Annotated in this window: 189 protein-coding genes, 3 tRNA genes, 1 pseudogene and 1 CRISPR repeat array (2 of these 194 cut by a window edge); of the genes and pseudogenes, 90 read left to right on the forward strand and 103 right to left on the reverse strand. The window is 32.7% G+C overall.

Going from position 1 to position 230,686, the window contains the following annotated elements:
* Window positions 1-840 carry the 5' portion of a dipeptide epimerase gene (locus tag AB3G36_RS08640; protein WP_367751792.1) on the reverse strand. Its footprint begins 171 nt before the window's first position, so 840 of the gene's 1,011 nt are visible here — the first part of the coding sequence; the start codon lies at window positions 838-840; the stop codon falls past the left edge of the window.
* Window positions 841-900: 60 nt separating this feature from the next.
* Complete coding sequence (locus AB3G36_RS08645) at window positions 901-1,725, reverse strand: alpha/beta hydrolase (protein ID WP_367751794.1); 825 nt, start codon at window positions 1,723-1,725, stop codon at window positions 901-903.
* Between the two features lie 37 nt (window positions 1,726-1,762).
* On the opposite strand from AB3G36_RS08645, the gene AB3G36_RS08650 reads away from it, so the two are divergent.
* Window positions 1,763-2,167 (forward strand): excinuclease ABC subunit B, encoded by a 405-nt coding sequence (locus AB3G36_RS08650; protein ID WP_367751796.1) that lies wholly within the window; start codon window positions 1,763-1,765, stop codon window positions 2,165-2,167.
* Here AB3G36_RS08650 and uvrB read toward each other — a convergent pair.
* The 11 genes from uvrB to trmD form a co-directional block, all read right to left on the reverse strand.
* Window positions 2,161-4,152, reverse strand: a complete 1,992-nt coding sequence (gene uvrB, locus AB3G36_RS08655) for an excinuclease ABC subunit UvrB (RefSeq protein WP_367751798.1) — start codon at window positions 4,150-4,152, stop codon at window positions 2,161-2,163. The genes AB3G36_RS08650 and uvrB overlap by 7 nt on opposite strands.
* A 130-nt stretch (window positions 4,153-4,282) precedes the next feature.
* Complete coding sequence (locus tag AB3G36_RS08660; RefSeq protein ID WP_367751800.1) at window positions 4,283-7,624, reverse strand: TonB-dependent receptor; 3,342 nt, start codon at window positions 7,622-7,624, stop codon at window positions 4,283-4,285.
* A 159-nt stretch (window positions 7,625-7,783) separates the two neighbouring features.
* Window positions 7,784-8,899, reverse strand: a complete 1,116-nt coding sequence (locus AB3G36_RS08665; RefSeq protein ID WP_367751802.1) for a FecR family protein — start codon at window positions 8,897-8,899, stop codon at window positions 7,784-7,786.
* A gap of 84 nt (window positions 8,900-8,983) precedes the next feature.
* Window positions 8,984-9,595 (reverse strand): RNA polymerase sigma factor, encoded by a 612-nt coding sequence (locus tag AB3G36_RS08670; RefSeq protein ID WP_367751804.1) that lies wholly within the window; start codon window positions 9,593-9,595, stop codon window positions 8,984-8,986.
* Between the two features lie 450 nt (window positions 9,596-10,045).
* The gene (gene rlmF / locus AB3G36_RS08675) at window positions 10,046-10,990 is read right to left on the reverse strand and encodes a 23S rRNA (adenine(1618)-N(6))-methyltransferase RlmF (RefSeq protein WP_367751806.1); all 945 of its coding nucleotides are present in this window, start codon (window positions 10,988-10,990) and stop codon (window positions 10,046-10,048) included.
* A gap of 115 nt (window positions 10,991-11,105) precedes the next feature.
* Window positions 11,106-11,768: a thiamine diphosphokinase gene (locus AB3G36_RS08680; RefSeq protein WP_367751808.1), complete on the reverse strand. Its 663-nt coding sequence runs from the start codon at window positions 11,766-11,768 to the stop codon at window positions 11,106-11,108.
* Window positions 11,769-11,895: 127 nt separating this feature from the next.
* Window positions 11,896-12,717: a DUF4249 domain-containing protein gene (locus AB3G36_RS08685; RefSeq protein ID WP_367751810.1), complete on the reverse strand. Its 822-nt coding sequence runs from the start codon at window positions 12,715-12,717 to the stop codon at window positions 11,896-11,898.
* Window positions 12,718-12,721: 4 nt separating this feature from the next.
* On the reverse strand, window positions 12,722-15,103 hold the full coding sequence (locus AB3G36_RS08690; RefSeq protein WP_367751812.1) for a carboxypeptidase-like regulatory domain-containing protein: 2,382 nt from the start codon (window positions 15,101-15,103) through the stop codon (window positions 12,722-12,724).
* Between the two features lie 135 nt (window positions 15,104-15,238).
* A complete protein-coding gene (locus AB3G36_RS08695) occupies window positions 15,239-17,461 on the reverse strand; it encodes an NADP-dependent isocitrate dehydrogenase (RefSeq protein ID WP_367751814.1) in 2,223 nt (740 codons plus the stop codon).
* Window positions 17,462-17,710: 249 nt separating this feature from the next.
* Window positions 17,711-18,061: a 50S ribosomal protein L19 gene (gene rplS / locus AB3G36_RS08700; RefSeq protein WP_367751816.1), complete on the reverse strand. Its 351-nt coding sequence runs from the start codon at window positions 18,059-18,061 to the stop codon at window positions 17,711-17,713.
* Window positions 18,062-18,215: 154 nt separating this feature from the next.
* Window positions 18,216-18,896, reverse strand: coding sequence for a tRNA (guanosine(37)-N1)-methyltransferase TrmD (gene trmD, locus AB3G36_RS08705; protein WP_367751818.1), 681 nt, complete (start codon window positions 18,894-18,896; stop codon window positions 18,216-18,218).
* Window positions 18,897-19,231: 335 nt separating this feature from the next.
* Between trmD and AB3G36_RS08710 the strand changes: the two genes are divergently transcribed.
* The 4 genes from AB3G36_RS08710 (at window position 19,232) to AB3G36_RS08725 (ending at window position 22,254) form a co-directional block, all read left to right on the forward strand.
* On the forward strand, window positions 19,232-19,636 hold the full coding sequence (locus tag AB3G36_RS08710) for a cytochrome c (RefSeq protein WP_367751820.1): 405 nt from the start codon (window positions 19,232-19,234) through the stop codon (window positions 19,634-19,636).
* Window positions 19,637-19,652: 16 nt separating this feature from the next.
* Window positions 19,653-20,789, forward strand: a complete 1,137-nt coding sequence (locus AB3G36_RS08715) for a hypothetical protein (protein WP_367751822.1) — start codon at window positions 19,653-19,655, stop codon at window positions 20,787-20,789.
* A 24-nt stretch (window positions 20,790-20,813) separates the two neighbouring features.
* Complete coding sequence (locus tag AB3G36_RS08720) at window positions 20,814-21,143, forward strand: hypothetical protein (protein WP_367751824.1); 330 nt, start codon at window positions 20,814-20,816, stop codon at window positions 21,141-21,143.
* Window positions 21,144-21,321: 178 nt separating this feature from the next.
* Entirely contained in the window at window positions 21,322-22,254 is a 933-nt protein-coding gene (locus tag AB3G36_RS08725) for a peptidylprolyl isomerase (protein ID WP_367751826.1), read from the forward strand.
* An 89-nt stretch (window positions 22,255-22,343) separates the two neighbouring features.
* Here AB3G36_RS08725 and AB3G36_RS08730 read toward each other — a convergent pair whose 3' ends face one another.
* Window positions 22,344-22,910 (reverse strand): thioredoxin family protein, encoded by a 567-nt coding sequence (locus AB3G36_RS08730; protein ID WP_367751828.1) that lies wholly within the window; start codon window positions 22,908-22,910, stop codon window positions 22,344-22,346.
* A 111-nt stretch (window positions 22,911-23,021) separates the two neighbouring features.
* On the opposite strand from AB3G36_RS08730, the gene AB3G36_RS08735 reads away from it, so the two are divergent.
* The 3 genes from AB3G36_RS08735 to AB3G36_RS08745 all read left to right on the forward strand — a co-directional run bounded on the left by AB3G36_RS08735 (window position 23,022) and on the right by AB3G36_RS08745 (window position 24,684).
* Complete coding sequence (locus AB3G36_RS08735) at window positions 23,022-23,363, forward strand: tRNA-binding protein (RefSeq protein ID WP_367751830.1); 342 nt, start codon at window positions 23,022-23,024, stop codon at window positions 23,361-23,363.
* A gap of 323 nt (window positions 23,364-23,686) precedes the next feature.
* Window positions 23,687-24,136, forward strand: coding sequence for a four-helix bundle copper-binding protein (locus AB3G36_RS08740; RefSeq protein WP_367751832.1), 450 nt, complete (start codon window positions 23,687-23,689; stop codon window positions 24,134-24,136).
* Between the two features lie 80 nt (window positions 24,137-24,216).
* Window positions 24,217-24,684, forward strand: coding sequence for a YbhB/YbcL family Raf kinase inhibitor-like protein (locus AB3G36_RS08745; RefSeq protein ID WP_367751834.1), 468 nt, complete (start codon window positions 24,217-24,219; stop codon window positions 24,682-24,684).
* A 50-nt stretch (window positions 24,685-24,734) separates the two neighbouring features.
* On the opposite strand, the gene AB3G36_RS08750 is transcribed toward AB3G36_RS08745, so the two are convergent.
* The 8 genes from AB3G36_RS08750 to AB3G36_RS08785 form a co-directional block, all read right to left on the reverse strand.
* The gene (locus tag AB3G36_RS08750) at window positions 24,735-25,412 is read right to left on the reverse strand and encodes a GNAT family N-acetyltransferase (protein WP_367751836.1); all 678 of its coding nucleotides are present in this window, start codon (window positions 25,410-25,412) and stop codon (window positions 24,735-24,737) included.
* Window positions 25,413-25,528: 116 nt separating this feature from the next.
* Window positions 25,529-26,350, reverse strand: a complete 822-nt coding sequence (locus tag AB3G36_RS08755; protein WP_367751838.1) for a sulfurtransferase — start codon at window positions 26,348-26,350, stop codon at window positions 25,529-25,531.
* The gene (locus tag AB3G36_RS08760) at window positions 26,351-26,716 is read right to left on the reverse strand and encodes a DoxX family protein (RefSeq protein WP_367751840.1); all 366 of its coding nucleotides are present in this window, start codon (window positions 26,714-26,716) and stop codon (window positions 26,351-26,353) included.
* A 55-nt stretch (window positions 26,717-26,771) separates the two neighbouring features.
* A complete protein-coding gene (locus tag AB3G36_RS08765; RefSeq protein ID WP_367751842.1) occupies window positions 26,772-29,282 on the reverse strand; it encodes a cation-translocating P-type ATPase in 2,511 nt (836 codons plus the stop codon).
* A gap of 64 nt (window positions 29,283-29,346) precedes the next feature.
* Complete coding sequence (locus AB3G36_RS08770; protein ID WP_367751844.1) at window positions 29,347-30,516, reverse strand: MFS transporter; 1,170 nt, start codon at window positions 30,514-30,516, stop codon at window positions 29,347-29,349.
* A 98-nt stretch (window positions 30,517-30,614) separates the two neighbouring features.
* Entirely contained in the window at window positions 30,615-31,529 is a 915-nt protein-coding gene (locus AB3G36_RS08775; protein WP_367751846.1) for a mechanosensitive ion channel family protein, read from the reverse strand.
* Between the two features lie 117 nt (window positions 31,530-31,646).
* Window positions 31,647-32,030, reverse strand: a complete 384-nt coding sequence (locus AB3G36_RS08780; protein ID WP_367751848.1) for a PUR family DNA/RNA-binding protein — start codon at window positions 32,028-32,030, stop codon at window positions 31,647-31,649.
* Window positions 32,031-32,101: 71 nt separating this feature from the next.
* A complete protein-coding gene (locus AB3G36_RS08785; RefSeq protein WP_367751850.1) occupies window positions 32,102-33,862 on the reverse strand; it encodes an ABC transporter ATP-binding protein in 1,761 nt (586 codons plus the stop codon).
* Between the two features lie 203 nt (window positions 33,863-34,065).
* On the opposite strand from AB3G36_RS08785, the gene AB3G36_RS08790 reads away from it, so the two are divergent.
* From AB3G36_RS08790 to yajC, 3 genes are all read left to right on the forward strand, one after another.
* Complete coding sequence (locus AB3G36_RS08790) at window positions 34,066-35,172, forward strand: Glu/Leu/Phe/Val dehydrogenase (RefSeq protein WP_367751851.1); 1,107 nt, start codon at window positions 34,066-34,068, stop codon at window positions 35,170-35,172.
* Between the two features lie 198 nt (window positions 35,173-35,370).
* The gene (gene nusB, locus AB3G36_RS08795) at window positions 35,371-36,282 is read left to right on the forward strand and encodes a transcription antitermination factor NusB (RefSeq protein WP_367757917.1); all 912 of its coding nucleotides are present in this window, start codon (window positions 35,371-35,373) and stop codon (window positions 36,280-36,282) included.
* Between the two features lie 30 nt (window positions 36,283-36,312).
* The gene (yajC, locus tag AB3G36_RS08800; protein ID WP_367751853.1) at window positions 36,313-36,585 is read left to right on the forward strand and encodes a preprotein translocase subunit YajC; all 273 of its coding nucleotides are present in this window, start codon (window positions 36,313-36,315) and stop codon (window positions 36,583-36,585) included.
* 74 nt (window positions 36,586-36,659) lie between these two features.
* On the opposite strand, the gene AB3G36_RS08805 is transcribed toward yajC, so the two are convergent.
* From AB3G36_RS08805 to pepT, 3 genes are all read right to left on the reverse strand, one after another.
* Window positions 36,660-37,073 carry a hypothetical protein gene (locus AB3G36_RS08805; protein ID WP_367751855.1) on the reverse strand — a complete coding sequence of 138 codons (414 nt, stop codon included), beginning with the start codon at window positions 37,071-37,073 and terminating at the stop codon, window positions 36,660-36,662.
* A gap of 191 nt (window positions 37,074-37,264) precedes the next feature.
* Complete coding sequence (locus AB3G36_RS08810) at window positions 37,265-37,852, reverse strand: YdeI family protein (protein ID WP_367751857.1); 588 nt, start codon at window positions 37,850-37,852, stop codon at window positions 37,265-37,267.
* Window positions 37,853-39,124 carry a peptidase T gene (gene pepT, locus AB3G36_RS08815; protein WP_367751859.1) on the reverse strand — a complete coding sequence of 424 codons (1,272 nt, stop codon included), beginning with the start codon at window positions 39,122-39,124 and terminating at the stop codon, window positions 37,853-37,855.
* 282 nt (window positions 39,125-39,406) lie between these two features.
* On the opposite strand from pepT, the gene AB3G36_RS08820 reads away from it, so the two are divergent.
* The gene (locus AB3G36_RS08820; protein WP_367751861.1) at window positions 39,407-39,928 is read left to right on the forward strand and encodes a DUF6799 domain-containing protein; all 522 of its coding nucleotides are present in this window, start codon (window positions 39,407-39,409) and stop codon (window positions 39,926-39,928) included.
* A gap of 212 nt (window positions 39,929-40,140) precedes the next feature.
* Window positions 40,141-41,163, forward strand: coding sequence for a quinone-dependent dihydroorotate dehydrogenase (locus tag AB3G36_RS08825; RefSeq protein WP_367751863.1), 1,023 nt, complete (start codon window positions 40,141-40,143; stop codon window positions 41,161-41,163).
* A 56-nt stretch (window positions 41,164-41,219) separates the two neighbouring features.
* Here AB3G36_RS08825 and AB3G36_RS08830 read toward each other — a convergent pair.
* Window positions 41,220-41,360: pseudogene (locus AB3G36_RS08830) on the reverse strand (DUF3307 domain-containing protein); the annotation flags it as partial.
* A gap of 181 nt (window positions 41,361-41,541) precedes the next feature.
* Here AB3G36_RS08830 and AB3G36_RS08835 point away from each other — a divergent pair.
* The 4 genes from AB3G36_RS08835 (at window position 41,542) to guaB (ending at window position 46,080) form a co-directional block, all read left to right on the forward strand.
* Window positions 41,542-42,405, forward strand: coding sequence for a hydroxymethylglutaryl-CoA lyase (locus tag AB3G36_RS08835; RefSeq protein ID WP_367751865.1), 864 nt, complete (start codon window positions 41,542-41,544; stop codon window positions 42,403-42,405).
* A gap of 83 nt (window positions 42,406-42,488) precedes the next feature.
* Window positions 42,489-43,052, forward strand: coding sequence for a hypothetical protein (locus AB3G36_RS08840; protein WP_367751867.1), 564 nt, complete (start codon window positions 42,489-42,491; stop codon window positions 43,050-43,052).
* A complete protein-coding gene (locus tag AB3G36_RS08845; RefSeq protein ID WP_367751869.1) occupies window positions 43,049-44,437 on the forward strand; it encodes a DUF5723 family protein in 1,389 nt (462 codons plus the stop codon). The genes AB3G36_RS08840 and AB3G36_RS08845 overlap by 4 nt, the downstream gene beginning before the upstream one ends.
* Before the next feature lie 170 nt (window positions 44,438-44,607).
* The gene (guaB, locus tag AB3G36_RS08850; protein ID WP_367751871.1) at window positions 44,608-46,080 is read left to right on the forward strand and encodes an IMP dehydrogenase; all 1,473 of its coding nucleotides are present in this window, start codon (window positions 44,608-44,610) and stop codon (window positions 46,078-46,080) included.
* Between the two features lie 60 nt (window positions 46,081-46,140).
* On the opposite strand, the gene AB3G36_RS08855 is transcribed toward guaB, so the two are convergent.
* The 3 genes from AB3G36_RS08855 to AB3G36_RS08865 all read right to left on the reverse strand — a co-directional run bounded on the left by AB3G36_RS08855 (window position 46,141) and on the right by AB3G36_RS08865 (window position 50,822).
* Window positions 46,141-48,378: a cation:proton antiporter gene (locus AB3G36_RS08855; protein WP_367751873.1), complete on the reverse strand. Its 2,238-nt coding sequence runs from the start codon at window positions 48,376-48,378 to the stop codon at window positions 46,141-46,143.
* 337 nt (window positions 48,379-48,715) lie between these two features.
* Complete coding sequence (purB, locus tag AB3G36_RS08860) at window positions 48,716-50,062, reverse strand: adenylosuccinate lyase (protein WP_367751875.1); 1,347 nt, start codon at window positions 50,060-50,062, stop codon at window positions 48,716-48,718.
* Window positions 50,063-50,129: 67 nt separating this feature from the next.
* Window positions 50,130-50,822 (reverse strand): NAD-dependent deacetylase, encoded by a 693-nt coding sequence (locus AB3G36_RS08865; RefSeq protein WP_367751876.1) that lies wholly within the window; start codon window positions 50,820-50,822, stop codon window positions 50,130-50,132.
* Window positions 50,823-51,122: 300 nt separating this feature from the next.
* Here AB3G36_RS08865 and AB3G36_RS08870 point away from each other — a divergent pair, with 300 nt between their 5' ends.
* Complete coding sequence (locus tag AB3G36_RS08870) at window positions 51,123-51,785, forward strand: TrmH family RNA methyltransferase (protein WP_367751878.1); 663 nt, start codon at window positions 51,123-51,125, stop codon at window positions 51,783-51,785.
* A 612-nt stretch (window positions 51,786-52,397) separates the two neighbouring features.
* Here the strand turns inward: AB3G36_RS08870 and AB3G36_RS08875 are convergent.
* The 6 genes from AB3G36_RS08875 to AB3G36_RS08900 all read right to left on the reverse strand — a co-directional run bounded on the left by AB3G36_RS08875 (window position 52,398) and on the right by AB3G36_RS08900 (window position 59,376).
* Window positions 52,398-53,114, reverse strand: a complete 717-nt coding sequence (locus AB3G36_RS08875; RefSeq protein ID WP_367751880.1) for an endonuclease/exonuclease/phosphatase family protein — start codon at window positions 53,112-53,114, stop codon at window positions 52,398-52,400.
* Window positions 53,115-53,353: 239 nt separating this feature from the next.
* On the reverse strand, window positions 53,354-56,698 hold the full coding sequence (gene secA / locus AB3G36_RS08880; protein ID WP_367751882.1) for a preprotein translocase subunit SecA: 3,345 nt from the start codon (window positions 56,696-56,698) through the stop codon (window positions 53,354-53,356).
* 87 nt (window positions 56,699-56,785) lie between these two features.
* A complete protein-coding gene (locus tag AB3G36_RS08885) occupies window positions 56,786-57,007 on the reverse strand; it encodes a DUF2795 domain-containing protein (protein ID WP_007138072.1) in 222 nt (73 codons plus the stop codon).
* A 142-nt stretch (window positions 57,008-57,149) separates the two neighbouring features.
* Window positions 57,150-57,719 (reverse strand): cob(I)yrinic acid a,c-diamide adenosyltransferase, encoded by a 570-nt coding sequence (locus AB3G36_RS08890; RefSeq protein WP_367751889.1) that lies wholly within the window; start codon window positions 57,717-57,719, stop codon window positions 57,150-57,152.
* Between the two features lie 54 nt (window positions 57,720-57,773).
* A complete protein-coding gene (locus AB3G36_RS08895) occupies window positions 57,774-58,631 on the reverse strand; it encodes a RimK family alpha-L-glutamate ligase (protein ID WP_367751891.1) in 858 nt (285 codons plus the stop codon).
* Between the two features lie 58 nt (window positions 58,632-58,689).
* Window positions 58,690-59,376 carry an ABC transporter ATP-binding protein gene (locus AB3G36_RS08900; protein ID WP_367751893.1) on the reverse strand — a complete coding sequence of 229 codons (687 nt, stop codon included), beginning with the start codon at window positions 59,374-59,376 and terminating at the stop codon, window positions 58,690-58,692.
* Window positions 59,377-59,712: 336 nt separating this feature from the next.
* On the opposite strand from AB3G36_RS08900, the gene AB3G36_RS08905 reads away from it, so the two are divergent.
* A complete protein-coding gene (locus AB3G36_RS08905) occupies window positions 59,713-60,372 on the forward strand; it encodes a DUF6565 domain-containing protein (RefSeq protein ID WP_367751895.1) in 660 nt (219 codons plus the stop codon).
* Window positions 60,373-60,472: 100 nt separating this feature from the next.
* On the opposite strand, the gene AB3G36_RS08910 is transcribed toward AB3G36_RS08905, so the two are convergent.
* Together AB3G36_RS08910 and AB3G36_RS08915 are read right to left on the reverse strand one after the other, a co-directional pair.
* Window positions 60,473-61,102: a carbonic anhydrase gene (locus tag AB3G36_RS08910; RefSeq protein WP_367751897.1), complete on the reverse strand. Its 630-nt coding sequence runs from the start codon at window positions 61,100-61,102 to the stop codon at window positions 60,473-60,475.
* Between the two features lie 31 nt (window positions 61,103-61,133).
* Window positions 61,134-61,913: an O-methyltransferase gene (locus tag AB3G36_RS08915; protein ID WP_367751899.1), complete on the reverse strand. Its 780-nt coding sequence runs from the start codon at window positions 61,911-61,913 to the stop codon at window positions 61,134-61,136.
* A 159-nt stretch (window positions 61,914-62,072) separates the two neighbouring features.
* Here AB3G36_RS08915 and AB3G36_RS08920 point away from each other — a divergent pair, with 159 nt between their 5' ends.
* The 3 genes from AB3G36_RS08920 (at window position 62,073) to AB3G36_RS08930 (ending at window position 66,645) form a co-directional block, all read left to right on the forward strand.
* Complete coding sequence (locus AB3G36_RS08920) at window positions 62,073-63,620, forward strand: SDR family oxidoreductase (protein WP_367757919.1); 1,548 nt, start codon at window positions 62,073-62,075, stop codon at window positions 63,618-63,620.
* 204 nt (window positions 63,621-63,824) lie between these two features.
* Window positions 63,825-66,041: a catalase/peroxidase HPI gene (gene katG, locus AB3G36_RS08925; RefSeq protein ID WP_367751901.1), complete on the forward strand. Its 2,217-nt coding sequence runs from the start codon at window positions 63,825-63,827 to the stop codon at window positions 66,039-66,041.
* 298 nt (window positions 66,042-66,339) lie between these two features.
* On the forward strand, window positions 66,340-66,645 hold the full coding sequence (locus AB3G36_RS08930) for a hypothetical protein (protein ID WP_367751903.1): 306 nt from the start codon (window positions 66,340-66,342) through the stop codon (window positions 66,643-66,645).
* A gap of 134 nt (window positions 66,646-66,779) precedes the next feature.
* On the opposite strand, the gene AB3G36_RS08935 is transcribed toward AB3G36_RS08930, so the two are convergent.
* Window positions 66,780-68,642 carry an ABC-F family ATP-binding cassette domain-containing protein gene (locus AB3G36_RS08935; protein ID WP_367751905.1) on the reverse strand — a complete coding sequence of 621 codons (1,863 nt, stop codon included), beginning with the start codon at window positions 68,640-68,642 and terminating at the stop codon, window positions 66,780-66,782.
* An 81-nt stretch (window positions 68,643-68,723) separates the two neighbouring features.
* Window positions 68,724-69,689 carry a T9SS C-terminal target domain-containing protein gene (locus AB3G36_RS08940; RefSeq protein ID WP_367751906.1) on the reverse strand — a complete coding sequence of 322 codons (966 nt, stop codon included), beginning with the start codon at window positions 69,687-69,689 and terminating at the stop codon, window positions 68,724-68,726.
* Window positions 69,690-69,893: 204 nt separating this feature from the next.
* Here AB3G36_RS08940 and AB3G36_RS08945 point away from each other — a divergent pair, with 204 nt between their 5' ends.
* The 10 genes from AB3G36_RS08945 (at window position 69,894) to ftsY (ending at window position 77,545) form a co-directional block, all read left to right on the forward strand.
* Window positions 69,894-71,057 (forward strand): glycosyltransferase family 2 protein, encoded by a 1,164-nt coding sequence (locus AB3G36_RS08945; protein ID WP_367751908.1) that lies wholly within the window; start codon window positions 69,894-69,896, stop codon window positions 71,055-71,057.
* Window positions 71,058-71,141: 84 nt separating this feature from the next.
* Window positions 71,142-72,449, forward strand: a complete 1,308-nt coding sequence (locus AB3G36_RS08950) for a dihydrolipoamide acetyltransferase family protein (protein ID WP_367751910.1) — start codon at window positions 71,142-71,144, stop codon at window positions 72,447-72,449.
* 118 nt (window positions 72,450-72,567) lie between these two features.
* A complete protein-coding gene (locus tag AB3G36_RS08955; RefSeq protein WP_367751912.1) occupies window positions 72,568-73,338 on the forward strand; it encodes an exonuclease domain-containing protein in 771 nt (256 codons plus the stop codon).
* Window positions 73,339-73,414: 76 nt separating this feature from the next.
* On the forward strand, window positions 73,415-74,026 hold the full coding sequence (locus AB3G36_RS08960) for a fumarylacetoacetate hydrolase family protein (RefSeq protein ID WP_367751914.1): 612 nt from the start codon (window positions 73,415-73,417) through the stop codon (window positions 74,024-74,026).
* Window positions 74,026-74,370: an Hpt domain-containing protein gene (locus tag AB3G36_RS08965; RefSeq protein WP_367751916.1), complete on the forward strand. Its 345-nt coding sequence runs from the start codon at window positions 74,026-74,028 to the stop codon at window positions 74,368-74,370. The genes AB3G36_RS08960 and AB3G36_RS08965 overlap by 1 nt, the downstream gene beginning before the upstream one ends.
* Before the next feature lie 92 nt (window positions 74,371-74,462).
* A complete protein-coding gene (locus tag AB3G36_RS08970) occupies window positions 74,463-75,716 on the forward strand; it encodes a CinA family nicotinamide mononucleotide deamidase-related protein (RefSeq protein WP_367751918.1) in 1,254 nt (417 codons plus the stop codon).
* Window positions 75,717-75,787: 71 nt separating this feature from the next.
* Window positions 75,788-76,024, forward strand: a complete 237-nt coding sequence (gene rpmB, locus AB3G36_RS08975; RefSeq protein WP_072941276.1) for a 50S ribosomal protein L28 — start codon at window positions 75,788-75,790, stop codon at window positions 76,022-76,024.
* A 31-nt stretch (window positions 76,025-76,055) separates the two neighbouring features.
* Window positions 76,056-76,238, forward strand: a complete 183-nt coding sequence (gene rpmG / locus AB3G36_RS08980; protein WP_108740707.1) for a 50S ribosomal protein L33 — start codon at window positions 76,056-76,058, stop codon at window positions 76,236-76,238.
* A 71-nt stretch (window positions 76,239-76,309) separates the two neighbouring features.
* Window positions 76,310-76,462 carry a DUF4295 domain-containing protein gene (locus AB3G36_RS08985; protein ID WP_220764364.1) on the forward strand — a complete coding sequence of 51 codons (153 nt, stop codon included), beginning with the start codon at window positions 76,310-76,312 and terminating at the stop codon, window positions 76,460-76,462.
* A gap of 129 nt (window positions 76,463-76,591) precedes the next feature.
* Window positions 76,592-77,545 (forward strand): signal recognition particle-docking protein FtsY, encoded by a 954-nt coding sequence (gene ftsY, locus AB3G36_RS08990; protein WP_367751921.1) that lies wholly within the window; start codon window positions 76,592-76,594, stop codon window positions 77,543-77,545.
* Between the two features lie 188 nt (window positions 77,546-77,733).
* Here the strand turns inward: ftsY and AB3G36_RS08995 are convergent, their stop codons facing one another.
* On the reverse strand, window positions 77,734-78,768 hold the full coding sequence (locus tag AB3G36_RS08995) for a serine hydrolase domain-containing protein (RefSeq protein ID WP_367751923.1): 1,035 nt from the start codon (window positions 78,766-78,768) through the stop codon (window positions 77,734-77,736).
* A 259-nt stretch (window positions 78,769-79,027) separates the two neighbouring features.
* On the opposite strand from AB3G36_RS08995, the gene AB3G36_RS09000 reads away from it, so the two are divergent.
* Complete coding sequence (locus AB3G36_RS09000) at window positions 79,028-79,468, forward strand: lipocalin family protein (RefSeq protein ID WP_367751925.1); 441 nt, start codon at window positions 79,028-79,030, stop codon at window positions 79,466-79,468.
* Window positions 79,449-79,745, forward strand: coding sequence for a DUF721 domain-containing protein (locus AB3G36_RS09005; RefSeq protein ID WP_367751927.1), 297 nt, complete (start codon window positions 79,449-79,451; stop codon window positions 79,743-79,745). The genes AB3G36_RS09000 and AB3G36_RS09005 overlap by 20 nt, the downstream gene beginning before the upstream one ends.
* A 140-nt stretch (window positions 79,746-79,885) precedes the next feature.
* On the opposite strand, the gene AB3G36_RS09010 is transcribed toward AB3G36_RS09005, so the two are convergent.
* Both AB3G36_RS09010 and bshC read right to left on the reverse strand, forming a co-directional pair.
* Window positions 79,886-80,305 carry a nucleoside-diphosphate kinase gene (locus tag AB3G36_RS09010; RefSeq protein ID WP_367751928.1) on the reverse strand — a complete coding sequence of 140 codons (420 nt, stop codon included), beginning with the start codon at window positions 80,303-80,305 and terminating at the stop codon, window positions 79,886-79,888.
* Between the two features lie 84 nt (window positions 80,306-80,389).
* The gene (gene bshC / locus AB3G36_RS09015) at window positions 80,390-81,979 is read right to left on the reverse strand and encodes a bacillithiol biosynthesis cysteine-adding enzyme BshC (RefSeq protein WP_367751930.1); all 1,590 of its coding nucleotides are present in this window, start codon (window positions 81,977-81,979) and stop codon (window positions 80,390-80,392) included.
* A 104-nt stretch (window positions 81,980-82,083) separates the two neighbouring features.
* Here bshC and AB3G36_RS09020 point away from each other — a divergent pair, with 104 nt between their 5' ends.
* On the forward strand, window positions 82,084-83,367 hold the full coding sequence (locus AB3G36_RS09020; RefSeq protein ID WP_367751932.1) for an MFS transporter: 1,284 nt from the start codon (window positions 82,084-82,086) through the stop codon (window positions 83,365-83,367).
* A gap of 5 nt (window positions 83,368-83,372) precedes the next feature.
* Here AB3G36_RS09020 and AB3G36_RS09025 read toward each other — a convergent pair whose 3' ends face one another.
* Together AB3G36_RS09025 and AB3G36_RS09030 are read right to left on the reverse strand one after the other, a co-directional pair.
* Complete coding sequence (locus tag AB3G36_RS09025) at window positions 83,373-85,466, reverse strand: T9SS type B sorting domain-containing protein (RefSeq protein ID WP_367751934.1); 2,094 nt, start codon at window positions 85,464-85,466, stop codon at window positions 83,373-83,375.
* Between the two features lie 63 nt (window positions 85,467-85,529).
* Window positions 85,530-88,874: a T9SS type B sorting domain-containing protein gene (locus AB3G36_RS09030; RefSeq protein ID WP_367751935.1), complete on the reverse strand. Its 3,345-nt coding sequence runs from the start codon at window positions 88,872-88,874 to the stop codon at window positions 85,530-85,532.
* Window positions 88,875-89,042: 168 nt separating this feature from the next.
* Between AB3G36_RS09030 and AB3G36_RS09035 the strand changes: the two genes are divergently transcribed.
* From AB3G36_RS09035 to AB3G36_RS09050, 4 genes are all read left to right on the forward strand, one after another.
* Complete coding sequence (locus tag AB3G36_RS09035) at window positions 89,043-91,271, forward strand: radical SAM protein (protein WP_367751937.1); 2,229 nt, start codon at window positions 89,043-89,045, stop codon at window positions 91,269-91,271.
* A gap of 101 nt (window positions 91,272-91,372) precedes the next feature.
* Window positions 91,373-91,858 carry an acetyl-CoA carboxylase biotin carboxyl carrier protein subunit gene (locus AB3G36_RS09040; protein WP_367751939.1) on the forward strand — a complete coding sequence of 162 codons (486 nt, stop codon included), beginning with the start codon at window positions 91,373-91,375 and terminating at the stop codon, window positions 91,856-91,858.
* Window positions 91,859-91,958: 100 nt separating this feature from the next.
* Window positions 91,959-93,398, forward strand: coding sequence for an acetyl-CoA carboxylase biotin carboxylase subunit (accC, locus tag AB3G36_RS09045; protein ID WP_367751941.1), 1,440 nt, complete (start codon window positions 91,959-91,961; stop codon window positions 93,396-93,398).
* 51 nt (window positions 93,399-93,449) lie between these two features.
* A complete protein-coding gene (locus AB3G36_RS09050) occupies window positions 93,450-94,991 on the forward strand; it encodes an acyl-CoA carboxylase subunit beta (RefSeq protein ID WP_367751943.1) in 1,542 nt (513 codons plus the stop codon).
* 51 nt (window positions 94,992-95,042) lie between these two features.
* On the opposite strand, the gene AB3G36_RS09055 is transcribed toward AB3G36_RS09050, so the two are convergent.
* From AB3G36_RS09055 to hemG, 3 genes are all read right to left on the reverse strand, one after another.
* Window positions 95,043-95,537: a nuclear transport factor 2 family protein gene (locus AB3G36_RS09055; protein WP_367751945.1), complete on the reverse strand. Its 495-nt coding sequence runs from the start codon at window positions 95,535-95,537 to the stop codon at window positions 95,043-95,045.
* A 51-nt stretch (window positions 95,538-95,588) separates the two neighbouring features.
* A complete protein-coding gene (locus AB3G36_RS09060; protein ID WP_367751947.1) occupies window positions 95,589-96,041 on the reverse strand; it encodes a DUF3291 domain-containing protein in 453 nt (150 codons plus the stop codon).
* A gap of 139 nt (window positions 96,042-96,180) precedes the next feature.
* Window positions 96,181-96,720 (reverse strand): menaquinone-dependent protoporphyrinogen IX dehydrogenase, encoded by a 540-nt coding sequence (gene hemG, locus AB3G36_RS09065; protein ID WP_367751949.1) that lies wholly within the window; start codon window positions 96,718-96,720, stop codon window positions 96,181-96,183.
* A 234-nt stretch (window positions 96,721-96,954) separates the two neighbouring features.
* On the opposite strand from hemG, the gene AB3G36_RS09070 reads away from it, so the two are divergent.
* From AB3G36_RS09070 to AB3G36_RS09085, 4 genes are all read left to right on the forward strand, one after another.
* Window positions 96,955-98,049 carry a GDSL-type esterase/lipase family protein gene (locus AB3G36_RS09070; protein ID WP_367751950.1) on the forward strand — a complete coding sequence of 365 codons (1,095 nt, stop codon included), beginning with the start codon at window positions 96,955-96,957 and terminating at the stop codon, window positions 98,047-98,049.
* Window positions 98,039-99,418: a sialate O-acetylesterase gene (locus AB3G36_RS09075; protein WP_367751952.1), complete on the forward strand. Its 1,380-nt coding sequence runs from the start codon at window positions 98,039-98,041 to the stop codon at window positions 99,416-99,418. Before AB3G36_RS09070 ends, AB3G36_RS09075 begins: the two co-directional genes overlap by 11 nt.
* 161 nt (window positions 99,419-99,579) lie before the next feature.
* Window positions 99,580-101,874, forward strand: a complete 2,295-nt coding sequence (bglX, locus tag AB3G36_RS09080; protein WP_367751954.1) for a beta-glucosidase BglX — start codon at window positions 99,580-99,582, stop codon at window positions 101,872-101,874.
* A gap of 125 nt (window positions 101,875-101,999) precedes the next feature.
* Window positions 102,000-102,956 carry an aldo/keto reductase gene (locus tag AB3G36_RS09085; protein WP_367751956.1) on the forward strand — a complete coding sequence of 319 codons (957 nt, stop codon included), beginning with the start codon at window positions 102,000-102,002 and terminating at the stop codon, window positions 102,954-102,956.
* A 54-nt stretch (window positions 102,957-103,010) separates the two neighbouring features.
* On the opposite strand, the gene AB3G36_RS09090 is transcribed toward AB3G36_RS09085, so the two are convergent.
* The 6 genes from AB3G36_RS09090 to AB3G36_RS09115 all read right to left on the reverse strand — a co-directional run bounded on the left by AB3G36_RS09090 (window position 103,011) and on the right by AB3G36_RS09115 (window position 111,416).
* Window positions 103,011-104,999: a glycoside hydrolase family 97 protein gene (locus AB3G36_RS09090; protein WP_367751958.1), complete on the reverse strand. Its 1,989-nt coding sequence runs from the start codon at window positions 104,997-104,999 to the stop codon at window positions 103,011-103,013.
* A 23-nt stretch (window positions 105,000-105,022) separates the two neighbouring features.
* Window positions 105,023-106,312, reverse strand: coding sequence for a cellulase family glycosylhydrolase (locus AB3G36_RS09095; RefSeq protein ID WP_367751960.1), 1,290 nt, complete (start codon window positions 106,310-106,312; stop codon window positions 105,023-105,025).
* Window positions 106,313-106,421: 109 nt separating this feature from the next.
* Window positions 106,422-107,624, reverse strand: coding sequence for an AGE family epimerase/isomerase (locus AB3G36_RS09100; RefSeq protein WP_367751962.1), 1,203 nt, complete (start codon window positions 107,622-107,624; stop codon window positions 106,422-106,424).
* Between the two features lie 2 nt (window positions 107,625-107,626).
* Window positions 107,627-108,823: a glycosidase gene (locus AB3G36_RS09105; protein ID WP_367751963.1), complete on the reverse strand. Its 1,197-nt coding sequence runs from the start codon at window positions 108,821-108,823 to the stop codon at window positions 107,627-107,629.
* 23 nt (window positions 108,824-108,846) lie between these two features.
* Window positions 108,847-110,238, reverse strand: coding sequence for an MFS transporter (locus tag AB3G36_RS09110; protein ID WP_367751965.1), 1,392 nt, complete (start codon window positions 110,236-110,238; stop codon window positions 108,847-108,849).
* A 29-nt stretch (window positions 110,239-110,267) separates the two neighbouring features.
* Window positions 110,268-111,416 (reverse strand): glycoside hydrolase family 26 protein, encoded by a 1,149-nt coding sequence (locus tag AB3G36_RS09115; protein WP_367751967.1) that lies wholly within the window; start codon window positions 111,414-111,416, stop codon window positions 110,268-110,270.
* Between the two features lie 276 nt (window positions 111,417-111,692).
* Here AB3G36_RS09115 and AB3G36_RS09120 point away from each other — a divergent pair, with 276 nt between their 5' ends.
* The 9 genes from AB3G36_RS09120 (at window position 111,693) to AB3G36_RS09160 (ending at window position 127,729) form a co-directional block, all read left to right on the forward strand.
* Window positions 111,693-112,571, forward strand: a complete 879-nt coding sequence (locus AB3G36_RS09120) for a helix-turn-helix domain-containing protein (protein WP_367751969.1) — start codon at window positions 111,693-111,695, stop codon at window positions 112,569-112,571.
* 380 nt (window positions 112,572-112,951) lie between these two features.
* A complete protein-coding gene (locus AB3G36_RS09125; RefSeq protein WP_367751971.1) occupies window positions 112,952-116,101 on the forward strand; it encodes a SusC/RagA family TonB-linked outer membrane protein in 3,150 nt (1,049 codons plus the stop codon).
* Between the two features lie 12 nt (window positions 116,102-116,113).
* A complete protein-coding gene (locus AB3G36_RS09130; RefSeq protein WP_367751973.1) occupies window positions 116,114-117,667 on the forward strand; it encodes a RagB/SusD family nutrient uptake outer membrane protein in 1,554 nt (517 codons plus the stop codon).
* 76 nt (window positions 117,668-117,743) lie between these two features.
* Complete coding sequence (locus AB3G36_RS09135) at window positions 117,744-121,052, forward strand: VCBS repeat-containing protein (RefSeq protein ID WP_367751975.1); 3,309 nt, start codon at window positions 117,744-117,746, stop codon at window positions 121,050-121,052.
* 179 nt (window positions 121,053-121,231) lie between these two features.
* Window positions 121,232-124,096, forward strand: coding sequence for a beta-galactosidase GalA (gene galA, locus AB3G36_RS09140; RefSeq protein ID WP_367751977.1), 2,865 nt, complete (start codon window positions 121,232-121,234; stop codon window positions 124,094-124,096).
* 11 nt (window positions 124,097-124,107) lie between these two features.
* On the forward strand, window positions 124,108-125,346 hold the full coding sequence (locus AB3G36_RS09145; RefSeq protein ID WP_367751979.1) for a glycoside hydrolase family 27 protein: 1,239 nt from the start codon (window positions 124,108-124,110) through the stop codon (window positions 125,344-125,346).
* Between the two features lie 48 nt (window positions 125,347-125,394).
* Entirely contained in the window at window positions 125,395-125,847 is a 453-nt protein-coding gene (locus AB3G36_RS09150; RefSeq protein WP_367751981.1) for a cellulase family glycosylhydrolase, read from the forward strand.
* Window positions 125,799-126,317, forward strand: coding sequence for a glycoside hydrolase family 5 protein (locus AB3G36_RS09155; RefSeq protein WP_367757921.1), 519 nt, complete (start codon window positions 125,799-125,801; stop codon window positions 126,315-126,317). The genes AB3G36_RS09150 and AB3G36_RS09155 overlap by 49 nt, the downstream gene beginning before the upstream one ends.
* Before the next feature lie 386 nt (window positions 126,318-126,703).
* Window positions 126,704-127,729 carry an outer membrane beta-barrel protein gene (locus tag AB3G36_RS09160; RefSeq protein ID WP_367751983.1) on the forward strand — a complete coding sequence of 342 codons (1,026 nt, stop codon included), beginning with the start codon at window positions 126,704-126,706 and terminating at the stop codon, window positions 127,727-127,729.
* A 199-nt stretch (window positions 127,730-127,928) separates the two neighbouring features.
* Here AB3G36_RS09160 and AB3G36_RS09165 read toward each other — a convergent pair whose 3' ends face one another.
* The 5 genes from AB3G36_RS09165 to AB3G36_RS09185 all read right to left on the reverse strand — a co-directional run bounded on the left by AB3G36_RS09165 (window position 127,929) and on the right by AB3G36_RS09185 (window position 133,507).
* Window positions 127,929-128,831: an N-acetylmuramoyl-L-alanine amidase gene (locus tag AB3G36_RS09165; RefSeq protein ID WP_367751985.1), complete on the reverse strand. Its 903-nt coding sequence runs from the start codon at window positions 128,829-128,831 to the stop codon at window positions 127,929-127,931.
* 36 nt (window positions 128,832-128,867) lie between these two features.
* A complete protein-coding gene (locus tag AB3G36_RS09170; RefSeq protein ID WP_367751987.1) occupies window positions 128,868-129,347 on the reverse strand; it encodes a hypothetical protein in 480 nt (159 codons plus the stop codon).
* 46 nt (window positions 129,348-129,393) lie between these two features.
* A complete protein-coding gene (gene rimO, locus AB3G36_RS09175) occupies window positions 129,394-130,707 on the reverse strand; it encodes a 30S ribosomal protein S12 methylthiotransferase RimO (protein WP_367751989.1) in 1,314 nt (437 codons plus the stop codon).
* A 255-nt stretch (window positions 130,708-130,962) separates the two neighbouring features.
* A complete protein-coding gene (locus tag AB3G36_RS09180; protein ID WP_367751991.1) occupies window positions 130,963-132,465 on the reverse strand; it encodes an OmpP1/FadL family transporter in 1,503 nt (500 codons plus the stop codon).
* 31 nt (window positions 132,466-132,496) lie between these two features.
* Window positions 132,497-133,507 (reverse strand): hypothetical protein, encoded by a 1,011-nt coding sequence (locus tag AB3G36_RS09185; RefSeq protein ID WP_367751993.1) that lies wholly within the window; start codon window positions 133,505-133,507, stop codon window positions 132,497-132,499.
* Between the two features lie 101 nt (window positions 133,508-133,608).
* Between AB3G36_RS09185 and proS the strand changes: the two genes are divergently transcribed.
* The 5 genes from proS (at window position 133,609) to rpsT (ending at window position 135,753) form a co-directional block, all read left to right on the forward strand.
* Window positions 133,609-135,087, forward strand: a complete 1,479-nt coding sequence (gene proS, locus AB3G36_RS09190; RefSeq protein WP_367751995.1) for a proline--tRNA ligase — start codon at window positions 133,609-133,611, stop codon at window positions 135,085-135,087.
* Between the two features lie 77 nt (window positions 135,088-135,164).
* Window positions 135,165-135,236 (forward strand) — tRNA-Glu (locus AB3G36_RS09195).
* A 47-nt stretch (window positions 135,237-135,283) separates the two neighbouring features.
* A tRNA-Glu gene (locus tag AB3G36_RS09200) sits at window positions 135,284-135,355 on the forward strand.
* A gap of 39 nt (window positions 135,356-135,394) precedes the next feature.
* Window positions 135,395-135,466, forward strand: a tRNA-Glu gene (locus tag AB3G36_RS09205).
* 35 nt (window positions 135,467-135,501) lie between these two features.
* Window positions 135,502-135,753 carry a 30S ribosomal protein S20 gene (rpsT, locus tag AB3G36_RS09210; protein ID WP_072941373.1) on the forward strand — a complete coding sequence of 84 codons (252 nt, stop codon included), beginning with the start codon at window positions 135,502-135,504 and terminating at the stop codon, window positions 135,751-135,753.
* Window positions 135,754-135,852: 99 nt separating this feature from the next.
* Here the strand turns inward: rpsT and AB3G36_RS09215 are convergent, their stop codons facing one another.
* Together AB3G36_RS09215 and AB3G36_RS09220 are read right to left on the reverse strand one after the other, a co-directional pair.
* Window positions 135,853-136,263: a response regulator gene (locus AB3G36_RS09215; protein ID WP_367751997.1), complete on the reverse strand. Its 411-nt coding sequence runs from the start codon at window positions 136,261-136,263 to the stop codon at window positions 135,853-135,855.
* 3 nt (window positions 136,264-136,266) lie between these two features.
* Window positions 136,267-137,979, reverse strand: a complete 1,713-nt coding sequence (locus AB3G36_RS09220; RefSeq protein WP_367751999.1) for a PAS domain-containing protein — start codon at window positions 137,977-137,979, stop codon at window positions 136,267-136,269.
* A gap of 171 nt (window positions 137,980-138,150) precedes the next feature.
* On the opposite strand from AB3G36_RS09220, the gene typA reads away from it, so the two are divergent.
* A complete protein-coding gene (gene typA / locus AB3G36_RS09225; RefSeq protein WP_367752001.1) occupies window positions 138,151-139,947 on the forward strand; it encodes a translational GTPase TypA in 1,797 nt (598 codons plus the stop codon).
* Between the two features lie 93 nt (window positions 139,948-140,040).
* On the opposite strand, the gene AB3G36_RS09230 is transcribed toward typA, so the two are convergent.
* The 7 genes from AB3G36_RS09230 to AB3G36_RS09260 all read right to left on the reverse strand — a co-directional run bounded on the left by AB3G36_RS09230 (window position 140,041) and on the right by AB3G36_RS09260 (window position 153,823).
* Window positions 140,041-142,827: a T9SS type B sorting domain-containing protein gene (locus tag AB3G36_RS09230; RefSeq protein ID WP_367752003.1), complete on the reverse strand. Its 2,787-nt coding sequence runs from the start codon at window positions 142,825-142,827 to the stop codon at window positions 140,041-140,043.
* Between the two features lie 95 nt (window positions 142,828-142,922).
* Window positions 142,923-147,407 carry a T9SS type B sorting domain-containing protein gene (locus AB3G36_RS09235; RefSeq protein WP_367752005.1) on the reverse strand — a complete coding sequence of 1,495 codons (4,485 nt, stop codon included), beginning with the start codon at window positions 147,405-147,407 and terminating at the stop codon, window positions 142,923-142,925.
* Between the two features lie 23 nt (window positions 147,408-147,430).
* Entirely contained in the window at window positions 147,431-149,764 is a 2,334-nt protein-coding gene (locus AB3G36_RS09240) for a choice-of-anchor L domain-containing protein (protein WP_367752007.1), read from the reverse strand.
* A gap of 15 nt (window positions 149,765-149,779) precedes the next feature.
* A complete protein-coding gene (locus AB3G36_RS09245; protein WP_367752008.1) occupies window positions 149,780-150,616 on the reverse strand; it encodes an ABC transporter permease in 837 nt (278 codons plus the stop codon).
* A 5-nt stretch (window positions 150,617-150,621) separates the two neighbouring features.
* Entirely contained in the window at window positions 150,622-151,536 is a 915-nt protein-coding gene (locus AB3G36_RS09250; protein ID WP_367752010.1) for an ABC transporter ATP-binding protein, read from the reverse strand.
* Window positions 151,537-151,602: 66 nt separating this feature from the next.
* A complete protein-coding gene (locus AB3G36_RS09255) occupies window positions 151,603-152,004 on the reverse strand; it encodes a response regulator (RefSeq protein WP_367752012.1) in 402 nt (133 codons plus the stop codon).
* Window positions 151,994-153,823: a PAS domain S-box protein gene (locus AB3G36_RS09260; protein ID WP_367752014.1), complete on the reverse strand. Its 1,830-nt coding sequence runs from the start codon at window positions 153,821-153,823 to the stop codon at window positions 151,994-151,996. The genes AB3G36_RS09255 and AB3G36_RS09260 overlap by 11 nt, the downstream gene beginning before the upstream one ends.
* Window positions 153,824-154,122: 299 nt before the next feature.
* Here AB3G36_RS09260 and AB3G36_RS09265 point away from each other — a divergent pair, with 299 nt between their 5' ends.
* On the forward strand, window positions 154,123-155,187 hold the full coding sequence (locus AB3G36_RS09265) for a hypothetical protein (protein ID WP_367752016.1): 1,065 nt from the start codon (window positions 154,123-154,125) through the stop codon (window positions 155,185-155,187).
* Window positions 155,188-155,237: 50 nt separating this feature from the next.
* On the forward strand, window positions 155,238-156,122 hold the full coding sequence (locus tag AB3G36_RS09270; protein WP_367752018.1) for an SdiA-regulated domain-containing protein: 885 nt from the start codon (window positions 155,238-155,240) through the stop codon (window positions 156,120-156,122).
* Here the strand turns inward: AB3G36_RS09270 and AB3G36_RS09275 are convergent.
* Complete coding sequence (locus tag AB3G36_RS09275; protein WP_367752020.1) at window positions 156,105-159,836, reverse strand: metallophosphoesterase; 3,732 nt, start codon at window positions 159,834-159,836, stop codon at window positions 156,105-156,107. The two genes, AB3G36_RS09270 and AB3G36_RS09275, sit on opposite strands and share 18 nt — an antisense overlap.
* 23 nt (window positions 159,837-159,859) lie before the next feature.
* Between AB3G36_RS09275 and AB3G36_RS09280 the strand changes: the two genes are divergently transcribed.
* Window positions 159,860-161,050: a Pycsar system effector family protein gene (locus tag AB3G36_RS09280; protein WP_367752022.1), complete on the forward strand. Its 1,191-nt coding sequence runs from the start codon at window positions 159,860-159,862 to the stop codon at window positions 161,048-161,050.
* Here the strand turns inward: AB3G36_RS09280 and AB3G36_RS09285 are convergent.
* From AB3G36_RS09285 to AB3G36_RS09325, 9 genes are all read right to left on the reverse strand, one after another.
* The gene (locus AB3G36_RS09285) at window positions 161,047-163,410 is read right to left on the reverse strand and encodes a GAF domain-containing protein (protein WP_367752024.1); all 2,364 of its coding nucleotides are present in this window, start codon (window positions 163,408-163,410) and stop codon (window positions 161,047-161,049) included. The two genes, AB3G36_RS09280 and AB3G36_RS09285, sit on opposite strands and share 4 nt — an antisense overlap.
* A gap of 160 nt (window positions 163,411-163,570) precedes the next feature.
* A complete protein-coding gene (locus AB3G36_RS09290) occupies window positions 163,571-163,810 on the reverse strand; it encodes a hypothetical protein (RefSeq protein ID WP_367752026.1) in 240 nt (79 codons plus the stop codon).
* 788 nt (window positions 163,811-164,598) lie between these two features.
* Window positions 164,599-165,657 carry a nucleoid-associated protein gene (locus AB3G36_RS09295; protein WP_367752027.1) on the reverse strand — a complete coding sequence of 353 codons (1,059 nt, stop codon included), beginning with the start codon at window positions 165,655-165,657 and terminating at the stop codon, window positions 164,599-164,601.
* A gap of 94 nt (window positions 165,658-165,751) precedes the next feature.
* Window positions 165,752-166,291, reverse strand: a complete 540-nt coding sequence (locus tag AB3G36_RS09300; RefSeq protein WP_367752029.1) for a hypothetical protein — start codon at window positions 166,289-166,291, stop codon at window positions 165,752-165,754.
* A 106-nt stretch (window positions 166,292-166,397) separates the two neighbouring features.
* The gene (locus tag AB3G36_RS09305) at window positions 166,398-167,000 is read right to left on the reverse strand and encodes an HPP family protein (RefSeq protein ID WP_367752031.1); all 603 of its coding nucleotides are present in this window, start codon (window positions 166,998-167,000) and stop codon (window positions 166,398-166,400) included.
* Between the two features lie 6 nt (window positions 167,001-167,006).
* A complete protein-coding gene (locus tag AB3G36_RS09310; protein ID WP_367752033.1) occupies window positions 167,007-168,287 on the reverse strand; it encodes a chloride channel protein in 1,281 nt (426 codons plus the stop codon).
* A gap of 143 nt (window positions 168,288-168,430) precedes the next feature.
* On the reverse strand, window positions 168,431-168,820 hold the full coding sequence (locus AB3G36_RS09315; RefSeq protein ID WP_367752035.1) for a VOC family protein: 390 nt from the start codon (window positions 168,818-168,820) through the stop codon (window positions 168,431-168,433).
* Window position 168,821: 1 nt separating this feature from the next.
* Window positions 168,822-169,082 (reverse strand): hypothetical protein, encoded by a 261-nt coding sequence (locus AB3G36_RS09320; RefSeq protein ID WP_367752037.1) that lies wholly within the window; start codon window positions 169,080-169,082, stop codon window positions 168,822-168,824.
* A gap of 3 nt (window positions 169,083-169,085) precedes the next feature.
* Window positions 169,086-169,643, reverse strand: a complete 558-nt coding sequence (locus tag AB3G36_RS09325) for a sugar O-acetyltransferase (RefSeq protein WP_367752039.1) — start codon at window positions 169,641-169,643, stop codon at window positions 169,086-169,088.
* Window positions 169,644-169,913: 270 nt separating this feature from the next.
* On the opposite strand from AB3G36_RS09325, the gene AB3G36_RS09330 reads away from it, so the two are divergent.
* From AB3G36_RS09330 to AB3G36_RS09370, 9 genes are all read left to right on the forward strand, one after another.
* Window positions 169,914-172,073, forward strand: a complete 2,160-nt coding sequence (locus tag AB3G36_RS09330; protein WP_367752040.1) for a TonB-dependent receptor — start codon at window positions 169,914-169,916, stop codon at window positions 172,071-172,073.
* A 260-nt stretch (window positions 172,074-172,333) separates the two neighbouring features.
* The gene (locus AB3G36_RS09335; protein WP_367752042.1) at window positions 172,334-172,984 is read left to right on the forward strand and encodes a hypothetical protein; all 651 of its coding nucleotides are present in this window, start codon (window positions 172,334-172,336) and stop codon (window positions 172,982-172,984) included.
* Window positions 172,985-173,030: 46 nt separating this feature from the next.
* Window positions 173,031-174,368 carry a histidine kinase gene (locus AB3G36_RS09340; protein ID WP_367752044.1) on the forward strand — a complete coding sequence of 446 codons (1,338 nt, stop codon included), beginning with the start codon at window positions 173,031-173,033 and terminating at the stop codon, window positions 174,366-174,368.
* A gap of 221 nt (window positions 174,369-174,589) precedes the next feature.
* Entirely contained in the window at window positions 174,590-175,489 is a 900-nt protein-coding gene (locus tag AB3G36_RS09345; protein ID WP_367752046.1) for an alpha/beta hydrolase family protein, read from the forward strand.
* A gap of 247 nt (window positions 175,490-175,736) precedes the next feature.
* The gene (locus AB3G36_RS09350; protein WP_367752048.1) at window positions 175,737-176,048 is read left to right on the forward strand and encodes a 2TM domain-containing protein; all 312 of its coding nucleotides are present in this window, start codon (window positions 175,737-175,739) and stop codon (window positions 176,046-176,048) included.
* A gap of 17 nt (window positions 176,049-176,065) precedes the next feature.
* Window positions 176,066-176,371, forward strand: a complete 306-nt coding sequence (locus tag AB3G36_RS09355) for a 2TM domain-containing protein (protein ID WP_367752050.1) — start codon at window positions 176,066-176,068, stop codon at window positions 176,369-176,371.
* 17 nt (window positions 176,372-176,388) lie between these two features.
* A complete protein-coding gene (locus AB3G36_RS09360; protein WP_367752051.1) occupies window positions 176,389-176,742 on the forward strand; it encodes a 2TM domain-containing protein in 354 nt (117 codons plus the stop codon).
* Window positions 176,743-176,796: 54 nt separating this feature from the next.
* Window positions 176,797-178,287, forward strand: coding sequence for an ArnT family glycosyltransferase (locus tag AB3G36_RS09365; RefSeq protein ID WP_367752053.1), 1,491 nt, complete (start codon window positions 176,797-176,799; stop codon window positions 178,285-178,287).
* Window positions 178,288-178,331: 44 nt separating this feature from the next.
* Window positions 178,332-179,087: a LytR/AlgR family response regulator transcription factor gene (locus AB3G36_RS09370; protein WP_367752055.1), complete on the forward strand. Its 756-nt coding sequence runs from the start codon at window positions 178,332-178,334 to the stop codon at window positions 179,085-179,087.
* A gap of 91 nt (window positions 179,088-179,178) precedes the next feature.
* Here AB3G36_RS09370 and AB3G36_RS09375 read toward each other — a convergent pair whose 3' ends face one another.
* The 9 genes from AB3G36_RS09375 to AB3G36_RS09415 all read right to left on the reverse strand — a co-directional run bounded on the left by AB3G36_RS09375 (window position 179,179) and on the right by AB3G36_RS09415 (window position 187,427).
* On the reverse strand, window positions 179,179-179,952 hold the full coding sequence (locus AB3G36_RS09375; RefSeq protein WP_367752057.1) for a CDP-alcohol phosphatidyltransferase family protein: 774 nt from the start codon (window positions 179,950-179,952) through the stop codon (window positions 179,179-179,181).
* 63 nt (window positions 179,953-180,015) lie between these two features.
* Window positions 180,016-181,038, reverse strand: a complete 1,023-nt coding sequence (locus tag AB3G36_RS09380; protein ID WP_367752059.1) for a COX15/CtaA family protein — start codon at window positions 181,036-181,038, stop codon at window positions 180,016-180,018.
* A 49-nt stretch (window positions 181,039-181,087) separates the two neighbouring features.
* On the reverse strand, window positions 181,088-182,509 hold the full coding sequence (locus AB3G36_RS09385) for a CCA tRNA nucleotidyltransferase (protein WP_367752060.1): 1,422 nt from the start codon (window positions 182,507-182,509) through the stop codon (window positions 181,088-181,090).
* 29 nt (window positions 182,510-182,538) lie between these two features.
* Window positions 182,539-182,922: a GxxExxY protein gene (locus AB3G36_RS09390; RefSeq protein WP_367752062.1), complete on the reverse strand. Its 384-nt coding sequence runs from the start codon at window positions 182,920-182,922 to the stop codon at window positions 182,539-182,541.
* Window positions 182,923-182,980: 58 nt separating this feature from the next.
* The gene (locus AB3G36_RS09395; protein WP_367752064.1) at window positions 182,981-183,547 is read right to left on the reverse strand and encodes an L-threonylcarbamoyladenylate synthase; all 567 of its coding nucleotides are present in this window, start codon (window positions 183,545-183,547) and stop codon (window positions 182,981-182,983) included.
* 152 nt (window positions 183,548-183,699) lie between these two features.
* Window positions 183,700-184,473, reverse strand: a complete 774-nt coding sequence (locus AB3G36_RS09400; protein ID WP_367752066.1) for a glycosyltransferase family 2 protein — start codon at window positions 184,471-184,473, stop codon at window positions 183,700-183,702.
* 40 nt (window positions 184,474-184,513) lie between these two features.
* Entirely contained in the window at window positions 184,514-185,578 is a 1,065-nt protein-coding gene (locus AB3G36_RS09405; RefSeq protein WP_367752068.1) for a glycosyltransferase family 9 protein, read from the reverse strand.
* 19 nt (window positions 185,579-185,597) lie between these two features.
* The gene (locus AB3G36_RS09410) at window positions 185,598-186,578 is read right to left on the reverse strand and encodes a glycosyltransferase family 2 protein (protein WP_367752069.1); all 981 of its coding nucleotides are present in this window, start codon (window positions 186,576-186,578) and stop codon (window positions 185,598-185,600) included.
* A gap of 33 nt (window positions 186,579-186,611) precedes the next feature.
* Window positions 186,612-187,427 (reverse strand): 2,3,4,5-tetrahydropyridine-2,6-dicarboxylate N-succinyltransferase, encoded by an 816-nt coding sequence (locus tag AB3G36_RS09415; protein ID WP_367752071.1) that lies wholly within the window; start codon window positions 187,425-187,427, stop codon window positions 186,612-186,614.
* Between the two features lie 343 nt (window positions 187,428-187,770).
* Here AB3G36_RS09415 and AB3G36_RS09420 point away from each other — a divergent pair, with 343 nt between their 5' ends.
* The 4 genes from AB3G36_RS09420 (at window position 187,771) to AB3G36_RS09435 (ending at window position 190,312) form a co-directional block, all read left to right on the forward strand.
* A complete protein-coding gene (locus AB3G36_RS09420; RefSeq protein ID WP_367752073.1) occupies window positions 187,771-188,004 on the forward strand; it encodes a hypothetical protein in 234 nt (77 codons plus the stop codon).
* Complete coding sequence (locus tag AB3G36_RS09425) at window positions 187,994-188,275, forward strand: type II toxin-antitoxin system RelE/ParE family toxin (protein WP_367752075.1); 282 nt, start codon at window positions 187,994-187,996, stop codon at window positions 188,273-188,275. The genes AB3G36_RS09420 and AB3G36_RS09425 overlap by 11 nt, the downstream gene beginning before the upstream one ends.
* Window position 188,276: 1 nt before the next feature.
* A complete protein-coding gene (gene ruvX, locus AB3G36_RS09430; protein WP_367752077.1) occupies window positions 188,277-188,693 on the forward strand; it encodes a Holliday junction resolvase RuvX in 417 nt (138 codons plus the stop codon).
* 119 nt (window positions 188,694-188,812) lie between these two features.
* Window positions 188,813-190,312 (forward strand): malate:quinone oxidoreductase, encoded by a 1,500-nt coding sequence (locus AB3G36_RS09435; RefSeq protein WP_367752079.1) that lies wholly within the window; start codon window positions 188,813-188,815, stop codon window positions 190,310-190,312.
* 40 nt (window positions 190,313-190,352) lie between these two features.
* On the opposite strand, the gene AB3G36_RS09440 is transcribed toward AB3G36_RS09435, so the two are convergent.
* Window positions 190,353-192,584, reverse strand: coding sequence for an FUSC family membrane protein (locus AB3G36_RS09440; protein WP_367752081.1), 2,232 nt, complete (start codon window positions 192,582-192,584; stop codon window positions 190,353-190,355).
* Between the two features lie 201 nt (window positions 192,585-192,785).
* Here AB3G36_RS09440 and def point away from each other — a divergent pair, with 201 nt between their 5' ends.
* The 3 genes from def (at window position 192,786) to mazG (ending at window position 194,803) form a co-directional block, all read left to right on the forward strand.
* Complete coding sequence (def, locus tag AB3G36_RS09445) at window positions 192,786-193,373, forward strand: peptide deformylase (RefSeq protein WP_367752083.1); 588 nt, start codon at window positions 192,786-192,788, stop codon at window positions 193,371-193,373.
* 89 nt (window positions 193,374-193,462) lie between these two features.
* Entirely contained in the window at window positions 193,463-193,936 is a 474-nt protein-coding gene (locus AB3G36_RS09450; RefSeq protein ID WP_367752085.1) for a DUF5606 domain-containing protein, read from the forward strand.
* Window positions 193,937-194,020: 84 nt separating this feature from the next.
* Window positions 194,021-194,803: a nucleoside triphosphate pyrophosphohydrolase gene (mazG, locus tag AB3G36_RS09455; protein WP_367752087.1), complete on the forward strand. Its 783-nt coding sequence runs from the start codon at window positions 194,021-194,023 to the stop codon at window positions 194,801-194,803.
* 209 nt (window positions 194,804-195,012) lie between these two features.
* Here the strand turns inward: mazG and AB3G36_RS09460 are convergent, their stop codons facing one another.
* On the reverse strand, window positions 195,013-195,693 hold the full coding sequence (locus tag AB3G36_RS09460; RefSeq protein ID WP_367752089.1) for a Crp/Fnr family transcriptional regulator: 681 nt from the start codon (window positions 195,691-195,693) through the stop codon (window positions 195,013-195,015).
* Between the two features lie 106 nt (window positions 195,694-195,799).
* Here AB3G36_RS09460 and AB3G36_RS09465 point away from each other — a divergent pair, with 106 nt between their 5' ends.
* The 9 genes from AB3G36_RS09465 (at window position 195,800) to AB3G36_RS09505 (ending at window position 204,877) form a co-directional block, all read left to right on the forward strand.
* Window positions 195,800-198,202 (forward strand): heavy metal translocating P-type ATPase metal-binding domain-containing protein, encoded by a 2,403-nt coding sequence (locus tag AB3G36_RS09465; RefSeq protein WP_367752091.1) that lies wholly within the window; start codon window positions 195,800-195,802, stop codon window positions 198,200-198,202.
* A gap of 69 nt (window positions 198,203-198,271) precedes the next feature.
* Complete coding sequence (ccoS, locus tag AB3G36_RS09470; RefSeq protein WP_367752093.1) at window positions 198,272-198,463, forward strand: cbb3-type cytochrome oxidase assembly protein CcoS; 192 nt, start codon at window positions 198,272-198,274, stop codon at window positions 198,461-198,463.
* Between the two features lie 2 nt (window positions 198,464-198,465).
* A complete protein-coding gene (ccoN, locus tag AB3G36_RS09475; protein WP_367752095.1) occupies window positions 198,466-200,649 on the forward strand; it encodes a cytochrome-c oxidase, cbb3-type subunit I in 2,184 nt (727 codons plus the stop codon).
* Between the two features lie 83 nt (window positions 200,650-200,732).
* Entirely contained in the window at window positions 200,733-200,903 is a 171-nt protein-coding gene (locus AB3G36_RS09480) for a CcoQ/FixQ family Cbb3-type cytochrome c oxidase assembly chaperone (protein WP_367752096.1), read from the forward strand.
* 25 nt (window positions 200,904-200,928) lie between these two features.
* Window positions 200,929-201,828, forward strand: coding sequence for a cbb3-type cytochrome c oxidase N-terminal domain-containing protein (locus AB3G36_RS09485; protein ID WP_367752098.1), 900 nt, complete (start codon window positions 200,929-200,931; stop codon window positions 201,826-201,828).
* Window positions 201,829-201,897: 69 nt separating this feature from the next.
* Window positions 201,898-203,316, forward strand: a complete 1,419-nt coding sequence (gene ccoG / locus AB3G36_RS09490; protein WP_367752100.1) for a cytochrome c oxidase accessory protein CcoG — start codon at window positions 201,898-201,900, stop codon at window positions 203,314-203,316.
* Window positions 203,317-203,363: 47 nt separating this feature from the next.
* Window positions 203,364-203,813 carry a FixH family protein gene (locus tag AB3G36_RS09495; protein WP_367752102.1) on the forward strand — a complete coding sequence of 150 codons (450 nt, stop codon included), beginning with the start codon at window positions 203,364-203,366 and terminating at the stop codon, window positions 203,811-203,813.
* An 84-nt stretch (window positions 203,814-203,897) separates the two neighbouring features.
* A complete protein-coding gene (locus AB3G36_RS09500; RefSeq protein WP_367752104.1) occupies window positions 203,898-204,599 on the forward strand; it encodes a sulfite exporter TauE/SafE family protein in 702 nt (233 codons plus the stop codon).
* Window positions 204,600-204,640: 41 nt separating this feature from the next.
* Window positions 204,641-204,877, forward strand: coding sequence for a YdcH family protein (locus AB3G36_RS09505; RefSeq protein WP_367752106.1), 237 nt, complete (start codon window positions 204,641-204,643; stop codon window positions 204,875-204,877).
* 130 nt (window positions 204,878-205,007) lie between these two features.
* On the opposite strand, the gene hemN is transcribed toward AB3G36_RS09505, so the two are convergent.
* Both hemN and AB3G36_RS09515 read right to left on the reverse strand, forming a co-directional pair.
* On the reverse strand, window positions 205,008-206,372 hold the full coding sequence (gene hemN / locus AB3G36_RS09510; RefSeq protein WP_367752108.1) for an oxygen-independent coproporphyrinogen III oxidase: 1,365 nt from the start codon (window positions 206,370-206,372) through the stop codon (window positions 205,008-205,010).
* Between the two features lie 139 nt (window positions 206,373-206,511).
* Window positions 206,512-208,518, reverse strand: a complete 2,007-nt coding sequence (locus tag AB3G36_RS09515; RefSeq protein WP_367752110.1) for a DUF349 domain-containing protein — start codon at window positions 208,516-208,518, stop codon at window positions 206,512-206,514.
* A gap of 509 nt (window positions 208,519-209,027) precedes the next feature.
* Here AB3G36_RS09515 and cas9 point away from each other — a divergent pair.
* On the forward strand, window positions 209,028-213,341 hold the full coding sequence (gene cas9, locus AB3G36_RS09520; protein WP_367752112.1) for a type II CRISPR RNA-guided endonuclease Cas9: 4,314 nt from the start codon (window positions 209,028-209,030) through the stop codon (window positions 213,339-213,341).
* 97 nt (window positions 213,342-213,438) lie between these two features.
* A CRISPR array of direct repeats spans window positions 213,439-214,991; the repeat unit is 36 nt; unit sequence GTTGTGGTTTGATTAAAGATTAGAAAACACGATATT.
* A 421-nt stretch (window positions 214,992-215,412) separates the two neighbouring features.
* Complete coding sequence (locus tag AB3G36_RS09525; protein WP_367752114.1) at window positions 215,413-215,928, forward strand: transposase; 516 nt, start codon at window positions 215,413-215,415, stop codon at window positions 215,926-215,928.
* Here AB3G36_RS09525 and cas2 read toward each other — a convergent pair.
* The 6 genes from cas2 to AB3G36_RS09555 form a co-directional block, all read right to left on the reverse strand.
* Window positions 215,925-216,254, reverse strand: a complete 330-nt coding sequence (gene cas2, locus AB3G36_RS09530; protein WP_367752116.1) for a CRISPR-associated endonuclease Cas2 — start codon at window positions 216,252-216,254, stop codon at window positions 215,925-215,927. The genes AB3G36_RS09525 and cas2 overlap by 4 nt on opposite strands.
* A complete protein-coding gene (cas1, locus tag AB3G36_RS09535) occupies window positions 216,230-217,144 on the reverse strand; it encodes a type II CRISPR-associated endonuclease Cas1 (RefSeq protein WP_367752118.1) in 915 nt (304 codons plus the stop codon). The genes cas2 and cas1 overlap by 25 nt, the downstream gene beginning before the upstream one ends.
* A 203-nt stretch (window positions 217,145-217,347) precedes the next feature.
* Entirely contained in the window at window positions 217,348-218,100 is a 753-nt protein-coding gene (locus AB3G36_RS09540) for a shikimate dehydrogenase (protein WP_367752120.1), read from the reverse strand.
* Complete coding sequence (locus AB3G36_RS09545) at window positions 218,093-219,496, reverse strand: tetratricopeptide repeat protein (protein WP_367752122.1); 1,404 nt, start codon at window positions 219,494-219,496, stop codon at window positions 218,093-218,095. The genes AB3G36_RS09540 and AB3G36_RS09545 overlap by 8 nt, the downstream gene beginning before the upstream one ends.
* A gap of 129 nt (window positions 219,497-219,625) precedes the next feature.
* A complete protein-coding gene (locus AB3G36_RS09550) occupies window positions 219,626-220,822 on the reverse strand; it encodes an aspartate aminotransferase family protein (protein ID WP_367752124.1) in 1,197 nt (398 codons plus the stop codon).
* Window positions 220,823-220,897: 75 nt separating this feature from the next.
* Window positions 220,898-222,529 (reverse strand): OstA-like protein, encoded by a 1,632-nt coding sequence (locus AB3G36_RS09555; RefSeq protein ID WP_367752126.1) that lies wholly within the window; start codon window positions 222,527-222,529, stop codon window positions 220,898-220,900.
* Between the two features lie 260 nt (window positions 222,530-222,789).
* On the opposite strand from AB3G36_RS09555, the gene AB3G36_RS09560 reads away from it, so the two are divergent.
* Window positions 222,790-224,658 (forward strand): alpha-amylase family protein, encoded by a 1,869-nt coding sequence (locus AB3G36_RS09560; protein WP_367752128.1) that lies wholly within the window; start codon window positions 222,790-222,792, stop codon window positions 224,656-224,658.
* Window positions 224,659-224,743: 85 nt separating this feature from the next.
* On the opposite strand, the gene AB3G36_RS09565 is transcribed toward AB3G36_RS09560, so the two are convergent.
* From AB3G36_RS09565 to rsfS, 7 genes are all read right to left on the reverse strand, one after another.
* Window positions 224,744-225,520 (reverse strand): superoxide dismutase, encoded by a 777-nt coding sequence (locus AB3G36_RS09565; protein ID WP_367752130.1) that lies wholly within the window; start codon window positions 225,518-225,520, stop codon window positions 224,744-224,746.
* Window positions 225,521-225,527: 7 nt separating this feature from the next.
* Window positions 225,528-225,797, reverse strand: coding sequence for an acyl-CoA-binding protein (locus AB3G36_RS09570; protein ID WP_367752132.1), 270 nt, complete (start codon window positions 225,795-225,797; stop codon window positions 225,528-225,530).
* Window positions 225,797-226,450 carry a phosphatidylserine decarboxylase family protein gene (locus tag AB3G36_RS09575; RefSeq protein WP_367752134.1) on the reverse strand — a complete coding sequence of 218 codons (654 nt, stop codon included), beginning with the start codon at window positions 226,448-226,450 and terminating at the stop codon, window positions 225,797-225,799. Before AB3G36_RS09575 ends, AB3G36_RS09570 begins: the two co-directional genes overlap by 1 nt.
* The gene (locus AB3G36_RS09580; protein ID WP_367752136.1) at window positions 226,440-227,285 is read right to left on the reverse strand and encodes a phosphatidate cytidylyltransferase; all 846 of its coding nucleotides are present in this window, start codon (window positions 227,283-227,285) and stop codon (window positions 226,440-226,442) included. Before AB3G36_RS09580 ends, AB3G36_RS09575 begins: the two co-directional genes overlap by 11 nt.
* A gap of 1 nt (window position 227,286) precedes the next feature.
* A complete protein-coding gene (locus AB3G36_RS09585; RefSeq protein WP_367752138.1) occupies window positions 227,287-227,889 on the reverse strand; it encodes a lactate utilization protein B/C in 603 nt (200 codons plus the stop codon).
* Window positions 227,890-228,006: 117 nt separating this feature from the next.
* A complete protein-coding gene (gene ftsH / locus AB3G36_RS09590; RefSeq protein ID WP_367752140.1) occupies window positions 228,007-229,932 on the reverse strand; it encodes an ATP-dependent zinc metalloprotease FtsH in 1,926 nt (641 codons plus the stop codon).
* 15 nt (window positions 229,933-229,947) lie between these two features.
* Complete coding sequence (rsfS, locus tag AB3G36_RS09595) at window positions 229,948-230,319, reverse strand: ribosome silencing factor (RefSeq protein ID WP_187016767.1); 372 nt, start codon at window positions 230,317-230,319, stop codon at window positions 229,948-229,950.
* Between the two features lie 95 nt (window positions 230,320-230,414).
* Between rsfS and AB3G36_RS09600 the strand changes: the two genes are divergently transcribed.
* Window positions 230,415-230,686, forward strand: partial view of a biotin--[acetyl-CoA-carboxylase] ligase gene (locus tag AB3G36_RS09600; RefSeq protein ID WP_367752143.1) — the 5' end (the start) only. Its footprint extends 457 nt past the window's final position; 272 of the gene's 729 nt are visible here — the first part of the coding sequence; it begins with the start codon at window positions 230,415-230,417; its stop codon lies off the right edge, out of view.

The following is a 230,686-nucleotide window of genomic DNA, read 5'->3' on the forward strand; positions in this document are numbered from 1 at the left end:
CATGCAACCCACCATTGTTTTTAACCCTAATTTTTTTGCTTGCTCGATCATCCTTTTTCCAGGAGTTAACCCACCGCATTTTACAAGTTTAATATTCACCCCGTGAAAATGATTGTAACATTTAGCAACATCTTCTTCTATAATGCAGCTTTCATCGGCAATTATTGGTAAAACGGAATATTTGAAAACTTCTTTATGAGCGTCCCAATTGTTGGCTTTCATAGGTTGTTCTAGAAATTCTACACCTAATTTTTTTAATTCAACTGCGTTGTTGATGGTTTCTTCAATTCCCCAACCACAATTTGCATCTATTCTAAAAATGGCATCTGTATGTTTTCTAAGTTCTTTTACTATGGCAATATCTTCGTGTGTTCCTAATTTTATTTTATAAATAGGCCATGGAAGTTCTTTCATTTTTGAGACCATTTTGTCTATTGATGCGATTCCAATTGTATAGTCGGTTAATGGATTGTTTTCAATTGTGTAGTTCCAATATTCATATAGTTTTTTTCCTTTTTTACGAGCGTATAAATCAGTATATGCCATATCTAAAGCGCATAAAGCGAACATATTTCCTTTTAAATAGGGGTGCATCATTTGCCAAAATTCTTCTGGTGTTTGATCTTCAGATTCTTCGATAATGGGACGAATTTTATTTAAATCGGCAATCATCATTGGAACTGTAATGTTATAATATGGATTTGATGTTGCTTCTCCGTAGCCAGAAAATCCTTCGCTTTCTAATTCAACAATTAAAGAGGGTTGTACATCAATGGATTCTCTTGATATTGTAAATGTATGTTTTAGTTTTAGGATGTATTCTTTTACTATTAATTTCATTTATTTTGGATTTAATAGTTTAAAAGTAATGTAATTATATTAAAATTTCACACAAAAGCTTTAGTAACCAAGCCATAGTAATGCTTTTATAAAACCATCACGCCATAATTTTTCATTGTGTTGTCCCCTTTTAACTATTTTTTTTTCATTTAAATGGAGGCAATAACATCTATTTGTATTTAGTAAATATTCCATTCTGTTGAGATCAGAAACCATCTCTTCACTTTCATTATCACCACAAAGAAAGTAGATTTTGGAGTTTATTTTTTTTGAATTTTCGGTAAGACTATATATGTCTTTACTAAACCAAAATGAAGGAGAAAAAACACCCGCTTTTCCAAATACTTTTGGGTATTTTAAAACTGCATAATAGGAGGTAAGACCACCTAAAGAGCTTCCCATAATAATTGTATTTCTAGATTTCGTTTTGGTCCTATAAGTGCTGTCTACTTTTGGTTTCAAAGTTTCAACAATAAACTTTAGATAGGCATCCGCATTTCCTCCTCCATATTTTTCATTTTTATAGGGAGTCAATTCATCGATTCGTTTTTCATTACCATGTTCAATTCCAATAACAATTATTTGGGCATTAATACTATCTAATTTTTCGTCCACATTCCATTCTCCTGCATAAGATGTTTTGGAGTCAAATAGATTTTGAGCATCATGCATATATAAAACAGAAAATTTTTTATTAGTGCCGTAATAATCCTTTGGAAGATAGACCCATATTTTTTTTGTTGTATTTAATTGCGGTGCATTAATGGTAAAAGTAGACACTTGTTTTGTCGCTGTACTTTGTTGCGCTAATAGACCTATAGATGTTAAAAAAAATAGGAATAATAGATTAAATTGTTGAATCACTGTTTGGTCTTTGTTTTTCATTTTAAAAACGATATTTTAGCTAAAAAAAATTATATTAATGGATACTTACGAAGAAAAAAAGAGCTTACTTTTAGATATGATTACTTTTTCTACTGAGAATGGTGTTTTACCTAAAAAAGACTATGACTTTTTATTTGTTATTGCGAATGCTTTAGATTTAGAAAAAGGTGATTTTAATAATTTATTCCTTTTAGAATTACCCAAAATGGCTGCTAAAACAGGATTTAGACGTATGCAGCAGTTTTATCGTTTAGCATTTTTAATGCATAAAGGACGTATTTTAAATGCAAATGAGTCTAATACGATTCATCAAATTTCTATTAGCATGGGAATAAATCCGGATGCTACAAAACGAGTACTTAAAAAGATGGAAAAATCACCTAATACTGTTATCTCACCAGAAGCATTATTGAAAATTTATAAGGAATTTCATGATCAATGAAGTTGCTCTTGAAGCATTTTAATTTCATCACGTAATTTTGCTGCTTGCATAAAATCCAGTTCTTTAGCTGCTTTCTCCATAGATTTGCGTTTTTCTCGAATGCGTTTTTCTATTTGATCTTTTGATAAATATTCAGTTACTGTTTCTGCTGCGGTATTTAATGTATGTCCTAATTCATATTCTACCAGGGGATTTTTAGTAAAAGCACTATCGATTTTCTTGTTTAATGCTTGAGGTATTTGATTGTTTTCGGTATTAAAGTTTATTTGTTTCGTTCTACGATAGTTTGTTTCGTCAATCGTTTTTTGCATGCTGGCGGTAATCTTATCAGCGTACATTATTGCTTTTCCATTTAGGTTTCTTGCGGCTCTACCAATGGTTTGAGTCAATGATCGATGGCTTCTTAAGAAACCTTCTTTATCAGCATCTAAAATTGCAACGAGTGATACTTCGGGTAAATCTAGACCTTCACGTAGTAGGTTTACGCCAATTAATACATCGAAAATTCCTTTTCGTAAATCTTGCATGATTTCAATTCGTTCTAAGGTATCAACATCCGAATGTATATAGCGACAACGAATATTAACCTTTGTTAAGTATTTGGCTAATTCTTCTGCCATTCTTTTGGTTAATGTTGTTACAAGAACGCGTTCGTCTAATTCGCATCTCACTTGAATTTCTTCAATTAAATCGTCAATTTGGTTTAAACTAGGTCGGATTTCTATAATAGGATCTAATAATCCAGTAGGTCGAATTACTTGTTCAACAACTACGCCATCCGTTTTTTGTAATTCATAGTCGGCAGGAGTTGCTGAAACATAGATTACTTGGTTTTGCATGGCTTCAAATTCCTCAAATTTCAAAGGTCGATTATCCATTGCGGCAGGCAGTCTAAATCCATACTCGACTAAATTTTCTTTTCGAGAACGGTCACCTCCATACATGGCATGTACTTGTGATAAGGTCACGTGACTTTCGTCTACCACCATTAAAAAATCTTTTGGAAAATAATCTAATAAACAGAATGGTCTAGTTCCAGCTAGTCTACCATCGAGGTAGCGGGAGTAATTTTCTATTCCAGAGCAATATCCCAATTCTCTAATCATTTCTAAATCAAAATTGGTACGTTCTTCCAATCGTTTTGCTTCAAGGTGTTTTCCTATTTCTTTAAAATAATCGACTTGTTTGACTAAGTCTTGTTGGATTTCCCAAATTGCACCTTGTAGTACATCTGGTGAAGTCACAAACATATTTGCTGGGTAAATTGTTAGTTTTTCGAATTTTTCAATTACTGCAGCTGTTTTTATATCAAAAGATTCAATTTCTTCAATTTCATCACCAAAGAAATGTACGCGAAAAGCATCATCTGCATAACTTGGATATACTTCTACAGTATCTCCTTTTATCCTAAAATTTCCGGGAGTAAAATCAGCTTCAGTTCTGGAATATAAACTCTGAACTAAGCTGTGTAATAATTTGGTTCGTGAAATGGTTTGATCTCTTTCAATTTCAATTACATTTTTTTGAAATTCCACTGGATTTCCAATACCATATAAGCAAGAAACAGATGCAACTACCAATATATCTCTTCTGCCAGAAAGGAGTGAAGAGGTGGTGCTTAAACGCATTTTTTCTAGTTCTTCATTGATTGATAAATCTTTTTCAATAAAGACCCCAGAAACGGGCATAAATGCTTCTGGCTGATAGTAATCATAGTAAGAAACAAAATATTCTACAGCATTATTTGGGAAAAACTGCTTGAACTCTGAATACAATTGTGCGGCCAAAGTTTTATTGTGTGCTAAAACTAATGTGGGTCTTTGTACTTCCTGAATGACGTTAGCAACCGTAAAAGTTTTACCCGAACCAGTTACTCCTAATAATGTTTGGAATTTTTCACCATCAACAATTCCTTGAGTTAATTTTTCAATAGCTTGTGGCTGGTCGCCTTTGGGTTGGTAATCTGATACTACTTGGAAATTCATTGGTATTTTGGGGCAAAGTTTTTAGAATTACAAAGTTACGAAGTTTATAACTATTTTGGACGGAAGTTAATTCTAAAAAAAAAAAACCATCATGCGAACATGATGGTTTCTATGTAAAAAAAAAGTTTATTTAGAAGCTTAAACTTAACCTAGCAAAAACGAATCTTCCGTTTTGTCCAAATTGAGATACATTTCTTGAATAAGTAAATTGATTAGAACTTTTTAATGATTCTAAATTTTCGTCTGGATACACATCAAAAATATTGTTTGCACCTACTACAACTTTAACATTATCAGTAAATTTATATCCTACAGATAGATCAGTTATTACTCTTGCTCCCCAAACCGGATGTTCAACAGCAACGGTTTGCCCATTTACTACAGCAGTGTCAATAGTTCCATCTCCATTTGCATCAGCAGTATTTGGATCTGTAACTTGACCGAAGTACACATTTCTCAAGAAGAAATCGAATTTTTTCACTGACAATGAGTTTGTTAAATTAGCTTTAACTCTTGGCACAGCTTCTTGAAGATATACTCTACTTGATTCAGAATAGTAACGGTTAATTTGCCCGTTATCTGTTAAAATTTGTGAAGCGTGAATATTACCAACTCTTTTTGTACTTGATAATGTTCCTGATAAATCAGTTTTTAATGTTAAACCATTTCCAACATTTGCTTTATGGCTTATAACAACATCGATTCCTCTTGACTCAGTATCAATTGCATTTGCAAAGAAAGTTGCTGCAGTAGCATTTGCATTATCAAACAAAGTGTTTAATTGTGCTGCAGGAGTTCCAGCTGCAGGAGTTCCTCCAGGTCTAGAAAATTGATCTGTAAGTACTACTCTGTCATTAATTTTAACAATATAGGCATCAGCAGTCAAAGTAAGTTTAGCTTCAGGTATTTTTGCAGTAAAACCAACACTTGCACTTTGAGATTCTTCTTGTTTTAATTGTGGAATTCCTAATAATTTAGCAGCTTGCGAATCATTACTGAATGTTCCTACTTCAAATGGTACACCACCTACGAATTGTGTAGCTGTTGAATTAAAATAAATTTGGTGTAATGAAGGAGCTCTAAATCCAGTAGAAACAGCACCACGTAAGTTAATGTTATCTGTTAATTTATAACGAGTCGCTAATTTATAATTTGTAGTGTTACCAAAATCAGAATAATTTTCGAAACGAAGTGCTCCGTTTACTAACCATTTTTCTGTAACATCATATTCTAAATCAGTATATAAAGCTACACTGTTACGACCTTTATCAACTGTATTTGATGGTTTGAAACCAGGAAAAACTTGTGATCCTCCAGGTCTTGCAGAACCATAAAAGTCAGTTACTTTTAATTCAGAAGCTGTAGTTCCTGTTACAATACCACCGTTGATGTCATATTGATTATAAGAATCCGGTACTCCAGCATTAATTTGAAAATTCTCATGTCTGTATTCAGCACCAAAAGCAACGTTTAATTTGTCAAATTTTCTAGACGTATCAAAGTTAGTTGTATTTTGAGAAAAAGCCAATCCACCAGCATCAAATTCAGTAGGAGAATTTTCTCTTAAAGTTGCATTTAATGTGTTTTCAATATTATAATCAAAAGAGTTTCTACCAAAAGTATTACTTAAATCAAAATTCCAAGTTTTGAAGATCATACCTCTAATTCCTGCTGCGGCAGAGATATCATTAATTGTAGAATGAATTTCAGGTAAAAAACCATTAGGAAACAAAGCAGTATAAGCTCTAGATTGATTTGGTCTTCTGTAAAAACCTTCTGCTTGACCTGTTCTATGACTAGTACCACCAAAAGCGTATACTTCAAGATTTTCATTGATTGGGTAAGCAGCATTCAAGAAAAACTGTGCACTTTCCAATGAAGATTGTCCTACTTTCATGTTGAAATCTTTTCTTTCCAGTTTTCTGTAAGCCAATTCACCATCTGTTGCATCAAAATTTAATACCGATTGTAATCCTGTTGCACCATATAATGAAGTTGCATTAGCAATAGAAGATTGTTGAGCTGTTGTAAAATATCCTACTTGAGGAGCATATGTTTTAATAGCAGAAACAATTCCAGCTTCATTAGCTGTTGGGGCAGCTTGAGTTCCAATATTTCCCCATAAAGTATTAATATTTGTTCCAGCTTCTGCAGCTCTTTGTTCAATCGCATTAAAAGCACTGAATAAGGTTCCAGTTGCATCTTTAGCTCTACTCGTTTGTCCTCTTAATTGAAAACTTCCTGTAGCATTGATGAAACTTTTTTCTTTACCTAGACTAGTACCGTAGTTTAAGTCAATTTGTAGATTGTTTCCATCACTACCACCTCTATGATCATTAGCTCCTCTAGATACATTGCTTCCACCTAAAATATTGATGTCTAATTTGTTTGTAGCTTTCTTAACATTGATGTTAATTACACCAGCGATAGCATCAGAACCATATTGAGCAGATGCACCATCTCTTAAAACTTCAATACGATCAATTGCAAAAGCAGGAATAGCATTTAAATCGGTTCCTACTGATCCTCTACCTGGAGATCCATTGATGTTTACTAATGATGAAGTATGTCTTCTTTTTCCATTAACCAAAACTAAAACTTGGTCCGGTCCTAGACCTCTTAATTGAGCTGGGTCAATGTGATCCGTTCCATCCGCTACTGTAGTAGTATTAGAAGTAAACGATGGAGCTACCATGTTTAAAATCTGATTTAAGTTGGCTTGTGGTCCTTGAGAAGATATATCTTTCATACTAATAACATCAATTGGAACAGCAGATTCAGTCACTGTTCTTGCACTGCTACGAGAACCTAATACAACAACATCTTGCAATGTTTCACCATTTCCTACTAATGTAACATTAACGGTTGTACCTGTTACTGTAATTTCTACAGTTTTTAAACCTACATAAGAGAATTGTAAAACAGCACCAATTTCAGCTGTTATACTGTAATTTCCATCTATATCAGTTGTAGTTCCTTTTTTTGTTCCTTTTACAAGGACTGTAACACCAGGTAATGCTTCTCCACTTTCGTCTATTACATGTCCCTTGATGATTTCAGCTACAGCATCAAATGTAGAAAATATCCCTGCATTAAAACCCACTTTAGCACCTTCTTTTTGTAAAACAATTTGGTTGCTTACTTCAGAATAATTAATTTTTAATGGTTTTAAAATGCGATTAAGTACACTTGATAATGCTTCGTTTTCAGCATATACATTTACTTTTTGGTTTAATTGTGACATTCTCGAATTGTACGAAAATTTCACATTTGACAATTTTTCAATTTTTGTTAAAACAACATCTAAGTTCAAATCAGTTACAGAGATTGAAATCTTTGTATCTAGTTTTTTTTGACCTCTGATTGTATTTGCAAATGTCACACTGGAGAAGACAAATGCTAAGACTAATTGTAATAAGGTTATTTTCATAATTCGAATAAATAGTCGTTGGTTGAGGACGTTTTTTTTCATAGTTTTGGTCTGTTTTTATTAATACTCGTTAGTTGGGTTATTTTTAGAACATAACAATTACTCTTTACAGAGAGCTAATTGTTTTAATTCAAGGCGTCGAGAATGTTACAGCATTTTCGGCGTTTTTTTTTAGTCTATTTATTCATAGGCAATATTATGTTAGTTGCATCCATTTGATATAATAATAATTTGGTTTCCATTCATTTCGTAGCTAGTATTGTTTCCAAGACTTTTGCAAATAATTTTAAGTTTTTCAGGTAAAGGCTGGTCACTTAATGATGTAGTAAGATAACAGTCTTTTAACTTGGCTTTTGGAAAATCAATATTCACTAAATAAGCTTGTTCTATTGTTTTGAAAATTTGAGTAACAGGAATATCTGAGAATTCAAATCCTAATTGCTCAATATTACTTGTTGAATTAATTAATACTTTATCCTGTGTAATGTCAGTTATTTTATTAAAAGTGGCGCTTTTTCGAATAAATCGTAGGGCTTGATTGGGTAATAAAACAATCAAATTGTCTTTTTTATTTGTGATTTGTTGATTTGACAAAACTTTTACTTTTCCTGTTCTAACAACAACTTCAACATTAGGTTGGTCTGCGTATGCTTTTATTTTAAAACTAGTTCCTACAACTTTAGTAACAATTTCATTAGCATATACAAAAAAAGGTTTTTTCGGATTTTTGCTAATTTCAAAAAAACCTTCACCAGAAAGATACACTTTTCTCTCATTTCCCACAAATATTTTGGGATAACTTAGTTTACTTTTAGGTTGTAATAATACAGAACTGCCATCTGATAATGTAATGGTTTGCGGTTTGTTTGAGTTATTAGTTTGCTCCACTAAACCTTCATTATTATCATCTATAAGCTTATTGTAGACTAATGAGTTGTTGTTGTCTGAATTTGTATAGTTGTATAAAAAACCAGTTAATAAACTTATTAGTACTACTGCTGCAACGCGATTTACCCATTTTTGCCCCCAAAGTTTAATTATAGGCTTGTTAATTTTATTTTGATTTTTTTCTTTTATTTCAATTTTATTCCAAGTTGCTTCTAGTGCATTTTGAATTTTATCTGATGATAAGTTAGAGCTAGGAACTTTCATAGCTAAAAGCCATAACCGTGCTTCTTCAACTAGTTTAGCCCGACTTGAGTTTTCTAATGTCCATTCTTCCCAATAGTATTGGTCGTCATTGGAGCACACCCATAATTGGAATGAATTGTCAGCTAAAAAGTGCTTTATATCTGTATATTTGTTGCGATCTTGCATTAAAAAAATAGTATTACAATTATATAGAGGACCCTTTTCTAAAAGGATACTCACTAAAAGCGATTTTTTTTTAATTTTATTTTTTTACTTGAAAAAAAATGAAAATAGAAGTGTAATTAGGGGAGCGTTTGTTCTCCATTCTCTTCGAATGCTTAATAAAGCGCGATGTAAAAGGTTGTTGGCTGACTGATAATTGATGTCAAGTGTATCTGCAATTTGGTCTACAGATAATTCTTGAGTGTAACGCAGATATAAAGCCTCTTTTTGTCGAGAAGGTAAATCGTTAATTAATTGATTAAGATGTGAAACTTTTATATTAGTAGTTTCATCAGCTATTAAATTATGTTCTATTGAAAAATCAAATAAAAACGGAAGTGTTTCTATAGGGCTACTAAGTGAAAAAATGCGATCTCGAACTTGTAATCTCCTAATTCGCTTACGAACGCAAGATAATAAGTACGCTTTTACGACAACATTATCAGCTAATTTTTCTCTATAAATCCAAATATCAGTAAATACATCTTGAATACAGTCTTGTACTTTTTCAGGAAAGGGAATAAACGAATTTCCGTAACGTACTAAATGCGGGTAATGCTTTTTAAAGAGTATTGAAAAAGCATTTTCGTCGCCTTCTTTTAGACTTTTCCAAATTTTGGAGTCATCTAGAGTTTCGGTATGTAGTTTTAACTTTTCCACAATTTGATCAAGATTAATTCATTCTAAATAATAAATTAAAACAAACATTTTGGTGTTTGATACCAATAGATTCAAATAAAAAAGCAACAATAAATGGGGCGGATATTGTTCAATTTATAGTTAGTTTGTTTTTTTATTACAGCTCTCTAGGGAACGTAATTAGTAATTTTGGTAATTATTTTTATGATTACTTTTTCAAACTTACATAAAATTAAGTTAAAACATGTTTTTATTATTAAAAAATAGGGAGAAATACAACAATCGATAATTAGTTGCGTGTTTTTTTTGGTAAAATAATTTTTTTACACTTTCATTATTAAATTAATAATGAAGGCTTTTTTTTAACTTCATTTTAAATTTATTATTGAAGTATTATTAATGCTATAAGTTATAATTCAGTTCTTTTGATCTTCAAAAAGTGAGTTTGTAATAACTTACATTCTTATGATTTTAGAACTTCCATTCTTTTTGCTGTTTTTCACTTAAAAATGTCCAAGCAACAATACGGCTAATTTTTTGGCCTTGAGCCATGTCAATTGTCTTTATTTCAACAACGTTTGCTTTATTCAGTGTTTTGTAAATACTAGTAAGATGAGATTGTTTTGATACTAATGTAGTAAACCAAAGGCATTGCATAGGGTATTTAGCACTTTCATAAATCATTTGAGTGATAAAACCAAGTTCTCCACCTTCACACCACAATTCGGCATTTTGTCCACCAAAATTCAAAACCGCTTTTGTAGTTTTTCTGGTATTTTCTAGATTATTTACTTTTCTTAAAGCACTTTTTGAAGCTTCTTCTGGAGAAGAATGAAATGGAGGGTTGCAAATAGTAAATGCAAACTTGTCTTCGGGTGTAATGATGTTTTTAAATATAAAACGAGATTCATTCTGTTGCTGTAGACTTATAGAATCTATCAACTTTGGGTTTCCTTCAATTATTTTCCTACAATTTTCAATTGCTTTCTCGTCAATGTCGGTACCTACAAAACTCCAACCGTAAACTGAATTTCCTATTATTGGATAGATACAATTAGCTCCAATACCAACATCTAAACCTTCAACTGTATTGCCTTGGGGGATAACACCGTTATTGCTTGAAGCTAATAAATCAGCGATATAGTGTATGTAATCCGCTCTACCGGGAATGGGTGGGCAAAGATAATTTTTCGGAATATCCCAGTATTTTATATTGTAGTATGTAATTAATAAGGCTTTGTTTAAAGTCTTAACAGGTTCAGGTTCGCTAAAATCTATTGTTTCAATACCGTGTTCATTAATTGAAACATGTTTTTGTAATTCAGGAAGTCTTTCTGTTAAAAGGCTAAAATCGTATCGGAATCGGTGTGGATTTCTTGGATGTAAATTTGTTTTCTCAGTAATCGTCTTAGACATGATTTTATTATTTCAGGACAAAGATAAAATTTATTATTTCATCAAAGTCGACAGCAAGTTATATAAAAAAGAATAGGTACAATGATTTATTATAGATTAGTTTTTTATTTAAAAATCAATCGGAACATTCCATCATCAATAAATCACCTTCAGCATGCTCAATTATTACAATTCCATCTTTAGTAACATGATTACTGCTTCCAGTTCTATAGCCAATAGTTAAACTGTCATTTTGCAATGGATAAAATAAATTTTCTGAATGAATTCCTGTCACATGTCCTATCGGGATTAATGAAATCACAGTATTTGCTGTGTACCATTTTTCAAATTTTTTTGGTAAAAGAAATACTTTTGAGTGGTCATCTAAAATTACAATTTTCAATTTTTCTCTATAACGAACTATGTTTGTCAAATTGGTTATAGTATGATCAGTTCGTCTTCCTGTTGCCCAGACTACATTTACAGCGGGTATTTTTCTTTCATAGAGGTAGTCAAAAGCTTTTTCTAAATCGGTTTTGTTTTGATCAGGAGTATGTACTATCTCAATTGGATATTGTTTTTCTTTATAGTAATTAGCATCAAAATCGCGATCAAAATCACCGAGTAATACATCCACTTTTATATCTAATTCCATTACTCTTTCCATGGCAGAGTCTAATACAATTACTAATGGAGACCATTCTAATAATTGACCTAATAATTCAGGATTGCATGACGCACCGTTTGCTATTATTAATGCTGGTTCTTGGTCATCGCGGACGATATGATGTGAGGACATTTTCTTGAGTAAAGATTAGGAAGTGGTCATTGTTAATTTAAAAAACAGGGTAAAGATAGAAAATAGTTTTTAATTCTATAATGTGCCTTTTTAAGACAATTATATTGGTTTTAAGTATATAATTTTTTTATTGTATTGTATACGTTTTGGTATCCACTTCACTTAATGAAAAATAACCAAGAGGGTAGTCGTCTTTATTAGTTGTATTGATTATGTTTCCTCTTACAGTTGCGGGGGGAGATTGGAAAGGCCCGCCACCATTGCCTCCTGCGATGCTAACTAGTACATTCATGTAGTTGTAATATTGTTTAGAGATGCCATAATGAGTGACTATGACTTCATCGCCTACTTTTAAATTATCAGATTGAGAAATACTAAAAAAAGGATTTCCTTGAAAAAAAGTATCTTCATCAGTATAAAAATTTTGAGTTACTTGATTGGAATAACTGTATTTGTATAAATAATAATTTGTCTCATTGGCAGGGTCTGTATAATATGTCTTTATTTCTATATTGTTTCCTGTAAAGCCACCTTCATTATTTTGAATAATTTCGCTTATGGGTGCAATAGACTTCATGGTTTCGGTTGCATGGTAGGTTTGACCCCCGTTTAGGATTGTTAGCGTGTATGTTTCGTCTATTTTTGGTATAAAATTAGTGCAAATATATTCTCCTGTTTGTTGTGCTTCTGTAAAAATAAAAGTAGCATTTGTCGCATTTGTTATATAAACTGTTGCTCCAGAAACTACAGGTATCAAATTGTCATAATAATTTGTAGTTGTTGTTAACTTTATGCTTTGTCTATTTCCTATGGTGTTTTTGTACCAATTGATAGATGCTTCTATAACAAGTTTTGGTGAATCCGTTTTTAAATTAACTTGAACCACATCCTCGCAACTACATAATAAAAGAGTAGTTAGCACTGCTATTAAGGAATTTATATGTTTCATTAGATTAAAATTTAAAGTTATAACTTACTGCAGGAACAATTCCGAAAATAGATGTTTTTACAGCTTCATTGTTACCTGTTTCATTGTTTTGTCGAAAGTTGATTGAAGCAGCATTTTTGCGATTATAAATATTGTAAATACTAAAAACCCATTCTCCTTTCCAGTTGCGATTGTTGTTTTTGACAGGAGTTAATGTAGCTGAAACATCTAAATGATGATACGTAGGTAATCGATTTTCATTTCGTAATCCATAACTAGGAACGGTAATTCCTAAGTATTGGTATTGCCCTTTTGGGTAGCTTGCTGGTTGACCAGATTGTAAGGCAAAATTGGCCCCAAAAGACCATTTTGGATTTAACGTATAGGTACTCGTAATAGCAAGATTGTGTGTTTTGTCATAAACGGAATTGTACCATTTTCCATTATTTATTCCTAATTCTTCTTCTGATCTTCCTGGAGTTTGTTGTTCTGATTTGGAGAGTGTGTAGGAAATCCACCCATTCAATTTGCCTTCGTTTTTTCGAATCATTATCTCTAATCCATAGGATCTCAATTGGCCATTTAGAATAATTTGTTCGATGGCCTTATTGGCGATTAAATCAGCTCCGTCAATATAGTCTAATCTGTTTTGTACTTCCTTATAATACGTTTCCAATTCTAGAGAATACTGCCCATCCTTGAAATTTTTAAAATATCCTAAAGCAACTTGATCAGCAATTTGTGGTTTGATAAAGTTGTCACTTGGCGTCCAGACGTCCAGTGGAGTAGGTGAGGATGTATTAGAAATCAATTGTAAATACTGCACCATTCTATTATAACTAGCTTTGATGGACTGTTCATCATTAATTTTATACGCTAACGAAAAACGAGGTTCTAAATTATTAAAGCTTTTAATTGTTTTGTTTTTATTGTAGAATTGGTTGCTTATAGGAGTCGCTTTTTCATAGATCTGTAAATCTGTATTGAAGACAACAGGATTATTATTGGCATAAATATTTACGGTTGATTTCCCTAATCTATAAAACTGACTGTATCGTAAACCATAAGATAAAGATATTTTTTCAGAAATATTCTGGTCGGCGCTAATGTATAGAGAAGGTTCGAAGGCGTATTTTTTGTCTAGTTGATCAAAATTTATTCCTGAATTAGAATCAGATGGAGTTATAGTACCTGGATTGAACTCGTAATAGATCGCATTTATTCCGTAATTCAATTTGAAATTATCAGAAATGTAATTTTTGAAATCGTATTTAATATTATAATTTTTAATGCCAGAATCCCATTTGAAACCCACAAAATCAAGATCTAAGCCGTAGTAATAATCACTATATATTAGAGATAAATTCGAAAATAATTTGTCTGTAAATAAATGATTCCATCTTAGATTTACAATGGAGTTTCCATACGTATTGCTGAAACTTTTACTTAATGAGAATACGTCTCTTCCAAAATATCCAGATAAATATAAATTGTTATTAGGGTTTAATTTATAACTTAATTTGGTGTTCAGGTCATAGAAGTAGGCGGTGTTTTTCTTTTGCTTTTCGGATAATTTCAAAAATAGATGGGCATAGGAACTTCGGCCTCCAATAAGGAATGAACCTTTGTTTTTCACCAATGGTCCTTCGGCCAAAATGCGACTTGAGATTAATCCTATTCCGCCATTCATATGAAACCCTTTGCTGCTACCGTCTTTTTGATAAATATCTAAAACCGATGAGGCTCTTCCTCCAAAACGGGCTGGAATTCCTCCTTTGTATAATTTTAAATCTTTAATGGCATCTGGATTAAATACAGAAAAGAAGCCAAAGACATGTGAGGAATTAAAGATGGTTGCTTCATCTAGTAAAATTAAATTTTGGTCGGCACCACCTCCTCGTACATTGAAGCCAGATGCTCCTTCACCAGCATTTGTAACTCCAGGAAGTAATAATAGTGATTTAAGGACATCAACTTCACCCAGCACAACAGGCATTTTTTTAATCGTGGAAATGGAGAGTCTGTTTACACTCATTTCCGGGGATTTTATATTGGCTTCTCCCTTATTATTAGTGATAATAACTTCTTTAAGCTCTTCACCGCTTTCAGTCAAGCTACTATTAATTTTTTTGTTTTCAGAAAGAGTTATGTTTTGTGAAAATGTATTGTAACCGATATGACTTATCAAAATGGTATAATTGCCTTTTGGTAGCGTAATGGAATAGAAACCATATTCATTGGTTAAGGCAGTTGATTTTGTTTCAGGAATATACACATTAACACCAATAAGAGTTTCGTTGTTTTTTATATCTGTAATTATTCCACTAAGTGTAAATTTATCTTGAGAAAAGGAAGAAATAGTAATTAATAGAAAAATAAAAAGGAAGCTATATTTTTTCGAAATCATTTCTTAGTTTTTGAATTACAAATTTGGTTAAAAGATAAGTAAATTGTAGCTAAACAAAGATTAAAATTTTATTAATAAAAAAAAGGCAACTATTTCCAGTTGCCTTTTTTAGGTATAATTTACGGTAAAATAGATTTACGCGATTTTTGCTAATATTGCATTAAATGTTACGCTAGGACGCATTGCTTTGCTTGTTAATTCTGGATTTGGTTGGTAATAGCCACCAATTTCTTGTGGTTTTCCTTGTGCTCCAATTAATTCAGTATTTATCTTAGCTTCGTTTTCTTCAAATTCTTTTGCGATTGGCGCAAAAATAGCACGTAATTCAGCATCTTTACCTTGGTTAGCAAGTGCTTCAGCCCAATACATTGCTAAATAAAAATGAGAACCACGATTATCAATTTGGCCTATTTTTCTTGAAGGAGATTTATCATTTTTCAGGAAAGCATCATTGGCTTCATCTAAAGTTTCTGATAAAATAATTGCTTTTGAGTTGTTTAGGGATTGTCCTAAATGTTCTAAAGAAGCTCCTAATGCTAAAAACTCACCTAATGAGTCCCAACGTAAGTATCCTTCTTTAGTGAATTGTTCTACGTGTTTTGGAGCTGATCCACCTGCACCAGTTTCAAACAATCCACCACCATTCATTAATGGAACGATAGATAACATTTTTGCTGAGGTTCCTACTTCTAAAATAGGGAATAAATCAGTTAAGTAATCACGTAATACATTTCCTGTTACAGAGATTGTGTCTAATCCGTCTTTGATTCTTACTAATGTGAAATTAGTTGCTTCAATTGGGTTTAAAATACGAATATCAAGTCCAGTTGTGTCGTAATCTTTTAAGTATGTTTTTACTTTTTCGATTAATTGTCTGTCATGCGCTCTGTTTTCATCTAACCAGAAAACAGCAGGAGTGTTTGATAAACGTGCTCTATTTACAGCTAGTTTTACCCAGTCTTGTATTGGAGCATCTTTAGCTTGACACATTCTAAAAATGTCTTTAGCTTCAACTGCCTGTTCCATTAATACAGTTCCTTTTGTGTCAACAACACGTACAACACCATTTCCAGTCATTTGGAACGTTTTGTCATGAGAACCATATTCTTCTGCTTTTTGTGCCATCAAACCTACGTTTGGTACACTTCCCATTGTAGTAGGGTCAAAAGCACCATTCTTTTTACAGAAATCAATTGTTGCAGTATAGATACCTGAGTAACATCTATCAGGAATGATAGCTAAAGTATCTTGTTGTTTTCCATCTTTATTGAACATTTGTCCTGAAGTACGAATCATTGCTGGCATAGATGCATCAACAATAACATCAGAAGGCACGTGAAGATTTGTAATTCCTTTGTCCGAATTAACCATCGCTAATGCAGGACCGTTTTCGATTGCTTTATTTATGGCAGCTTCCACTTCAGCTTGCTCTGGGCGTCCAGCGATTTTTGCATAAACATCACCTAAACCATTTCTAGTGTCAACGTTTAATTCATCAAATAATTTAGCATATTTTTCGAAAACAGCTGCGAAGTATACTTCTACAATTGCACCAAAAATAATAGGATCAGAAACTTTCATCATAGTTGCTTTCAAGTGAACTGAAAGTAATATGTTATTTTTCTTAGCTTCGGCAATTGCTTTGGTAACAAATGCTTTTAAAGCTTTTAAATGCATTACAGAGCTGTCTATGATTTCACCCACTTTTAGAGGAGTACTTTCTTTAAGAACAGTTGTTTTTCCATCTTCGGAAACAAATTCAATTTTAACATCCGTGGCTTCTTTTAGTGTAATTGATTTTTCACTTCCGTAAAAATCACCAGTTTCCATTGAGGCTACTTCTGTTTTAGAATCTGCTGACCATGCTCCCATTGAATGTGGGTTTACTTTTGCGTAATTCTTAACTGCTTTGGGTGCTCTACGGTCTGAATTTCCTTCACGTAAAACAGGATTTACTGCAGAACCTAATATTTTAGAATACTTTTTCTTGATTTCATTTTCCTCTTTATTTTGAGGTTCTTCAGGAAAATTTGGAATTTTATACCCATGAGCTTGAAGTTCAGCAATTGCTTCTTTTAATTGAGGAACAGATGCAGAAATATTTGGTAATTTGATAATGTTTGCTTCTGGATCATTAGCTAGTTTTCCAAGTTCAGCTAAAGCATCTTTTACTTTTTGATCTTCATTTAAAAATTCTGGAAAGTTTGCTAGTATTCTTGCTGCTAACGAAATGTCTTCCGTTTCAATTTCAATTCCTGCAGTTGCAGTAAATGCTTTAACAATTGGTAAAAAAGAATAAGTTGCCAATAAAGGCGCCTCATCTGTCAAAGTGTAAACAATTTTTGATTTTTCAGTCATTATTTTTATTTTTATAATCGTATCCTTAAATATGCTAGGATGTGGAATGTATGTTTTGCTTAAAATTAAGCGAAGCAAATATATGAAAATCAGAGTATAATTGGATAGGATTTTGTATAGAAAAATACGAATTATAGTATAACTAACGAGTTAACCTCAAATTGTGATTTTTATTTTTAGTTTATACTCGGAATAATGCAAAAAAAAGCCCCGACAATGTCGAGGCTTTTATGATAAAGAGACAGTTGACTATCTTCTTTTGTCTTTAATTTTTGCTTTTTTACCAGTAAGTTCTCTGAAGTAGAAAATTCTAGCTCTACGAACTGCACCTTTTTTGTTGATTTCAACTTTTTGTAAAGCTGGCAAGTTTACAGGGAAGATACGCTCAACTCCTACTGCACCTGACATTTTACGAATAGTAAAAGTTTCTGTGTTACCAGAACCTCTTCTTTGGATAACAACTCCTTTAAAAAACTGTGTTCTAGTTTTTTCACCCTCTTTAATTTCGTAGTAAACTGTGATTGTGTCTCCAGCTCCGAATACAGGGAAATCTTTTCTTGCAACTAATTCGTCTTGAACGAATTTCATTAAATCTGCCATGATAATTTTAATTATGGTTTTTATCAAATCAACATTCACGGATCTCGCCAGAGGTTAATCTAAAGTGGGTGCAAAAGTAAATAATTATTTTGAATTATAAATTATAAATTTTGAATTATTTAAACACTTATTTAGAGCCATTTATAATTTAAAATTATTCTTCCTCAAGTAAATCTGGGCGTCTTGTTTTAGTATGTTCATATGCCTTATCTTCTCGCCATTTATCTATTTTGGCAAAATTACCGCTTGTCAAAACATCAGGAACTTTCCAGCCTTTGTAATCAGCAGGTCTTGTATATATAGGTCCTGACAATAAACCATCCTGAAAACTATCGGTCAACGCTGAGGTTTCATCACTCAAAACACCTGGAATCAATCGAATCAACGCATCCGATAAAACCAATGCGCCCAATTCTCCACCACTCAATACATAATCGCCAATAGATATTTCTTTGGTAATAAAATGATCTCGAACTCTTTGATCTACTCCTTTATAATGTCCACATAGAATAATAATATTCTCATACATTGACATGGTATTGGCCATTTTTTGGTTCAATGTTTCTCCGTCAGGTGACATATAGATGATTTCATCGTAGGCTCTTTCACTTTTTAAATGAGTAATGCAGGCATCAATCGGCTGTACGGTCATTACCATCCCAGCACCACCACCATATGGGTAATCATCTACACTTTTCTGTCTGTTGGTAGTGTAGTCGCGCAAATTATGAAAATGTACTTCTACTAATCCTTTGTCAATAGCGCGTTTCATAATAGAAGCTTCAAACGGACTCCTTAATAGTTCTGGTAAAACGGTAACAATATCAATGCGCATAATTTCTTTTCTAAGTTATGAAGCCGCAAAGGTACAAAGTTTTTAAGATTCAAAAATTCACTTCTGCTATAAGTTATTTAGGAAGCAATTTCCAGCTGTCCACTTTATCTATTGTGCCAAACTCTGGCACAATAGGATGCCGTTTCCATCTGGGCTAGGGGTAAGTGGAATTTGGGGTCTTATAAAACATTAACTTTAAATAACTACTTCCTTTAAAAACGATATGAAAGCAGTGAAGCTGAATTTTATTGAATTATTATAAAAGTATGATATATGTCATGTATTTTAACTGTAAAAAGCTTTAAATTAGATGTTTATAATTAGTATTCAATATCATGAAAAATAAATATTTGTTTTTAATTGTACTGGTATTGATTTTATTTCAATTCGATAAAATTAATGCCCAAAGTCAAACTTGGGTTGCTCCTAAATCTGCATATGATCTCATAAATCCTTTTAAAGGCAACGAAAAAGCAACTGCAGAAGGAAAGAAATTATACAATCAAATGTGTGTGATTTGTCATGGAATACATGGTAAAGGAAATGGAAGTGCTGGTGTAGCTCTAAGTCCTAAGCCATCAAATTTTTTGACAATAAACGTTGTCAATGAAACAGATGGTGCGATTTTTTGGAAATTAACTGAAGGGAAATCACCAATGGCTTCATATAAGGACGCATTAAGTGAAAATCAACGATGGCAGTTGGTAAACTACATTAGATATTTAGAGAAAAATAAATAATATTAAATTAAAAAAGATGAATAAGACAAAATGGTTATTTGTGTTTTTGTGCTTAAATGTTTTTCTTTTTAAAAGTGTTGCACAAGATACTAAATCTTTAAATAAATCGATTTTTGGCCAGACTAAACTCGTAATTGTAGGAAATGCACAAGCAGATTATATGTACAATAAGGAAGAGAATGGTTTTGGGAATGTGGATTTTAAACCCATTTTTCTGTGGAGCCTGTCAGATAAGTTATTTATTGAATCAGAGATAGAGATTGCTACTGGTGATGGTGCAGTTGAAGTTGTTTTAGAATATGTAAATATGGTTTATTTTTTAAACAATAATTTAGCAATACACTTTGGTCGTTTTTTACCGAAATTTGGTAGTTATAGAGGGAAGTACATGGAAGGTTATTTGAATCGGTTTCCTAATAATCCAGTGGGTTTTGGGGATGGTGGTATAGGTCCAATGGTTGAAACAGGGATTGGACTTCAAGGTGGTGCCGAAATTGGTAAAGCCACTATAAATTATGATTTTTATATTTCCAATGGGCCTCAATTGCTCCCTGGTAATGCAGATGCTCTGGATGAAGCAGGACAGTTTGAATACGAAGCCTATAAAGAAAATAATAAGAATAAAGCGATCGGTGGAAGAGTAGGTGTCCTGCCTTTATATGATTCTAGCTTAGAATTAGGGTTTTCATTTCAACATGTGGCTAAAACGGGTGATTCTGGAAGTAGTTTAGAAAATGTAAAAGTAGATATGTATGCAGTAGATGCCAGTTATGTGAAAAATATCGAAGCCATTAGTTCTAATTTGAAAATCCTTGGAGAATGGAAAAGTTTAAATGCTGGGGAGGCTTTTTATCAGGATTTTGAATCAGAAACTGGAAATTATACATTTAAAAATAAAAGTACAGCTTATTATGTGCAAGCTTCAATAAGACCTTCAGGAACAACTTCTGATTTTGTCAACAATTTAGAATTTGCAGGAAGATATTCGGAATTTGACACCCCTAAAGAAGCACTTTGGGGTGGTGGTTTAAAAAAACAGACTGCTTTTTCGCTTAATTATTGGCTGGGTTGGAATCGAGTTTTTAAAGTGTCTTATCAAGTGCAGGACAATCAGCCCAATTCACTTATTGCTCAATTGGTTTATGGCTTTTAAAATTAATTCTTAAAATAGTTAAAAATGAAAAATATAAAAATAATCTATTTTATGCTGCTCTTTTTTTCTTTTATAGTCTTCGAAGGCTGTAAAACATCAGAGTCAAATTTGTATGCAAATATACCTTCAAGCGAAGAAGTAAATAGGAGCCCTACTAAAAAAGCTGCAGTGTTAATAGAAAAAAGTGGGGCACAGCTTTGGGGTGAAAATTGCGTTAGATGTCATAATACACCTCCACCACAAGCTTATTCAAATGAACAATGGGACGTGATTGGTCAGCATATGAGAGTACGTGCTAATATATCTAAAGTTAAAACGGAAAAGATAATCGCTTTTATAAAATCCGCTAATTAGAAATCTTGTTTAAAGTTGTAACACATTTTATAAAAGTAGTATTAGATTCTTTAGAAGAAATATATAACAAGCATAGCGCTTTAAAGTTTCAAAAGAACTGTTTGCTTTTTCTAAATATTGAAATTTTCAAATTGGCTATTAAATTCGTAAATTTGCACTTCTATAAAAAACAAATACAATGGAAAACGGAATATACGCTAAATTCAACACCGCAAAAGGAGCTATTTTAGTAAAACTAACACACGATTTAACACCAGGAACAGTAGGGAACTTTGTAGCTCTTGCTGAAGGAAATATGGAAAACAAAATAAAACCTCAAGGACAAAAATTCTATGATGGTTTAAATTTTCATAGAGTTATACCTGATTTTATGGTTCAAGGAGGATGTCCTCTAGGAACTGGAACTGGAGATCCAGGTTACAAATTTGATGATGAATTCCACAAAGATTTACGTCACAATGCACCTGGTGTATTGTCAATGGCAAATTCTGGTCCTGGTTCTAATGGATCTCAGTTTTTCATCACACACGTGGCAACACCTTGGTTAGATGATAAACATACCGTTTTTGGAAATGTTGTCGAAGGACAAGATGTTGTTGATGCAATTGCTCAAGGAGATGCTTTAGAGTCAGTTGAAATTATAAGAGTAGGTGATGAGGCTAAAAACTGGAATGCAATTGAAGCATTTGTTGGTTTAAAAGGAGCTCGTTTGAAAAAACAAGCTGCTTTGAAAGCAGAATCTGAAGCAAAAATGGAACAATTGGCCGCAGGTTTTGAAAAAACAGAAAGCGGATTGCGTTACCAATTCATTCAAAGAGGTTCTGGTAAAAAAGCAGAAGCTGGTAAAACTGTTGCTGTGCACTACGAAGGATCATTAGAGAGCGGAAAAGTTTTTGATTCTTCTTACCCAAGAAAAAAACCAATCGAATTTCGATTAGGTCAAGGTCAAGTTATCGAAGGTTGGGACGAAGGTATTGCTTTGTTGCAAGTTGGAGATAAAGCACGTTTCGTGATTCCTTCTGATTTAGGATACGGACCAAATGGTGCTGGAGGAGTAATTCCACCAAACGCTACTTTGATTTTTGACGTAGAATTAATGGACGTTAAATAATAATAATAATAATCAGTGATTATTGAAATAAATAGAAAACGCCTCAAAATATATTTTTGAGGCGTTTTTTTATCTAGGAAGTTTAAATCTTACGCTTCTTTTTTCCACTTAATATTACAACCAATGCTTGGTTTTTGTTCGGCATTTATGGTTCTGTTATAAATCACGCCATCAATTGCACCACGTAAATCGCTTCCACTAAGGGGAATCCCGTTGCCAGGGCGGCTGTCATCTAGTTGTCCTCGGTAAACGAGTTTGTCTTGATTGTCAAACAAAAAGAAATCTGGCGTACACGCTGCATCATACGCTTTTGCAACTTCTTGGTTTTCGTCATATAAATAAGGAAATTCAAAATTATTTTCGAATGCAAATTCGGTCATTAACTCTGGAGCATCCTGTGGGTAATTTGTAACATCATTACTCGAAATAGCTACAATGCCAAGTCCTTGTACTCTATAATCATTTGCAATCATTATAATTTCCTCAATTACATGAAGTACAAACGGACAATGATTGCATATAAATACGACCAAAGTACCTTTCTCCCCTTTTACATCAGCGAAAGAAAACCATTCTGTTCCAGATTTCATGTCTTTCAAGTAAAATTCGGGAGCTTTTGTCCCTAGAGCGAGCATGTTTGATGGAGTTCTTGACATTGTTGTTTTAATTTTGAATTCAGGTTTAAAGTTATGAAAAAAGGATTGCTTTTTGCCTAAAATGATTATTTTTAGATTTTATAAGTCATTTGAACAAAATCAAAATTAAAGATGGAAAATAATTTAAGTTGGCAAGAATTCGAAAAAACAGAGATGCGAGTAGGAACAATACTTGCGGTCAATGATTTTCCTGAAGCTAGAAAACCAGCCTACCAACTAACTATTGATTTTGGTGAAATTATTGGAATCCGAAAAACTTCGGCACAAATTACTAAACGGTATTCCAAAGACGATTTATTGAATCGTCAAATTGTAGCTGTAGTTAATTTTCCTAAAAAACAAATTGGAAAATTCATGAGCGAATGTTTGGTTTTAGGAGCAGTTGGAGCCGAAGGGGATGTTATTTTATTGGCCCCTGATTTCAAAATTGATAATGGACTGCGAATTGGGTAGTTTTCGTAGTTTAAAAAATAATATAATTTTCTTATAAACCAGCTAATTTTAATGTAACTATCTGTTTTTTAGTTGTTTATTTAAGAAAATAAGATTAAATTTACTTCCCGATTTAAGTAAGTGTCACTAATGCACTTACTTTTATTGCTTCAAATAATTTTTGTTAATGAATGTATACAAACCCTTGCTTTCTAGGTGTTTTTTATACCATGATTGTATTATGCAAAATGCAATTGGCTAAACCCCAAAGTCAATTTTAATATCCAAATAAAAATAGTGCTATATATAATAGCTAAAATCAGGCAGGAAGTTTTACGCAACCTATGCAAATTTTAGAATACCACAGAATTAGAGTAATTCAATTCAACTATTTGTGGTTCCTAGTGAATCGCTATTGTGAGTTTTGGATGAAAATAAGTATCAATTTAAAAGTTAATAAAATGGAAAATCAAAAAATGATTGAAGTATTACAGTACTGTGCGGCGCAATGTACCCATTGTTATGATGCCTGTCAATTAGAAAAAGAAATGGATATGAGTATTTGTAAGATGAATGACTTAGACTGTGCCGATATTTGTAGGTTGACAGCACAAATACTAGAAAGGAAATCGGATAATTCAGCAGTATTTTTAAAAGCCAGTGAAGAGATGTGTGATCTATGTGCAACGGAATGTGAAAAGCATGCCCAAATGGAACACTGTAAAAAATGTGCGGAAGCTTGCCGTAAATGCGCTAATCAAATTCAAGAGTTTAAAGTGGAGCATCATGTATAATTTTTTTTAGTTGAAGTATAGGAAGAAGCATATTTTATTGAGATCAAATAATTAATTAGAAACCTTAAATATTATTTATTATGTCAACAACTATAAACACAAGCCTAAGAATAAAAAGCAGTTCATTTAAAAACAACAGTGCTATTCCATCAAAATATTGTTGTGATGGATTAAATATTAACCCAGAACTTTCTATTGATGATCTTCCAGAAAATGCAAAAAGTCTGGCTATTATCGTTAAAGATCCTGATGCAAAAAATGGGGATTACTGCCACTGGATTGTTTGGGATGTTGATCCAAAAACTATTATCAAAGAAAATAGCTCACCTGGAATTGAAGGTAGAAATAGTAAGGGAATGAATAAATATGCAGGGCCTTGTCCTCCAATGGGTATTCATCACTATCACTTTCAAGTATATGCATTAGATACAAAACTAAGTTACTTGCCTCCAAGTAGTAATGAAAAGGAACTAAAAGTAGCAATGAAGAACCATATAATTGCCAAGGGCGAATTAATTGGGCTTTATAAAAAAATGGATGCTCATTAACCTATTTTTGTTTTGAATACCTAATGCACCATAATCATTTTGAATTGGGATTAGTTTTTGGCAATTTGCCAGATGCTTATTTTAGTTCGGGTTATAAATCCCAATTTTTCATATAATTTGATGGCTCCTACATTAGCCTCTGCTACATGCAGGAAGGGTATTTTGTTTTGATCAAAAATAGCATTTGCGGTATGTGCGACTAATTGTTTTGCATAACCTTTTCCTGTGTGTTCTGGATGCGTAATAACGGCGCTTACTTCTAGAAAATCATCCATTTGCATGCGCTCGCCTGTTATGGCTACGAGTTGGTTGTCTTTAAGAATACCGTAATAATTGCCTAAGTCAGCTGTTTTTGATTTGAAATATTCAGGATAAACAATTTTTACTAATGCCAAAAGGGATGCTCTATGACTTTCGTCTAGTTTTATAATTTCGTCAGTGTAAGTTAAATTGATTTTTTCGCGAACAATCATTTGTAAACACAGTAATTCGTCTTTTAAATGCAAAGATTGCGGAAGGTTTGGTTTTGCATTAAAGATGAAAAACGAAGGGACTAATTTGGCGTAAGCCATTAAATCTTCGCTATTATTTGGGATTTCATTAAATGCACCAAAAGAACAATAATCTGGATTGTAGAAGCGTGTTTTATTGTAAGTAAGCGCAAGTTTTTTATGGCTTTCTGCCAAGGAATACCAAACAGGATTGTCTAGTTTATATTCTTTGTTCATGATTGAAATTTATTATTAATCTAATCAGCAATTTCAAGATCTGATTTTTTTGAGATTATTACTAATTTATAAATATGCTTGACTTAAATTTATTCTCAAAAATGCAACTAAAAAAATCACTCAATAGGTAAGTTCTCTATTTGACCCCATTCCGTCCAAGAACCATCGTAAACTGCTTTTATGTTTTTATTTCCAATGAGTTCGTAGGCAATCAAATCAATGCAAGCCGTCACACCAGAACCACAAGTAAAGACAAAAGGTTGATCCAGTTTTGGAAGTATTTTTACTAATTCATCTTTAGATAGAAATTTCCCGTCACGTAAAAGATTAGTATATGGAATATTAATCGAGCCAGGTATATGTCCGCTTCTAAGCCCAGCTCTTGGTTCTTTGGTTTCACCCAAGAATCGATCACTAGAACGCGCATCAATCAAAACCGCTTCTTTAGAGTCAATGTTTTCTAGAATTTGTTCTTTGGTTTTAACCAAATCAGGATTGAAATTAGATTCGAAATTACCCAAAGGATATTCTCTTTTGACAGACTTCTCAACGGGAAGATTTTCTTTTGCGTAAGCGGGAAGACCTCCATCCAAAACCCAAACTGCTTCATGTCCCATAATCGTAAACAACCACCACGCTCTTGGACTGGTATAAATTCCTATACTGTCATAAACCACAATTTTACTGTCTTTGTTTATACCCAGTTTTATAGCTGCTTTAGTAAAAGCAGTTGGATCTGGGAGCGTATTGGGTAATGGATTGGTTGTGTCGCTAAAATCATTTTTAATATCAAAAATGCGAGCTCCTTTGATTTGGAGTTCCTCAAATTGTAATTCTTCTTTAGTTTGATTTACTTTTTGGCTGGCATCGAGTACAATTAAGTCAGCATCTTCAAAATGTTCTTTGAGCCAACTTACAGAAACTATTGGGTTTTTCATTTAGGTTGTTTTAAAAACTTTTTTATCGTAAAAGTAGGAAATAATAAGTAAAATTAGGGCAATTATAGAAGGCACATATCCACCATCTCCAGCATTAATATGCGCGCTGAAGGCCAGCAGGAAATCATAGAAAAAACCAGCATAAGCCAATTCTTTTAGGAAAGTGGATTTTTTAGTTAGGATTACCACTATTCCTAAAAACTTGGCTGTAGCCAAAGGATAAATAATATAGATAGGATAGCCTAAACTTTGAAATAATTCCTTAACCATGGAATTGTTGAAAACAAACATTCCCGCTGACATAAACATCATAACCGATAATAATCCAGTAGCGACCCAATACACAACTTTGTTTTTCTTTTCCATTATATTTATTTATATAATTGATAATAAGAAAGTTAAATTTAATATATAAAGATAGTTATAAATTTTTAATGCGTTTGTTCCATTTCCAGATTTCTATCCAAAGTACTGAAATACTACTTACTGCAATACAAATTCCAATTTGGTGCAATTGTAATGGGAGCACGTCAAAAAAGTCGGCAATGGGATTGATGTATAAAATTAGTCCAAGTAGCAATAAGGTGATTGAATTTACAAATACCATCATGTTATTTTTATTTTTCAAAGAAGAAAAAACCGAATAATAGAAGGAACGATTAACGAGCGACAAAATGATATTGGAGAAAACTAAAGTGGTAAAAACCATTGTTCTAGTTAAATTTTCGTTTCCTCCATTTTGTACTGTTAATTGGTACACGAATAATATCCCAACAGTGATAACAATTCCTTGTATAATACTGATTCCCATTTCTTTTAAGGATAAGAAGGTAGTGCCCAATTGTCGGGGCATTTTTTTCATGCTATTTTTTTCAGCAGGTTCGTTTTCATACACAATAGAACACATAGGACCCATGACTAATTCTAAGAAAATAACGTGAACTGGGGTGAAAATATTTGGGTAAATCCAACCTAAAAACAGCGGTAATGAAACCGTAAGAATAATGGGGATATGAATGGAAACAATATACTGTACTGCTTTTTTGAGATTAGTATAAATGCGACGACCAGCAGCTACTGCCACAATCATTTTAGATAAATCATCATCGACTAGAATTAAATCGGCAGCAGTTTTGGCAATTTCAGTTCCTTTTTTACCCATAGCAATTCCTATGTGTGCCGCTTTCAATGCTGGACCATCATTGACACCATCTCCAATCATAGCTACAATCTGATTGTCTTTTTTGAGTGCATTGACTACAGCCAATTTTGCTTCGGGAAACATGCGGGTCATCAGTGTACTGTTGTGAATGCATGCCAATCTTTTTTCTTCGTCCAGCTTCATTATTTCTTCCCCTTCCATTACAATGTCAGGATTTTTTATCCCAGCCATTTCAGCAATGGCTTTTGTGGTAATGCTATTGTCTCCAGTAATTACTTTTACTTGAATACCGGCTTCGTAGAATTGTTTTATTATGTGCTGAATATTAGCTTTTGGAGGGTCGTAAAAAATGACCAATCCAACAAAATGAAAGGGAAGCTCTTCTTGGTTTGTTGGAAAGTTTTTTTCGGTATAATCAGAGTAGGCAACACCAAGAATACGATAGCCTTTGGAAGCCAAGAGTTCTATCGTTTTATAAATTGTATTTTTTTCGTCAGTGTTGAGGTTGGATACTTTTAGTATAGTTTCGGGAGCTCCTTTGGCAGCAATAATTCGTTTACCCTCTTGATTTTGAAAAACATGTGTCATCATAGGTGGTTTTCCATCAAGTGGATATTCATGAACCATTAAGAAATCTCGGCGAGTATCATTAGTGGTAGTAGCCTCATATTCTTGATGCACTGTTTTTTCCATTGGGTCAAAAGGAACGGGCTCACTGGCCCACATTGCTGTTTCAATAACTTTTTTGGCTTCAGGATTATTCCAATTTTCCTTTTCAAATAATTGATTGGTTTGGAACGCATAAACCGATTGTAAACTCATTTTATTCTTAGTAATCGTACCTGTTTTATCCGTGCAAATTACCGTAGCACTTCCTAAGGTTTCTACCGTTCTTATTTTTTTTACAATTACCCCTTCTTTCATTAATCGCCAAGAGCCTAACGCCATAAAAGTCGTGAAAGCCACAGGAATTTCTTCTGGTAAAATCGACATAGCTAAGGTTAGTCCTTTTAATAAACTGTTCAATATGTCATGCGTTTTCCAGAAGTATACACCCCAAACCAATAAGAAAATAACAATGCCAATAATAGCCATTCCTTTTACAAATTTTTCTATTTGTACTTGTAGTGGCGTAGGTTGTTCTTTAATGTTTAAAATAGAATTTCCTAGTTTTCCAATTTCGGTTTCAGGGCCAATTTTAGTGGTTTTATATACCGCCAATCCCGAGGCAACTAATGTGCCACTAAAAACAGTTTTTTTATCAGTTTTCTCCGATTTAAAGACGGCAAAAGCTTCTCCCGTAAGAGTAGCTTCATTAACAGAAAAATCATTGCTATGAACAATTTCTCCATCGGCATTGATCGTATTACCTTCTTCCGCGATAACCAAATCATTTATGACAATTTCTCGGGTGGGAATTTTTATTGCAACACCATTTCGTAAAACGGTACTTAATGGTTCGTTTAATTTTTCTAAAGCTTCCAATGCTTTTCTACTGCGATTGTCTTGAAAGAATGATATTCCAGAAACAGCTACTATTGCAGCTAGCATAAAACAAGCTTCACTGTTTTCGCCTAGTATGAAATAGATAATCGATACCGCAATTAAAAGTAAAAGCATGGGCTCTTTTAAGATATCAAAAAGAGTCAACCACCATTTGTATTGTTGTTTTTGAATTTGTTCATTGTTGCCAAATTGATTTCTTGAAGCGAGAACTTCGGCATCAGTCAGACCAATGATATTTTTAGGAATGTTGATTTCTTTTGACATTGTAAAAAAGGAGTAGATGTAACTCAAATATAAGTTTTTTACTTTAATCTTAAAAGATTAGCTTTCATCCTTTTTCTTTGGTCACCAGAATGAAATAGAATAAAATAAAAATACTAGAAATTCCAGTTACTATAAATGTGGTTGCTGGGCCAAATTGATACCAAATTAATCCTGCCAGGGAACTGGCTAGCATAGTGAAAATACTTTGAAAGGCAGAATAAGTACCAATTGCTGTTGCAGTATCTTTCTTGTCAGTAATGTTACTAATCCATGCCTTTGAAACGCCTTCAGATGCAGCTGCATAGATTCCATAAAGGGAAAATAAACCAATAAAAATAGTACTACTGTGATTAAATCCCATTCCGAAATAAACAACAGAAAAAAGGACTATACCAAAAAGTAACATTTTTTTTAGTCCAATTTTATCAGCTAGAATTCCTAAAGGAAAAGCACATAGGGCATAAACCAAATTGTAAAAAATATAAATACCAATTACCGTAGTGTCACTTAATCCAGATTGTTTTGCTTTAAGCAAAAGAAAAACATCGGAACTATTGAACAAAGTGAAAGCAAGTAGCCCAATAACTACTTTTCGATACATAACTGGACTGGTTTTCCAATAATTTAAAAAGGAAAAAAAAGGAGTTGGTTTGGGTTGTGCTGCATTCGTTTTTGTTTTCTCTTTTAGAAAAAAGGAGGCGCTTACAGCCAATAAACCTGGAATAAAAGCGATATAGAATAATGTTTTGTAATCTTGTGGGTAATAATAGAGGTAGATTAATGCTAATGACGGTCCTAAAACAGCACCTAATGTGTCCATGGAACGATGAAAACCAAATACCTTTCCTTTGGTTTCTGGAGTAGCTTCATCAGAAAGAATGGCATCTCTTGCGCCCGTTCGAATTCCTTTTCCAATGCGATCGATGGTTCGGGTAAAGAAAATCCAAAGAGGATATATAAAAACGGCCATCATGGGTTTTGAAAGGGCACTAAAAGCATAGCCTAATTGTACAAATGGCACTCTTTTACCTACAGCATCAGAGCGTTTTCCAAAATACCCTTTGCTAAATCCCGCCGTCGCTTCGGCAACACCTTCGAGAATACCTATGAGTACAATTGAAAATCCAATGGACTTTAAATAAATAGGCATAATGGGATACAACATTTCGCTGGCTGTATCTGTAAATAAACTAATCAAGGATAGAATCCAGACCGTGCGACTGATGTTTTTCAAGAGGATTTGAATTTAGTTTGATGTTATAAATATAAATAAAAAAAGCCCGAAAATCAGATGGATTTTCAGGCTTTTAAAAAAATATATTTTGGAAAGAATTACTTATTATTTTGCTCTTCTTTTTCTTCTTCAATTTCTACTGCTGTATCTTTTATATGGTGTAAAACCATTTGTGGAAACGGAATTTCAATTCCTTCGTTGTCAAAGGCTACTTTTAGTCTTTTACGAAGCTCGCCCGTTATTTCCCATTGCTTGCTTGGTTGAGTTTCTCCTAAAATTTTCAGCATAATTGCCGAGTCGGCAAAATCATTTACTCTCAAGAATTGTGGTGCAAGTATGATATTTTCTTTCCATAATGGATCATTGGCTAATTCCGTTCCTACTCTGTTTATCACACTAATTACATGTTCTAAATTGGAGTTGTAGCCTACACCCATGTCTAAATTGATACGAGAGAAATCTTTGGAAAGATTAGACACTTTTTTAATTTCTCCATGTGGAATATGATGTACGGTTCCGTCTAAATCTCTTAAAGTTGTTTTTCTTAAGCTGATTTCTTGTACTGTACCACTGGCATTATCAAAACTCACTACATCACCTATGCGGTACTGATTTTCAAGAATGATAAATAGTCCCGAAATAATATCTCTAATCAGGTATTGTCCACCAAAACCAAAAGCCAAGCCTACAATTCCTGCAGCAGCTAATATTGGTGCGATTTCAACTCCAAATTCTTGAAGAACCATTAAGGATGTAATGACTAATAATCCAATATTGGCTGTAGTTGTAAATATTTGAATCAGTGTGTTTTCTCTTTTTTCTTCGGCTTCTTTAGATGAAATTCCGTCAGGTCGTACCGCAATTCGGACCATTTTTTCTATAAAGCGAACAATGATTTTATTTAATATAAAAGCACCAACAATTATAAAGATGATTTTTAAACCGCTTGTTAGGAGCCAGGGAATAACTAATTCGGCGTATTTTTCTAGGTATTTTTGAAAAATTTCTTGCATTTAATGTTTATTTTAAGTTTAAAATATTATTTTTTATTAAAATAAAAAGTCCAAAAAATCATATGATTTTCGGACTTTTAGCTTTAATAAGTAGTATGAAAAGAATTTAATTTTTAATTAAATATCATCAAAATCAATGTCGGTGAAACTAGAAATATTTGGTATTGATTCTTCTGCTGTTACTTTTTCGGTTGCATATTCTTTTTTGAAATCTTTTTGATGTCTTTCTGAGATCACCTCTTCACCTTTGTGGTTCAAAACATAAGAAGTCATATCGTTTAGGATTTCAGAGAAAGCGGTAAAGTCTTCTTTGTATAAGTATATTTTGTGTTTTTTGAAGTGAAATGATCCATCTTCTTCAGTAAACTTTTTGCTTTCGGTAATTGTAATATAATAATCATCCGCTTTTGTCGCTCTAACATCAAAGAAGTACGTTCTTCTTCCAGCGCGTAAAACTTTAGAAAAGATCTCTTCTTTTTCTAACATGTCATTTTCTCTCATAATCCGTTCTATCAATTAATGGTTGTTAACTAGTACTCAAAAATCTTAAAAAATTATGTATTACACAACAATTAAAGCAATTCTTTTTCTGAAAGTTGTTTTAAATACAAAGATGCATAATAGCCTTCTTGATTTACCAATTGATTATGAGTTCCTTGTTGAATAATTCGACCATCTTCAATAATAATAATTCGGCTTGCGTTTTTTGCTGAGGAAACACGATGGCTAACTATAATGGTTGTTTTGTCTTTACATATTTCAAAAAGGTTGTTTAAAATCGTTTCTTCTGTTTCAGTGTCTACTGCTGATAAACAATCATCAAACAATAAAATCGGAGGGTTTTTTATGATGGCTCTTGCAATAGAAACACGTTGTTTTTGACCTCCTGACAAAGTGATTCCTCGTTCTCCCAGAATGGTTTCGTATTGCTTATTGAATCCAATGATATTGTCATGAACCACAGCGCTTTTTGCTGCTGACTCCACTTCCTTATCAGTGGCATCTTCTTTACCAAATTTAATGTTGTTTTTAATAGAGTCGGAGAACAAAAAAGCATCTTGTGGCACGATACCAATACTGTTTCTTAAATCAAATAAATTTAAAGAACTGATTTCTTTAGCGTCTATTTTTATAGCACCATCTGTTGCGTCATATAGACGAGAAATCAAAGATAAAATAGTTGATTTACCAGATCCTGTTTTTCCAAGTATGGCCAGTGTTTCTCCTTTATTTACTTTGAATGAGATTCCTTTTAAGGCTTTGATCTTAGTGTCTTCGTAAGTAAAGCTCACATTATCAAAGACTATTTCCCCTTCTACGTTTGATTTTTCAGTGTTTGTATTTTGAATTTCAGGTTCTGTTTTTAGAAATTCATTCAATCGTTTTTGAGAGGCTTCGGCTTCTTGAACCATGGATGAAACCCAACCTAGTGATGCCACAGGCCAAGTAAGCATGTTGACATACAAGATGAATTCGGCTATAGTACCAATGCTTTTTATTGTTCCATCAATATACATAATCCCACCAAAATAGATTACAACTAAGTTGCTGATTCCTATTAAAGCCATCATTAAAGGTCCAAATAGTGATTGTACTTTGGCCAAATTCAAACTTTTGCTTTTGCTTTCATTTGCTAAAGCAACCATATTTTTTTGGTGTTGTTCTTCTAATGAATAGGCTTTTATTACTCGTACTCCAGAAAATATCTCTTGAGAAAAACTGGATACTTTTGATAAGTACTGTTGGAAAATGGTACTTCTCTTATTGATTTCTGAACTTAATTTGAAAATACCATAAGACAGTAAAGGCAGTGGTAGTAAGGTGTATAAGGTTAATCTTGGAGATACATTGTACATGTATACAATTACTATTGTAAAACGAATAATAGTATTGATGGAGTACATCACGGCTGGACCAACATACATTCTAACTTTTGAGACGTCTTCACTAATGCGATTCATTAAATCACCTGTACGATTTTGCTTATAGAAATTTTGAGATAAATTTTCATATTGTCTAAAAACTTCATTTTTTAAATCAAATTCAATGTGTCTTGACATTACAATTAAGGTTTGCCTCATTAAAAAGGTTAAAAAACCAGCAATTATGGTGGTGGCAATTATCAATAAAACATTAGAAATTAACTCTTGACGTATTACTTCGGAAGCAACGGTTTTATCTTTTGAAAATTCTTCAATCGCCTTAAATGATTTGCTTATCAGTTTAGGTGTGAATAACATGAAGATTTGTGCGATTATTGTGAACAAAATTCCCAGTGAAAAACTGTATTTGTATTTTATAAAATATTTGTTTAAATAACTTAATTCTTTCATTTTTTTATGATATTCGGTATTATGATTCTCTTATTTTTTGATTAATTGTTGTTGTATTGTTAATTTTAGGAAAGTGATTAAAAGCAGTAAACATGTGAATTGTTTATTTTTTTTATAAAAAAATGAAATTTATTCATTTTTTATGTAAATTTGACTTGTCTTTTTGACAAATTCATAATTTTATCACTATAAAAATTAACGCTATGGATGCAACTTTCACAACAGGAAAGGAACTTCAAAAAATGGATCCCGTTTTTGGACAATTATCATTTGATGATCACGAACAAATTGTATTTTGCAATGACAAAGATACAGGTTTAAAAGCAATTATTGGTATTCATAATTCGGTAATGGGACCTGCTTTAGGTGGGACTCGTATGTTTGATTATGCAAACGAGTGGGAAGCCTTAAATGATGTATTGCGTTTGTCACGTGGTATGACGTATAAAGCGGCTATTACAGGATTGAATATTGGTGGAGGAAAAGCCGTTATTATGGGCGATGCTAAAACCAAGAAAACGCCTGAATTGATGCGTAAATTTGGAGAATTTGTACATTCATTAAGCGGAAGATATATTACTGCTGAGGATGTGGGAATGGAAACTAGAGATATGGACATTGTAAGAGACGTTACTCCTTATGTTACCGGAATATCTGAAGAAAGAGGAGGAGCAGGGAATCCTTCGCCAGTTACTGCTTTTGGAGTATATATGGGAATGAAAGCAGCTGCAAAACATAAATTTGGCTCTGATTCACTTGCAGGAAAAAAAGTATTGGTTCAAGGGATCGGTCATGTTGGTGAAACATTAGTTGACTATTTAACTAAAGAAGGCGCTATTGTTACTATTACTGACATCAATGAAGAAAAACTATACGAAGTAGGGACAAAATATAATGCAACTATTTATACAGGAGCTGATTTATATACTGCTGATGTTGATATCTACGCACCTTGTGCTATGGGAGCAACTATTAATGATACTACAGTTAATAAAATCAAAGCAAAAGTAATTGCTGGTGCTGCTAATAATCAATTGGCTAATGAAGATATTCATGGTGCTATTTTACAAAAAAGAGGCATTTTATATGCACCAGATTTCTTGATTAATGCAGGTGGAATTATCAATGTTTATGCTGAACTTGCTCATTATGGTAAAGCTGAAATTATGAGTAAAACAGAAAATATCTACAATACTACTTTGGAGATTTTTGATTATGCTGTTGCAAATAATATCACCACACACCATGCTGCACTTAGAATTGCTCAAAACCGCATTGATCAAAGAAAAATAGAAAACAGTAAAAAATAGGTTTTTAGTACTGTGAATTATTCCGTGTTGCGTTTTTTTTTGATAGTTAATTATCAATTATATAAAAACGGAACACGGAATACTTTTAAAATAAGCAATTATATATTTTATTATAAACAATGAAATACTTATTTTTGCACCTTAATTAATAAAAGTTCTTACAAGGTGGTAAACAGAAGACACATTCGCGTTAAAGTAATGCAATCCATTTATGCGATGCATCAAAACGGTTCTGATAATCTAGAGAAGGAAGAAAAATTTCTTTTTTATAGTATCGATAATATTCAAGATTTATACCTTACCATGATTTCTTCCTTAATGGAAATTGGTAAAAAAGAAGCTGAATTCTTGCATAAATCAAGTCTTAAACATCTTGCAACTCCCCAAGAGCGTAAACCAAACGAAAAATTTATTAAGAATAGTATTTTCCAAATTCTTGCCGAAAACAATTCTTTAAGCATTGCTTTAGAAAATCGCAAAATTGATGCTTGGACTCTTAATGATGATTATATTGTGTTATTACTAAATGCTATAAAAGCGAGTAATCATTATATAACTTATATGGATAATCCTGAAAGTTCTTTTGAAGAGGATCGAAAGCTTATTGTTGATTTGTTTATGGATGTAATTGTACCTAATGAAAAATTGTACGAATATTTAGAAGACGATAAATTGACTTGGATTGATGATATTCCATTAGTAAATACACATATTATTAAGCAATTGAAATCCATGAAGCCTATTATGGACGATAACTTTACTGTTCCTAAGGTATATAAGGATGCTGAAGATAAAGCTTTTGTTAAAGATTTATTTAGAAAAACAGTTTTAAACGAGGTTGAATTAGCTAAAGAATTTGTTGATAAAACGCCCAACTGGGATAGTGATCGAATTGCTGAGGTAGATACAATTATTTTAAAAATGGCGATTTGCGAGTTTTTAAAATTCCCTTCTATTCCTGTTAAAGTAACTTTAAATGAATATTTAGAACTGGCAAAAGAGTATTCTACTCCAAAAAGTAGTATTTTTATCAACGGAATTTTGGACAATTTAGTTAAAGAACTAGAAGCCAATAAAAAAATGATTAAAGCCGGTCGCGGTTTAATGTAATAGTAATAAATAAAAAAAGAATTCAAAATTATGGAACAATTAACTCAATTTGCACCGTTTTTATTAATGTTTGTCGTAATCTATTTCTTCATGATTAGACCACAACAAAAAAGAGCTAAAAACGAAAAAGAATTTGAAAGCAGTCTTAAAGTAGGTGATAAAATCATTACAAAAAGTGGTCTTCACGGTAAAGTTTCTGAGCTTGCTGCAACTACAGTTGTTGTAGAGACAATGTCTGGAAAATTAAAAATGGAGCGTTCTGCAATTTCTATGGAAATGAGTGCAGCTTTAGCAAAAAAATAATCCTTATTTTTAAGGTTATAAAAAAGTCCCAATCGAAATTTTCGTTTGGGACTTTTTTAGTTTTATGAAAAGTTTTATTTCTTTTTCTTTTTGTTTTTCTTTGCTTTTTTAGCTTTCGCCTTTGCTTTTTTATCCTTAATTTTCGCTTTGGCCCTAGCTTTTTTCGCTTTGTCTTTTTTCGCTTTCTTGGCCTTTGCTTTTTTCGCTTTCGCTTTTAATTTGGCGACTTCTTTGACAACTAGTTTTTTTATTAGTCCCTTTTCTTTCTGTTTTTCCTTCTTCAGTTTGTTTTTTTCTTTTTTCTTCTTATCCTTAGTTTCGTCAAGAGTAGTTCCTTTTGGCGTTTCACTTGTTTTTTCTGTAATTGCTTTGGGAATTACTTCGGCAACAGGTTTGGCAACTTTGGGTTTTCTGGATTTAGCGGGTGCTTCTTTTTTATTTATAACTGCTGTTTCTGGAGTGGTTACCTCTTCTTTCTTCTCATCCATAATACTATATTTATGTTATTAATATTTTGCTTTTATTGGGTTGTAATGAATTTATTAACAAGGTATTAGTAAATATACTAAATAAAAGAACAAGATAATGTTAAGCTTTTGCCTACAAGTTTAATTTATTCTGGGTAAGAAAAATAAAAGTGGGTATTAAAATAAGAAAAGCCCCATAATTGGGGCTTTTCTTATTTGTATTTATCATTCAAACTAATATTGGCTAGAATCATTGGTGTTATTTTTTCAATTCTCGAAAGTTTTGTAGGCTCTCGTTTTGCTTCTTCAATGTATTCGTGGAATTCCCTTTGTTTGGCTAATGAAAATTTTTGAAAGACTTCCGCCAAAGTACTATTGGTATCCATTGCGAGTTGTAATTCTGTCGATACAAGTGTTTCTTTTGCAGTAGCTTTAATTACTTTTCCTGCGTTTTCATTTTCAATTGCTTCCAAGATATAAGTTAATACTTCTTTTTCATTAACTTCTTCGATAGAATTAAAACGCCATTGTCGTAAAGATTTTGTTATGCCTTCTTGAGCATTTACTAATACTTTTTTTTCATCTTTAAGGAAAACACCATTAAAGAACCAAATTCCAAAATAACTCTTAAATCCACCAATACCAATCACATTTTTATTGTTCAAAACATAAACAGGACCACCCCATTTTGTAGTTTCAATCAATTCAGTTTGGGCAAGAATTTCTTTCAGTAGATGTAACTCTTCTGTCCAGTTATTATTCTTGTCCCAAGTATGTTTTTTTGGTGTGGATGTGTCCAATTATTTTCTCTTTTTAGATAGTTCTAATCCAAAGTTAGGCATTGAAGTTAGTTCAGCGATTTTTACAATTACGTCAACCGCTTTCTGCATGCTTTCAACAGGAACATATTCATATTTTCCATGAAAGTTGTGTCCTCCTGCAAAAATATTAGGACAAGGTAATCCCATATAGGATAATTGACAACCATCAGTTCCCCCACGAATAGGTTTAATCAATGGTTTGATATCTAGTTCTTTCATTGCTTTTTCGGCAATGTCAACAATATGTTTTACGGGAACCACTTTTTCTTTCATATTGTAATACTGGTCTTTAATTTCAGCAATCACAATGTCTTCCCCAAATTGTTTCGCAAATTTCTTATTGATTTTACGAGTTATTTTTTCAATTTTTTCTTTTCGTTTTTCGAATTTTATCTTGTTATGATCTCTAATGATTAATTCCAAGACAGTTTCCTCAATGCCCCCTGTTAAATGGTGTACATGATAAAAACCTTCATACCCTTTTGTTTCTTGTGGTGTTTCATCAGAAGGCAAAGCATTGATAAAATCATTGGCAATCAACATCGAGTTAATCATCTTTCCTTTAGCATATCCAGGATGTACACTTTTTCCTTTGAAAGTAATTTTGGCTCCAGCCGCATTAAAGTTTTCGTATTCTAATTCACCTACTTGGCTACCGTCCATAGTGTAAGCCCAGTCGGCACCAAATTTGGCTACATCAAAATGATGTGCTCCACGACCAATTTCTTCATCAGGAGTAAAACCAACTCTAATTTTCCCGTGTTTGATATCTGTATTATTGATTAGGAATTCCATTGCGGTTACTATTTCAGTAATTCCTGCTTTATCATCGGCACCTAAAAGAGTTGTTCCGTCAGTCGTAATTAATGTCTGTCCTTTGTATTGTAATAAATCTTTGAAATAATTAGGTGATAAAATTATATTTTGCTCGGCATTTAACACAATATCTTTACCGTCATAATTTTTAATGATTTGTGGGTTTACATTGGCTCCAGTAAAATCTGGTGTGGTATCAAAATGAGAAATAAACCCAATAGTTGGTACTTCATGATCGACATTGCTTGGTAAAGTTGCCATGATATATGCTTTATCATCTATGGTTACTTCCTGCATACCAATTGCTTTCAATTCGGCTACTAATTTATTGGCTAAGTCCCATTGTTTTGCAGTACTTGGAGTTGTGTCTGAACTTGCGTCAGATTCGGTGTCAATCGTTACATAACTAATGAAACGGTCAATGATATGTTGCATAAAAGTATATTTATATATGAGGGACAAATATACAGTTTATTTACAAACTGAATTCGTAAGATGACTTTGGTCTTTTGTTAATTAGGTATAATAAAGAAAGTGAAGCCCATTTACAATTGTTTTGTTTTTTAGTAGAATCATAAAATTATACAGTAAAATTAGATTTTATTTAAAGAATGGTTCGTTAAACTTAAAAAGCGTTAAAAAAAACGGATTGACCACTTTTTTTTGTAAATTTAATAGTCGTTAGAATAAACGTATAATATTAAAAATCAAATCATTATGAAAAATTTATTATTATTTATAGTCGCTGTGTTATTTTGTTCAGGAGTAGAAGCCCAAGATAATAAAATGCAAAAGGAAAAGATGCATGATGCTAAAATGGCACAAATGAAAGAGTATTTGAAAATGAAGGACGGTAAGGTAATGATGATGAAAGAGGGTAAGATGATGATGATGAATAAAGAGATGACATTGTCTAACGGTACTGTAGTTGCTCCAAATGGAATGATGAAAATGAAAAATGGCCAGTCTATGATGATGAAAAATGGCGAAATGATGAATATGCAAGGCATGATGATGAAAAATTATGTAAAAATGAAAGATGGCAAAATGATGATTATGAAAGATGGTAAAATGATGATGATGGATAAAGAAATGAAAATGTCTAACGGTGCAATGGTCTCTCCAAACGGAATGGTTAAAATGAAAAATGGGAAAACCATGATGATGAAAAATGGGGAGAAAATGGATATGGACGGCATGATGATGGAGAAAATGGAAATGAAAAAAGACAAAAAATAAAACGCTTTGAAGTTCAGTTTTTGATTTTAAAAAAAACAGTTAAAGTGTTAGTTTTTACAACCGAAGCCTATTATTAGGCTTCGGTTTTTTTATTTCATTTAAAACTCTAGCCTATAGAACCCTTTAATTTTAGTTGAATAATAAATTTTAGTTTACAAATATTTATTTATCGACTATATAATTCTATTTTTGCACAACACAACTAAATATACATGTACAAACTTCTTATTCGTCCGCTATTTTTCTTATTTGATCCAGAAAAAATACATTATTTCACTTTCGCGTTGGTTCGCATTACTTCTAAAATCCCTGGTTTTTCGGCAATTTATCGTTCGCTTTATCTGGTAGATGATAAGCGTTTAGAAACCGAAGTTTTTGGATTGAAATTTAAAAACCCAGTAGGTCTTGCCGCTGGTTTTGATAAGGATGCCAAGCTGTATAAAGAGTTGTCGAACTTTGGTTTTGGATTTATAGAAATTGGTACTTTAACACCAAAAGAACAAGATGGAAACCCTAAAAAGCGATTATTTCGTTTGAAAGAAGATTTGGCAATTATTAACCGAATGGGTTTTAATAATGGAGGAGTTCTGGAAGCAGTAGAACGATTGAAAGCAAATAATGGCGTTTTAATTGGAGGAAACATTGGTAAAAATAAATTGACACCAAATGAAGAAGCGACATCTGATTACGAAATATGTTTTGATGCTTTGTATGATTATGTTGATTATTTTGTAGTGAATGTAAGTTCGCCAAACACACCAAATTTGCGTGCGCTACAAGATAAAGAGCCATTGACTCAGTTGTTGCAAACACTTCAAAATAAAAATTTGGCTAAACCAAAACAAAAGCCTGTCCTTTTAAAAATTGCTCCTGATTTAACAGATGAACAGTTATTAGATATTATTGATATTGTAGCTGAAACTAAAATTGCGGGTGTAATTGCAACCAATACAACTATCTCGCGTGAGGGACTACAATCAGTCAATAAAGCCGAAATGGGGGGATTGTCTGGGAAACCATTAACAAAACGTTCAACAGAAGTAATCCGCTTTTTATCTGAAAAAAGCAATAAAGCTTTCCCTATTATTGGAGTAGGAGGAATCCATTCTGCTGATGATGCTATAGAAAAACTAGAGGCTGGAGCAAGCTTGATACAGTTGTATACAGGTTTTATTTATGAAGGACCAGCATTAGTAAAAGCGATTAATAAAAAGATTTTGGAACGAATGAAATAATTCGCTTCTCTTCCTAATATAAAGTCCGTTAGCCATTTCTAACGGACTTTTTTGTTTTAAAGAACTTGTACTAAAAGTCCTGTAAGTAAGGCTATCCCGAAGCTTAATAAAGTGCCTATTAATACATATTCGGTTAATTTTCGGTCTTTGGCCTCTTTCAAATCTCCAAAACGAAAAATAGATTTGGCTACCAATAAAATGGAATCGCTTAAAAAGGGTTGTGATAATAAAGCTAAAATAAATAAGTGACCTAATATTTAATATTACCAAATTATGTAATATTTATTTGTATTACCAAAATACAGAATACGTTAAAGTTCTTAAAATTTAAAAGGCATCATTTAGAAATCCTAATTGTTTTTCTATCTTTGAAACTATATGAAGCAAGTGAAAATTATAGAATGTCCTCGTGATGCTATGCAAGGTATTAAACCTTTTATTCCTACAGATAGGAAGGTAGCTTACTTACAATCTTTATTGCGTGTTGGGTTTGATTCTATTGATTTTGGAAGTTTTGTTTCTCCAAAAGCAATTCCGCAAATGGTGGACACTGCCGAAGTTTTAGCACAACTAGATCTTTCGGAAACTACCAGTAAACTTTTAGCTATCATTGCAAATACAAGAGGTGCTGAAATGGCTTCTAAGCATGCTGAAATACAATATTTAGGGTTTCCTTTCTCGATTTCCGAGAATTTTCAAATGAGGAATACGCATAAAACTATAGCCGAATCTTTAGTTACACTTACCGAAATTTTAGAAATTGCGGATCAAACTAGTAAAGAAGTGGTTGCTTATTTATCAATGGGATTTGGTAATCCATACGGGGATCCATGGAACGTAGATATAGTAGGAGAGTGGACGGAAAAAATGTCTAACATGGGAGTTAAAATACTATCCCTTTCCGATACTGTGGGTAGTTCTACTCCTGATGTGATTAGCTACTTATTCTCCAATTTAATTCCAAAATATCCTGAGATTGAATTTGGTGCCCATTTGCATACCACTCCTGATAAATGGTTTGAAAAAATTGATGCGGCTTATAAAGCGGGATGCACTCGTTTTGATGGTGCTATTCAAGGTTTTGGTGGTTGCCCAATGGCCAAAGATGATTTAACAGGTAATATGCCAACTGAGAAATTATTATCTTATTTTACTGCTAATAAAGTAGAAACCAACTTGAATCCGTTGAGTTTTGAAAGTGCGTATAATGAAGCGTCCAAGCTATTTGGTGAATTCCATTAATTCATAAATAAAGACACAAAAGTTAATAATAAGTATACATAGAAAGCGTTAATACTATTCTAAATAGATTTACTTTTATATTTATGATTTTTAGAATAAAAAAATACTGCAATCTTACTGTTTTAGTTACAGTATTATTTACTTTTTTTTCGGTTTCTTGCTCCAGTGATTTAGATTTTAATCAAGCGAATAACCTTAAATTAGAACCTGTTATTGTTGCTAATTTAACTTATTTTGATCTTTCTGAAAATGGATTTATTGAAAATGGAATTGAGCAAAAAGTAGCTTTTGATGCCCAAGATTTTGATGTTTTTCGGGATTCTTTCTTTCGAGATAATTTAAAAAGGGCTGACTTTTTTTTTGAAATCAATAACACTGTAAATAGAATGTTTACAATAAACATTGTGCTTTTAGATGGAAATGACCAGCCACTTTATTTCATTCCTTTTACTGTACCAGCCTATAATGGTACTCCTAATATCATAACTAAAACAGAAGTTTTTGAAAATTTAAATCTGGAGTTACTTAAGAGCACTAAAAGAATGGGCTTTGTAATTGCTATGGCTCCTGGAACACCATTGGATGGTAGTGGTCAAGGAAGTTTAAAACTACGCTCAAGTGCAACTGTTTATTTTGAAATAAAATGAGGAAAGTATATTTATTAGGCTTACTATTCCTTTCTATTAGTAGTTTTAGTCAAAACAAACAAATTCTATATAATTTTACTTCGGTGCCTCAATCTTTAATGAGTAACCCTGGCGCTGATGTTAAGTACAAATATTATTTTGGAGTTCCTTTGTTATCTGGAATTTCAGCTAATATAGGTTCGTCAGGATTTTCAGCTTATGATTTATTTGCAAATGACGGAGTCGATTTTAATACCAAGTTGCAAAATATTGTATTGTCTACTTCAAGAAATGATAAAATTGCCTTAAATGAACAAATAGAATTGTTTACTGGAGGTTTTCAAGTGGGTAATTGGGAGAGTAAAGGATATGTTTCTTTTGGAATGTATCAAGAATTTGATTTCTGGTCTTATTTGCCACAAGATTTGGCTACATTTGCCCTGTACGGAAACAAAGATTATATAGGCAAAGTGTTTAATTTGGGAGATTTAAGTGTAAAATCTGAATTGCTTTCAGTATTGCATATTGGTTTTCATAAAAATATAAAGGAGAATCTTATTATTGGAGGAAGAGCCAAATTGTATTCGAGTGCTTTTAATGCAAGGTCTACAAATAACTCGGGATATATTTATACCATACCGTCAACGACCACTGTTTATGAACAAGTCATTTATTCCGATTTGCAACTCAATACTTCTGGTATTTCTAAATATTTAGAAAAAGGATATCAAGGAAATATCGGTAGTGATATGCAAAAGAAAGCATTATTTGGTGGTGATATGGGATTGGGATTCGATTTAGGATTTACATACTATCCAGAAAAAAACATTCAAGTTACAGCAAGTGTAATTGATGTAGGATTTATAAAACATAGCAAAGATGTTGAAACATTTACATATAAAGGTTCTTATAAATATGAAGGGATAAATCCAAAGTTTGACGGGAATTCTAATCCTAAAAATGTGTTTGAAGAATTTCAAGCGGCCATTCCTCGAGATACACTTTATGCAGGATATACAACTTTGCGTCCAGTTAAATTCAATGCATCGTATCAATATTCATTTAATGATTCAAGAGGAGGAGACTGTAATTGTAGTGGTGAAGAATCGGAATATAAAAACGCAGTAGGTGGTCAAGTGTTTATGATGACTACACCAAGAGCTCCAATAGTTGCTTTGACAGGTTATTACAGACGAAATGTTTTACAAAATTTACAAATGAAGGCAACGTATACTGTAGATACTTTCTCGTATACTAATATTGGTTTAGGACTTTCTGGAAATTTAGGAAAGTTTAATATGTATTTTTTGGCTGATAATCTCTTGGAATATCAGGATCTGGCTAAAGCCAATAGTTTGTCTTTTCAATTCGGATTTAATTTTATTTTTAAAGAGAGTGATGACTAATTAGTATAGTAACAAGGAACTATTTGATTTTATAATTGCAATACTCTTTCGAAAAAGATCTATGCTAATTTTTAATGATTAAAAATAACTTGAATATTATTCACTAGTTTTTCAAACATTTTATCAAATAATTTGCTATATTTGCACGCAATTCAACTAGAAATTGCAACATGATAGCACACAACTCCAAGATTATCGGCGAAGGTTTAACTTACGATGATGTATTATTAGTTCCTAATTACTCGAATGTGCTTCCTCGCGAAGTGAGTATCCAATCAAAATTTTCAAGAAATATAACGCTAAATGTTCCTATTGTATCCGCAGCTATGGATACCGTTACTGAAAGTGCTATGGCTATTGCTATGGCTCAAGAAGGAGGGATAGGTGTATTACATAAAAACATGACTATCGAGCAGCAAGCAGCTAAAGTTCGTAAAGTGAAACGTGCTGAATCAGGTATGATCATTGATCCAGTAACTTTACCGCTTACTTCTACTGTTGCTGATGCTAAAAATGCGATGAAAGAATACGGTATCGGTGGAATTCCTATTGTAGGGGTAAACCAAATACTTAAAGGAATTGTTACTAATAGAGATTTACGTTTTGAAAAAAACAATGCAAGACCTATTATTGAAGTAATGACAAGCGAAAATTTAATTACTGTTGCCGAAGGGACTTCCCTAGAACAAGCAGAAGTAGTTTTGCAAGGACATAAAATCGAAAAATTACCAGTTGTAAATGACGACTATAAATTAGTAGGTTTAATTACTTTTAGAGATATCACTAAATTAACTCAAAAACCAATTGCGAATAAAGATGTTTATGGGCGTTTGCGTGTAGCGGCTGCTATTGGTGTTACTGGTGATGCAGTAGAAAGAGCGGAAGCTTTAGTAAACGCAGGTGTAGATGCTATTATTATTGATACCGCTCACGGTCATACTCAAGGTGTGGTAAACACGTTGAAACAAGTAAAAACTAAATTTCCTCAAATCGATGTGATTGTAGGAAATATTGCGACTCCAGAAGCGGCTAAATTTTTAGTAGAAAATGGAGCAGATGGAGTAAAAGTAGGAATTGGGCCAGGTTCAATTTGTACTACTCGTATTGTAGCAGGTGTTGGTTTTCCTCAGTTTTCTGCAGTGTTAGAAGTAGCTGCTGCATTAAAAGGAACAGGTGTGCCCGTTATTGCTGATGGAGGGATTCGTTACACAGGAGATATTCCTAAAGCGATTGCTGCAGGTGCTGATTGTGTGATGTTAGGATCACTTCTTGCAGGAACGAAAGAGTCTCCTGGAGAAACTATCATTTTTGAAGGTAGAAAATTCAAATCATATAGAGGAATGGGTTCTGTTGAAGCAATGGAAACCGGTTCTAAAGACCGTTATTTCCAAGATGTAGAAGATGATGTAAAGAAATTAGTTCCAGAAGGAATTGTGGGACGTGTGCCTTACAAAGGGGAACTAAACGAAAGTATGTTACAATTCATTGGAGGTCTTCGTGCCGGAATGGGGTACTGTGGTTCAAAAGACATTCCTACTCTGCAAGAAACAGGACGTTTTGTTCGTATTACTGCAAGTGGAATCAATGAAAGTCACCCACACAATGTAACTATTACAAAAGAAGCGCCAAATTATTCAAGATAATTGGATCAAATAGAAATAATTAAAAAGGCAAAAGTGTTCTACTTTTGCCTTTTTTTATGCTTACTCTTTAAATAAAGTATTCATCAATTTGTTGTTTCCTACAATCCATAGAATATCATCTTTTTGTAAAACTATATTGGATTCTGGGTTTAGTATTCGTTGTCCGTTACGTTCAATTCCTACTAGCAAACCATTCGTTCGCTCTCGTAATTTTGATTGACCTACGCTTCGCCCAATAAATTCCTCATTGTTCAGTTCTATTTGTTTTAAAACAAGATTGTTGTCCTGTTTTGCAGGTTCTTTAATTTCATTTCCTTTTAGATAGTTTGAAAATTGTTCGACTTGTTCATCGGTACCAATCACGCAAATTTCATCTCCTGGAAACAAACGTTCTAATTTATTAGGAATTTGAATCGTTAATTCCCCACGCTTTATAAAAGCAATATTAATTCCTAAATCTTCTCTAATATGAAGCTCACGAAGCGTTTTCCCGGCTAAGTTAGATTCTGGAGCAATTTCAAATGTGGACATATGTCCGTCCCAAGGGGTTAAATTGGCATGACGACGGTCTACTTTTTTTGTTTCTCTGTTGTTGAGGTTTTTTAGAAAATGATTTTCAATTTTATGATATTGGGCATGCAGCTGTTTTGGAAAAAAGAAATAGATAGTTATAGAAACAACTAAGGCGAAAAAAGCAATCACAGGGGAGAAAAAGATATTCAATAGAAACCCGATATAAAACAACGCCAATCCCATTCTAAAAAAGATCATCATCAAAATCGGCCCTCTGTATTTGCGTTCTTTATACAATGCATCTACTTGTTCCACTGCCACACGGCGAAGCGACAAAGCCCATAAGAAAGGAGAAATAATAATAATAGTAATTAAGGCTGCTATAGCATTACCAAATTTCGAGTCTTCAACCAATGGCAATACGTAATTAGCCGACAACAGAATAATTGATGTAATAATTATAGTGTTTAAGACAATCTGCATTAAATAAGCACGTATGGCTATTTGCCAAGTACTTACGGAACGAATCGCTTGGGCATTTGTACTGTAACGAGCGATATTTTTCACCCATTTTCTAGGTAATTTTCGCTCTAATATTTCCGAAAATGGGACGGCCATTTTCACCATAAAAGGTGTCGTAAAAGTAGTAATCGCTGAAACGGCTACTACAATAGGGTATAAAAAGGAACTGGTCACATTCATCGACATTCCTAAGGTGGCAATAATAAAGGAGAATTCACCTATTTGAGACAAACTCATTCCTGTTTGCACTGCTTGTTTCAACGGTTGACCAGATATCAAAGCACCAATAGTAGAACTAATCGATTGTCCAAAGATGGTAACAAAAGTAAGAATCACTACGGGTATTGCATGTTCATACAAGGTAACGGGATCAATTAACATCCCAACAGAAACAAAGAAAATGGCGCCAAATAAATCCTTTACCGGTTTTACTAAATGTTCAATATGTTCCGCTTGCGTCGTTTCGGCAATGATGGATCCCATGATGAATGCTCCTAAGGCTGGAGAAAAACCAACATCTGATGCCAGAATAACCATCATTAAACAAAGGGCAAGGGAGATGATTAATAACATTTCATCCGTTAGTAAATGCTTTGCTTTTTTTAATAAAGAAGGAATAAAAAAGATACCCCCCATAAACCAAGCGGTCAAGAAAAAAACAAGTTTTAAAATGGACATTAACAATTCAGTTCCGGAAAATTTCTGGCTTACCGCAACTGTAGACAGTAAAACCATCATCAAAATGGCAACAATATCTTGAACAATCAAGGATCCAATTACGATTCCGGCAAACTTTTTAGCCTTAACGCCTAGTTCGTCGAAGGTTTTAAGAATAATGGTTGTGGACGAAATGGAAAGGATGACTCCCAAGAAAATAGAATCCATTTGTCCCCAGCCCATCCATTTTCCAGCCAAAAAACCAATCAGCACCATAGTCACAATTTGGGTGACGGCGGTGATGGAGGCGGTACCTCCCACCTTCATTAATTTCTTAAAACTAAACTCCAGTCCAAGGCTAAAAAGTAGAATGATAACGCCAATCTCTGCCCAAACTTCAACACTCTTCACATCTTTCACCGATGGAAAAAAGTCAAAATGAGTTCCCGCCAGAAATCCTGCAATTAAATATCCTAAAACTAATGGTTGTTTGAGTTTCTTAAATATCAAAACGGCAATACCAGCAGTCATCAGGATCAATCCTAAGTCGCTAATAAGTGGTTCTAAATGTGTTGTCGTTTCTGCTATTGTTGCTGCGGCACTCATAATTTATTGTTGTAGCTAATCCAGCTTTCCATTTCAAGCTTTTGGTCAAAAAACTTTTTTATTAGGCAGTTGGCAGGAGTTTCCTTTGGTCACTCTACCCATTGCCATAAAAATAGTTTTTATCCCGCAAGGCTTTCCATTACAATCTGGGCTAGTATGATTTTTATATTTGTTAATTCGTTTTTAAAAAAACCGCCTCTATAGATGGACTAAAAAAAAGCTATCGTTAAAGATAGCTTTTTTTAAAGTGTATATTTTTAAAATTTTAGTGCAACAAGCACTTTTATCATATTCAAAAAAATAGAAACTAAGAATTTACAATTTTTCTGTTTCCGTTCTAGATTCCTAAGAAATTACTAGGTGTGATTTGCATTAATTCTGCTTTTATTTCTTCCGAAACATCAAGTGTTGCTATAAACCCATGAATTGCTTTCTTGTCAATCGCTTCATTTGTTCTTGTCAATCCTTTCAATGCTTCATACGGATTTGGGTAGGCCTCACGACGCAAAATCGTTTGAATTGCCTCCGCAACTACAGCCCAGTTTTTCTCTAAATCTTCGTGGAATTTAGATTCGTTCAATAGTAATTTATTCAATCCTTTCAATGTAGCTTCAAATGCAATGATGGTATGTCCAATTGGTACACCTACATTTCTTAAAACGGTGCTGTCAGTCAAATCACGTTGCAATCTTGACAATGGTAATTTTGCCGAAAGGTGTTCAAAGATGGCATTCGCTATTCCTAAATTTCCTTCTGAGTTTTCAAAATCAATTGGGTTTACTTTATGTGGCATTGCAGAGGATCCAATTTCTCCAGCTTTGATTTTTTGCTTGAAATATTCCATAGAAACATAAGTCCAAATATCTCTATCTAAATCGATAATTATGGTGTTTATTCTTTTCAACGCATCAAAAAAGGCAGCAAAATGATCGTAATGTTCAATTTGTGTTGTTGGGAAAGAGTGGTGTAAACCTAAAATATCCTCCACAAATTTTCCTCCAAATTGTTTCCAGTCAATTTGTGGATACGCTACGTGATGCGCATTGTAATTTCCAGTTGCACCACCAAATTTAGCTGCAAAAGGAATGTTGAATAACAAACGCATTTGCTCTTCTAGTCGCTCTACAAAAACACCAATTTCTTTACCCAAACGAGTAGGGGAAGCCGGTTGTCCGTGTGTCCGTGCTAGCATAGGAATGTCTTTCCATTCTACACTTAAGTCTTTCAACTTTGAAGTTAAAGTAATTAAAGATGGCATGTATACTTTTTCAAACGCTTCCTTTGTAGAAAGCGGTATTGCTGTATTATTGATATCTTGAGAAGTCAACCCAAAGTGGATGAACTCTTTATATTGAGATAAACCTAATTTTTCAAAAGCATCTTTGATAAAGTACTCTACCGCTTTAACATCGTGGTTGGTTACTTTTTCCGTTTCTTTGATCCAAAGTGCATCTTCAGTAGAAAAGTTTTTATAGATGTTACGTAAGCTTTCAAATAAATCTGGGTTTACTCCTTTAAGTTGTGGCAAAGGAATTTCGCACAAAGCAATGAAATACTCGATTTCAACTAATACGCGGTATTTTATTAATGCTTCTTCTGAGAAAAAAGGAGCTAAAGAAAGTGTCTTGTTTCTATATCTTCCGTCGATTGGAGAAATAGCATTCAATTCGTTTAAAGTAGTCATTGTTTTGTTGTTTGTTCGAAAGGCACAAATATAAACCTTTCGTGACAAAATAGAAAACGAATGGTTTTTAAATAAGGTCGATTAGCTTCTTTTTTAATATTTTCATTCCTTCAGAAGCCACTTCTGGAATCACTTCCAGTGGATTTCTCAAATTCGGGATTTTAATGGGTTTTGGATCGATGTAAAAAAGAGGAGTTTCTGGATTTGTAAAATCGATTAATCCTGCGGCGGGATAAACTTGTAATGAGGTACCAATAACAGCAAAATAATCGGCGATTTCAGTAATACGTATCGCCTCTTCCAGTGCGGGAACATCTTCCCCAAACCAAACAATATGAGGTCGCAATTGATTTTGATTGCTATCTAAATCACCAAAATTTAAATCTTCGGTCCAATCCAAAATATAATTTACGTTTTTGGTGCTTCGCACTTTCAATAATTCGCCGTGTAAATGCAATACATTTGTGCTTCCAGCACGTTCGTGTAAATCATCTACGTTTTGAGTAATGATATATACTTCAAATTCATTTTCTAATTCAGCCAGAATTTGATGGCCTAAATTCGGTTGCACTTCTTTGAGTTGTTTTCGTCTTTGGTTATAAAAATCTAGTACTAAGGCAGGATTTTTATGCCAGCCTTCGGGAGTCGCCACATCCATCACGTTATGTCCTTCCCAGAGGCCGTCGCTGTCACGGAAAGTCTTGATGCCACTTTCGGCACTAATTCCTGCTCCTGTTAAAACCACTAATTTCTTTTTCATAGATTTTTTCCTTCTTCGGATGAATTACTTGTACAAAAATAAATTATTGTGGCTCTGTTTAACCACTGATGTACTGATTTTTTTACCAACTGTAAATAATTGGGACACGGATTGTACGGATTAAGCGGATTTTGACGGATTTTTTAATCTGCGAATCTGTGGTTATTATTCTTCTACTAATAAAATTTTTTAATTTGAGGTTAGTTTTCTCGACACAGTTTTTAAAGAATTAGTTAAATATAAATCTGTGAATTCGTGGCTATTTTTTCTTTTTACTATTTTTGCCAAAAAAACTTCCCCATGGTTGATATCGATTACCTTAATTTCCTAGAAAATATTCTAACAGATAACCGCAAAGAGAAATTTCTGAAAGTACTAGAAAATAGAACCAATCATTTTACTATTGCTGTTGAAGATATTTTTCAAATGCACAATACCAGTGCGGTGATGCGCAGTTGTGAAGTTTTTGGAATCCAAGAACTCAATGTTATTGAGCAACGGTACGGGAAAAGTATCGATAAGGAAATTGCGATGGGAGCTCAAAAATGGGTGGATATCAAGACCTATGATAGTATAACAGATTGTGTGGATACGTTGAAAAATAAAGGCTACCAAATCATCGCGACGACTCCTCATGACAATGATTGCTTGATGGATGATTTTGATATAACAAAACCCAGTGCCTTATTTTTTGGAACCGAAAGAGACGGACTATCCGAAGAAATTTTAAAACGTGCCGATGGTTTTCTTAAAATTCCTATGGTGGGTTTTACCGAGAGTTTGAATATCTCCGTTTCGGCTGCCATTATCATTCAAAACCTAACCAATAGATTGCGTAATTCCAACATAGATTGGCATCTTTCCGAAGAGGAAATTTTGGTGAAAAGATTGGCTTGGGCCAAAAACTCGATAAAAGATATTAAAAGAATTGAAGCTAGGTATTTTGAGGAAAACCCAATCTAGTATAACAAACACTTAAAAGAGCTTTTAACCGTTAGCTGAGTCATTGCAAGGAACGAAGCAATATCATTCTGTATACCCGCAGCAAAAGATTTTGATTATAGATGTATTTTAGTGGGATAGCTTCGTTCCTCGCTATGACTTTTATTGTGGGCAGCTGTTTAGTTTTTTTGTTTGTACTTTTTAAAAAGGGAATAGTCATAACACTAATAATAGCCCAGATTTTGGATTCATGCCCATTCCTTTAATTAAGTTCAATCTAGTCTTTAGATTTTATTGTTGCTATTCTTTGCGTGCAGGGATTGTACCTCCACGTTATTAGGTTGGCTGAGTCATTGCGAGGAACGAAGCAATCTCATCCCGTTTTTTGACAAAGTATGTAATAAGCTTAAGTAAGCTAATAAGGTTTCTTATCATAAACCGCGTTGAAAACGCTACGATTTGTTTTCTAATTTAAGTAGGTACTCGTTAAAAACAATCACCAGATTGCGTGGACAAACGAGAGCCAGTTAGATTCGTAAACGCTCAATTTTTGGCTAAACGAAAACTTGATGCGAAACGATAATTCCACTAAATTCCATCTATATCAAAACGGCTGTTAGCCGGTCGTTGTTATTATTTAGTTGTCTCAATTTCATAAAATATAGGCATATGGTCACTTAGTTTTAGCCATTTGTCAGTTTGGCCGATTTCAAATTTTTTTGTCCGTTCAGTAAATTTTTCAGTTCCAAAAATGTAGTCAATATGATAAGGTCTTGCAATGTTTTTCCGAAAATACAACGTCGGTATAGATTCTTTTCCGTGTTCTTCTCCGTTGAATTTATGATAAATACTTTCAATTCCATATTCTTTTAATTCACTTACGACATCAGAATGATTCCACCATCTATCCCATTCGTCCCAAATTGCATTGCTGTTAAAATCTCCAGCTATCAAAGTTCTGTTTAGCTTGTCTTTGTTTACCTGTAAGTATTTCCATAGTTGTCCTATATAGCCAAAATTTGGTGAGTTATTTCTATGTGTCCAAACAGCAAGAAGGTCAAAGTCATTATTTACTTTACAAGGCAAAAAATGTTTTACAGTGTGATTCTTAAAATTATTTGTCCAATCTAATTTTTCAAGAATGATTTCTGGTTTTGCAAAAATGCCAAGACCTTTGTTTTTCGTGTCTCCAATCCAAAGATGATTTTCTGCCCAATTCTGATATTCATTATGTTTAGATTCGGTTGGATTTTCACATTCTTGAATTATATGAATGTTTGCTTGATAGTCCAATAGACTGTCAAACTTTTTTCTAAATGCACCGTTACAATTCCAAGTTATTATCTTCAATTTCGTGTCGTTTTTTTACAATGCCCGATAACTTGTTAATTTCATCAAATATATACAACTTATTTATTTATTCTAAAATTATATATAAGTTGTTTGCCTAGCCCCGATAGCAGTGGAAATCCTTTTACTTTTTTCTTTAAAAAGTAAAAGATTGCAACGAATAGCGGGAATAGCTCCTAAAAAAAATCCTCAACTACTTTCGTAATTGAGGAATTTAATTTTATAAAGAAACGGAGTTGTTATCCGTTTACAATAACCCATTGACCTGAGGCGATTAAGCTTTCGGCTTTTTTGTATTTCATTTCTTGTGTTTGTCCGTTGGCCACGTTTTGAATGGTTACGTTGTCATTGCGGTTGATTTTTGGCATATCTCTCACGATAGTCTCTGTAACTTGACGTTGTTGTGTTTCGCCAGCTTCTTTATTGGCAACTTCACTGCTTGGAATTTCGTCTTTACTTAATTTGTAATCTTCTTTTTGACGTACTTCTACCGCTTCTTGAATTTTTTGATTTTGTTGTGCTGGCAAATCTCCTTTGAACAAGAACGAGATTACTTCTTTATTGATACCGTTTAGCATACCGTTGAATAAGTTGAACGCTTCAAACTTGTAAATAAGTAATGGATCTTTTTGTTCGTGAACCGCTAGTTGAACAGATTGTTTCAATTCGTCCATTTTACGTAAGTGTTTTTTCCAAGCTTCATCCACAATTGATAAGGTGATGTTTTTCTCGAAATCAGCGACTAATTGCTTTCCTTCTGTTTCATATGCTTTTTTCAAATCAGTTACTACGTTTAGTGATTTCACACCATCCGTAAATGGAACTACAATACGCTCAAACTGATTGTTTTTGTCTTCGTATACTTCCTTGATGATAGGGAAGGCTTCTCTAGCACTACGATCTGTTTTTTCGTTGTAATATTTTAAAGCTTCTTTGTATACTTTTCCTGTTAACTCAATATCAGTTAATTTTACGAAATCACTTTCGCTAACTGGAGAGGTTATAGAGAAATAACGAATTAAATCAAACTCGAAATTTTTGAAATCATTAGATGGTTTTGTATCCTGAATGATCAACTCACAAGTGTCATACAACATGTTAGCAATATCCAGTTTTAGACGTTCTCCAAACAAGGCATGACGACGACGCTTGTACACTACTTCACGTTGTGCATTCATTACATCATCATACTCTAATAAACGCTTTCGAACACCAAAGTTGTTTTCTTCTACTTTTTTCTGTGCACGCTCGATTGATTTAGTCATCATCGAATGTTGGATTACTTCTCCTTCTTCTAATCCCATTCTGTCCATTACTTTGGCTACTCTTTCAGAACCAAATAAACGCATTAAGTTATCTTCAAGAGAAACATAAAATTGAGAACTTCCCACATCTCCTTGACGACCAGCACGACCTCTTAACTGACGGTCAACACGACGAGAGTCATGACGTTCCGTACCGATGATTGCTAATCCACCAGCGGCTTTCACTTCGGCAGATAATTTAATATCCGTTCCACGACCCGCCATATTGGTTGCAATGGTTACGATACCAGGTTTTCCAGCTTCTTCAACGATTTGTGCTTCTTGCTTGTGCATTTTGGCATTCAATACATTGTGCGCAACCCCTCTCATTTTTAGCATTCTACTCAATAATTCAGAAATATCAACTGAGGTTGTACCAATAAGAACTGGTCTTCCTGCTTGTGATAAGGCAGTTACATCTTCGATTACTGCATTGAATTTTTCACGAGTTGTTTTGTAGATAAAATCTTCTTTGTCAAGTCGAGCCATTGGTCTGTTAGTAGGAATTTCTACTACATCCAATTTATATATTTCCCATAATTCTCCTGCTTCTGTAACCGCCGTTCCAGTCATACCCGCTAATTTGCTGTACATTCTGAAATAGTTTTGTAGTGTTACCGTTGCAAAAGTTTGAGTAGCCGCTTCGATTTTTACATTCTCTTTGGCTTCAATCGCTTGGTGTAGTCCGTCAGAGTAACGACGACCATCCATAATACGACCTGTTTGCTCATCTACAATCATGATTTTGTTATCCATGATTACGTATTCTACATCTTTTTCAAATAAAGAGTACGCTTTTAATAGTTGAGTCAACGTATGAATACGCTCGCTTTTAATAGCAAAATCTTGAAATAATTTTTCTTTTTCTTCTGCTTCAGCGTCTTTGTCTAACTTTTTCTTCTCGATAATTGCAATCTCAGTTCCAATATCTGGAAGAACGAAAAAGTCAGTATCGGTATCTCCTGAAAGGTATTTGATACCATTATCAGTCAATTCAACTTGGTTATTTTTTTCTTCAATTACAAAGTACAATGCTTCATCAATCTTGTGCATTTCACGGTTGTTGTCCTGCATGTATTGATTCTCCGTTTTTTGAAGTAATTGACGAATTCCTTCTTCACTTAAAAACTTAATCAATGCTTTGTTTTTAGGCAAACTTCTATAGGCTCTTAAGAGTAAAACTCCACCTTCTTTAGTATTTCCTTCTTTGATTAATTTTTTAGCTTCTGATAAAAAGTTGTTTGCCAATTGACGTTGTAAACTTACTAAGTTTTCAATTTTTGGCTTCAACTCATTGAACTCATGACGATCTCCTTGTGGTACTGGACCAGAAATAATCAATGGTGTTCTTGCATCATCAATTAATACCGAATCGACCTCATCGACAATAGCATAATTGTGCTTTCTTTGAACCAAATCATTTGGAGAATGGGTCATATTATCTCTTAGGTAATCAAAACCAAATTCATTATTAGTTCCGTAAGTGATATCAGCATCATATGCTTTTTTTCTAGCTTCTGTACTTGGTTGGTGATTGTCAATACAATCTACAGTCATACCATGGAATTCAAACAAAGGGGCTTTCCAAGTACTATCACGTTTTGCCAAGTAATCATTCACCGTTACTAAATGTACACCGTTACCAGTCAACGCATTTAAGTAAAGAGGTAAGGTTGCTACTAATGTTTTTCCTTCTCCCGTTTGCATTTCGGCAATTTTACCTTCGTGCAATACCATTCCACCAATCAGCTGAACATCATAATGGATCATATCCCAAGTAATTTCTTTACCTGCTGCATTCCATTTATTTTGCCATACTGCATTTTCTCCAACAATTGAAACGTAAGGCTTAGCTCCAGAGAATTCTCTGTCTTTGGCTGTAGCAGTAACTGTAATTTCTGAATTGTCTTTGAAACGTCTTGCTGTTTCTTTTACTACTGCAAAAGCTTCAGGAAGAATTTCAAGTAATGTTTTCTCTGATAAATCGTAAGCTTCTTTTTCTAAAGCGTCGATAGCTAAATAAAGGTCTTCTTTTTTATCAATGTCTTCAATGCCTTCAACTTCTTGTTTAAGTGTAGCAATTTTACCGTCAATACCTGCACGAGCTTGTTTTAGCTGGTCTTTGAAAAAGTAGGTACGCGCTCTTAATTCATCATGAGATAATGAAATTAAATTGCTTTCGAATGTTTTTATTTTATTTAAATAAGGTTGTAAAGCTTTTACATCTTTATCAGATTTGTCTCCAACAAAGGCTTTAATAATGCTGTTTATGAAACTCATAATTATATCGTATTTCTAATTTTATTTTATCGTGTAAATTTAACCAAAAAAAAAGCCTCTTTTGAGACTTTTTCTTTTGTTTATTCTTTAATATTCATCCTCATTCCAAAGATAATCTTCGTCAGTAGGGTAATCAGGCCAAATTTCTTCCATTGACTCGTATATCTCGCCTTCATCTTCAATAGACTGTAGGTTTTCTACTACTTCTAAAGGAGCACCAGCACGTATAGCGTAATCAATAAGTTCATCCTTGTTAGCAGGCCACGGCGCATCACTAAGATAGGATGCTAATTCTAATGTCCAATACATCTTTTGTCGATTTAGTTTTGTGCAAAAATAATTTTTTTACTGAAAAAGACAAGTAAAAAATCATTTATTTTATAAAAAAGTTAAGAACGTGTTTTTTAGTTTAAAGTTTCAGTCTTAAAGTTTTAAGTTTTTGACCAGAAATTTACTTCCTTGGAATCCATTTAACTTCCTCGGCGTTCAAATCTAGAGACAACTTTCGTGCCAATACAAAAAGGTAGTCAGAAAGTCGGTTGAGGTACTTAATTGCGATATCAGCGACAGGCTCATTATGGCTTAAATGAACTGCCAAGCGTTCTGCGCGACGACAAACACAGCGGGCTATATGACAATATGACACTGTAGTATGTCCTCCAGGCAATACAAAATGAGTCATTTGCGGGAGCGCTTCTTCCATGCTGTCAATTTCATTTTCTAATAATTCAATATCACTCTCCACGATTCCTAATTTTTTTAATCGCAGTTCTCCATTTTTCATTACCTCTTTTTCTTGTGGTGTAGCGAGAATCGCACCCACAGTAAACAAACGATCTTGAATTTCGGCTAATATTTCTTTATAATGAATGTTCATTTCTTGGTCACGAACAAGTCCTATATGTGAGTTTAATTCGTCTACAGTTCCGTAACTTTCAATTCTAATATGATCTTTTGGGACTCTAGTTCCTCCAAAGAGGGCTGTAGTTCCTTTATCACCAGTTTTAGTATATACTTTCATTTTGAGGATATTTGTTTATTCGTGGATTCGTTTCGTTTTATGTAAAAAACAAAATTACTGTATTAATTCGAGTACTGCATTAACATATCTGGTCAATGCACCTTGAGATAAATTGAAATACAAATCAGGTTCAATACATTCTACTTCCATAAGATGCAATTCGTTTTCAATGATAATTCCGTCTACGCGAGCATACAATAAATTATTAGGAAAAGTATTTACTATTTTTTGTGCTTTTTCTATTAGTTCTTGCGATGGTTCAATCAATTTGTATTTTCCGCCAAACTGAACTTGAATTCTAAAATCACCATCTACTGGTTTTTTATTAACTGCATGCGAGAATTTTTTATTGAAAAAGATAAAGGAAGTTTCGCCCAAAGTTTGGATTTCAGGCATGAATTCTTGCAGTAGCAATTCTTTTTCGGAAGCAATGGCTTTGTATTGCGTATTGATTTTTTCAATATCCTTCAGTTCAAAAACTTCAGTTTGATAAGATCCAGCAGAAAAAGCAGGTTTCAATACCATTTTTTTCCAATGTGTAGGAATTATTTTGGAAAGATTTAAATCCTTTGTTTTTTCTAAGAAAACAGTGGGCAGGATTATAATCCCTTTCTTTTCCATTTCACGTAAATAGAACTTGTGCTTGTTGTTTTTTATGATATCAATTGAATTGAGGGTTTTGATTCCCAATTGTTCAATATGGTCTAACCAATTGTTGAATGCGGTTTCTTTCTCGAAATAATCCCAAGTATTACGGAAAATTAAATAATCAAAATCACTCCATTGAATGCTTTTATCATCCCAAATAGCAGCGGTAGCAGTAATGTTGTGTTTGGCTAATTCGGGTAATAATAATTGGTCTTCGGGGGTTAATTCAGGAAGTTTTTCACAAGTCAATATGCCAATTTTCATTTTGTTTTATGGGTTTTATATCATTCGAATGTGGTGCGCGACTGACTTAATAAATACTTTATTTTGTAGTGTCACTTTCTACCATTCCATCTCGCAACCTAATGATGCGATGAGCATATTCAGCAATTTCCTCTTCGTGAGTAACTAAGATGACAGTGTTACCATTAGCATGAATCTCATTAAAAAGCTTCATGATTTCTAATGATGTTTTACTGTCTAAGTTTCCTGTAGGTTCATCAGCAAGTATTATCGAAGGGCTATTTACCAATGCTCTAGCAACCGCTACACGTTGTCTTTGTCCACCAGAAAGTTGGTTGGGATGGTGATCCATTCTATCTGATAATCCAACTTGAGTCAATACTTCTTGTGCTCTAGCTCTTCTATCTGTTTTTGAAAACCCTGCATAAATCATGGGTAAAGCCACATTGTCTAGAGCTGTTGTTCTAGGCAAAAGGTTAAAAGTTTGAAAGACAAAACCAATCTCTTTATTGCGAATTTCGGCTAATTCATCGTCTTTCATTTTACTAACATCTTTACCGTTAAGAATATAATTTCCAGACGTTGGTGTGTCTAAGCAGCCTAAAAGATTCATTAAGGTCGATTTTCCAGAACCCGAAGGTCCCATAAGTGCAACGTATTCTCCTTTATTAATTTGTAAATCTATGCCTTTTAAAACATTTACAATTTCTTCTCCAAGTACAAAATCTCTTTTGATATTGGTTATTTTTATTAATGGGTTTGCCATTGCTATCTACTATTGATGAATTATGTTTTCTAGGTTTTAAAAGTACAAAAGACTTTCGAATTAACTATAAGTTGTCCAAAATACATTTTTGTTACAAAATAAATTAGATATAATATGAGGAAGTTGCAATCAGTAGTTTTTTGTTTTTCGAAAGAAATACTGTCGTAAAACACTTAGGAAAAAGTGTTATATAATTTTGTGTCATTGTTATGTAATTCACACTTTTTTTAAAATTTATCACAATTTTATTAATTATTTACAACATTCACATATTTGTATTGAATATAATGCAAAGGTAGGTACATTTGTTGAGTAATAATTAATAAATCAGAAATTATGAAAAGTAGAAATTTAGTATTAGGAATGGCGGTTATCGCCCTAGGGTTTACATCTTGTAAAGATGAGAAGAAAGAAGCAGCAGAAAAAACAGTTGATACCTATGTTGTTTATGTTGATTCATTAGGTAATGTTGCAAAAGAAGATGCTAAAGCAAACTGGCAAGCTATTGAAGCAACTTATGAATTAAAAAGTAGTCAAGCAGAAACTGCGTTGTCAGATCTTAAAGAAGATATGAAAGCGAAAGAAAAAATAGAAGCTAGTAAAGCTAAATATGAAGCATTGAAAGCAATGATGATGGCTGATATGGAAGCTTCAAAACCAAATCCTAAACAACAAATGAGAAATGCTTTGTTTGGTGAAGGAAAAGTAGGAACAGATATGAATTTTGATTGGGTAAATGCAGGAAATATTCACAGTGTGTACCAACAATTTGTTCACACAGTTGAAGATAATAAAGATAGCTATTCTCGAGAAGATTGGGATGAAATCAAATTGATGTATGAAGCATTAGACAGTAGAAAAAATACAGTAGAAAAAGAAGGTCTTTCATCTGAAGATAATAGAAAAATTGCTGGTTTAAAATTGAAATTTGCACCAATGTATACTTTAAATAGAATGGGAGCAAAATCAGAAGAAATGGAAAAAGCTAAACAATAATAGTTTTACTAATTCAAGGAAAAATGGCAATCAGGGATGGTTGTCATTTTTTTTGTTCCAATATTTTTTTAAAGTTTCCGATTTTACATTTAATAATGGCCTAATTAGTTATTTTGTAGATTGCCATAATGTCTTTCAAGATAGCGTCAAAATTGATATTAAGATCCACTAATTTTCCAGTGTGAATATCAAAAATCCAACCATATACTTTTAAATTTCGTTCCGTATTTGCTTTTTGCACTTCGGCCGTTTTGATGACGTTGATGCATTGTTCTTGTACATTTAACTCCACTAAACGTTTGTATTTTTCTTCTTCATTAGTGATAGCTTCTAATTCTTTTCTATGTATTCGATAGACATCACGAATATTTCTTAACCAAGGGTTTAAAATTCCTAAGTCAGACTGTTGCATCGCAGCATGTACTCCTCCGCAACCGTAATGACCACATACAACAATATGATTTACTTTGAGATGAATGACTGCATAATTAATTACTGACATCGAATTAAGATCAGTATTGGGAACCATATTCGCAATGTTGCGATGTACAAAGACATCTCCTGGTTGCAGTCCCATAAGTTCTTCCGCAGAAACTCGACTATCTGAACAACCAATATATAGGAATTCAGGAGCTTGTCCTTTGGCTAATGTGTTAAAATAATTTTCGTCAGTTTGAAGTTGTTTGGTAATCCATTTGCTATTGTTTTCGAAAATTTGTTTGATATCCATAAATTGATTTTTTAGGATTAAAGATATTTATCTATGTTCTAATTGTAAAATGTTCTTTGGGTTGTTCTCGTCTAAAAAATACTAATCCCCACTGGAAAGTATCTATTGTAACGGTCGCTTTTGGATGGGCTTTAATTTCTTTCCAAGCGTCTTCCATATCGGCTGACCAATGAATATCGTCAAAAATCCAAACGGTTTCATTAGTTACAGTGTGAAGTAGTTGCTCAAAATAAGCTAATGTGGCTTTTTTCGAATGATTCCCGTCGAAAAAAATCAGTTTAAAGTTTCTATTTTCTATTTTCAAGTCGTCTAAATAACTTTCAAATGGAGTCACAATAGAAGTTATATTGGTTAATTCAAATTCTTGAAATTGATTTTGAGCAATATTTGCTGTTTCGGGGCAACCCTCTAGCGTGGTTAATTTTGCATTTTTACTTCCCAATGCCATAGTAGCTGTAGCGAGACCTAATGAAGTTCCTATTTCTAGTATTGATTCTGGTTGAAAATAATTAGAGATCCTAAATAATAATTCAGCTCGTTTTGAAGTAATTCCTGCTGTTTTGGTAATTTGGGCTATTGCCCTAGTGTTCGATTTGAAAACTTTGGATCCCGCGCCAAAGTCGGTTACTTCTATGGTATTCGGATTTGCTAAAAGTGATTTTCTATAATTATTCAAAACCGTGTATTCTGGTTTTGGTTTTCGATCATAAAAACATTTGGTGATTAAATTAAATACAAAAGGCGAATGAACTGCATGCTCATTTTTAGAATGCCAAAGGAATTGTAAGTACGATTTTATTTGGAAAAACATATTTTTATAAGCTTCAAAGTAGCAAAGGTACAAAGATTATGAGTGATACTGAGTTGGGTTTTTAAGTTTAAATATACTTATCACTTCAAAAATTAAGTCATTTCAAAAAAAACTATATTTACGCTCTTAAAATCAATAGCCATACAATTTCAGAAGATGATGAACGAAGAACAAATACATGGAGGAGTAATCACATCGGAAGAAATTAACCGTTGTATTGCGATTCTCGCTCAATTAAATATGGATACTGATCAAATATTTGATATTCCAAAAGAACAAAGAACGGCTTTAATAAAAGCGGCAGGTCAATTCTCGAGACCAGATCGAGACGAGCTTTCTCGTAGAAAAAAAGACGGAAAAGCAGTTGCAAAACGTAAAAAAGAAAAGCAAGATAGAACGGCACGTAAAGAAACTGGAATTAGATATGCGCGTGAAGCAACTGTTTTTGTTGCGCCAAAATTACTGGCTTTTAATGATTTAGAAAGCAAAGAGCAGTTAGAGTTAGAAACGTCTAGGAATTGCTATGTATGTAAAACGTCGTTTACTAAAATGCATCACTTTTATGATACTATGTGTACTGATTGTGGCGATTTTAATTATGCCAAACGTTTTCAAAGTGCTGATGTAAAAGGACAAGTAGCTGTTATTACCGGTTCTCGATTAAAAATTGGGTATCATATTACATTGATGCTACTACGAGGAGGAGCAACGGTTATTGCAACGACACGTTTTCCAGTTGATTCAGCTTTGCGTTTTGGGAAAGAACCTGATTTTATGGATTGGGGACACCGTTTAAAAATCCATGGATTGGATTTAAGACATATTCCTAGTGTTGAGATTTTTTGCAATTTCATAGAGCAGAAATACGAGCGATTGGATATTTTGATTAATAATGCGGCGCAAACTGTACGACGTCCTGCTGGTTTTTATACCCACATGATGGAGAATGAAGAGCGTCCAATTCATACTTTGCCTAAACAAGCACAAGAATTATTACTAGATCATATTAATTGTCTGGATGAATTAAAAGTATTGACTTCGGGAGCTTCTTCTAATGAAAATATGCCAGTAACTTGGCATGGTCCTGAACCGGGAATTGGTTTGCGGGCTTCCGCCAAATTATCTCAGATTCCTTACTCCTTTGACAATGCGCTTGTCGCTAACGAGGTCTTTCCTGAAGGAGAACTCGATGCTGACTTGCAACAAGTAGATTTAAGAAAGACGAATAGCTGGCGTTTAAAGTTGGGCCAAATAGAAACTACCGAAATGATTGAAGTACAATTGGTGAATTCAGTTGCACCGTTTGTATTATGTAATCGTCTTTCGGAAGTAATGAAAAAAGACAATACGGGACAAAAGCATATTATTAATGTTTCTGCTATGGAAGGGAAGTTTCATCGCTTTTTTAAAGAAGCCCGACATCCACATACTAATATGGCTAAAGCTGCTTTGAATATGCTTACGCATACCGCTGCTGGTGAATTGGCGAAAGTCGGAATATTTATGAATGCCGTAGATACGGGCTGGGTGACTGATGAAGATCCTGCCGAATTAGCCAAGAAGAAACAAGAACTCGAAGATTTTCAACCTCCTTTAGATATTGTGGATGGTGCGGCTAGGGTTATGGATCCGTTATTTGATGGTATTAATACTGGAAAACATTGGTGTGGGAAGTTCTTGAAAGACTACAACCCGATTCCTTGGTAAAAGCATGTCCCCCTTCAATAGGGAATTCTAATAATTTATAAAATAGAGCCACAACAGAATATAATTTTGTTGTGGTTTTTTGTTGCTACTTATTACGTGCATAGAATATATTCATAGTTTTTATCTATTGAAAAAAATATTTTTGATAATAAATTTTATGTAAATTAGCATAGAAACTTTATAAAACAAAAATCATATATAATTATGGAAAACAACAATAATCCAAACGGTGAAAGTAAATGTCCGTTTTCAGGAAGTGCTACAAAGCAAAGTGCAGGTTCAGGGACAAGAAACAATGATTGGTGGCCAAATCAGTTAAAATTAAGCATCCTACGTCAGCATGCTGATCTGTCTAACCCAATGGGTGAGGAGTTCAACTATGCAGAAGAGTTTAAAAGTCTTAATTTAGCAGCACTTAAGGAAGATATTTTTGAATTAATGACAAACTCTCAAGAATGGTGGCCTGCTGATTATGGTCATTATGGCCCATTTTTTATTCGAATGGCATGGCATAGCGCAGGAACGTATCGTATTGCTGATGGTCGTGGTGGAGCAGGTATGGGGACGCAAAGATTTGCACCGCTGAACAGTTGGCCAGATAATGTGAATTTAGATAAAGCACGTTTGTTATTATGGCCAATTAAACAGAAATATGGTAAGAAAATTTCTTGGGCCGATTTGATGGTGCTTACTGGTAACTGTGCTTTAGAATCAATGGGGTTAAAGACTTTTGGTTTTGCCGGTGGACGTGCTGATGTATGGGAACCAGCTGAAGATATTTACTGGGGTTCTGAAGGGAAATGGTTGGATGACAAGCGTTATACAGGAGATCGTGAATTAGAAAATCCATTGGCTGCTGTTCAAATGGGACTTATTTATGTAAATCCAGAAGGACCTAATGGAAATCCTGACCCATTGGCTTCAGCTCGTGATATTAGAGAAACTTTTGCTCGTATGGCAATGAATGATGAAGAAACTGTGGCGCTTATTGCAGGTGGGCATACTTTTGGAAAAACGCACGGAGCTGCTGATCCAAACGAATATGTAGGTCCAGAACCAGCAGCTGCACCTATTGAACAACAGGGACTTGGGTGGAAAAACACTTTTGGTACTGGAAATGGAGAATATACAATAGGCAGCGGTCTAGAGGGTGCTTGGACAACAACACCAACAAAATGGAGTAACAACTATTTTGAAAACTTATTCGGATTTGAATGGGAGTTAGCAAAGAGTCCAGCCGGCGCTCATCAATGGAAGCCAAAAGCGGGAGCAGGTTCAGGTACAGTACCAGATGCTCATAATCCATCAAAAAGTCATGCGCCAACTATGCTTACTGCTGACCTTGCCTTGAGAGCTGATCCTATTTATGAACCTATTTCAAGACATTTCTTTGAAAACCCGGATGAATTTGCGGATGCATTTTCTCGAGCATGGTTTAAATTGACGCACCGTGATATGGGGCCAATAGAACGTTACCTTGGACCAGAAGTACCGCAAGAAGAATTGATCTGGCAAGATCCAGTTCCAGCGGTTAACCATGAACTAATCGATGCAAATGATATCGTTGCTCTTAAAAGTAAAATATTGGATTCAGGACTTTCGGTATCTCAATTGGTATCTACTGCTTGGGCTTCGGCATCAACATTTCGCGGTTCTGATAAAAGAGGTGGGGCTAACGGAGCGCGTATTCAACTCGCGCCACAAAAAGATTGGCAAGTAAATAACCCTGCTCAGTTAGAGAAAGTATTAGAAACACTTAAAGGAATTCAAGCAGCGTTTAATAATGCACAATCTGGAGGAAAAAAAGTGTCTCTAGCGGATTTAATTGTTTTGGCTGGTTGTGCAGGTGTTGAAAAGGCAGCTGCAAATTCAGGTCATAATGTTACAGTTCCATTTACTCCAGGAAGAACAGATGCTTCGCAAGAACAAACAGATATTGAATCATTTGCAGTTCTAGAGCCAGAAGCTGATGGATTCCGAAATTATATGAAGGCAAAATACACTACATCCGCTGAAGAAATGTTAGTAGATAAAGCACAATTATTAACTTTAACTGTGCCAGAAATGACTGTTTTAATAGGTGGACTACGTGTTCTTAATACTAATTTTGATCATTCTAAAAAAGGAGTATTCACTAGTCGTCCTGAGGTACTTACTAATGACTACTTTTTAAATCTTTTGGATTTAGGAACCACTTGGAAAGCGGCTTCAGATTCAGATGAGTTGTTTGAAGGTCGTGATCGCAAGACTGGAGAATTAAAATGGACTGGAACGCGTGTTGATTTGATATTTGGTTCAAATTCTGAACTTAGAGCAATTGCCGAGGTTTATGGTTGTGAAGACTCTCAAGGTAAGTTCTTAAAAGACTTTGTTGCAGTGTGGAACAAAGTGATGAATTTAGGGCGGTACGATCTAGATTAATTTTTAGTTAAAGGGTATAAGGGAAAATATAACTGCCCTAATTGATAAACCACAACAGCTACAAGATGCTGTTGTGGTTTTTTTATTGAATTTTCTTTATTCAGGGCAATACTTCTCTTAATCATTCCTTTGATTTTAAGTTAAAATTAGACTCAAAAAATATTTTTTGCTATCAAAATGATAAATTATAATTTTTTGTATAGTTATTTTAATTTTTTCGTTATTTTTGATATATAATTAAATGAATTTAATAATCGAGACGTAATTAAGATTGATCCACATTTTAAAATTAAAAAGTATGGTAGTACAATATCAAGGACAACAAAAAGGAATTCCGACAAAATTTACGGTAAGAATCAACCGAAATAATATATTGAAAAATGGGTCAAAATACCGAATGGATTTATTGGTAGGAGACAAGCAATTACCAACTTTTAAGACATTAAATCATAAAAGTTTATCTGATTGTTTAAAAGAAATGTACTTGTTCAGAAAATTCAACAATATCGAGTTTGATGCTTCTTCTGAAAATGTAGAAGATAAATTAATTCCTTCGGATTCAATATTATATAACTACCACAAGCAGACTTTGTTTATGGCTTAAACTATTTACAACTTTATAAAATCAAAGAGCCACAATAGAATTAGATTTCTATTGTGGCTTTTTACTATTCAAATATGTGGACATGAATAAAAATCTGGGAGGCTCTATTCTTTCTCTTTCTGATATAATTAATATTATCCTTCCATTTTGGCACTCAATTCAAACCATCTTTCCTCTTTGGCCTCCATTTTATTGATGAGGTTTTGTAATTCTTTAGCTTTTTTCTCAATATCAGTATCAGCTACTTTTCCTTCAGAAAATAAAAGCTCAATCTTGGCTTTTTGTTCTTCTAAATCTTTGATTTCGCGTTCTGTTTTTTGGAATTCTTTTTGCTCATTGAAAGTAAGGTTTCCTGTTGGATTGTTTTGTTTCCAGTCTTTCTTTTCTGCTTTGTTTTCTTCTTTTTGAGCTACATCAGCACTGTCTTCATACGCTCTAAAGTCAGAATAGTTTCCAGGAAAATCTTCCACAACACCATCACCTCTAAAGATGAATAAGTGATCTACAATTTTATCCATGAAATACCTATCGTGAGAAACTACTAATAAACATCCAGGGTAGTCTAACAAGAAACTTTCTAGCACATTCAAAGTCACAATGTCTAAATCATTCGTTGGCTCATCCAGAATCAGGAAGTTAGGATTCTGAATCAAAACTGTACACAAGTACAAGCGTTTCAATTCTCCACCACTTAAACGATCTACAAAATCGTATTGTTTTTTTGAGTCAAATAAGAAACGCTCTAATAATTGAGAAGCCGAAATTAATTTCCCTTTCATCAACGGAATAAATTCTCCATATTCTTTAATGACATCGATAACACGCTGTCCTGGTTTTGGGTTGATTCCACTTTGTGTATAATAACCCACTTTTATCGTTTCACCAACAATTACTTTTCCACCATCAAGCGGTAAAGTTCCTGTCAATAAATTCAAGAAAGTCGATTTTCCAGTTCCGTTTTTACCAATGATTCCAATGCGTTCTCCACGTTGAAAGTCAAAGCTAAAATTATCCATGATGACATGGTCCTTGAATTTTTTAGAAATTTTGTGAAGCTCAATAATCTTGCTTCCCATACGTTCCATGTTGATTTCTAGCTCTACTTTATTCTCACGACGGCGACTTTGTGCTTTTTCTTTGATGTCGTAAAAATCATCTTGACGTGATTTCGATTTAGTTGTTCTCGCTTTTGGTTGGCGGCGCATCCATTCCAGTTCTTTTACAAATAAATTCTGCGCTTTATCAACACTCGAATTTTCTGAAGCAATACGCTCTTCTTTTTTTTCTAAGTAATAAGAGTAATTTCCTTTGTATTGGTATAATTTTCCGTTGTCTAGTTCAATGATTTCATTACAAACACGTTCTAAGAAGAAACGATCGTGCGTTACCATAAACAACGTAATGTTTTCTTTAGCAAAATAACTTTCTAACCATTCAATCATCTCTAAATCCAAGTGATTCGTAGGTTCATCTAGAATCAATAAATCAGGACGGTTAATCAAAATAATAGCAAGTGATAATCTTTTTTTCTGTCCACCAGAAAGATTTTTTACTTTCAATTTGAAATTTTCCAACTTCAGTTTGAACAAAATTTGTTTGTACTGTGTTTCAAAATCCCATGCATTGTGTTGATCCATTCCATCAAAAGCTTTTTGATACGCTTCTTCATCTTCTGGATTTTCTAATGCTTTTTCATAGGCTTCAATCACTTTCAAAGTCTCATTATCCGATGCGAAAATACTTTCCTCAATCGTCAATTCTTCTTGCAGATTATTGTTTTGCGACAAGAATGCCATTTTGATCCCTTTTCTTAAAACTACTTGACCAGTATCCGACTCTTCTAAGCCGTTAATGATACTCATTATAGTTGTTTTTCCAGAGCCATTTTTGGCAATAAAAGCGATTTTTTGGTCTTTATTTATTCCAAACGAAATGTTGTCAAATAAGGTTCTTTCACCAAATGATTTCGAGATATTTTCTACAGAAAGGTAATTCACAAGTCTAAATTTTTTGCAAAAGTAAACTTTTAAATGTCGATTTACGAATTGTTTAACTTATTCTAAGTTTTTTGAGCTTAATTATTTTATCAGATACAAAGACAAATAAGCACTTAAGTCAAATTGATGTAATTTTGGGGGAGAATTAATAAATGGTTTTCTAGTAAAATTTTCATTGGTTAAATAATAATGCAACCCATCTGCAGTCGCAATTCCTTCAACTTGATGAAAAGGAAGTTGGAGTTTTATTTTTCGCTTATTTCCATTAAAAAAACTGGTTTTAGTGTAATTATAAAGCAGGTAAATAAAAGGGTGTAAAGTTTTGCTGTAACCACATAAAGCAATACCGTTTTGTGAAGGTAAATAGGTTGCTCCTGTGACCAATCCTTTTATTTTAAAGGTCTCTTTGTATTGTGCAATATAATTTCCGGGAGTTTTTGGTAAAGAGTAAACGCTGGTGTTTTGGTTATTCCATTCTTTGGTAAACAAATAAATACTGTCGTTTGTAACAATAAAAGCTTCACAATCAAAATTAGTAGTATTGGGTTGCAAGGGAGTGAAATTAATTTGGTCAGAGTACGAAAAAGAAATGGTATCTATCTTTTGGTCGATTGAATCAATTGATTTTTTTTCGATTCTTAGAATATGCAAGTCTTTTCGGTTTCCAGACACATTATTCCCAAAATCACCAATGTAAAAATAGCTACTGTCCTGCGAAATTTCTTCCCAGTCTTTATTGGATACGTTTTTTAGCACCACTTTTTGTTTGATATTTCCTGAAGTATCGAGCGCATAAAGTGCAGTATCGGTATCGTCATTAATAGTCCATAACAGCGAATTATTTTGGGTTAAACCCGAACTTTCATTTAAATTTTTAGGAAGAGAAGCAGAATAAACTGGCTTAATTTTCGTAGAACGATAGCGACAACTGCCGTCATTTATTGTGGCTGACGGATTGTGATTTTTAGAAAGTGGATCAGTACAACCCGAAATTTGGGCATATGTTGCCGTTATAAAAAGGCAAAAGAATAGGAGTACTGTTTTCATATTTTCAAAAGTAATCGTTTCTAAATGATTATTTTAATAATTTGGAGCGAATCATTAGGCATTATTTGCAGGCAAAGTTCCTGCTTTCACCTTTATCTTTGCTCGTTCCTCGCAAAGGATATCGGTTCTATCAGGGCTAAATTGGGAATAGTGTTTTTAATTTGAAACTTTGTGTCTTTGATTCATTAGATATATCTTTGATTCATGCAATTATCAGTAATCATCCTTAATTATAATGTCCGCTTTTTTTTAGAACTCTGTGTTTTAAGTGTGCAAACTGCGCTTACTAATATAGAGAGTGAAATTATTGTGATCGATAATAATTCGGATGACGGTAGTTGTGAGATGATGAAATCCCGGTTTCCAAGCATAAAACTCATTCAGAATCTAGGGAATGTAGGTTTTCCAAAAGGAAATAATATTGGTGTTGCTCAAGCTAGAGGAGACTACATTTGTATTCTTAATCCAGATACAGTAGTTGCGGAAGATACTTTTATAAAAGTTTTAGCTTTCGCCGAAAGGCAGAAAAATCTTGGAATCATAGGTTGTAAATTAATAGATGGTGCTGGAAATTTCTTGCCAGAATGTAAACGAGGAGTTCCAACACCTTGGGTTGCTTTTACAAAAATTGCAGGTTTGTATAAAATTTTTCCTAGATCAAGAATTTTCGGGAAATATTATGCGCAACAGGTATCGAAAAATGAAAATGGAAAAGTGGATATTTTAGTTGGTGCTTTTATGGTAATGAAAAGAGGATTCTATCAGGAGCTTGGTGGATTTGACGAAGATTGTTTTATGTATTCAGATGATATTGATTTATCTTATAGAGCTTTGAAAAAAGGTAGTTTTAATTATTATTTTCATGAAACTACCGTTATACACTATAAAGGAGAGAGTACTTTAAAAGATGAAATCTACATGAAACGATTTCAGGAAGCCATGCAGTTTTTTTATAAAAAGCATTTCAAAGTTGCCCCGCTATTTACACTTTTTATGAATATAGGTAGTTATTTTTTTTCTTTCGCAAAAAGAATACAGGGGCATTCTATAATTAAAAAAGTTCCAAAATCATATCTGGTTTATTCTTCAGATGAAGAATTGGCAAATAAACTAACTTTAATTTTGCAAAAAAAAGTGGTGTTTCATAATTTGAAAACAGAAAAAATGGTAATTTCGTCTTCTTATAGAAGCGCTAAAGCGGTCGAAATTATTCTAGATAATGAATTTATTTCTTTTAAAGATTGTATAGCGATTATTGAATCTTCTAAAAATAAGGAGCTTACCTTTAAAATATGCCCTAAAAAAGCTAATTTTTTGATAGGAAGCAATAATAGTAATGAAAGAGGTGAGATTATAAAAATCAAATGAAAAATTGCACTTAATGTAATTTATATATAAAATATTTAGTAATTTCGCAAACTGTAAAACAAAATCACCTTTTAGGTTAACAATATGGCAAGATTTGAATTAAAACTTCCTAAAATGGGAGAAAGTGTAGCAGAAGCAACCATTACAAATTGGTTGAAAGAAGTAGGTGATGCAATCGAAGCTGATGAGGCAGTGCTCGAAATTGCTACTGATAAGGTAGACAGCGAAGTGCCTAGTGAAGTTTCTGGAATTCTAGTTGAAAAATTGTTTGGAAAAGACGATTTAGTTCAAGTGGGACAAACAATCGCTATCATTGAAACGGAAGGTGGAGACGTAACTCCTGTTGTTAGTGAAGCTGAAGCTCCGGCTGAGGTGGCAGCAGTGGAAAAAACGGTGGACGCAGCTAAAGAAAGTGTTGCAACCCCTGATTATTCAGAATCTGATAAATTCTTTTCTCCATTGGTCAAGAATATTGCTAAAGAAGAAGGCGTTTCTGTAGCGGAATTAGAATTGATTGCGGGGACAGGTAAAGATGGAAGAGTTACAAAAAGTGATATTTTAGAATACGTTAAAAATAAAGGAAATCAATCAGTAGCTGCTCCAGTAAAAGTGATAGAAACTCCTGCTCCAGTTCAAACTTCTGCACCAGTTGCGCAAAAAGCAGCACCAGTTTCTTTAAGTGGTGGTGATGAAATTGTCGAGATGGACAGGATGCGTAAGTTGATTGCGGGTTATATGGTTGCTTCAGTGCAAACGTCTGCCCATGTACAATCATTCATTGAAGTTGATGTGACAAACATCGTAAAATGGAGAGAGAAAAATAAATTGGCTTTCGAAAAGAGAGAAGGTGAGAAGTTGACTTATACTCCTATATTTATGGAAGCAGTTGCAAAAGCGATAAAAGATTACCCTGGAATGAATATTTCTGTGGATGGTGATTTTATAATCAAAAAGAAAAATATTAACCTTGGTATGGCTGCTTCATTGCCAAACGGGAATTTAATTGTTCCTGTTATTAAAAATGCCGATCAGTTGAATCTGGTAGGAATGGCAAAGGCAGTAAATGATTTAGGCGGACGTGCTAAAGCAGGAAAATTAAAACCAGACGATACACAAGGAGGAACGTATACGGTGACGAATGTGGGTACTTTTGGAAGTGTTTTTGGAACGCCAATTTTGAATCAACCACAAGTAGGGATTCTAGCACTTGGTGCTATCAGAAAAATGCCGGCAGTTATTGAAACTCCAGAAGGAGATTTTATAGGTATTCGTCAAAAGATGTTTTTGTCACACAGTTACGATCATCGTGTTGTGGATGGAGCTCTTGGAGGTAGTTTTGTGAAAAGAGTTGCAGAGTATCTTGAAGCATTTGATGTAAATAGAGATGTTTAATTGGTCCAATAAATAAGAAGAAACCCGATAAATTTTATATTTATCGGGTTTTCTTTTTTAATGTTATGCCGAATTTTGAACCCAATTTTCTATATTTGTAGACATACAAAATTAAAAAATGGAACTTAAACTCAGTAAACCAATTTGCTTTTTCGATCTTGAAACTACAGGAATTGATATTGGAAAAGACAGAATTGTAGAAATATCAATATTCAAAGTTTTTCCAAATGGAAATAAAGAAAGTAAAACTTGGTTAGTGAATCCTACGATTCCTATCCCTCCACAAACAACTGCAGTTCATGGAATCACTGATGAGAAGGTGGCAAATGAACCCACATTTAACGAGTTGGCTGCTGCGGTCTATAATATGATAAAAGACAGTGATTTGGCAGGGTTTAACTCTGATCGATTTGATATTCCATTATTAGCAGAAGAAATGTTGCGAGCAGGAGTTGATTTTGATATGAAAAATCGGGTTTCGGTTGATGTTCAAACTATTTTCCATAAAAAAGAAGAACGTACTTTAAGTGCTGCTTTGAAGTTTTACTGTGGACAAGATTTAGAAAACGCGCATTCAGCAGAAGCAGATACTATGGCGACCTATGAAATTCTTAAAGCACAATTAGAACGTTATCCAGATTTAGAAAATGACATGAAATTATTGTCCGAATTTTCTACTAGAAAGAAAATAGCCGATTTTGCAGGAATGATTTCTTTTGACAAAGAAGGGAATGAAATATTTTCTTTTGGAAAACATAAAGGGATAAAAGTGGATACTATTTTAGAAAAAGAACCAGGCTATTTTAGTTGGATTCAAAATGCCGATTTCCCACTTTATACCAAAAAAGTTTTAACGGCAATCAAGCTTAGAAAATTGAATACTAAATAGGTATTAGGTTATTGGTGTTGGGTCTAAAGTATTCCCAAAACCGAGAGCCGAGAAACAAATAATAAAAAACCAAGATATGAAAATCATCTGCATTGGTAGGAATTATGTCGACCATATAGAAGAGTTGCAAAATGAGCGTCCTGCGGAACCCGTAGTTTTTATGAAACCTGATTCGGCAATTTTATTAAAACAACATCCATTTGTGATTCCTGAATTTTCGGAGGATATTCATCACGAAATCGAAATTATTGTAAAAATAAATAAGGTTGGAAAGTATATTGAGCCAAAGTTTGCTCATAAGTATTATGATGAAATTAGTGTTGGAATCGATTTTACTGCGAGGGACTTGCAACAGTCTTTAAAAGCGAAAGGATTGCCTTGGGAGAAAGCAAAAGCATTTGATGGGTCAGCTGTTATAGGTGATTTTTTACCAAAAGAGCAATTTAGTTCGTTAGAAAATATTACTTTTGAATTAACTAATAATGACAAATCAGTTCAAATAGGAGATTCTAGTTTAATGTTATGGAATATTGATGAGCTTATTTCTCATGTTTCTCAATATTTTACATTGAAAATAGGAGATATTATTTTTACAGGAACACCTGCAGGAGTTGCTGCAGTAAAGCCAGACGATGTTTTAGAGGGATTTTTAGAAGGACATAAACTATTTAGAATACAAGTAAAATAATGGCTTTAAATTACAACCTTTCAAAAGTGTACGCACTTTCAGATAACGATTCAGAATTTGTAAATGAAATTCTGACCTTGTTCGTAACCGAAGTTCCAGATGATTTATTGCAAATCAAAGAAGGAATTAAAAAGAAAGACCATAAGCATGCGTATGCTTATGCGCATAAAATAAAACCAACTCTTGATCTTTTAGGGTTGAATGTTGCTTTTGAAGAAATTCTTCAATTGGAAGCTTGGACAAAAACGGAAGGAAAAAAGAAAGATATTGAAGATACTTTTAAAAGTATTAAAACACAAGTTAATGACGCTATAAAAGAAATAAAGAAAGACTTTGATCTTTAGTTTATTAGTCTTTTTTAAGTAATATAAATCAACATTCATTTTTAATGAATGTTGATTTTATTTATACAGCAAATCCTAAATTCATATCGATAATGAAAGCAACCATAGTTACTATAGGTGATGAAATTTTAATAGGGCAAATTGTAGATACTAATTCTGCTTTTATTGCTAAATCCTTAGATAGGATAGGAGTAGAAATTAATGAAATGGTTTCTATAAGTGATGATAAAAATCATATTTTAGATACGTTTTCAACCCTCCAAAATACAGTAGATTTAGTTATTGTCACTGGAGGATTAGGGCCTACAAAAGATGATGTGACCAAAAAAACTTTTTGTGATTATTTTGAAGATGAATTAGTGGTAAATCAAGAGGTTTTAGCTCATGTTACGCAGTTAATTGAGGGCTTCTATAAACGGGAAATAACGCAAATAAATAAAGACCAAGCGCTTGTTCCTTCAAAATGTACTGTGCTTCATAATCAAGTAGGTACAGCTCCAGGAATGTGGATGAAAAAAGAAAACACTGTTTTTATTTCGCTACCTGGTGTGCCTTATGAAATGAAATACTTGGTTGAAAATGAAATTATTCCAAAAGTAGTAAAAGAATACAAACGACCTTATATAATCCATAAAACAATTCTTACCTATGGACAAGGAGAAAGTATGGTTTCGGAACGAATTGAAAACTGGGAAAATAGTCTTCCTGAATTTTTGAAGCTAGCTTATTTACCAAGTCCAGGAAGAGTGCGATTGCGTCTTTCGGCACGTGGTACAAATAAAGAATTGTTAGAGAATGTAATCGAAGAATATATCGTTTCACTAGATGCAATTATTCATGATATTATTGTTGGATTTGAAGATGAAGAAACGATAGAAGTTGTAATTGGACAGATGTTGAGGAAATATGGCAAAACAATAGCTACAGCAGAAAGTTGTACGGGTGGTTCTATTGCGGCGCTATTAGCTTCTGTTCCTGGAGCATCACATTATTTCAAAGGGAGTGTAGTTTCGTATGCAACAGAAACTAAAATTGCTGTTTTAGGTATTCCAGAAGAGCTGATACAAGAGTATTCTGTAGTGAGTAGTGAAGTGGTTTCGGCAATGGCGTTGAGTGCAAAAAGGTTGATGAAAACAGATTATGCAATAGCGACAACTGGAAACGCTGGACCAACAAAAGGAGACGGAAATGCTGAAATTGGGTCGGTTTTTATTGCATTGGCAACTCCAAGCGAAGTAATTGTTGAAGAACATAATTTTGGCCAACCACGTGAAAAAGTGATAGATAGAGCAGTGTTTAAGAGTTTAGAATTATTAAGGAAAGAAATTTTAAAAAATGTGCTGTAATTTTTTGCTTCATCCGTTTATTTTTCTTTTCTTTGCACCCTGATTTTGAATAACGATAAAAGATAAGTATAATGTCAAGAGTTTGTGACCTTACAGGTAAAAGAGCGATGGTAGGAAATAACGTTTCTCACGCTATGAATAAAACTAAGAGAAAATTTTCTGTTAACTTAGTGAAAAAGCGTTTTTATCTTCCAGAAGAAGATAGATGGATTACTCTTAGAGTAGCAGCATCTACGATAAAAACAATTAACAAAAATGGAATTGCAGCTGTTTTGAAAAAAGCACAGTCACAAGGTTTTATTAAATAATCTTTAAATTCCAATATAAAAAAATAGCAAGATGGCAAAGAAAGGTAATAGAATCCAAGTAATTTTAGAATGTACTGAGCACAAAACAACTGGTGTTGCTGGAACTTCAAGATACATTACGACTAAGAACAAAAAAAATACTCCAGATAGATTAGAGATTAAAAAATTTAATCCAGTTTTGAAAAGAGTAACTGTTCACAAAGAAATTAAATAATAATAGCATTTTGAATAGAATCTAAAATGATAGCATTATAGATTTTTTTAAAATACAAATAACATTGAATCATGGCAAAGAAAACCGTAGCATCGTTACAGACATCTTCTAAGAGATTATCAAAAGCCATCAAAATGGTGAAATCTCCAAAAACTGGCGCTTATACTTTCGTAGAAACTATTTTAGCTCCTGAAGCTGTTGATGAATTCTTGAAAAAGAAATAATTCATAAAAGCATTATATAGAAAAGCTACTTTCATTCGGAAGTAGCTTTTTTATTTTCTATCTTTACCGATTAGGAAATCGTATTAGTTCATTGTATCTAATGATTCATTTTTAATACTGTATAATACCATGAGTTTTTTTAAAAGAATATTTTCATCTGAAAAAAAAGAGACCTTAGATAAAGGACTTGAAAAATCAAAAACAACTTTTTTTAGTAAATTAAGTAAAGCAGTTGCAGGGAAATCTAAAGTAGATGATGCTGTTTTAGACAATTTGGAAGAAATACTCGTTTCTTCTGATGTGGGAGTTGATACTACCTTAAAAATAATCACACGTATTGAAAATCGTGTAGCTTCAGATAAATACCTTGGTATAGAAGAACTCAATCAAATTTTACAAGAAGAAATTGCTGCTTTATTATCAGAAACAAATACTGGTGAAGCAATTGAATTTGTTATTCCTATACAAACTAAACCATATGTTTTAATGGTAGTAGGTGTAAATGGAGTAGGAAAAACGACTACTATAGGTAAATTAGCTTACCAATTCAAAAAGCAAGGTTACAATGTTGTTCTAGGTGCTGCAGATACGTTTCGTGCCGCAGCCATTGATCAGTTGCAAATTTGGGCAGATAGAGTAGGAGTTCCTATTGTAAGACAGAATATGGGAAGTGATCCAGCTTCTGTTGCGTTTGATACGTTACAGTCGGCAGTTGCTCAAAGAGCAGATATAGTTATTATTGATACAGCGGGACGTTTGCATAATAAAGTGAACTTGATGAATGAGTTGACCAAAGTGAAACGTGTGATGCAAAAAGTGGTTGCTGATGCTCCACATGATGTTTTATTGGTTTTGGATGGTTCAACTGGTCAAAATGCTTTTGAGCAAGCCAAGCAGTTTACTGCAGCTACTGAGGTTACTTCACTAGCGATTACTAAATTAGATGGTACTGCCAAAGGCGGTGTTGTTATTGGCATCTCAGATCAATTTAAAATTCCTGTGAAATATATTGGAGTTGGTGAAGGAATTGAAGATTTGCAAGTCTTTAATAAATTTGAATTTGTAGATAGTTTTTTCAAATAAAAGAATCCCATGAATTTTTCTTCGATTAAAAAATTAAGTGCTATTTATCTTTATTTAATTAGTGTTGTTTGTTTTGTGCTAGCTAATGTTATCCGTGATTATAATATTATTTTGTATTATATTTTACTAGTATTAGGTGTTGGTTTTTTTGTTATTGGTTTTACCAAGAGGTTAAAAAAGAAATAATTTTACTGGTATAAAGCACTAATTTTTTGCCAAAGTACGTCGTCAAAATCAGATAAAGCGAGATTGACATTATCTGCAGCATCTCCCATTCTAATGACTACCATATTCTTGCTAGGGATGATGTATATCTTTTGATCATTTTTACCTAATGCCATAAACATATCGTTGGGTGCAGAAGGAATTATACTTCCGGAGAACTGTATTTGTGATTGCGGTAAATGGTAACTACTTTTTCCGTTCAACCACCATAAATAGCCGTAACCTAAATTGATGTTTTGTGAAGTGTTTGTGGTAGCATTAAAATAGGTTTCGCTCAAAACAACAGTATTATCCCATTTTCCTTTATTGGCCATTAAAAGTCCAAATCGCGCCATGCTTCTTGTTGTACTGGCATAAACGGAATTATTACCTGATTGAAACCAAGTGCCATCCATTCCTATTTTATCTCTTAATCTTGTATTGAAATAAGTGTTCCAAGTTTGATTTGATGCTTTAGCAATTACATCTTGTAGTTTTACATATACATTGTGATACGCCCAGCGGGTTCCTGCATCAGCTTTGTATGTAAGACTTGCTGGATCTACTGCGTCGCCGTTGTCAATATCTTCTATTCCAGAAGTCATGGTTAGTAAATGTTTATTAGTAATCAAGTTTTCTTTTGATATAGGCAAACTTGTCCATCCTGTCCCAATATAATCAGAAACTTTATTGTTGATATTTAAATAGCGTTCTTGTTCTGCGATTCCAGTGAGTGTTGCTGTTAATGTTTTTCCAGCACTTGCCCAATACCAATTGGTTGTGGCTGTATGTCCATTAAAATAGTTTTCCATTACAATGCGCCCATTGACTAGAATCACAAAACCTTTGGAATGTTTTAATTCTAAATAATCTAGAAGAGGCTGAACTGCATTTTGTTTCCAGTCTAAACTGGCTATTGATTTTGTTTCCCATGTTGTTCCACTAATTGGAGGGAAATAAGTAGTTTCGGTACGCGATGGAGTTGGTGAAGTATTTGTAGGCTCTGTGCTACAACTCATACACGAAAAAAGGATTAGTAAACAATAAATGGTTTTTGATATCATAGCAGGATACGTTTTTTATTAGACCAAAAATATGCAAAATAGTTTAATGAGTTTTGTGATTTTTCTTTTGTTTGAATTTTTTAAAGTTAACTTTGTAGTAGTAAAAAAAATGGAATTCATTTCCTTAAATCCATAGCCCTGATGGAAGTGGCATCCCTCGCTTTTTTGCGAGGATACAGCGGACAGCAGGAAAAAGCTCCTAAAAAATAATTATATGAAAAACACGTTTAGAATTCTGTTACTATCTCTTTTTTTTGTGGGTTGTCAACAAAAGATTCAGCCTAGTGATATTGTAAAAATCAATGGATATTGGGAAATTGAAAAAGTGGTTTTTGACAAAGGGGAAGACAAGGACTATAAGATGAATGAAAGCTACGACTATTTTGAAATAGCGAATAATAAGGGGATTCGAAAGAAAGTAATGCCACAGTTGAACGGAACATTTTTAGTTAATGATACGGATGAAAAGGTAAATGTGCGTTTTGATAAAGACAAAGTATATTTGGATTATGTGACTGATTATGCAAAATGGAGTGAGGAACTAATCGCATTGTCAGATAAAGAATTAGTGTTGAAAAATACAGAGAATAAGGAATATCATTATAAAAAAACGGGACCGATAAACTTGACAGGAGATGGCGAAAAGACTAAATAATCAGAGTACAGTAGGGGATGTTTTGAAACAAATAATCCAAGTGAATAAACTGCAACCAGGAATGGACCAAATTGATGTTAAAGACGCTTGGAGTAACTTGATGGGAAATGGGGTCAATAGCTATACCCGAAATGTAGTTTTGAAAGGAAGCACTTTGTATGTTGAGTTAACGTCATCCGTATTGCGTGAAGAGTTGAGTCATGGAAAGGCTAAGATTGTGAAAATGATCAATGAAGAGCTTCGGAGAGAAGTGGTAACGAGTGTTGTTTTAAGATAATGATTTGCGATTGTTGATTAATGATTTTAGATTTCAGATTTTTGATATAAAAAAATCCCGTTTCAATTTTGAAACGGGATTTTCAATTTATAGGATTTTCTAAATTTTAATTCAAAAATCGTTAATCCTTAACTCATAAATTAAAATTGCTCTCTTCCTGCAAAATGAAAAGCACCTTCAATTCCAGCATTTTCATCGCTATCAGAACCGTGAACTGCATTTTCACCTATTGAAGTAGCGTATGCTTTACGGATAGTTCCTTCAGCAGCTTCAGCTGGATTAGTGGCACCAATTAAAGTTCTGAAATCTTCAACAGCGTTATCTTTTTCTAAAATAGCAGCAACGATTGGTCCTCTTGACATAAATTCAACTAATTCACCATAAAATGGTCTAGCAGCATGAACAGCATAAAATGCTTGAGCATCAGCAACTGTAAGTTGAGTTAATTTTAAAGAAACGATTTTGAAACCTGCATTAGTAATCATCGCAAGTATGTTTCCGATGTGTCCGTTAGAAACAGCATCAGGCTTAATCATTGTAAATGTTCTATTAGTAGCCATTTTTTATTTTTTAAATTTTGTGCAAAAATAGTTTATTTTGTTTAATAATGTTGCAATTTTCGCATTATAGTGCGCTAATTATATCTATAATGTAACAATTTCAAATGTTTGATCTAACGGATGCAACTGTGAAATTAATTTTGGGATTAAATTGGGTCCATTCTCGAGGTAAAATTCAGAGAAATTAGCCTGTCTTTCTTGTAAACTTTTGTTAGGGAATAATTCGTTTTGCAAGTCGGTTGTGCGTTCGATTTCTTCACTGTATTTTCTTTTTTGTGCTTTAAATAACCGTTTTTCTAGATTTTCTAAACCTTTTATTTGTTTTACCTCCTGTGCTTTTACGGCTCCAGTAAACGATTTATCAGTTTGTTTTGCTAGTTCAAATAAGTCGCTAAATTGCTTGTGCAGCAGTTCTTTTTGAGGAGTTAAATCAATAGGGAATTTAGAATTTTTTAAGGTAATGGTATTTATTAGTTCTGATTGTTTTGAAAATAAATCGCTCCATTCTAAATTTAATTTATCTATTTTTTTGATTTGTTTTTCTGTAGCTAATAGAACTGAATTTCGTACCAAAAGCATTGGAAAAGTAATGTTTACCGCATTAAAGAATGATTTTAATTCTAACCAGTATGCAATTTCTCCGCCTCCACCAATGTAGCAAAGATTAGGTAGAATTACTTCCTGAAATAAAGGCCTCATGATTACGTTTGGGCTAAACATTTCGGGGTTTGAATTTAATAATTTTAAGATTTCATCTTCAGTAAATTCAATTTTGGTGTTGTTTACTTTATACTTATTATTTTCTATAATTATACGTTCACGTAAATTATCTTCAATATAAAATAAATTAATCTCTCTTGGATTTACTTGAACTGTATAATCTTTTAGTTTTTCGACTGTTTCAAGTACTAATTTATGAGATTTTTGATGAAGTAATTCTTCTTTTATATATGGAATAAAAGTCCTTTTGAGGTCCTTATCATCTGCATCTAGAATTACTAAACCATAAGTACCAAAAAGAGCATTTGCTAAATGCCGCGTTGCATTGGCTAGATTGTCATGTTGCAAGTACGCTTCTTTAAATAGTTTTTTTATCGCAGTTGCATTAGTACTTGTTCCTAATTCCTGTTCATAGATTTCAAAAAAGGCATCAAGACCTTCAGTAGATAATCGGCCTACAGGTCCCGTACTTTCGGTATTCCATCTGAATTTTTTGCCTTTGAAATTAAAATAATTGATTTCTTCAAAATCATGATCTTCGGTTGCCATCCAGTAAATTGGGACAAAATTATAGGCTGGATATTTTATTTTTAATTCCTCAGTAAGATTGATAGTAGAAATAATTTTGTATAAAAAATACAAAGGACCACTGAATAAATTGAGTTGGTGTCCAGTGGTTACTGTAAATGTATTATTTACTTTTAATGCTTCAATATTTTGTTTTGTCAAATTTGATATAGCTATAGAAGCATATTGCTTTTCAATAACAGAAGCCAATGTAGCTCTTGAGTCATTATTAAAATTAGCTTGTTTCTCAATGATTTGCGATTCAAAGTTTTCCAACTTTGGGAATCGATTGTATAAGGGTTGTAAATTTGATTTTTCGTCTAAATAATCATTCATTAAGGGAGAAAAATATCCAGAACTTTGATAGCTGATACAGTCGGTAGGCATAAGAGAATTTATTTGATGTAAAAATACCGAAAATTTTTGAAACAAAATATATTTGTTACTTTCGAAAAATAGTATCAATTTTATCGAAATATTTTAACATACAAATGAAAGATAATTTAAGTTCTAAGAAAGAAAACTCATTAAAACATGTTCTTTTTGGCAGTTTAATTGGTACAACAATTGAGTTTTTTGATTTCTATATTTATGCCAATGCCGCGGTTTTGGTTTTTCCACAATTATTTTTTCCGTCTTCAAATAGTACCAATTCAGTATTACTTTCGTTGGCTACTTTTTCAATAGCCTTTCTTTCTCGACCATTGGGTTCAGCAGTCTTTGGTCATTATGGTGATAAGATAGGAAGAAAAACAACTTTAGTAATTGCTTTATTGACAATGGGAATTTCTACAGTTAGTATTGGGTTTTTACCAAGTTATGCTACTATTGGTATTGCCGCTCCTTTATTATTAATGTTATGTCGTTTTGGTCAAGGTGTTGGTTTAGGTGGCGAATGGGGTGGAGCGGTGTTATTAGCCATCGAAAATGCTCCACCCAATAAACGGGCTTGGTATGGTATGTTTCCGCAATTAGGAGCACCAATAGGTTTATTACTTTCTGGGGGAACCTTTTTGATTTTGACAGATATACTTAGTCCCGAATCTTTCCTTGATTATGGATGGAGAATTCCGTTTATAGCCAGTTCTTTATTGGTTGTAGTTGGTTTTTACATCCGATTAAAAATTACTGAAACCCCCGCTTTCGAAAATGCTAAAATAGAACAAGAGGAAGTGAAAATTCCGTTTTTTACTTTATTAAAATTTTATAAAAACCAATTGATTTTTGGGACATTTGCGGCTATTACTACCTTCTTGGTATTTTATTTAATGACGGTATTTACTTTGAGTTGGGCAACCTCAGATTTGGGTTATTCCAAAAGAGATTTTTTATTGATGCAGTTGTTTTCAGTATTGTTTTTTGCCCTTTTTATACCTGTTTCGGCTTTAATTGCGGATCGAATTGGGCGTAGAAAAATGCTTATTTATGCCACCATTGCTATTGCAATTTTTGGTTTTGCATTTTCTTTTTTCATGAATTCAGGAAATCCCGTTCTCGTGACTTTATTTTTATGTTTGGGAATGACTTTGATGGGATTTACATACGGACCTTTAGGAACTTTCTTGTCGGAATTGTTTCCAACCACTGTACGTTATTCGGGTACTTCATTAGCATTTAATATGGCAGGAATTATTGGAGCTGCGTTTGCCCCTATGATAGCAATTTGGCTGGCAACGACCTATAGTTTGACTTATGTTGGTTTCTATTTAAGTGTAGCCGCTTGTATCTCTTTATTTTCGTTGTTAATGATTAGTAAAAAAGAGCATAAGTTTTAGTTGAATTAGCGTTTTAAGCTAAAATGCCCTCGGTATTCTATGCCATTTGCTCTAGTTACCACAAACCAATAATCGGTTGCGGGAAGTTCATGTCCGTTGAATGTTCCGTCCCAAGCGTTGCTGTGCGTTAATTCTTTGATGAGTTTACCATAACGGTCAAATATTTTTACGCTTAATCCTATCTCATCAGCTGAAAATTTGATATTCCAAGTATCGTTAAATCCATCTTCGTTTGGGGTGAAGAATTTAGGATACGTTATTGATGAATCAATGTCAGTTACTGGTTGACAATTTGCATCTGCTAAAATTCGGGTATTTATTACAATACGACTGCTTTCACAATTATTTATAGATTGTGACGCATAATAATTTATTCCGTCTTTTAGTAAAGTTGTTTCAAGTAATTCAGTGCCTCCAGTTTGTGAATCATACCATTTTATATTGTCACCGCTAATAATTACATTACTTAAAGTTGCATTTTGTTGTATACAAAATTCCTGTGGAGAATTTGCTGTTGGTACAGTTTCAATGTTTATCACAACAGTAGCTGACTTCTTATCATCGCATCCACCAGTTCCTGTTATACTACAAGTGTATTGACCACTTTGTGATGCATTTGCATTTAATATGGATGGATTTTGTTCTAATGAATTAAAACCATTTGGTCCAGTCCAAGCATAATTAGTCCCGCCAGATGCAGATAGCTGTATGGAATTGCCCTCACAAATTGGAGAATTACTGTTAGCAGAAAGGTTTTGAGAGCACAATTGGAGTTTAACCACCCAAAAATCCTGTAGCCCACTTTTATTTTCTGTTTTATCTCCAGATATATTAGACTGTGACCAGCCTAACGCAACATAACCTCCATCTTTGGCTTGTACTATAGATTGTGTTTGGTCAAGACTATCACCGCCTACAGTTTTATCCCATTCAAATTGACCAGCTGCATCGAGTTTTACAATCCAATAATCACGGTCTCCCCTTGAAGCTTCAGTTTTGTAGCCTGAAATTCCCGAGTAGGACATGATGCCTAGAATAAAACCATTATCCGAGGTCATTCGGATATCTGCAAATACTTCAGTATCATTTGCTCCAATATTTTTTTGCCATAAAATTTGCCCAAAATCATTTAATTTGAGAATCCAAACATCATTAGAATTATTCAATGTATTTTCTGTTTTATCTCCAGAAATGTTGGAGAAAGAATCACCTCCTAAAATGTAATTGCCATCTGAGGTCGCTATTATAGATTTTAAATAATCTCCATTATTTCCTCCAATAGTTTTTTGCCAGACAATAGTACCTAAACTATCGATTTTTAAAACCCAGTAATCTCCTCCTCCTCTTGATTTTTGGGTTTTATCACCAGAAATATTTGAGTTTGAAGAGCCAGCTAATAGATAACCTCCATCAGCTGTTTTTAGTAGAGATTGAACCCAATCAGAATTGTCTCCTCCAAATGTTTTTTGCCACATTATATTCCCGGATGCATCAATTTTAATAATCCACATATCTAGATTCCCCTTTGAATTTTCAGTTTTATCTCCTGAAATGTTAGAGTCTGAAGAACCTCCCATAAGATAACCACCATCCGCAGTTTGAATTATTGATGTCAATCGATCTACACCACTTCCACCATAGGTTTTGTCCCAAATAATATTCCGATTTTCATCTAATTTTACAACCCAATAGTCATCTTGTCCCCTTGAATTTTGAGTTTTTTCTCCTGATATTCCTGAAGAACTGTAGCCGCCAAGGATGTAACCGCCATCCTTTGTTTCTTTTGCTGAAGTTAAATGATCAAAACTGTTTCCGCCAATAGTTTTTTGCCATAATAAATTACCAGAAGTGTCATCAATTTTAATTAACCAATAATCACCTTCTCCTCTTGAATTTTCAGTTTTATCATCAGATATATTAGAGTAAGAATATCCACCCAAAATATAATTTCCATCATTAGACAGTTCTATAAAATCACTCCAATCATAATCATTACCTCCAATTGTATTTTCCCATTGTATGGTTTGGGAACTCATTCGGACAGAAAAAAAGATTGAAATGATTAGAGAGAGGGCAATGAGTTTTATATTTTTTATCATTAATTTTAAGGTTAGTGATTTGGAAAAGGATTGTTTTTGTTGACTAAAATGCTGTTTTCGGGATTATCTTTTTAAACTAAAATGACCGCGATATTCTGTGCCATTTGCTCTAGTTACCACAAACCAATAATCGGTTGCGGGAAGTTCTTGTCCATTGAATCTTCCGTCCCAATCGTTGTTTTGCGTTAATTCTTTGATGAGTTTACCATATCGGTCAAATATTTTTACGCTTAACCCAATCTCAACAGTTGAAAATTTGATTTTCCATGTGTCGTTAAATCCGTCGCCATTTGGAGTAAAAAACTTTGGATACATCAATAAATACACTTCATCAGTAATGGTTCCGCAACCATTTTTATCTCTTACATGAACCGTATATTGTCCACTGATGATGTTTGTAAACTGAGGCTCATCTTGAAAATGAATGCCGTCGATGGAATATTCAAAATCACCAGCACCAGTTGCATACACTGTTATTGTATTTTGATTGTCGGTCCAGTCTTGTGTGTCAATTGAAGTTATTGTGGCGATATTGGATTGTCGTACTTCAAAATTCTTTGTACTTGAACATGAAATAGTAGCGTAATTATTAGTGACAGTAACAGAGTAATTACCCGGATTATCCACATTTATGCTCGATGATGTTTCACCAGTTGACCATAAGTAAGTATCGTAATCCAAGCCTGCGTCAATTGTAATAGAATTGTTTTCACAAATAGGAACTACATCTGGGATTGTTATTTTAGGTTTCGACAAAAGAGTTAGTTTTAATTCGGAAATCGCATAACAAGGTGTATTAGAATTAATACGAACGTAGATTTTATTATCTCCCAAAGCTAAATTAAAATTAGAAAAATTAGTAATTTGACTACTTACCAATTGATTTTCGGCAGCTGAATAATTTGAATAATAAGAAAAAGTATATCCAGCAGTATTGGATATTAACTTTGAATTATAATCAGACAAATCCACTTTTTCAGAACCATCATTTAAATCATCACAAAACAATTCTGTATAATCATTTGCCGGTAAAGTACTGATAAGCGAAATTATAATGGCTAATTTATTTGTGCTCTCACAACCGTTTTCTGTTTGCGAAGCATAATAGGTTATACCGTCTTGCAAAGCGGTTGAATTGGATAAAAGAGTTCCATCAGTATCATACCATTGTATAGCAGTTCCAGAAGCTACTATAGTATCTAAAGTTGGATTTTGACTTTTACAAAATGTTTGATTTGCACTTCCTGTTGGAGTGGGAGTATTTTGAATATTAATTAAAACAGAAATTCTATCACTTTCGCAACCATTAATCGTTTGGGAAGCGTAATAGGTAATTCCGTTTTGTAACTTATCTGTACTAGAAAGAAGGGCTTCATTAGTCAAGGTATCATACCATTTTATGTTTTGGCCAGTTATTGCAATTTCGTTTACGGTTGTAGTTTCTTGGATACAGAAGGTTTGAGGAGAACTAGCCGTTGGCTTTGTGGGTTTAGAAATAGTGTAAAGCTTTAAGTTAGTTTCTACAAAACAATAAGGATTATTTTGAAAATAACTTTTAACTTTTATAGTTTCTTCATTTTTGATTGAATTAGTAAATGGGTTTGGTAACGGACTAGGTAATAAATTCTCATTTGAATCAATATATTCAATTATTAAATCTGTTTGATTTCCTATTATTGTTGAGTTAATATTTGATGTGTCAAAGGATTTTGAAATTCCAGAGCCAGAAATGGTTTCACAGCTATAAATAGGGGCTACTGTGTGAAAAACAGGTCGATTAGTTACTGATATGTCTTTTTCTATAGTTTGACTTTCAGTACCGCAGTTGATAGTAGCAGTCACATGATAAGTTCCTGTAGAAGTAAATTGATGCTGTGGATTATTGATGGTAGCAATGTTGTTTGATGTAGAATTTGGATCATCAAAATTCCAAAGTATAGAATCAAAGGTTCCTTTTACTTCGAAATTAGTAGTTGTGTTAAAACATGTATTTTCGGCAATTATTTCACCAGAAGCAGAGGAAGAGTTAAATTTAAGTTTATAAAGCAATCCATTTGATTCATTATTTCCACTGTTGCCATAAATGACTGAATTATTGATTATTAAAGGTTGACTTTGGAAATTTGAAGTGAGAAACAAATCGTTTTTATCAAATTGAATAGGTCCAGCAGCATCAAGAGACTGACCATTGGAAAAATGGCTTGTACCAGATGATTTTAAAATAAACTCAGGTATGAAATTGTTTAAATCTATTTTAAAAAGGACCAACTCTTCGCGATTGGATCCTGCTGTAATAGTAGCATTAGGAAAAGTCATCGTTTCTGAAAAACTAGACAAAATAAACAACTCATTGTTTTTTTCTGTCATAAATGATTTATTTAAACTACTGGGACGACTATTTGCTTCCCATGGGTATTCTAATAAAGAATTATTATTGAACTGTCTAAAGTGCTCAAGATTTCCATTTGATGTGTTAAATTCGGTTAATATGGATTGGAAAAAGCCATTACTAGATGAGTTTGTTGTGAATTCATTGCCTATAATAGTTACAGTTCTGTCAAAACAACCCCATAAATATAATTTTTCATTTATAGGATTATAATGAAGTATTGTTGGTCTGTAAGAACTTTTGTTAGTTATATTACCATTATTAGAAATTTCTTTTTGCCATACTAATTCTAAATTCGAATTTATTTTGTCAATGCTGGAATAAGTCACATTTGGATCTCGTCTGGCAAAATAAATATTCCCGTTCTTGTCGATTTCAGAAGTCATAAAAATATCTTGATTTGAACCATATTTTTTAGCGTCAATCAGATTTCCAGCCGTATCAAATTTTGCAATAAATGCTCGCCCATAATATGCTGGATCATTTAATAAAATTTCATTATTAATATTGATAGAATTATTAAATGCACCGGTAATATAAATATGACCATCATAGTAGAAAATATTTTTTGCTAAATTTCTTGTTGTACCAATTTTACGATTCCAGACAATATTTCCATTAGGAGACAATTTATAAAGTGTGATGCCAAAATAAAAATCGAAGCCATCAATTTGATACGGTTCTTTCCCAGAATTGTAGTTAGGACCTAGGGTTTCATTAACTAAAATATAAGAATTTCCTTGGTCATCGATAGTGAAATAATCAGCACCTGAATTATTAGGGAACTCTTTTTTCCAAATAAGATTACAGTTTAAATCGTATTTGTAAAGTCCTGGTTTATCAGTAGTATTGGCACCGGAAAGATCTGTTCCTACGGTCACATATACTGCGGTATTTGTTTTTTCTAGGTCATAGACAGCACCACCAATCCAGCCCCCAAAAATTTTTGTACAGTCAAAGCATTGACTTTGCATAGAAAAAGAAAATAATAAAAAAAATAAGAGTAATTTTTGTTTCATTTTTACAATTTGGCAATTGTAAATGTAATTAAATATCTACAAATTTTGCAACTATTTAATTTAGATAGGGTTTCATTTTTTGAATTGAATTACCAATACAATTAGTAGTAGCATCTTTTCGTGGAAAGAACAGAATTATCCCTTATTTTTGCACAAAACTTATTTCCTTTGAAAACTAAACTTTTCCTCATTACCCCGCCGTTTACCCAACTGAATACACCATATCCGGCAACGGCCTACATAAAAGGGTTTCTGAATACTAAAAATATTGATTCAGTTCAGGCAGATTTAGGTATTGAGGTTATTTTAAAATTGTTTTCGAAAGAAGGATTGCAAAGTTTGTTTGAAGTTGCAAGTTTAAAGTTTGCTACGCCAGTTCGACTTTCAGTCTCGGGTGAAGTTGGAGAAATTTCAGATAATTCGAAACGAATTTATGCTTTACAAGACGAATACATTAAAACAATCGATTCAGTAATTGCTTTTTTACAAGGGAAAAATCCAACCTTAGCTTTGCAAATATGTCAAGAGGATTATTTGCCAGAAGCTTCTCGTTTTGCACAATTGGAAGAGTTAGATTGGGCTTTTGGAACTATGGGTACCCAAGATAAAGCGAAACATTTGGCTACTTTGTATCTTGAAGACATATCTGATTTTATAGTGGAATGTGTGGATGCTAATTTTGGCTTCAGCCGTTATGCGGAACGTTTAGGAAGAAGTGCTAATTCTTTTGATGAATTGTACGAGGCTTTACAACAAGAGCCTACTTATATTGACACTGTTTTACTTTCTATTCTAAAAGAAAGAATTGAAACCATACAGCCCACATTGTTTTTAATTTCTGTTCCCTTTCCTGGGAATTTATATAGTGCCTTTAGATCTGCACAATGGGTAAAAATATACCATCCCGAAATTAAGGTTTCGATGGGAGGCGGTTTCCCCAATACCGAATTACGTTCGTTATCTGATGCTCGAGTTTTTGAATTTATTGATTTTATTACTTTGGATGATGGCGAAGCTCCTGTTGAGGAATTGATTTTAAATATTGAAGATCCAACTTATGATTCCTTTAAAAGAACTTTTCTTTTAGAAGATGGAAAGGTCGTTTATAAAAATAATTCAACCAAAAGTGATTACAAACAATCCCAAGTAGGAACGCCAGATTATTCCGATTTGCTTTTGGATAAATACATTTCGGTTATCGAAATCGTAAACCCAATGCACCGAATGTGGTCTGATGGTCGTTGGAATAAATTGACTATGGCACATGGTTGTTACTGGGGAAAATGTACGTTTTGTGATATATCATTAGATTACATTAAAATTTACGAACCAGTAGCTGCTAGTTTACTTTGTGATCGAATGGAGGAAATGATTGCGCAAACAGGTGAAAATGGATTCCATTATGTTGATGAAGCAGCACCACCTGCATTGATGCGTGCCTTGGCTCTTGAAATATTGAGAAGAAAATTATCTGTGACTTGGTGGACCAACATTCGTTTCGAAAAAAGCTTTACTAAAGATTTATGTTTGCTTTTAAAAGCTTCCGGTTGTATCGCTGTTTCTGGTGGACTTGAAGTAGCTTCGGATCGTTTGTTAAAATTAATAGATAAAGGCGTAACTGTTGAACAAGTGGCTAAAGTCACTCGAAACTTTACGGGAGCCGGCGTAATGGTTCATGCGTATTTGATGTACGGTTATCCTACACAAACAATTCAAGAAACGGTGGACAGTCTTGAAATGGTACGCCAATTGTTTGAAGTAGGCGTATTGCAATCAGGGTTTTGGCACCAATTTGCCATGACAGCACACAGTCCAGTGGGATTGTATCCTGAGAAATTTGGAGTTGTAAAAGAAACCGAAGTTATTGGGACTTTTGCTAATAACGATATTAATTATATCGACTCAACAGGAATCGACCATGACAAATTCAGTTTTGGACTCAAGAAATCGTTGTTCAACTTCATGCACGGCATCTGTTTTGATTATGAGTTGCAAGATTGGTTTGAATTTAAAATTCCGAAAACTAAAATCTCTCCCGATTTTATTTTTGATGCACTTCAAGAAAACGATGGTTTTAATATCAAACCTACAGCCAAAATTGTTTGGTTAGGAGGAACCCCTTTTGTAGACTATTTTACTAAAACTAAAAAAGGGAATTCTTGGGAAATGATGAGTTTGACTTTTCATGATAAAAAAGAAAGTTTTACAATTCAAACCAACAAGGAAGAGGGCGAATGGCTAACAGCAATACTTTTAAAAATAGCTGTTTCTAATGCTAAAATTTATTCTTTCCAAGAAATTAAATCTGATTTTGAAACTCATTTTGAAGACTTTGAAATATTTTGGTACTCAAAACCCATTAATTCATTAAGAGAATTTGGATTATTGGTGTTGTAGATTAATTTTTGATAGCTATACTAATTTAGCATAAAACTTTTCTTTTTCTTTTACGAAAACGTTTTCTTTTACTTATTTTTACCACCATAAAAATAATACTAATGAGTGATAGTTATAAAGTAAAAGTAAATGATTCTTTTTCATTTGATATTAATAAAGAAGAAGTTTCAAAACTCGATGTTGTAAATTTGGATTCTAATTCTGTCCATATTTTACATAAAAACAACCCTTATAAAGCAGAAATTGTAAGTTCTGACTTTCTTCAAAAAACGTATACTGTAAAGGTCAATAACAACTCTTATGTTGTGGCAATCTCTAATCCGTTGGATGTTTTGATTAAAGATATGGGATTTGAAGTTGGACTTACCAAACAAGTCAATTACATCAAAGCACCTATGCCTGGACTAATTCTAGAAATCAGTGTAGTGGTTGGACAAGCGGTACTTGAAAATGATAATTTAATCATTTTGGGTGCTATGAAAATGGAAAATAGTTTCCTGTCTCCTCGTGATGGTGTTATAAAAACAATTTCGGTTGTATTAGGAGATGCTGTGGATAAAGGGCAGTTGTTAATTGAATTCGAATAAAGTTGTAAGAAACAAGAAGAAAGAGGCAAGAAAATAGTTAGAGAGGATTTATATTGAATCTAGCAGCGTAGCGGTCTTTCGTCTTTTATCTAAAAAAAATATGAAAAAAATATTAGTTGCCAATAGAGGGGAAATTGCCATAAGAGTAATGAAAACCGCCCGTAAAATGGGAATTAAAACAGTTGCGGTATATTCAACTGTAGATAGAAATGCACCACATGTGAAATTTGCTGATGAAGCGGTTTGTATTGGAGGAGCTCCTTCTAGTGAATCCTATTTGTTAGGAAGTAAAATCATCGAAGTGGCCAAATCTTTAAACGTGGATGCTATTCATCCAGGGTATGGATTCTTGAGTGAAAATGCTGATTTTGCTGAAGAGGCCGAAAAAAACAATATCATCTTTATTGGTCCCAAGTCGAAAGCAATTCATATCATGGGAAGTAAGCTAGCAGCCAAAGAGGCTGTTAAAAAATACAATATTCCAATGGTTCCTGGTTATGATAAAGCCATTACCGATGTGGAAAAAGCCAAAGTTGTAGCTAAAGAAATAGGTTTTCCAATTCTAATAAAGGCGTCAGCAGGTGGTGGAGGTAAAGGAATGCGTGTAGTAGAAAACGAAGCCGAATTTGAATCTCAAATGGATCGTGCAATTAGCGAAGCGATTTCTGCTTTTGGGGATGGTGCTGTTTTTATAGAAAAATATGTGGGTTCACCAAGACATATTGAAATCCAAATAATGGCTGACAGTCATGGAAATATTTTGTATTTATTCGAAAGGGAATGTAGTATACAAAGACGTCATCAAAAAGTTATCGAAGAAGCACCTTCCTCTGTTTTAACACCAGAATTGCGAAAAGAGATGGGTGAAGCTGCCGTTTTAGTAGCTAAATCTTGTGATTATCTTGGAGCAGGAACGGTAGAGTTTTTATTGGACGAAAATAATAATTTTTACTTCTTAGAGATGAACACCCGCTTGCAAGTGGAGCACCCCGTTACTGAATTAATCACCGGAACTGATTTAGTCGAACTACAAATTAGAGTCGCTAGAGGAGAAGAATTATCAATTAAACAAGAAGACCTGAAAATAAAAGGACATGCGATGGAATTGCGTGTCTATGCCGAAGATCCTATGAATGATTTTCTACCTAGTGTAGGTCATTTGGATGTTTACCAATTACCTGTTGGCAAAGGAATTCGTGTAGATAATGGTTTTGAGCAAGGAATGGATATTCCTATCTATTATGATCCAATGCTAGCAAAGTTGATTACCTATGGAGAAACACGTGAGGAAGCTATTCAAATTATGCTGGAAGCAATAGATGGTTATCAAGTGGAAGGAGTAGAAACAACATTGCCTTTTGGGAAATTTGTCTTTGATCATGAGGCGTTTCGTTCTGGAAATTTTGACACCCATTTTGTGAAAAAATATTACAACGCGGATTTGTTGAAAAACCAATTGGCTCAGGAAGCTGAAATTGCTGCTATGGTAGCATTAAAACACTATTTTGAAGATCAAAAAATCGTAAGATTACCAAATTGATTTTTAAAGAGTTACAAATAAAATTTGCGAATTAGCGGTAAAAAAAACAGTATGCAAGACAAAATAAATATATTAAACGATAAAATTGCTCAAGCTCATTTGGGCGGAGGCACAAAGAGGATAGCAAAACAACATTCGAATAAAAAATTAACGGCAAGAGAGCGTGTTAATTATTTAATGGACGAAGGTTCATTTGAAGAAATTGGAATGTTGGTAACGCACCGAACTACCGATTTTGGAATGGAAAAGGAAATGTATTACGGGGATGGTGTCATCACCGGGTACGGAACCATAAATGGACGATTGGTTTACATTTTTGCACAAGATTTCACCGTTTTTGGAGGTTCGTTATCCGAAACACATGCCGAGAAAATTTGTAAAGTTATGGACATGGCAGTCAAAATGGGTGCGCCTATGATTGGACTGAATGATTCTGGTGGAGCTCGTATTCAAGAAGGAGTGCGCTCTTTGGGTGGTTATGCCGATATTTTTTATAGAAATGTGCAAGCTTCGGGTGTTATTCCACAAATTTCGGCTATCATGGGACCCTGCGCTGGTGGAGCAGTATATTCACCAGCAATGACGGATTTTACGATGATGGTCGAAGACACCAGTTATATGTTTGTAACAGGTCCTAATGTAGTTAAAACGGTAACTAATGAAACGGTAACTTCGGAAGAATTAGGAGGTGCGAGTTCGCATTCAACTAAATCGGGTGTGGCGCACATCACATCTACAAATGATGTCGAATGCCTAGAAGATTTGAAACGTTTGTTGAGTTATTTGCCACAAAGTAATAAAGAAAAAGCACATAATTTACCTTATGAATTGAATGATGAGGTTCGAGCTAAATTAGCAACAATTATTCCTGATAATCCCAATAAACCGTACGATATGCACGAGGTGATTGGTGGAATAATCGACGAAGATTCATTTTATGAAATTCATAAAAATTATGCCGAAAATATCTTGGTGGGTTTTGCTCGACTAGGAGGAAAAAGCATTGGAATTATAGCCAATCAACCGATGGTTTTAGCAGGTTGTCTGGATGTGAATAGTTCAAGAAAAGCGGCTCGATTTACCCGTTTTTGCGATGCATTTAATATTCCGTTATTAGTTTTGGTAGATGTACCAGGATTTTTACCAGGAACAGATCAAGAGTGGAATGGAATTATAGTTCATGGAGCCAAATTATTATATGCTTTAAGTGAAGCGACGGTGCCTAGAGTTACTGTGATTACGCGTAAAGCCTATGGTGGAGCTTATGATGTGATGAATTCCAAACACATTGGTGCCGACATGAATTTTGCTTGGCCTACTGCCGAAATTGCGGTTATGGGGGCAAAAGGGGCTTCTGAAATTATCTTCAAGAAAGAAATTCACGATGCCAAAGACCATGAAGCTAAATTGTTGGAAAAAGAAGCGGAGTATGCTGATTTGTTTGCCAATCCATATACAGCAGCACAACGTGGTTTTGTAGATGAGGTAATCCTACCGCAAGATACTAGACGAAAATTGATAAAAGCGTTTAGTATGCTCGAAAATAAAGTAAGCGTAACTCCCGATAGAAAACACGGGAATATTCCTTTGTAAAAGAATGATAAGAATAGAAAAAACCATTCGCCACGGCGAATGGTTTTTTGTTTAATGTAAACTAACCACTTTTGTAATAGTCCATACATTACTATCATTTTTCCAGAAGATTATGAATTTACTGGCGTGAGATGGCGTTCCTTCTTTCTCTGTATTATTATGGAATTTATGGAGACCCATTTCTATTGCTCCAAAATCTTTAATAGGATAGACCTCAATACTCCCTTTTACTAATTCTCGCGTAACTTTACCGCATATGTTTTTTTTAGTACCGTCAATTAAGTCTTGTTTAACGGTACTTAATCCCCCTTTGTCATGGTAAAACTCAATATTGTCCGCGTATATTGCTGCCTGCTTATCTAGATCACAGGTATTGTACGCTTGGAAAAATGTACTATCCATGGCAACTATGGTATTGTAGAGTTCTAGATTGTCTGGAATGTATTGGTATGCTGGTTCTTTAGTAGTGTACTTTTGAGCAGAACATACAGCTGTTGTAATTGCAAATAAGAAAATTAAAAAATAGGGTAGGCTATAGTTTTTCATAATTTATTTTAAATATTTGTAAGTGAATAAATAAGGCTTTTTAAATACAACTTAAAAAGGTTTTGGAAATTTTTTTCTAAAATCAAAAACGATTTCCGAAGCTCCATTTTCCTGCAAATAATCTAATTTTTCTTTTGCATTATATAGCGTTGGGAATTCCCCTTTTTTGATCCACCACATTGCAGTATATACTTTGCCAAAAGTTTGAAACCATTCTTTTCTTCTTTTCAAAAACTCGGTATGGAAAGTTTTATAAACGAAATTTTCCAATGATTCCACGTTTTCCCAAACAGAAACATTTACAATAATTTGTTCGTCATTATACGGATTTAAAGCAGTCGCATTATTCGTATCGTCTTTTAATCTCCAAACAAATCCAGTACTGCTTTCAGCTAATTCATTAACGGAATCTAAATTATCGACAAATTCTTTCATTATCGGGTCATTAATAGCTACACCTTTCATTTTTGCGATATTAATTTCTGCAATTTGGTATTCACCCATAGAATTATTTTTTCGTTATTTAAGTGTTTTCGTTAAGCAAGCAATTAAAGAGTGACTAAATTATTATTAATTTTTCAAATTATTACTATTGAAGTGATTGATAAGAATAATTTTTGTTTAAAAACTAAAAATACACAAATCAAGATTTTTGAGATACTTTATTTATAAATTGGTTAGTGAATTTGTTTACTTCATCCCAATTAGTATATTCATAATCTTGTGATGTATCGGTTGCTCCACCTTGTTTTTTAGAAATCATTTTCATGATGAGGCGTTTAAAATAATCGTATTCGGTGTATTTTAAAGCACCTGCAATTTGAGTTGTCAGCATAGGTTTCCATCCAGTTTGTTGAAGAAAATCATTTGTTATTTTTTGCACTTCCTGATTTTCTTCCTCAAGACCTGATGCTACAGCAAGTGAGACAGAGAAAAACGCGCTAGGTATTTGATTTAATTCTGCAAGATACTTTTTGATATAATGCTTTACTGCCGATTGGTATTTGTGCATATGTATAGAAGAACCTATTAAGATAGCATCATAGCCTTCGGGTGAAGGAGGATTGACAGTGGTATCAGCAATTGTAACTTGGTGTCCGTTATTTTGTAATAGAACTTCCATGTAGTGTGCAATCCTACGAGTTTGCCCCTCTGTAGTACCATAAATAATAAGTAGTTTCATAATCTTTAGATTTGAATTAAAGATGAATTAAAATATTGATTTACAGATAATAAACTATTTGGTCTATTAAATTTACAAATTTAATTTGAAACAAATTTTCGTTTATAAAAAAGAGTTCTTTGTGTAGAATCTACATAATGGTATTTTTTCATTACTATTTGACATTTTAGTATCTTTAATAAATAGACAAAATAGATAAGTTTGTGACATATGTTTTTATTTAACCCATAAATTATGATTTTGAAAAAATATAGATTTTTAATTTTATTCTTATCAGTTTCTGTTTTTTCTATGGCGCAAGATGCCAAGGTGAAATCTAGTTTTTATCACTATTCGGGGAGAGTCGAATTACAAGACAATAATAAAGTAATTTTGATTAGTGCAGCTTCATCTGTTTCCTTTGATTTTGTTGGAAAGACGTGTAAAATATTTTTACAAAATGTGATAGATCAACATAGTTTTATTGCCTTGGAATTGGATGGGAATTATATAGGCCGAATTCGAATCGAAAAAGGGATAGCGCAGACATTTCCTGTAAAAGTTACTACCAATAAAAAAACACACCATCTTGCCATTTATAAAGCAACCGAAGCTTCAACAGGTGGGGTTATGTTCATAGGAACTACTGCAAAATTGATAAAAAGTACCACGCCAAACCGAAAGAAAATTGAATATATAGGTGATTCTATTACCTCTGGATTTGGAAACGACACGGCCGAAATTCCTTGTGGGACGGGAGGTTGGTTTGATCAGCATAATGGATATTGGGCCTATGGAGCTATAGTTGCTCGTAGTTTAGATGTAGATTATGTATTGAGTTCTGTTTCTGGGTATGGGATGTATCGCAACTGGAATGACGATCATAAAGAGGAGCCTAATATTCCTGATGTATATGAAAATTTGAATTTGGATACCAATACTTCAAAGCCTTATGATTTTGCTTTCCAGCCTGATTTAGTGAGTATTTGTTTGGGAACAAATGACCTCTCAGATGGTGATGGTAAAAAAGAAAGGTTACCATTTAGTGAAGATAAATACGTTTCAAATTATATCGCTTTTATCAAAACGGTATATCAACATACACCTAATACTAGAATTGTATTGTTGAACAGCCCTATGGTTTCTGGAGATAGAAATGTAGTATTAGTACGTTGTTTGAAAAAAGTAATTCAAGCTTTTGAAAATGATACAGAACATAAAACCATTGCTTTATTTGAATTTCAATCGATGCAACCAAACGGTTGTGGTTCACATCCTGATATTGCCGATGACAAAATCATGGCAAGCCAATTGACTCCATTTTTAAAAAAAATACTAGATGAAAAATAATTTAATTGCTTTTATACTTTTTCTAACGCTTTCTTCTTCTGCTTTTGCAAATGTGACGCTACCCAATTTGTTTTCGGATAATATGGTGTTGCAGCGCAATACCGAAGTTGCCATTTGGGGTTGGGCGAATCCACAGGAAGAAGTAGTTATCAGTCCGAGTTGGAATAATGAGGTGTATAAAATTAAAGCTTCAAATCAAGCAAAATGGGAAGTTAAAATACCTACTCCAAAAGAAGGTGGACCTTATACTATTTCCATAAAAGGATACAACGAAATTGTATTGAAGAATATTTTGATAGGCGAAGTTTGGATTTGCTCTGGACAATCCAATATGGAGATGTCAGCAGCTTGGGGAATTGAGAATGGTGATGAAGCAGTAAAAAAGGCAATGAATCCCAATATTCGATTTTTTTCGATACCTAAATTGACAGCTGCTACACCACAAAATAATGTGTCTGGTAATTGGACGGAATGTGCGCCAGAGACCATGAAAAATTTTAGCGCTACAGGTTATTTCTTTGCCAAACGCTTACAAGAAGATTTAAAAAATGTGCCAATAGGTTTGATTTCGTCTAACTGGGGAGGTACGCCAGCGGAGATTTGGATGCCGGAAGAAGTCATTCAAAAAGATGCCGTTTTACTTGAAAGTGCCAAAACAAGAAAAGAAGAAACCTATGGGCCAAACCAACCGGGACGCGCTTTTAATGCCATGATTTATCCTTTGGCTGGATTTAAAATTGCAGGTGTGATTTGGTATCAAGGAGAATCAAATGTCGGTTCATCGGTTTATGATAAAACCTTTTCGGCTTTGATTACTTCTTGGAGAAAGTTATGGAATTACGAGTTTCCTTTTTATTACGTGCAAATCGCACCTTATCAATATGGAGAAGATCATTTTGGTGGTGTTGAAATTAGAAATGCGCAGCGCAAAGTGTTGCAAGAAGTTCCGAATGTAGGGATGGCAATGACTAGTGATATTTCACCAATAGATGATATTCACCCAAAAGACAAGAAATCTGTAGGAAAGCGATTAGCCAATTTGGCTTTGGTAAATACTTATAAAACCAATTCAGATTTAGTTAATGGGCCACTTTATAAAGACATTAAAATAGAAAAGAATAAAGTTATTGTAGCTTTTGATTATGCTGATGGATTGCATTTTTCTGCCAAAAAATCAAATCAATTTGAAATTGCAGGTGCGGATAATGTGTTTTATACTGCAGAGGCTAGCATAAAAAACAATACGGTTATTTTAAAATCAAATAAAGTACCGCATCCTTTAAAAGTTCGTTTTACATGGACAAATACTGCACAATCGAACTTATTTAATAAAGCTAATTTACCTGCTTCGTCATTTTTGAGTGAATAATATAAGTGATTATTGACAAAAAAATGCAGCTTAATTACGCAGATGCTGCGTGAGGGATAGTAGGCGATATCCTCGTAGCGTAGTGGAGAGATAAAGCCGAATAGCCCGACCCGAAGTTTTTACGAAGGGTCACGCCCAAAAATAAAAAACCAACCTAATTTATGAACACTAAAAAATTAATTACAACGGGGATTTTTACCCTGATTACCATTGGAACTATGAATGCACAAAAAAAATCTTATTTAGATAAAACAAAACCTACTGAGGAACGTATTAATTTGTTAATGAAACAAATGACACTGGAGGAAAAAGTAGGGCAAATGAATCAATACAACGGTTTTTGGGAAGTGACTGGACCAGCGCCAAAAGAAGGAAATGCTGAACTAAAATACAAGCATTTGCGCGCTGGGTTAGTTGGATCTATGTTATCCGTTCGTGGAGTGAAGGAAGTAAAAGCAGTGCAAAAAATTGCTGTGGAAGAAACGCGTTTAGGGATTCCGTTAATCATAGGCTTTGATGTAATTCACGGGTATAAAACCTTGAGTCCAATTCCACTTGCTGAAGCAGCGAGTTGGGATATGGAAGCGATAAAAAAATCGGCTCAAGTTGCTGCAGCCGAAGCATCGGCAGTGGGAATCAACTGGACTTTTGGACCTAATGTAGACGTTTCTCATGATGCGCGTTGGGGTCGTGTTATGGAAGGAGCAGGGGAAGATGCCTATTTAGGAAGTAAAATAGCGATTGCTAGAGTTACCGGTTTTCAAGGTGATACTAGAGCTGATTTGTTAAAAGTAAACACAATTGCGGCTTGTGCCAAACATTTTGCGGCTTATGGTTTTGCCGAAGCAGGGAAGGAATACAATACAGTAGATATTAGTAATTCAAGATTGTATAATGAAGTTTTACCTCCGTTTCATGCGGCTACAGAAGCGGGTGTTCGTACGTTTATGAACTCGTTTAACATTTTGAACGGTATTCCTGCTACAGGAAATAGTTTCTTGCAGAGAGATATTTTGAAAGGAAAATGGAATTTTGACGGATTTGTGGTTTCAGACTGGGCTTCAGTTAAGGAAATGATAATTCATGGTTATGCAAAAGATGGTGCAGATGCAACACAAAAAGCAGTGACAGCAGGTTCAGATATGGATATGGAATCGTATATGTATGTGGCTGAATTGGCAAAATTAGTTCAAGAAGGAAAAGTTCAAGAAGCGTTAGTTGATGATGCGGTACGCCGAATTTTAAGAGTGAAATTTGAATTGGGATTATTTGATGATCCTTATAAGTACTGCGACGAGAAACGGGAAAAAGCAACTATTGGAAATAAAGCCAATAATGAAGGAGTTTTGGACATGGCCAAAAAATCAATTGTGTTGTTGAAGAATGAGTCTAATTTGCTTCCGCTAAAAAAATCAGGACAAAAAATTGCTTTGATTGGTGCATTGGCAAATGATAAAAATAGCCCTTTAGGAAGTTGGAGAATCGCATCTGATGATAACACAGCGGTTTCTGTTCTAGAAGGAATGCAACAATACAAAGGAAACGAATTGACTTTTGAAAAAGGTACTGACTTGACTATTGGAAAAACAGCATTTGTTGAAGAGTTGGTTTTCAATACAACTGATAAAAGTGGGTTTGAGGCTGCCAAAAAAGTAGCTACAACTGCCGATGTTGTAGTAATGGTATTGGGAGAACACGGTTTTCAATCTGGTGAAGGACGTAGTAGAACGAACCTTAATTTACCAGGTTTACAACAAGAATTATTAGAAGAAATATATAAAGTAAATCCCAATATTGTTTTGGTTTTAAACAACGGTAGACCTTTAGCTTTACCTTGGGCAGCAGAACATATTCCATCCATTGTAGAAGCTTGGCACTTAGGGACACAAACCGGTAATGCTGTAGCTCAAGTTTTGTACGGAGATTATAACCCAAGTGGTAAATTACCAATGTCATTCCCAAGAAATGTAGGTCAGGTACCAATTTATTATAACAATTACAGTACAGGAAGACCTACTAATGGAGAAGGAAATGTTTTTTGGTCTCATTATACTGATGTAGAGAAAACGCCACAATTTCCTTTTGGTTTTGGATTAAGTTATTCGACTTTTGAGTACAAAAAATTAAAATTAGATAAAACAGCTATTGCTTTAGGAGAAGCGGTAAAAGTTTCTGTAGATATTACTAATACAGGGAATTATGATGGTAAAGAGGTTGTGCAATTGTACATTCATGATGATGTTGCTAGTTTAGCGAGACCAGTAAAAGAACTGAAAGGATTTGAATTAGTAGACTTGAAAAAAGGAGAAACTAAAACGGTAACCTTAACTTTAACTGATAAAGAATTGGGTTTCTTTGATAACGACGGTAATTATTTGGTGGAACCAGGAACTTTTAAAATAATGGTAGGAGGAAGCTCAGACAAAGGTTTGGAAAGTGCTTTTGAGATAAAATAAAATTTTAAAATACTGTTAATAAACCCGACATCTTAAAAAACAGGTCGGGTTCATTTGTATTATAAACATAAGAATGCGAATTTTACGAATTATAAAATTGAAAATCAAATCTTTAAATTAATACAATGGAATACAATAGATGTGGAAAAAGTGGTTTATTACTGCCACAAATTTCTTTAGGATTATGGCATAATTTTGGTTCAGTAGATGTTTTTGAAAACGGAGAAAATATTGTCAAAGAAGCGTTTGATAAAGGGATTACTCATTTTGATTTAGCTAACAATTATGGGCCAGTTCCAGGTTCGGCTGAAAGTAATTTCGGAAAAATTCTAAAGAATAATTTTCAAGGAAATTTGCGTGATGAAATCGTAATTTCTACAAAAGCGGGTTATAAGATGTGGGAAGGTCCTTATGGAGATTGGGGTTCTAGAAAATATTTGTTGTCTAGTTTAGACCAAAGTTTGAAGCGAATGAATTTAGACTATGTAGATATCTTTTATTCACATCGTTTTGATCCAAATACACCACTTGAAGAGACTATGATGGCATTAGATTATGCAGTACGAAGCGGTAAAGCTTTGTATGCAGGAATTTCTAATTATCCAGCGGAGCAAACGAAACAAGCAGCTGAAATTTTGAAACAATTAGGTACACCTTGTTTAATTCACCAAGAAAAATATTCGATGTTTGTGCGCACCTGTGAGGAAGGGTTACTGGATGTTTTAGAAGATAAAGGAGTAGGCTGTATTGCTTTCTCACCTTTAGCACAAGGACTGCTTACCGATAAATATTTAAGAGGTATTCCTGAGAATTCACGTGCTTTTAATCCTAACGGACATTTACAATTAGAAGAAGTATCTGACAAGAAGGTCGTTAAAATAGTTGCTTTGAATGAAATTGCAAAAAATAGAAATCAATCTTTGGCACAAATGGCTTTAGCTTGGTTGTTAAAAGACAATAGAATCACTTCTGTTTTGATTGGCGCCAGTTCTGTGGGACAATTAAATAATAATATTGATAGTTTACAAAATTTGGATTTTTCTACGGATGAATTAGAAAAGATCGAACGTATTTTGGCATAATAAAAAATGGAGCAAATTTTAAAATTTGCTCCATTTTTTACTTTTAGACATATTTTATTTAGGCGAAATAATGGCTGATAATCCGCCACCATTTGCAATGTGCAACGTCATTTTTGTTGTAGAATCTACAGTGATTTTTTCTCTTTTGTAGTCAACCGCAGCTTTGTCGGCATTTAATCCATCTGTAAATAAATCAGCTTCATAAGTTTTTCCTTTTTCAAGGAAAGAAAAGTCAATTGTAATATCTCTAGAATCCCAATTGGTTATAGCTCCTAAATACCATGTACTTCCTTTTTTTCTAGCCATAACAACATATTTACCAACTGATCCATCCAATGCTACTGTTTCGTCAAAAGTAGTTGGTATTTTTGCAATGAAATCAGTCGATTCTTGTTCCTTCATATAGGCTGTTGGGCTATCTGCCATCATTTGTAACGGTGCTTCAAAAATCGTGTATAAAGCCAGTTGATGACATCTAGTACCTTGACTCATAGGTAGTGAATGGTTAGGCGTAAATCCTGCTTTAGTAGCATTTCTCATCGCACCTGGAGTATAATCCATTGGTCCTGCTATCATTCGAATAAAAGGGATGGAGCAATCATAAGTAGGAACATCATCATTGGGTGTCCATTTGTTGTTTTCAAGTCCTTTTACTCCTTCAAAGTTCAAAATATTAGGGTAAGTTCTTTGAATCCCTGTAGGTTTGTACATACCGTGAAAATCTAACAATAGTTTGTTTTCAGCTGCTTTTTGAGCAATATCATAAACGGAATGAACCATTTTGGCATCATCTCTGTCTAAGAAATCTACTTTGAACCCCTTAACTCCCATGGCTGCATAATTCTTGAAAACTGCCTCAGTATTTTTGGTCAAAGCCATCCAGGAACTCCATAGCAAGATGCCTATATTTTTATCTTTACCATAAGCAATCAAAGCTTTCAAATCTACATTAGGATTGTGTTCCATGATGTCTGTTTCTAGACTCCATCCTTCGTCTAAAACTACATATTCTACTTTGTTTTGAGAAGCAAAATCAATGTAATATTTATACGTTTCCGTATTGATTCCTGCTTGAAAGTTAATGTTGTAAATGTTCCAATCATTCCACCAATCCCATGCTACTTTTCCAGGTTTGATCCAACTTATATCTTTTATTTTTGACGGTTCAGATAATTTTTGAACCATATCACTATTCGCTAATTCGGCATCATTGTTAGAAATAACGACAATTCTCCAAGGGAAATTTCGAGTCCCTTTGGTTTTTACTAAATAATCCGCTCTTTGAGAAATTAGCCTGTTGATATTGTTAAACCCACCATTCATTTCTTGTAATGGATAGTTTGGGAATCGTGCTTTAAAACCAGATTTTTCTGAGTTATTGGTAACAAACATTCCCGGATAATCTTCAAGATTTGCTTCTAGAAAAACCGCTTTTTTATTGTTTCTTAATTCTACTAAAAAAGGTAAGAAAGCCAATGTGTCTTTGGTAAATTCACTTATTTTTTTATTTTCATAATGGGCTTCAAAAGAAGAAATAAAAGGGTCTTTAGGATTTCTTAAATCTCTTACATAAGGCATTAAAGTATTGTAATCGTTATCAAAATTTAAAACTACTTCTTCTGATTGTACCGTAATTTCTTTTTTCTTTTTGGTTACAAATCGGTAGGCAACTCCATCATCAAAAGCACGAAATTCAATACTGAATTCATTTTTGAAGTTTAAAGTAAGTTGGTTGTAACTATTTTCTACCGATTTCTTTTTGTAAAATGGACTATCAAATTGTCCTCTTACTTTTTCAGTTTTTGCATTTAAAAGAACTGGATTTTTGCCAAGTACGTTAGCGTCATTTAATGTCAATGACATTTCGGATGGTGCTAAAACAACCTCTTTTTCATTTTTAATTGTCCAAGTTATTTTTTTATTTAAAGCAATGTTGATTTCAATTTTTCCATTTGGAGATTGTAATACTTGATCCTGTTTTTTCTGCGAAAAAGAAACATTAAAAAAGAGAAGTACAAATAAATAATAGATTGTTTTTTTCATAACTAAGATTTAAAAATAAAAACTTATTTCAATTTCAAATTAGACATTTTGATTATTTCTAACGTCAGTTTATCTGATGAAAAAACGGAGTTTAAGCCTTGTGGTTCCTGTGGTGGGTCAGCTGTAAAAGTATCACCAGTATTCCATTTTCCAGAGGTATTAATTGCTTGTCCTTCACCACCAAAACCCCAGAAATTTACTCCTTGAAGCGTTTCGTTATTAGTATGACTTTTTACTAATCTTTCAAAAAATGCTTTGTAAAATGCATTTCTATTTACCACGGATGCACTAGGAGAAAGACTTTCTTCTGCTCTTGGTAGACCAAATTCTTCAATAACAATTGGTCTTCCTGATTTTTTAGCAACTTCAATATGTTCGTTAATGTATGCTGTCGCTTTTTCAATCGCAATGGGTAGTGTATTTTCAGCGTCTTCGGCTTTAAACCATCCCCAGTTTTTAGGCCAAATGTGCATTGTCAAATAATCTATTTTAGGATTTTTGTGTGTACGCACATAAGTAGCCAAATCATCATTAGATCCTGCTTTTCCTTCTGAACCTGTTGATATCAAATGATTTTTATCTAAACTATCAATTAAATCAACTGTTTTGTTGAGCCAAAGTGTAAATTTTTCTTCGTTATCAACACTCAAAACTCGTGGTTCATTTCCTACTTGCCAAGCCATAATTGCTGGATCCTGGGTATATTTTTGCTTATTGTAGGCATTTGTTCTACCTAAAATAAATTTAATATGATTTTCAAAAGCATCCATACAAGGTTCACAACTGTGGTATTGCTTTACAAAATCCATAAACTGTGGCCAAGTATTGGGTTTGATGTTAGGATTTGGAATCTTCCCATACCCATTCCACTCTAAATATTGCGAAATTCCCCCAGACCATTCCCAGTTGTTATTCAGGTACAAAACCGCATACATATTGCGTTTTCCCATTTCGGCAATCAAGAAATCCAGGCCGTCAAGCAAGTCTACATTGTATTTTCCTTGTTCGTACTGTAGGGCAGGAGTCACGGTATAATCGTAGGTTCCACCATCGGCACCTACTAATATTCTTAAATTGTCAATGCCATTTTTCTTCATTAAATCCAATTCTCGAAGTAGTCGTTTGCGATCTCCTACTTTTTTAGACCCTAACAAACTTCCATACCAGTAATTGGCACCCACATACGAATACGGTTTTTCACCTTTGTAAAATTGAGTTCCTTTTACCGTTATTGGTGCTTGTTTTTGTGCAGAGCAGGCAGTGATTGAAATGCATAAAGCAAACAATGCTATTTTCGAAATTAAATTTTTCATGTTTTTTTATTTAGGAGCTCTTTCCACCTATCCGTTTCAATCTTTTATTTTTTAAAGATAAAAATAAAAGGATTTCCACTGCTATCTGGGCTAGTCCGTTATAATTAAATTATTGTATATTCATTTTAGTAATTCGGTCTATGACTTCTATACAGGCACGACCATTGTGATACGGACATTTCCAGAAACCTGCTTTGTCCTTATCAATTAAGGAGTAATCAGCATTTATTCCCCAATGCCATTCTCCATTTTTAATATCAATAATGTATTTTTTTATAAATTCCCAATTCTTTAAAACTACGTCTAAATAGTTTTTATCTCCTGTTAATTCATAGGTATTAAAAAAACCAATCATCAACTCAGCTTGTGGCCACCAGTGTTTTTCGGCAATTAATTCATTACTTTCGGGTTCTAGTTCGTACCATAAGCCACCATCAACATCAATTCCTTCAAGGGTAACATCAGTAAGCTGAATCGCGTGTTTTTTATAACGGGCAATCAAAGCTTCATCTTCTACTATTTCGGCGCACTGTAATAGGAGCCAAGCTGCTTCAATATCGTGTCCGTAAGAAATGACATCTGGTTTTTCTATCCAATTTTCATCAAAAAATAAACGCAAATGACCTGTCTCTTCATTTATAAAATGAGTGTCTATTACCTGTAGTAATTCAATAATGTCTTTGCGAAGTGTTTCATCCTTCCAAACTTTATACAAATTGGCGTAACCTTCTACGATATGCAAATGCGTATTCATGGTTTTTTTCTCATTTGCATCTTTATCACTCAAACGCAAATCGTCGATGTTTTTCCAATCGCGGGTAAAAGCTTCAAGATAGCCTTTGTTGATAGGATCGTAGCTATGCTCTTGAATTTTTTGATACAAATATATAGCAACTTCCAGTGCTTTTTTCTCTTGAGAAATAGCGTAATATTCAGTTAACCCATAAATGGTAAATGCGATAGCATAGATTTGGTTTTTAGTGTCTTTTGGAGTTCCATCATGATGTAGACTCCAAAAAATACCACCAAATTTAGTATCATAGAAATGAGCAACAATATAATCAAAAGCTCTTTTAGCAATTGTTTTGTATTCCTCTTTTTTAGTCTGTTTGTATGCAGCTGAAAACGACCAAAGAATTCTAGCATTCAATACCGAACCTTTTTCTGATTTGGTATGAATTACTTCGTTTGCATCAATCTGGCCTACGAAACCTTCATTTTTGGTATCCAATGAATATTTTGACCAATATCCTAAGATAGAATCAAGTTCGGCAGTAAGTTCAGATTGTAATTGTTTTATTTGTAAAGACACGTTTATATAATTGCTTTATTTTTATTCACTAATTCAATAATAGTTTTCACAGACCCTGCAGAGGTAAAGGTGTCTTCAGGAGTATTAGTTACATAATCTACTAGTTTTTCAACAGATGAAACGGCAACATGCATTTTCGTATCTGATGAGGCGTAATAAATGAAAACAGTTCCATCTTCATCCTCAATCCATCCATTAGAGAACAATACATTAGATACGTCACCCACTCTTTCTGAACCTTCAGGAGCCATAAAATGACCAGCTGGTTTATAGATAACTTTAGAGATGTCATTCAAATCAGTCATAAACATATACAGCGTATAACGTAGTCCTGCAGCTGTATTTCTAACACCATGTGCTAGGTGCAACCATCCTTTTTCTGTTTTTATTGGTGCGGGACCTAAACCATTTTTAAGTTCATACACAGTATGATATTGCTTTCCGTAAATAATGGTTTCTTCTTGAACAATAGGATTTGAAACATCATCAATAAAACCAAGTCCTACACCACCACCGTTACCGATATCAATAAATCCATCTTGAGGACGTGTGTAAACGGCATATTTTCCATTTACAAATTCTGGATGAAATACTACGTTACGTTGCTGTCCTGTATTCGAAATCAAGTCAGGTAATCTTTCCCAAGTTACTAAATCTTTGGTACGTACAATTCCTGCATTTGCAATAGCCGAACTGGTATCGCCTTTAGGAGCATTTGTGTCTTTTCTTTCCGTACAAAAAACACCATAAATCCATCCATCCTCGTGGTTTACTAAACGCATATCGTAAACATTAGTGTCTGGATTTCCTTCAATTTGAGGTAATACACATGGTTTCTCCCAAAATATAAAATTATCTATACCATTAGGACTTTCAGCGATTGCAATAAATGATTTTCTGTCATTACCTTCTACGCGTACTGCAACAATGTATTTTCCGTTCCACTTCATGGCACCAGAATTTAAAGTTGCATTTACTCCAATGCGTTCTAATAATAATGGATTAGTAGCTGGATTTAAATCAAATCTCCATTCAATAGGAGCATGGCTAGCTGTTAGAATTGGATTTTTGTAACGTGTGAAGATACCGTTTCCAACAGTCTTTTTAGGTTCGTTTTTTTGTTGTATTAAAACTTGAAATTCGTTTTCAATCTCAGTTTTTCTTTTTTGGAAATCAGCAGTCATATTTTTTGTATTCATAATTTAGAGTTCTAATTCAGCTATTATTTATTTAAATTTCGTTTGTTATCAAGTTCTTGCTCGATGATTTGTAGTTTTTCTTCATTCAAAGGATAAAAAAGAATAAAGAGTACTGAGATTGCTGCGGCAATAGCAGGAAGAATACTTAGCATGAGTTGGATACCGTTTTGAGTCACAGCCGATTGTTCAATATTAGCTTGAAAACCGTAAAATGCAAGAAGCCATCCAGTTGCTGCTCCACCAATTGTCCAACCAAATTTTTGAGACATAGAAGAAGCAGAGAATACTAACCCTGTGGCTCTACGACCTTGTTTCCATTCAGAGTAATCAGCACTGTCAGCATACATGGACCAGATTAGAGGAAAGATGCAACCCGCACAAATACTTATTAATATTTGGAAAACCATAATTAGTAAAACATCTTCTTTTCCAAAAAAGTAGAAAACAACGCTTAAAATTGCAGCTAATGTCATCGCTCCAAAAAAGGTGTTTTTTTTACCAATTTTGTTCGCTATTGGAGTGGCGACAATTACGCCTATTATATTTGCTGCTTGTCCTAGAACTAAGTATAATGAGGTAGGAGTCATGGCAAATGTTTCTCCAGAGAGGTTGAAACTATAACTAACAGTATGGCTTACATAATATTTAAAATAGTAAACTGCTGCACCGTCGCGGATTGAATTGAATACTAAGGCTCCAATCCCTGCACCTAGAAGAATCCACCATGGTTTGTTTTTCCAAAGGTCATTTAAGTCTTCTTTCAAATTTGTTTTCTCATCTGAAATAGGTTGAACTCGTTCTTTGGTAAGAAAAAAACAGCCCCAAAAAAAGATGGTAGTAACAATTCCAAAAACGATTATGGTATACAACCATCCTGTTTTTGAATTCATGTTTCCTCCAAAATGATTCACCAATGGTTCAATTAGCCAAAGAGCCAATAAACTTCCAGCAAAAGCAAAAACCATACGATAGGAAGAAAGTGTAGTACGTTCTTTTCTATCCGATGACATTACGCCAAGTAGAGAGGCATAAGGAACATTGATTATTGAATACACCATCATCATTAAAGAATAAGTGACATAGGCGTAGATTATTTTTCCTTTTTCATCAAAATCAGGCGTATAAAAGGTTAAGATTCCAATTATTGCAAAAGGAATTGCAGTCCATAAAAGGTAAGGTCTAAATTTTCCCCAACGTGTTTTCGTACGGTCGGCTATTATCCCTACTAAGGGATCAAAACAAGAATCCCATATTCGGGTAATTAAAAACATAGTTCCTACAACAGCAGGAGCCAATCCGAAAACATCGGTGTAAAAAAACATAAGATACATGCTGAATATTTTCCAAAACATGGAGGAGGCAGCATCTCCTAAGCCGTAACCCACTTTTTCTTTTATACTTATTTTATTGTGCATTTTGTTGATTTTGTATGAATAAGGGTTAATTAATTATTTTTATATAGGTTTTCTTTTGCAGCTTCTTTTTCGAATAAAATGTTATCAAGCTTATAGAACTCTAGAAAATCTTTTGCGCTGAGTTGTCCTTTATAAGGGGCATAGTAATGCATTTTTTGTTCTTTTTCTTGCCATCCGTGGTTTCTCCAAACCAATACATAAGAAATTTTATAATTACCAATAGCTTTTACAAGGGTGTTGGTCCACCATTTATCATATGGAATAGCCTCATAACCCGTTTCAGCAAAGGCCATGATTTTATTTTGCTCCTTTGCTACTTCATCCATGATTTTAAATTGTTTTTGGCAATTTTCAATAAATGAATTGTCTTTGGTAGGATTGCTATATTGGTATTTATCAAAGCTTAAAATATCAGCATAATCAGAACCTGGGTAGTATTCTAGAAACTCTTCTTTGCTATTAAAATCGGCTGTATTGTAGACATAGATTAAATTGTGTGCTCCCTTTTTTTGCAAATAATCAATAGTAAATTTCCACAAGGTTTTAAATTCTGTAGGGCTTCCATTGTTTTTGCACCACCAAAACCAAGTCCCTGTTAATTCATGAAACGGACGATAAAGGATGGGAATCGCTTTTCCATTTTCGTCTTTTAAAGATAAAATGAATTTTACCCCTTCATCTAACCACGATTTAAATTTTTCATGGCTCTCTCCTCCGGGTAATGCGGAAGCCAAGGATTTTGGAGTAGTATCCCAAGCATCTTTGCCAGTCAATGGATTGTCTAAATGCCAGCTGAGCGTCACTAAACCACCTCTCTTATGGGCTTCTTTGATGTAGTGTCTCATTTTGTCAAAAGGAACTCCATCAATATTTTTATCTGATTTTTTTTCTAATCCAGCTAGATCCCATCCATAAACTGCGGGATAGTCACCAGTAAGTTCTTTTACATCACTTCTTCCCGTTTCATATTTCCAGTTTACTCCATAAGCTAAATCGTCCTGATGGCCAAAAAGTATACCTTTTGCTGTAAATTTTGTTAATTTTTGGTATAAAATTAATGTTTCAGATGTCATTTTTTTATCAGAAATAGATAATTTAGTATCAGTTAAAGAAATTTTAGAGGAACAGGAAGTTCCAATGTATGAAAGCGTTAAAAGTGCGACAAATATCTTTTTCATGTTTATGATGGTTGATGGAGGTAATATTAAAATGGCACTCTATATTCCATATTTTTTTTAAAATATGGATGCAGTACTTTTTTAAAGAAACTGTTTTAGGAATGTAATTATCAAAAATATAAAAATAGTAAGTATTAAAAATGATTCGTATTTAATATTGATGTAGTTTTTAAAATATTGATAAATGTATTTTTCAAAGGTAATTGGATGACTTGCTTTTAATTAATATTATTTTATCAATTATATATCATATTATTGCAAATAAAAAAAGTTAACATGAGTAATCTTAAAAATTTTTATAGAGAAATACCGCCACTTTCATCAGGTGATAGTTTTTTAGTGTTTGATAGAGTAAAGGATAGTTTTGATTTTCCAGTGCACTATCATCCTGAATTTGAGATTAATTTTATACAGAACGGAAAGGGAGTCAAGAGAGTAGTGGGTGATAATATTGAAGAAATTGATGATATTGAATTGGTTTTAATAGGTCCTAATTTATATCATGGATGGGAATTGAATAAGTGCAAAAATAAACAGATACATGAAATTACTATTCAATTTCATAATGATTTATTTGATGAAGCTTTATTGTCAAGGCGGATTATGACACCGATAAAAGATATGTTCAATAGGTCGATTCATGGTATTTTATTTTCAAATAAAATTGCCGATGAATTGGCTTCTCGTCTTGTTAAGATTTCAAAACTAGATGGTATGGATTATTTTTTAGAAATAATTTCTATATTATATGACCTTGCTAACTCTAGGAATCAGAGACTATTATCAACTTTCACAGTGGATCATGATACATTTGAAGATTATGATAAAATGAAATTGGTATATGAATATGTACAAAAGAATTTTGCTGATAAAATCACATTGGATGAAGTGTCTAATGTGGCAAGTATGTCTAGTATTTCTTTTAACCGATTTATAAAAAAGAGAACTGGTAAGACATTTGTTAATTATATTAATGATATAAGAGTGGGTTATGCTGCAAGATGGTTAGTCGAAAAAGATCTTAGCATTTCGGAAATTGCTTTTAAATCAGGTTTCAATAATATTGCCAATTTTAATAGGAGTTTTAAAAACATTAAAAAATGTACTCCAAGTCAGTATAGGGAAGATTTTTCTGGGTTAAAGCGTATTTTGTAGCGCGGTTCAAACAATATTTTTTAGATTATTTTAAAGGCTTTCTATTGAAAGCCTTTGCTTTTTTAATACTTTATGTTTTTTAGGTCACTCCTTTTATAATAGCACTTCTGTTTTGTGTTCATTTATTTTTAATTCTTTTTATCGTATTTTTTATATAAATAAATTACGTATTGTATAATTTAAAACCATTATTTTTTATAAATAGATATAGTTTTTAGGTTTAAAGTTAAAATATTATCATCAAATGATATAATACTATTAATTATAAAGTTTCTTCTGTTATAAATTTGTTGATTATTAATTATCATCTTATTAATAATGAAAAATATTTCTGAAAACCAGTGTCAGAAATTTAAAATTTAACTAACTAAATATTTATTATGAAAAAATTATTATCAAATTTTATTCATTGGAAACTAAATTACCACAAGTTTCCATTGATGTTATTTTTACTATTAACGAGTAGTTTTATGTTTGCTCAAACCTCTATTTCGGGTGTAGTTAGGGATGCTTCTGGACCTGTTCCTGGAGTTAATGTTGCTGTGAAAGGTGTTAATAACGGTACAACTACTGATTTTGATGGGAATTTTAAATTAAACGGTGTAAAGCCAAATGATGTATTGATATTCTCTTATATTGGTTATGTAAGCCAAGAAGTTGGTGTTAATGGTAAATCTAAAATTAATGTTACGCTACAAACAGATTCAAAACAATTAGAAGAAGTTGTAGTTGTTGCTTATGGTAAAACAACCAAGAAAGACTTAACTGGTGCTGTTGGAATCATAAATTCTGAAAGTTTAAATAGTACACCAGTAACCTCTGTAGATCAAGCTTTGCAAGGTAAAGTGGCTGGTTTACAAATTACACAAGACTCTGGTGCACCTGGATCTGGAATGTCTGTGAATATTCGTGGGGTGGGTTCTTTTGGTAGCACTGCACCATTATATATCGTTGATGGGTATCCAACAGAAGATATCTCTTATTTAAATCCAAATGATATCCAATCTATTTCTATTTTGAAAGATGCTTCTGCATCTGCCCTATATGGTGTAAGAGCGAGTAATGGTGTTGTGATTGTACAAACAAAAAGCGGTAAAAAAGGAGCTACAGTTGTAGAAGTTAATAGCTGGATTAGTACTAGTGACTTGCATAAAAAAGTAGATTTGTTAAATGTAAATCAGTTTGCTACGCTGGCTAATAGTTTAGGTACAGCACAAGGAGTTTCAACATTGCCAGAATGGGCTAACGGTGGTACTGGCTTGACAAATGTAGATTGGCAAGATTATGCTTTTAGAGCAGCAGTGAGACAAGGTCATAATGTTTCTATAAGAGGTGGTGGAGAAAAGACTAAAATAGCTTTAACAGCAGGACTTACTGATGAAGAAGGAATTGTTATTGGCTCTTCAAGTAAAAAATGGAATTTAGGTTTGAAAGGTGATTTTGATATTACTGACAAATTGAGAGCGAAGGCAAATATTAAATACAATAAGCAATCTACTTACACCCCACTTGGAGGTGGATATGATAATTTAGCAAAAGTGTTTACAAATGTGCCTTATTTATCTAATGCTACGGGGACTAATTTGCCTTATAGTAATGGATTATATGGTTCTTTTACTGATGTAAGTCAATTTGCAACAAGTACTAACATCTTGGCACAAGGATTAAGTCAAGACAATGATAATGCAAAATATACAACACAAGCTAATTTTGGTTTGGAATACGATATCATTCCTGGGTTAACAGCTAAAGCTAATTATGGTTTTACTACAATTAGTGATAATTATGCTCAGTTTTTACCTTCTTATTTCCGTAGTTCAGCTAATGCTGACAATAGGGCTAATGCTACTTATACAGTTACACATAATCTTTATAATGACTGGGTAGCTGAAGGTTTATTAGATTATACAAAGTCTTTTGGTAAAAGTAAAATTAATTTATTAGGTGGTGTTTCTGCTCAAAGAGGAACTTCAGAGATTTTATCAACAAGAGGTTCAAGCTTTTTAAGTAATGACATTAGAGACTTATCTGCTGCGGGTAAAATTGATTACACAAATGCTTATACTCGAACAAGTACATTAGCGAGTCAGTTCGCTCGATTTAATTATAGTTATGACAGTAAATATTACGTAACTCTTACCGCAAGAAGAGATGGTGTTGGAGATCGATTTTTAGAGAAACCATACTCTCCATTTTATTCTGCTGGTGCAGGTTGGAATATTGATGAAGAAGCTTTCATGGATGATAGTATCTTTAATGTTTTGAAATTAAGAGGTAGTTATGGAGAAACAGGGAATTACAAAGGAATTGGTTCTTTTCTTTACAAAACCATTTATGCTAATGGTGTAAATGGAGATGATGCTGGGTATACTTTTGGAGGACAACTTTCACCTGGTTTAGCACCTACTGGATTGGCTAATAGTAAATTAAAATGGGAAACTCAAGTTCAAACGGATTTAGGTATTGATGGTGAATTGTTTGATGGTAAAATTTTCTTTACTGTTGATTATTTTAATAAAGAATCTCGAGATTTCTTATTGTATCAAACGATACCTGCACAAACTGGTTTTACAACTGGACCTGTAAATGCTGGAAATATTGTAAATAGAGGTCTTGAATTTTTAGTAGGTTATAGAAAAAATAAAGGAGATTTTACTTGGGATATTTCTGCAAATTTAACTACAATACATAATGAAATTACTAGTTTGGGAGGTGAGGATTTTGTCAAATTTAGCTCGACATTTGCTCCTTCTTTTGTTGATAACTGGCAAGATATTACTAGATCTTATGTAGGTGGTAATGTAGGAGCTTTCTATGGTTATAAAACAGATGGAATTTTTCAAACTCAAGCAGAAATAGATGCTTTAAATTCAAGTGCAGGTGGTGTTTATCAAAATTCAGCTACCGTTCCTGGAGATAGAAAATTTAAAGATGTTAATGGAGATGGGAAAATTACTGCTGATGATAAAACGGTTATTGGTAGCCCAATTCCTAAGTTTTATGGTGGTTTAAACTTTAATGCCAAATATAAAAACTTTACTGTTGGAATTGATGTGAATGGAAGTTTTGGAAACAAAATTCTTAATTACACACGTGTTGAACAAGAGTCTTTTGGTGGATTTGGTATCAATAATGGATACACTAATATTAGTGTTGATTACTTCAATAACTATTGGAGAGGTGACGGAACTACAAATGAATATGCTAGAGCAACATTGATTGATTCTAATCAAAACAATAGAGCATCTGATCATTTTATAGAAGACGGATCATATGTAAGATTAAGAAATTTAAAATTTGGTTACTCTCTTCCTGATAGTATAATTAAGAATTTGGGTATGACTAACTTGAATGTTTATGTGAGTGGTCAAAACTTAATTACTTTAACAAAATACACTGGTTGGGATCCAGAAATTGGTCAAGTTTCTGATCAAAATGGGACTTCTGGTGGTGTTCAAACAAGAGGTATAGATTTTGGAACTTTCCCTGTAGCGAAATCATTTACATTAGGCTTAAACTTACAATTTTAAAAAAAAGTAGAAATGAAAAAAAATAATAAAATTTATATAGCAAAAATCTTTGTGAGTTTTGCAGTACTAATATCTTCTGGTTGCTCAGAGAGCTTCCTAAAGGATGAAAAGACTGATGGTATCGATGGAGATATTGTTTTCTCAAATGATAATACGGCTACTGCTGCAATTTCAGGAGTATATGATACTTTTCAGGGAGAAAAAAGTGCAGAGTATGATACAAAGGCGTTGTTTTATCCAGCTAATTTTTTATCGCAAGATCTATTAAATGTAGGAGCCGATACCTTCTTTCAAAAATATGAGATACCATCTACTTTTGGTCCATTCAATGCACTTTGGGAAAGCCACTATATTGGTATTGGTAGAGCAAATAGTGCTTTAGAAAAATTACCTGCTGCTATTGAAGGAGGTAAAGTGAGTACTGATTTAGGGAATAGATTACAAGGAGAATGTCTTGCAGTTAGAGGTATTTTGTATACTATTTTGGCTTCAAATTTTGGAGGTGTTCCTGTAGTAATTAAACCAGCAACTGGTGGTTCAGAAGATTATGCGCCTAGAAATACACAAGATGAGGTTTTTACTCAAATTGCTAAAGACATGGAAGAGGCTATTCCTAAATTGCCTTGGACTTACGATGCTATAAACAAAGGAAGAACAACAAAAGGAACTGCTTATGCATATCTTGGGAATGCGTATATGTGGTTGAAACAATATGATAAAGCGGCGGCGGCATACGAGGCTCTAGAAGGACATGCAACATTAGAAGCTAACTTCTTAGATATTCATGCTGCCATAAATAGAAATGGAAAAGAATCTTTATTTGAACTTCAATTTAATGATGCTGTAGGTGATTTGTCTTGGGGTCGTGATGATAATGTTACTTTCTTACAATCTTTTTGTATGCCAGCAGAAATAGGTAAAGGGGGTGGTTATGCTGCTTCTACTAAAGGATTACATGATTCATTTGAAGCTGGTGATTCTAGAAAAGTAGCTACTGTTATTGGGCCTGGAGAAACACATCCTGATCCGTTAATTAAAATTTCAGAATACGATAATATCATTGAAAATTATGGAGGTATGAATACTTGTGGTACTGTTGATGCACCATGGTATGGTCCTGGAGAAACGGCTTCAAGTGGAAGAACGGGTTATTATAATGTGAAAACATGGAGAGATCCAAAAGTAAAAGGATGGAGTTACCCGAATCTATTTGGCGGACAAAATCTTATTATAATGAGATATGGGGAAGTATTGTTAAGTCAAGCTGAGTGTTACCATAAATTAGGTAATGATACTAAAGCAATGACGTATTTAATGAAAATTAGAAACAGAGCTGGTTTGATTACACTACCAACTGTTGCTATGGATGATGCGATTTTAAATGAATACCGTCATGAATTAGCTGGAGAATTTTCATTGTGGTATGTGTTAAGAAGATCTGGAAATCATATTAAATATATTAAAGATAGATTTAATATCACAATTCCTGCAGGTCATGATTTAGTACCTATTCCTCAAAATGCATTAGATGTGAATAAAAATCTTGCGCAAAATCCTGGATATTAATTTGTTTTGGTAGTTGATTAAATTCCTAAAAGAGGGTGATTTTTTACCCTCTTTTTACTTTTAAATTATTTTTGATATGCTTAATAGACTGACCTCATTTTTATTTTTATTTTTTCTTCTTTCTAGTTGTTCAAAACAGAAAGGAGATTTTTTGTTTTCTAAACTAGATGCATCAATAACGGGGATAACCTTTGTTAATGAAGTGAAAAACGGAAAAACAATGAATGTATTTAATTATAGAAATTTTTATAATGGAGGCGGAGTTGCTATTGGTGATGTCAATAATGATGGTTTACCTGACTTGTTTTTCACTTCAAATCAAAGTACCAATAAGCTTTATATCAATAAAGGAAATTTTAAATTTGAAGATGTTTCAAAAAAAGCAGGAATCGAAGGAAATAATTCATGGTCCACTGGCGTGACTATGGTTGATATTAATGCGGATGGTTTATTAGATATATATGTATGTAATGCAGGAAATTCAAATTCAGAAAATCAAAAAAACCAACTCTATATTAATAAAGGCGACGGAACTTTTGTAGAAAAAGCAGCCGAATATAATTTAGCAGATACAGGGATCACAACACATGTTTCTTTTTTTGATTATGATAAAGATGGTGATCTTGATGTTTATATTTTAAATAATAGTTTTATTCCAGTAAGTAGTCTTAATTATTCCAATAAAAGAGAACTACGCGATCAAGATTGGGATATGCCGGAAATGCTTAAAGGTGGCGGCGATAAATTATTGCGTAATGACAATGGAAAATTTACGGATGTAAGTAAGGAAGCCGGAATTTATGGAAGCCTTATTGGATTTGGTTTAGGAGTTGTTGTAGGTGATTTAAATGGTGATTTATACCCAGATATTTATATTTCGAATGATTTTTTTGAAAGAGATTATATTTATATCAATAATAAAAACGGAACTTTTACAGAGCAACTTCAGGATAAAGTAAATCATACAAGCCAGTCGTCAATGGGCTTGGATATGGCGGATATAAATAATGATGGATTAGCTGATTTGTTTGTTTCGGATATGTTACCGGAGCCTGATGAGCGATTAAAAACGACTATAAGTTTTGATAATTACGATTTATTTACGCGTAAATTACATCTTGATTTTTACAATCAGTACATGCAAAACACCTTGCAGCTGAATAATGGCAATGGACAATTTAGTGAAATTGCTAATTATGCTGGAGTATCTAAAACAGATTGGACTTGGGGTGCTTTATTATTTGATATGGATAATGATGGTTACAAAGATATTTATGTATGTAACGGAATCTACCATGATTTAACCAATCAAGATTTCATGGACTTTTTTGCGAATAGCTTTATCCAAAGGATGGCTGTAACGGGTAAAAAAGAGGAAATGGAAACCATAATTAATAAAATGCCAAGTACACCAATACCTAATTATGCTTATAAGAATAATAGAAATTTAACCTTTACAAATGAAGCTCAAAATTGGGGATTAGAAACGTCAAGTTTTTCAAATGGTGCTGCTTATGGGGATCTTGATAATGATGGGGATCTTGATTTAGTGGTCAATAATGTCAATATGGAAGCTTTTGTTTATCAGAATAATTCAGAGAAAAACAAAAGCAATCATTTTGTAAAAGTGAAACTTACAGGAGATAATAATAACAAGTTTGCTATAGGGAGTACAGTTAAATTATTTGTTGGAAAAGAAATAATAAAACAAGAATTGACACCTTCAAGAGGTTTTCAATCTTCAATGGATTATAGTTTGGTTTTTGGAATTGGGAATAAAAAAATAGATTCTCTACAGGTAATTTGGCCTAATAATAAATACGAAACAATAAAAAAAGTAGCACTAAATACAACTTTGAAATTGGATATAAAAAATGCAAAAAGCGATTTCGTATTTAAGAAAGTGATTCCAAAACAATTATTCACTGAGAAAGCGAATACTTTTCTAGCTCATCAAGAGAATGATTATATCGATTTTGATTATGAAGGTTTAATTGCTGAAATGCTTTCGCAAGAAGGTCCATCATTAGCAGTAGTGGATATTAATGGTGATGGGAATGAAGATGTATTTATAGGTGGTGCGAAAGGGTTACCCGGAAAAATATATTTGAACAAAGGAAACAACAGTTTTTCAATTTCAAAACAAGTTGACCTAGATGCCGACTTCAATTACGAGGATACGGCAGCGAGTTTTTTTGACGCGGATAATGATGGAGATTTGGATTTATTAGTAGGTTCTGGTGGAAATGAAAAAGCAGATCAGGTTAATTATGTAAATCGTTTGTATTTAAATAATGGGAAAGGTGTTTTTGTAAAAAGCAAATCAGTTATTCCAACATCTAATAGTAATGTCTCAGTTATTGCTGTCAATGATTTTGATAATGATGGAGATAATGATGTTTTTATAGGTAGTAGAAGCGTTCCTGGTGTTTATGGTATTAGTCCTAAACATGTACTTTTAGAAAATGATGGGAAAGGAAATTTTAAAAATAGTATTGATAAAATAGCTTTCAAATTAAACCAAGTTGGAATGATTACAGATGCTGTTTGGGAAGATATTGATGGAGATAATAAAAAAGATTTGATTGTTGTAGGAGATTGGATGGCTCCAATTGTATTTAAAAACACAGGTAAGAAGTTGACAGAATACAAATCTAATTTGTCTGAGTATTCTGGTTTTTGGAATGCTGTTTCTTGTGTTGATCTAAATAAGGATGGTAAAAAGGACCTCGTTTTAGGAAATAAAGGGACCAATACTCCTTATAAAGCAACAGCAAGGAATCCTTTGAAATTATTTGTCAATGATTTTGATGGGAATGGTACAATCGAACAAATCGCTACGAGATGCAATAACAAACGCGATTTACCTATTAATCTAAAGAAAGAATTAGCTGGTCAGATTCCATCTATTAAGAAACACAATTTGAGTTATGCTGATTATGCAACAAAGACTTTTCAAGAGTTGTTTTCAGAAGAAGTTATAAAGAATTCAGAAATTAAAAAAGCTACAATTCAAGAAAGTATCATTGCTATAAATAAAGGCAATGGGAAATTTGAAATTCAGGTTATGCCAAAAGAAGTTCAGTTCTCAACAGTTAATACCATTTTCACGACAGACATTAATAAAGATGGGATTCTGGATATTGTTTTAGGAGGAAATCAATATGAATTCAAACCACAGTATTCAAGGTTGGATTCTAATTTTGGAAGTGTTCTTTTGGGAAGCAAAAACGGAAAATATACTTGGGTTCCTTATGAAAAATCAGGTTTCTTTATGAGAGGCGAGGTAAAACACCTAAAAGAAATAAAAAACAAAAATAACTCGAAATCAATTATCGCAGTTATTAATGATGCTACTCCTAAAATATTTCAATTTAATAATTAGGTAGTTTTATTTATTCGATTTAACAAAGCCTATTTTTGAAATGGTATTGTAGATTTTATTAGATTAATATTTTAGGTTTAAATTTTTCAATTTTGGTTAATTGGTTTTTTTAAGAATTCCCTAGCATAAAAATTAGGGAATTCTTTATTTCTAATTGCCTTTTTAATAGTACATAAATAATGAAATTATTCAAATTATCAGCACTTGTATTTATTTATAGTTTGCAAGTTCTAACACCAATTTTGGCACAGACAGTCCCCTCAAGAGAACATATCTCACTGGATAAAGATTGGAAATTTGCATTTGGACATCCATCAGATACAAAGAAAGATTTTGATACTGGAACAGGATATTTTTCCTATCTAGCAAAAGCAGGTTTTGGCGATGGAGCCGCGAGTGCCACATTTGATGATCGGTCTTGGCGTGATTTAAGTTTACCTCATGATTGGGCAGTAGAACAAGATTTTAGTAGTGAGGCTAGTTTTAGTCATGGATTTAAAGCAATTGGCAGAAACTTTCCAGACAAAACAATTGGCTGGTATCGCAAGAAAATATTAATACCAGCGAGCGATCTTGGGCGAAGAATTCATATTGCTTTCGACGGAGTTTTTAGAAATTCTATTGTTTGGATAAATGGGCATTATTTAGGAAATCAAGACAGTGGTTATTTGGGTTTTGAGTATGATATTACAGATTATATCAATTATGGAGGAGAGAATTCTATAGCAGTTCGGGTAGATGCAACTATGGAAGAAGGTTGGTTTTATGAAGGAGCTGGTATCTATCGTCATGTTTGGCTGAATAAAACAAATGAGTTACATGTTCCCGCGAATGGTACTTTTGTGCAAACGAAAACCAAAGATGCTAGCTCTACAATAAACGCAATGGTTACTCTTACTAACGAGGGGAAAGTGGCTAAATCATTTCAAATTGTTCAAACTGTTATTGATGCATCTGGAAAAAAGATAGGGGACAAAACGATTAGTTCCTGTAGTTTAAATGCAAGGGAAACAAAAGATTTTACAACGGATTTAATCGTCCAAAATGCTACGCTTTGGTCCATCGAAAACCCGTATTTATATAAAATGGTTACCTCTATTTATGAAGGAGACAAATTAGTAGATACCTATGAAACTCCATTCGGAATTAGAACCATTCGGTTTGATGCAAATGAAGGATTCTTTCTAAATGGGAAACATATTAAGATAAAAGGGACCAATAATCATCAAGATCATGCAGGAGTTGGAGCTGCAATTCCTGATGCGTTACAAGAATTTAGAATTAGGACTCTAAAATCTTTTGGAAGTAATGCATATAGATGTTCTCATAATCCGCCAACACCTGAATTATTAGACATTTGTGATCGATTAGGAATGTTAGTTATTGATGAAAACAGGTTGATGGGTAGTACACAAACCCAATTGGGTGATGTAAAAAAGTTGATTGAACGAGATAGAAACCATCCTTCAATTATAAGTTGGAGCATTGGAAATGAAGAATGGGGAATTGAAAATAATATCACAGGAGCAAGAATTGCAAGTACGATGCAATCCTATGTAAAATCTATCGACACTACAAGACCAGTAACGGTAGCATTTAGTGGAGGAATAGGTAGTGATGGAATTACGACTGTTATGGATTTGTTAGGAATCAATTATATCGTGAATAAAAGTACGGACGAACAGCATCAATTATTTCCAAATCAATTTATTTGGGGAACTGAGGAAGGAAGTACTAATGCTACTCGCGGGGAGTATTATCTTGATAATGAGAGATATATAATGCCGGCTTATGACAAATCGCCAAGCAGTAGCTTTATTAGTATAGAACAAGGCTGGAAACACTATAATTCACGTTCGTACTTAGCTGGAATGTTTATATGGACTGGTTTTGATTATCGTGGGGAACCTACACCATTTGTATATCCATCAGTGGGATCTTATTTTGGTATGGTAGATCAATGTGGGTTTTATAAAGATACTGCTTGGTATTTAAAAGCTTGGTGGCAAGATGATCCTGTTTTACATCTATTACCACATTGGAATTGGAGCGGAAAAGAAAATCAAAATATTGAAGTTTGGGCCTACAGTAATTGTGATGAAGTAGAACTTTTTTTAAACAAAAAAAGTTTAGGTAAAAAAGCAATGAAGAAAGATGGGCATTTAGAATGGAATGTAAAATATACTCTAGGAACTCTAGAAGCGATTGGTTATAAAAAAGGAAAGAAAATAATAACTGATGTTGTAAAAACTACAGGAATTGCTAATAGCCTAAAATTAGAATCGAATAAAATAATTCTTAAAAGTAATAAGGATGATGTGGCTTTGATAAAAGTGAGTACACAAGATAAAAATGGATTGCAGGTTCCTATCGCTGATAATGAAGTAACTTTTTCAATTTCGGGACCAGCAAAAATAATTGGTGTTGGAAACGGAGATCCAACTTCATTAGAAGCCGACAAGTTTATAGAAAGTATCACAGTTTTGAATTTAGAAAATCTTAAGGAGAAACAAGTGGAAAGTCTTAATTCTATTGAAGAAACTAAAGATAAAATAGATGTTTCAAGTTGGCAAAATGCATTTAAAGAAGATAGAGATAGTGTATTTGGAAAGAAAGTAAAAGCAATCGTATATAGAACTGAATTCGATTTACCATCCGATTATACGGAATCAAAGATTACTTTCTTTTATAATAGTTTAGGTAGAAACCAGTCCATCTTTATAAATGGAAAGCAAATAGCTCAAGCAATTCCAGAAAATAAAGAAGGAGATACTTTTGTTTTGGATAAATCGATGCTTCGTTCAGGTAAAAATACGATAGCAATTATTGGCGAACCTTTATTAAAAGTAAAACCTTGGGATGTAATAAATCAAAATCCGGGTACCATCCAAATTTTTACCTCGCCTGAACAATACAAGCGCAAATTATTCAATGGTTTAGCGCAGGTAATTATTCAAGCTACTGGCAAGGCAGGAGAAATAAAACTAACAGCTACTTCCAAAGGAGTAAAACCAGCAGTCATTTCTATTCAATCAGTTAAATAACACTATTAAAAATGAAACAAATTACAATAAGTTTTTTAGTATTACTAACCTCTTTTGTAGGCTTTAGCCAAGGAAATAAAGTGAATCAAACTGGTGGAAAATTTGAAGGTCTTGCTATGGCTCCACCAATGGGTTGGAATTCTTGGAATACATTTGAAACCAATATAAATGAAAAACTAGTAAAAGAAACTGCCGATATTATGGTAAGTACAGGAATGGCAGCAGCTGGTTATAACTATATTGTCCTTGATGACGGCTGGATGACTAAAGAAAGGGACTTTAATGGTAATTTAGTTCCAGATCCAATTAAGTTTCCAAGTGGAATGAAAGCCTTAATTGATTATGTTCATTCTAAAGATTTGAAATTTGGACTGTACAATTGTGCAGGAACACAAACTTGTGCAGGGTATCCAGGTACACGAGGATATGAATATCAAGATGCACGATTTTACGCTAGCCTAGAAATAGATTATCTAAAGTACGATTGGTGTAATACAGCAGGAATTAATGCTCCAGAAGCGTATGCAACGATGAGCAACGCGCTTAAAAAAGCAGGAAGACCTATTGTTTTTAGTCTTTGTGAATGGGGCGATAATAAGCCATGGGAGTGGGGGGAACCTATTGGGAATCTTTGGAGGATTTCGGGAGATATTTATCCTTGTTTTGATTGTGAATTTCACCATGAAGAAGGAAACTGGTCTTCTTGGGGATTTATGAAAATTGCCGAAATGCGCAAAGACATTCGTAAATATTCAGGACCTGATCATTGGAATGATTTTGATATGATGGAAGTGGGTGATGGAATGACAAATACTGAAGATAAAACCCATTTTACGATGTGGTCCATGTTAGCTTCACCATTAATAGCAGGTAATGATTTCAGAAAAATGTCAAAAGAAACCTTAGCGATTTTAACTAATAAGGCATTAATTGCAGTCAATCAGGATAAATTAGGGATTCAAGGGTTTAAACTTTCAACAGTAGATGGATTAGAAGTATGGGTGAAGCCATTATCTGATGGAAACTGGGCAGTTACATTTTTAAACAGAACAGAAGTAGCTAAAAACATTAATTTTGATTGGAAAAAGAACCCAATTAAAGACGCTGACTTTGGCTTTGAAGCCGATTTCAATAAAACAATATTCAAGTTGAAAGACCTTTGGAATAACAAGGATATAGGTACTACCAACAAGAATTTTATGGTTACTATTGCTTCTCATGATGTAATTACTTTGAAACTAATTAAATAAAAATAAACTATGAGTATAATTTATAAGATTATTATAATGTTGCTTTTAATGTGTTCCAGTCTAATGAATGCTCAATTTGTAAAAAAGCACGGGCAGTTAAAAGTAGCAGGTACACAACTTATGGATGTTAATAATGAACCTATAGTATTGCGAGGGATGAGCTTTGGTTGGCATAGTATGTGGCCACGGTTTTATAATGAAGATGCAGTAAGTTGGTTAAAGAAAGATTTTAAATGTTCTGTTGTCCGAGCAGCTATGGGTGTTGAAGCTGGAGAAAGTCCTTACATTAAGAAGCCTGAATTCTCAAAAGAAAAAATTGAAGCAGTAGTAAAAGGAGCCATCAAATCAGATATTTATGTGATTATTGATTGGCATAGCCATAATATTAATTTGGAAGAGTCTAAAGTATTTTTTGATGAGATGTCAAAAAATACGGAAAGTATCCTAATATTATATATGAAGTTTTTAATGAACCAGATTACGAAACTTGGCCCGAAGTAAAAGCGTATGCTGAAGAAGTAATAAAGGTAATACGAACTAACGATCCTAACAACGTAATTTTAGTAGGGAGTCCTCGCTGGGATCAAGATGTTAACCTTCCTGCTGAGGATCCTATAAAAGGATATAAGAATCTAATGTATACGATGCATTTTTATGCAGCGACTCATCAAAAAGTATTGCGAGACAGAACAGATGAAGCGATAAAATCTGGTTTACCCATTTTTGTTTCAGAGTCTGCTGGTATGGAAGCCACTGGAGATGGACCTTTAGACTATAAGGCTTGGCAAGAATATATTGATTGGATGGAATCAAAAAAAATAAGTTGGATTACTTGGTCGGTTTCTGATAAAGATGAAACCTGTTCGATTCTAAAAAAATCGGCAAAGTCTAATGGAAATTGGAAAAAGATAGATTTGAAAGAATCTGGAATTAAGGTGCGAGAATTATTACGGAAATATAATAAAGAATAACGCAATAGATTAATTTTAAATTTTTTATTTAGCTTGATACCCCTATTTTTATAGGGGTATTTGTATTTTTTACATATTTTTTATTGTTTTGAAACGTTTTTTAATTTGTTTTAACAGCTATGTATGTGAAATAATAGGGGTGTTGGGTATAAAATACGTTATGAATATTTTGTTTTTTCATCGTCAAAAATGAGGAATACATATTTTTTTTAAGTGTTTTTTTGTAATTAATAATTCTAACGGTTTTAAGTTAAAAATTCGGATTTTATTTATTTATCTTAAATAAAAGTTAATAAATTCGTCCCAGAACAAGGAATAATTCCTTCTTTAACATTTTTTATCATTAAAAAACGATTAAAAAAGTAACTAACTAAAACTAAATTAATATGAAAAAAGTAGTAATTATGTTGGCTTTTGTGCTGACGGGAACTATGACATTTGCTCAAGATGCACCAACATCAACACCATTAGAAATTTCAGGTTCGGGAGATCTTTATTATAAATATGACTTTTCTAAAACGGCTAACATCCCAACAAGTTTTGCTTCAGACCAAAATTCTGTTTCTTTAGGAATGATCGATATCGCATTGAAAAAAACAACTGGTAAAACCTCTTTTGTAGGTGAGATTTCTTTTGGTCCTAGAGGGCAATTTCAATCTATCTTAAATTCCGATGGTACTTACGATGAGTTAGGTGCTAACTCTTTCCATATTCAAAACTTGTATGCTACTTATGCAGCAACTGATAAATTAAGTTTTACCGCTGGATTTATGGGGACATTTATAGGATATGAAGTGATTTCTCCTTTAGCTAATTTCCATTATTCAACTTCTTATTTGTTTACTAATGGCCCATTCCAAAATGCAGGTGTTAAAGCTAACTACGCCATAACTGATAAAGTAGGTTTAATGGTAGGTGCATTTAATGATGCTTGGAATTCTTATCAAGCAGATGCATTTAAAGGATTAAACGCTTTTGGAGCTCAATTATCTTTAGCTCCAACTGAAGGGGTAAATGCTTACATCAACTTTATGGATGGTTCAGTAAGTGGGACAATTATTGACTTAACTGCAACATTCCAACTTTCTGATAAATTTTTATTAGGTCTTAATGCTGCTGATTACTCTAACGATGGTGATGTAGGTTATACAGGTGTTGCTTTGTACCCATCTTATGCAATCTCGGATAACTTTGGCTTAGGTTTACGTGGCGAGTATTTTGATTATAAAAAAGGTTCTGGAGATACTTCAGTTACTGCATTAACATTTTCTGCCAATTTAAAATCAGGAGGATTAACATTTATTCCGGAGTTTAGAATAGATAATTCATCTGATGAAGTATTTGTTGACTCTAATATGGCTGCAACAAAATCTGCTGCACAGTTTGCTTTTGGAGTTGTATATGGTTTCTAACCATAAACCATAAAAGAATTTTAGATTATATATTTGTAATAATAACTTATAATTTTTTTTTTTTTGGACTGTCAAAATACCTCTAGTATTTTGGCAGTTTTTTTATGATGTATTGTCTCGATAGTGCTTTATAAGATAAGATTATAAAAAAAGAGTTTTCCATCTGGGAAACTCTTTTTTATAGTCTATAAACTACTAGTTATTGTTTTTTGTATATGGAATAAATAGTGTTTATTGTATTTTCATCTAGTATATCACTTACATCTGTTTGAATAAAATGGCGTTTGAAAGCTATAATTGCAGCTGAAAGATTTTTTGTGTTATATCCTATAATTCGTAACCCTTGCTCTGGATTAAAATTTACTGGAGCTGTTTCTAAAAGATCATCTTTCCATATTCCAAATCCATTTTCGGCCAATGTTTTCCAAGGAAATAGGGTGCTTGGATCATTTTTTCGAGTAGGAGCAATATCGGAATGGCCAATAATATTTTGAGCAGGAATGTTGTATTCTCTTTTTAATTTACTCAATAACGCCATTAAACTAGTTATCTGAGCTTCTGAAAAGGGTTCTGTGCCATTATTGTCTAATTCAATTCCTATTGAAGCCGAATTTACATCTGTATTTTTTCCCCATGATCCACTGCCAGCATGCCAGGCGCGTAAGTAGTCATTTAGCATTTGTACTACACTTCCATCATCTCCTATCACATAATGTGCACTTACTTGTGTTCTTGTAAGAGTAAATGTTTTGATAGTTTGTTGAATCGAGTCTTGTGCGGTATGGTGTATGATAATAAAATTTGGTTTACGTAAATTAAAATTTACAGTTCCAATCCATTCCGTTTTTATACCATTTCCTATTGGGGTAGACCCCATTTTAGATATTGTATCTTTAAAAGTATATAATTGTTTTGTGTACACATTATCAATACTTATTATCGTTTTGGTGACAATAGGTAATGGTTCTGGTTCCTTACTTGAAATTGTTTCTTTAAAAGATTTTAGTTTGTTATCATATTCTTTTTCACTTGCCTTATATGGATTTGTGGAGCAGGATGTAATAACAATTGTAAGAATGAAGTAATAAAAATATTTTTTCATAGTATTAACAAGGGGCTTATTGTTGATCAATAATTTTTATCTATTTCTTCTTGATCTTTTTTTGCTGTTGCTTTCTTCGTTTAGTGCTTTGTATTTTACTTTTTGGTCTTCATTCAAAAATTCGTTGATTTTTCTGTCAGTAGTTTCAGAAAGCGCTTTTATTTCCTCTATTTTTTGCTCTTGACTGGTCTCTCCCTTTATTAAAATTCCTTGAGAGCGAATGCTTTCAATTAAAACATTTGATATAGCAATCTCTTGTAAAGCGTCAAGATCAAGTTCAAGTTTTAGTTTTTCCATTATTTTACCTACGGTTACTTCTACAGGTATTTCCTTAGGTTTATCATGACTTGGGCCTTGATTCAATTGACTCATTTGCCCCATTCGTCCTCCACCATAACCACCTCCGCCATATCCATTACCATAACCACCATACCCATTATTTCCATATTGAGCCGAAACAGAATTAATTGATAATAACACAAGTGTCAAAACGAGTAAAGAGTGAATTGTTTTCATGTTTATTTTTTTAGTGATTTATAATGTGGAATAAGATAATATAAAATTAGGCTGGCTCTCCGTATAAGTCAAATTCAGTAGCTTCAATAATCTTAATCATAGCAAAATCACCAGTTTTCAAATAAAATTTAGAAGCATCAATAAGAACTTCGTTATCTACATCAGGACTGTCAAATTCAGTTCTTCCTACAAAATGACCGCCTTCTTTTCTGTCGATAATACATTTGAATGTTTTACCTAGTTTTAATTGGTTTAAATCCCATGAAATTTGTGATTGCAGTTCCATTATTTCGTTTGCACGGTCTTGTTTTACATCAGCTGGAACATCGTCTTCTAATAAGTAAGCGTGTGTGTTTTCTTCATGAGAATAAGCAAAACAACCCATTCTGTCAAATTTCATTTCTTGAACCCAGTCTTTTAAGATGTTAAAATCTTCTTGTGTTTCTCCTGGATATCCTACGATTAAAGTCGTACGAATCGCCATTTCTGGAACTGCTGCACGGAAATCTTTCAGTAATTTAGTTGTTTTCTCTTGTGTTGTTCCACGACGCATTGATTTCAATATAGAATCTGAAATATGTTGTAATGGAATATCAATATAATTACAAATTTTTGGTTCACGTTTCATGATTTCCAAAACATCCATTGGAAAACCAGTAGGGAAGGCGTAATGCAAACGAATCCATTCAATACCTCCTACTTTAACTAGTGCTTCTAATAATTCACCAAGATTACGTTTTTTGTAAATATCAAGACCATAATAAGTTAAATCTTGAGCAATTAAAATTAATTCTTTTACACCATCTCTTGCTAGACCTTCTGCTTCTTTTACTAGTTTTTCAATAGTTTGAGAAACGTGTTTTCCACGCATAATTGGAATAGCACAAAAACTACATGGTCTATCGCAACCTTCAGCAATTTTTAAGTAGGCATAATTTTTTGGAGTAGTAGTCAAACGTTCCCCAAGTAATTCATGTTTATAGTCTGCTCCTAAGGCTTTTAATAACGCAGGTAATTCAGTTGTTCCAAAGAATTGATCCACATTTGGAATTTCTTTCTCTAAATCAGGCCTGTAACGTTCAGATAAACAACCTGTAACGAAAACTTTGTCAACCAATCCTCTTTCTTTCTTATCGGCATATTCTAAAATCATATTTACTGATTCTGCTTTGGCATTATCAATAAATCCACACGTATTAATAACAATAATGTTACCTTCTGTTTCTGCTGGAGCCTCGTGTTCAACCTCTTTTCCATTGGCACGAAGTTGCCCCATTAAAACTTCGCTATCGTATATGTTTTTTGAACACCCAAGGGTGATCACGTTGATTTTATTCTTTTTTAAAGACTTGGTTCTCATAGATTTGTAAATTGGAGTGCAAAATTACGCTTTTTTATTCAAACAGAACTTGTTTCCCTTCTTTTTAGCTATTTTTTATGGAGCTATTCCTGTTATCCGATACAAACGAAGTTAGCTGAACTACTTTTTAAATAAACGTATGATGAAGTAATCTCCTGAGAAAAATCGGGAGGATTTTCACTGCTATCGGGGCTAGAAAAAAACCGTCTTGTTAAAATTAGAACGAGACGGTTTGTAATTGATTCTTCGTATTATTTACAATTCAAATAATAGTGTAAAAGTAATGTTGTTATTAATAGAATTAATTTTAGCACCATCTGTTAACCCTTGACTGAAAAATCCTTGTTGTGAATCTCTTTTGGCATAAGAATAAGCTAAATCTGCTTTGGTAGATCCAAAGTTGTACCCTAAACCACCTGAATATCCAGTTAAGTCTCCTATTGTTGTTCCGTTTTTGTAAGGACTTTGTTCGTAGCGATATCCTCCTCTTAAACTTAATTTGTCAATTTTATATTCGGCACCAATTCTTAATTCGGCCGTGTTATCAAGAGTATTGCTCATTGTTTTGTTTAATCCACTGAAATAGGTGTCATTCTCCGGTTTAAACTTAGTTTTACTATAATCTTTTATTGCATAGTCAATACTAATTAAGCCTGATTGTCCAAAAATATATGCAAAACTCCCTGTTACTTTACTAGGAGTTTGTAGGTTGTATGGTGCGTAAACATTAGTGATTCTTGGGTCAACCACATCCGATGGTAAAGAACCGTTAATATTACTACTTACTGCAAGAAGTTTTTGGGAAAGTTCGTCACTTAAATGATACCATGTTGATGATTCATATGCTAATCCCAGTCTCATTTCATTGGTCACTTTTGCTATAGCGCCTAATTGGAATGAAAATCCTGTTCCGTAAGTGTATAATTCATTATTAAACTGTGCTTTTGTAACTCTGTAATCAGCGTTTAAAGGGTTGTTATTGTCTTCGTAAAAAACAGAAGATTGTCTAAAATCCGCAAAGTGTGAATTAAGATTTATTCCTAAATATAATTTATCTTTATAGGAAGTTGCTGCATTAAAAGAAAGTTTTCCATTGTAACCAGTGGTGTAAATGCTGTTTTCTTGGTAGTAATTTCCACCTGGAGCAACATTTGAATTGTATTGGGTGTTGTTAGAGTCAGTCGTTTCAGGATTTATAACGTACCCTTGGTATCCAAAATAAGCTTGTTGTGTTCCGTGGTCTAAACTACCGTAATTTGAATTTTCAAGTGTATTTAAAGGAACTCCATTTGCATAACTTAAAAAGTAATTGGCGATGGAATTCGTTGGGTTAGTTCCTGCAGAAAATACAGAATTATTATAATTATTGGTATTTTCATAATCAATACCTACAGCAATTTTGCTCCAATTACTACTTGGGTTTTGGTTTTTGAAAACAAAAACTCCTCCAGCTTGACTTAAGTCAAATGAATTCTTATTATCGGTTGTTGTAGTTCCAAAATAGGTTGAATTATTTTTAATATCATTATTGCTTAACGTAACTGAGATTTGATTGTTTAAAAATACAGCTGAACCTGCTGGATTAACACTTAGAGAAGATAGGTCGCCTCCAAGAGCGCCAAAAGCACCGCTCATTGCTTTGAATCGTGCGGTACCGTTTAAGTTGTCTTGTGAAAAGCGTAATGCATCGGTTACCTCCTGTGATTGTGCGACACCGAAAGTTAAGCCTGTCATTATTAAAAATATATATTTTTTCATTTTGATGATTTTTTATAAATATGAATTGTTATTATCTTCTTCCTCCACCAGATGATGATCTTCCGCCACCAGATGAAGATCCGCCTCCGCCAGATGAGGATCTTCCACTATTGCTATTGTTTCCACCGCTATTGTAAGAACTGTTAGATCTTGATGGAGAATAGCTGTCATTTCTTGAGCTATTTGAATTTGTTTGTCTACTAGTATTTGTATTGACTCTTCGAGTTGGAGTGTTGTAAGATTGGTTTTGTGATTCACTTCTTCTAGTAAAAGTAGGACTTGTTCTTGAGGTATTAAAATTTGTATTGTTTCTTCTATAGTCTACTGTATTGCTACTTCTATTAGTGCTTGTTCTGTTTGGAGAATAGTTTCTTGAGCTATAGTTTCGGTTTGTATTTGCTGTATTAGAATAGTAAGAAGAAGAACCTCTTCTACTTGGATTGTATGAATAATTGCGATTGTTGTAATAATTGTATCCATAATTAGAATAACCATAATATGGATAGCTATAGCCATAATAAGGATAACCCCATCCAAAGTTAGAATACCCATACCCGTAATAAGGGTAACCCCATCCGTAATTAGAATATGCCCAACTGTTATAAGGATAACCCCAACCGTAATTAGCGTAGCCTAATCCATATGATGAATAGCCCATTCCGTAACCAAAGCCGATTCCCCAATTGTTTGGTTGTATTGTAATATCTGTTCTTGAATAATTATTTCCCCAGTCAGCATAATTGGAGTTTGATTGTTGTAAACTATCATTTACAGCATCGTAATCATTGTATTCATCAATATTCGTAAAAATCTCAGTTGATTGATTCTCATCTTGGAGAGAACTGAAATAGTCTTTGTAGTGATTGTTTTCATTACTTTGTGGAGCTCTCTCAGTTCTGCTAGAAGTGCTTCCATCGTAAATTCCATCACGTTCATAATAGGAGCTATTTTGATAGGATCCACATGAAGTGAATAAGAGACTCAAAAATACAATAATAGAATAAATTGGCGTATTTTGGGATGAAAAAATATTAGTTTTCATATCTGTATGGTTTTTTATTGTTGCACATTACAAAAATAGTTAGTTTTGTGGAACTATTTAGTTAAATAAAACAAAACAAAATTTGTGCCAAACTATTCAATATGAGTAAGAACCTTACTACAAGATCAGAAGATTATTCAAAATGGTATAACGAGCTGGTTGTAAAAGCGGATTTAGCCGAAAATTCAGGAGTTAGAGGCTGTATGGTTATCAAACCTTACGGTTATGCCATTTGGGAAAAAATGCAAGCAGAACTAGACAGAATGTTTAAAGAAACAGGGCATCAAAACGCCTATTTTCCTTTATTTGTTCCAAAGAGCATGTTTGAAGCCGAAGAAAAAAACGCAGAAGGATTTGCTAAAGAATGCGCTATTGTGACGCATTACAGACTGAAAAATGATCCAGATAAACCTGGGAAATTAATGGTTGACCCTAATGCTAAATTAGAAGAAGAACTTATTGTTCGACCAACAAGTGAAGCGATTATTTGGTCAACTTATAAAGGATGGGTTCAGTCTTATCGTGATTTGCCTTTATTGATTAATCAATGGGCTAATGTAGTTCGATGGGAAATGAGAACGCGTTTATTCTTGAGAACAGCTGAGTTTTTATGGCAAGAAGGGCACACAGCTCATGCAACAAGAAATGAAGCTATTGAAGAATCGGAAAAAATGATGAACGTTTATGCTGAATTTGCCGAAAATTTCATGGCTATTCCTGTTGTAAAAGGAATAAAAACAGAAACAGAACGGTTTGCTGGTGCTGAGGAAACGTATTGTATCGAAGCATTGATGCAAGACGGAAAAGCATTGCAGGCAGGGACTTCTCATTTTCTTGGTCAGAATTTTGCAAAAGCATTTGATGTGAAATTTGCTAATGCCGAAGGCAAGCAAGAATATGTATGGGGAACATCATGGGGTGTATCGACTCGATTGATGGGTGCTTTAGTAATGACACATTCAGATGATAAGGGATTGGTTTTACCTCCTAATTTGGCTCCTATTCAAGTGGTAATTGTGCCTATTTATAAAACGGACGAACAACTTGATGAAATTACAGTTGAAGTAAATGTATTGATAGATGCATTGAAAAAAAGGAATGTTTCAGTGAAATATGATAACAGAACTACTCAAAAACCAGGATTTAAATTTGCTGAATGGGAATTAAAAGGGGTTCCAGTGCGAATTGCTGTTGGTCCCAAAGATTTAGAAAACGGAACTTTTGAAGTAGCAAGAAGAGATACTTTAACAAAAGAAGTGCAACCTAAAGATGGAATTGCGACTTATATCAGTGATTTATTAGCTACAATTCAAGAAGATTTATTTAATAAGGCATTAAATTATCGTGACACTCATATCACTGAAGTAAATAGTTTTGATGAGTTTAAGGAAGTTTTGGATACTAAAGGAGGCTTTGTATCAGCTCATTGGGATGGAACGGCTGCTACTGAAGAGAAGATAAAAGATTTGACCAAAGCTACTATAAGATGTGTGCCTTTGGATGCGATAGAAGAGTCGGGAAACTGCGTGTTTACTGGGAATCCTTCTGGTAAAAGAGTTCTTTTTGCAAAGGCATATTAATTTTTTTAAATTTTTTCAAGTCTGCTATTGCACTTCTCAAAAATAGTTGTATTTTTGCATCCGCATTAGAGAAGCAGGGCCCGTTCGTCTATCGGTTAGGACGCATGGTTTTCATCCATGTAAGAGCGGTTCGATTCCGCTACGGGCTACTATTTTTTTTGCAGGTTAAAGTAATCCCAAACTTAGAGGGAAAAATGGCCCGTTCGTCTATCGGTTAGGACGCATGGTTTTCATCCATGTAAGAGCGGTTCGATTCCGCTACGGGCTACAATTTCAATTTAGATTGATAAAAACTTAGGAGGATAATGGTCCGTTCGTCTAGGGGTTAGGACGCCAAGATTTCGTCTTGGTAACAGGGGTTCGATTCCCTTACGGACTACAAAAAAGAATAGTAAAAGATAAAAACATAATAAAATGGCAAATCATAAGTCAGCTCTAAAGAGAATCAGAAGTAACGAAAAGAGAAGAGTATTAAATAGATACCAACACAAAACTACTCGTAATGCTATCAAAGCGTTAAGAATAGCTACTGATAAAGTAGATGCTACTTCTAAATTGTCAAATGTAATATCTATGATTGACAAATTAGCAAAAAAGAATATCATTCATGATAACAAAGCGTCTAATTTAAAATCTAAATTAACGAAATTTGTTGCTAAATTGTAATACATTCAATTTATCGATTATATAAATAAAAGCTCCTTTTTAAGGAGCTTTTTTTATATGCTTTATTTTTTAATAATGACTTATTTATGTTGTTGAATATTAGATTTTGTTTGAGAGGTAATCAAGCATTGATAAGGTGATGGGTTTAGATAGGAAGTCTATAACCATTGGATAAGTGCTTGCTTTTTGCAGGTCTTCTGGGTCTATTGTTGAGGAAAGAACGACTACTTTAATAGTGTTGAAATTAGAATAATCTGAACTACTAAAACAGTCTAAAAACTCCCATCCTCCCATTACAGGCATGTTTAAGTCTAGAAAAATTAATTGTGGGAGTGGTGTAGATTTGTTATTAACTTCTAAGTCGTTTTTTATTGCATCAAAATAAGAGAGTGCTTCTTCTCCATTTTGGGCTGTAATTATCTTATTTGAAAATGTTGTTTTTCCGATTACTTTTTTACATAACATAAGTGTTATGGGGTCATCATCAACACATAAAATTAGATCTAGCATTGGTTATTTGTTTTTGAATATTAATGTAAAAGTAGTTCCTTTATTTACTTTACTTTCAATTTGAATAGTTCCTCCCATCGCTTCAACTTGTGATTTCACAAGATAGAGTCCAAGTCCTTTACTGTCTGGGTAATTATGAAACCTTTGGTAAAGACCAAAAACTTTATCTCGATTTCTTTCTAGATCAATTCCAATTCCATTGTCTTTAAATAGTAATGTTATGGTATCGTTAACTTGGTTTGCAGTTATTGTAATTTTTAATTTTTGATTTTCGGACTTGTATTTTATAGAATTAGTTAAAAGATTGAGTAGTATACTTTCAATATAAGACTTGTTTATATTTAATACAGAAGCTTTTTCGAAATCAATTTTTAAGATAGGCTTATGAGTGTCTATTTGAAAGGTAAGTTGACTAAAAACATTTTCAAAAACTTCTTTTAATGAGACTTCTTCTTTTTGAATTGAAGGGTTGTCTTTGATTATCATGATTTTGGTCAAATCATTGACAGTCTCGTTAAGTAAGTGGGTAGATTTATTAAAGCCGTATAAGATTTCTTTTAATTCAGGGTCTTTAATAGTTATATCATCGATTAGGTTTAAAAGGCCTGTTAAATTAGATATTGGAGCTCTTAAATTATGAGAAGTAATATAAGAGAATTGCTTGAGATCTTTATTTGTTTGAGTTAATTCAAGTATAAGTTGTTCTTTTTCTTTTTCTTGTTTTTTCTCATCAGAAATATCTCGTTGCATGGAGACCCAGTGAGATAATTCATTATCTGAATTATAAATTGGAATAATAGAAAAGCGTAGCCAAAATTCTTGGTTGTTTTTTTTGTAGCATATCATTTCTATTACACATTCTTCTCTGTTTCTTATAGAAGAGATTATTTTTTTTATTTCTTTTTTATCAGAATTTGGCCCTTTTAATAAATCGGGTGATTCTCCTATAACCTCATTAGAAGAATATCCGGTCATAATTGAAAATGCAGGGTTCACATAAATAATCTTTGGTAGTTTTCTTTTATTAAAGTCAGCTTCAGTAATAATTATAGAGTCTTTAGTTTGCACGATTACTGTTTCTAATAATCTAAGTCTAAGTTCTTCTTCTTTTTGTTTCGTTATATCTTGAATAGCTCCAATCATTCTGACAGCTTTACCACTTTCGTCTTTTAAAAGGAAGCCTCTGTCAAGTACATATTTATAAGAGTTGTCGGCGCATTTGAAACGATATTCATCTTGCCATTTTTCTGTTTTTTGCTCAATAAACGAGTATAGTTTAACAGACATTCTTATACTGTCTTCTGGGTGGATTTTGTCAAACCACCATGTTGAACTTTCGCCTACTTGGTCCTCATTATATCCAAAAATACCTTTTATTCCTTTGCTCCAAAGTAGTTTGTCATCTTGTATTTTCCAGTCCCAAATAGTGTCGCTTGTTGCTTTTGCTACAATGTCATATTTTTCATTTGACTCTTTAATTTCGTCATTTGTATTCTTGAGTTTCTCAAAGACGGCTTTATTTCGATTGTCATTTTTGGATAAAATATACCTGTAAATTAGCCCTGTAAATAGTACTAAGAATAGGTCTTTTGTGAAGTTGAAAATTTCGTAATTTTCTACTTTTGAATAGATTAAGGATAGTTTATGAAAAACTATAGCCGTAAACATAGCGATGAGCAGATAAATTACGGTTATTTGATTCGTTTTGTTTTTCATTACTCAAATGTAATTAATTAAAATGAAATATAAAATTTCATTTTAAAGTTATTTATTTGAAAATTTTTGACGTTAATTTTAGACTGTAATGCGTTAACAATATGTAAAGTATTAGGTATTTATTTTTTTTATCAAAAAAAAGTGTACCTTTGCACCCATTAAAAATCACAGATGGAATCTATAAGAAACATTGCAATTATTGCCCACGTCGATCACGGTAAAACAACTTTGGTTGATAAAATTATGTATCACTGTCAGTTATTTCGTGACAACGAAAACACAGGTGATCTAATCCTTGATAACAACGACTTAGAGCGCGAAAGAGGTATTACCATTACTTCCAAGAATGTTTCTGTTCAGTATAAAGGAACAAAAATTAACATTATTGATACTCCTGGTCACGCCGATTTTGGTGGTGAGGTAGAACGAGTATTAAACATGGCTGATGGAGTTTGTCTACTAGTAGATGCTTTTGAAGGACCTATGCCACAAACGCGATTTGTATTGCAAAAAGCGCTTGACCTTGGTTTGAAACCATGTGTTGTTATAAATAAAGTTGATAAGGAGAACTGTACTCCTGAAGAAGTACATGAGAAAGTTTTTGACTTAATGTTTGAATTAGGAGCTACTGAAGAGCAGTTGGATTTTCCAACAGTTTATGGTTCTGCTAAGAATAACTGGATGTCTGACCATTGGGAAAACGTAACTGATAATGTTGAAGCATTATTAGATATGGTTATTGAAAATGTACCAGCACCTAAAGTTTCTGAAGGAACTCCACAGATGTTAATTACATCTTTAGACTTTTCTGCTTTTACAGGTCGTATCGCTATTGGACGTCTTGAAAGAGGTGTCTTAAAAGAAGGAATGCCAATTTCTTTAGTAAAAAGAGATGGTACTGTTTCTAAATCAAGAATTAAAGAATTACATACTTTTGAAGGACTTGGTCGTAAAAAAGTAACAGAAGTAATTGCTGGAGATATTTGCGCTATTATTGGTGTTGAAGGTTTTGAAATTGGGGATACTATTGCTGATTTTGAAAATCCTGAAGCATTAGCTTCAATTGCTATTGATGAGCCTACAATGAGTATGTTGTTTACAATTAATGACTCACCTTTCTTTGGTAAAGAGGGTAAATTTGTAACTTCTCGTCATATTAGAGACCGCTTGACAAAAGAATTAGAGAAAAACTTAGCAATGAAATTGGGTGAAACTGATTCAGCTGATAAGTTCATGGTTTTTGGTCGTGGTGTACTTCATTTATCTGTTCTTATTGAAACAATGAGAAGAGAAGGGTATGAGTTGCAAATCGGTCAGCCACAAGTTATCATCAAAGAAATTGATGGTAAAAAATGTGAACCTATCGAGGAATTAACTATCGACTTACCAGAATCACTTTCAGGTAGAGCAGTTGAATTTGTTACTATGCGTAAAGGTGAGATGCTTTCTATGGAAACTAAAGGGGAGCGTATGATTGTGAAATTTAATATTCCATCACGTGGAATTATTGGATTACGTAATCAATTACTTACTGCTACAGCTGGTGAGGCTATTATGGCACACCGATTCATAGGGTATGAACCTTATAAAGGTGAAATTGCTGGACGTAACAAAGGTTCGTTAATTTCTATGGAAAAAGGAAAAGCTATTCCTTATTCTATCGATAAGTTACAAGATCGTGGTAAGTTTTTTGTTGAACCAAATGCTGAAATCTATGAAGGTCAAGTAATTGGAGAAAACTCTCGTGGTGATGATATGTGTGTAAACGTAACTAAAGAGAAAAAACAATCTAACGTACGTTCTTCTGGGAATGATGAAAAAGCGAGAATTATCCCGCCAATCATTTTCTCTCTTGAAGAAGCATTAGAATACATTCAAAAAGATGAATATGTAGAGTGTACTCCAAAATCTATTCGTTTAAGAAAAATTTATTTGACAGAAACTGATAGAAAAAGATTTAAAATCTAATTTTATTATTATATAAGATGAAAGCCATTCGTAAGAATGGCTTTTTTTATGTCTTTACTTTTAGAATTTCAGTCTTTAATGGTTTGTGTTTAGTTACCTTTTTAAACTAAAATGGCCTTTCGCTTTTCTACCATCTTCGAGTTCAATAGTAAACCAATAATCATCTGAAGGAAGTGGGCCTCCGTTGTAATTTCCATCCCAACCAGGACTTGAGGGATTTAATTGCTTTAACAGCTTTCCATATCTGTCAAATATAAATATTTTTGCATTTTTATAAACACTCCCATTTAGTCCTTTTAAATTCCAGTTGTCATTTGCCCCATCTCCATTAGGTGTAAAGAAAGGTGCAGCTTCTAATACGGCAAAATTTCTTTTTACAAGGCCACATCCATTTATGTTTTCAATTATCAATTCATGAAATCCACCAGGTATATTTTTAAAATTTGGATTATCCTGAAATACTGTAGATAATCCATTTTCAAAATGAATCATATATCTATAGTCTTTTGGATTTGTAAGTTCAACTGTAACTTGATTAATTGGAGCTAAATCTTGTACATCGATATTTTGTATTTTTGCTAAATATGACATTATTACACTGCAGGTCCTAGTTTCACTGCAACCAGATTTATTCTTTACAATAACTTTATAATCTCCTTCTTTAGTTACCGTAATCGAAGGAGTCGTTTCTCCAGTTGACCATAAAAAAGTATAATCACTTGATAAAGCTTGTGGATCTAACCCTGAATTGATTGTAATAGATGGGTTTTCGCTTTCACAAAGAAAGCTTTTTTCAAAAGTGTTTATTTTTGGTGTTGGCTCTACAATTAAATCAAATTGTCCCGTTCCATAACATCCTTCTTTGTTCTCAGCTCTAATAAATATAGTTTTTGAATTTGAAGAATATTCTTTTTCAAGTTCATTGGTGCTTAATGACGCATCTTGTTCAGTAGGGTAAAAAAACAAAAGAATATCTGGCGTTAACCCCAGTTCGTTCCTAATTGCGTCTTTTTTTTCTTCTAAATTAAATACGCCTATTCCATCTCCCTTGTCACATTCATGCAAAGGTTCTGGAAGTATAGAATTGTTTTTATTTGCATGTAAAATTACTGTGCCAATTCTGTAACAAGATGAATTAGGTTGTGTTACTTTAAGGTATATATATTCGTCAGGAATAGTGTTTCTGTAAATAGGGTTGATAGAATTTAGATTGTCGACATCATTTTCTGCATCATTGATAGTGTGATAATAAAATACATCATATTCTTTATTTCCGAAGGTGATTTTATCATTTGCAGCTTCCAAATTAAAAGTAGCAAGACCATCTAAAGGATTTGAATCTTGTGTATCACATTGAACAAGTGTATAGGGATCCGTTGAAATAATGGGACTTTCATATATTGTAATGGTCTTTTCAATAGGCTCTCTATTTTCGCCATTTATAGTTTTTATTAATGTTACTTTATAATCACCAGGGTTTTTGTAAATATGATAAGCATCAATAGCATTTGATGTTGTACCATCCCCAAAATCCCATTGCACGGAGTCAATTTTTTCAATAGTGTTTAAAAAGAAATGAGTTGAATCTCCTAAGCAGTTAAATTCATATTCAAAAGTATATAGAAATAAGGAAGTAATAAATGGAGGTAATCCTAACTGTGATATTCCTCCATTTAAGCTAATAGCATTTTGTAGAAAATTACAACTTGTTCCATTTAATTCTGGATTGTTTATTACGGACATTTTATCAATATATCCTCCGCCATTGGGGTAACCAACACGGTATATTTTTTCATCAATGGCTAATTGTAGCGCTCCCGCTACATAATTCGAATTATTAACAATTGTATTTGTAGATGGAATGTTTGGATTTTTTAAATCAAATTGAATTAAATTACTTCCTAAAGACATTCTTCCAGTTTGATCAAATAAGTTTACGGTAACATATAGTTTTTTTGATTTTGCCGAGAATTCAACTCCATAAGGATTGGCATTATTTAATAATGTAATACCATTACTAATTTTACCTGTTCCTGCATCAAAGTCGTATAATAAAACATTTCCTGTATTTCTTCTTACCTCTCCTTTTGGACCCAAGTCATTGGTAAGTCTTATCGCCGTATTTGCCATGGCAATTTTTTTTCCATTAGGAGAAATTTTTAGGTAACCAATCGCATTAGAGATATAGCCACTAGTGGGGACATCTAGAGGAGTAGTTGTTTGAATGGGTTTTTGATTTAGTCCTTGAGTACTAATTTTAAAGGAGTAGAAAGTGTTTTTAAAATGTGTGACTACCCATATTGAAATACCATCTAAATGTTGAACTGCAGTAATTTTTTCAGAACATTTAAATTTTACATCTTCTGCATCATTTGGATTGTAGGTAATAAGATGTATGTTTTTTTCAGTACTTATGATGTCACCCAGTCCATTATTTAATCTTAAATCTACTACTGAATAGTTTAAACCATCATTTGGAGGATCTTCATCATTTGTTAAATCATCATCCACATTATCGGGATTTGGTTGGTCTACTGTGAAAATATAATAAATATTAGGATTTTTTGGTTTGGGAACAATTATTGCCGATTGAGTACTGGATTTATGACCAAGAAGTCCATAACCATTTGGCATTACCTGATGTGTTTTGTCGTATACAATTGAGCCGTCAGTATAAAATAATATGTTTCCATTTTTATCTGATATACTGGCGCAGCCTTCATTTGTGACCAATTTTCCATTATTTAATGCAACTGGACTTCCTGAGTTAAAGTCTAATCCAGCATTACCACCAAAGTACCATATTGCAGCTTCTTTTTGTGCAAATAAAGGAGTTATTAATAATAAAAAAACCAAAACAAAAAAAATATTTATTTTCATGACCTATCTGAATATATCAAATGTACTAATTTTCAGAATTATAACAGAATTATAACAAAACAATTAAAATTTAATATTAAAAAAAATTGAGTTTCTTATCTTTTGATACTAAAATGTCCTTTTACCTCTCTACTGTCTTCTAGTTTTATTGTATACCAGTAATCATCGGCAGGTAATGGTAGTCCATTCAAAGTTCCATCCCAACCTATACTATTGGGATTTAATTGTTTGAGAAGTTTTCCATAACGATCAAAGATGTAAATTATTGATTTTGAATTGAGATTAGTATTTACGCCTTTTAAATTCCAATAGTCGTTAAATCCATCACCATTAGGGGTGAAAAATTTAGGAACTCCTATAACAGCAATCGTTTTTTGGATGATGCCACATCCATTGGTATCATTTATAAATACTTCGTGAATCCCTGCTGAAACATTGTCAAAGAAATTAGAGGACTGGAAGGGGCCAGAAATGGCATCTAAACTATATTCATAACTCCCTTGTCCAGTAACGTTCACTGTAATAGTATTGTTTTCAACTATGTCTAAAACTGATATTGTTTCAATATGTGCTACATCAGAAGCAGTTACATTAATGGTCCTAATTCTGCTACAACCTGAGGCATTAGTAACCGTAACTGAATAATTTCCTGTTGCATTCACATCTAATGTATATGCCGTATTTTCTGCTAGAACTTGATTGTCCTTCGACCAAACATAAGTGTAGTTTTCTGTTGGCGAACTATCATGAACTCCAGCATTTAATTTTACAAAAAAGGAAGGGAGATTCGAACACACTAATGCATCATCGGTATGATCCTCATTTGTATTTATATTAGGTTTTGCATTTACTTTAAGTTTTATATGTGGTCCAAGCCCATAACAAGAGTTGTCTAAAGTACTTTCTACTCGGACCCAAATTTCTTGGAAGTAAGGTGAATTTGTATTTCTGTAAGTAGTTGTGTTCGTTATTTCATTTAATTCAGATAAAGCATCCAATTCATTGTTGTAATATTTTATAGCATATAATGTACTTGGGGAAGGTAGAATTGCTTTAATATCTACAGTGGTGGAACTAAAATCAAATGTACTTACCCCATCCATATCATTATGAGTCGAATCTATATAGTCGTCACAAGTTTCATAGGTGCGATTAAAAGTTGTTGGAATTTGCGTTGATGACACAACTAAATTTAACTGAGATATACTAAAACAGCCATTTGCATTTTCTACTCGTGTCCAAATAGTATTTGTTTTACTGTTGTAATTAATAGGATTAACAATTTGAACGAATTGATTTTTTGCTTTTGCTCCATCAAAAGTGGTATAATACGTGAAAATTTCTTTAGATGAATTAGTAGAAATGGAACTATTTTGCTCAGTAATATTAAAAGTTGAAAAACCATCTAAATCATCATCACATTGTATTAATTCAATAGGTGTTATCACTATTGGTAGGGGGTAAACAGTAAGAATTGCTGCGTTAGAAATAAGTCCACAGGAATTCCCAACTTTACTTAAAAGTACTCTATAGTGATAACCATTCATATTATTAGTTACGCTTTTTATTATTATTTGATCTGTAGTTACTCCTGAATAAGTTGGATCATTAACAATATCATTCCAAGCAGTTCCATCTATTGATACCTGCCATTGATAGGCAGTTACCGCATTAGTTTGGATAGTAAATGAAGTTGCTTGTAATTCGCATTCTGATTGACTTTTGGGTTGTTCACTGATACTAATAGGTGCTGCTACGAGGTAATTACTGTTAGGGAGCGTATAACCATTAATTCGGCTAGTAACGATTCCAAAAGCATTAATTGTAACTGGATTATTTCCTAAAACGCCGTCATTATTGTTATCTGTAAAACCTGCTTCAGTAACATCAAAACAAGAATCATTATCACTGTCTAAATCTATATAATTAAAGCTACCGTCATTATCCGTATCTTCAATAGGTTTTTTTAAAATGCCACTGTCGGGAGTTGTTTCAAGATTGTCATAAAGGCCATTATTTCCAAAAGAGGAAGGCGGTCCATCAATTATTCCATCATTATTCGTGTCCGGAGCGCTACTTCCAGATTCAACCAAATCATAAATTCCATCATTATCACTATCTAAGTCGATGATATCGTATTTTTTTATAATAGAATCAAAGAGATCATTATCAGTGTTGATTTTGTTTATTCCAGGTTCAAAGACATTATCTAATCCATTATTATTGTCATCAATTCCGGAATAAATTTTAAATCCTTTTCCTTGTGCCTCAATAGTATCAGGAATTCCATCATTGTCACTATCTAAATCTAATAAATCTGGAATTCCATCTGAATCCGTATCATAGGTTTCAGTATGAGTAATCATAAATGTCGCTTTATTTATGTTGGTTTCGGATAAATTATTATGAATTAAAGTAATTGAATTTGTAAGGTAGGTCGAAAATGTAAAGCTGCCAGTTCCAGGAAGCAATGGAGTAGTGCTCTTTAGTCTAAATCTTATTTCAAATGAGGAAAATGTGGTAATGCCACTTTCGTAAATGCCGTCGAAGTTAGTGTCTACTAATAATTGATTTTGAGGATCACTCAAAGTAATGGTCTTGTCCGAAGGCACGCGTAAAATAAAATCACCCTCAGAATTCAAATACTCAGAAACAGATGTTGTTTGCGACGGACTATCTTGTGCAATATAATTTATTGAAAGGCTTTGAGGCGTCGTTAAATTAATGGTATAAGATGTGTTATTTGCTTTTCCAGCAGGAACTTCTGATACAAAACCATAAATAGGTTTACCTATTATTGTACCATTGCCACTGATTGCAGCATTAAAATCGGTGCTAGTAGTTGGATTAGATTGGTTAATAAGAGAGACATAAGCTTCATCACTATTCAATATCCCGTCGTTATCGAGATCAATATCAATGTTGTTATTTACCATGTCATTATCAGCATCTAACGGACAGTCGCTAACTGGAATTTTATCTGATTCTAAAGTTGTGCCACAAGAAGCAATAGTTGCTTTTACATGGTAATATCCAGGTTGATTTGGAAATAATTCGTTTGTAGTTGCACTAGGAATTTCTACATTGTTATAATACCATTGGAAAGTATCAAAACCTGTAATTTCGCTTACGAAAAGACGCGTATTTGAGAGACAACCAGTCTGGTCAATATTTATTTTGTCAAAAGTTATTTGTGGTTTAAAAGTAAATCCAGAGTAAAAACCGCCATAAGTCGCCGCTCCATCTGAACCGTAGGAAGCAAGATATAATTGTCCCGAAGAATAAGCAGATACATTACCAGAAAGTCCCGTTATCGTATAGGTCTCATAATTTGAATTTCCTGTGACTAATTTTGGTCCATCCACTGTTGCAGGTAAATCAGATAGCGAGAACGGCGTTCCATTGATTGCAAATGTTAGTGTTGCATTTTTCTCGGTAACGATTGTTACACGACCCGTAAATGTTCTGGAACCTATCTGGTTTAGATTAGGAATATTGTCAATTAACTTTGGAGTTTCACAACTTAAAGGAGGGACGAAAAATAATTCTTGATTGGCTTGGTCGCTTCTAGAATTATCGCCAACACTTTGATAGATAAAAGTGTTTTTTGAAGTTCTAATATATAAATTACCAGCTACACTATAATTTGATCCATTCAAAGCAATGTATTCGCCAGCATTTAAAACTTTCGAAGGACTTAAATTATCATTTAAATATACTTCGGTATTGTCTTCATTTGCGACAACAAGAACTCTTTCAACTGAATTTTGCCCTGTGCTTTTTATTAATATATAATCCTTACCAGTTCTTTCAGCAGAAACAATCTGATCAAAACCTAAGTCGATATTTTGAAGTATATCTCCATTTGTTCCAGCATAAGATCCACAATTTACTGCAATTGGTTTATCTGAACTCACTAGTGAACCTATTAAACCATCTCTGTTGGGATTGTTAGGTCCTTTAACAGCTAGAACATAACTTTCGCCACTATTTAGTGTAATATTTGCTGGAGTTGCTCCACCGCTGTTATTTATTAAAGAAACTCCTGTTTTTATTCCGCTAAATTTTATTAGCGTATTGTTCTCTGTGGCTAAGATTGATATGAAAGTAAGGTGATTTACACTTAGGCTACTAATATCTGTATTTGTAAACGCACCAATCCGAAACTGAGTTCCTAAAGCGGCTAATCCTTTGGAAACTAATGCTCCTGCCTGATTACCATTTCCGGCTATTACCCTAACGGTTACATAAACAACGTCCTCGGCTTCTATAACATATCCTTTGTTGTTTAAAACGGTACTTATTAAACTTTCTTTTACATGAAGTTGGGTATCATTTCCATAGCCTACATTAAAAACATAGGGACTACTTTGTGAAACAATTCCTGTTACTATTGTCCCACCTAGTTGAATTATTTTGAAATTCACAGGAGTAGTACTTGGAGTTGAGATATAAATATATTGCTCTTCGGCAGTAACATTACTAGAGCCACTTAAAGGTGGTATGTAGTGGGTTTTGCTAAACTGTGCAATACAGTTTATGGATAATAATAAAAAGAAAAGCGCAGTTATCTTTTTCATTTGCTAAAAATATAAAAAAGATATTATCTTTTTAACGAAAAATGCCCTTTAATCATTTTCCCATCGGCAAAGGTTAATTGAAACCAATAATCGTCTGCAGGTAATTCGTACCCATTGAAAGTACCATTCCATCCTGTACTTTTTGACCCCAACTCTTTTAATAATTTACCATAACGATCAAATATTGTCAAAGTAGATTTTGATAATAAATCAAGGTTTTTGATGCTCCATAAATCATTGAACCCATCTCCATTAGGAGTGAAATAACGAGGATAATCTAAAACATATAGGAGAAATGGATTTGATAAACCACATCCGTTTTTGTCACGTGCATAGGCTAAATAATTACCAGAAGCTATTCCATTAAAAATGGTATTGTCTTGAAAATAAGACCCATCTAATGAAAACTCATAATTTCCTGTACCAGTATATTCCAGTTCAACTGAATTTTCATTCCCTGCAAAATCATTTATTGTAGCTCCAGTTATTGTTGCTATACCAGAGGCTGTGATGTGGAAGTTCTTTGTAGCGTCACAACCATTTGTATCTGTAACTACTACTGAATAATCTCCTGCCGTATTGACCAAAATAGAATTTGAAGTTGCTCCAGTATTCCATAAATAACTTGAATATATGTTGTTTACAGCTATAGTAAGAGCACTTCCTTCGCATAAAGGAATGTTTTCATCTTCAAAGTTTGGAGGATTAAATGTATTTACAAAAAGTGTAATTTGGGTAATCGCGTAGCAATCAGATCCGTTAAGTACTCTTACAAATAGAGTTTGTTGGTAGGGAATCGTATTTTTGAATAAGAAAGGTAATTCATTTTTTTCAAGATATGCATCTGTTGGGTTTGAATAAAAAGTAACAAAAATATTATTTCCTATACCTGAAAATTGACCAGAAGTCGCTACAGCCATTAAATCAAATTGATGTATTCCATCACTGACTCCATCATCATCGCAAACTGTTACTGGATCTAGTGGAGCTATAGTTTTATTCGAAATGGATAGTGTCAATTCAGCGGTGTTAGAACAGCCATAATTGTCCGAAACTTTGGCAATTACAATTTGATTATTTACTTTGTTCGTATAATTAGTTGGATTTATAATTTGATTTTGATTGTTTTGAGCATCAAAACTATTTTCGTAAAAAAACATTTGTTTTAGATTACCATTATTGTTTTTTATGATTGCTTCAGCTTTTGTTAAATTAAAAATGGCTATTCCATCTCCATTTTCATCACATTGAAATAAAGAGGTGTTTTTTAATACAATTTCGGGTGTGTATTCAACTTTTAGTTCACTTGTAGCTATACATATTGTAGGACTTAAAATGACTTCGACTTTGTAGGTTCCTGCATCTTTAACGGTATAAGAAGGGCTAATTTCTCCTATTAATAAGACATTATTTTTATACCATTTATATATATAACTGGCAGGAAGTTTAGTGTCAATTACATAATTTTCACCAAAACAAATTCCATTATTAGTTGCTAATAACCGATCGGCTCCTAATTCTACTTTGGTTGTAAAACTTCCTGCTTGTAGAAAAACTGCCGAATCATAATACTCAAATTCATCATCAGCAAGTACTAATTTAATGTGGTATGAATTTCCCGCAACAACATTAGTTTGTGCATTTAATACAACCGTTTGTCCACTATAATTAATAGGGCTTGTATTTGCTGGGCTTGTATTTATTTGTCCAAAATAAGATTCGTTTTTTGCTGCACAGCCTGATGTACTCCCAGTACTATTAGTAAAACTGATAGTAGGATGAACATTTTCAGAGGAAACTGGAGTAATGTTATCGGGTAAAACAGCTAAATTTTTATAAACACCTGTTGGTCCATTTTCTTTAATTAAAAAAGCAAAACCATCTGAAAACCGACAAGGGAAATCATCTTGATATTCATTTGAAGCAAAAATATAATTGAAATTAACAAAATTGGTTAAGGGCGTAAAATCAAATTCTAATACTGTTGCATTTATGGACTTAATTCCTAAGGCTTGATCTAAATCGATATCTCCTTTCCAAGACGAACTTCCGCCACCTTGATTTCGTATAAAGGGACCAACTGAATTAGTACTACTCCAAGTACTTAATAATACTCCTTCGGTAAAAGGGAAGTTGCTTGTTCCTGAATTAAAATAACTATAACTATTTTTTATTCCAGAAAAAGTATCCCCAGTTACACTAGGATTAGAGGTGTTAGCGCAAGGACTTTTATTTGTCAATATATCAACAAGATTCTGTGCTGTATAAGTATCATTTACAGTAATATATTGAGCCTTTCCTATTGTAGTGCAAAAGGAAAAAAGGATACAAAGTGAAATTGTTTTTAAACATCTCATAGCCTTGTAAAGGTACTACAAATCTCTGTTTTTTAATAATCTATAAGATAATAACATAAAAAGTAATGACCAAGTTAGTACAATTAGTATAGCGCTAAAGTGTACACTATAATCTATTGTGCTATTAACTCCAATTTGCGTCCCAATATTTTTTATGACCGATAGCCTTCTAAAGGGCATAACAATTAAATTAGACATAGATTCTAAAGGGAAAAATTGTGTTATAGAATCGGCGGTATCACTATCTGGAAATATTTTAAAAGTTAAAATTCCTTTCGTAATCCATTCCCCTATTGTCCAAACTAAAAGAAAACCTAATGCAAAAGCGGAGCGTTTAACTAGTATCCCCAAAAACAAACAAAAGGAGAAAAACCCAACTAATTTCACGAAAAATGCCACTAGATATTCTAAATCACTAAATACGATACTTATTTCTGTATAAGATGAAAAGCTGTACCCTAATAATAAACTCATCAAGAAAACAAAAACAGTTGAAACCAATGCAAATAGGAGTACAGTCAAGAATTTCGAAATGATTAATTCTTTTTTACTCATTCCGTCAATCAAGTTTTGTTTTAACGTACCATAGCTGTATTCATTTGCCATCATTGAAACAATAACAATGGCTAAAAAGAATTTTAACCAAGCAGCTATATAGGTATTGAAATGCCATATAATTGGAAAGTTAAAAATCCCCATTTCGGCAAGATCTAACTTAAAAAATCCAATATCAAATTTTATTGATGCTATTAATGCAATAAAGGAAAGAAGAATGAAATAAGTAAGTGTAAGTATTCTACTGGCTTTATTCATCCAGATTTTTTGTAATTCTATAGATAGTAATCGTTTCATAGCGGCTAGTTTAATGTTGTTGGTGTAACTGTACTGGTCAATTCTAAAAACTGTTCTTCAAGGCTATTTTTACGTTTTACCAAATGACTTAAACATATGTTTTTTTCAAAAAGGAATTTATTTAATTCAGCCGATTCTAATGCGTTTTTTAAATAAACAAAAACTTTTCCTTCTTCTGTTTTTACACTTTCTACAGCTGGATGTGTTTTTAAAACGGCAATTAAATTAGTGTTGTCATCAGCTTGTAGCTCAAAGAATCCTTCATTTGCAGTCATGCCATCAACGGAACCAGAATATAAAACAGTTCCTTTTCTTAAAACCAATACATGGGTACATACTTTTTCGACTTCATCGAGTAAATGAGAAGCAAGTAATATAGTTGTTCCTTGAGCGGCGATTTGCTTGATTATATCCCTAATTTGATGAATTCCTTGTGGATCTAATCCATTGGTAGGTTCATCAAGAATAAGGATTTCTGGATCATTCAGTAGGGCAGAAGCAATGGCTAGGCGCTGTTTCATTCCTAAAGAAAAAGTACTGAACTTACTATTTTTTCTTTCATCTAAACCTACTAATTCTAGTTTTTCCTGAATTTTAGTATAGTTGGTATTCTTAATTTTACAAACTAGTTTTAGATTTTCTTCCGCCGTCATGTAGGGATAAAAATTAGGTCTTTCAATAATAGCCCCTACTTTTTTCAATGCTTCATGAGTTTCCATTTTACCATCAAACCAAAAGTATTCTCCGGATGTTTTATTTACTACATTCAAAACAATTCCCAATGTGGTTGATTTTCCACTTCCATTAGGTCCTAAAATTCCGTATACATGCCCTTTTTTTATTTCAAAAGAGACATCTTTTAAGGCTTGTAAACTGCCATAGCGTTTATTGAGATTTTTAATCGAAAGAATGGTTTCCAAAATGTTCGTTTTAAGGTTTTTTTATTAGACGAACAAGATAAAGAATAGTTACTTGAAATTATAAAATTAGTTTGTGATTCCAATTAATTCAGAAGCAGCTTCTAGTTTTTTAGCAGTAATAGGTTTCATAATATAGCTTTTTACCATATCGTACTTTTTTGCCATTTCAATATCCGAAGGGTCAATGGAGGAGGTAACAATAAAAATTGAAATGTCTTTTTTTAAAGGTAATAAGATAAATTCATCCAAAAATTGCCAACCATCCAGAATAGGCATATTCAAATCAAGTAAGATAACATCGGGTAATTTTTGTGGGTCGTTACAGTTCTCTTTTAAAATATCTAATGCTACTTGTGGATTAGAAAAAGAAATGATTTCTTCGCAAAATTTATTTTTTGAAATTAACATACTCATTAACCGTATCGATAATTTGTCGTCATCAATTAGGCATGTAATTTTATTTTTCATTTAAGTGAATTTTAAAAGTTGACCCAACACCTTCTTCACTTTCTACTTCAATTTTACCTTTCATCGCTTCCAATTGGTTTTTGGTAATAAAGAGTCCAATACCTCTAGCGTCATCATTGCCATGAAAAGTTTTGTACATTCCAAATAATTTATGACCGTTTTTATTTAGATTTATTCCTAATCCATTGTCTTTAAAGCTTATTATGGTATAATGTTCATTAATTTCGTAACCTATTTCTAAAGTAGCTTTTCTTTTCGTGGATTTGTATTTGATAGCATTTGTAAATAAATTAAGAAGAATGCTGTCCAGATAGGCAGGAATTACACTTACAACAAGGTTGTCAGGAATAGAATGCGTTATTTCTATGCAACTTTCAACGATTGATTGACTTAATGCCATCTTTACTTTTTCTATTTCATCTTTTAAACAAATGTATTTTTTATCAATATTTGTGTTTTTTTGAATAGTAATGATTTCGTTTAAATACTCTATCGTTTCGGATAATTTATCAGTTCCTTCTTTAAACATTTCTATATAAGACAATTTTTCATCAGTATCATCCGCACTTTCCATAACATCTAAAATCATAGATAAATTACTGGCATGCGAGCGGATATTGTGTGAAACGATATGAGCAAAATTAAAAAGTTTATCATTTTGATCATTGGTAACATCTAATATTCTTCGGAGTTCTAGTTCTTTTTCTTTAGCTACGGTAACGTCTCTACCTACACAAATAAATTTGGTGCAATTTCCTAGATTGTCAAAAACAGGTGTTGTACTTGACTCATACCAAAATTTTTCTTTTTGTTTGTTATAATTAAGTATTGTGGTTTTTATATTTTTTTTTAAATGAAGGGCATCATTAATGTTACTAATAGTTTGTAAATCGGTTTCCGGACCATTTAAAAAGACACGAGGTTTTTTACCAATGATTTCATTTAGAGAAAAACCAGTTAATTTTAGAAAAGCATTGTTTGCCCATACAGTCTCACCTTCTGGATTTGCAATTATAATTGCATCAGATGTTTCGGATGCTACTAGAGATAGCATGTTAAGGTTGTCTTCTACATTTTTACGTTCACTTATATCTCTAAAAAAACAAACTAAAAAAGTACGATTGCCGACGATGAATTTTTTTCCTGATGCGACTTCAACTGGGATTATAGCACCCAAGTTTGTCTTTATAAAAGTCTCATTTACAAAGTAGTTGTCTTTATCTTTATTATTGGCTAGAAACAATCGGATTTCAATTCTTTTCTCAATTGGGAACAACTTTGAGTTGTGTATACCTAGTAATTCAGATGATTTATATCCCGTAAGCTCATAAGCTCTCGAATTACAATCCGTTATTATTCCAGTAGAATAATCAATAATAATTATGGCATCATTAGCACTGGAAAAAATAGAAGAAAATTTCTTAACGTTTAATTCAAGTTCATTAATTAAATTTTGCTCTTTTGTAATATCTTGAAAAGTACCTAATAGTCTAATTACTTTATTGTTTTTCAATTCCGTCCGACAAATACATTCAACATATTTTATGTTGTTTTTTGCTGTGGTAATTTGAAATTTATCATTAAATGAGATACCATCGCTAATTGCTTTTTCTATTAAAGCTACAATTCTTTCTCTGTTTTCACCGGGGCTATAAAATTTAATTCCGTCACCATTTATCGGTTGAAAGTCTTCAGGGACTTCAAGAATACATTTTGTAATGGAATCCCAATATACAGAATTGCTCTCTAAATTCGATTCCCAGATACCAATTTTTGCAGATTCGGCTGCCTTGATATAAATATCATGCTTATTCGTCATAGTAGGTTTTAAGATAATGGTATATTATGTCTTGGGGACTTTCAAATTTAAAATAAATTATTCTCTGAATCGTTTTTTTTGTATTTAATATTTTTTTTTTTGAAGTTAAAAAAAGTTTATTTTCTAATTGCTTGATAATCAGAAATATTTTTTAGCTGGTTAAAATATTTTTTTTAGTAGATTAAATATTGCATGAATTAACTGATACTGATGCATTCCGCTTTTTTAAAACTAAGAAGTTTATCTTTTATTGCCAATACGGATCAAATTAATGTAAATTTGCATTAAATTTTATCCAAATGAGCGAAGGCGAAATTCTATTTAAAAAACCAACTTACCCTGTAAATAAACCGTTATTTGACTATTTAGAGCGTTTTGATCGTATTTCAAAAGTTCAAATTTGTTATGATGATTTATTGCGTTTTTCAGGTTCAATAAATGTGTATGATAAGCAGGACCAGGACACTTTATGGGCACGTGTTTTTTATAATGAATTTGAAAGAAATGAAATTGACTTGAATTTAAAAAAAATCTATTCTCTTTTGCACTCAGATGGAAACAATGATATTATAAAATTTTTAAATGTAGATGCAATTGATTTTTGCACTTTTGGAAATTCTAAACCTTTTAGAATAAAAGTCAGAAATATTTTAAATGATAATTATGTACATTTTTACATAAAAAAAGCAGATGCTTCCCGTATATATGGACTGGAATTGGAACATATATTATCACCTGATAAAATAAATTTTTTAGTATACGATGATACTTTAATTGAAGAGCATATTATTGGTATTCCAGGTGATGTATTCATTGAAACACTATTAAATGACTGTACGGAGACTGAAAAATCTCAAATTGCAAAAGAATTTGTAAAATTTAATGAACGTTGTATGATTCGCCTTTTGGGTGACATGAGAGCTTATAATTATGTAATCATCCCTATTCATGATTTTGATCAAGTAGTGTATAGAATTCGACCTATTGATTTTGATCAACAATGTTATGAGGGTAATTTTAAAATTTATCGTCCCCAATTCTTTAAGGAAAACTATCCGATGGTAAAATTGGTTAAAGAAAAATTGCAAGAAAGTTCAATTGAGCAATATAAAAATGAAGAACGTGCAGCCTTAGCCAAAAGAATTCTTTCGGCTGAAACACGTATCAAAAGAATATTGAAAATTATGGGGAACGATATGATTGCCCCAGACGAACATGTACAACAATTAAAATTGGACCTTTATAAATACACCAACGACTTGAATTTTAAAAATGCAAAACGAATGGGTAATGTATTGAGTGCTGCATTCAAATTTGTTACAAGGAACTTTAAAAATGCCAACTTATTTAAACCTGGTTTCTAGTTTGTTTTTTGATTATCTTCTTTTTTATTTATGTGATATCGGTATAATTTATGAAAAATTATTTTTTGTTTTTTTCGGTCGGTTTCTTTTTATTTTCTTGTCAGCAGGATTCAGGCTTACTTGTACCACTTTATAAATTACCAAGCAAGCTAAAGGAAGTTTCGGGTATTAGTTATTCTCCTCAATCTCATTTAGTTTGGGCAATTGAAGACAGTGGGAATAAAAATAAAATCTATGGAATAGATACAAGCGGGAATGTTGTAAATAGTGTAACAATAAAGAAAGCGAAAAATATTGACTGGGAAGATATTACTACAGATCAGGAAGGGAACTTTTATATAGGTGATTTTGGTAACAATGATAATACAAGACAAGATTTATGTATTTATAAAGTTCCAAAATATGCTCTAGAAAGTAAAGTTGCTCAAACATTATATAAAGTTTCTTTTTCTTATCCAGAACAAAATGAATTTCCTCCAAAAAAGAAAGAATTACTTTTTGATGTTGAAAGTTTTTTTGAACTAAAGGGTAATTTTTATTTGTTTACTAAAAACAGAAGTAAGGGATTTGATGGTACTACATTATTGTATCGAATCCCAAATAAAGAAGGATTCCATCAAGCGAAGTTATTAGGTAAATATAAAACAGGGAATGATTTTGACAACTATGCAATAACAAGTGCAGCTATTAGTCCAGATCAATCAAAAGTAGTCTTGTTGAGTCATAGCAGAATTTGGTTATTTGAGAATTTTAAAGAGGACGATTTTTTCTCGGGAAAAATGAGTGAATTTAATTTAAAGCATAATTCTCAAAAAGAAGGGATTTGTTTTAAAGATAATGATAAATTACTAATTGTCGATGAAAAAACAAAGGGTAATGGGGGAATGGTTTATGAAGTTTCCATAAATAAGCTTAAACTAAAATCCAAATCCTAATCCAAAAGTAATTCGACCTTTATCATCGGGACTCTTAAAATAAGTAATTCTAGCTGTTATTACATTTAGACCATTAAGCCATAAACCTCCACCAAAAGATTGATGCCACTTATTTGATTTCTCTCCGTCTAACCAAACTCTTCCATAATCAAAACCTCCTAAAACACCATAAGTCATTGGAACAATACTTTCGCGTATTTTTCCAATATTCCATCTTAAATCACTACTTTGAAAAAAGGATTGCTTGCCTAAAAAACGTTCATTTCTAAAACCTCTTAAGTCATAATCTCCGCCTAATGTGGCACCTTGATAGAATTCAAAATTATTATTTAATACTGCTTTTCCTTTTAACAGTGTTGCTAAAACAAACTTACCATTAGAGTCAATTTTGTGATTAAAATTAAGTTTTGATTCAATTGTTGGAAAATTACGATTTAGATCACCTAGGTTTACTTTCCAGCTTCCTGAAATCGAAAACCCCATTCCAATGCTTGGTAATGAAGGGTTGTCGTAATTTTCATAACTATATTTTAAAGTGGTTCCTGCAAATTGTTGATTTTCAAAAACGTTTGGGTTTACTGTATTTACGTTGGTTATAAAACGATTTACTGTCCTGTCAATTTCTATATTTTCAAAAACAGATTGAACAGTTATTGTACTACCATTAAGACCTGCTTTTTTTAATTGTGGAGCTGCTTTAATAATTCGAATACGAACGCGATTATAATCCATTCCATCTATCTCATCATTATTTAGTGTTTCGTTTCCATATCCAAAATAATTGATTGCAAAATTTGGACTTGTAAACTGTGTATCTAAATTAAAATCCCATGAACCAATAACTTTTGGCGCTGATAAATTATAAAGCAATTCAAAACCTTCAGTAGCAAAATAATAATTAGCTTTAAATATATGTTTTCTAGTGTATGGATTTTGCTTGAAACGATTAACGGTGTAGTTGACATTTATACCAAATTTTATTCCATCATCAGGGTTAAAGCCTATTATAGGATATCCTGAAAAGGCATTGTATTTTGGCTTTTCGTAATTATATAAGTTAGTTTCATAATTGTCGCTCAATTTTTTTTGAGTTTTAGAATCGATATTGAAAGTGTTGTTTTTAGAATCAAAATCTAAGATTTTAATTTTATCTCCGTTTTCTACGGTATAGGTATCGTTATTTTGACCACCAATTAGTCTAATTTTTGTTTTTGAATAATAATTCCCTTTTACTTCAAATTCATCATCATCATCATCTAATCCATAGATCCATATGTTTTTAGTTTTAGAACCATTATAACTAATGCTATGAATTAATTGTTCTCCTTCTTTTTTTAATCTATAAACAGAAACTTCAATATTGTTTTTTGAGATGTGATTGATGACAAATTTGTCTTTTTTGTTGGTACCAACAATCAAAACTGTTTTTTGTAAAACGGTGGAATAATTAGAAGCATAATTAGCTAGTTTTGCTCTTCTAGATTTTAACTTTTCCTTAATTTCGGCAATTGTTTTATCCTGAACCTCTTTTGGTAAACTAGTAAAAGCATTGTCAATCGCTTCATCTGTAAGGTTTTCTTGAATGTATCGTGCTTCTTTAATCCAATCTTTTTTTGTTGCCGTTTTTAAAAAAGCCAAGTCTAATGGATAGGCTTCACGATTAAACCACTTGACATTTTTTATATCATCTTTAAAACTTTGCATATGTCGCAATGCGGGAATATTCATTAAAATAGAAAGCAAAGCACCATCGTATTTTGAAAATGCTTGGTCTCTATCTCTAGGAATCGGTTTGTAAATTATTTTCCCATCCTCCTTATATTCGCCCCAACGCCATTGATCATAATGCCTGTCCCAATCTCCAATTAACATGTCAAATAAACGGGCTTTTATATATTCGTTTTCATCAATACTATATTTCTCGTCTTTTACTAGATTTTCTAATACTTCTTCGGTTCCTATTATATCCTTTGGAGTACCAAAACTTTTTAATTTTTTTTGACTTTCCGAAGGCCTTTCTTCAACTAAATACAATTCATCACCAAAATTGGTGTTAAATTCTTCCAAGCCATTTTGCTTTGGGATGTAAAATAATTTTGGATTAGTGTGAGATACGCCAATTTTATCTGCTAAAGCGCCAACAGCTAAGGGAGTGTATGGATGTGCAGTGGTATAAAAATCATATAAAAAGTCTTCAGCAAATGTATTTTCAAATTCGTTTTCTACATATTGATCTTTAAATGCAACACTTTGCAAAAATCGGGAGACACTCTTTTTAACTGCACGCATTACATATTCCTTACCGTCTTTATCAACAAGTCGTAATGATTTTGATTGATGACCCCCACCTGCAATATCTGGTTTTAAACCTCCATACAAGGTATCTAGAATGGCAGTTTTGGCTTCTATAAGTTCACCATAATAATTTCTATAATGTGTTCCTAAAAATAAATTATGTGCTTTACTTTTATGAATCATGTCTGGAGTATAAACAGCCGATTTTGTTGTTAGAGAAAATTTATTTGGATATTCTAAAACTACTTCGTTTTTGGGAAATAAGACAGTTTTCTCAAAAAGGAGCTTGTTTTTATTGTTTTCTTGACCAAAAAAGGAAACGATTGTTTTTCCATTACAATAGACTTTTAAAGTAGCAAAACCATTTTTACCGTAAGAGAAATCATTTTGATAGATCGCTCTGGCTGCTTCCGACTTTGATCCAGCACCGCTTATTATTTGTTTTATATTTTGATGATCAATGTATTGTAAATTATGATCGTGTCCAGAAACGACTATAACATTGTTATGTCCTTGTAAAAGGGTTTTTATTCTTTTCGAAAAAGCGGTATATTGTTTGTTTTGAATGTCTTGAGGGCTTATTCCGGATGTTTTTCGAATAAAGTTAATTAAAGAGCCTATTACTGGAAGCGGGATTTTTTGTTCCAAGGGAAAAAGCTGTTTTTTTAATGAAAACTGACCGCCATGACTACCGTTGCTCATTAATGGATGGTGTAATGCGAGTATTACGGTTTTCTCTTTGTTCTTAGTTAATAAACTTTCCAGTTCCTCAAAAAAGGCTTCTCGAGATTTAATATCACAATCGTCATTTATTGTTGGAGTCTTGTCCCAGTCCTCCAAGAACCATTGACTATCAATTGTAATTAGTGTTGTGAAATCATTAATTTTTAAATCATCTATGGGACAACCTTTTCCTGGTAAAAATGATTTTTTATCATTTAAGTAATCAGTAACAATTTCTTCTTGACGCTTTAAACCATTTATTCCATTATACCAATCATGATTTCCAGGTATAAAAAGCGTTTTACCTTTAAACTCTTTAGAAAGTGCTAACTGGTTTAATAGTTTGTTTTTTGCCAAATCATAATTGGATTTGTCTTCTTTATTTGGCATTCCTTTCGGGTAAATATTGTCTCCCAAAAAAAGTAACGTAGCATTTTTATCTGATTTTAGTAATGCTTCGTTAAGTTGCTTTAGCGTTTTTTTTGAATTATCTTCGTCACTATTACCAGCGTCACCAATTAAAAAAAAAGTATGGGCAATTTTAGAAGTATCATCTGCGTTTGTTGTTAAACTAGCTGTGATTTTATTTCCATATTGTGCATGATGAGTTGCACAAGAATGCAATATGAATATTGATAAAAATAAGTATGCGGGTATTTTATATTTTATAAAATGATTATCTGAAAACAATTTCATAATTTAGTATTATAAAAATTTTTATGAATCTTATAGAACAAGCCGAAAATTTTGTAATTAAATTACTCAAAGATAGACTTTCTATTTTATTTACCTATCATAATGTTAAGCACACAATGGATGTGGTTAAGGCGGTTGAAGTCCTTAGTGGGAAAGAGTCTTTAAGTCAATTAGATAGGGAAATAGTTTTAATAGCGGCTTGGTTTCATGACACAGGTTACATTCAAGGATGTGATCATCATGAGCTTTCTAGTGTAACGATAGCCACTGATTTCCTCAAAGAAAAAGACAAATCTACAGAATACATTGAAAAAGTGGCTAGTACAATTCAAGCTACTACATTCGATTATGCACCTAATACGATTCTGGAAAAAATCATAAGAGATGCTGATTATTCTCATTTTGCGAGTCCTGATTATTTAAGTATTTGTGAATCGTTAAGAACGGAATGGGAAAATACACAGCAAAAATTCTATAATGATTTTGAATGGGATAGCGAGAATTATAGAATACTAACACAATGTCATCAATATTATACTGATTTTGCAATTGCTAATTGGACGCCGTTAAAGGAAAAAAACATACTCTTGGTTCAAGATAAAATAAAAAAAACAGAAGCCAAAATGGAAGAAATGCCTAAGAAAATAAAAAATAAAAAGAAAACGGAGAAAAACAAAAAAGCGGATCGTGGTGTTGACACTTTGTTTCGAATCACATTAAGTAATCACACGAGATTAAGTGGTATTGCTGACAGTAAAGCCAATATTCTACTTTCAGTAAATGCAATTATTATTTCTATTGCGCTTTCGTCAATTATTCCAAAATTAGATAGTGCAAATAATGCGCATTTGGTTATGCCAACATTTATTATGCTTATGTTTAGTGTGATTTCAATAATTTTTGCCATCCTATCTACACGCCCAAAAGTTACCAGTGGTATTTTTACGCGAAAAGACATTGAGGATAGAAAAGTAAATTTGTTGTTTTTTGGTAATTTTTATAAAATGCCTTTAGAAGAATATGAATGGGCTGTAAATGAAATGATGAAAGACAACGAATACTTATATAATTCTTTAATTAAAGATTTATATTATTTAGGCTTAGTACTTGAAAAAAAATATAGATTGTTAAGGATTACTTATAATATTTTTATGATTGGAATTATTATTTCGGTGATTGCATTTGTACTGGCTTTTTATTCTGTTAGAGCTTAATTTATTTCACTTAATAATTCCTGATAAGAATATTTATCATTAGAAGACTCTGTATTAACCACTTTTATTCGTAAAGCTTTTAAACCTGAAACGCCCTGTAGCTCTTCAATGTCAAATTGTTCTATAGTTGGTTCTAGAATTTTTTTGAATTGCAAAAATTTGATGTATTTCAAATATTCAGTTTCCTCATAGCTATGAGAATATACGATTGTTATTTTTTCTTTTTGAGTTATTCTTTCTTGCGTACCTTTAATATTTGCTTTGTCAATGCGTTTTTTTACTACTTCATAGCGGGCATTATATGTTCCATCTACGTCAAAACGTTTTTCGTCCATTCTAAATCGTATGGAAAGTGGGGAGCTAAATACTAAAATTAATGAAGTCACATCTAACTCATATGGTAAGGCTTTTTTTAATCGATGGTGTTCTAATTCCATTTTGCATAAAGTTTGTAATTGCCATAATCTTAGGTTGCTAAGATACATGATGTCAAAAGGTTGTGAAGGTGTGATAGAGGCTCCAATATATAAATTATGTTCTACTCCATCAGTTTTAAATCGTTCAAAATAATGAGGAAAAATGGTTTGAGCATCAAGTTGTTCCTTATCTAGAATGGAAGCCATTTTTTTATTGATAATGGACATTGCATCATCAAACTTTTTTCTAGAATGATAAAACAAAGCTGTTTTAGGATCTAATTCTTCAAAATATTGGTTAATCATTAATTGACACGTATTGTCAATCTTAGAGTTATTTAAAATAGGATGTATTTCTTTTTGAATATAGTTTTGAATTTGTTGCTCAGTATCTGCTTTTAATTCCTTTTCAAGTTCTTTAAAATAGGTTTGCATTTCAAATTTTCGTTGTTCCAATAATGTGAGTGAGCTATTAGATTTCAAGCTCTCAAAAATAGTTAACAATGTTTTTAATTGATTTTTAAGATCCTCTTTAACAGTGTCATTTCTATGCTGTGAAGAACCTTTAATGTCTATTTGACCATATAAAGGATATACTTCTTTAAATACAATTTCTTTAAAGATATAGTCTTTATTTGGGCTGTTCGTTTGGTAGTATTTTTCAGCTTCGTTCTTAAATTTCCAATATACACTGGAATGGATTGCAGTATATTCTCTTTGAATTACTGCCTCTATTTGGTTTTGTAAATCGACATTGTAGCGTTCCAAAGAATCAATTACATATGGCAGTAGAAGGTCTAAATTGTTAGCATTGATACTGTTAAGTTCTCTTGTTTTGGAAGATACTAGCTCTATAATACCAAGTAGTTTGTCGTTTTTTAAGACAGGAGCCAGAATACAACTTTTTATATTTTGTTTCAATAAATGGTTTCCTAATGTCTCATTTCCTAAGATTGTAGAGAATTTTTCAACATTTGAAATTATAAATGGTTTTTTTTCATTCAAAAGAGTAATTTGAGAACATCCAAAAAATGCTTTGTTACAGTCGACCATTTCATCCTGTTCAAAAAGAATGTAACTTTTTATTTTGTTATTGAATGGCGGCTTTATGAATTTATCTTGTTTTTCATCATAAAAGATCAAACCTACTTTTAAATCGGGAATTTTAAAGATGGACCTAAATATAGTTTCAAAATTTTCTTGATTTCCGGCATCGGTTTCAGACTTTAATAAGTTGCTTTTTAAATTAGAAATTGCACTTTCTGTGGTAGCATCAAAAAGAGTTACGATACCAAAACCCTTAAATATCCAACTTTCTATTGGAAATTTTTGTTTCCATAACGAGATGTCATCATAATTATCCATTAATTGATCAATATCTTCTGGGGTTAATGCAATTGATTTTTTAGTTGGAGTTATTTCTAAAAAATCAGCATTATAAAGAATACGATAATGTTTTAGTATGCCATTTGAATCAGGAATATCATAAAATAAAGGTTTATTGATTTCAAAGTGTTGTTGGTAAACCGTATTCAAGATGAGTATACAACTTACAATGTATAACTGATCCCCGTCAAGGTCTCTAATGGACATGTCAAAAGTACCGCCTGCCTCTTTTAGAATTTTACTAAATCGTTCCGAAAAATTAAAGGTCAAGTTTTGAAAGGGAATTGTAACCGCCTTGATTTCATTTTTTGTCAATGCAGTTGGAAATAAATCAGCCAGTAAGTATTTTATGAGTGTTTTATTATCCTCAATAATAGATATATCTTCAATACCAGTACTAAACTCAGGAATATGTTCAATTTCTTTTAATAATGCTTTGGCATAATTGGAGCGATAATCAATTTCAGACAAAGCTATTTCCTCCAAAGATTCAATCAGTTTATGAAATGAAATTAAGGTTTTAAATGGACTTTCTTTGAAAAAATTAATGTTTCCCATAAAATATGATATAGGGTACAAATCTACAAAAAACTAAAATTAAATGTACATTTTGATAACTTATTGTGTTCTTTTTGTTAATCTTTTCCTATTGGCCTTTTGTGTCTTATTTACACTAAAACAGGGAAAAGTAAGGATTTTTTTTTGAGCGTACTATAGGTTATGCTTTATGGAGTCTTTTTTTATAAAATTGGATTAAAGTTTCGTTGATTTCTTTTAATTCAGGAGTGAGGTTGGTTCTATTACCTTCATCATCATTTGTTAATTCTAAATCACAGATTGAACATTTATATTCATTGATGTGATTGGTAATTCTTCTTGATAGGATGATTTTATGACCAATAATTTTGCAAATCATTTTTTTACTTAGAAAAATGTCTTTGATTTCTACTTTGGTCATAATTAGGTTGTTTAGGTAGATTTGGGGATAATAAACTTATTAAATTATCGTTAATATCCCTAAATTTATCGATTAAATGCGTGTTTATTTATTTTTAACAAGGTATTACGTATATTTTGTAACAATTATAAATTAAAATATAAAAAAAATCTCTAATTACTGAAAGTAATTAGAGATTAAAAATTTGGGGCAAAATTTTTTAAAATAAAAATTATAGGACTAACTCATAATTTAGATTTATTTTATAATTCAAGACTAATCAATAATAATTAGACATAAATTAATTCTTTTCTATTCGAATAACTTGAACCTCGTAAAACCTTTTTTTTATTGTTTGTAAACAATGTATGATTAATAGTATCAGCATCTCTTTAATTTAAGTTTTGAACAATTATTATATCTAGATCAAATCTAAGGAGTTATTTTTTTAATAAATAACTCTCTTTTTATTTTATTGACAATTAAATGTCATTAAATAAAGGGGCTTATTCTATCTAATATTCATTAGATTTTAAAAATATTTGATTTCTTAATTATGTAAAACAATAGGCTAATTAATTTGTCTCATAATAATAATTGTTTAGGTAGATTTGGGGACAGTAAATATAGAATTAATCCGTTAAAACGATAAAAAAAATCGATGAAATACATAAATTTAGTTTATTTATAGTAAATACCTTATGATTATAGGTCAATACTCTATTTGTTGCTTTCTGCTTACGGCATCAAAAAAACCTCAACTATATTATAATTGAGGGTTTTTTAGGTCTTAATTTATGATTTACGGTTTATGATTTCTCTTCTTTGTTGAAATAAACCAAGTAATAATACATTTGCTTTTCTTCGTCCCAACCTTTTTCAACAAATTTCTCTGCACTTTCAGGATTAATGAAATCCATTTTTATTTGAATGTGTGTATCTAGATTGATTACATTTTTGATTGACTTACGTGCATCAGTAACTGCTGCATTAGCAATAGGGAATGAGGTTACGTCTTCAATACTGTATTTTTCTCCTTTATCAACTTTGTAATTCTTGAATTCAGGAATTAAGTCTGGGTTGTCAAGAACTTCATTTAAAAAATTAGTCTCTTCAAACTGATCGTTTTTGGCGAAATAATTTACAGAACGATTCATGAACATGACTTCTTCTTTTTTGTCTTCTGCTGGAAAAACAACATCTTTGGCAAAGCTTTGACAAAATTTCAAGTATTTCTTAGTAATGAAATTCTCATCTTCAAATGCATCTACTGATAAGAAATGTTCTAACCAGTAACGAGCATCATAACGATTGCTGTCTACTGTAAGTATTTTATATCCTTCTTCTTTTTTATGATTAAAAATAATACATCCTTTATCTAATTTACTTAGGTTGATACCTTGTTGTAAAATCATTTCTAGATGCGTTCCTTTTTCTTCAAATTGTAAAAAGTCCGATTGTAATTCACTTTTAAAAATTCCAATGGCGTCCACTACATTATTATCAATATTTACATTGGTCAAATACGTAACATAAACCTCACCATTCTTAATGTGTGGATGGTTTGATTGCTCAAATAGATGTTGTGTGATTTTTTTAGAACCTTCGTGTAAACTGCTAGGATTGTCAAATATTTCCGAAGCATATTTATACATGTCGTTGTAATCTAAATCAACTTCATGGGCAAACTGGAAATAGTTCTCCTCTTTTTCTCTAAATGGTTTTAGAAAAAATTCTTTTATAAGAGGTACAATTTCGTCTTGAAGGCTAAATGGTTGCTCTGATAAGAAAATAGCTTCATTGCGACTTTTATTTCCTACTCTGTGAATAGAAAGTGTCTCAATATGTGTGTTAAATAAGTTGATCATTTTTTTTATGTTTATGTAGATGAAAGAGCCAAGATAAAGGACGCTACTGAGGAGGTCTTTGATCTTGGCTCTTGATTCTTAGTTTTTAGCTAAACTAATTCCAATTCTCTTCAAATCCAAAATCTTCAAAGCTATCATCTCCTCCAAACATATCTAGATCATCTTCATCTAAATCATCTTCAAATTCGCTGGCAAAATCATCAGCATTGTCTGCTTCAAAGTTTTTTTCCATAGCTTCATCTGGCATTTCACCATGTGAAAATAAGGTCTCAGGATATAAATTTCCTGCTTCTTGCTCTTCAATTGCAGCTAGTTCTACAAGGAATGTCCACATATTGATGAAGTCATAAACATAGATAATCTTAGTGTTTTCGTCATCCAATAAATCGGATAAAACATAATCACTCATGATTTTTTGCTCCCCTGGAACATCTCCAGTATCAAAAAGTGAAATTTCATCCTCTTGATTCCAAGTTTCATCACAAGTATAGAAAGAGGCTACTTCCATGCCGTCAAAACCAAATGAATTGAAGATAGCGTTGTGTAAATCTTCTAAAGTATCATCAGCAAGTATTGCTATATCTCTAAATATATCTTCTTCAGCATCTAGAATTACTCTGAATTTGTAAACCATAATCTTTGTTTTTTATTGAAAGGTCAAAGGTAAAATTTAATTTCAGATATCTTTTTAAGAAACTTGATTTGTTAATAAGATTTCAATATTGTTATAAGTACTATGCCTACAGCTTTTTAATAATTCGTTTTTTAAAAGTATGGTACTTCTTGTGGTATCTGTTATTGCTTGGGTAACTTCGATTTTCAGTTATATTATTGACTACTAATGCAACTAATAGAAGTATAAGTACACCAATAAGGACTGGGCTCAAAACATACCAATAACCTAGCTCTTTTATTTTAGAAGAACCAATTACGGCAATCAATGCAGTGGCTCCTCCTGGTGGATGTAAAGTTTTTGTAATTTGCATGAGAACGATAGCAATTGACACCGCTAATGCTGCAGCTAACCAAATGATTTCTGGAAATAATAAGTGGATTGTCACGCCAATTATTGCAGAAATAAAATGTCCTCCAACCAAGTTTTTGGGTTGTGAAAACGGGCTTTGAATATTGCCATAAATTAAAACGCTTGACGCCCCAAAAGATCCAATGAGATAAACATTATCGGAATCAACAAAATGATGAGAATTAAAATAAGCAATAGCTCCAATGCCAATAAACGAACCAACAAAAGCCCAAAAGTGTTCCTTAAAGTCAATCAATGTTTCTTTATAAAGGATGTATTTTGTTTTGCGATATCCTTTTTTAATTTTTTGAATAGGCATGTTTTTTTATTTTGATAGACTAGCTGAATAGGAATATACGGAGTGTGGATAAATCATCTTTGCTGTATATTTTGAAATAAGACAAACGACTAAAATGGGAAAAAACAAAGTGTAATCATTTGTTAAACCACAAATTAGGAATATTGCTGTAAAAGGAGCATGAATACTAGCACTTAAAACAGCTGCCATTCCTAATACCATAAAGTTAACAGGAATTATATCAGCTTTAAAATAAGTATTTAAAAGTAGCGCAACAAATAAACCTAAAAACGCACCAATGAATATACTTGGAGCAAAAACCCCTCCGTCTCCTCCAGAAAATAGCGTGGCTGAGGTGACAATGGGTTTTAAAAGAATAACTCCTATAAGGGTATATAGTAAGTTAAAAGATATTTTCACTTCATTTGGATTTATAAAAATCATTTTGATGGCATGATACCCTTCTCCATACAGTTGCGGGAAGAAAAATAGAGAAAAACTTAGTATTACAGATCCAATTATAATTTTGTAATAATGACTTTTTATTTGGGTTAAATTATTTTTGAAAAATAAAACACAACGGGTAAGGTAAACAGAATTAATTCCAGCCAAAATTCCCAAAAGAATAAAAAACGGAATTGCTCTTAAATTCCAAGTGATAATGTCAACCGTAAATAATGTTTTTTCGTCAATTAAATAGACAAGTCCAAAAGAAACAGTAACAGCAATAATAGTACTAATTAAAAAAGTGCGTGTTACTTTTCTAGAAATGACTTCAAACACAAAAAAGATTCCCGCAAAAGGACTATTAAACAAAGCTGTAATTCCTGCCGCTACTCCAGCACAAATTAATTCGGTTTTGTACTCTTTAAAAATATTTTGTTTCCTTTGTGCAACTGATCCTATTGTAGCCGTAGCTACGACTGTTGAAACCTCAATTCCTGTCGATCCTCCAAAAACAACAGTCAATAAACCATTAATAAAATGAGATGCAATTTTAGATTTAGGTAAGTTTTTGGTTTTAGAGCCTGTACTTTCAAATATTTCGTTTATTCCTTTATTTTCTTTTTTATTAAATACGTACTGCCTTAAAAAGTAGATGATCGAAAGCCCAAAAACAGGAAAAACAAAAATAAAAATAGGATGTAAGGAAGCTTGGCTGAAGAATATTTCTTCATAGTACTCCGTTAGTTTTTTTAAGGTTATTCCTAAAAAAGAAGAAAGAAAACCAATCAAAATGGAAACAATAACTATTTTTTGGAATTTAATAAACCGAATATTTTTTTTAATATGTGCTATTTTATTCATCTAAATTTACATTTGCAAACCTTAATTTTTTTAAGGTTTGCAAATGTAAATAAATAAAACTGGATAGGGGTTTGTTAAGAATCAGTTAACAGTAATTTTAAGAAATCTTTATAATTAGCAAGCTTTTGGGATTAATAATTTTATTAAAACTCATAAAACTCTAACGGCAAACCATCAGGATCAGCAATAAAGAAAAATCGTTTTTGAGTATAGGCATCTACTCGAATTTCTTCAGAAGAAATGTTATTTGTAATTAAAAAAGCTCTTGTTTTTTCAATATCATTTACTTCAAAAGCCAAATGACGCAAACCACAGGATTCTGGAGTCGAAGGTCTTTGAGGTGGATTTGGAAAAGAAAAAAGTTCGACAACAAAGTTTCCGTTTAAAGACAAATCTAATTTATAGGATTCTCTTTCTTCTCGATAAATTTCTTGAATGATTTTTAATCCTAAAATTTCAGTATAAAAATCCTTTGACTTTTGATAATCAGAACAGATAATGGCGATGTGGTGTATTTTGTTAAGTTCTAGCATTTTATTGTAAATAAATCATGGTGGGTAAATTTGCTTCGGGATTTTCCACTAAAGCTTGTGCGTGTAATTTGTTGATGAGTACTTTTGTTTTTTCGATAGAATCAATTTTAAACAAAAAGAAAACTTCGGTATCGTTATCTGTGTTTTGCCAAATGTTTTCTAAATACATTCCTTGGGAGGCATGAAATTCCTTGTCTTTTTCTAGGATTTCTTTAATAACTGCAATTGGAACATTGTTGAGTTTAGCTAATACATGTGACATAGTTTATTGATTTAGTTTTCGTATGACTTTCGCTGGATTTCCAACTGCCAGTGAATTATCGGGCATGTCTTTAGTAACTACTGATCCAGCACCTATAACACAACCTTTACCAATTGTGATTCCTGGGCAAATAACGGAGTTTCCTCCAATCCAGCAATCATCGCCTATGGTTATAGGTAGAGCACTTTCAAGACTTTTTCTTAATTCAGCTTCCAATGGATGCGTAGCAGTATACAATTGTACTCCGGGTGCAAAAAACACATTCGAACCTATTGTTACTTTTGCACAATCCAGCACCACACAGTTGACATTAAAATAAACGTTTTCTCCACATAATATATTGTATCCATAATCGCAATGAAAAGGAGGTTCAATATAAAGATTTGCTCCAGCATTCGGAATCAATTCTGCTATAATCTCACGTGCTTTTTTGGTCACTCGATATTGAGTAACATTCAAGCTATGTAGCAAGTTTTTTGCCTTTCTTCGCCCTTTAACTAAAACAGGATCTCCAGCCAAGTAATACTCACCATCAATCATTTTTTCTTGTTCCGTTTTCATTTACTATAAATCTTTGTTTCTAAATATTTCTTGGGCATGCCCTCCGCAAAAGCTTCGGTCGGGCTGTTCGTTGCAATCTCCCATGAAAAATGGGAGGATTTCCACTGCCATCCCTCATGCAAATCGCCATTGTAAATCCTTACGATTTGATGTAAATATAACAGAAAATCAAATCGACTACAACTCATCCCTGAAAATTGACAGTTCAGTTAGTTTAAGTTTTTAAAAAGAGACAATCAAAATACATTTGGAGAATCAAAATCAAACCAAATGAAATCAATCACTACATTAATTACTTTATTTTTTACCACTTTACTATTTGCACAAGCACCTATTTCAGGAAAAGTGATAGATGAAAAAGGAAAACCAATCGTTGGCGCTAATGTTTTTATCGAAGGAACTTACGACGGAGCAACATCTAATGAAATGGGGGATTTCTCATTTGTAACGGACGAAAAAGGAAATCAAACATTAGTAGTTAGTTTTTTAATTTACGAAACTTCAAAAACTCAAATTGATGTTGCTAATTTTCAGGGAAAAACCATCAAACTAAAAGAGAATTTAAATGCTTTGGACGCGGTTGTGATTACAGCTGGCACAATGGAATCAGGTGAGAAAGCACGGGTTTCAGTTTTAAAACCGTTAGATATTGTAACCACAGCAGGTTCGGCTGGGAATATTATTGCTGCTTTACAAACCTTGCCTGGGACACAAAGTGTGGGTGAAGACGGTCGTTTGTTTGTTCGCGGAGGAGAAGCTAATGAAACTCAAACTTTTGTCGACGGTATTCGTGTGGCACAACCGTATGGCGCAACAACTAATAATTTGCCTACTCGTGGTCGGTTTTCTCCATTTTTATTCAATGGTATTGCTTTCTCTACTGGAGGGTATTCTGCCGAATATGGGGAAGCGTTATCGAGCGTATTGCTTTTAAATACGGAGGACAATCCGGATCAAAACAAAACCGAAATTTCACTAATGACTGTTGGCTTAGGGCTTGGAAATACTCAAAAATGGGAAAAGAGCTCACTGAGTGTAAATGCTTCGTATATCAATTTAGCTCCTTACCAAGCAGCAATTCCACAAAATGTGGACTGGAATAGTCCTTTTCAATCTTTGTCGGGAGAAACGGTGTATCGCTATAATTTTAATAACGGAATTCTGAAATTGTATGCTGCTTTTGATTCTTCTAAATTTGATATTAATCAGGAAAATATAAACAGTCCAGAGAAAATAAGGGTGAATCTAAACAATGATAATTTTTATTTGAATACTTCATACAAAGGCGGTTTTGGGACTAATTGGCAAATTACTACTGGTATGAGTTATGGGTATAGTAAAAATAAAATAGGGTTGGATTTAGATCAAGTTGATAATGATGAAAATGCGGCACATTTGAAATTGAAACTGAAGAAAAGCTTTTCTAATTATTTTAAATTGTCTTTTGGAGGGGATTATTTTAGTACCAAATTCAATGAAGATTTCAAACCTAATCTTGGAACAACGAATACAAATGGATACAACTCGAATATTGCAGCAGTCTTCACGGAAGCCGATGTTTTATTTTCGAAAAAATTTGCCGCCAAAATTGGGTTAAGAGCTTCGTACAATGACTTACTTGATGAAACTGCCCTTGCTCCAAGACTTTCATTAGCGTACAAAGTAGCTAAAAATAGTCAGTTCTCATTGGCTTACGGAGATTTCTCTCAAAGTCCATCTGTTGATTATATAAAATATTCTAAATACCATCAGTTTGAAAGTGAGAAAGCGGCTCATTATATTTTGAATTTTCAATATGCTAAAGACAGTAAAACCTTTAGAGCCGAAGCCTATTATAAAGATTACAATAATCTAGTAAAATACGATACTCAAGATATTGCTTATAATTCGGTTTTTAATAATACGGGTTCAGCATACGCTAAAGGGTTGGATTTATTCTGGAGGGATGGAAAAACAATTAAAAATCTAGAATATTGGATTTCCTATTCTTATATCGATACCAAAAGGGATTATAAAAATTTCCCAGTAGCCGCAACCCCCAGTTTTGTCGCTGATCATAGTTTGTCAATCGTAACTAAATATTGGATATCAGACTGGAGATCACAAATTGGATTTACGAATTCTTTTAGCTCAGGACGTCCCTATAATAATCCAAATGAAACCCAATTCATGAATGGAAAAACGAAATCGTATAATAGTTTAAGTTTTAACTGGGCGTATTTAATAAGTGCTCAAAAGATATTGTATTTCTCCGTTTCAAATGTATTAGGAACACAAAATGTTTTTGGATATGATTATGCTAAAGACCCAAATGCAGCGGGTTATTATAACCGAAAAACCATCACGCCCACAGCAGATCGGTTCTTCTTTGTTGGTTTCTTTTGGACCATTAGCAAAGACAAAAAAGACAATCAGTTGAAGAATCTGTAATTAGTCTTAAAGTTATAAAGTTGAAAGTCTAAAAGGAAGGATGATTTGGATTTTCAAAGACTTAAAGTATTTCCGCAAACAATGTGACTTTCGACTTTATGACTTTCAACCTTTCGACTAATTTATCGATTCATCCTAAAAATTCAACAGTTCAGTAATTATAAATTTTTACAACCGTATTTCTGAAATACTTTTGAAATATAAATTAACAACGTTTCAATCATCAATAAAAAATTAATCAATCTTAAAAACTAGAAATCATGACCAAATTAATTACCACTTTCGCATTATTTGTTATTACATTATTATCGGCTCAAGGACAACAAAGCACTATGGAGTCAACAGGAGGGAAGTTTGAACAAGGAATGGGAAAAGCCTTTGGACTTTGGGGAGAAGGGAAAACTACAGAAGCTTCTGATTTATTCGAAAGAATTGCCGCTGCTGAACCTAAGAACTGGTTGCCTAATTACTATGTGGCTTTAGTAAATACTACAACTGCTTTTGGAACTAAGGATAAAGAAAAAATAAATTTATTACTTTCGAAAGCACAAAACGCTTTAGATGTTGAAATGGGTAAAGATCAAAATAATGCCGAATTGTATGTGATGCAAGCTATGATTAATACCGCTTGGATTGTTTTCGACCCTATGACGAACGGACAAAAACTATCTGGACCTACTATGGGATTGTACGCAAAAGCTGAAGCAATTGCGCCTAATAATCCGAGAGTAGTTTATTCAAAAGCAGAATTTGAAATAGGTGGAGCCAAGTTTTGGGGAAAAGATACCAAACCGATGTGTGCTCAAATTGATAAAGCCATTGAACTTTTTGCTACTTTTAAACCTGAAACACCTTTTTCTCCTAAATGGGGATTAGACAGAGCTTTAGAAGCACAGAAAAACTGTAAATAGGATAATTAATCAAATTCAATTTTCCTATTACTTAATTTAAAATAATATGTATAAAATTAATAAAGAAATACCTAAAGTATTTGTACTCTCATTTATTATCTTTTTTATAGCTCAATTTTTGAACTTAATTTTAGGGAATACAATACGATTTGATCTAAGTTTATTAATTAGTTTTGGATTTACCTTGTTGTACACGTTATCACTGTATGTGTCTAATATGTATCTTTTTAACTCCCTAGATTTGTATTTTAAAAAGGATAGGTTTTCTCTAAAAAGGATTGTAATTGGATTTTTTGGAGCATTTTTACTTTCTTTAATCGTTATTTTTTTACTGCGTATTTTTGAAGAAGTTTTAGTCAATGGGATGACATTTCAAGAGTTTTTATCAGCTGAAAAACCATCCAATTATTTGTTTTCAATTAGTATTACTTTTTTTGTAACACTATCGTTATATACTTTTTATTTCTACAAATTATACAACGAAAACAAAGTAAAAGAACAGAAAATTATTGCCGGAACTGCCAATGCGAAATTCGAAAGTTTAAAGAATCAAATAGACCCGCATTTTTTATTCAATAGTTTGAATGTATTGAGTTCTTTGATCGAAGAAAATCCGGATAATGCACAGCGATTCACGACGTCCTTGTCTAAGATTTACAGGTATGTATTAGAACAAAAAGACAAAGAATTAGTTTCTGTTGAAGAAGAATTGGCTTTCGCCAAAACGTATATGAACTTGCTTAAAATGCGTTTTGAGAATAGTTTGTTTTATGAATTACCAAATTCTATAATTGATCCAGAAGCTAAGGTCGTCCCGCTTTCCTTGCAGTTGTTGTTAGAAAACACAGTAAAACACAATGTGGTAAGTGAAAAAAGACCTTTGCATATTCGAATTAGCATTAAAGGAAGTTATTTAGTAGTTGAAAATGATTTTCAAAAGAAAGAAGTATTACAAGACCGTCAAGGGGTTGGTCTTCAAAATATAATTAATCGATACGGAATTATCACTGATAGAAAAGTATTGATAGCCCAAAATGAAAAAGTATTTTCGGTCAAAATACCAATTTTGACCAAACAAATTACAGTTATGGAAACGACAAAAGACTACGATGAAAACAATGCTTACTACAGAGCAAAAAAGCGTGTAGAAGAATTGAAGGGTTTTTATGGAAATTTAATTTCTTATTGCTGTGTAATTCCTTTTTTAATTTTTATTAATCTAAGGTATTCACCAGAATTTCAATGGTTTTGGTTTTCTGCAGGTGGTTGGGGATTTGGTTTAATCATGCATGCTTTGAAAGTTTTTGGGTATAGCTCGAATTGGGAAGAACGAAAAATCCAGGAAATATTGAGTAAAGAAGATGCAAAACAAACATGGAAATAGCCATGGAGAATAAATATCAAGAAGAAGATTGCTATTCTAAGGCAAAAAAAAGATTCAATAAAATCAAAGCATTTTAGTTGCATTTGTTCATCTATTTTAGTGTAACTCGTACTATATTTTTATTAACTAGAAATTCACTTCTGAATTGCAATGGTATTCATATTCAGTAGTTGTGGGCAATGCTAAAAACACTTAAAAACAAATTTTTACATTAAACAAAAATGAACATTAACTCTTTTTCAAACTTATTTATTTGGTTAGTATTTATAAGTTTAACAGAAATTGTATTTTCTCAATCAACGGAATTTACAATTCAAGATGTAAAATTCGAAAGTCAGGGCGTCACTCTTTCAGGCTCAATTTTAACGCCAAAAAAAACATTTGCAGCTGTTGTAATTGTTCATGGGTCTGACCCTGTAAAAAGAGAATTGGAGTTTGCAAAACGTCTTGCCAAAGAAGGCATTGCTGTATTCACATATGATAAACGAGGAGTTGGGGAATCAGGCGGTGTATATGTGGGACCATCTGTTGGTACTAATAATATTGACACAACTAATCTTAGTTTATTATCTCACGATGCAAATACAGCAGTAAATACATTTAGAACCTATTTGAAGGATAAAAAGATACCTATTGGATTAGTTGGCTTTAGTCAAGCAGGGTGGATAATCCCAATTACTACAAGTAAAAATCCGAAAATAGAATTTATGGTTTTGTTTAGTTGCCCAACAATTACAACTCTGGAACAACTAAGGTTTCAGTTTTATACCAATGGAAACAACAATTTTTGGGAAACTCATTCAGAAGCGGATGCTCGTGAACATGTCAAAAATGATGCTGACCGCTATCAATTTACGGCTACTGATCCCAAAAATGCTCTAAATAAACTTTCAATTCCGGGACTTTGGCTTTTTGGTGAGAAAGATATACAGATCCCGGTAAAGATGTGTATCGAGCAATTAAACACATTGAAAGTTCTAGGTAGACCTTTCGAATATACTTTGTTTTCTAACTTAGGACACAATACTTCTTCTGACAATGATGCTGAACCTGTTGATATTTCAATTCAATGGATAAAACAGAAAGCTTTGAGTATTCAAAAGTCTAAAGTATCAAAATAAAGAAATGCCTATAATAGTATATAAACTGCGAATTCTCTTACAAATTTATATTTGCGTTCCGTGGGAAATTTTATCTTAGCTGAAAGATCACTGCCAAGAATTTCGAAACCTTGCAAAGCCGCATTCCAAGAACGTTAGTAGAGGAATTCCTTTATTAATACATGCCTGTAAAATTTAATATATTTACCGATTAGTGAGAAGAAAGAAAAATTCAAGAGATTTTAATTAAAGAAGATAATAAACAAACATGGAAATAATCATGGAGAATAAATATCAAAACGAAGAACGTTATTTTAAGGCTAAAAAGCGAGTAGAGGAAATTAAAGGATTTTACGGAAACTTGATCTCTTATATTGTTGTAAACACGGGGCTTTTAGTACTTAATTTGGTTACCTCACCAGAATATTTATGGTTTTTTTGGCCGCTATTAGGTTGGGGAATGGGTGTGTTTTTTCACGGGATGAAGGTTTTTAATTACATGCCATTTCTAGGTAAAGATTGGGAAGAGCAAAAAATCAAAGAATTTATGGAGAAGGAAAAAATGCAGAAATGGAAATAATATTTTAAATCAATAAAATGGAAAATAATTATCAAGAGGAGAAACGCTATCATGAAGCGCAAAAAAAAGTAAAAGAAATTAAAAGTTTTTATGTGCATCTTACAGTATATCTTCTGACAAATCCAATTGTAATTGCAGTAAATCTGATTACTTCTCCAGAATATTTGTGGTGTTTGTGGTGCTTGTTGGGCTGGGCAATACCAATAGTTTTACATGGTTTAATCGCTTTTGATTACCCTCCTTTTTTTAATAAAGAATGGGAAAAAAGAAAAATAAAAGAGTTTATAGATAAAGAAGAACAATCCAGAAATAATTGGGAATAATTTAAATTTTTATAAAAATGGGAAGATTTAGACGAAGAAAGTATGAAAATTATACGTCAGGGAATGGTAGTCCTGATGCGCGCTATGATATTGCTTATAGAAGAGTAAAAAGAATAAAAGGGTTTTATGTTCATTTATTAGTTTACGTTTTAGTTAATGCCTTTATAGTGCTTTCTACTTTTAATAGAAGCTTGCTCGGAAGTGAAGTCTTTTGGAAATGGGAGACATGGAGTACGGCTTTATTCTGGGGAATTGGTTTGCTATCACATGGATTATCAGTTTTTGGAAGAGAGTTGTTTTTTGGATCCGATTGGGAAGAGAAGAAAATTCAAGAATTAATGGATAAGGATAAAAATAATAAATGGGAGTAAAATGAATTTTTAGATTTGATTCTTTATTATTTAACCTTAAACTAGAAAGCTACCTTGAAAAAATATGTACCAGTTATTGCCGTTTTAGCCTTTGTAAAACTTATAATTCATGTGATTGGAAATCAAAATTATGGTTTTCATCGCGATGAATTATTGCACCTATCAGTAAGTGAAAACTTGGATTGGGGTTATTTTGAATTTCCACCTTTTATTGCTTTCATAGGTAAAGTGGCTCATTTCGTTTTTGGATACTCTTTATCGGGAATTCGTTTTTTTTCTACTTTAGCTGGAATTGGAATACTTATAATCTGTTGTTTCATTGCCAAAGAATTGGGCGGAAAGCGAAATGCCGTTTTGTTAGCAGGAATTTCAGTTTTGGCATTCTTACCCTTTTACCGCAACCATTTATTATTTCAGCCAGTAGCTTTTGATCAGTTTTTCTGGACTTTAGGATTCTATTTTTTAATTAAATACATCAATACTAAACAAATTAAATTTCTGGTGCTTCTAGGAATTACTTTTGGTATTGGCTTGATGAATAAATACACCATTCTAGTTTGGGGATTTGGAGTTTTTATTGGATTGATGTTTTACGATAAAGGGAAATTATTCAAAAATAAATGGTTGTATATTTCAGGAATCATTTCTTTTTTAATTTTTTTTCCCAATATTATTTGGCAAGTAAACCACCATTTCCCTCTTATTTTGCACTTAAAGAAATTGAAAGAAAGTCAATTAGATGCAAATGGTACATTTGATTTTGTTATCGAACAAATCAAACACCCTTTCACATTTACGATTAGCCTCATTGGTCTAGTTGCTTATTTTTTGGATACCAATTTAAAAAAGTATAAAATTTTTGGAGTTGCTACAGTAGTTATATTTGGAACCCTATGGATTATGGAATCCAAAGCCTATTATTTCTTTGCCATTTATCCAATACTGTTTGCAGCAGGTGCCGTGAAAATCGAAAAACTATTAGAGAAAAAGCCTAAATGGAATTATGTCGTGGCTGCGGTACTATTGCTTCCAGCTCTTCCTTTTTTGCCTTTAGCAATACCTATTTTGCCAATCAAGGATTATGTGGAATATGCTGATGCAAAAAAGCTACAGGACGGTAGAGTCGAATTGACATCGGATTATGCGGATATGTTTGGTTGGGAAGAACAAGTGAAATTAGTAGATAGTTTATTTCAATCCTTACCGTTAAAAGAAAAAGAGAATTGTATGATTTGGGCCGAGAATTATGGTGAAGCTAGTGCACTAGAAATTTTAGGAAAAAAGTACGATTTACCAAATCCAGTTTGTTCACATGGGAGTTTTTGGTCTTGGGGAACAGGTAAAACGGATGGCACTTTTTGTATCAGTATTGGGAACGAAAAAGTAGCCGTTGATCGTGTTTTTCAGGAGGTGAAATTGGTTAAAATAATCAAGCATAAATATGCCATTGATGAAGAAAATAATATTCCCGTTTACCTTTGTAGAAAAACCAAAATTAACCTGAAGAAAAAATGGCCTTTGTTAGAAAAATATGTTTTTGAATAACATATTTTTTAAACAAATTAATTTAGATTTTAAAAATAGTATTTATGACAATCATAATAATCGAAGATGAAAAACCAGCAGCAAGATTGTTGCAACGCAAATTAGAAAAGTTAAAAATTCAGGTAGGCGTGATGCTCCATTCGGTTGAAGAATCTATTGAATGGTTTTCGAATAATGAACATCCAGATTTGATATTTTTGGACATCCAATTATCGGATGGATTGTCCTTTGAAATATTTGAAAAAATCGAAATTAAGAGCGCTATTATTTTTACAACTGCATATGATGAATATGCTTTAAGAGCATTTAAATTAAACAGTATTGACTATCTTTTAAAGCCAATCGACGAGGAGGATTTAGATATTGCAATTGCAAAATTTAAGGACCGTTTACCTAAAAAGGAAAAGCTTCAAATTGATTTTGAAGAGATTAAAAAAATGCTTTCAAATCCGTTTGAAAAAAAACACAAAAAACGGTTTACAGTAAAAATAGGGCAGCATCTAAAAGTTATTTCTACTGATGAAATAGAGTGTTTTTATAGCGAAAATAAGGGGACTTATATTCATACTTTTGACAATAGAAATTATCTTGTCGAAACTACTTTAGAAGTATTGGAGCAAGAATTAGATCCTTCTGCTTTTTATCGAGTGAGCCGTAAATTCATTATTCCAATGAAGGCAATAAAGGAAATTATTGTCTATAGTAACTCTCGTTTAAAAGTAATTTTGCCGTCGTATACCACTGATGAGGTTGTTGTAAGTAGAGAAAAAGTTTCTGATTTTAAAAATTGGATTGCTTAATTAGTGGTTAAACTATGAGTTTATAATAAACATCTTAACTAGCTCGTATTTAAATTTTTAAATACCGACAATAGATTATATCTATTGGGTCTTAATGTCTAAAATATCGCTTTCTTATTCCTATTAGGATAAAAATAAAAATGGAATACACTATAAAAAACGGAGCAATGTATTCAATGTAATCTATGGCCAACATCAGCGCTATTATTAATAGTTGAAAACCCAATCCATATATAGATACAAAAGTCATAAACCAATTTGGTAATGTTTTGACTCTATAAGCATCCCTGTCGAAGGTGTGAATTATTTTATCAAAACCACCATAAACAAGAGTATAAATTTCGAATAAAATGGCTACTGATTTTTGACTTTCTCCAGGTAAAGCTTTAGGCATTTTGTACTCAAAAACTTTGCTTGTGGAGTCACCGCCAATTGATTTGTTTCTTAAAATTACATAGTAATAATTGTATAATGTTCCCTGTAATTGGATGCAAAAGAAAGCCAATAATGCGACCCAAAAAGGCGTTGCTGAAACGTAGCAAATTGCCGATAAAAAGAAAAAATTTAGAAAAATATCAAAGAGACTGTCAAGGTATCTTCCAGTGTAGGATGGTCTTTTTTTTAAGCGTGCCAGTTCCCCATCAGCGGCATCAATTATCGATTTTAAAATAATAAAAATACCTGCTAAATAGTATTGATTTTGCACTATAAAATAGACCGCAATAAGACCTGATAGGCCAAAAAGTAGCGTAACATGTATAGGGGTAAATCGGGTGTTTTTTAATCGTTTTGCAAATAATTTTCCAGGTGATCTTCCGTAATCTGATAAATCGAAGAACTTATCTTGAGCAGCAAGTTTAGACATTTTTGTTTAAGATGAACAAAGAAATGTGACAATATAGTCAAATGCAAATATAGCTAAAAGTTGTTATTTAGACAATCGGTGCAAGGTAAATGTCATGGCTGATAAAAGGAAAAAAGCATTGATTTGGTGGATCAATCCTAGCCATAATGGGACACCGTAAAGTAATGTAAAAACACCTAAAGCAAACTGTAAAAAAACAAGAATTACAAGCAAATTAATACCGTATTTTTGTCCATTGTCCATTGCGTATTTTTTGCTTTTAAAATAAAGTAAAAGCATCATAGCAACTACAAAATAAGCTAATGTTCTATGTATAAACTGCACGCCACTTTTTCCTTCGGTAAAGCTTAAAAACAGGTTTTTTTGCTCTAAAAATACCGAGTCATGAATGAATTGTCCATCACTCATTAATGGCCAATGATTGTGAATTAAACCTGCATTTAAACCTGCAACAAAGCCTCCGTAGATAATTTGTAATAATAAAAAAGCAAGTGCATATTTAGCGATAGTTTGTAACGATTTTTGAGCAGCTCTTTTGTCTGGATAAATTAGGTCTAACGCTACCCAAAAAGTGTAAGCAAAGGTAATAAAGGCAGTTGTAAGGTGTAAGGCAAGTCTAAAATGACTAACATCAGGATTATCAATTAATCCGCTTCGAACCATAAACCAACCAAAAAAGCCCTGTAAACCACCAAGCCCTAATAGTATGATGCATTTTTTAATTGTGCTTTTGTCTAGTTGTTTTCGAATTAAAAAATAGATAAACGGAAGTATAAATACCATTCCAATGGCACGACCTATAAAACGGTGAAACCATTCCCAGAAATAAATAAATTTATAATCAGAAAGTGTGAAATCATTATGAATATTGATTTTTTGATATTCAGGAAACTGTTTGTATTGATCAAAAGCTTCTTGCCATTTAGCCTCAGTTAATGGAGGTAAAGTATCGGTTATTAGATGCCAGTCGGTCATTGAGAGACCTGAATTAGTCAATCGAGTAATGCCGCCAACAACCACCATTATAAAAATTAATAAACAACCGGATAACAACCAAATTATAACTGATTTATTCTGTTTTTTCATTTTGAAACTAATTTTGGCAAAGATATTTTAATTACTATTAATCCTTAATTCAACAAGCGTTAATCTTTAATCCTATTTTGTGTGCTCTTTTTAACATAAAGTCATAAGCAGCTTGGTATTCGTTGGCAATTTCACCTTCTAATATGGCTTCTTTAATTGCTTCTTTAAGCATTCCAATTTCCTTGGAAGGCTTTAGATTAAAAAGTTCCATAATTTCTTCTCCAGTAATCGGAGGCTGAAAATTACGTACATGATCGCGTTCTTCAACTTCCACAATTTTTTTTCGAACAATTTCAAAATTACTGTGGTATTTCTTGAATTTATTTGGGTTTTTGGTTGTAATATCAGCTTCACAAAGTGTCATTAAATCTTCAACATCTTCACCAGCATCAAAAACCAATCGTCGTACTGCGGAGTCCGTAACTGTGTCTTGTGACAGCACTATAGGACGGGAACTCATCATGACCATTTTTTGAACAAATTTCATTTTTTGATTCAAAGGCATATGCAAACGTTCAAATAATTTTTTGACCATTTTTCCTCCTAGAAATTCATGTCCATGAAAGGTCCATCCTTGTTTTTTATTGAAACGTTTGGTTGGTGCTTTCCCAATATCATGTAGTAAAGCAGCCCATCTTAACCATACATCATCCGTATTAGGACAAATATTATCTACGACTTCTAATGTGTGATAAAAATTATTTTTGTGTGTTTGGCCTTCAATTTCTTCTACATTGTTTAATGCAGTTAATTCTGGTAAAAGAATCTCAAGAAGTCCAGTTTTGTATAAAAGTAAAAAACCAATTGAAGGTTTTTCAGTCGAAAGAATTTTGTTCAACTCATCTACAATTCGTTCTCCTGAGATGATTTTAATTCGCTCTGCATTTTTAGTAATTGATAGTAACGAATTCTCTTCAATTTCAAAATTCAACTGATTGGCAAAACGAATGGCACGCATCATACGTAAAGGATCATCAGAGTAGGTGATGTCAGGATCAAGAGGCGTTCTTAAAACCTTATTTTCCATATCATTCAAACCATCAAAAGGATCTAGTAATTCCCCATAATTTTTTGAATTTAGAGAAATTGCCAATGCATTGATTGTAAAATCACGACGGTCTTGATCATCTTTTAACGTTCCGTTTTCTACAACTGGGTTGCGACTTTCAAAATGGTACGACTCTTTTCTAGCGCCAACAAATTCGATTTCTGTATCTTCAAAACGCAACATGGCAGTACCATAAGTTTTGAAAACCTGAACTTTTGGTTTGTTAGGTAGTAATTTAGATACTTTTAAAGCCAATTCGATTCCGCTGCCAACAGCAACGATATCAATGTCTTTTTTAAAATCTCTTTTTAAAATCAAATCTCTCACAAAACCACCAATAACATAACTATCAACGTTAAGTTCTTGGGAAGCCTGAGAGATGACTTGGAATATTTTGTTATGTAATGCTTCTTTGTAATTCATATGATTCTACCGCAGATTCGCAGATTTTTTTATTTTTTTGTGCGAACAATTCGTTTGTATTCTAAAGAAATAGAATTGAAATTCACCAATAATGCAAGTTCATTATCTGACACTTTTAGATAATTTAAGCATTGATTATAATGGCTATTATTAAAACAATCTACAGTTTTAATTTCTAAAATTATTGACTTATAAAGTACGAAATCTGCATAAAACTGATGCTTTAAAATTGTGTTTTTATAGTTTACTGAGTATTCTTTTTCACGTTCATAAGGGATGTTATTTTCGTTAAACTCAAATTCTAAAGCGTCTTTATATACAATTTCTGAAAAACCTTTTCCTAAAGTTTTATGAACTTCAAATAGAATTCCAATTATTTTGTAGGTCTCATCTGCGGATAAATATTCCTCCATAAATTAAAATTTTAATCTGCGAATCTGCGGTTGTACTTTAATAATCTGCTATTAAAAACTATTTACGTATCACTTTTACCTGAGAGTCATTTGTCAACTTTATAATTGTCGATGGTTTTCCCCCAATTTTATCGCGGTGCAAATTTACAACATAGTCTACACCTTTAATAATCTCAGGACTAATTTCTTTGAAACTTTTTGGTGTGGGTTGTCCTGATATGTTGGCCGAAGTGGAAACTAATGGTTTTTTCATTCGCTCCAATAGTTTAAAGCAAAAAGGTTCTTTTACGATTCGGATTCCTAAAGTTTTGTCGGTGGCAATTAAGTTAGCAGCAATGTTTCTAGGATTATCAAGAATTAAAGTAGTGGGGTTTTCGGATAAATCCATGATTTGCCAGGCTACTTCTGGAATTTCTTTGAAAACATTGTACATCATTTTTTCCCCATTCATCAAAACGATCATGCTTTGCGTTTCGGCTCTTTGTTTGAGTTTGTATATTTTGGCTACAGCCTCGGGATTTGTTGCATCACAACCTATTCCCCATACAGTATCGGTAGGATAGAGGATAATTCCGCCTTCTTTGATCACTTCAAATGCTTTGATGACTTCTTCGTTAAGATCCATAGTTATTGTAAAAATAAATTTTATTGCAAAAATAACTATTCTTTATGTTATAAATCATGCTTTGAGTTTCTAATAATCTAAATAGGGCTTCTTTTTATACTCATTACTAAAGAGAATGTGGAATTTTTTTAATGGTTTTTGGTAATAGTCTTTTAAATTAGAGTCTTTTTAAGAATTCTTAATCGTTGGTAACGAATAAAAATACTGTACGCGTTTAGATAGCAAATAATGATTCCTTTTTTTCCGTCTAGAATTCCCAATCGTACAATGTAATTATAAAGAAAGTTATAAGTAGGATGCACGTATTGAATTAAAAGACTTGGATTTTTGTTTTGATTGAGCTTTTCTAAAGCTTTCAATTCTCCGTAACGTATTATTTTTGCTTTATAAGAACCATAATTAGGATAGGAGTAATGAATGAGTTTGTTTTTGAATACCGCCGTTTTTCCATTCGTAATTAATTTTTCATGGACTAATTTTTCAGTTGCGTAAGTAGCAAATCCTTTATGGAAAAGGCGAAAAATTTTATCATTTTGACAGCCACTAAAATGAAGAACCTTATGTTTAAACATAAATTTTCTACGAAACTGAAAAGCAATAGAAGTTGTTTTTTGTTGTGTCGTTTCTAGAATTTCTGATTTTAATTCAGGAGTTAGCCTTTCATCAGCATCAAGGAAAAGAATCCAATCATTTTGGGCTAATGAAATCGCATAATTTCTTTGTGCTGGATAATTTTTAAAAGTGTTTTGAAAGAATTTTACTTTTGGAAATGATTTACAAATTACTTCCGTTTTATCTGTACTAAATGAATCGACAATAATAATTTCGTCCGTAAAATCCAAATCTGCCAAAAGCGCCTGCATTTGATTTTCCTCGTTTAATGTAATTATTAAAACGGATATATTTGTATTAGACGATTCAATCATAAATTATGGGCAGTTTGAAAATAAGTTCTTTCTTTTGGGTTTAGCGAGAATGTGTATTTAAAAAAGTTTGCAACGAAGGGAATAATAGTTCAGGTTGAAACTCATTATAAAATAATTTAGTTTCTTTTTTTACAGTTTTAGCCGACTTTCCTTCAAATAATTCGGGTTTAAATTCATTTAAATGTAAGGAAATATGATTGATTCCGTCTTCAAATGTGGCCCAGCCTTTTTTGTCAATCCAAGGAGAAAAAACAATGTAGGAAGGTTTGTGGAGTGCTTTAGCCATATTGATTGCTCCACCATCATTACCAATAATCATATCACATTGGTTCATTATGGCGATAAATTCGCGAATTGTTTTTCCTAAAACCGAGAAGTGAATTTTTTGTTTTGTACTCTCTTTGCATCCATTGAAGATCGTTTTAGCTTCTTCAATTTGCTTTGGAAAATAATTAAAAAGGATATTACAGTTATCATTGTCACCAATGAAATCAACTAATTCTGACATGTATTTCAATGGATAGGTTTTGTCAGCACTGCTTCCAATTATACTGAGCATAATCGTCTTTTTGGATCGATCTAGACCATGAGAATCCAATAGGGAAGAGGCGAAATCATTTTCCTCCTTTGTTACATAAATTTCTGGAAATGTAATCAAATCGATGTTGAGCTGAAATGGATCTAGCAATGCTAATCGTTGTTCAATTATTAAACCCAAATTTGTATTTGTTGTTTGCTTTCTTATGATGGTATCAGTATAAAGAAAGTCTCTTCCTTTTTTTAGATAAGATATTTTTTTGGATGCTCCTGAAAATAATACTACGAGCCAACTTTCTAATTTGGAATAAGCATCTATAACAATATCGTATTTTTCTTTACGAATCGTTTTTAGGAATTTATAAAGTTGCCATTTACTCTTTTGATGTTTTTCCTTAAAAAGGATAAGATTATCAAAGCTAGTATTTCCCTGTAAAACAGCAATCGTCGATTCATAAACCATGTAATCAATTTGAGCATTGGGGTATGCTTTGCGCAAATTATCACATAATAAAGAGCTTATTAAGACATCTCCAATCATTTTTTGTTGAATTACAAGTATTTTCATTTGATTTGGATTTGAAAAGTTATGCTTTTATTTTCAAGTAATTCATGGCTCTAGGACTAATCCAAGTTTGTTTTTGAATCGCGTTGGAATAATAAACCAATAGATTTTTCAGCATCAATCGATTCACTTTTAATTTTGGAATAAAAAATAAAAATAGACTAATTACAGATAATATTATTTTTTCTAATAGTACTCCAATAATCAACAAGCTATGTAAATAGATTTGTATTCGAAAAGTAAATTGATTGCTAATATAAGTGTGTTTTGAAATAATAACTTCTGTTTTTGTGAGTGCTTTTGTTTTGATATTCAATCGGGAAGCACCACCATGTTGATGAAAAATTGTTGCTTTTCTAGTAACGGCAACTTTTCCACCTATATCGGTTATTTTTTTACAAAGATCAACATCTTCAAAGTACAACCAGTAATCTTCGTTCCAGCCGTTAATTTTGGTGTACCAATCTCTGTTTATAAAAACAACTGCACCAGTGACCCAATCTGGGTAAAACAAATCGGTAGTAGTGTTAAAGCGTTTTTCTAGTTTGGCTTTGTTCCATTTTCTAAACAGCGTTCGCGAAATTCCGAAAAAGCGTCCTAAAGCAGGAAATAAGTTGTTTTGCTTATAGAAAATAGCATTCTCATTGATTTGTAAACACGATAGAATTCCAATTTCAGGATGTGAAACGGCAGTTTGCAAAAGTATTTCTAATGCTTCAATAGTAAGTTTGGTATCTGGATTTAAAAAAAGGAAATGGTTTCCCGTAGCCATGCTTGCACCAACGTTGCAACCATTTGAGAAACCATTATTTCCAGAATTTTCTATTATTGTAAACTTGGAATATTTTTCTTTAAAAATAGAGAATTGTCCATCGTTAGAGAAATTATCAATTACGATAACCTCAAAGGAAATTGTTTTTGAAACAATTGTAGCAATAGATTCTAAACATTCGTCTAATGCTTTCCAGCCACGATAATTAACGATAATTATAGATATATCCAATAGGTCTTTTATAAAGTGGGTTAACGAATCGGATTATACCGCTACGTCATATTCGCGTAAAGCATCATTCAATGAAGTTTTCAAATCAGTTGAAGGTTTACGTGTCCCAATGATTAATGCACATGGTACTTGAAATTCACCAGCAGCGAATTTTTTAGTATAACTACCAGGAATCACTACAGAACGAGCAGGTACAAAACCTTTCATTTCAACCGGAGTTTCACCAGTAACATCAATGATTTTTGTAGAGGCAGTTAGGCATACATTGGCACCAAGAACTGCTTCTTTACCAACATGAACTCCTTCAACAACAATACAACGAGAACCTACAAAAGCGCCGTCTTCGATAATTACCGGAGCCGCTTGCAAAGGTTCAAGAACACCACCAATACCTACACCACCACTTAAATGTACATTTTTACCAATTTGAGCACAGCTTCCTACAGTTGCCCAAGTATCAACCATGGTTCCTTCATCTACATAAGCACCAATGTTTACATAACTTGGCATCATGATTACACCACTTGAAATATAAGCACCATAACGAGCTGATGCTCCAGGAACTACGCGAACTCCTTTGGCAGCATAATCTCTTTTTAGCAACATTTTATCGTTGTATTCAAAAATACCTGCTTCCCAAGTTTCCATTTTTTGAATAGGGAAGTACATTACTACCGCTTTCTTTACCCATTCATTTACTTGCCACCCTTCACCAACTGGTTCAGCAACACGTAATTTTCCTGCGTCTAATAATTCAATAACTTCTCTGATAGCATCAGTTGTTGTAGTTTCTTGTAACAAAGCACGGTTTTCCCAAGCTTGTTCTATAATTGTCTGTAATGGATTCATTTTTGTTAGATTTTTGACAAAGATATACTTTTTAACCAAAAGCAAAAAGTGAAAATTTTTCCAAAATGTTAGTTTTTTCATATGATTTCTTTGGGCATGACCCTACGTAAAAACTTCGGGTCGGGCTTTTCGTTCTCGCTTTTTTATTACTGGTCAAAAAATCCAGCAATAAAAAGAGCTTCACTACAATCCCTCACGCAGCCCTCTTTAATGACAAGATTTTGATTTTAAATTTGTTTTAAAAATCATATGAAAACAGACAAGAATTTGGTGTGATGGAGAAACGAATACAAAAAACAACTTATCATGAAATGTTTTATCTTTGTATTTTAAAATCAAGATTATGGAAACCATTAGATTAGAATTTCAACCCAATATCAAAGCCAAAATTTTAGAATTATTGAGTTCATTCTCTTCGGATGAGTTGAAAATAGTTCAAGAAGATGCACAATTGGATAGTAATAAAAGAAAGGTAGATATTGCTTATGCTAAACTAAAAAGTGGTGCTGAAAAAATGCATACTGTTGAAGAAGCAGATGCTATTTTAGATCAAACCTTTTCAGAATATGACAGTTAGTGTCTCCAATGAATTTTTGGAATTACTTACAAATCAAGTTCGTTTTATTTACAAAGACAAACCCAAAGCGGCATTAAAATTCAGAAAAGAATTACTTAGAAACATTAAAAAAGACCTAAAACATCCCTTTCATTTCAAAGTATCTAGATATTTTGAAAATGAAAACATAAGAGATTATGTTTTTAAAGGATATATAGCTGTTTATGAAGTTGATGTTGAGAAAGAAATGGTTTCTGTTTTTGCTTTCATAAAATATAAAGACTCCCTATAAAATGCCAAGAATACTTTCCATAGACTACGGTCAAAAACGCACCGGAATTGCTGTTACAGACGAAATGCAAATCATCGCCTCGGGATTAACTACTATTCCCTCTGCTACAGCTATTGCTTTTTTGAAAGATTATTTTACCAAAGAAAAGGTGGAGGCCGTTTTAATTGGGGAACCTAAACAAATGAATGGTCAACCATCCGAAAGTGCCTCAATAATAAAAGGCTTTGTGACTCATTTTACCAACCATTTTCCAGACATGAAAGTCATACGAATGGATGAACGTTTTACCTCAAAAATGGCTTTCCAAACTATGATTGATAGTGGACTCAATAAGAAACAACGTCAAAATAAAGGACTAATTGATGAAATTTCGGCTACAATTATGCTCCAAGATTACCTGAGTCAAAAAAAGTTTTAAGTAGTCATTTTGAATCAACTATAAAGACTAGAACGTTTTCGTAATTTCTAACTTTTCCATCTTAATTTATTATATTTTTTTTAATTATATAAAGTATCTTTGCATTTTAAAATTTTGATATGCTTGATACAAAAACCATTCGTTCAAATACTGAAGTAGTACTTATAGGAGCTGGAATTATGAGCGCCACTCTTGGCTTAATTCTAAAAGAACTACAACCTGATATAAAAATTCAAATTTTTGAGAGATTAGACATTGCTGCTGCCGAAAGTTCTGATGCATGGAATAATGCTGGAACTGGACATTCTGCTTTTTGTGAGCTGAATTATACCCCAGAAGGACCAGATGGTTCTATTGATCCAAAAAAAGCAATTAGTATAGCTGAATCATTTGAAGTATCAAGACAATTTTGGTCTTATTTAGTGGAACAAAATAAATTACCTTCTCCAGAAAATTTTATCAAAAGTATTCCGCACATGAGCTTTGTGTGGGGTGAAAAAAATGTTGCCTATTTAAAGAAACGTTTTGAGGTATTACAAGCCAATCCGCTTTTTAAGGATATGGTTTTTAGTACTGATTTTTCTCAATTGAAAGAATGGATGCCTTTAGTAATGGAAGGTAGAGATGAGTCTGAGAAAGTGGCTGCCACTTCTATGGCTATAGGAACGGACGTTAACTTTGGTGAATTAACTAGAAATATCTTTGGTTATTTATCAAATTTAGATGGAGTTACGATTCATTATAACCATGAAGTTTCTAAGATAAAAAGACGTGATGATGGTAAATGGAGATTAAAAATCTCGGATTTGGTTACGGGTCAAAAAATGAAGGTGTATACTAAGTTTTTATTTATTGGTGCAGGTGGGGGTTCTTTACCATTATTAGAAAAAGCCGATGTTCCTGAAGGAGAAGGGTACGGTGGTTTTCCAGTAAGTGGGCAATGGCTTAAATGCACGAATCCAGAGGTAATTGCTAAACATAAAGTGAAAGTATACGGAAAAGCTAGTGTAGGTGCCCCTCCTATGTCTGTTCCTCATATCGATTCTAGAATGATTAATGGAGAAAAACAATTACTATTTGGACCTTTTGCTGGTTTTTCTACTCGTTTTTTGAAAAATGGTTCTTATTCTGATTTGCCATTATCGATCACTACAGATAATATTTTTCCAATGATTTCTGCAGGAATAAAAAACATTCCACTAACAAAATATTTAATAGAGCAAGTACGTCAATCGCCAGAAGATAGAATGAATGCCTTAAGAGAATATGTGCCTGGAGCAGAATCGAAAGACTGGGTTATAGAAAGAGCAGGGCAAAGAGTTCAGGTGATAAAAAGAGATAAAAAAGAAGGAGGAATACTTGAATTTGGTACTGAGGTGATTACTACTGCCGATGGGTCTTTATCAGTATTATTAGGCGCTTCACCAGGAGCTTCAACGGCGGTTTCCATTATGGTAGATCTAATAGGTAGATGTTTTAAAGACAAATTGGCAACATCAGAATGGCAAGACAAATTAAAAATAATGATACCCTCTTTTGGCCAACAATTAAATGAGAATCCTGCACTTTCAACTAAAATAAGAAAACACACTGCTGAAGTTTTAAAACTGAATAATTAAGTTTTAAAAATAGAATTGCAATTATAAAAAAAAATGAATCCTATCTAATGGATTCATTTTTTGTTTGGATCAATATTTTTGTTGTTTTTACAATATTTTCAGATAAGTTTATTAACCAAATCAATTGTTCAATCACAAGTTGTGCCTCTTGCATTTTTTGTTGAAAGACTGCGTCATTACTATTATTTACTTGTTTTAGTTCTTTTTCACGAATCTTTTTTAACTCCGTAAATCGTGTATTGAATTCTTCATTATTGTTTTCTTCTTTTGGTTCTAAAGCAGTATTTCCTAAAAGTACTATAGCGTAATCTAAATTTTTTATTACTTGATTTACAACCACATTAAAGGCTTCAGAAGCTTCGGTTGTTTTGTGTGATTGAATATAGGTTCCTAATGAGGCTTCGGATGACAGTAAGGCATGGTTCAGCACCGTTAATTTATAAACTTGAGCTAGTTTGTTTTGCTTAGATTTAGGTTCTTGCAACATCCTTTGGAAAGAAGCCATAAGGTTTCCAATTTCAATAAATGCTTGTTTTCTGGCAAGTCGGTAAGAGGTAGAAACGATTCCTTTTTCATTGTAGAAAATCGATATTTGTTTTAAATAATTTCTGTTGGCTTTAATGGATTTTTCCAAATGGATTGGAATACTCAAAAATTCCCAAGAAGGCCATAAAAAATAATTAGCTAAAAAGGATAATGTAGCACCCACTAGGGTATCTAATATTCGAAATTGGATTACATCTTGAATATTAGGTGTTAAAATTCCATAAATAAAAACCACATATAAAGTGACAAATGTGGCTCCAATTTTATAATTAGTGGGAGTAAATGAAAATCCAAAAAGCATTGCAATAATAGCTAAACCCCCTATTATGTTTTTATCATGAACAATTGATAAAATCCCAAAGGCAATTAATCCACCTAAAAGAGTACCAAAAATTCTTTGATAAGTGCGTTGTTTTGTTAAGCCGTATTCTTGTCGCATGATAACTATAATGGTAAGTAATATCCAATATACATTCTGAAACGGAAGTAGTTGCCCAATAATAAAACCAATTAATATTGTAATTGTTAAACGCAGAGAATGTCTAAATACGGTCGATGAAAAACTCAAATTTTCTAGAAATGTACTTATTGGGTAATATAATGGCGTTATAAATTTTTCTAAATCTTTGTCTCTTTCTTTAAAGTCATGTAAGTCAACGGTTGAAGTATAAGCACGTTCTAGTGTTTTTATTTTTTCGACTTGCTTTTCAGCATAGTGCAACATAGTTGTAAGCATAAAAACGCCTTCAGTCGCACGTGTTTTTCCTATCTCAATTTCATACTCAGAAATAGCTATTTCAAATTCGTGTAAATCGGTTATTAAATTATGTTTCGAATTGTATTTGCTTTTGTCTTCAATGCTTTTTGATATTTCTTTTAAGACCTTGGACAGGTTATATGCTAAGTTTTGATAGGTCAATAAAACATTGGGATGGTTATCAAATTTTTGATGTAATTTATTATGATCAAATGAAGTTGATATGGCGAGTTCCATTATTTCTACAAGTGAAATAAAAAGAATAAGCATTTTACGATTTTGATTTGAAGAACCTGAATTGGTACGATTTCGTATTAAAATTTCTCGAATATTTTCATGAATAGCATTCAGTTTTACTTGTAATAGTAACTGTTTTTTTGTGATTGCTTTTCTATCCGAATTTATTTTCCAAAGATCACCTCTTAATTTTAAGTAACTGGAAGTTAATTGAATGCATTCGGCGATCTGTAGTTCTACATATCTATGAGGTCTAATGTAAAAAAAAAGCAATGAAATTAGTAAATAAAATAATCCTCCTATAAGTAGAAGTCCGGAATGCAATACCATTTCCCAACCCGAATTAATATGAGCAAACGCCAAAGAAATAGACAGTAATGCTGAAAATGAAACCATAATCGCACGTTGTCCGTAAACGGAGATCATGGATAATATAAAAATTAATATTGCTAATAATGGATAAAAAATCCATGGGTAGGGATGGATAAGATTTATTAATAAATTCACTCCAGAAACAATTAATGTAGCTACTAGAATTCCAATTACTTTGTGTTTTAAGTTACTGGGAATGTCACTTGGGTAAGTGAAAAATGCACCAAGAGCTATTGTAAAGCCAATAGAATAATCACCTAAATAGGTAAATAACAAAACAGGAATTACTGCGGAAATAGTTACTTTTAATGCATTTGTAAAATTGGTACTGTCTGTAAATTTTTTTATTGTAGAAATCATAAATAATATCGCTTACTCACAAAGATAAGGATTGTATGATTTAAGCCTATCATAATGAATGACCATTTAATACAATAGTATAAAAAAATATTATTTATCAATTTGGAATTATTCATTGTCTAATTTTTTACTATTTTTGCAAACTGCAGTTAAGGAATGTTGATTCTGGATTTGTGGTTGATAATATTTAATACAAGAACAATGATTTTACCAATTGTAGGATATGGACATCCTGTTTTGAGAAAGGTAGGGGAGGATATTACGGAGGAGCACCCAGACTTGAAACAAATTATCGCGGATATGTATGAAACGATGTATAATGCTTATGGTGTTGGGCTTGCGGCTCCACAAATAGGCAAAGCGATTCGTTTGTTTATAATTGATACAACTCCATTTAGCGAAGATGAAGATTTAGAAGCATCAGCACAAAAAGAATTAAAAGGCTTTAAAAGAACTTTTATTAATGCCAAAATTCTAGTGGAAGATGGAGAAGAATGGTGTTTTAACGAAGGTTGTTTAAGTATTCCTGATGTTCGTGAGGACGTTTACAGAAATGAAAGAATAACTATTGAATACTGTGAAGAGGATTTTGTAATGAAAACGGAAGTATTTGATGGTTTAATTGCACGAGTAATTCAACACGAATACGATCATATTGAAGGAATCTTGTTTACGGATAAAATTTCATCTCTAAAAAAACGATTGATTCAAAAAAAATTAAAAAACATTACTGAAGGAAAAACGTTTCAAGATTATAGAATGCGTTTTATTGCAAAAAAAGGAAGATAATACTATTTTTTATTTCTTATTTTGGTATGGTCTTTGGTCGTGACAAAAAATATAATACAAATTGAATTCTTAATAATAATTAAAAAAGCATGAGTTTAGAAAAAATATTATCCATTTCAGGGAAGCCAGGTTTATACGTACTTAAAGTACAAACGCGTACTGGTTTTGTAGCTGAATCATTAGCAGATGGAAAAAAAATCACGGTAAATTTAAAAAGCAATGTAAGTTTATTATCTGAGATTTCAGTTTATACTTATGAAGGAGAACAACCGTTAGGCGAAATAATGAAACGTATTGGGGCTAAGGAAAGTAATGGTCCAGCAATCTCTCATAAAGAAGATAATGCCACATTAGCAGCTTATTTTAAAGAAATTTTGCCAGATTACGATGAAGAAAGAGTGTATCCATCTGACATCAAGAAAATTTTGAATTGGTACAATACGATTCAAGCAAAAGGGCTAATTGTTGATGAGGCTCCAGCTGAATCTACTGAAGTAGAAACTACTGTTGAAGCAGAAGCAGTTGTTGAAAAACCAAAAAAAGAAAAAAAAGTTAAGGAATAATTAATTCCTTATGTTTATAAATTAATCCTGTAATCTTCTTTATTAGATTACAGGATTTCTTATTTTTACACAAAACCATACGCTATGAATGCAAGACAAATTCAACTTCAAGCTTTTGAAAGATTATTAAATATTATGGATGATCTAAGGGAAAAATGCCCTTGGGATAAAAAACAAACTCTTCAAACATTACGGCACCTTACTATTGAAGAAACCTATGAATTGGGGGATGCTATTTTGGATAATGATTTAAATGAAGTAAAGAAGGAATTAGGTGACTTACTATTACATATTGTTTTTTATGCCAAAATAGGCAGTGAAACTAATGATTTTGACATTGCGGATGTGTGTAATGAAATTTGTGAAAAATTGATTCACCGTCATCCTCATATTTATAGTGATACGGTAGTAAAAGATGAAGAAGAAGTCAAGCAAAATTGGGAAAAATTAAAATTGAAAGAAGGTAAAAAATCGGTTCTTGAAGGAGTTCCTAAAAGTTTACCTGCTTTAGTAAAAGCAAGTAGAATTCAAGATAAAGTAAAAGGGGTAGGATTTGACTGGGAAGAATCACATCAAGTTTGGGACAAGGTGCAAGAAGAATTGGAGGAATTACAGGTTGAGGTTAAAGCAGGAGACCAAGATAAAATAGAAGCCGAGTTTGGCGATGTTTTATTTTCAATGATTAATTACGCTCGCTTTTTAAATGTAAATCCCGAAGATGCTTTAGAACGCACTAACAAAAAATTCATTAAACGTTTTCAATATTTAGAAAGTAAAGCAGGAGAATTAGGAAAACCACTAATGGACATGACTTTGGCTGAAATGGATGTTTTTTGGGAAGAAGCGAAGCGGTTACCTCAAAAATAGGAATTTAAAATCTCTGATTTTCACATACTTCAATTTTGGGAAGAAGCGAAGCGGTTACCCCAAAAATAGGAATTTAAAATCTCTGATTTTCACATATTTCAATTTTGGGAAGAAGCGAAGCGGTTACCCCAAAAACAGGAATTTAAAATCTCTGATTTTCACATACTTCAATTTTTGGAGGAAGCGAAGAAAGTATTATAACAAAATAATTATTCTGCTATTCTTTTCAATTTATTGATGTCAATAAGTGTGATTTTTTTACCAGTTAATTCAATTAATCCCAATTTTTTGAAATCAGAAAGTAATCGTATACAACTTTCGGTGGCAGTACCAATCATACTTGCTAACTCTTCTCTAGATAACTGAACTTTTAAGCTATTATCTTCATTTATGCCAAAAGTAGCTTGTAAGTACAATAGTGTTTCTGCAAGTCTTTCTTTTACTGTTTTTTGAGCCATATCAACCATATGTCCATCAGCTTCTTTAAGATCACCACAAATTACTTTCATGACATTCATTGAAAACTGATTGTTTTTATCAAAAAAGCCCATTACTTCAGTTTTAGGAATAAAACAAACTTCCATGTCCTCTAGTGCTACCGCACTTAAGTTAACAGGTTCATCACTTATTAATGATCTCTGACCTAATAATTCTCCTTTTGAAACAAGTTTAACTATTTGATCTTTGCCATTGGGGCTTAACTTCGATAACTTACAAACACCATCTTTAATACAAAAGATTCCATTTACATTTTCTCCTTCTTCAAAAATGACTTCCCCTTTTTTTATGATGCGTGATGTTTTACAATCAGCAAGTTTTACTAATTCATCTTTGTTAAGGGCTTTTAGTGAGCTAAATTCCCTAACGATACATTGTTCGCATTTACTCATCTTGAAATAGTTTGTTTTTATGTAAAAATACGCTTTAATATGACATATATCATATTTTAATTAACATTCGTTTAAGAGCTTTGCATTAGGTAAAATGAGCAAATTTATGGACACACAAAACTGTTTCCATTGTGGGTTAGATATTATAAGAGCAGAAGAAATTATTTTTGACAATAAAGAGTTTTGTTGCAACGGTTGTAAAACGGTTTACGAAATCTTTAGTGTCAATGATTTGACTTGCTATTATGATTTTGAAAAATCCCCTGGAGCAACACCATTAGATATTAAAGGTAAATATGAATTTTTAGATAATGAAAATATCATTTCAAAATTATTGGATTTTCAAGAAACTGCAACCGCTATTGTTTCACTTAGTATTCCTCATATTCATTGTAGCTCGTGTATTTGGATTTTGGAAAATTTACAGCGTCTTCAAAAAGGAATAAGTACTTCTCAGGTTAATTTTCCAGAAAAAAAAGTCCGAATTACCTATAATCCTGAAGAAGTTTCGCTTAGTGAAATTGCTTATTTATTGAGTTCTATTGGCTATGAGCCCTATATTAGTTTAGAAAACTATGAAACCGGAAGTAATAGTGTGGATCGAAGTTTAACTTATAAATTGGGAGTCGCTTTCTTTTGTTTTGGAAATATTATGTTGTTATCCTTTCCAGAGTATTTTGAAGTAAGGGAATATTGGTTGGACGCGTACCGTCCTTTTTTTAGATGGTTAATCTTCGCTCTTTCGTTACCCGCTTTCTTTTATTCAGCTAGTAGTTATTATGTTTCGGCTTATAAAAGCATCAAATCGAGAATGTTAAATATTGATATTCCTATTGCTTTAGGGATTATAGTAATGTTCGTTCGCAGTACCGTAGATATTGTATTTGATTATGGGTCCGGTTTTTTTGACAGTTTGACTGGGTTGATTTTCTTTATGCTTTTAGGTAAAATGTTCCAAATTAAAACATACAGTTTTTTGAGTTTCGAAAGGGATTTTAAATCGTATTTTCCAATAGCGATTACTAGAATTAATCCAGATGCAACAGAGGAAAGTGTACCTGTCTATGATATTATAAAAGGCGACCGACTACTTATAAGAAATCAAGAGTTAATTCCCGTAGATGGAATTTTGATTAGTGATAGCGCTTCTATTGATTACAGTTTTGTAACTGGAGAAGCTGTTCCTATTACTAAAAATTCTGGTGATAAAATATTTGCAGGAGGTAAACAAATAGGTAAAGTGATTGAAATGGATGTTTTACAGTCTACTTCACAAAGTTATTTAACGCAATTGTGGAGCAATGATGTTTTTCAAAAAAAGGTAGAGCAAAAACACAAAAACATCACGGATACAATTAGTCATTATTTTACTCCAATTTTACTCCTAATTGCTTTCGTTTCGTTTGGATATTGGATTTTTATCGATACCATTAAAGCTTTCAATGTTTTTACTTCCATATTAATTGTGGCTTGCCCTTGTGCCTTAGCCTTAACCGCACCGTTTACAATTGGGAATGTATTGCGAATTTTAGGTAAACAAAAATTTTACCTGAAAAATGCTTTGGTAATAGAACAATTAGCAAAAGTAGATACCATTGTTTTTGATAAAACGGGTACTATAACGACCAATAAAAAATCAAGTATTTCCTATCTGGGTAATCCTATTTCTGATATCGATAGCATTTGGATTAAGAATTTACTTCGTGCGTCCAACCATCCTTTGAGTCGTATGTTATATGATTATTTACCTGAGATGCAAAAAGTATCTATTGCTGATTTTGAAGAAATTAATGGGAAAGGGATTCAGGGCACAATAGATGGGAGACAAATTAAAATTGGTTCTGCTTCATTTGTTGGAAAAATAGAAGACAATGCTTTGTTACAAACTGCTGTTCATATTACAATTGATGGTGTTTATTATGGGAAATATATTTTCAATAATCAATATCGAGAAGGTTTAGATAGCCTTTTTAAAGGATTAAATGATGATTATCAAATCAAAGTCTTATCTGGAGATAATGATGGTGAAAGAAGAGCCTTAGAGGCCATTTTACCTCAAGGAACCGAATTGATTTTTAATCAAAATCCAGAACAAAAATTGGAGTTTATCAAAAAACTACAAGAACAAGGTAGCAATGTGATGATGGTAGGTGATGGATTGAATGATGCAGGAGCATTGGCACAAAGTAATATAGGTATTTCAATATCAGAAAATGTAAATGTTTTTTCACCTGCGTGTGATGCTATTTTAGAAGCCAATGAATTTCAAAAACTGCATTATTTTTTAAAGCTTTCTAAAAAAGCCATGACAACAATTAAGTTGAGTTTTGCTTTATCACTGCTTTATAATGTAGTAGGCTTGAGTTTTGCCATAACTGGGAATTTACGCCCGCTTGTTGCGGCAATTATTATGCCTTTAAGTACCATTACAATTGTCAGTTTTGTTACTGTTATGAGTAATTATTATGCAAGAAAGTTAAAATATATTAATAAGAATTTTAACAAATAAACGAAGTATGATAAATGTCATATTTTATAAAAAGAGAGCAGGCTAACTTTGTTAACACAAATTTAAGGTATGAGTGTCATTTATTTATTAATCTCCATTAGCATATTCGTTGCGGTTGGCTTTTTTATTGCTTTTATAGTAGCGGTAAAAAGTGGTCAATATGATGACGATTATACGCCATCTGTCAGAATGCTTTTTGACGATGAAATCAAAAAAATACCCCAAAAACAAATACAAACAACAGAAGAAAAACAAAATTAATTATGGAAATGCAGCAGTTTTACTATGACAACAAAATTGTAAAAAAGTTTATTTACGCTACCATTGTTTTTGGCGTAGTCGGAATGGCCGTCGGACTTTTATTAGCAACATTTTTTTTATTCCCAAACCTTACTGACGGGGTTTCGTGGTTGAGTTTTGGTCGATTAAGACCTTTACATACCAATGCCGTTATTTTTGCCTTTGTAGGTAATGCTATGTTTGCTGGAGTATATTATTCTTTGCAACGATTATTGAAAGCAAGGATGTATAGTGATTTTTTAAGTAACCTTAATTTTTGGGGTTGGCAATTGATTATTGTGGCAGCAGCCATTTCTTTGCCAATGGGATATACCTCTTCTAAAGAATATGCTGAACTAGAATGGCCTATTGATATTGCAATTGCCTTAATTTGGGTTGTTTTTGGGGTCAATATGATTGGTACGATTTTAAAAAGAAGAGAACGTCATTTATATGTCGCCATTTGGTTTTACTTAGCGACTTTCGTGACAGTTGCAGTATTGCATATTTTTAATAGTTTGGCTATTCCTGTTTCTGCAATGAAAAGTTACTCTGTTTATGCAGGAGTACAAGATGCATTAGTACAATGGTGGTATGGTCATAATGCGGTTGCCTTTTTCTTGACAACACCATTTTTAGGATTAATGTATTATTTTGTTCCTAAAGCGGCAAATCGTCCGGTATATTCTTATAGATTATCTATTGTTCACTTTTGGTCATTAATATTTTTATACATCTGGGCTGGACCGCACCATTTATTATATTCTGCTTTGCCTAACTGGGCACAGAATCTAGGAGTTGTTTTCTCCATCATGTTAATTGCACCTTCTTGGGGAGGTATGATTAATGGATTGTTGACTTTGCGTGGAGCATGGGATAAAGTGCGTGTAGATCCTGTTTTGAAATTTTTCGTAGTAGCTATTACTGGATATGGTATGGCAACTTTTGAAGGACCGATGCTATCATTAAAAAATGTAAATGCAATAGCGCATTTTACAGATTGGATTATTGCACATGTTCACGTAGGAGCGTTAGCATGGAATGGATTTATGGCTTTTGGTATGATTTATTGGTTGGTTCCAAGAATGTCAAAAGGACCTTTATTCTCTGCTAAACTAGCCAATTTCCACTTTTGGATTGGAACATTAGGGATTATACTTTATACGCTTCCTATGTATGTAGCTGGATTTTTACAAGCTTCTATGTGGAAACAATTTAATCCTGATGGAACATTAACATATGGTAATTTCCTTGAAACGGTAACGCAAATTATGCCAATGTATTGGATGCGCGCTGCTGGAGGAACATTATATATTATTGGAATGTTTGTCTTGGTATACAATATTACTAAAACTATAAGAGCTAATGCTGCAATTGAAGATGAATTAGCCGAAGCACCAGAATTACAAAAAATAAGTAGTGGTAGAACTAAAGGTGAAAAATTTCACCCTTGGTTAGAAAGAAAACCAATTCAGTTAACTATTCTGGCTACTGTAGCGATTTTAATTGGAGGTGTTATTCAAATTGTACCTACAATTATGGTAAAATCTAATATCCCAACAATTGCCAGTGTAAAACCGTATTCACCATTGGAATTAGAAGGTCGTGATTTGTACATCCGTGAGGGTTGTGTAGGATGTCACTCTCAAATGGTTAGACCATTCCGTTCTGAAGTAGAACGTTACGGACCTCAATCAAAAGCGGGAGAATTTGTGTATGATCACCCATTCCTTTGGGGTTCAAAACGTACAGGACCGGATTTATTAAGAGTAGGTGGTAAGTACAACGACAATTGGCATTTCAATCACATGTGGAGTCCACAAAGTGTATCTTCTGGATCTATAATGCCTGGGTACAAATGGTTATTTGATAATAGCGCTTTGGATATTTCTGACATTGAAAAGAAAATGCAAGTGATGAAAACACTTGGGGTTCCTTATACAGATGCTGAAATTGCCAATGCTAAAAATGCAATCAAAGTACAATCTCAAAAAATTGAAGACAATTTGCATGCTGATCCTGACTTTGTGAAAAGTTATGAAAATAGCAAGAAAAAAGCCGAAGCAAAAGGAGAAAAATTTGTGCCAATGCATCAGAGAGAGATTGTAGCATTGATTGCTTACATCCAAAGATTAGGTACAGACATTAAAGTAAAAGATAAAAAGTAACTAAGTAGCAAAGTAGCATAGTTATAAAGTGTTGAAAAACAAATTTGTAACTGTGCTACTTTGAAACTCAAAACTATAAAAAAATGTTCGAACAAATAAAACACAACATGGAAACGATTGCAGGTGTTGCAATTTATCCGATACTATCGTTATTGATTTTCTTTTTCTTCTTTGTAGGGCTTGGTATATGGGTTGCATCCTATAAAAAAGAGAAGATCAATGAATTGAGCCAAATTCCATTAAACGACAATTAATCAGTATAATTTCAAATTAGATAAAATGAAAAAATTAATCCCAGCATACGTAAGAGTACCCGTAATTTTCTTTCTCGTGTTTGGCGCTATGGAATACTTTATAGATTCTGGCGATCGTGCAGCATTTATAAAATATCCAATGGTTTCGGTATTTCTATTTGTATTTCTCTTTCTTTTAATAGCGATTGAAATCACCGTAAGTGCTATTGATAATATTACGTATCAAATGCTTACAGAAGAACAAAAAGCAAAATTAGAAGAAGTTAGTGCTATAAGTTATAAAGAGAGCGAGTGGTTTAAAAAGTTAATGCAAAAACTGACTAAAACCGAGCCTATTGAAAATGAAGCTAATTTATTGTTGAGTCATGATTATGATGGAATCAGGGAATTAGATAATAATTTACCACCATGGTGGGTGTATTTATTTTACGGATGCATCGCTTTTGCAGCAATATATTTAGTTCGTTTTGAGATCATGGGTGGCGATAATCAGGAAATGGAATTGAAGAAAGAATTGGCTCAAGCCAAAATAGATGTGGCAGAATATATGAAAACGGCTCCAGATTTAATGGATGAAAAAACGGTAACCTTACTGACTGATCCAGCTGATTTAGCCATAGGAAAAACCATTTTTACAACCAATTGCGCCGCTTGTCATAGAGCGGATGCGGGTGGACAAATTGGTCCTAACCTAACAGATGATCATTGGATTCTGGGTGGTGGAATTAAAAATCTTTTCCATACTGTAACTAATGGGGGTCGTGATGGTAAAGGAATGATTTCATGGAAAGGAACTTTAAAACCAAAAGAAATTCAAAAAGTAACTAGTTATATATTGTCATTACAGGGAAGTAACCCAAAAGATCCAAAAGCACCAGATGGTGAAGTTTGGGTTGATGATGCTGTAGCACCTGCAGCAAAATAAAAACACTGATTTACTAAGTTTTTAAAAGTGTAAAATAGCTTAAAACTTAGAATTATAAATTAAAACAAAATGTCAAAATTACCAGACGAAGCTTTTAGAGATACAATTGGAACCATTGATATTGAAGGAAAAAGGAAATTTATTTTTCCAAAAAAACCTTCTGGAAAATTCTATGACTATAGAAAATGGGTGAGTTATATTTTGTTGATCATTTTAGTTGCAAACCCATTTATTAAGATTAATGGGAACCAATTTATGATGTTCAATGTGTTAGAACGTCGTTTTAATATTTTTGGATTCCCGTTTTGGCCACAAGATTTTTATCTTTTTGTGCTGTTTATGATAGTAGGAGTCGTATTTGTAATCTTATTTACGGTAATTTTTGGACGAATATTTTGTGGCTGGATTTGCCCTCAAACTATTTTCTTAGAAATGGTTTTTAGAAGAATTGAATATTGGATAGAAGGAGATCGTGGAGCCCAAATCCGATTAGAAAAACAAGAATGGAATAGCGAGAAAATAAGAAAGAAAGGAATTAAGTGGTTTATATTTTTACTCATTTCTTTTGCTATTGCAAATGTGTTTTTGGCGTACCTAATTGGTAGTGATGAATTGATTCAAATGATTGAAGACGGACCAGAGACCCATTTCAGTACACTAATTGCATTGTCTATTTTCACAGGGGTTTTCTACTTCATCTTTGTATGGTTTAGAGAACAAGTGTGCATCATAGCTTGTCCATATGGTAGACTTCAAGGGGTATTATTAGACAATAAATCAATTAATGTTGCCTACGATTTTGTTCGTGGTGAAAAAGAATTGGGTAGAGCCAAATTCAATAAGCAAGAAGATAGAACTGTTTCTGGAAAAGGAGACTGCATTGATTGTAAACAATGTGTAAATGTTTGTCCTACCGGTATTGATATTCGTAATGGAACGCAATTAGAGTGTGTGAACTGTACCGCATGTATTGATGAGTGTGATATAATCATGGATAGCGTAGGTTTACCCAAAGGATTAATTCGATATGCATCTGAAGATGAAATAGAGAAAAAAGCGCCTTTTAAATTCACTGCTAGAATGAAAGGCTATTCCGCTATTTTGTTGATTTTAGTTGGTATTTTAATTGGATTATTATTTTTACGAACCGAAGTAGAAGCAACCATTTTGCGATTACCAGGACAACTGTTTCAACATAAAGGAGATAATATAAGTAATGTATTTACCTATAAAATTATCAATAAAACCAACAATGATTTTAATGATATTCATTTCAAATTGGTAGGAATAAAAGGAAATTTGAATGTAGTGGGGAAACAACATTTCAAAGTAAAAAAACAAGGAATGAATGAAGGAACTTTATTTGTTGAAATCAATCAGTATACATTAGAGAGTGATAAAACAAAATTAAAAATAGAAGTGTACGAGGGCAATAAAAAAATTGAAACCAGTACAACCAGTTTTTTAAGCCCACGAAGTTTCGATTAGCATAATAATGTATTGAAGGAGTTTACTTCAAAAAAATAATAGAAAAAATGAAAATAAATTGGGGAACCGGAATCGTCATAGCAATAGCTTTGTTCATGAGTTTTATATTATACTTCGTGATTAAAGTACAAACTAATTCTAAATATGATAATGAATTGGTTGTTGAAGAATATTACAAACACGATGCCCGTTTTGGGGAGGAAATGACTCGAGTACAGAATGCACAAGATTTAACTCAAAAGCCTATTATTACCAAAACTAGGGATGGAGTTACCATTGTTTTTCCAAATGAATTTATTCCTAATAAGATAAAAGGGAATGTGTCCCTATATAGACCGTCTAACAAAAAATTAGATTTTGAAATTCCAATTTCATTATCTAATCCAACTTTGCTCATACCTAAATCAAAATTGGTAGGCGGTCGATGGGACATTAATATGGAATGGCAATATGATGGAAAATCGTATTTAACCAAAGATGTGATTTATATTGATTAGAAACAACATGTTGAAGTTGTAAAACGCGAAGTGGTAATGATTTATTTCTTTGGGCTTTCGACCTTTGACTTTTAAACTAAATTTATGCTTTATACAGCCTTTATTTTTGGATTGATCAGTAGCTTTCATTGCATAGGAATGTGTGGTCCTATTGCTATGATGTTGCCTGTAGACAGAAATAATCCAGCGAAAAAAGTCACTCAAATAATGACATATCATATAGGTCGATTAACGGCTTATGGGACTATAGGATTACTTTTTGGATTGGTAGGGAAAGGTTTTTTTATGGCTGGAATGCAACAAAAATTATCTATCTTTATAGGAGTGCTGATGTTACTTGTTATTTTGATTCCTCAAAAAGTGGTCGCCCGTTATAATTTTTCAAAGCCTATTTTCAAAATAATTTCAAAAGTAAAACAACAGCTAGGGAGTCAATTTAAAAACAAGAGTTACAAATCATTATTTACAATAGGTTTACTAAATGGTTTTTTGCCTTGTGGCATGGTGTATGTCGCTTTATTTGGAGCAATGGCTATGCAATCTGCCAGTTTTGGAATTGTATACATGCTCTTATTTGGATTAGGAACTGTTCCCATGATGAGTAGTATTATATATTTGAATTCCTTTATTACGATTTCTTTTCGAAATAAAATTCAGAAAGTGGTTCCTTACGTTGCCGTTCTTATTGCATTACTATTTATTTTAAGAGGTTTAGGGTTAGGCATACCTTATGTCTCACCATCTAATATGAGTTTGTTTATTCACGCTACCCCAAATTGCCATTAATTGATTTGACATCATTTAAATATTCTATAAAATTAAACACAATGGAAAGACACGATTTAATACACGAATTTCCTGAATACGAGGAAAAAATACATCAACTAAAAGTTGACGACAGTCATTTTAGAGAACTCTTTGACGAGTACCATGAATTAGAACATGAAATTCACCGCATAAATACGGATATTGAAGTAGTTACTGATGAACATGCCCATGAATTGAAAGCGAAGCTATTATTCATTAAAGATGAATTATACAGTATTTTAACTAAGGATGAATAAACTGCATTTCTAATAATTGAATTGCGATATTTTTTAGAAAAAATCACCGCAAATTTGCAAATGATCAACACAATATAAGTGTTTCAACTTGCGAATTTGCGGTTTATCTTTTAACTCAAAGGCGAGTTTTTTATACAGTCATTGAAAATAATTTAGTATCAGGTGTTTTTCGTTTTAATAGTAAGTCAAATGCCATACATATATTGCGAACATGTGCTTTACCCGATTCCGTAACTTTTATTCCACTAGCGCTTAGTAGTAGCAAACCATCTTTTTCCATTTCTTTCAATTGGGTAACAACTTCAGGAATTTCTTCAAAATAATCACTTTTGTTTTCCCAAGAAGTTTCAAATTGGCACATTAAATTCAAGATGTGTTTTCGAATAATTAAATCTTCAGCTGTCAATAAATGACCTCGGTAAATTGGTAATTTATTCCATTCTAATATTTGATAATAGTCTTCCAAATTTTTTTCGTTCTGAGCAAAACTGTACCAACTATCACTTATGGATGAAACACCGAGTCCAATCATTAATTTTGTTTTAGAAGAGCTGTACCCCATGAAATTACGATGCAATTTCTCATTTTGAAAAGCTTCGTATAAAGAGTCCGTTTTTAAAGCAAAATGATCCATGCCTATTTCGTGGTATCCATTTTCTAGTAATAATTCTTTACCTATTTGGTATAGTATTCTTTTCTCTTGATCTTTTGGGATGTCTTCGTCCTTGAAACCACGTTGTCCATTTCCTTTTATCCAGGGAACATGGGCGTAACTGTAAAAAGCCAATCGATCCGGTTGTAATGATTTTGTTTTTTCTATAGTATCAATCACATCTTCTATTTCTTGAAAAGGCAAACCAAAAATAATATCATGGCCAATAGAGGTATAACCAATTTCTCTAGCCCAAAAAGTGACTTTGGCTACATTGTGAAAAGGTTGTTCTCTATGAATTGCTTTTTGTACTTTTTCAGAATAATCCTGAACGCCAAAACTTACTCTTCTGAAACCTAAATCATATAGTTTTTGTAAATGTTGGTATGTTGTATTGTTAGGATGTCCTTCAAAACTGAATTCATAATCGAGAGCTTTCTTTGAATAACAAAAAATCCCATTGATTAAATCTTCTAAGTTTTTAGTCGAGAAAAAAGTTGGTGTTCCGCCACCCATATGAATCTCTTTTACGATAGGTTTTTCACCTAGAATTTCACAATATAATTTCCATTCCTTGAGTAACGCTTCAATGTATGGATGTTCTACTTCATGATTTTTGGTAATCCGTTTATTGCATCCACAAAAAGTGCACATACTTTCACAAAAGGGGAGATGTATGTATAAACTAATTCCTTCTTTTGAGTTGCTTTCTATAAATGATTTTTGTATGGTAGCAATCCAATCCTCATATAAAAAATCGGTTTCATTCCAATACGGAACGGTGGGATAGCTAGTATATCTAGGGCCGGGAACATTATACTTTTGAATTAGTGTACTTTTCATTTCTAGGAAATTTATCTTAAATCAAAAGTACATGGAAACATTAAAAATTAAAATGATAATTATCATGCATCATTTTTTATAAAAAAAAAAACCTCATGCTATTTCTAGGATGAGGTTTATAGAGTCAGAATTTAAAGCTTTATTCTTGCTTAATATTTCTTAATTGTTTTAGTTTTTCTTTCCAAACATCTAGGCTTTCTTTGTGGATAGCAATGTTTTTTCGAACTTCTAGAACAATAGAATTTTCTTTTTTAGCATTTCTAGTATTGGTAAAAAACTGAATGTTATTTTCCAATTGGAAAATTTCATTTTGCACTTCATCAATTTTACGCATGATGAAAATCTTTTCATTTTCTAGTTTACGAGTATCGTTATTCTCTGATAAATGATCCATTCTGTTAGCAAAACGCAACATATCAGTATCTTTTTTACTCAAACTTAATTTATCAAAAAGAGCATCAAGGATTTTATTAAATTTTCCTTCAATATGTCTTCTTGGAAAAGGAACTTTACCCAAGTTTTTCCAATTTTCGATATGTAATTTGATAGCATCCAAATCCGTTTTGTGATCTCCCGTTAATTGGAATTCTCTCAACGTTTCTAGATAAGCTTTTTTATTATCAAAAGAGGCCACTTCTTCACCATTTTCTTCATTCTTTTGCTCTTTTAATTTGTCAAAATAATGGTTACAGGCATCTTTAAATTCTTTCCATACTTTGTCCGAATATTTTCTTGGCACATGTCCTATTTGTTTCCACTCATCCTGAATACGCTTCATGATTGGAGTAGTCACAGCAAAGTCGGTGCTGTCTTGTAATTCAATTGCTTTGGCAACAAGTGCATTTTTTTTATTTAAATTTTCAGTTTGGTCTCTCTTAATATCTTTGTAGAAAGAATTTTTGAAAGAGTTGAAATTTCGAACTGCTGTTTTGAACGCAGCCCAAGTTTCTTCATTCACTTCCGAAGGCACTTTTCCAGCCGAGAAAAAAGCAGTTCTTAACGTTTCTACTTTTTCAATTTGGCCAAGCCATTGAGAATGAGCATTTACTTTCACAGATGCTAATTCTTCAATTTTAGAAATGATTTCTTTTTTCTTTTCTAAATTTTCAACTTCTGTACCTCTCAGTTTCTCAAATAAAACCTCACGTTTGTCGTGCATTTTTTTTGTCAAATCACTGAACAGATTCCAAATTTCATCACGATTTTCCTTAGAAACAGGACCTATGTCCTCTTTCCACATTCTATGTAAATCCTGCAGTTCTCTAAAAGCTTTATTCACATCTTCTTCATGCAATAATTCCTCAACACGCAAAATAATTTTTTGTTTTTGCTCAAGATTGTGCTTGAAGTCTAAGTCTCTGGCCTCTCTGTCAAGATGCAAATAATCATAGAAATTTTCTACATGAAAATGATAATTATTCCATACATGATTGTATTTGTCTTTTGGAATTGGTCCTGCATTTTTCCAACGTTCTCTTAATTCATTAAAATGTTTTAAGGTGTCTTTGATGTTTTCCTGCGGATTAATTAGCTCTTTTAATTCTTCAACGATAGCTAATCTATTTTCTAAATTCGATTTCAAGTTCGTTTGTAAACTCTTGAAATGAACATTTTTATTGTTTTTATATTGCGTGTAAAATTGGTCAAATTTCACTTTCAACGGAGAATGGTATTGAAAATCTTCAGTACTATCTGGGTTTTCTGCTTGGAATTCTTCTTTTTTCTCTTCTATGAAGTGATTGAATTTTGCCAAAAAAGCTTTCTTGATTTCATCAACATGATCCTTTACTGACATTACTTTATCAGTACCAACAAGGTTTTCTAACTCGTCAACAAGCTGCTCCATAGACAAAGTATCATAATCTTGCATCGGGATGTGATGACGCTCCTTCAAGGTCTCATCTTCACTTTCCTCAGCATTAGAATCGTCTATTGAATTTAGTGCTTTTTGATTTTCGTTTTCAATTACCGTATCTGTAACCAAAACTTTTTCGGTTGCAGGTTCAACAGTGTTTTCTTCTGCAGGCACAACTGTCTCTTCCGCTACAGTTTCTAGGTTCTCTGTAGTTTCTGGAGTTGATTCAATAGAATCAGTTGTTAACGTTCCATCTGCATTTTGCAGGTTATCATTCTTTTCTTCTAACATTTGTTCAATGTGTAAGGTTTCTATTTATTGAACACGAAAGATAGTAAAGCAGTATTGAAATACAAAACAATTATCTAATTTAGAGTCGTTTTAGGTTAAAATGTAGGGTTTTTTTGTAGCAATTTCCTGCTATTCGCTCTATCTTTTATAGCTTAAAAAAAGCTATAAAAGGATGCCGCTACTATCAGGGCTAGGCATTGTTTATAGGTTTAAATTTTAGTGATTTAAAGACAATTGGGGCGATTGTAAATAATTAAATGTAGTCCACAATAACAAATACTTATTGAAACATAAAAAAGTACAAATTATAAAATAAAAAAAGTCCCACCGAAGCAGGACTAAAGATTTTCATCTACGGCATATAGCCTTATTGTGATAAGATTAAAGATTAGAAATTTTAATCAGTTACAAACATAACTAAAAATTAGTTAGTTAGCAATGAGGAAAACCGTAAAGGGACTAATTATTTTTACCGTAGCTTTAAAAATTCTTACAAAACAAAGATTGATATGGCAAAAATATTAGGATTAGATTTAGGAACAAACTCGATTGGATGGGCGATAGTGGATAAAGACGGGGCTGAATTTTCTCTTGTAGATAAAGGGGTTCGAATATTTTCGGAGGGGGTAAAATCAGAAAAAGGAATTGAAAGTTCACGAGCAGCAGAACGTACAGGTTTTAGAAGTGCCAGAAAAATAAAATTTCGAAGAAAATTGAGGAAGTATGAGACTCTAAAAGTACTTTCTAAAAATAATATGTGTCCGTTATCTATTGAAGAAGTGGAACAATGGAGAAAATCAGGTTTTAAAAAATACCCTCTGAATCCTGAATTCATTAGGTGGTTAAGAACAGATGACGATAAAAATATTAATCCGTATTATTTTAGAGATAAATCAAGTAAACAAAAAGCAACTTTATTAGAGGTTGGAAGAGCCTTTTATCATATCGCTCAGCGAAGAGGTTTTTTGAGTAATCGATTAGATCAATCTGCAGAAGGTGTAATCGAGCAACATAAACCCGATTTAGAAGATATTCTTGAAAATGTTTCAACTATTACGGAACTTCAAATGGAACTAACAAGCTATTTTCAAGATCGTGATTTAATTGAACGTAAAGCTACGGATTTAGACGAAGGGGAAAAGAAATTGAAGGCTTTGTACAATTCATTTTTTAAAACGATTAAAGATAATCCAAAAGATTTTGAGAAAACAAAATTCTTACTTAATCAACGTTTAAATAAGAAAGAAGATTTAGGAGCTGTTAAACAAAAGATTGGCGAGATTTCTCAAGCGATGAAATTGGGTAATTATGCCACTTTAGGACAATATTTCTATAGTTTATATAACAATGGGAAAATTAGAAATCAATATACGGCTCGTGAAGAACACTATCTTTCTGAATTTGAAGTCATATGTGCAGCACAAAGTATTAAAGGAATAATACCCAATGAAAAATTACCTGAAAAAAGGTATTTCGGATTAGCTAAAGAATTGTATAAAGCAATCTTTTTTCAAAGACCATTAAAGTCCCAAAAAGGATTAATTGGCAAATGTACTTTTGAAAAAAGCAAGTCACGATGTGCTGTTTCGCATCCAGATTTTGAGGAATATAGAATGTTGTGTTTTATTAATACCATAAAAATAAAAACTCCAGATGATGAAAGTTTGCGATTTCTTACTAACGAAGAAAGACTGAAAATAACACCTAAGTTTTTACGTAAAAAAGATAATTTTAATTTTGAAGATTTAGCCAAAGAATTAGTGCCAAGTGGCAGTAAATATACATTTTATAAATCGTCGACAGCAGCATCGGTCAGTTATTTGTTTAATTATAATATTAATTCCTCCGTCAGTGGTAATTTAGTTTCTGCTTCGTTTAAAAATGCTTTAGGCGAGGATTGGAAAACGAAAACCTATACTTATGAAACACTTAATAAGAATGGAGAAAGCGTTACAAGAAATGTAGATTATAATGATTTATGGCATTTAATTTCAGTTTCAACTTCTGATTTGTACTTACAGGAATTTGCAAAAGACAAATTGAAATTAGACGACAAAAAAACTGTTTTATTTAGTAAAATAAAACTAAAAAAAGATTTTTCCAGTTTGAGTTTAACGGCAATTAATAAAATTAATCCCTTTTTAAGAGAAGGTTTGTTGTATTCGCACGCCGTTTTTATGGCAAATATCGAAAATATTGTAGATGCAGATATTTGGAAAAATCTTGAAGATAGAAAATACATTCAAACAAAAATAGCCGAATTAATCGCCACAAATACTTATGATAATAATTTATTGGAAATTGTAAACGGACTTATAAAGGAATGTAAAGTTGGAGGTTTCTATTATTCAAAAGAAGCGGAAGCGACCTATAAATTAGATTTAGAAAAGAAGGTAATTTCCTTTGTGAAATCAAATAAAATAGAAGATCAAATGGAGGCTATTATTAATAAATTGTTCCCTATTTATATCGAGCAACTTAATAAATATGAGTTCATTGCAATAAAACGTTTAGACGAGAAAGTATTTGATTTTTTAGACGGTCAAAATGATAATGGTCAAGTTTTTTGTAATTCTAAGAACAAACTAAAAAAACTATATCATCCTTCGGATATTGATGTTTTTAGAAAACAAATATCAAAAGATGATAATGGAAACGAAAAATTGGTTTTAGGAAGTCCGTTAATTTCTTCAATAAAAAATCCAATGGCGATGCGTGCTTTGCATCAATTAAGGAAAGTATTGAATGCCTTAATTATTGAAGGACAAGTTGACGAAAAAACTAGAATTCATATCGAAATGGCACGAGAATTAAACGATGCCAATAAACGAAAAGGGATTCAGGATTATCAAAGAGACATTGAAAAAAACAGAAAAGAGTATATTGAGGAAATTAAAAAAGATTACAAAGCTGTAAAAGGTATAGATATTGAACCTACTGAAGATGATATTTTGCGGTATCAATTATGGATTGAGCAGGATAGGAAAACAATATATGAAGAACAATATACGAACATTAGTATTTGTCAAATAATAGGTAGTGACCCAGATTATGACATAGAACATACTATTCCAAGAAGTAGGTCACAAGATAATTCACAAATGAATAAAACCTTGTGCAGTAAGCGATATAATAGGGAAATTAAAAAGAATAAGATGCCTATTGAGTTGAGTAATCATAAAGATATTTTGGCTAGAGTTGAACCTTGGAAAAAGAAATATGTGGCTTTAGAATATGATATAAATAATATTTCAAGAGCTATTAAAGCGGCAACTACCAAGGACCAGAAAGATAGAAAAATAAGGCTTCGACATAAGTTGAATTTGGAAAAAGACTATTTCAAGGGGAAATATGAACGATTTAATTATCCAGAACCAAAAGTAGGTTTCAAAAACAGCCAAATTCCAGATACTGGAATTATCACAAAATATGCAAGCGCTTATTTAAAATCATATTTTGGTAGAGTTGAAGCAGTAAAAGGCGGAATGGTTGCCGAATTTAGAAAAGCTTGGGGAATTCAAGAAAGCTACATTAAAGATGGGAAGAAATACTATGAGATCAAAGACCGTAGCAAACACACCCACCATTGTATCGATGCCATTACTATTGCTTGTATGACCAAAGATAAATATGATGTAATGGCTCACGCTTGGGATTTAGAAGACGACTTGGATAAAAATCAATACAAATTGATGAAGTCAGTTCTCGAACAATCAAAACCTTGGAAAACTTTTACCGAAGATTTAAAAAAGATTGAGGACGAAATTTTAGTTTCGCATCACACTCCTGATAATGTGAAGAAACAATCTAAAAAGATTATCAGAATTCGAGGCAAGAAACAGTTTGTTGCCGAAATGGAAATTGATGTGAATGGGAAAAGTATTCCAAGAACAGACAGCAATAATAAAATTATTTTCAAGAAGGATTTTAAGGGAGAAAAAATAGTAAGGTTTCATCAAGGAGATACTATTCGAGGTTCTTTGCATCAGGATAGTATTTATGGAGCAATTAAAAACCCATTAAATAATGAAGAAATTCGCTATGTTATTAGGAAAGATTTAGGAAGTATCAAAGCTTCGGATGTTGAGAATATAATAGATGAGATTGTAAAACAAAAAGTAAAACAAGCGATTGCCGATAAGGTTTTACTGCTTTCGTCAAATGCGCAACAGCAAAATAAATTAGCTGACAATCAAAAGGTTTGGATGAATAAAGAAAAAGGAGTTGCCATAAACAAAGTCCGTTTGTATGCCAATTCTGTAAAAAATCCTTTATATATAAAGGAACATAGTGAGTTATCAAAATCAAAGCACGAACACAAGCAAATGGTATATGCTCAGAATGACGAGAATTTTGCAATGGCTATCTATGAAGATTTCGATAAAAAAGGGAAAATAAAAAGGTCATTTGAAATGATTAATAATATTGATGCAGGGGCATATTACAAATTAAGTAATCAAGAGAATAAAACCAACTATGATATAGTGACAAATCCTCACGATAAATCAGGGTTGCCTTTAAAGTATATTCTAAAAAAAGGATTGATGGTTTTGTTTTTTAAAGAAAATCCTCATGAGATTTTAGAGTTACCAATAAGAGATTTACATAAAAGATTGTATAAGTTGGCAAAATTTGATGCACAAGGTAGGTTAACTTTTAGAACTCATTTTGAAGCTAGACAAGCTAGTGATTTAAAAGAAATTTACAATGTTGATTTTGAGAACCCATTTGAGCAAATTAGATTGCAAGTAAGTAAATTAAATATGTTAGTTGAAGGATATGAATTTGTATTGTCTTCTTCTGGCAAGATAACTTTTATTTAAAAAGTTTCAAGTTCTTTGACATTTCGCTCGACATCTTAAACAGCCAAACCACAACTGAAAGGCATGGCATCCGCCAGCAGGGATGCAGTAGCTTTCAGTTGTGGTTTGATTAAAGATTAGAAAACACGATATTAATAGTTGAAGTGCCTGTTTTTGTCAAAGGGTTGTGGTTTGATTAAAGATTAGAAAACACGATATTTTCATTGTGTCCTAAAATTATATTTCTTTGGTTGTGGTTTGATTAAAGATTAGAAAACACGATATTGAAGGCAGAAGGATTACTTTAACCACTCGGTTGTGGTTTGATTAAAGATTAGAAAACACGATATTAAAGAAAGGGCATAGGGCTAGTGATATTCAGTTGTGGTTTGATTAAAGATTAGAAAACACGATATTAGAACGACTTTATTATCTCCACTGACAAAGGTTGTGGTTTGATTAAAGATTAGAAAACACGATATTAGAACCGCTCTCGATGTAGTTCACGATAGGGTTGTGGTTTGATTAAAGATTAGAAAACACGATATTTTTACCCTTTGTGGCTGTCAAGGTCGAACGGTTGTGGTTTGATTAAAGATTAGAAAACACGATATTCTGATTTAGAAGCGTTCAGAGATGGAAGGCGTTGTGGTTTGATTAAAGATTAGAAAACACGATATTTAAATCAATTATCTGTTCGGGCTCGTCGTCGTTGTGGTTTGATTAAAGATTAGAAAACACGATATTCACAACAGCTACAGCATACTCAACGGTAACGTTGTGGTTTGATTAAAGATTAGAAAACACGATATTAACAATATCGGGAGTTAAGCAATTTACGAGGTTGTGGTTTGATTAAAGATTAGAAAACACGATATTAATTTCATTTCAACTAATGCGGAAGGTGCTGTTGTGGTTTGATTAAAGATTAGAAAACACGATATTCTTGCTCAAAACCACTGTTATCGCCAGTACGTTGTGGTTTGATTAAAGATTAGAAAACACGATATTAGCCGTTGCAGGTGGTATTTCCTTGAATCGGTTGTGGTTTGATTAAAGATTAGAAAACACGATATTCTTTTGCACTTGCATCAACATTGCTTTATCGTTGTGGTTTGATTAAAGATTAGAAAACACGATATTAAGTGCAATTAAATCAATTATGATTAAATAGTTGTGGTTTGATTAAAGATTAGAAAACACGATATTTCCAATTACTGATGCATAAACATTACCATTGTTGTGGTTTGATTAAAGATTAGAAAACACGATATTTGACAGCAAATCCATGAGTCATTCCGATATGTTGTGGTTTGATTAAAGATTAGAAAACACGATATTTCGGTGAACATTCTTCAAAATGGTTTAGACGTTGTGGTTTGATTAAAGATTAGAAAACACGATATTCGGACAATCCTTTTAGTTTTGATTGGCAACGTTGTGGTTTGATTAAAGATTAGAAAACACGATATTAAACAACCTAAAGATGTAAATGTAAAAATAGTTGTGGTTTGATTAAAGATTAGAAAACACGATATTAACTATGCAAGACAAAAAATTAACTTACCAGTTGTGGTTTGATTAAAGATTAGAAAACACGATATTATGCCAAAGTGGGCGAATACCCATCCAATCGTTGTGGTTTGATTAAAGATTAGAAAACACGATATTAGTTGGCTTGTTACCTTCTAATAATCAATAGAATAAAGAGATATATCGTAAAATAAAATGCTCCTTTTTAACACGTGATAGGCTAGATTGGAGCATTTTTTTGTTTGTAATAGAAAATGACCGGGCACGACCTGTCTGGATGGTGGCAGAATTAGTGTTTTATATTAATCCGTTGGGTGTACTTAAATTTAAGTACTAAAATTACAAATTGTATAGTTAGAATGTATTGATTTTGTCATTTCGAGGAACTAAAAATCGCGTTTTTTAAATATATCATGTGATTTGCTTCGCCTGTTCGAGCTTCGCTCTCGAGTCTCCTCTGTCGGAATGACAAAACAACTTTTTTTTGTTATTTTAAAATAATAAACTAAACGGGTTTTTATATTATAATATTTTGATAAAAAATAGAAAAAGAAATCGAATGAAAGGATTCGATTATTCCAGTAATAATATATATTTTGTGACGATATGTGTTCAAAATCGAGAATGTTGTTTTGGATACGTAGGGACAGGTCGCGACCTGTCCGTACATCATCGCGCCGAAAATGAGATTAATGATTCGATTGAAGTTGAAATGGATTTAAATAAATATGGTAAAATTGTAGAAGAAAAAATAATTTGGTTACAAGAACAATACAAATATGTAGAAATACATAATTATGTAGTTATGCCCAATCACGTACATATTATTATTGAAATTGATAGTTTGAAAGTTGTAGATTCTGCCGTGAAAATAAAATCTTTGTCAAGTTTGATAGGTGCTTTAAAAACTACGTCATCTAAATTTATTCATATTGAAGGATTAGAAAAGTTTTCTTGGCAGCGTTCTTTCCATGACCATATCATAAAGAATGAGAATTCTTATGATAATATTAATAACTACATAGATTTAAATCCTCAAAAATGGCATCAAGATACTTTTTATGAGGTACATTAAAACAACTCTAATTGTGTTGGAGCATCAATATTCTCTTGCTTGGCTTTGCCTAAATAATTGATTATCATACCAAATTGTTTATCGGTTATTCGTAAAACACTTACTTTTCCTAAAGGAGGAACAAGTTTGTTAATTCTTTTCTCGTGTACATCGGCACTTTCACTACTTGCACAATGCCGTATATAAACAGAAAATTGCATCATACTAAAGCCATCTTTCAGTAGGTTTCCACGAAATTGTGACGCATTCCTTCGGTCTTTTTTGGTTTCTGTGGGTAAATCAAAAAACACAAACAACCACATTATTCTATATCCATTGAGTTCCATAATTTTGGATATTTAATTTTTTTACGGTGACCTGTAAAACATTGCTGTAAAGAACTAGCCGTTTTTTGTAAAGCTACCATTAGAGGACTTTTTTCGTCTTTAAAATAAACCGTTCTGGTGAGTATTTGTAGTAGTTCCGCTTTAATAGCCGTATTTAGTTCTTGTTCCTGATGGGTATTCATTATTTTATAAACAGCTTCATCTACAAGTGGTCGGAAAGGTTCCATAATATCATCTGCGAGTGCAAATGCATTGTATTTGCTTTTATGATGAATCCCTAACGTGTTCAATAATCCGCTTCCAGATAATGACCTTGCTGTTGCAGCTCTTAAAATGGCATAACCATAGTTGAGGAAATTATTAGGATAATCACCATAGCGCTCTCTTTTTAAACCCTCTTTTTCAAGGTTTGGTTGAGGGAAATGTTTCCAATAAAATTGTGCAGCAACTCCTTCCATGTTAGAAGTATCTCCACTTAGTACTTTACTCGCCAAAAAATCAAACGTATTTTTATCCTTCATGAGTTTTTCTAATAATTCACCTTGATTTTTAATTTTTTCAATAATTGTTTGCTGCCACAATTTCTTTTTTAGGGGTACGGAAGCTTCAATTTGGTTTTTAAAAATTTCTTGTTGTATATGATGGCTGTTGAGGTTTAAAAACATACCATTTGGTAGATGGTTTTTTCCGCAAATTATTATAGCTGTATTATTCTCAATAATTAAATTCATTGCAGGAATACTCAAATAAATTTCGGGATTGTCAAGCAGTAAAAAACCAATATCTTCAATTGGAATTGTTGTTTCTCGGGTTTCTGTTTTGAGTACTAATTGAAGATTTTTTGTAGTTATAGAAGATTTGTTTTCAACTAGAATAGTTCTTTTTATCATAATTTTGACCTTTAATTTGCTTAACAATCTGATTATTAAGTAAATTAAAGGATAATCTAACTAGAATCTTTACGGGAATCCTCATTGAGGTATTAAGTGATATTAGTTTGGTAATAAAAAAACGTCTTGATATAAAATTGGATTACCCACGCGAGTAGACAAATTTTATATCAAGACGATTCTATTTTTTATTAAATTTAGATCTATTTATTCCAAATCTTCCAAGCTTTCTCTGCTTGAAAAATTAGCATATCCAATCCGTTTTTTATTTGTGCTCCTTGCGCTTTTGCCTTTTTAAGGAAAGTAGTTTCGGCAGGATTATAAATTAAATCAAAGGCAATGTGTTTTGGGCTAAAGAACTCGTAAGGTAGTAATGGCGCAGCCTCAATATTAGGACTAGTTCCTACTGGACTGGAGTTAATAATAATTTGGTACTCTTCAAATGTTTTGGAATCAATTTGATCATAGCCAATTGCATTTTCATTTGAGGTTCTAGATACAAAATCATATCTAATTCCCAATTCATCAAGAGCATAAGCCACGCCTTTTGATGCGCCTCCAGTTCCTAAAATGAGTGCTTTTTTATGATGGGGTTGCAATAAAGGTTTTAAGGATTTTTTGAATCCATAATAATCCGTGTTGTACCCTTTTAATTTTCCTTTTTTGGTAAATTTAATGGTGTTTACAGCACCTATCAATGCTGCTTTTTTGGATAATTTATCCAAATAAGGCATCACAACTTCTTTGTAAGGAATGGTAACATTCATCCCATTTATTTCCTGATGATTTTCTTTTATGATGGTAGTAAAACCTTCTATTTCAGGAATATCAAAATTTTCATAAGTGTAGCCTACAAAGTGCTCTGTCTCAAATTTTTCTGTAAAATATCCTTTCGAAAAAGAATAACTAATATTTTTACCTAGTAAGCCAAAACGTTTTTTTTCAATATTAGTCATTATTCTTTTTATGTTTGTCAATGTAATTTCGAACTGTCTTTTTGGTCCAAACTACAGGAAATAGATCTTCAATTAAGATGTAATTATCAAATTTTAAACGCAAGCCATTACTTAAATGGAATTTTGCTTTTGTTGTATCTTGAATCATAAAATACAAACCAGCTAGGCGGTATTCTACTTCGTTTTCTTCAGGGTAGAACTCTGATGCTTGTAATAATGTTTGAATAGCACTTTCAAATTCACCTAAAAATTGTAAAATATCAACCCAAAACAACCAAGTATCCAATTCCGTATCTCCAAATTCTACTGCTTTTCGATATCCAAATTCTGCTTCTTCAAAGAAGTTCATCTGTTTGTTTATCGTAGCATATCGTTTCCAGTACAAACGGTTTTGATTGTCAATTGCTAATGCTTTATTTACATAAAACAACGCTTTTTGAAAGTTTTTTTGACGAACATAAAAATCAGTAATGGCAATCCATCCTTTGTCTAAAAGAGGATCTTCATGTACGGTTTCGTTATAAAATTTAAGAGCAAGAATGGTATTGCCTAATTTTTCATAACATTTTCCTATTCGAAGTAAAGCATAGGAAGTAGCGTCATCTAATTCAATGGTTCTACTGTAACTTTCTATTGCTTCTTCGTATCGATTCAATCGTTCAAAGGCTTTTGCTTTTTCCATAAAAGCACCTAAGAATTCATCATCGATTAGGGTGGCATAATCAAAAGCACGAATAGCATTTTCATACTCTTTTATTCCATAATATAAACGCCCCATTTGATGCCAGGCAATTTCACTGTATGGATTTTTGTCAATGTATTTGTTTAAATAAGCAATAGCTTCCAAATTTTGGTCTAGAAATTCAAAACAATACACTACATTATACAATGCCGATTGATCCTCAAGATCTTCTTCGAGGCATTTGATGAAGCTTTCTTTGGCTAGTTCTAGATTATCCATAAATAGATATTCCATTCCGATTAAATTATAGACATCAGCATAATCATCGGTAAATTGTAAAGCAATTTTTAATAATTCAACCGCTTTTTCATGTTGATCCCTTTTGGAACAAATGTTAGCTTTTTGAATGTAAATTTCTTCATTATTAGGTTCAATAGCATATAGCTCATTGAGTAGTTTCTCGGCTATATCTAGTTTGTCGTCATACACCAGCATCTCTACTTGAACCAACTTCAATCCTGTCGATTTAGGGTGTTGGTCTAATGCAAGTTTGAGTGCTTTTTTTGCCAAAGCGGCCTTACCCATATCAAGATAATGAAGGATAATTTCTTCAAACTCTTCGGAGTCAAAAAAGAGTACTTTGTTGGTTTTCAACATAGACTCAAATTTGGATAGTGATAAGTTATAGTCTTCTTCTTCGTTGCTTAATTGCATACTTTATTTTTTTGAATTTGGCCTAATTAAAGTTAGGCATCCATATTATTGTTGTGAAGAAAAACCTGAATTGTTGTGAACAATTTAATTAACAATAAGATATTATTAAATTAGAGTTGTATTTTAAGCTTATTTAGGGTCCATTTCAACCTGAATTTCATTTAGTACTTCTAGCATTATGGCACAACCTTCACGAATTTCCTCTTCAGAAATAGTTAACGGTGGCGTAATTCTAATCGCACATCCTTCAAATAGTAACCAGAATAATATTAATCCTCTGTCTTGGCATTTTAAAATCACTTCATTCGTTATTGCTGCACTACGTGTCATTGCGGCAAGCATTAACCCTTTTCCTCGGATTTCTTGTATCAAAGGGTGTACCAAAAGCGATTTAAATAAGTTTTCTTTTTCTAAAGCACTGGACATTAGATCAGTTTCAGTAATTTCCTGCAAAGTGGCCAAACAGGCTGCCGCTATGACAGGATGACCGCCAAAAGTAGTAATATGCCCTAGCTTTGGGTTATCACTTAATAAATCCATCATCTCAGTCGAAGCTGTAAAAGCGCCTACTGGCATTCCGCCTCCCATTCCTTTTCCCATAACTAAGATATCTGGAACTACATCATAATTTTCAAAACCAAAAAGAGTGCCTGTTCGGCCAAAACCAGGTTGGATTTCATCCAAAATTAATAAGGCTCCAACTTCAACACATCTGGCTTTTACCTTTTTCAAAAAACCGTTTTCTGGTTGGATAAATCCTGCACCTCCCTGAATTGTTTCTAGTAGTACACCAGCAGTTTTGGTGGTTATTTTTTGTAAATCAGATTCATTGTTGAAAGTGATAAAATCAACATCAGGAATCAAAGGGCGAAAAATTTGTTTACGTTCTTCAAATCCCATTACACTCATAGATCCCATTGTATTTCCATGATAGGCATTATGACAAGAAATCAACTGACTTCTTCCAGTAGTTCGTCTAGCTAATTTCAAGGCGCCTTCGATTGCTTCAGTACCTGAATTTACTAAATAGGTTTTGTCTAATGGAGCGGGAAGGAGTGTGGCTAATAGTTTGCAATATTCCACAGCCGGACTTTGTGAATATTCTCCATATACCATTACGTGTGAATATTTGTCTAACTGGTCTTTAATGGCTTGATTGACTCTTGGTGGTTGGTGTCCTAACGTACAAGCAGAAACTCCAGCGACAAAGTCTAAATATTTTTTATTATTTGTGTCGAAAATGTAAGAGCCAATAGCATGTGAAACTTCCATTCCTAGTGGGTATGGAGAGGTTTGAGCTTGGTATTTTATGAAATCGGTATTCACGGAATTTTGTTTTATTTTTTAATTGGGCATCCATTAATTAAGGAATAGTGGAATAAAATAACTGATACGGACCACTTATTTCTTTCCTTTCTTCTTGTCATAGTTCAATGTTTCCTTTCGGATTTTCATAGGGACGTCTTTCTTTGCTTCTTCTGCTTTGGTTGCATTACTTATTTTATCATTATCCTCATTTTCCTCTGGAGGAAAAATATCATCTTTAGACTTTATTCTTTCCTCACCACGCCATACTAAACCTCGAAGTTTCCGAGCATTTTCGGGTAAATCTTTTTCGGGATAAATATCACCATCCACTTGCTGGAAAAAAGTGATGGTCTCAATGGTTTTTTCATCAAAAATGATATTGATCTTACTACTTACGTTTTTGTTGATTCCAATGAGTTCTTTGTCATCATTTCGCATGTAATAAATAACTTCTGTATTTTTTATAATGTCCACATCATGTAGTTTTCCTTCTTCAAATTTCCCAAATAGATTTTGTCCCTTAACTTGATTATAGCCCGTTCCTAGCGTGTCTTTGGAGACGAGGAAGGTATTATTAAGCACTTTGAGCGAGTCGAGTTCTTTAGTATTGTTGTTGCCAATTAGGTGCATTACATCTCCTGTAATTTGATTTTCACCATTCCAGAGTATTGGATTTCCCATTAGTTTTGTTAATGCAGTTTTGGAACTGGAATGAATAGAATCACATTTACCACTCATATCTGTTTTGAAAAAACGAACATTATTAAAAGCTCTTATGATGTGGTTTCCTTCTTTTCCTGTTACCATTAATTTTTTTCCATGAATGTAAACCGAGTCATTTTCGACAAAATTCACAGCAACCGCTCTTTTGGTCACAAACATAGAGTCTTGTTTTTTGTAAATTTCAGCATAATTTCCTTTCACAATCCCACGGTTAATGGAATCCGTTATTTTTACATTTCGTGTTGCCGATGCAAATTCTCTATTTCGATCATAATACAAACTATCTCCTTTTATAACCCGATCATCGTACCTGATGTACGATTTATTGAGAAAATGAGCCAGATTTTTTTTAGTGTCATAAAATCCTTTTTCGGTATAAATATAATTGGCTTTACTGGTAATTGTTGAAGGACCTAAAAGGTACGAATGACCTGAATTGGTATAATAATCCAAATGATTTGTTTTGATAACATAAGTGGGGTTTGTAATAGTTACCGCGGTTAGGAACTGAAATTTCTTTTCGGCAACGTAGTATTTTCCTGATTTACTTTTTAAAGTATTGTCTTTATTAACAATAGTTCCCAGTGAATTATAGTAGGCTTCTTGTGTGTTTCTATCAAAATTAATCGTGTCAGTAGCCAATGTTGCATCTGGAGAACTCATAACAGCATTTCCTGTTGCGTATGCCTTTTTTAAATTTCCATTGTATTCAGCATATTTACTGTTTAAAAATAAAGTATCTCCCTGAACCAATTGTACATTTCCAAAGGCTTTTAAATAGTTCTCTTTTTGAAAAAAATAAGCTTTATTGCAAGTCAAAACAGCTCCGTCATGGTTTACTCGAACATTTCCTGTAAGTAGAACGGCATCAGGAATTTCAACTTGATTTACATCAAAATAATCAGAATGCTCTACAACAATTTTTTTAGGGGCTTGCGCCAAAATGAAATTAGTACAAATCAATAACAAACAATAACGAAGGAAAAATTGTGATTTCTTCAATGGATTTATTTTTTGACAAATTTATGAAAAAGGAGACAATCCTAATCCATATTAGGAATTATTTATAATTCACAAAAAAGGCATTGAAAATGCTTTATTTTGTTTTGAAAGTTATCAACTAATTAAGCTACTGTTTCGTTGTAGTTTTTGTTTTTAAATTATAATTTATTTTATTTGAAACGATAGCTTTTTCATTAGTTTAAAATAGATTAATTTAGGAAATTGATAAAAAGAGCGTAAATCAGGATAAAAAATTTTGTATGATAAAAAAAATAACTATTGTTGCAAGCATAAGTACAATGCTATTGGCAACAGCTTGCAAGACAAAAGATTTAAAAATGGAAAACGGAAATAAAGAGATAGCCTCAAATAAAAAAGAAGTAGTATATCAAGTATTTACAAGATTGTTTGGAAATAAAACGACAACTAATAAACCTTGGGGTACACTTGAGGAAAATGGAGTAGGGAAATTTAATGATTTTACGGATACTGCTCTTAAAGAAATAAAAGATTTAGGAGTTACCTATATTTGGTACACCGGAGTTCCCCATCATGCTTTAATCCGAGATTATACTGCGATTGGAATTTCTAATGATGATCCTGAAGTGGTAAAAGGGCGAGCTGGTTCTCCATATGCAGTGAAAGACTATTATAATGTTAATCCAGATCTAGCTGTAAATCCTGCGCATCGTTTAGAAGAATTTGAAGCCTTAATTGCTAGAACTCATAAAGCGGGTTTAAAGGTTATTATTGATATTGTGCCCAATCATATCGCTCGTAAATACGAAGGAAAAAACAATCCAAAAGGAGTTCGGGATTTTGGTGCAGATGATGATGTATCCGTAGAATATAAAAGACATAATAATTTCTACTATATACCCAATATACAGTTTGAAATTCCAGATACAGATGTGCCATTAAATGGAGAAAGTAACCCGTTAATTGATGGGAAATTCAATGAATTTCCCGCAAAATGGACAGGAAACGGTGCTCGTAAAGCTAAACCAGATCGCAATGACTGGTATGAAACGGTTAAGGTAAATTATGGTATTCGCCCAGATGGTTCTAAAGATTTCCCTGAACTTCCATATGGGTTTGATACTAAATCATACCAAGAACATTTTGATTTCTGGAAAGATAAAGACGTTCCTAATTCTTGGATCAAATTTAGAGACATTGCATTGTACTGGACGGCCAAAGGAGTGGATGGTTTTCGATATGATATGGCCGAAATGGTACCATTTGAGTTTTGGAGTTACATGAACTCCGCTATAAAAGTAAAGAATCCGAATGCCTTTTTATTAGCTGAAGTGTATAACCCAAATGAATATAGAAATTATATTCGTTTAGGGAAAATGGATTATTTGTACGATAAAGTAGAAACCTATGATAAATTAAAAGATGTTATTCGTGGTCATTCATGGCCTGATGGTTTATCAGATATCCAGCACGGTATGGCCGATATCGAACATCACATGCTTAAGTTTTTAGATAATCATGACGAACAACGATTAGCAAGTCCTGAATTTGCTGGTACACCTGAAAAAGGAAAACCTTTAATGGTTGTTTCAGCCACTATAAGTACGGCGCCAACTATGATTTATTTTGGACAAGAAGTAGGAGAGGCTGGGAATGAAAATGCTGGCTTTGGAACCCATTCTAGAACTTCCATTTTCGATTACATTGGTGTTCCTAGTCATCAGCGTTGGATGAATGGTGGAAAATTTGACGGTGGGCAACTCACAGAAAAGGAAGCATCACTTCGCGACTTTTATAGGCGATTGCTTAACTTTTCTCTTAACAGTTCTGCTTTAATGGGTAAATTTCAAGAGATTCAATCAGTTAATCGTGATTTAACTTCGGGTTATGCAACTGGAATTTACTCATTTGTTAGGTGGTCTGAAAATGAAAAATTGATTGTTGTCGTTAATTTTTGGTCTGAAGAAGGGTATGAATTTGAATTAAAAATACCTTCAGATATTATTCAAAAATGGAACTTAAAAGAGGGCAATTATACTATAGAAGATCAATTGTATAAAAAGAGTAAATTGGAAATGCGAGTTGAAAATGGAGAAGGAAAAATACATGTCAAGATTGGGCCTTCGGAATCTTTTATTTATCAATTATAGGGTTCTCTTCAATTGCTGTAGACAAATAAAAAAGCTGATGTGTACTTTTAGTAGACGTCAGCTTTTTTATTTTTAGGTAGCTATTTTAGTATCTTTTCCTTTGAGAAGCTTCGTAGTTTTCGTTTATTTTTTTCCAATTAATGACATTAAAAAACGAATCAATATAGTTTCTTCTTCGGTATTGATAGCCTAGATAATAGGCATGTTCCCATAAATCTAATGCTAATATAGGAGTTCCTGGAATTACTGCATTTCTCATTAATGGATTATCTTGATTTTGCGTACTGGTCACTTTTAATTTTCCATACTTGTCTACAATTAACCAAGTCCAAGCTGATCCAAATTGATTTGTTGCTTCAGCTTTAAAACTAGCAACAAAGTTTTCATACGAACCAAAATCTCTATTAATTAATGAAGCTATTGTGTCTGTTGGTTTTCCGCCAGTATCAGGAGCCATAGATTTCCAATATAGACTATGATTGTAATACCCTCCAGCATTATTTCTTAAATCGGCATTGTTTATGTCTAATTTAGATAAAATATTCTCAATGGATTGATTCTCATATTCAGTTCCAGCAATCAGTTTGTTTAGATTATTGGTATACGTCAAATAATGTTTAGAATAGTGCGTTTCTAATGTTAATGGGGAAACAGTTGGTGCTAATGCATCATATGGATAAGGTAATTTTTCTAGTTGGAATGAACCAGGTGCTGCTTTTACATCCTCAGGAAATCCAATAGTGACCTTTTCTTGTGCTGTGGGTAATGGTACTTCGACAACTTCAGTAAGCTTTTTATTTTTACATGAAATTAAAAGTGAAATTAGCAGCAGGTTTGTTATTATAAAATAATATTTTTTCATTAGTGCATTATTTTTTCAATAGGGAATTGATGATTTCGATATACTGTTCTTTTGCCTCAGTTGAAGAAAGATGACTTATTTGCATCCAAGCATTAGTCTTAAATGCATCCCTTAAATGATAGGTAGACGTTTGTCTTGGTTCTAATGTGCCAAAAGTAGCTTGTTTGTAAAAGGCATAAAGGCGTAGCTGCACATCTTGTGGTAAAGATGCTTGAGTCATTTCGGAAGCGGATTGAACTGCTTCCTGGAACCTAGTATCTAAATCTTTTTCAATCATTATCCTTTTGTTGCAATAACGGTTTTTCCTCCAATAGCTTTTTGATTAAGCACTACGTTGATAGGTGTGCCTAAAGGTAAAAAAATGTCTACTCTTGATCCAAATTTAATGAATCCTGCGTCTGTTCCTTGAACGACTTGCATTCCTTCTTCAGCATAGTTTACAATTCGTCTTGCTAAAGCTCCTGCAATTTGACGATATAAAATAGCGCCAAAAGTTTCGTTTTCTACAACTATAGTTGTTCTTTCATTTTCTTCACTTGCTTTAGGATGCCAAGCAACTAAAAACTTACCAGGATGGTATTTACTAAATTTCACAATTCCGCTTAATCCATAACGGGTAACATGTACATTAATTGGTGACATGAAAATAGAAATTTGTAAGCGCTTATCTTTAAAATACTCCCCTTCATAAACTTCTTCAATAACAACTACTTTCCCATCTACAGGTGCCAGTATTTGATTTTCATTTATAATCACCGTTCTTTTTGGATTTCTAAAAAACTGTAATATAATAATCAAAATTAAAAATGCACTTAACTGAATTACCATTTTAATCCAGTTGATGTCGATGAATTTATCAGATAGTAATAGCACAGTTGCTGTGAAAATAATTGCTAATAAAATGGTTTTGGTTCCTTCTTTATGAAACATAATTTAAAATTTGATAAAATAAAAATATAATTGGTGCTACAAATATAACACTATCTAGACGATCTAGTACACCTCCGTGGCCAGGCATTATTTTTCCGCTGTCTTTTACTCCAGCAATACGTTTAAATTTTGATTCGATTAAATCACCAATAGTTCCAAAAGTACCAACTATCGTGGCTATGATAAGCCAAATGTAAATTTTACCTTCAGCTATTTGTATGTAATATTTAGCAATTAAGTAACTCACAATAATAGCAAATACAACTCCTCCAAAAAAACCTTCAATAGTTTTCTTAGGCGATATTCTTTCAAATAATTTAGTTCTACCAATTGATTTCCCAACGATATAAGCAAAAGTATCATTTGTCCATATCAATATAAAGATACTAATAAGAATTTTAGGATTGTATCCATCTTTACCAAAAGGAATTTTTGTAATAATGACGAAAGGAAGTATGATGTATCCTATTAGATATACATATTTTGAAAAGGAATCAATTTTAAGTGTTTTATTATCAAATAGAAAATGAATACATTTCATAAACACAAAAAGAGTTGCAAATAAAACGGCCAGATCAAATGTTTTACTGAATCGTAAGGTATAGAATAGTCCATCAGTAGCAAAGGTTATTTTGTAAAATAACAAATACGAAAGGGTAGCAAATAAAAATGGAAATATTTTTTGAATTTGAACTAAATTACAGAATTCCAATGTAGCGATGAGGAGAAATATCCCAAAGAGGATAAAAAAACTTTCGGTAGAATATAAAATGCAGAATATTAATAAAATAATATAAACAGCACCAGATATTGCTCTCTTTAAGGTTTCATTCATCTTAAAGATCTTCTAATAGCAACAAATAAAGGTTTTTTGCCGAACTGCCATATTGAGTAAAGTCTTCTTCTTTGGCTTTTTCAAAATATTTAATTGCGGTAATATTTGTTGGATAATCTCTTTCGTACTTCTTCTTTATTGCGCTAAGTCCATCGCTTTTCACTCCAAGAATCTGACTTGTAGTTGCAAAAACTATAATGTTTGTTGGTAGTTCGTTTGGTTTATGCTGTTTTATTTGCTTTGAAGAGAATAATATTGATCCTTCTTCGGCAATTAAATTTTCGCAAGTAGAAAAAAGGAATTTTGGATTAGCTGCCTTTTCATAAGTAAGTTTGTTTTCTTGCAAAATGTTGAAAAGGGAAGAGTCGTAACACAATACTTCACTTTCATACCAGTCATTCTCTTCTAAAATATTCTCGAACTGTTCTTTTACTTCTTCAGAATTCTCACAGTATAAAAATTTACCTCCATTTTTTTTAAAATTGAATATAAACTGTTCGTCTATTGACATACTGCTGTCAGAAAAAGAGCTGTTATTTTCTTTCTCTTTTTCCTCTTCTGAAGCCGAAATACTAGAACCAAAAATTTTTCTAAAAAGACTCATATTTTGTTAAGGTACTTTATATGTTATTTGAAAACGTCCAAAGATAAAAAAATCTTAATTCAAAAGCGGGTTTTGAATTAAGATTTTAAAAATAATTAAATTTTTGGGTAATTTATGTTATGAAACTACTTCCTCAAGATTTTTGTCAAAAGTTCTTTTTCCGAAAATAGCTTCTAGATCATCTTTGAAGATTACTTCTTTTTCAATAAGTATATCTGCTAGTTGATTTAGTTTGTCTTTGTTCTCTTCTAGAATTTTTATTGCTCTTTGGTATTGGCTTTCAATTAATAATGAAATTTCAGTGTCAATTATTTTAGCTGTTTCTTCAGAGTATGGTTTAGAGAAATTATATTCACTTTGGCCAGTTGAATCATAATAGGTAACATTTCCTATTTTATCATTTAGTCCATAAATGGTAACCATCGCACGAGCTTGTTTGGTTACTTTTTCTAAATCACTTAATGCTCCAGTTGAAATTCGATCAAATGTTACTCTTTCAGCAGCTCTTCCTCCCATTGTTGCACACATTTCGTCTAACATTTGGTCTGGGCGAACAATTAAACGCTCTTCTGGTAAATACCAAGCCGCACCCAAACTTTGTCCTCTAGGAACTATTGTTACCTTAATAAGTGGAGCCGCATGTTCTAGCATCCAACTTACCGTCGCGTGTCCTGCTTCGTGAATAGCAATAGCTTTCTTTTCTTCAGGTGTAACAATTTTATTTTTCTTTTCTAATCCACCAACAATTCTATCTACTGCATCTAAGAAATCTTGTTTGTCAACTGCCGTTTTATTATAACGTGCAGCAATTAATGCAGCTTCGTTACATACATTGGCAATATCAGCACCAGAAAATCCTGGAGTTTGTTTTGCTAAAAAGTCTAAATCTAGCCCTTCTACTTTTTTCAAAGGAGCAAGGTGTACTTTAAAAATTTCCGCACGTTCACGAATATCGGGTAAGTCAACAAATATTTGTCTATCAAAACGACCAGCACGCATTAAGGCTTTGTCTAGAACATCTGCTCTATTCGTAGCCGCTAAAACAATTACATTTGAATTGGTTCCAAAACCGTCCATTTCAGTTAGCAATTGATTCAGTGTGTTTTCTCTTTCGTCATTTCCACCTGACATATTACTTTTTCCTCTTGCTCTACCTACAGCATCTATTTCATCAATGAAAATGATAGCAGGTGATTTTTCTTTGGCTTGTTTAAATAAATCACGTACTCGTGATGCTCCAACACCTACAAACATTTCAACAAAATCAGATCCTGATAAAGAGAAAAAGGGAACTTGTGCTTCACCAGCTACGGCTTTTGCTAATAATGTTTTACCTGTTCCAGGAGGCCCTACAAGCAAAGCACCTTTGGGAATTTTACCACCTAGATTGGTGTATTTTTCGGGGTTCTTTAAGAATTCTACAATTTCTTGTATTTCTTCTTTAGCTCCTTCAAGTCCTGCAACATCTTTGAATGTTGTTTTTACATCTGTTTTTTCATCAAAAAGTTTTGCTTTTGATTTTCCAATGTTGAAAATTTGTCCACCTCCACCACCGGCTCCACCAGACATTTTTCTCATAATGAAAATCCAAACTCCAATAATGATAATAATTGGAAGCAAGCTGATAAGGATATCGGTCCAGTTGCTTTTTTGAGCAAATTTAAAATCTTTTAATTTTCCTTCAGCAATGGCTTTTTCTAATTTGGATTGGAATATTTGATCGTTACCTATCTCAAAAGTATATTGAGGACCTTTGCTGACATTACCCAGCATGTCTTTAGCTACTTTTTCATGTTCTTTCAATTTTAAAGCATCTGCAGTTAAATACACTTCTGCTTCTGTTTTATTTGAAACTATTACCTTTTGAACTTGGCCTTTTTCTAATATAACATCAAAATTAGGTGGAGTTAATGGTGCAGGTTCTTGAAAATTAGAACTACCAGTTATAAAACTGATAAATAAGAAAATAAGAAGTATGGCAGTATAAACTAACCATGGACTTACTTTAAATTTATTAGGGTTTGGATTATTATCTTTTGCCATTTTAAGTGTCTTTCTTTAGTATTTGTTTGCTATTGTAGTAATTTTTGCATCTCCCCACAAACTTTCAATATTGTAATATTCTCTAATTTGTTTTTGAAAAACATGAACTACAATGTTAACATAATCCATAAGAACCCATTCAGCATTGTCTGAACCTTCAACATGCCAAGGTTTATCTTTTAATTCTTTTGAAACTGTTTTTTGAATAGAGTTAACGATAGCGTTAACTTGTGTGTTTGAATTCCCGTTGCAAACAACAAAATAATCACAAACTGCGGTATCAATTTCTCTTAAGTCGAGAATATCTATATCATTTCCTTTTACTTCTTCGATTCCTTTAATGATGTTTGCTAATAAATCATCATTGTTTATTGTCTTTTTTGCCATGAAAAATTTTTATATAAGTTTGTAAAGTTACCATTTTTTGTGATTATTTTTGAACCTTAACATAATATTAAATTCTCTCCCACAAATAATAACTAATGAAACTAATCAAACTCGATGCCATAGATTCAACTAATGAGTTTCTAAAAGGGTTGTCAAGTAAACAAAAACTGGAAAACTTTACAGTTGTAACGGCTGAAAATCAAACTAAAGGTAAAGGGCAAATGGGGTCAGTCTGGTCCTCTGAAGCGGGTAAGAATCTAATAATGAGTGTTTTTATTAAAGATTCTTTATCCGATGTTAATCAGATTTATAACCTTAATATTGCGATAGCATTAGCAGTTATTCAAAGTTTGGAAACATTTAATAT

The sequence above is a fragment of the Flavobacterium sp. WC2430 genome, assembly GCF_040822075.1.
GTDB lineage: Bacteria > Bacteroidota > Bacteroidia > Flavobacteriales > Flavobacteriaceae > Flavobacterium.

Excerpts from the sequence above, each read along its gene's own strand:
- AB3G36_RS08740 (WP_367751832.1), top strand. The coding sequence starts at position 23,687 with ATGCAAATTTTAGAATACCACAGAATTAGAGTAATTCAATTCAACTAT.
- AB3G36_RS08895 (WP_367751891.1), bottom strand. The coding sequence starts at position 58,631 with ATGAAAATTGGCATATTGACTTGTGAAAAACTTCCTGAATTAACCCCC.
- AB3G36_RS08910 (WP_367751897.1), bottom strand. The coding sequence starts at position 61,102 with ATGGATATCAAACAAATTTTCGAAAACAATAGCAAATGGATTACCAAA.
- AB3G36_RS09310 (WP_367752033.1), bottom strand. The coding sequence starts at position 168,287 with ATGAATAAAATAGCACATATTAAAAAAAATATTCGGTTTATTAAATTC.
- AB3G36_RS09090 (WP_367751958.1), bottom strand. The coding sequence starts at position 104,999 with ATGAAAAAAACAATCTATTATTTATTTGTACTTCTCTTTTTTAATGTT.
- AB3G36_RS09125 (WP_367751971.1), top strand. The coding sequence starts at position 112,952 with ATGAAAAAATTATTATCAAATTTTATTCATTGGAAACTAAATTACCAC.
- AB3G36_RS08765 (WP_367751842.1), bottom strand. The coding sequence starts at position 29,282 with ATGTCAAAAGAAATCAACATTCCTAAAAATATCATTGGTCTGACTGAT.
- bglX (WP_367751954.1), top strand. The coding sequence starts at position 99,580 with ATGAACACTAAAAAATTAATTACAACGGGGATTTTTACCCTGATTACC.
- rlmF (WP_367751806.1), bottom strand. The coding sequence starts at position 10,990 with ATGTCTAAGACGATTACTGAGAAAACAAATTTACATCCAAGAAATCCA.
- proS (WP_367751995.1), top strand. The coding sequence starts at position 133,609 with ATGAGTAAGAACCTTACTACAAGATCAGAAGATTATTCAAAATGGTAT.
- cas2 (WP_367752116.1), bottom strand. The coding sequence starts at position 216,254 with ATGGAACTCAATGGATATAGAATAATGTGGTTGTTTGTGTTTTTTGAT.
- AB3G36_RS09265 (WP_367752016.1), top strand. The coding sequence starts at position 154,123 with ATGAGCGAAGGCGAAATTCTATTTAAAAAACCAACTTACCCTGTAAAT.
- AB3G36_RS09180 (WP_367751991.1), bottom strand. The coding sequence starts at position 132,465 with ATGAAAAAATATATATTTTTAATAATGACAGGCTTAACTTTCGGTGTC.
- AB3G36_RS09370 (WP_367752055.1), top strand. The coding sequence starts at position 178,332 with ATGACAATCATAATAATCGAAGATGAAAAACCAGCAGCAAGATTGTTG.
- AB3G36_RS09485 (WP_367752098.1), top strand. The coding sequence starts at position 200,929 with ATGAAAAAATTAATCCCAGCATACGTAAGAGTACCCGTAATTTTCTTT.
- AB3G36_RS08690 (WP_367751812.1), bottom strand. The coding sequence starts at position 15,103 with ATGATTTCGAAAAAATATAGCTTCCTTTTTATTTTTCTATTAATTACT.
- galA (WP_367751977.1), top strand. The coding sequence starts at position 121,232 with ATGAAATTATTCAAATTATCAGCACTTGTATTTATTTATAGTTTGCAA.
- AB3G36_RS08835 (WP_367751865.1), top strand. The coding sequence starts at position 41,542 with ATGAAGCAAGTGAAAATTATAGAATGTCCTCGTGATGCTATGCAAGGT.
- AB3G36_RS08920 (WP_367757919.1), top strand. The coding sequence starts at position 62,073 with ATGAACGAAGAACAAATACATGGAGGAGTAATCACATCGGAAGAAATT.
- secA (WP_367751882.1), bottom strand. The coding sequence starts at position 56,698 with ATGAGTTTCATAAACAGCATTATTAAAGCCTTTGTTGGAGACAAATCT.
- AB3G36_RS08790 (WP_367751851.1), top strand. The coding sequence starts at position 34,066 with ATGGATGCAACTTTCACAACAGGAAAGGAACTTCAAAAAATGGATCCC.
- AB3G36_RS09340 (WP_367752044.1), top strand. The coding sequence starts at position 173,031 with ATGTATAAAATTAATAAAGAAATACCTAAAGTATTTGTACTCTCATTT.
- AB3G36_RS09385 (WP_367752060.1), bottom strand. The coding sequence starts at position 182,509 with ATGAATTACAAAGAAGCATTACATAACAAAATATTCCAAGTCATCTCT.
- AB3G36_RS08665 (WP_367751802.1), bottom strand. The coding sequence starts at position 8,899 with ATGCAAGATCGCAACAAATATACAGATATAAAGCACTTTTTAGCTGAC.
- AB3G36_RS09400 (WP_367752066.1), bottom strand. The coding sequence starts at position 184,473 with ATGATTGAATCGTCTAATACAAATATATCCGTTTTAATAATTACATTA.
- AB3G36_RS08695 (WP_367751814.1), bottom strand. The coding sequence starts at position 17,461 with ATGACTGAAAAATCAAAAATTGTTTACACTTTGACAGATGAGGCGCCT.
- AB3G36_RS09420 (WP_367752073.1), top strand. The coding sequence starts at position 187,771 with ATGGAAACCATTAGATTAGAATTTCAACCCAATATCAAAGCCAAAATT.
- AB3G36_RS09150 (WP_367751981.1), top strand. The coding sequence starts at position 125,395 with ATGTGTTCCAGTCTAATGAATGCTCAATTTGTAAAAAAGCACGGGCAG.
- trmD (WP_367751818.1), bottom strand. The coding sequence starts at position 18,896 with ATGCGCATTGATATTGTTACCGTTTTACCAGAACTATTAAGGAGTCCG.
- AB3G36_RS08945 (WP_367751908.1), top strand. The coding sequence starts at position 69,894 with ATGCAATTATCAGTAATCATCCTTAATTATAATGTCCGCTTTTTTTTA.
- AB3G36_RS08855 (WP_367751873.1), bottom strand. The coding sequence starts at position 48,378 with ATGAGTGCCGCAGCAACAATAGCAGAAACGACAACACATTTAGAACCA.
- AB3G36_RS09525 (WP_367752114.1), top strand. The coding sequence starts at position 215,413 with ATGAAAGGATTCGATTATTCCAGTAATAATATATATTTTGTGACGATA.
- rpmG (WP_108740707.1), top strand. The coding sequence starts at position 76,056 with ATGGCAAAGAAAGGTAATAGAATCCAAGTAATTTTAGAATGTACTGAG.
- cas1 (WP_367752118.1), bottom strand. The coding sequence starts at position 217,144 with ATGATAAAAAGAACTATTCTAGTTGAAAACAAATCTTCTATAACTACA.
- AB3G36_RS08715 (WP_367751822.1), top strand. The coding sequence starts at position 19,653 with ATGAATAAGACAAAATGGTTATTTGTGTTTTTGTGCTTAAATGTTTTT.
- rsfS (WP_187016767.1), bottom strand. The coding sequence starts at position 230,319 with ATGGCAAAAAAGACAATAAACAATGATGATTTATTAGCAAACATCATT.
- AB3G36_RS09305 (WP_367752031.1), bottom strand. The coding sequence starts at position 167,000 with ATGCCTATTCAAAAAATTAAAAAAGGATATCGCAAAACAAAATACATC.
- AB3G36_RS09185 (WP_367751993.1), bottom strand. The coding sequence starts at position 133,507 with ATGAAAACTAATATTTTTTCATCCCAAAATACGCCAATTTATTCTATT.
- AB3G36_RS09115 (WP_367751967.1), bottom strand. The coding sequence starts at position 111,416 with ATGAAAAAGATATTTGTCGCACTTTTAACGCTTTCATACATTGGAACT.
- nusB (WP_367757917.1), top strand. The coding sequence starts at position 35,371 with ATGCAATCCATTTATGCGATGCATCAAAACGGTTCTGATAATCTAGAG.
- AB3G36_RS09390 (WP_367752062.1), bottom strand. The coding sequence starts at position 182,922 with ATGGAGGAATATTTATCCGCAGATGAGACCTACAAAATAATTGGAATT.
- AB3G36_RS08780 (WP_367751848.1), bottom strand. The coding sequence starts at position 32,030 with ATGAGAGAAAATGACATGTTAGAAAAAGAAGAGATCTTTTCTAAAGTT.
- AB3G36_RS09500 (WP_367752104.1), top strand. The coding sequence starts at position 203,898 with ATGCTTTATACAGCCTTTATTTTTGGATTGATCAGTAGCTTTCATTGC.
- AB3G36_RS08825 (WP_367751863.1), top strand. The coding sequence starts at position 40,141 with ATGTACAAACTTCTTATTCGTCCGCTATTTTTCTTATTTGATCCAGAA.
- AB3G36_RS09000 (WP_367751925.1), top strand. The coding sequence starts at position 79,028 with ATGAAAAACACGTTTAGAATTCTGTTACTATCTCTTTTTTTTGTGGGT.
- rpmB (WP_072941276.1), top strand. The coding sequence starts at position 75,788 with ATGTCAAGAGTTTGTGACCTTACAGGTAAAAGAGCGATGGTAGGAAAT.
- AB3G36_RS08840 (WP_367751867.1), top strand. The coding sequence starts at position 42,489 with ATGATTTTTAGAATAAAAAAATACTGCAATCTTACTGTTTTAGTTACA.
- AB3G36_RS08905 (WP_367751895.1), top strand. The coding sequence starts at position 59,713 with ATGAAAAGTAGAAATTTAGTATTAGGAATGGCGGTTATCGCCCTAGGG.
- AB3G36_RS09460 (WP_367752089.1), bottom strand. The coding sequence starts at position 195,693 with ATGAGTAAATGCGAACAATGTATCGTTAGGGAATTTAGCTCACTAAAA.
- AB3G36_RS08660 (WP_367751800.1), bottom strand. The coding sequence starts at position 7,624 with ATGAAAAAAAACGTCCTCAACCAACGACTATTTATTCGAATTATGAAA.
- uvrB (WP_367751798.1), bottom strand. The coding sequence starts at position 4,152 with ATGAATTTCCAAGTAGTATCAGATTACCAACCCAAAGGCGACCAGCCA.
- AB3G36_RS08865 (WP_367751876.1), bottom strand. The coding sequence starts at position 50,822 with ATGAAAAAGAAATTAGTGGTTTTAACAGGAGCAGGAATTAGTGCCGAA.
- AB3G36_RS08805 (WP_367751855.1), bottom strand. The coding sequence starts at position 37,073 with ATGGATGAGAAGAAAGAAGAGGTAACCACTCCAGAAACAGCAGTTATA.
- AB3G36_RS08645 (WP_367751794.1), bottom strand. The coding sequence starts at position 1,725 with ATGAAAAACAAAGACCAAACAGTGATTCAACAATTTAATCTATTATTC.
- AB3G36_RS09235 (WP_367752005.1), bottom strand. The coding sequence starts at position 147,407 with ATGAAAAAGATAACTGCGCTTTTCTTTTTATTATTATCCATAAACTGT.
- AB3G36_RS09165 (WP_367751985.1), bottom strand. The coding sequence starts at position 128,831 with ATGAAAAAATATTTTTATTACTTCATTCTTACAATTGTTATTACATCC.
- AB3G36_RS09395 (WP_367752064.1), bottom strand. The coding sequence starts at position 183,547 with ATGGATCTTAACGAAGAAGTCATCAAAGCATTTGAAGTGATCAAAGAA.
- AB3G36_RS08755 (WP_367751838.1), bottom strand. The coding sequence starts at position 26,350 with ATGAAAAACCCAATAGTTTCTGTAAGTTGGCTCAAAGAACATTTTGAA.
- AB3G36_RS09495 (WP_367752102.1), top strand. The coding sequence starts at position 203,364 with ATGAAAATAAATTGGGGAACCGGAATCGTCATAGCAATAGCTTTGTTC.
- AB3G36_RS09325 (WP_367752039.1), bottom strand. The coding sequence starts at position 169,643 with ATGAAAACGGAACAAGAAAAAATGATTGATGGTGAGTATTACTTGGCT.
- AB3G36_RS09085 (WP_367751956.1), top strand. The coding sequence starts at position 102,000 with ATGGAATACAATAGATGTGGAAAAAGTGGTTTATTACTGCCACAAATT.
- ruvX (WP_367752077.1), top strand. The coding sequence starts at position 188,277 with ATGCCAAGAATACTTTCCATAGACTACGGTCAAAAACGCACCGGAATT.
- AB3G36_RS09540 (WP_367752120.1), bottom strand. The coding sequence starts at position 218,100 with ATGACTAATATTGAAAAAAAACGTTTTGGCTTACTAGGTAAAAATATT.
- AB3G36_RS09570 (WP_367752132.1), bottom strand. The coding sequence starts at position 225,797 with ATGATTGAAAAAGATTTAGATACTAGGTTCCAGGAAGCAGTTCAATCC.
- AB3G36_RS09105 (WP_367751963.1), bottom strand. The coding sequence starts at position 108,823 with ATGAATACAAAAAATATGACTGCTGATTTCCAAAAAAGAAAAACTGAG.
- AB3G36_RS09580 (WP_367752136.1), bottom strand. The coding sequence starts at position 227,285 with ATGAATGAAACCTTAAAGAGAGCAATATCTGGTGCTGTTTATATTATT.
- AB3G36_RS08735 (WP_367751830.1), top strand. The coding sequence starts at position 23,022 with ATGGAAAATAATTTAAGTTGGCAAGAATTCGAAAAAACAGAGATGCGA.
- AB3G36_RS08775 (WP_367751846.1), bottom strand. The coding sequence starts at position 31,529 with ATGCAAGAAATTTTTCAAAAATACCTAGAAAAATACGCCGAATTAGTT.
- AB3G36_RS08995 (WP_367751923.1), bottom strand. The coding sequence starts at position 78,768 with ATGAGTTGTAGCACAGAGCCTACAAATACTTCACCAACTCCATCGCGT.
- accC (WP_367751941.1), top strand. The coding sequence starts at position 91,959 with ATGAAAAAAATATTAGTTGCCAATAGAGGGGAAATTGCCATAAGAGTA.
- AB3G36_RS08870 (WP_367751878.1), top strand. The coding sequence starts at position 51,123 with ATGGTTGATATCGATTACCTTAATTTCCTAGAAAATATTCTAACAGAT.
- AB3G36_RS09260 (WP_367752014.1), bottom strand. The coding sequence starts at position 153,823 with ATGACGAATAAGCATGATATTTATATCAAGGCAGCCGAATCTGCAAAA.
- AB3G36_RS09240 (WP_367752007.1), bottom strand. The coding sequence starts at position 149,764 with ATGAGATGTTTAAAAACAATTTCACTTTGTATCCTTTTTTCCTTTTGC.
- AB3G36_RS09375 (WP_367752057.1), bottom strand. The coding sequence starts at position 179,952 with ATGTCTAAACTTGCTGCTCAAGATAAGTTCTTCGATTTATCAGATTAC.
- AB3G36_RS09505 (WP_367752106.1), top strand. The coding sequence starts at position 204,641 with ATGGAAAGACACGATTTAATACACGAATTTCCTGAATACGAGGAAAAA.
- AB3G36_RS08900 (WP_367751893.1), bottom strand. The coding sequence starts at position 59,376 with ATGGCAAACCCATTAATAAAAATAACCAATATCAAAAGAGATTTTGTA.
- AB3G36_RS09095 (WP_367751960.1), bottom strand. The coding sequence starts at position 106,312 with ATGAAAAATTTAATTTCGAAAATAGCATTGTTTGCTTTATGCATTTCA.
- AB3G36_RS09060 (WP_367751947.1), bottom strand. The coding sequence starts at position 96,041 with ATGGGTGAATACCAAATTGCAGAAATTAATATCGCAAAAATGAAAGGT.
- AB3G36_RS09320 (WP_367752037.1), bottom strand. The coding sequence starts at position 169,082 with ATGTCACATGTATTAGCTAAACTCAACAATGTTCCAATTGCAGTTATT.
- AB3G36_RS09220 (WP_367751999.1), bottom strand. The coding sequence starts at position 137,979 with ATGAAAAACAAAACGAATCAAATAACCGTAATTTATCTGCTCATCGCT.
- AB3G36_RS09005 (WP_367751927.1), top strand. The coding sequence starts at position 79,449 with ATGGCGAAAAGACTAAATAATCAGAGTACAGTAGGGGATGTTTTGAAA.
- AB3G36_RS08950 (WP_367751910.1), top strand. The coding sequence starts at position 71,142 with ATGGCAAGATTTGAATTAAAACTTCCTAAAATGGGAGAAAGTGTAGCA.
- AB3G36_RS09585 (WP_367752138.1), bottom strand. The coding sequence starts at position 227,889 with ATGAGTCTTTTTAGAAAAATTTTTGGTTCTAGTATTTCGGCTTCAGAA.
- AB3G36_RS08720 (WP_367751824.1), top strand. The coding sequence starts at position 20,814 with ATGAAAAATATAAAAATAATCTATTTTATGCTGCTCTTTTTTTCTTTT.
- AB3G36_RS08685 (WP_367751810.1), bottom strand. The coding sequence starts at position 12,717 with ATGAAACATATAAATTCCTTAATAGCAGTGCTAACTACTCTTTTATTA.
- katG (WP_367751901.1), top strand. The coding sequence starts at position 63,825 with ATGGAAAACAACAATAATCCAAACGGTGAAAGTAAATGTCCGTTTTCA.
- AB3G36_RS09450 (WP_367752085.1), top strand. The coding sequence starts at position 193,463 with ATGAGTTTAGAAAAAATATTATCCATTTCAGGGAAGCCAGGTTTATAC.
- AB3G36_RS09560 (WP_367752128.1), top strand. The coding sequence starts at position 222,790 with ATGATAAAAAAAATAACTATTGTTGCAAGCATAAGTACAATGCTATTG.
- pepT (WP_367751859.1), bottom strand. The coding sequence starts at position 39,124 with ATGCAACATATCATTGACCGTTTCATTAGTTATGTAACGATTGACACC.
- cas9 (WP_367752112.1), top strand. The coding sequence starts at position 209,028 with ATGGCAAAAATATTAGGATTAGATTTAGGAACAAACTCGATTGGATGG.
- AB3G36_RS09360 (WP_367752051.1), top strand. The coding sequence starts at position 176,389 with ATGGGAAGATTTAGACGAAGAAAGTATGAAAATTATACGTCAGGGAAT.
- hemG (WP_367751949.1), bottom strand. The coding sequence starts at position 96,720 with ATGAAACTACTTATTATTTATGGTACTACAGAGGGGCAAACTCGTAGG.
- yajC (WP_367751853.1), top strand. The coding sequence starts at position 36,313 with ATGGAACAATTAACTCAATTTGCACCGTTTTTATTAATGTTTGTCGTA.
- AB3G36_RS08650 (WP_367751796.1), top strand. The coding sequence starts at position 1,763 with ATGGATACTTACGAAGAAAAAAAGAGCTTACTTTTAGATATGATTACT.
- ccoN (WP_367752095.1), top strand. The coding sequence starts at position 198,466 with ATGGAAATGCAGCAGTTTTACTATGACAACAAAATTGTAAAAAAGTTT.
- AB3G36_RS08930 (WP_367751903.1), top strand. The coding sequence starts at position 66,340 with ATGGTAGTACAATATCAAGGACAACAAAAAGGAATTCCGACAAAATTT.
- AB3G36_RS09425 (WP_367752075.1), top strand. The coding sequence starts at position 187,994 with ATGACAGTTAGTGTCTCCAATGAATTTTTGGAATTACTTACAAATCAA.
- AB3G36_RS09070 (WP_367751950.1), top strand. The coding sequence starts at position 96,955 with ATGATTTTGAAAAAATATAGATTTTTAATTTTATTCTTATCAGTTTCT.
- AB3G36_RS08940 (WP_367751906.1), bottom strand. The coding sequence starts at position 69,689 with ATGAAAACAGTACTCCTATTCTTTTGCCTTTTTATAACGGCAACATAT.
- AB3G36_RS08750 (WP_367751836.1), bottom strand. The coding sequence starts at position 25,412 with ATGAACAAAGAATATAAACTAGACAATCCTGTTTGGTATTCCTTGGCA.
- AB3G36_RS09515 (WP_367752110.1), bottom strand. The coding sequence starts at position 208,518 with ATGTTAGAAGAAAAGAATGATAACCTGCAAAATGCAGATGGAACGTTA.
- AB3G36_RS09280 (WP_367752022.1), top strand. The coding sequence starts at position 159,860 with ATGAATCTTATAGAACAAGCCGAAAATTTTGTAATTAAATTACTCAAA.
- AB3G36_RS09415 (WP_367752071.1), bottom strand. The coding sequence starts at position 187,427 with ATGAATCCATTACAGACAATTATAGAACAAGCTTGGGAAAACCGTGCT.
- AB3G36_RS09145 (WP_367751979.1), top strand. The coding sequence starts at position 124,108 with ATGAAACAAATTACAATAAGTTTTTTAGTATTACTAACCTCTTTTGTA.
- AB3G36_RS09335 (WP_367752042.1), top strand. The coding sequence starts at position 172,334 with ATGACCAAATTAATTACCACTTTCGCATTATTTGTTATTACATTATTA.
- AB3G36_RS09295 (WP_367752027.1), bottom strand. The coding sequence starts at position 165,657 with ATGATCAACTTATTTAACACACATATTGAGACACTTTCTATTCACAGA.
- AB3G36_RS09120 (WP_367751969.1), top strand. The coding sequence starts at position 111,693 with ATGAGTAATCTTAAAAATTTTTATAGAGAAATACCGCCACTTTCATCA.
- AB3G36_RS09160 (WP_367751983.1), top strand. The coding sequence starts at position 126,704 with ATGAAAAAAGTAGTAATTATGTTGGCTTTTGTGCTGACGGGAACTATG.
- AB3G36_RS09050 (WP_367751943.1), top strand. The coding sequence starts at position 93,450 with ATGCAAGACAAAATAAATATATTAAACGATAAAATTGCTCAAGCTCAT.
- AB3G36_RS08955 (WP_367751912.1), top strand. The coding sequence starts at position 72,568 with ATGGAACTTAAACTCAGTAAACCAATTTGCTTTTTCGATCTTGAAACT.
- AB3G36_RS08960 (WP_367751914.1), top strand. The coding sequence starts at position 73,415 with ATGAAAATCATCTGCATTGGTAGGAATTATGTCGACCATATAGAAGAG.
- AB3G36_RS09345 (WP_367752046.1), top strand. The coding sequence starts at position 174,590 with ATGAACATTAACTCTTTTTCAAACTTATTTATTTGGTTAGTATTTATA.
- AB3G36_RS09010 (WP_367751928.1), bottom strand. The coding sequence starts at position 80,305 with ATGGCTACTAATAGAACATTTACAATGATTAAGCCTGATGCTGTTTCT.
- AB3G36_RS08760 (WP_367751840.1), bottom strand. The coding sequence starts at position 26,716 with ATGGAAAAGAAAAACAAAGTTGTGTATTGGGTCGCTACTGGATTATTA.
- AB3G36_RS08915 (WP_367751899.1), bottom strand. The coding sequence starts at position 61,913 with ATGTTTTTCCAAATAAAATCGTACTTACAATTCCTTTGGCATTCTAAA.
- AB3G36_RS08885 (WP_007138072.1), bottom strand. The coding sequence starts at position 57,007 with ATGTATTGGACATTAGAATTAGCATCCTATCTTAGTGATGCGCCGTGG.
- AB3G36_RS08710 (WP_367751820.1), top strand. The coding sequence starts at position 19,232 with ATGAAAAATAAATATTTGTTTTTAATTGTACTGGTATTGATTTTATTT.
- AB3G36_RS09285 (WP_367752024.1), bottom strand. The coding sequence starts at position 163,410 with ATGGGAAACATTAATTTTTTCAAAGAAAGTCCATTTAAAACCTTAATT.
- AB3G36_RS09315 (WP_367752035.1), bottom strand. The coding sequence starts at position 168,820 with ATGCTAGAACTTAACAAAATACACCACATCGCCATTATCTGTTCTGAT.
- AB3G36_RS09040 (WP_367751939.1), top strand. The coding sequence starts at position 91,373 with ATGAGTGATAGTTATAAAGTAAAAGTAAATGATTCTTTTTCATTTGAT.
- AB3G36_RS08730 (WP_367751828.1), bottom strand. The coding sequence starts at position 22,910 with ATGTCAAGAACTCCATCAAACATGCTCGCTCTAGGGACAAAAGCTCCC.
- AB3G36_RS09030 (WP_367751935.1), bottom strand. The coding sequence starts at position 88,874 with ATGAAACAAAAATTACTCTTATTTTTTTTATTATTTTCTTTTTCTATG.
- AB3G36_RS09350 (WP_367752048.1), top strand. The coding sequence starts at position 175,737 with ATGGAAATAATCATGGAGAATAAATATCAAAACGAAGAACGTTATTTT.
- bshC (WP_367751930.1), bottom strand. The coding sequence starts at position 81,979 with ATGCCTACCGACTGTATCAGCTATCAAAGTTCTGGATATTTTTCTCCC.
- rplS (WP_367751816.1), bottom strand. The coding sequence starts at position 18,061 with ATGGCAGATTTAATGAAATTCGTTCAAGACGAATTAGTTGCAAGAAAA.
- AB3G36_RS09055 (WP_367751945.1), bottom strand. The coding sequence starts at position 95,537 with ATGAAAAACTATAGCCTACCCTATTTTTTAATTTTCTTATTTGCAATT.
- AB3G36_RS08965 (WP_367751916.1), top strand. The coding sequence starts at position 74,026 with ATGGCTTTAAATTACAACCTTTCAAAAGTGTACGCACTTTCAGATAAC.
- AB3G36_RS08820 (WP_367751861.1), top strand. The coding sequence starts at position 39,407 with ATGAAAAATTTATTATTATTTATAGTCGCTGTGTTATTTTGTTCAGGA.
- AB3G36_RS09355 (WP_367752050.1), top strand. The coding sequence starts at position 176,066 with ATGGAAAATAATTATCAAGAGGAGAAACGCTATCATGAAGCGCAAAAA.
- AB3G36_RS08680 (WP_367751808.1), bottom strand. The coding sequence starts at position 11,768 with ATGTCCTCACATCATATCGTCCGCGATGACCAAGAACCAGCATTAATA.
- AB3G36_RS09405 (WP_367752068.1), bottom strand. The coding sequence starts at position 185,578 with ATGAAAATACTTGTAATTCAACAAAAAATGATTGGAGATGTCTTAATA.
- mazG (WP_367752087.1), top strand. The coding sequence starts at position 194,021 with ATGAATGCAAGACAAATTCAACTTCAAGCTTTTGAAAGATTATTAAAT.
- AB3G36_RS09275 (WP_367752020.1), bottom strand. The coding sequence starts at position 159,836 with ATGAAATTGTTTTCAGATAATCATTTTATAAAATATAAAATACCCGCA.
- AB3G36_RS09465 (WP_367752091.1), top strand. The coding sequence starts at position 195,800 with ATGGACACACAAAACTGTTTCCATTGTGGGTTAGATATTATAAGAGCA.
- guaB (WP_367751871.1), top strand. The coding sequence starts at position 44,608 with ATGATAGCACACAACTCCAAGATTATCGGCGAAGGTTTAACTTACGAT.
- AB3G36_RS09270 (WP_367752018.1), top strand. The coding sequence starts at position 155,238 with ATGAAAAATTATTTTTTGTTTTTTTCGGTCGGTTTCTTTTTATTTTCT.
- AB3G36_RS08725 (WP_367751826.1), top strand. The coding sequence starts at position 21,322 with ATGGAAAACGGAATATACGCTAAATTCAACACCGCAAAAGGAGCTATT.
- AB3G36_RS09545 (WP_367752122.1), bottom strand. The coding sequence starts at position 219,496 with ATGCAATTAAGCAACGAAGAAGAAGACTATAACTTATCACTATCCAAA.
- AB3G36_RS09075 (WP_367751952.1), top strand. The coding sequence starts at position 98,039 with ATGAAAAATAATTTAATTGCTTTTATACTTTTTCTAACGCTTTCTTCT.
- AB3G36_RS08745 (WP_367751834.1), top strand. The coding sequence starts at position 24,217 with ATGTCAACAACTATAAACACAAGCCTAAGAATAAAAAGCAGTTCATTT.
- AB3G36_RS09330 (WP_367752040.1), top strand. The coding sequence starts at position 169,914 with ATGAAATCAATCACTACATTAATTACTTTATTTTTTACCACTTTACTA.
- def (WP_367752083.1), top strand. The coding sequence starts at position 192,786 with ATGATTTTACCAATTGTAGGATATGGACATCCTGTTTTGAGAAAGGTA.
- AB3G36_RS08890 (WP_367751889.1), bottom strand. The coding sequence starts at position 57,719 with ATGAAAGTATATACTAAAACTGGTGATAAAGGAACTACAGCCCTCTTT.
- purB (WP_367751875.1), bottom strand. The coding sequence starts at position 50,062 with ATGACTACTTTAAACGAATTGAATGCTATTTCTCCAATCGACGGAAGA.
- AB3G36_RS09110 (WP_367751965.1), bottom strand. The coding sequence starts at position 110,238 with ATGCACAATAAAATAAGTATAAAAGAAAAAGTGGGTTACGGCTTAGGA.
- ccoG (WP_367752100.1), top strand. The coding sequence starts at position 201,898 with ATGTCAAAATTACCAGACGAAGCTTTTAGAGATACAATTGGAACCATT.
- AB3G36_RS09290 (WP_367752026.1), bottom strand. The coding sequence starts at position 163,810 with ATGACCAAAGTAGAAATCAAAGACATTTTTCTAAGTAAAAAAATGATT.
- AB3G36_RS08785 (WP_367751850.1), bottom strand. The coding sequence starts at position 33,862 with ATGAAAGAATTAAGTTATTTAAACAAATATTTTATAAAATACAAATAC.
- rimO (WP_367751989.1), bottom strand. The coding sequence starts at position 130,707 with ATGAGAACCAAGTCTTTAAAAAAGAATAAAATCAACGTGATCACCCTT.
- hemN (WP_367752108.1), bottom strand. The coding sequence starts at position 206,372 with ATGAAAAGTACACTAATTCAAAAGTATAATGTTCCCGGCCCTAGATAT.
- AB3G36_RS08970 (WP_367751918.1), top strand. The coding sequence starts at position 74,463 with ATGAAAGCAACCATAGTTACTATAGGTGATGAAATTTTAATAGGGCAA.
- rpsT (WP_072941373.1), top strand. The coding sequence starts at position 135,502 with ATGGCAAATCATAAGTCAGCTCTAAAGAGAATCAGAAGTAACGAAAAG.
- AB3G36_RS08985 (WP_220764364.1), top strand. The coding sequence starts at position 76,310 with ATGGCAAAGAAAACCGTAGCATCGTTACAGACATCTTCTAAGAGATTA.
- AB3G36_RS09575 (WP_367752134.1), bottom strand. The coding sequence starts at position 226,450 with ATGTTTCATAAAGAAGGAACCAAAACCATTTTATTAGCAATTATTTTC.
- AB3G36_RS09255 (WP_367752012.1), bottom strand. The coding sequence starts at position 152,004 with ATGAAAAATAAAATTACATGCCTAATTGATGACGACAAATTATCGATA.
- ftsY (WP_367751921.1), top strand. The coding sequence starts at position 76,592 with ATGAGTTTTTTTAAAAGAATATTTTCATCTGAAAAAAAAGAGACCTTA.
- AB3G36_RS09380 (WP_367752059.1), bottom strand. The coding sequence starts at position 181,038 with ATGAAAAAACAGAATAAATCAGTTATAATTTGGTTGTTATCCGGTTGT.
- AB3G36_RS09230 (WP_367752003.1), bottom strand. The coding sequence starts at position 142,827 with ATGAAAATAAATATTTTTTTTGTTTTGGTTTTTTTATTATTAATAACT.
- AB3G36_RS09440 (WP_367752081.1), bottom strand. The coding sequence starts at position 192,584 with ATGATTTCTACAATAAAAAAATTTACAGACAGTACCAATTTTACAAAT.
- ccoS (WP_367752093.1), top strand. The coding sequence starts at position 198,272 with ATGAGTGTCATTTATTTATTAATCTCCATTAGCATATTCGTTGCGGTT.
- AB3G36_RS09215 (WP_367751997.1), bottom strand. The coding sequence starts at position 136,263 with ATGCTAGATCTAATTTTATGTGTTGATGATGACCCCATAACACTTATG.
- AB3G36_RS09245 (WP_367752008.1), bottom strand. The coding sequence starts at position 150,616 with ATGAAACGATTACTATCTATAGAATTACAAAAAATCTGGATGAATAAA.
- typA (WP_367752001.1), top strand. The coding sequence starts at position 138,151 with ATGGAATCTATAAGAAACATTGCAATTATTGCCCACGTCGATCACGGT.
- AB3G36_RS09435 (WP_367752079.1), top strand. The coding sequence starts at position 188,813 with ATGCTTGATACAAAAACCATTCGTTCAAATACTGAAGTAGTACTTATA.
- AB3G36_RS09565 (WP_367752130.1), bottom strand. The coding sequence starts at position 225,520 with ATGAAAAAATATTATTTTATAATAACAAACCTGCTGCTAATTTCACTT.
- AB3G36_RS09020 (WP_367751932.1), top strand. The coding sequence starts at position 82,084 with ATGAAAGATAATTTAAGTTCTAAGAAAGAAAACTCATTAAAACATGTT.
- AB3G36_RS09480 (WP_367752096.1), top strand. The coding sequence starts at position 200,733 with ATGTTCGAACAAATAAAACACAACATGGAAACGATTGCAGGTGTTGCA.
- AB3G36_RS09300 (WP_367752029.1), bottom strand. The coding sequence starts at position 166,291 with ATGGTTTACAAATTCAGAGTAATTCTAGATGCTGAAGAAGATATATTT.
- AB3G36_RS09135 (WP_367751975.1), top strand. The coding sequence starts at position 117,744 with ATGCTTAATAGACTGACCTCATTTTTATTTTTATTTTTTCTTCTTTCT.
- AB3G36_RS09170 (WP_367751987.1), bottom strand. The coding sequence starts at position 129,347 with ATGAAAACAATTCACTCTTTACTCGTTTTGACACTTGTGTTATTATCA.
- AB3G36_RS08845 (WP_367751869.1), top strand. The coding sequence starts at position 43,049 with ATGAGGAAAGTATATTTATTAGGCTTACTATTCCTTTCTATTAGTAGT.
- AB3G36_RS09130 (WP_367751973.1), top strand. The coding sequence starts at position 116,114 with ATGAAAAAAAATAATAAAATTTATATAGCAAAAATCTTTGTGAGTTTT.
- ftsH (WP_367752140.1), bottom strand. The coding sequence starts at position 229,932 with ATGGCAAAAGATAATAATCCAAACCCTAATAAATTTAAAGTAAGTCCA.
- AB3G36_RS09025 (WP_367751934.1), bottom strand. The coding sequence starts at position 85,466 with ATGATAAAAAATATAAAACTCATTGCCCTCTCTCTAATCATTTCAATC.